We start from the raw sequence: 230,686 nt of genomic DNA on the forward strand, positions 1-230,686 counted from the left end.
GGCGGCACGGGCAGCGGCAAGACCACCATGCTGAACGTGATTTCCGGCTTTATCAGCCATACGGAACGCATCGTCACGGTGGAAGACGCGGCCGAGCTGCAATTGCAGCAGCCGCACGTGGTGCGCCTGGAAACGCGCCCGCCGAATATCGAAGGCAAGGGGGAAGTGTCGCAGCGCGCGCTGGTGCGCAATGCCCTGCGGATGCGCCCCGACCGCATCATCCTGGGCGAGGTGCGCGGCGCCGAGGCGCTCGACATGCTGGGCGCGATGAACACGGGCCATGAAGGCTCGATGGCCACCATCCACGCCAATACGCCGCGCGACGCCATCACGCGGCTGGAAAACATGATCAGCATGGCGGCCGCCAACCTGCCCAGCAAGGCCATCCGCCAGCAGATCAGCTCGGCCATATCGGTGGTGGTGCAAGTGTCGCGCCTGATCGACGGCAAGCGCAAGGTCACGTCGATCCAGGAAATCACGGGCATGGAAGGCGATGTCATCACGATGCAGGAAATCTTCAGCTTCAGGCAGACGGGGGTGGGGGAGAGCGGGGCCGTCGTCGGGTATTTCTCGGCCAGCGGCATCCGTCCCCATTTCCTGGAACGCCTGAAGAGTTTTGGCGTCGGCATTTCCAGCGCGGTATTCGAGCCGACCGGCAGCGGGCGCTGACACGGCATGGGCTATCTCTCGTATCTGGTGTATCTGCTGATTTTCCTGGCGGTCATGCTGCTGGTCGGCGCCGTGTATTTCAACCTGCAGTCGCGCGGCGCAGGCGCCGGGCGCGTGGCGCGCCGCTTGCGGGCCATGAATACGGCCAGCGACGACGTGCAGAAAACCGTCTCCATCACCAAGAACCGGCAGCTCAGTTCGCATGCGGGCATACAGGGATTGCTGGAATGGCTGCCCGGCGTGGCCGGTCTGGACCGCTTGCTGCTGCAGTCGGGCAAGGACTGGGACGTGGGCAAGCTGCTCGGCTACAGCCTGCTGGCCTGGCTGCTGGGCTTGCTGTTGGGCAGCATCAGCCCCTTGCCCTGGTATCTGCGCCTGCTGCTCAGTCTTGCCTGCGCGGCGCTGCCGCTCCTGCTCGTGATGCGCGCCAAGGCCCGGCGGCAGGCGCGCATCGAACTGCAATTGCCCGATGCACTGGACATGATGAGCCGTGCCATGCGTGCCGGCCACGCCTTTCCCACGGCCCTGAAAATGGTCGGCGACGAGATGACGGGGCCCCTGGCCGATGAATTCCGCGCCGTGTTTGACGAAGTCAATTTTGGCGTGTCGATGTCCGATGCCCTGTCGGGGCTGGCGGCGCGGGTGCCGAGCACGGACTTGCGCTATTTCGTCATCGCCGTGCTGATCCAGCGCGAAACGGGCGGCAATCTGACGGAATTGCTTGGCAGCATCAGTGCCATCATCCGCGACCGCCTTAAATTGATGGGCCAGGTGCGCGTGCTGTCGGCCGAAGGGCGCATGTCGGCCTGGGTGCTCGGTTCGCTGCCCTTTGCCGCCGCGCTGATGATGCAGGTGACGAACCCCGAGTTCCTCTCCGTGCTGTACACGGATAGCGGCGGGCGCAAGATGGTGGCGATGGCCTTCGGCATGTTGGTGATTGGCATCTTTGTCATCCGCAAGATTGTGCGGATTCGCGTGTGAGGCTGTGAAATGAGGCAATTAACCATACACAAGGTGGCACGATGAGCGGCATGCAGATGGGCTTGTTGGTGGTGCTGTTCCTGATCGTGTTCGGCATCGTCCTGGTGCTGGCGCGGTTGTTTGCGGGCAACGCGGTGCAAGTGCGGCTCGATACCCTGGATGTGCAGAAAATAGATACGGGCAAGGCCCGCCGGATGAAAACCAGCGCTGGCTGGGATACCTGATCAGCCTGACCCGTCCGCTGGCCAGACTGTCGCTGCCCGAGGAGGGGTGGGAAGTATCGCCCATCCGCATCCGCTTCATCAATGCGGGCTGGCGCAAGAGCGCCGCGCCGGCGCTGTTTTACGCGGCCAAGACGGGTCTGGCGCTGCTGTTCCCCCTGCTGGCTTATCTGCTGCTGCGGCACGGCGAGTACAACCTGTTCCTGTGGCTGCTGCTGGCCGCGGCCCTGGGCTATTATCTGCCGGACTTCTGGCTCAAGCATTGCCTGAAAGAACGGCAGCGCGAAATCTTCGAAACCTTTCCCGATGCGCTGGACTTGATGACGGTCTGCGTCGAAGCGGGCCTGGCGATGGATGCCGCGCTGGCGCGCGTGGCCCAGGAAATTGGCATGAAAAGCCTGATTCTGGCCGAGGAATTGCAACTGGTGACGCTGGAACTGCGTGCCGGCAGCGCCAAGGACAAGGCCTTGCGCAACCTGGCACTGCGCACGGGCGTGGAAGATGTCGATGCCCTGGTGACCCTGCTGATACAGGCAGAGCGCTTCGGCACGAGCATTGCCGCTTCCTTGCGCGTGCAGTCGGACGAGCTGCGCACCAAACGGCGCCAGCGCGCCGAGGAAACGGCGGCCAAGATTGCGCTCAAGCTGTTGTTTCCCTTGATTTTTTTCATTTTCCCATCCCTGCTGGTGGTGCTCATGGGGCCCGCCCTGCTGCAGATCCGCCGCGCGCTGCTGCCGGCGATGGGAGGCGCGTGATGCCGCGCTGGTTCAGGATGCCTGTCTGGTGGCTGCTGGCGTGCCTGCTGCAAGGCTGTACGGCCACGCCCGTCGCGCCACAGTGGCAGGTGCAAGGCGTGCAGCGCATCGGCCATTCCGCCGGCCAGAATGCCGCCACGTATTTGCAACTGGGCAAGTTTTACCAGGAGCGGGGCCAGCTGGACCTGGCGGCCGGCGCCTATGCCGCCTCGATTGCCCTCGACCCGCGGCAACTGGGCGCGCGCAATGCGCAAGCCGTGCTCGATGCGCGCCAGGGCCGGCTTGAACAGGCCGCCACGGCGCTGCTGGCGCTGGTGCGCGACTATCCCGAGGCCGCCCAGCCCATGAACAATCTCGGCTATGTCTACTACCTGCAAGGGGAACTGGCGCAAGCGTCGGGCATGCTCGGGCAGGCCGTGGCGCGCGCTGGCGGCACGGCGCTGGCGCGCAATAACCTGCAACTGGTGCAAGCGGCGCAAGCGATGCAGGCGGCACCAGCCGTGGCCGCCGCGCCGGCGGCGCTGGCCGGGATCGAAATCATCAATGGCAATGGCATCCGCGGCATGGCGGCGCAGGTGCGCCAGCGCGTGCGGGAGCATGGCATGGCGGTCGGCCGCCTGGCGAATCAGCCCGGTTTCCGCCAGGCACATAGCCAGATCCTGTACGCCCCCGGCCATGCGCACCAGGCCGATGCCTTGCGGCAAGTCCTGGCGCAGCAGGGGCCGCCCGTGCAACTGGTGGCCGTCGCCAGCCTGGGGCGCGGCGCCGGCATCCGCCTGATCCTGGGACACGACCAGGCTTAATTTGAACAAGCTAGTAGCAATACATTATCAGTATCACAATAACAGGGAGAAGTGCATGTATGGATTGACGAGTAGGGCTTGGCCGGCGCGCTGGGCGCATTGCCTGGCTGCCGGCACGGCAGCAACGTTGCTGGCCGGCTGTGGCGGCGGCGGTTCCGGCGGCAGCGATTGCAGCACCCTGGACCCGGGCCGCAATCCGAACCTGCCCGGCTGCGTCGTGCCGCCCGTCACGCCGGTGGCTCCCGTCACGCCCGTCGTGCCCGTGCCTGCAACCCTGGCGCTGAGCCTGAAGGATGGGGGCGGCAAGGCGACCACCTCGGTCGGCCCCGGCAACAGCGCCACCGTGCAAGCCGTCGTCAAGGATGGCAAGGGTGCGGTGCTGCCGGGCGTCTTGCTGACCTTGAACAGCAGCGACAAGAGCGCCAGTTTCACCCCGGGCGCGGCCAGCGCCCTGACGGACGCGAACGGCGTGGCCAGCATCGTCATCGCGGCGGGCAGCCAGAGCGGTGCTTTTGCGCTGACGGCCAGCGCCACGGTAAATGGCAGCGTGTTGACGTCGAGTATCAATTACACGGTGGTCTACCCGACCCTGACCCTGGGCGGCGTGGGCGTCGTGCCGGCGACCCTGTCGGCGGGCGGCACGGCCGGGCTGAGCGTGACGGTGATGAATGGCCCGGCCGTGTATGCGCCGGTGCAGTCGGTCGTCTTCAGTTCGCCTTGCGCCGCAGCCGGCAAGGCGGCCATCAGCAGCCCCGTGAATACGGTCAATGGCGTGGCCAGCACCTCGTACATCGACAAGGGCTGCGGCGCGCCGGACGTGATCACGGCCAGCACCGTCTTCAATGCCACCACCTTGAGCCAGTCGGGCACCCTGACGGTGCAGACGGCCAATGCCGGCCAGATCGGCTTTGTCTCGGCCCTGCCTGCCGCAAAACATCGCCCTGAAAGGCACGGGCGGGGCGGGGCGGCAAGAGTCGTCCACCGTCACCTTCAAGGTGCTCGACAGGAATGGCAATCCCGTCAGCGGCAAAGCGGTCAATTTCGTGCTCAATACGACGGCGGGCGGCCTGAGCCTCAATCCCGCGCAATCGACCAGCGGCGCCGACGGCAGCGTCAGTACCACGGTGGCTTCCGGTACCGTGAACACGCCGATCCGCGTCACGGCCACCCTGCAGGGCACCAGCCTGTCGACGGTGTCGGACCAGCTGGTGGTGTCCACCGGCATACCCGAGCAGGACAGCTTTACCTTGACCACGTCCATGTTCAATACGGAAGGCAGCGATTTTGCCGGCTGCACCGCGCCCACGGGCGCCACCATCACGGCGCGCCTGGGCGACCACTTTCACAATCCCGTACCCGATGGCACGGCCGTCAGCTTCACGGCCGAAGGCGGCACCGTCGATGCATCCTGCCTGACGGGCCTGGTCAACACCACCTTGACGGACGGCACGGTAATTACGCAAAAAGGCGTGCCGGGTTCGTGTTCCGTGCGTTTCTGCCCCGGCAATCCCCGTCCGCTTGACGGCCGCGTGACCATCCTGGCGTATGCGCTGGGCGAGGAAAGTTTTGTCGATGCGAATGGCAACAATTTGTTTGATGCCGGCGAAAGCTACGTCGACCTGGGCGAACCGTTCCGCAATGACCGCGCCATCGTCAGCAGCAATGCCAACTTCAAGGACGATGCCTATAGCATGGGCAATGCGGTGCTTGCCGGCAATGAAAAGCCTATCGATTCGAATGGCAACGGCAGCTGGGATCAGGTGGGGGATGGACAGTACAATGGCGTCCGACGCGCTGCCTCCAGCGCCAATGCCACGGCCGCCAACACCGTGCACATACGCCAGGCCCTGGTGCAGGTGTTGTCGGGCAGCACGGCGCGTTTCACGCCCCTGGGCGCCGCTTCCGTTGACCTGGACAAGTGCGTCGATGGCAGCGTGTTCGAGAACCGGGTGCGTACCTTCCCGCTCGCCATCCGCGACGGCAATGACACCGTGTTTGCCATGAATCGTGCCGCCGTGACGGGGCTGGCGATGGATTTGCCCGGCAATCCGTTGCCGGCGGGCACGACGATCAGCTTCTCGGCGAGCAATGGCAGCATCGTCGGCGGCACCAGCTTTGTCGTGCCGAGCATCGACAGCGCCAGTTCCGCGAACTGGATCTATCCGGTGCAGATGATCAGCGACGTGACCCAGATCGGCACTGCGTGCCAGCCGAACAGCGTGCGCAACGGCCTGTTGACGGTGACGGTGCGCACGCCGAATGGCATCGTGACGTCGGCGACGTATGGCGTCAGCGACTGATTGTTATACCTGCGGGCAATAAAAAAGCTGCCGGAGTCGCCTCCGGCAGCTTTTTTTAGTTCAACCCTTGCCTGGCAATCAGGCAAATGGCGTCAGCAGGGTGATCATCTGGCCAAAGATCTTCGGGCTGGCGGCGATGACGTCGCCCTTGTACAGGTAGTCCGATTCGCCGGAAAATTCACCGACGATGCCGCCCGATTCCGTGATCATCAGGGCGCCGGCGGCGATATCCCAGGGCTTCAAGCCTTTTTCGTAGAAGCCGTCCAGGCGGCCGCAAGCGACGTAGGCCAGGTCCAGCGCGGCCGAGCCAGCGCGGCGCACGCCCTGGCTGCGTTCGCCCATGATTGCGTACATCTTCAGGTATTCGTCCAGCGCGCGGGCGCTGCCGGCCACGTAGCCGGTGCCCAGCAGGGCGTTCGAGATGCGGTCCAGCTTGGTGACGCGGATGCGTTTTTCGTTCAGGTAGGCGCCGGCGCCCTTGGTGGCCGTGAACAGGTCGTTGCGGACCGGGTCGTAGATGACGGCTTGCGTGACGACGCCGCGATGCGCGAGGGCGATCGAGATGCAGTATTGCGGGAAGCCGTGGATAAAGTTGGTGGTGCCGTCCAGCGGATCGATGATCCACTGATATTCATTCTCGTCGTGCGAGTTGGCGGAAGCTCCCGATTCCTCAGCCAGGAACGCGTGGTCCGGGTAGGCTTTGGACAGCACCTCGATGATGGCTTGTTCGGCCGCCTGGTCGACGTCGGTGACGAAATCGTTATGTTGTTTTTCCGTGACGACGACGCGGTCGAGGTCAAAAGAGGCGCGATTGATGACGGCGGCGCCGCGGCGGGCGGCTTTGATCGCCGTGTTGAGCATTGGGTGCATGTGAGCTTCCGTTAAAAGCACGCGACCGCCCATGGCCGCCTTGCGGCGCCGGTACGGTAGAGTGCAAGAATGAATTAAAGAGCGGAGCGGTGCCGAAGTGGTTAAAATCCCGGCCTGGAGTCAGCGTTTTGTGACTCCGTTTCCCGAAATTTCCTGTATCGATACCGCGCAATAGCGCTATTTTAAATGAATCTGCCCGAAATCAACACGTCTCTTTTCAAACGCCTGCGATTTATTCTTGTCGAAACTAGTCGCTCTGGCAACATTGGCGCCGTCGCGCGCGCCATGAAAACGATGGGTTTTTCCGATCTGGTGCTGGTCAACCCCCGTTTTCCCGATGCCTTGACGGATGCGGAAGCGGTGGCCTTCGCCAGCGGCGCGCAGGATATCCTGTCCGGCGCGCGCATCGTCGGCTCGATCGCCGAGGCGCTCGAAGGCTGCAATTACGCGGCGGCCGTCTCGGCCCGGCTGCGCGAGTTCTCGCCGCCCGTCACGGCCCCGCGCGCCATCGCGGCCCAGCTGGCCGCCGGCGAAGACTTGCACGCGGCCGTCATCTTCGGCAACGAGCGCTTCGGCTTGCCCAACGAGATCGTCGAGCAGTGCAATGTGCTGATCAACATTCCCGCCAATCCCGAGTATTCCTCGCTGAACCTGTCGCAGGCGGCGCAGGTCGTCGCCTATGAATGCCGCGTGGCGGCCCTCGGCGACGGGCAAATCGCCAGTCCTGTCGGCTTCCACGGCGACGCGGCCAGCCTGGCGCAGGTCGACGGCATGTATGCGCACCTGGAACAGGCGCTGGTCGCCATCGATTTCCTCGACGCCGATAACCCGAAAAAGCTCATGCCCCGCTTGAAACGCCTGTTTTCGCGCACGGGGCTGGAAACGGAAGAAGTCAACATCCTGCGCGGCATCGCGCGGCATATCCTGGCGGTGGCGAAAAAAGGCCCATGATCGAGACGCGGCTGCTGCGCCAGTTCATCGCCGTCGCCGAGGAACTCAATTTCCGGCGCGCGGCCGAACGGCTGCACATGGCGCAGCCGCCGCTGTCGCAGGCGATTTTGCGGCTGGAAGAAGCGCTCGGCTATCCCGTATTCGAGCGCACCAACCGCAAGGTCAGCCTGACGCCGGCGGGCGATGCTTTTCTCGCCACGGCGCGCCAGGTGCTGGCCAGCCTGGAAGAGGGCGTGGCCGCCACGCGCCGCGTGGCGCAGGGCATCGAGGGCCATCTGCGCCTCAGTTTCATCCACATCACGCCGTATGCCCACGTATTGAACGCCTTGCGCGCGTTTCGCGCCGCTTCGCCCGCCGTGCAATTCACCTTGCGCGAAGCGTCGACGCGCAGCAGCAGGTCGAGTGGCTGGAGCGGGGCGAGGTCGATATCGCCCTGCTGCGCGCGCCCGGGCGCAGCACGCCGGGCCTGCGCTTCGAGCGCCTGTCCGGCGAAGACATCGTGATCGCGCTGCCGTCGGGCCACCGCTGCGCGGGGCAGGCGCGCGTGAACCTGGCGGACCTGGCCGGTGACGATTTCGTCGCTTCGCCGCGCGACCTGGGCCAGGGTTTCCACGACCAGCTGGCCAGCCTGTGCCTGCATGCGGGTTTCGTGCCGCGCGTGGCGCAGCAGGCGCGCCGCCTGCAAACGGTGCTGGGGCTGGTGGCGGCCGGCTTCGGCGTGGCCCTGCTGCCGGCCAGCCTGGCGTCGTCCAGGCCTGCCGGCGTCGTCATGCTGCCGCTGGCAAGCAGCGCGCCCGAGGCCTTGCGCCAGCTCGACCTGTACATGGCGTGGGACCCGCAGCGCACGTCTCCCGTGCGCGAGCGGCTGCTGGCGCAGCTGCGGCTGTCCGCTGTTCAATAAGACTTTAAGCGTCTCGTTTCAAGATAAATAAGATATTTTACAGATGATGGCCCAGGGGCCAGCATGGCGTTTTGATTGCCGGGAATGCCATGTCCAACGTTTCGCCACCCAGCCGCGCGCTGCCTCCTTCCATTTATTGGCTGTCCTTGTGCAGCTTTGCCTTCGGCTTGTCTGAATTCATCGCCGCCGGGCTGCTGACCCCCATGGCGCGCGACCTGCACGCCAGCGTGGCGGCGGCCGGCGGCGCTATCGCCGCGTATGCGCTGGGGGCGGCCATCGGCGCGCCCGTGCTGACGGCCCTGCTGGCGCGCCGGCCCGTGCGCCAGCTGCTGGTGGCCACCATGTTCGTGCTGGCGGCCGGCAGCGTGGCCATGGCGGCCGCGCCGGCGCTGGGCGCGCTGCTCGGTGTGCGCTTTGCCGTCGGCCTCGCGCATGGCGTGTTCATGGCCGTCGCTTCGCATGCGGCCACCAGCCTGGTCGACCCTTCCCGCGCGGGAAGGGCGCTGTCCATCGTCTGGCTGGGCCTGACCCTGGCGCTGGCCGGCGGCGTGCCGCTGGGGACGTGGCTGGGCGCCGTCTCGTCATGGCGCTGGGTATTTACGGCCATCGGCGTGCTGGCCCTGTGCGGCGGTGCCGGCTTGCTGTCCGCCATGCCGCGCACGCGCCCCTCTGCGCCCGCTGCACCGGCGCTGGCCAGCCTGCGCGCCATCCTGCAGCCGCCGCTGCTGCTGGCGGCCGGGGTGGCGGCGTTGGTCAGCGTGGCCACCTTCAGCTTTTTTACGTATGTATCTCCGTTCCTGCTGCAGCTGGGCGGGCTCGATGCGGGCTGGCTCAGCGCCGCCATGCTGTGCTTTGGCGCGTGCGCCATCGTCGGCAACCTGCTGGGCGGCTGGTGCGCGGACCGGCCCCACGCGCTGCGCTGCACCGTGCTGGCCCTGGCCGCACTGGCGCTCAACCTGCTTGGGTTGTATGCGCTGCGCACGCATCCGTTTGCCATGCTGGCCCTGTGCGGCACTTTGGGCTTGCTGTTCTTTGCCCTTGTGACCCTGTCGACCATGCGGCTGCTACGCCTGGCGCAGCAGCATTGCCCTGGCAGCGACGCCGTGGCGGCGGGCTTGAATATCGCCGCCTTCAATGCGGGCACGGCTGCTGGCGGGGCGCTGGGCGGCATGCTGATCGTCGCGTTTGGCTTGCCCGGCATCGCCATCGGCGGGGCGCTGGCGGCGCTGCTGGCCATGCTGCTGCTGTGCTTCCAGTCGCGCAAACTAGACGGCCCGCTCTAGTTTTTGCGTTCAAACGCCCACTGCCTTTGGCGTACACTGGCCTGCAAAAGGCGGTACACAACAAGGGGAGACACGGGAATGCGACGCAGATCGTTTCTGAAAATGGGCTTGCTGGGCGCCTGCGCGCTGGCCGCCAGCGGCGCCGCGTATCGGCTGGTGCGCGGGCCGGCGCCGCCGGGCCGTTTCGTGCTCGATGGCGAAGCGCGCGCGGCGCTGGCGGCCATCGTGCCGGCCATGCTGGGCAGCGCGCTGCCGCAGGATGCGGGCGCGCGGGCGGCGGCCCTCGATGGCGCCATCGCCGGCGCGGAGACGGCCATCCATGGTCTGCCCCTGGCGGCGCAGCAGGAAGTGCAGGATTTGTTCGGTTTGCTGGCGCTGGCGCCCGCGCGGCGCTTCGTCGCCGGCGTCAAGGATGGCTGGCAGGGCGCCGACCCGGCCCAGGTGGCCGCCTTTCTGCAGTCGTGGCGCACGCACCGCCTGGCCACCCTGCAGACGGCGTACCTGGCCCTGCACGATTTGATTCTCGGCGCCTGGTATGCCGATGCCGCCCACTGGGCCGCCATCGGCTATCCGGGGCCGCTGCCCGAACTGAGCGCATAAGGCATTCCATCCATGAGCACATCTCCCATTCCCGATCCCATCGCCGCCGGCATTGCGGCAGGCTGGAACGTCACCGACGCCAGCACCGTGGCCGCCGACCGCAGCTTCGAAGCGGACGTCGTCGTCATCGGCAGCGGTGCCGGCGGCGGCGTGACGGCGGAAATCCTCGCGCTGGCCGGCCTGAAAGTCCTGATCGTCGAGGAGGGCGGCTTGAAGTCATCGCAAGACTTCAAGATGCGCGAAGCGCAGGCCTATCCCGCGCTGTACCAGGAATCGGCCGCCCGCAAGACGCGCGACAAGGCCATCAATATCCTGCAGGGGCGCACGGTGGGCGGTTCGACCACTGTCAACTGGACCTCGAGCTTCCGCACGCCGCCCGGTACCCTCGACTACTGGCGCCAGCATTTTGGCTTGTCCGGCTATTCGGTGGACGCCATGGCGCCGTGGTTTGCCATGATGGAAAAACGCCTGCACGTGAGCGACTGGGCCGCGCCGCCCAAAAAAAACAACGACGACTTATTGCGCCGTGGCGCCGCGGCGCTGGGCATCCCCACGGCCGCCATCCGGCGCAATGTGAACGGCTGCTGGAACCTCGGCTACTGCGGCATGGGTTGCCCGACGAACGCCAAGCAGTCGATGCTGGTGACGACGATTCCGTCGGCGCTGGCGCTGGGCGCGGGCCTGCTCGTGCATGCGCGCGCCGAGCGTTTCACTTTCAAGGGCGAGCGCATCGACAGCCTGCAGGTGACGGCGCTGGACGCTGCCGGCCAGGCGCCGACGGGCGTGCGCCTGACGCTGCGCGCGAAACACTTTGTGCTGGCCGGCGGCGCCATCAACTCGCCGGCGCTGCTGCTGCGCTCGCAGGCGCCCGACCCGCACGGCTTGCTGGGCCGGCGCACTTTCCTGCATCCGACCGTGGTGTCGGCGGGCCTGTTCCCGCAACGCGTCGACGCCTATGCGGGGGCGCCGCAGACGATTTATTCCGACCATTTCCTGCACACGGCGCCCATCGACGGCCCCATCGGCTACAAGCTCGAAGCGCCGCCTTTGCACCCGCTGCTGATGGCCACCACCATGGGCGGCTTCGGCGACGAACATGCGCGCACCATGCGCGACTTTCCCCATGCGCACGCCTTGCTGGCGCTGCTGCGTGACGGCTTTCACCACGACTCGGCGGGCGGCAGCGTGTCCATCGACAGCTTCGGCGCGCCCGTGCTCGACTACCCGCTCACGCCCTTCATCTGGGATGGCGCGCGGCGCGCGCTGCTGTCGATGGCGGAAATCCAGTTCGCGGCCGGCGCGCGGAGCGTGTATCCCGTGCACGAGCTGGCCAGCCACTACACGAGCTGGGCGCAGGCGAAACAGGCCATCGGCGATTTGCCGATGAAGGCGCTGCTGACCAGGGTGGTCTCGGCCCACGTGATGGGCGGCTGCGCCATGTCGGACGATGCGCGCCTGGGCGTGACGGGCGCCGACGGCCGCTACCACGGCGTGCGCAACCTGTCCGTGCACGACGGCTCGCTGTTGCCCACCTCGATAGGCGCCAATCCGCAACTGACCTTGTATGCGCTGGCCGCGCGCCTGGCCAGCGGCCTGGCGCGGGAGCTGACGGGCAAGCCGGCACCCGTGCCCGCCCCAGCTTCCGCATGATCGCGCGCATCCTCAAATGGCTGATGCTGCTGCAGGTGCTGGCCGTGCTGGGCGTGGCGTACCTGGCCATGCAGGCGTGGGGCGTCGCCTCGCCCGTCGCGGCCCTGCTGCTGGGAGCTGCCATGCTGCTGGCCGTGCGCGCGCTCGTCGTGGCGCGCAATTTCTGGGACAGCCGGCGCCTGGGCAGTCCCGTGCCAGTGGACTATCAATTGGGTGTGCGGGGCGCCGCGCGCCTGTTCCTGGGCGAATTGCGCGCCACCCTGTGGACGTCGTCGTGGGGCATGCTGCGTCCGCGCCTGCACGTGGCCGACACCGTCACCGGGCAGGGGCCGCCCGTGCTGCTGATCCACGGCTATGTGTGCAACCGCGGCTACTGGACGAAGCTGAGCCGCCAGCTGGCGCAGGCGGGCATCGCGCACGACGGCATCGACCTGGAACCGATAGGCGCCGATATCGAGGAGTTCGTGCCGCAGGTCGAGCAAGCCATCGCGGCGCTGTGCGCCCGCACGGGCAGCGACCGCGTGATTCTCGTCGCCCACAGCATGGGCGGCCTGGTGGCGCGTGCCTGGCTGCGCCATTACGGCGCGGCCCGCGTGGCGCGCATCATCACCATCGGCACGCCGCACCACGGCACGGCGCTGGCCAATCTGGCGGCGGGGACGAATGCGCGGCAGATGAGCCGTATCGGTGGCGCACCGAGCGGCTGGCTGGCGCAGCTGGCCGCCAGCGAGACGCCGGAACTGCGCGCCCTGATCACGTCGATGTATTCGCACCACGATAATATTGTCGCGCCGCAAACTTCCGCCCACTTGCCCTGCGCGCGCAATCTGGCCTTTGGCGGCATCGGCCACGTGGCGCTGGCCAGCGACGCGCGCGTGCTGCGCCTGGTGCTGGCAGAAATCACTATCAAGAACGAAGTCGCCCGGCCCCCTTCGGCCCCCCATTTCGCCTGAATCGTGTTGTGTTTTATCTGCATGGCAAGACTGTCTCTTTTGACTCTGCTGTTGCCCGTGTTTAACAACGCAAGGGGCAGATAATGCTGTTTTCCACTGGCGTAGTGTATTAAGCTAACGTCGGAAGACGGCCGGTGGAAATTCGTTCTTGAGGCCGCTTCCGACCTTCCGCAGGCATCCGGCGGCCAGATATTTTTCTGGATGTATGGCAAGATGTTGTAGGATTGTTATGTAGCCCGCGCATGCGGAAAGATCAACGCAGGCAGAAAATGAGTCCATGCTGTTTTTATTGGGGGCGCTAATTGTCCGCACGTATCCTGATTATCGAAGATAACGCCACCAATATGGAATTGATGGTGTATTTGCTGCGTGCCTTCGGGTACACGCCGCTGGCCGCCTATGACGGTGAAGAGGGCGTGCGCATGGCGCGCAGCGAATTGCCCGACCTGATCATTTGCGATGTGCATTTGCCCAAGCTCGATGGCTATGGCGTGGTGGCGGAGCTGAAGAAAGACCCGCTGCTGCGCAAGATCCCGGCCCTGGCCGTAACGGCGCTGGCCATGGTGGGCGACCGCGAGCGCCTGCTCGAAGCGGGCTTCAATGGCTATATCGGCAAGCCGATCGAGCCCGACCTGTTCGTCGCGGAGCTGGAATCTTTTTTACCCGGGGCGCCGTCGACGCCAGTTAAAAACGACATAGCCACCATCCTGATCGTCGATGATCATGTGCTGAACCGCGAGTTCCTGACCGCATTGCTCGGTTACGGCGGCCACCGCCTGCTGGAGGCGGCCAATGGCGCCGATGCGCTGGAAATATTGCGCACCGAGCGGCCGGATCTGATCATTTCCGATATCCTCATGCCGAACATGGACGGCTACGAATTCGTCACGCGCGTGCATGCCGATCCCGCGCTGACCGACGTGCCCATCATCTTTTATACGGCCACCTACCGCGAGCAGGAAGCGATCCTGCTGGCGCAGGCGTGCGGCGTGCGCTGGGTGCTGCCCAAGCCGTCCGACCCGGAAGTCATCGTGCGCACCGTCAACGAGGCGCTGGGCTTGATGCCGGCGGCGCCGGGCGCGGGCGGCGGCGCGGTGCTTCCCGCCACGGGCAAGCTGGCCGGCATCGAGCACCAGGTCAGCGGCTATCTCGACGAGCTCGAGTCCAGCAGCCAGCAGATTTCGCAGCTGGCCAGCCAGCGCGAGGGCCACGCCGCCCTTCCCGAAGACCTGGGCGTCATGACGGAGCGCCTGTCGCGCTCGCTGTCCAGCCTGCAGGCGGTGAGCCTGCGCCTGACGGCCCTGATCGAACTCGGCATCGAGCTTGGCACCGAACGCGATCCGCGCGCCCTGATCGAGGCGGGCTGCAAGGTGGCGCAGAATATCTGCGTCTCCAGGTACGCTGCATCGGCGTGCTGGAAGAGGGCGCCGACAAGCTCAGCTATTTTTCCTCGTGCGGTGCCGAAAAAAACCTCGAGCGCATCGCCAGCGCGCCGCGCACGGGCATCCTGAACCGCTTGCTGGAACAGCGCCAGCCTTACCGCGTCAATGGCTTGAAGGGCGACCCGGGCGCGCTGGGCCTGCCCGACACCCACCCGCCCGTGCACTCCTTCCTGGGCGTGGCCATCGCCTCGCGCGAGCGCAGCCACGGCTGGCTGTACCTGGTCGACAAGCTGGGCGCGAACGAGTTTTCCGAAGTCGACGAGCGGGTCGCCGCCACGGTGGCGGCGCAGATCGCCGTCGCCTACGACAACCTGCTGCTGTACGACGAAATCAAGCGCCACCACGAGCAGCTGACCCTGGACATGGCGGCGCGCATCCGCCTCGATGAAGACTTGCGCCGCTTCCGCCTGGCGATGGACGCCACGGCCGACGCGATTTTCCTCGTCGACCGCGCCGGCATGTGCTGCTTCGTCGACGTCAACCAGACGGCTTGCCGCATGCTCGGTTTCGAACGCGAGGACTTCCTGCGCGTGGGGCCGGGCCGCGCGCACGAGGGCGAAGCCCAGCTCGAAGAGCTGTACAACAAGCTGCTGGCCGGCGACCAGGGCGGGCCGATGACGGAATTGCAGCTGCAGCGCAAGGATGGCTCGCCGCTGTCGGTGGAAGTGCAGCGGCGCACCCTGCGCTCGGGGCAGAGCTGGATCCTGGTGGCCGTGGCGCGCGACATCACCGAGCGCAAGGATGCCGAGCAGCGCCTGATGAAGCTGGCCCATTTCGATACCTTGACGGGCTTGCCGAACCGCAGCCAGTTCTTCGCCTCGCTGACCCATTCGCTGGCCCAGGCAGCCGAGCACCAGTGGGCCGTGGCCGTGCTGTTCATGGACATCGACCGCTTCAAGAACGTCAACGATACCCTGGGCCACACCATCGGCGACGACCTGCTGCGCCAGTTTTCCAGCCGCCTCGTCGATTGCCTGCGCGTGCGCGATACCATCGGCCGCTTTGGCGGCGATGAATTTGCCACCATCCTGGTGCTGCCCGAAGGCGCCCAGCATGCCGTGGGCGTGGTCGACAAGATCCGCGAGGCGATGCGCAAGCCCTTCGACCTGCAGGGCCACGAGGTGACGGTGACGGTCAGCATCGGCATTTCCGTGTTCCCCGAAGACGCGGCCGATGCCGACACCCTGATTCAATACGCCGACACGGCCATGTACCGCGCCAAGGAAGCGGGCCGCGACGCCTTCCGCTTCTTCACGGCGGAAATGAACGCGCAATCGATGGCGCGGCTGGACATGGAAAATGCCCTGCGGCGCGCCATCGACAACGAGGAATTCGTGCTGTTTTTCCAGCCCAAGGTGAATATCATCTCGGGGCGCATCAGCGGCGCCGAAGCCCTGATACGCTGGCGCCGTCCCGGCCACGGCATGGTCTCGCCGGCCCTGTTCATCCCCCTGCTGGAAGAAACGGGCCTCATCGTGCGCGTCGGTAACTGGGTGCTCGACGAAGCCTGCAGAAAGATCAGCGAGTGGGGCGCCAGCAGCATCGGGCCCGTGCACCTGTCCGTCAACGTGTCGGGCATCCAGTTTTTCGTCGGCGGCCTGGAAGAGGAAGTGCTCAAGGCGATCCGCAAGTACGACATCGCGCCCGAGCTGCTGGAGCTGGAGCTGACGGAAAGCTCGCTGATGTCGAATGCCGAGGAAACCATCTCCGTATTGCGCAATCTCAAGGCGTTGGGCATCCAGATTTCCATCGACGATTTCGGCACCGGCTATTCCAGCCTGGCCTACCTGAAACGTTTCCCCATCGACAAGCTGAAGATCGACATCGCCTTCGTGCGCGAAGTGACCAGCAATCCGGACGACGCGGCCATCGTGCTGGCCATCATCAGCATGGCGCACAGCATGAAGCTGGAAGTGATCGCCGAAGGCGTGGAAAACGATGCGCAACTGGCCTATCTGCGGCGCCACGGCTGTGACGAGATGCAGGGCTATTATTTCAGCCGCCCCGTGCCGCACGAGGAATTCGAGCAGATGTTGATGGGTGGCAAGTTGCTGCAGGCGCCGCAGGATACCGATAGCGAAGAGCAGCAAACCTTGCTGATCGTCGACGACGATGTCTTCATGCTCGACGTGCTCAGCGATTTCCTGGCGCAGGACGGCTACCGCATCCTCACGGCGCAGACGGCCGCCGAAGGCTTCGATATCCTGGCGCGCCACAAGGTGCAGGTGATCCTGTGCGACCAGTGCATGCCGCTCATGAGCGGCACCGAATTCATGGAGCGGGTCAAGCACCTGTGCCCCGACACCTTCCGCATCATGCTGTCGGCCTTTGCCGACCTGACGCCCATCATGGCGGCCATCAACCGCGGCGCCGTCGACCGCTTCTATACCAAGCCGTGGAAAGGCGCCGTGCTGCGCGAGAATATCCGCGAAGGCTTCCGCCTGCACAAGCTGCTGCATGGCCAGGTGAAGGCGGCGGCATAGGCGCTGGCCGCGTGCAAGCGACCGGCTGCCGCGTGCGCTGGCGCACCTTGGGGCGCAGCTCGCTATCGAATTAGACTCCCGTCTCTAGTTTTGCTCTCTAGAATAAAAAGCATCCATGGAGTGGCATGGCCTTTCACATGACGGGAGCTGGCGATGGTGAAGAAATTGAAGGACCTGGCGGAAGACAAGGAATTGGCGAACGCCGTGCGCTCGTCTGCGCAGCAGATCTGGCAAGCGGGCCTGGGCGCCTTCGCCAAGGCGCAGGAAGAGGGCGGGCGCGTGTTTTCCAGGCTGGTGAAGGAAGGCACGGAATTCCAGAAGCGTGCCGAAGACAAGGTGGCCGATGTCAGCGACAGCGTCGGCAAGCTGGCCGATGGCGTGGGCAAGCAGGCCAGCGGCTCCTGGGACAAGCTGGAGCAAGTGTTCGAAGAGCGCGTGGCGCGCGCCCTGGCGACCATTGGCGTGCCCATGCAGCACGACATCGTCGCGCTGCACGCCAGGATCGATGCCTTGAGCACGCAGGTGGAGGCACTGTCCGCCAAGCCCGCGCCGGCGGCCAGGCCGAAGGCAGGGGCCAAGCCTGCCGTGAAGGCGGCACCGAAGGCGGCACCGAAGGCGGCCGTCGTCAAGGCCCCGGCCAAGCCGGCTGCCAAGGCCGCGCCGCGCGCCGCAGCCAAGCCAATAAGCAAGCCAGTGGGCAAGCCCGCCGCCAGGCCGGCGGCGAAGAAAAAAGCACCGGCCGCCTGAGCTGGCGCAACATCCCTCCAGCCTGCTCGCGCAGGCTTTTTTTTGCCTGCGGTTTTCGCTGGCGCCGTGGGGCGCAGTGTTTCATTACGGCTATCTTAGGTGGTATGCTTGAGGCAGAACACAGAGAGATTGCCCGCCATGCTACAAAAAGCACCACGCCGTACCCGCGAACGCATCCTGGAGTTGTCGCTGCGCCTGTTCAACGAGTTTGGTGAGCCGAATATCACGACGACCGTGATCGCGGAAGAGATGAACATTTCGCCGGGAAACCTGTATTACCACTTCCGTAACAAGGACGACATCGTCAATTCGATCTTCGTCCAGTTCGAGGCGGAAATCGAACGCATCCTGACCGTGCCTGACGGGCGCCGCTCGAATATCGAGGATGTCTGGCTGTATCTGCACCTGATGTTCGAACTGATCTGGCGCTACCGTTTTTTTTACCGCGACCTCAATGATTTGCTCTCGCGCAACCGCAAGCTGGAATTGCACTTCAAATTGATCCTGGCGCACAAGATCAAGGTGGCCACGCAGCTGTGCGAAGACTTGCGCAGCGAACAGTCGCTCGAAGCGTCGGACATGGAAGTGGCTGCCATGGCGACGAATATGGTGGTCGTTGCCACCTACTGGCTGTCGTACGAGTATGTGCGCAACCCGCGCAAGTACAGCGAGCAGCAATCGATGTCCGATGCGCTGGCGCGCGGCTGCTACCAGGTGCTGTCCCTGATCGGGCGTATTTGCGCAATGAAACGCATTTGCTGTTTCGCAAACTGTCGGAAGAGTATGTGACCAAACTCAAGAACGACTGACGCGGCTGCTGGCGCCGCGTCGTCATTTACAGGAGAGATCGATGGCTTGGAAACAATTTCCCTATCCGGACGAGGCATATGTCTACACGCCGCAGACCCTGGAAGCGGCCTGGGCGCGCCTGCATGCGGGCGATGTGGAACCGTTTCCCACGCACCCGGCGCTGGTGCAAGCCTGGCTGGCCTTCCATGCGGGCGACTTCGAGCGCGCCGTGAAGCTGGGCCTGGCCATCGGCGTGCCCGGCTATGCGGTGGCGCACAAGGCGACCTGCATCTATGCCACGCACCTGGAAGTGGACGACAGCCAGAAACTCGACATGTACGAAGAAGTGGCCGAGCGCTGCGAGCGCCAGCAGAGCGAGCAGCCGGACAATCCGGCCGGCTACTACTGGCATGCCTACAGCCTGGGCCGCTATGCGCTGGGCACCTCCGTCGTCAAGGCCCTGGCGCAAGGCATGGGCGCGCGCGTGCGAAACAGCCTGGACCGCACGATGACGGTGGCGCCCATGCATGCGGAAGCGCATATCGCGTTTGGGATTTATCATACGGAAATTATCGACAAGGTCGGCGCCATGATCGGCAGCCTGACCTACGGCGCCAACAAGGAAGACGGCTACCAGCACTTCAAGACGGCGCTGGCTCTGACGCCGTATTCGGCGCTGGCGCACAGCGAATATGCGCGCGCGTTGAATATGCTCGATGGAAAGAAAAAGCTGGCGGAAGCGCTGGCCCTGTATGAAAAGGCGGCCCAGTGCGTGGCACTGGACGCCAAGGAGCGCCTCGAGGTCGAGGCGGCGATCGATGAATTGAAAGGGTAGGGATTACTGTGATCAAGGCTTTATGTGTGTATTGCGGCGCCAACGCGGGCGTCTCGCCCGACTATGCGGTGGCGGCGCGCGAACTGGCGCGCGTGCTGGTGGCGGAAAATATCTCGCTCGTGTACGGCGGCGGCAAGGTGGGCCTGATGGGCGTGATCGCCGACGAAGTGCTGCGCCTGGGCGGCGAGGTGACGGGCGTGATCCCGACCCAGCTGGTCGAGCGCGAAGTGGGCCACATGGGCTTGACGCGCCAGTTCATCGTGAAGGACATGCACGAGCGCAAGGCGATGATGGCCAGCCTGTCCGATGCCTTCATCGCCATGCCCGGCGGCTACGGCACCCTGGAAGAGCTGTTCGAGATGCTGACCTGGGCCCAGCTGGGCTTGCACGCCAAGCCCATCGGCTTGCTCAATGTCGACCGTTTTTATGATGGCTTGATCGCCTTCGTGCAAAACGGCAAGGAGCAGGGTTTCATCCGTCCGCAGCACGCCGCTTTCCTGAACGCCGATGCCGATCCCGCAGCGCTGGTGCAGCGCCTGAAGGAGTGCGCGCCCTAGTATTGTCGGTGCGATGCGATATGGCCATGCCCTGAAAAGTGCATGGCTTTTTTTATTTCTACACGGAAAAATTGATCGAGCTCAACAATTCAATTAATAAAAATATGTCCAGAATGTTTCTCTGTATGCATGTTTTTTTGAAAATGAAGATGCTTTTTATATATGAATGTGGTCTACTGGCGTTGTTCAAAAGACAGGTCGTCGGACGCCCGGTGCAGCGCTTCCCGCGCTCCCGCGACGACGCCCAGGAATTGCAAGTTGCCACAATCTCGCCACTTCATCATCTTGAAAGGATGCTATTTTGAAACCAATGACCTTCTTGCGCGCGACCGCCGTCGCCGCCATCCTCGCCGCTGGCGGTGCCCACGCACAAAGCACCACCATCGGCTTCGATGCGCTGGAGCAGCCCGGCATCTTCGGTTCCGTCTTCAACTCCTATTCCGAAGGGGGCTACGATTTCGACAGCAGCTTCCTGGGCCTGTTGAGTTCTGCCCATCAAAGCAACTTTGCCTATGCGGGCTCGGCCGGCCTTGGCGCCACGGTGCTGACGACGACAACCTTGAGCCGTACCGATGGCGCGGCCTTTTCGCTCAGCTCGATCAGCCTGGCTGACTTCGTGAGCTTGCCAGGCTCCTACGATGTCACGTTCGTCGGCCACCAGGTAGGCGGCGGCACGGTGACCCAGACCTTCAGCCTCGATGGCAGCCACACGTTCAGCGATTACACGTTCACGGGCTTCAACAACCTGCTGTCGGCATCGTGGAAGGAAGGCGCCTTCCACACCTTCCAGGTCGATAACATCGCCGCCAGCGTGAGCGCCGTGCCGGAACCTGCCACGTATGGCATGTTGCTGGGCGGACTGGGCCTGCTGGCCTTTTTGCGCCGCCGCAAGAACGCGGCCTGAGCCTGACCATGGCGCCGGCTTTGCCGGTCCGCGCGTAAAAAAAAGCCGCCACTTGGCGGCTTTGTCATGCTTTCCGGCACTGGCCGTCACGACCACAGGCGCTGGCCCGACAGGTCGAGCTGGGTCAGGTACAGCCGTACGTCGAATTCGTACTGGTGGTATTGCGGTTCCATATACGTGCACAGCTTGTAGAAAGCCTTGTCGTGTTGCTTTTCCTTCACGTGCGCCAGTTCGTGCACGGCGATCATGCGCAGGAATTCCAGCGGCACTTCCTTGAACATGGTGGCCACGCGGATTTCATGCTTGGCCTTGAGCTTGCCACCCTGCACGCGCGAAATCGAAGTGTGCAAGCCCAGCGCATGCTGGATCACATGGATCTTGCTGTCGAACGCCACCTTGTTGATGGGCTCGGCATTGCGCAGGAATTCATTCTTCAAATCCTGCACATACTGGTATAAAGCCTTGTCATTGCGCACGTCATGCGCGTTCGGGTAGCGTTTTAACAACACTTCGCCCAGCTTGTCCTGCGCGATCAGTTGCTGCACTTGCGTTTGCGTTTGTTCGGAATAGGCGCTCAGGTATTTCAGGGATGGCTGCATGCGGGGGCGGGCGGGGCGCGGAGGTGTCGGTAAGGCGAGAATGTACCATACCGCCGCGCCCCGCGTGCTGCACCTGCCCCGGCACGGGGCTGCCGCAGCCGCCCCGTGCCGTCGTCAAGCCGGCCGTCAACCCTTGTCGTCCTCGTCCTTGTTGCCCTGCCGGCCAGTCTTCGATTGCTGCTCGGTGCTGCCGCTGCGTGCCGCCGTGCTGCTGCGGCTTTCATTGGCGCGCTGGGCCGATTGCCGGCTTTCACCGCCCTTGCGGCCGATTTCCGCCATGTGTTCGCGGTTGCGGCTGACGGCTTCGCCCCCTTTCTGTCCGGCCCGGCGCGCTTCTTCCGAGTCGAATTCATGCGCCGTGCCCTTTTGATGGGCTGCCTGGCCGCCCTTGCTGGCGATTTCGCGCTGCTGCTCCTCGTTCATGGCGGCGAAGCCGCGCTTGCTCGTGCCTTTGGTGCTGCCCGCTTCGCCGGCTTTCTGGCTGCTGCCAGCGCCTTTGCCCTGTTCATTACCTTGATTGCTAGCCATGTCGCTCTCCTTGCTGTCGAGTGGTGGTGTTCAATGTGCCTGATCGGATTGCCGGCTGGTATCGCGGCTGCGGGCCACAACGTCGCTGCGGCCCGCGGCATGCATTTTTTCGATCATTTCACGCTGGCGCTGCGTGGCTTTTTCCGTTTCTTCCGCCGTCTTGCGCACCACTTCGTCAGCGAAGGCCACGGCCGTGCGGCTCGCTTCGGGCAGGTGGTTTTCTGCCGTGCGGTTCATCTCGACATTGGCGTTGGCCATGAGGTTGCCGAGCTGATGCTGGTACTGCTGCAGCTTGTTGCTGCCGGGCTGCAGCTGCGCGGCCGCCAGCGACATGAATTCGCCCGTGTCGCGCGCGGACAGCAGCTGCTGGCTGGCGTTGCTCCATTCCTGCAGCAGATCTTGCGCCAGCCGCAGATGGAGTTCGCTCAGTTGCTGCGCTGTATCGAACAGCTTGCGCGATAGTTCCGTGGCGAAATTGCACTGGGCCTCCAGGTGGGACTTCAGGGCGGGGCTGAGACTGGGGGAAAGACTGTTTGTGAACATGTTCTACCTCAATGAAAAGCTGATTCAGAAAACACCCGGTGCACCGGATGCGACGTATGGTGAAACAAGCAAAGGGATAGACGCCGGATGGCGTGCCAGGTTCCATGGCGGATGGGGGTTTGGCGCGAGAATGGCCGCTGGCCGCCAGAAAAACGCGATGACTTTGTGCCAGATCAAATGAACGTCAATCGGTTTGCCGGCGCCGCCGCCATGCCGCTTGTGTGGAAAATGCAGGTTTACAGGCCCGGCCGTGCGACAATAGCCGGCTCGCGGCAGCGCAGCCGATGGCCGGCGCGCGTGGCTGAGCCGAGCATCGCCTTACTTTTTTACCTATTTCCGCGACCATGACGCATCCCGAATACATCCTGACCCTGTCCTGCCTGGACCAGCGCGGCATCGTGCACCGCGTCTCCGGCTTCCTGGCCGAACGTGGCTGCAACATCCTCGATTCCGCCCAGTTCGGCGACCAGGAATCCCAGCTGTTCTTCATGCGCGTGCATTTCGCGCTGGAAGACGGCGCCGTCAGCGACGCCCAGTTGCGCAGCGACTTCGCCGCCCTGTCGCAAGCCATGCAGGTCAACGGCCCCTTCCACGGCCAGCTGCACGATGCGCGCGTCAAGCCGCGCGTGATGCTGATGGTGTCGAAGATCGGCCATTGCCTCAACGATTTGCTGTTCCGCTACAAGAGCGGCTTGCTGAACGTGGAAATTCCCGCCATCGTGTCGAACCACATGGAGTTCTACCAGCTGGCGGCCAGCTACAATATTCCCTTCCACCACCTGCCGCTGGCGGCCGGCGCGCCGGAAGCGGCCAAGCTGGCGCAGGAAGCGAAGATCCTCGACCTGATGGACACGCACAAGATCGACCTGGTGGTGCTGGCACGCTACATGCAGATTCTGTCGCCGGGCCTGTGCCAGGCGCTCGACGGCCGCGCCATCAATATCCACCATTCCTTCCTGCCCAGCTTCAAGGGCGCCAAGCCGTATGCGCAGGCGCATCACCGCGGCGTCAAGCTGATCGGCGCGACGGCCCATTTCGTCACGGGCGACCTGGACGAAGGCCCGATCATCGAGCAGGACGTCGAGCGCGTCGACCATGCGATGGATGCGGAAACCCTGACGGCCATCGGCCGCGACGTCGAGTGCGTGGTGCTGGCGCGCGCCGTGAAATGGTTCGTCGAGCACCGTATCCTGAAAAATGGCGACAAGACGGTGGTTTTCCGCTGATACCGACTTCACAATTCACTTTACCGAGACAGAAACACGATGGCCCTCAAAGCAACAATTTTCAAAGCCGATCTGCAGATCGCCGACATGGACCGCAATTACTACCAGGATCACGCGCTGACCCTGGCGCGCCACCCGTCCGAAACGGACGAGCGCATGATGGTGCGCCTGCTGGCGTTCGCCATCCACGCCAACGAGGCGCTGACCTTTACCAAAGGCCTTTTCGACACGGAAGAGCCGGACCTGTGGCAGAAGGACTTGACGGGCGCCATCGAGCTGTGGATCGAAGTGGGCCAGCCCGATGAAAAACGCATCCTGAAGGCGTGCGGCCGTTCGGAGCAGGTGATCGTCTACAGCTATGGCGCAACCAGCCACATCTGGTGGAAGCAGATCGCCAATAAACTGGAACGGGCGAAGAACCTGACCGTGATTAACCTGCCGTCTGACGCGGCGCAAGAGATGAGCAAGCTGGCGCAACGCACCATGCAGCTGCAATGCACGATCCAGGATGGCCAGATCTGGCTGACCGACAGCGTCAACACGGTGCTGATCGACCGCGAACCGGTGAAGCCGGCGCGCTGAAGTTGACTGTCTGAAACGCAAAAAGCCCGGATCGCTCCGGGCTTTTTGCGTTGCGGCGCCGCTTTACGGGGCCGCGTCTTCGTCGTTGCTGACGATCACCAGCAACTGCGCCTGCTGCGCGCCGATGCTGCGCGTGCGGTGCGGAATCAGCGCGTTGAAATACACGGAGTCGCCCGTGTGCAATTGCACGGTTTCCTGCGGGAATTCGATTTCAATCGTGCCCTGGTGCACGAACAGGAATTCCTCGCCCGCATGTTCCTTGAAGGCGGAGGCGGCGAAATCGGGCGCCGGATACACCATGAAGGGCAGCATTTTCTTCGGTGCCACGCCGGCGGCGATGCTGGCGAAATGCGGCAGCGGCGGCGTCGCGCCCGCGCTGCCCGGATCGCCGGCGCGCGTGATGGTCACGGCCGCCTGCCGGTGGCTGTCGCTGAACAGCTGCTCCACGTCCACCTGCATCGCGTGCGACAGTTTCAGCGCCACGGCGATCGAGGGCACGCTCAGGCCCCGCTCCACCTTGGACAGGTAACTCTTCGTCAAGCCGCTTTTTTCCGCCAGCTGTTCCAGCGTCCAGCCCTTGTGTTTTCTCAGCAGTTTCAGACGCATAGCCATGGTTGCATCGGTCGATTTAAAAAAACTATTGTACCTCATGACACAAAGTGTCCTAAAATATACACTCAGTTTCCTTGGATTGGGTTGCACGGCTGCTGCCGTGCATGCCGGGAAGCGTAGTCAGCATGAGTGAAGGAAAGACGATGCAGCAAAATACTCCATATGAAGTCGCCGCCCCGGGCGCCAGCCTGGCCTTGTCGAAAGACGCACTGGTGGCCATCGCCGAGCGGCGCCTGGCCAGCGTCACACCGAACAGCCCGTGGTCGGCGCGGCAAACCCTGGCGCTGTCCTGCCGCATCCTGTTCGATGGCGGGCATGATTCCGGCCTGGCAGGGCAGATCAGCTGCCGTGGCAGCCAGGACGGCACGTTCTACACGCAACAGCTGGGCCTGGGCTTCGATGAAATCACGGCCAGCAATCTGCTCGAGGTCGACCATGACCTGCGCGTGGTGCATGGCGAGGGCATTCCCAACCCGGCCAACCGCTTTCACAGCTGGATCTACCGCCAGCGCCCGGACGTGGCCTGCATCATCCACACGCATCCCACGCACGTGGCGGCGCTGTCGATGCTGGAGCAGCCGCTGCAGGTGTCGCACATGGATACCTGCCCCCTGTTCGACGATTGCGCCTTCCTGCCCTCGTGGCCGGGCGTGCCGGTAGGAAATGAAGAAGGCGAGATCATCGCCGGCGCCCTGGGAGACAAGCGCGCCATCCTGCTGGCCCATCACGGCCAGCTGGTGGTGGGCCGCACGGTGGAAGAGGCGTGCATGCTGGCCTTGCTGATGGAACGGGCAGCCCGCCTGCAACTGCTGGCCATGGCGGCGGGCACCATCCTGCCCTTGCCGCCGGCCCTGGCGCGCGAGGCGCACGACTGGATTTCCACGGCCCGGCGCGATACGGTGACCTTCGCCTATTACGCGCGGCGCGCCCTGCGCCAGCATGCCGACTGCCTGGCATAACGACACTCACCGGAGAACACGACATCATGCAAACCTTATTTCACGGCATCATTGCCTATCCTGTCACCCCGTTCACGGCCGATGGCGGCGACGTCGACCTGCCGCGCCTGCAGCAACTGATCGAGCGCCTGATTGCCGACGGCGTGCACAGCATCGCCCCGCTGGGCAGCACGGGCGAGAGCGCCTACCTGCAGGACGCGGAGTGGGATGCCGTCGCCGCCACGTCGCTGGCCGCCGTCGCCAGGCGCGTGCCCACGGTGGTGGGCATTTCCGACCTGACTACGGCGGGCGCCATGCGCCGCGCCCGCTTTGCGGAAAAGCAGGGCGCCGACGCGGTGATGGTCTTGCCCGTGTCGTACTGGAAATTGAGCGAGGAAGAAATCGTGCGCCACGTGGCGCGCATCGGCGACGCCGTGGGCATTCCGGTCATGCTGTACAACAATCCGGCCACCAGCGGTATCGATATGTCGCCCGAGCTGATCGTGCGCATCTGGCGCGAGGTGCCGAATGTGACGATGGTCAAGGAAAGCACGGGCGACATCCAGCGCATGCACCGGCTGGCGCAGCTGAGCGGGGGGAAGTTGCCGTTCTACAACGGCAGCAATACCCTGGCCTTTGCCGCGCTGGCGGCCGGCGCCCGCGGCTGGTGCACGGCCGCGCCCAACCTGCATGCGGGCTTGCCGCTGGCCCTGCCCTGTATGCGGCCGTGCAGGCGGGCGACCTGGCGCGGGCGCGTGAACTGTTCTTCCAGCAATTGCCATTGCTGCAATGCCTGATGAAAGGGGGCTTGCCGCCCACCGTCAAGGCGGGGCTGGCGCTGCGGGGCTTTGATGTGGGTACGCCGCGTGCGCCGCTGCAGCCGCTGGGCGAGGCGGCCACGCGCGAGCTGGCCGCCGTGCTGGCCGGCCTGACGGCTTAATTCGGCGCGGCACCCAGGCGCTTGATGCTGCTTGAGCGCTGCATGCTGCGGCTGATGCGCGGATCGCCGTAGTAGCTCACTTCGCCCGAGCCGCCGATGCTGATGGTCAAGTCATCCTTGGCCCACACTTGCGCCTCGCCCGAGCCGCCGATGCTCACCTGCACTTCGCGCGCGGCCAGGCGGCCCGCCTGGATATTGCCCGAGCCGCCGATCGAGGCCGTCAGCTGCTCCGTCTTGCCGCTGGCCTTGAAGTTGCCGCTGCCGCCGATGGCGATGGAAACCTGGCGGCTGTCGAGGTCGCGCGCATCGATGGAGCCGGAGCCGCCCACGTCGAAGCGCAGCTTTTCCGCGCGCAAGCCCGTTGCCGTGATGTTGCCCGAGCCGCCCACGCTGATGCGTTCCACCTGGCGCGCCTGGATGACGATGGTCAGGCTGCTCTGGCGGAAGTTGGCGTTGCGCTTGGCGGGGCGGATGCGCAGGGTGCCGTTTTCCACCGCCGTGTCGATCAGCGGCAGGATATTGTCGTCAGCCTCGATGGTGACGCTGTCCGTGTTGCCAATCCGCAATTCGACCGTGCCCGGCACGTTCAGCGCCACGGCATGGAAATTGCCTACTTCGCGCGTCTGCTTTTGCAGCTTGCCGCTGCCCTGGATGCTGTTGCCGGAAATCCAGTCGAGCGCGACGCCAGCGCCGGCGCGGCCGGGATGGCCAGCGCGCAGGCGGCCAGCAGCAGGGCGGTGGCATGGCGGCGGTGGAAAAGTGGCTGTGTCATTCTTGCTCCCTGTGTTGAATTGGTATAAGTGCATGGTATGCCAGCCGGCCGCGCCTGCGTACCGCGCTGCGACAGACTGCACCGGCAGCGGCATGGAATGCAGGAGGATGCGACAGGATGGCATGAGGTATCATGCGGGTATTGGACATACGACGAGCGGCACGCGCCGCTCACACTACTGGAATTACATGCTGATCATCACCATCAAACAGGGCAAGGAAAAGAGCTTGCTGGGCCAATCGTGGATTTACGCGTCCGCGATTGAAAAAGTCGAAGGCAAGCCGCAGGAAAAAATGAAGCCCGGCTCGACGGCCATCGTGCAGAGTTCGTCGAAGCAATTCATCGCCCGCGCCGCCTACAATTCGAAGTCGCAGATCCGCGCGCGCATCTGGAGCTTCAAGGAAGACGAACCGGTCGACCACGCGCTGATCAAGCGCCGCGTGAAGGCCGCCATCGAGAAAAAACTGCCGGCCATCAAGAAGGCGGGCGAAAACCAGCTGTTGACCCTGATCAAGGGCGAGGACGAGGGCTTGCCGGGCCTGGTGGTGCAGCTGTTCGGCGGCGTGCAAGGCTATCTGATCTGCGAATTCAACGCCGGCGGCGTCGACGCGTGGAAAGTGGCCATCGTGCAATCGCTGATGGCGTCCACCGGTTGCGCCAATGTGTACGAGCGCTGCGACGACCTGATGCGCAAGGGCGAAGGCTTGCCCCTGATCGACGGCGCCCTGGCCGGCGAGGAACCGCCCGATGAAGTCATGCTGACGGACAATGGCGTGCGCTATGCGCTGGACCTCAAGACGGGGCACAAGAGCAAGTTCCGCTGAGAACTGCTGTCTGACTTGAAAAACCGGCGCGAGCCGGTTTTTTACTTCATATGCGTGTCTGCAAAACGTTCAGGGCAAGGCGCATCGACGCAGACAGTACGAATAGTACGGCAAGGAGATGCAACGCCGCCATGGACGTTTTTCAGGCGCGCTACTCCAGCGGCACGCTGCGGTATTTATTCACCTCCAGGGCCGACACCGCCGGCGCATCATTGCCCCACGACGCGCGCAGATACGTCACCACGGCGGCCACTTCGGCGTCATCCATGACGGGTCCGAACGGCGGCATGCCGTAGGGGCGCGGGTTGCCGGTGGTGCCGGGCGCAAAGCCGCCGTTGAGCACGAGGCGGATGGCGTTCACGGCCGACTCCGTCGTCAGCGCGCGGTTGCCGGCCAGGGGCGGGTAGCCGGGCGGCACGCCCTTGCCGTCAGCCTGGTGGCAGCTCGCGCATTGCGCCTCATACAGTTTCGCGCCCAGCGCCAGTTGCTGCCGGGCTTGCTCCGACGTGTCGCGCGGCACCTTTTTCGCCGCTTGCGCGGGGCCGGGCAAGCTTTTCAGGTAGACGGCCATCGCCTGCACGTCGGCGGTGCCCATGTGCTGCAGGCTTTGCCGCACCACTTCGGCCATGGGGCCGAAGACGGTGGCGCGCGGCGAGACGCCCGTTTGCAGCAATTCCACGATATGCGCCGTGTCCCAGTCGCCCAGGCCCGCTTCCGCGTCCGACGTCAGCGAGGGCGCATACCAGCCCAGCACGGGGATCAGGCCGCCCGACAGGCCGTCGTCGCTGCCGCCCAGGGTGGTGCGGCTGCTATGGCAGGCGCTGCAGTGGCCCAGGCCCTGCACCAGGTAGGCGCCGCGGTTCCATTCCATGCTTTTTTCCGTGAGCGGCTGGTACACGCCCGGCTTGAAATACAGGGCGCGCCAGGCGGCCAGCGCAATCTGCTGGTTGTAGGGAAAGCGCAGCGCGTGCGGCGCATTCGTCTGTTTGTGCGGCGGCACGCTCTGGAAATACGCATACAGGGCATCGCTGTCCTCGCGCTGCACCTTGGTGTAATTGGTGTACGGAAAGGCGGGATACAGCAAGCGGCCGTCTTTCGACTTGCCGTTATGGATGGCGCGCCAGAAATCGTCGGCCGTCCAGCTGCCGATGCCCGTTTCCTTGTCGGCCGTGATGTTGGGCGAAAGCACCTTGCCGAACGGCGTCTGCAAGGCCCGGCCGCCCGCGTAGGGCACGCCGCCGCGCGTCGTGTGGCAAGCCATGCAGTCGCCCGCCTTGGCCAGGTAGGCGCCGCGCGCGACCAGCTGTTGCTGGCTCAGGGTGCTGGCGGCGGCGGGCGGGCCGATGTCGTCGCCCGGGTACAGCACGAACCTGGCGCCGGCCACGCCGAGGGCCGCGATGGCGGCGGCGATCATCCATTTTTTCATGGCGCCACCTGCGCGCTGGAACCGGGCACGCCGCCGCAATGCAGGGGCAGGGGCACGCTGATGCCGCTGGCGGGGCGCGCGTCGGCGCTGGCCACCTGCGTGCCCAGCCAGGCCGAGACGGCGCCCACGTCCGCATCCGACAGGCGCTGCGCCACCTCGCCATGCAGTCGGGCGCGTGGGCGCGGCGGATGCCGTTCTTCCAGGCGCCCAGCTGGGCATTGATATAGTCGCGCGGCAAGCCCAGCAAGCCGGGGATGGCGGGCGCCACGCCGGCCAGTTGCTGGCCGTGGCAGGCGATACAGGCTGGAATCTTCTTGCCGGCATCGCCATGCAGCACCAATTGTTTACCCCGCGCCAGGGCCATCGTGCCGGCGCTGCTGGGCTGGGCCGGCGGCGGGGCGGGGTGCTGCGCCGCAAAATAGTCGGCAATTTCGCGCAGGTAATCGTCCGGCAAGTGCTCCACCATGTAGTTCATCATCGGATACTGGCGCCTTCCCTCGCGAAAGTTCAGCAGCTGGTTGTACAGGTAGCCGGCCGGCTTGCCGGCGATGCGGGGAAAGAAGGCGTCGTGGCGTTCCTTGGGCGCATGGCAGGCCGTGCACGCCTTGATGCGCTGTTCCAGGCTGTCGTGGCCGGCTGGCAGCGCGGCCGGCGCGGCCAGCGCCATGCCGGGCAGCGCGATGGCCAGCGCCAGCACGAGGGGGGAATGCAGTTGCACGGAAAGTCGCATGGGAAGTAACCTGTCTCGTCGGTCGATATGATGTCCCGGTGTTGCTGCCCGGATGTTGTTACCCTAGCATATACTGCGTGCTGTCACTGTGACAGGATCAGTTATGCAATAAAACTACGGATCAGTTTGAGGAGCAGGGTTGAAACGATATGAGGAATTGGCGGAAGAAGTTGCCGCCATGATAGCCACGCAGTTGTTGTTGCCTGGTGATAAATTGCCCTCCGTGCGCCAGCAGCATGCGCGCAGGGGAGTCAGTCCGTCGACCGTGTTCCAGGCGTATTATTTGCTCGAAGCGCGCGGCATGATCGTCTCGCGCCCCCGCTCCGGCTATTACGTGGCGCCGCAGCGCGCCGCGCTGGCCCCCGAGCCGGACAGTTCGCGCCCGCTCGACGCCAGCACCACCGTCGACGTCAGCGACCTCGTCTTCGAGGTGCTGGGTGCCGTCGGCGCGCGCGATATCGTGCCCTTCGGCTCGGCGTTTCCCAGCCCGCACCTGTTTCCGATGGAAAAGCTGGCGCGGGCCGTGTCGGCCAGCATGCGCCGCCTCGACCCGTGGAGCACCGTCACGGATTTGTCGTTGGGCAATGCGGAGCTGCGCCGCCAGATCGCCCTGCGCTACCAGCTCGACGGCGTGCCCGTTTCCAGCGACGACATCGTCATCACGAACGGCGCGCTGGAAGCGCTGAACCTGTGCCTGCAAGCCGTCACGCGGCCCGGCGACACGGTACTGATCGAGTCGCCCAGCTTTTATGCCTGCCTGCAGGCGCTGGAGCGGCTGGAACTCAAGGCGGTGGAAATTGCCACCAGCCCCCGCGACGGCGTCGATCTGGCGGCACTTGAGGAATTGCTGCTGCGCCACCGGCCCAAGGCGTGCTGGCTGATGACGAACTTCCAGAACCCGCTGGGCAGCCTGATGCCGCCGGAAAAGAAGCGCGCGCTGGTGGAGTTGCTGGCGCGCCATGGCGTGCCGCTGATCGAGGACGATGTATATGGCGAGCTGTACTTCGGCAAGCAGCGCCCCGGTCTGACGAAAAGTTACGACAGCGCCGGTCTCGTCATGCATTGCAGCTCGTTCTCGAAGACGCTGGCGCCCGGTTTTCGCCTGGGCTGGGCCGTGGCGGGCCGCTACGCGCGCCAGGTGGAACGTTTGAAACTGACGACCAGCCTGTCGGCGCCGATACCGCTGCAGATGGCGCTGGCCGATTACCTGGCGCACGGCGGCTATGACCGCCATTTGCGCCAGCTGCGGCTGACCCTGGCGGCGCAGCAAAACACCATGCTGCAAGCCATCGCCGTGCATTTTCCGCCTGGGACGCGGGTGACGCGGCCCCAGGGCGGCTATTTTGTGTGGGTCGAGATGCCGGCGGGCGTCGATGCGCTGGCCTTGCACCGCAGCGCGCTGGCGGCCGGCATCAGCATCGCGCCCGGTCCCATCTTTTCCGCCACGCGCGCGTTTCGCCACTGTATCCGCCTCAATTACGGCCACCCGTGGAGCGCGCAGCTGGAAGCGGCCATCGCCGCGCTGGGGCGGCTGGCGCTGGCGGCGGCATAGCGGTACATAAAAAAGTCCCTTGCGGCAGCAAGTGTTTCATTTCAAAAAGAAATATTACTGTTATATTGGTGTATCTATAACTAATGATGGGAATGATAATGGATAACACGCAGCCGGAAGTGGGTCGTACGCCAGATACGACGATGGCCATTCTGTCCCATGTTGGCGGCCTGTTCACCAGCTGGGTGGCGCCGCTGATCATTTATTTGATCAAGAAGGATGATGCGGATAAATTTTCGGCCGAGAACGCCCGCGAAGCGCTGAATTTCCAGATCACCCTGATCATCTGGTACTTCGCCTGCTTCATCCTGTCGTTCGTGCTGATCGGCCTGTTCCTGTTCTGGATCGTGGCGCTGGCCAACCTGGTGTGCTCGATCGTCGCGGCCGTCAAGGCCAGCAATGGCATCACTTACCGTTATCCCCTGACCTTGCGCCTCGTCAAATAAGGCTGGCTCGGCCGCCGGGTTCAGCCCGGGCGGCCGGGCAGTATCAGGAATGACGCAAAGTCGGGCGCCACCGCCGTGGTGGCGCCTGTTTCGTGCGACCACAGCACGACCACCGCTTCACCGGCCGGTCCCGTTTGCGCATAATCAAAACAGTAGTAGTCGCCCGTGCCGAACTGGGCAAACGGCAGCAGGGCGGCGGCAGCGCCGCCATCCACATTCTCCAGCCACTCTTGCCAGTCTGTGCGGTAATGGCGATCGATCGATTCCCACGTCTTGCGCGCATTGGCCGCGTCGTAGACGGGAAATATGCACAAGGCACCCAGCGCGCGGCCATTGTTCACCAATAACCATTGCACGTAGGAAGCGGGCAGCGCTCGCCCCAGCGCCTGTTCGGCGGCGGCGATCGCGTCGGGCGTGGTGCCGATGGACTTGCTCTTGCTCATGCTGCGGGAAGGCGCACCGGCTCAGGCGGCGACCGGCGGCGGGACAGGCGGCGTGCTGGCCCGCGGGGCTTTTTGCGGCGCCACCTTGCCGCCGTCGGCGATCCAGCGGCGGTACACGCGCAGGGCCACTTGCGCATCGTCGGCCGCGTACAGGATCTGCTTTTCCGTCAGGCGCGAGGTGGCCCAGTTGGTGGTGGAGATCTTTTTCGATTTCTGCAGGTGCAGGCCGAAGAACTTGGCCACGGCCGTCTTCGCGCCCAGGTCGTTGCGCTGGCCGCCGCGCAGGGCGACGGACAGGTCGAGCACTTGCGCTGGAGCAATACCCAGCTTGTTGCGCAGGCGCTTGACGTCGTCGGACAGGCCGAAGCCCACCTTCAGGGTGGTGGTCGATTCAAGGATGGCTTTGAGTTCGGCCAGGGGCGGCGTGGCGCCCACCTGGAACAGGTAGGCGATGTCGTCGGTGGCCAACTGGATCAGATGCGGTCCCGTGGAAGACTCGCCCTTGACGAACGTCGGCTTCGATTCCGTATCGAAGCCGATGGCATCCGCTGCCAGCAGGGCGGCCATGGCCGCTTGCGCATCGTCGCTGGTGCGTACCAGCTTGACGTGGTCGAGTGCGATGCCTTGATAGGGGGGCAGTGGCGGTGCGGCAGCTGTGTCCATGAAACCGGATCAGCCTTTGCGCGAGAATTTCGCGGTCAGCTGATTCAGTTTTTCCAGGCGCAAGCGGTTCGCTTCTTCGGCGGCGGCCGCGTCGCGCTCGGCTTTCTTGCGCTCGGCTTCCTTCTTGAAGCGCTGCTGCAACACTTGCGTGGCGTGGTCGCGGTGGGTTTGCGTCACTTCCGCGCCGGCCGTGCCGTCGAGGTCGTAGCGTACCTTGGCTTTTTCCATCACGCGCAGGTAGCGCAGCGAGCCCGTGTGGATGCCCAGCGCCGTGCGCATCAGCTTGCGGTCCAGGTTCGGCAAGCGCGCCAGGATCTGCTTGTCGATGCCGATGGACAAGGGCAGGCAATCGCGGAATGGCGGGAATTGCTCCTGGAACTGCTTCAGCAGGGCGCGCGCGGTCAGGCCGGCAGGCGCCGGCGTGGTCGCCGCTGCGGCCGCTGGGGCTGCATCGACTGGCGTGTCAGGAGTGGTGGCTTGCTGGTCTGGCGTGGAGCTGGTCATCGACATCATTGGTTGGGCTATAAAAGGGGAGCATAGCACGCGCCACAGGCAAGTGCATTGTCTTTTTTGGCAACTTGCGCACAGATAGGCGGGTCCGTGCTACAGCGGACGCAGCGCGAAATGCGGGAAATGTGTATAATGTCGGCTTGCGCTGATGACTGGACCCCGTATTCGACGGTCTGGCTCAGGTGTGCAGGGGATAGGAGCAGTGCGGTGCAGGGCCATCATTATTAATATTTTTGATATCAGATATTTTGCTTATCAATTATCCAGATAACTGGCCTTCGTGCATAATCTTGCTCTCCGCTGTGTCTTCACTGAACAACAATAGATTCAAGCCCGTTCTGGTACGGGCTTTTTTTCATTCCGCAATGTACATCGCTTATTTATCTGACCCGGCTTCGGCCCCGCCGCCGCTGGATGCGCGGGCTTTGAACGTCCCGATAGACAGGCGCCGCTGCCGTTAACACGGCAGCCGCAACAATACGCTCCATCGAGTCCGGTTTCGCAGGCTTAGGTGGAATCATTCACTTCGCGCCGACACCATCTGGTCTCGCATTAAGAGATATCTCATGAAGAATACGCCAAAAACTTTAACGTTGTCTGCCAAGGCGCCACGCCCAGCCGCGGCGCCGCTTGCCGTACCAAAAACGACTTTATCTTACTTCATCGATAATGCGCAAGCGAATCCGGAAGCCACCGTCACCACGGCGCCCACCGTCGTCACCGTGGTGAAGAAAAGCCGCTCGCGCCTGGCCGCCGTGCCGCCGGCCGAGCCGGTTGCCGAAGCGCCCGCGGCGGCTGTCGACGCCGTTGCCGAAGTCGCGGAAGCGGCCGACGCTGCACCGGTCAAGACGCCGAGCGTGAAGATCGCCCCTGGCGCCAAGGCCCCGGCCGCGCCGCGCAAGGTCAGCGAAAGCGCCGCCACGAACAAAGTGGTGACGGCAGCCCGTTCGAAAGTCGTGCGCGCCAAGCCTGAAGCGGCGCCCGTGACCATCATCACCGGCGCGCAAGTGGTCAGCAAGACCACGGACGCCGATGCCCTGGCCGCCATCGATACCTCGAATTACTTCTTGCCGACCGTCAAGGTGCCAGGCCGCCGTGGCCGTAAACCAAGCGAATTCACGCCGGAAAACGATGAAGTGGCAGCACTCAACGCCGTCGAGCGCGCCGAACTGAAGGCCGTGTCGAAAGCGCGCGACCGCAAGGCCAAGGGCGGCCTGGCCGATGCGCTGGGCGATCCGGAAGCATCGGCAGCGGACCTGGAACGCCGCCGCAAGCAGATCACGGGCTTGATCAACATGGGCAAGGAACGCGGTTTCCTCACCTATGCCGAGATCAATGACCAATTGCCGGAAAATATCATCGATCCGGAAGCCATCGAAGGCATCATCGCCACCTTCAACGACATGGGCATCGCCGTCTACGAGCGCGCCCCTGACGCGGAAAGCCTGTTGCTGACCGACAACGTCGCCACCGTCACCAGCGACGATGAAGTGGAAGCGGCTGCCGCCACGGCCCTGTCGACGGTCGACTCCGACTTCGGCCGCACCACCGACCCCGTGCGCATGTACATGCGTGAAATGGGCGCCGTGGCGCTGCTGACGCGCGAAGGCGAGATCGAGATCGCCAAGCGCATCGAAGGCGGCCTGAAGGACATGATCCAGGCGATTTCCGCCTGTCCCACCACCATCGGTGAAATCGTTGCGCTGTCGCAAAAAATCGCGCGCGATGAAATCAAGGTCGATGAAGTGGTCGACGGCTTTGTCGACTTGAACGAAAGCAATGCCCCGGCGCCTGCCGCTGCCGCCGCGCCTGCCGCCGCCAGCGACGAGGACGAAGAGGAAGAGGAAGCCGAGGAAGAAGACGGCGACGCCAATGGCGGCGCGGCCGGTTTCTCCAGCGAGCAATTGGCCCAGCTGAAAAAGAATGCGTTGGAGAAATTCAACGTCATTTCCACGCAGTACGACAAGATGCGCAAGGCGCCCGAGGGTTACAACTCGAAAGCCTACATCAAGGCGCAGGAAGCCATTTCGCAGGAATTGCTGGGCATCCGCTTCACGGCCAAGGTCGTTGAAAAGCTGTGCGACACCCTGCGCGGCCAGATGGAAGAAGTGCGCCACATCGAGCGCGCCGTGCTGGAACTGTGCGTGAACAAATGCGGCATGCCGCGCGCCCACTTCATCAAGGTGTTCCCGGGCAATGAATGCGATCTGGAATGGGTCGACCGCGAAGTCGATTGCAAGTATCCGTACAGCGCCATCCTCAGCCGCAACGTGCCTGCCGTCAAGGAACTGCAAAAGAAGATGATCGACCTGCAAGCCCGTGTGGCCCTGCCGCTGGCGGACTTGCGCAAGATCAACAAGCAGATGGCGGCCGGCGAAAAGCGCGCGCGCCACGCGAAACGCGAAATGACGGTGGCCAACTTGCGCCTGGTCATTTCGATCGCCAAGAAATACATCAACCGCGGCTTGCAATTCCTCGATCTGATCCAGGAAGGCAACATCGGCTTGCTGAAGGCCGTCGATAAATTCGAATACCGCCGCGGCTACAAGTTCTCGACCTACGCCACCTGGTGGATCCGCCAGGCCATCACGCGTTCGATCGCCGACATGGCGCGCACCATCCGCGTGCCGGTGCACATGATTGAAACGATCAACAAGATGAACCGCATCTCGCGCCAGATCATGCAGGAAACGGGCAGCGAGCCGGACCTGGCGACTTTGGCCGTCAAGATGGAAATGCCGGAAAACAAGGTGCGCGAGATCATGAAGATCGCGAAAGAGCCGATTTCCATGGAAACGCCGATGGGCGAGATGGCGATTCGCAACTGGGCGACTTCATCGAAGACAACACGACGTTGGCGCCGCTGGACGCCGCGCTGCACGCCTCGATGCGCAACGTGATCAAGGAAGTGCTCGATTCCCTGACGCCGCGCGAAGCGAAAGTGCTGCGCATGCGTTATGGCGTGGAAATGTCGAACGACCACACCCTGGAAGAAGTGGGCAAGCAGTTCGACGTGACCCGCGAGCGCATCCGCCAGATCGAGGCGAAAGCCATGAGCAAGCTGCGCCAGCCTTCGCGTTCGGATAAACTTAAAACTTTCCTGACGCAAAACTAGAGACATCTGTCAGAACCTACTGCGCGTCGTGACTTGCGGCCTGCGATGCTCACTGTACTAAAGTACAGTTCCGCGTCTCGGCCACAATTCACTTCCGCTCGCTACGGTTCTGTCAGGTGTCGCGATAGTTGTTGAGTATATTTAAAAAGAGGCGCAAGCCTCTTTTTTTTCGTCCGTCCCCGGCGTCGCCTTACAGAAAATGCATGCGCTGGCCCGTCACGCCGGCGCGGTGACGGCGCCGCAGCTTGTACAGCGCCACGCCGCTGGCGCCGATGACGAAGGTGATCAGCAGCCAGTCCAGCGGATTGCCGCGCTGTGGTGGCGGCGCCGCGCGCGACGAGACGGCAAAAGCCTGGAATTTATGGCCGGTGTAGATGGCGCCCACCACCAGGCCGGCATCCGTGATTTTGTTGGTCAGGTACAAGCCGTCATCGCGGCGGCGCACCGTCATCACGCCTTCCTTGTAGACAAAGGTCATCGGCTCATAGCCATTGATCTCGACGCTGCCAACGATGTGGCCGGCCGCATTGACGGCGGTAGCGTAGCTGTCGCCCTGGCCTATCATGGCGCCCAGGTCGAGCATGCGCTTGCCATCCCAGGCGAACGCATGCCAGCGGCGTTTTTCCGTTTCCGATGCGCCCACGACCAGGCCCGCATCATTGATGGCGGTGGCGGAACTGATGCGTCCGCCTGGCAGCGTGCCGATTTCCCGCATGCCCTCGCCGGGGCGGTAGACGAACGCGCGGCGGTAGCCGTCGCTGCGCTGTGCCGTGCCGTGCCCACCACCACGCCATGCATATTCAGGCCGCTGGCATAGCTGCTGGCGCCGCCCAGCGTGCCCAGATCTTGCAGGCTGTGGTCGGCCTGCGTGACGAACGCATGGAAGTCGCCGCCGCTCGTATCGGCATAGCCGGCCACCCGGCCGTCGCGCGTGATGGCGGTGGCATAGCTGCTGTTGCCGCCCAGGGTGCCCAGGTCGCGCATGCCGAGCGTTTCCTCGTAGCGGAATGCGTGCCAGGTACCGCTGGCCGTCTGCGCGGAGCCGACCACCACGCCGTGGGCATTGATGGCCTTGGTGAAACCCTCATTGCCGCCGAGCGTGCCCAGTTCACGGATGCGGCCATGTTGGTAGACCACGGCGCGGCGCCGGCCTTCCTCTTCCGTGATGATGCCGGCGACCAAGCCCGCCGGGTTCAGGTCGGACGCGATGCTGCCATCGCCGCCTTTCTCGCCGAAGCCATGTTCGGCATGGATGCTGGCGCCGGCAAGGGGCGTTATGGACAGCAACAGCAGCAGCGCCAGGCGCGGCAGCGGATTGGCGGGAAAGCAGGAGAACCGTGGCGGCATGATAGTTTCCTCAAAGAAAAACCCTACGATACGTTCGTGTGTCGTCAATACATGCCTAATTTGCTACTGTTTTTGGTAGCTTTTCGGCTTTCCTGTCCTCGGTGTGGCTGGGGCGTGCCTGTGGCAGACGGATCGCCAGGGCCGTGCCCTGGCCCGACTGGCTGTCGATGCGCAGCTCGCCGCCCAGCGCATGCACGCGCTCGCGGATGCTTTTCAGGCCGAAGGCGGCCCGCTTGCCGTCGTCGCCCGGCTGCATGCCGATGCCGTTGTCGCTGATGCGCACGACGATGGCATCCTGCTCCTGTGCCAGCGCCACTTCCACTTCGCTGGCCTGGGCATGGCGCACGATGTTCGACAGCGACTCCTGCAGCACGCGGAAGATGGCCGACGTCTGGCGCTGGTCCAGGCCCAGGTCGGGCGCCTCGCTGTCGAGCGAGAGCTGGTAGCGGATGGCGCCGCGGCTCTGCATCTGGCGTATCAGCCATTCGGCCGCCGGACCGAGTCCCAGCTCCAGGGTGCTGGGGTGCAAGTCGTTGATGATGGTGCGCACGGAGCGGATGGTGGCGTCGATGGTGTCGAGCACGCGTTGCGCATGGCTGTGCAGGCGCGGATGGCTGCCGGCCGTGCGCGCATGCAGCAGCGAGACATCGATGCGCAGCACCATCAGGTTCTGCCCCAGGTCGTCGTGGATGTCGAGCGCGATGCGGCGCCTTTCCTCTTCCTTGATGGTCTGCTGGTGGTCGGTCAGTTCGCGCAGCTGGGCCAGGGTACGCTGCAGGTTCTCCTCGTTGCGCTTGCTTTCCGTGATGTCGATGCCCATGGCGATGATCATCTGCGGCTGGCCTTGCGCGTCGAAGATGGGTTTTTTATGCGTCTGCAGCAGGCGGTTTTCCTGCAGCTGCGCATTCCATACCAATTCTTCGCGGATCACCACCTGGCGGCTGGCAAACGCTTCCTGGTCCGCCGCGTGGAATCCCTGCGTCTGGTCCGGGGGAAAGTGCTGCACGTCGCGTCCCTCGGCGATATCCTGGAACCGTACGCCCCATTGCTGCTCGCAGGCCTGGTTCATCAGCAGCATGTGCGAATCGGCATCTTTCAGGAACAGCGACAGGGGCATCATGGAAATGATGTCCTGCAGCCGCTCTTCGCTGCGCGCCAGGGCCGCTTCCGTTTGCGCGCGCATGGCGATTTCGGCGGACAGCTGGAGATTGACATCGAGCAACTGGGCCGTGCGCAGGGCCACGCGGCTTTCCAGCTCCGCATGGGCGACGCTCAGCGCGTGTTCGGCCCGCTTGTGTTCCGTGATGTCGCTGGCCAGCACGAGCGCGCCAGTCAGCTTGCCCTGCTGGTCGTACAGGCAGCGGCCGGTGATCATCGCCCAGCGTTCCGAGCCGTTGCTGTGCCAGTACTGCAGTTCACCCATGCAGCTGTGTTCCTGCGCGCGCATCAGCGGGCACAGGCGCAGCAAGGTCGCTTCGTCATAGAAGTCGCGCATCTTGTGGCCCAGCAGCTTTTCCGCCGGGATGCCCAGCATGTCGCTCAGGCGCTGGTTGACATGCAATATCGTGCCTTTTGCATCCGTTTGCCACATGCCATCCTGCGCCGCCTCGCTCAGGTCGCGGTAGCGCATGGCACTGGCGTCGAGCTGCAGGCGCGTGCTGGCGAGGCGGGCGCGCAGCACGCGCATCAGCCACATGGCCGTGCCGGCGGATGCGGCCAGCAGCAGCGACAGCCAGAGATGTTCCCAGAAGTCGAGTTCCTGCCAGGCTGCGCCCGCCAGCCAGCCCAGCATGATCAGGATGAGGGCGGCGCATGCCGTACTCAAGGTTTCAATCGACCATTTGCTCATCCGCGCCCCTGGCGTCATGGTTGGCCGCTGCCGTGCGCCTGGCGCCGGAGTGGAAAAGTATCCGACGCTAGTGTAATACCAAATGTTGCTTTATTGAGAATATTTTTCCATCAGGCAAGCAAAAGGGCCGGCCCTTGCGGCGCCGGCCCCTGTGTGCCGATGGCGATGCGGCGCGATCAGCCCGTGTTGCGCAGGCCGGCGGCCACGCCGTTGATCGACAACTGGATGCCGCGGTGCACCCTTTCATCGATGCGGCTTTCCGCCGACAGGGCGCGGTTGCGCTTGATCAATTCCACTTGCAAGTGATTCAGCGGATCGAGGTAGGCGAAGCGGTTCTGGATCGAGCGGGCCAGCAGCGGATTGCCCGCCAGGCGCTCGGTGTTGCCGGTGATCAGCTCCAGGCAGCGCAGGGTGGTGCCATGCTCGTCCGTGATGCGCTTGTAGATGCGTTCGCGCAAGTCCTGATCCGCCACCAGTTCCGCATAGCGCGAAGCGATCGCCAGGTCCGTCTTGGCCAGCACCATGTCCATGTTCGACAGCAGGGTGGCAAAGAACGGCCATTCGGCGTACATGGCGCGCAGGGTGGCGATTTTTGCATCTTTCGCGGCGCCGTCGGCCTCGTTGATCCAGGCGTCGATGGCGCTGCCGAAGCCGAACCAGCCGGGCAGCAGCAAGCGGCACTGGCCCCAGGAAAAGCCCCAGGGAATGGCGCGCAAGTCTTCGATGCGCTGGTTGGCCTTGCGCGAGGCGGGACGCGAGCCGAGGTTCAGCTCGGCGATTTCCGCGATCGGTGTTGCTGAAAAGAAATATTCCGTAAAGCCCGGCGTTTCATACACGAGGTGGCGGTAGGCGTGATAGGCGCGGTCCGACAGCTGCGCCATCACGGCTTCGAATTGCGCCAGCTGGCCGTTGCGGGCCGGATTGGCTTCCTGCGGCGCCAGGCTCGCTTCCAGGGTGGCGGCCACCAGCAATTCCAGGTTGCGCCGGCCGATTTCCGCGTTGGAAAACTTCGAGGCGATGATTTCGCCCTGTTCCGTCAGGCGGATCTGGCCGTTGACGGTGCCCGGCGGCTGGGCCAGGATGGCTTCGTAGCTGGGTCCGCCGCCACGGCCCACGGTGCCGCCGCGGCCGTGGAACAGGCGCAGCTTGACGCCGGCCTTCCGGAAATCGGCCACCAGCGCCAGTTCCGCCTTGTACAGTTCCCAGTTCGAGGTGAGGAAGCCGCCATCCTTGTTCGAATCGGAATAGCCGAGCATGACTTCCTGCAACTGTCCCTGCTTGGCGATCAATTGTTTGACCAATGGCAAGGCCATGAGCTGGCTCATGATGCCGGCCGCGCGCTGCAGGTCGGGGATCGTCTCGAACAGGGGGATGACCATCAGCTCGCAGCTGCTGTCGCCTTCGCCTCCCGCCTTCCAGTCGGTGCGCAGCAAGCCCGTTTCCTTTTGCAGCAGCAACACTTCCAGCAAGTCGGACACGGTTTCCGTGTGCGAAATGATGTAATTGCGAATGGCCCGCGCGCCGTAGCGCTGGCGGATGTCGCGCGCGGCGCGCAGGATCGCCAGCTCGGAATCCGTTTCCGTGGCGTAGCTGATGTAGGGCGAGTACAGCAGGCGCGGCTGCGCCAGTTCGTTCAGCAGCAGCGCCTGCTTGTCTTCCTCGGACAGGGCCGCGTAGTCGGCGGCCACGCCGCTTTGCGCGAACAGGTCGGCCAGCACCCGTTCATGCACGTCGGACGTCTGGCGCATGTCCAGCGACGCCAGGTGGAAGCCGAAGATGTCGGCCGCGCGCGCCAGGGTGGCCAGGCGCGGGCGCACGAGGGCCGCGCCGTGGTGCGCTTCGAGCGAGGCGATGATGGTGCGCAAGTCGGCCACAAAGGCGGCCGCGTCCGGATAGGGGGCGGCCGCGCCCACTTCCTTGCGCAGGATGTTGGTGGCGCCCAGGGCGCGGGCCGTGGCGGCCAGGCGCGCATAGATGCCGATCAGGGCGCGGCGGTACGGTTCGTCGCTGCGGTGCGGCGAGGCGTCCGGCGACTGGTCGGCCAGCGCCTGCAGTTCGCTGCTCACGCCCACCATCAGGGTCGAGACGGACAATTCCGCGCCCAGCGCGTGCACTTCATCGAGGTAAAAATCGAGGATGGTGGTGGCGTGGCGCGCCAGCGCATGCTGCATGGTGCCCGCGTTGACGTTCGGGTTGCCGTCGCGGTCGCCGCCGATCCAGCTGCCCATCTGCACGTAGGCGGCATTGATCGGTTCGATCGTGCCGTCGCCGTTCGGGTATTCGGCAGCGATATCGTCCTCGATGTCGTCATACAGGCCCGGCAGTTCGCGCAGGAAGGTGATGCGGTAGTAGGACAGGGCGTTTTCGATTTCGTCGGCCACCGTCAGCTTCGAGTAGCGCAGCATGCGCGTCTGCCACAGGGTGGCGACGCGCGAGCGCAGCAGCTGCATATTGGCTTGCCGCTCTTTCGGCGTCTGCGGCAGGTCGCGCTCGGCCAGCAGGCGGGCGATGTCGTGCTCGGCGTCGAGGATGCTCTTGCGCTGCACTTCCGTCGGGTGGGCCGTCAGCACGGGGGCGATCAGGGCGTCCTGGAAGAAGGTGTCGACGGTCTTGCGGGGCACGCCGGCCAGGCGCAGTTTTCTCAGCGCGAAGCTGACGCTGCCCTTTTGCGCCGGCGAACCGGCTAGCAAATGGGCGCGGCGGCGGCGGATGTGGTGCTGGTCTTCCGCAATGTTGGCCAGGTGCGAAAAGTAAGAAAAGGCGCGCACGACGGAAATCGTCTGTTCGCGGCTCAGTTCCTTGAGCATGGCGTCGAGTTCCAGCGCGGCGCCAGCGTCCGCTTCGCGACGGAAGCGCACGGACGTCTGGCGTATGGTTTCCACCACATGGAAGACGGCATCGCCTTCCTGTTCGCGCAGCACGTCGCCCAGCAGGCGGCCCAGCAGGCGGATATCTTCTTTCAGCGGCGCATCCTTGTCGGAGCCGGCCGCCGGGACTATTTCTGGTGCTACTGCGTCATTGAGCATAATAAAGAACCAAAGTAAGTGTAAAAGCAAGGGAATGTGGATCGCACCGGGCGTTTGGCCGCAGAGGGGAGGGGGCGCATGATAAAATTTGTGGTCTTCAACATGGACGCTAGCCTGACTTGGCCTTCTAGGCTAAGGGATAACGATTATAGCGACGCCGGGCGCCATTCCGATACAAATTGATATCGGACGGGCGAATTGGCAACGACAATGACAGCCACAGCGAAAGAACTTGTTTTGAAAGCATCTGAATTGACCCAAAATATTCCTTCCCGCCTGGTGATCGCCACGCGTGAGAGCCGTCTTGCCATGTGGCAAGCTGAACACGTGCGTGCGCGCCTGGCCGCCCTGTATCCGCAGTGTAGCGTTGAAATTCTCGGCATGACCACACGCGGCGACCAGATTCTGGACCGCGCCCTGTCCAAGGTAGGCGGCAAGGGCCTGTTCGTCAAGGAGCTGGAAGTGGCGATGGAAGAGGGCCGCGCCGACCTGGCCGTGCATTCGCTGAAAGACGTGCCGATGGAGTTGCCAGAAGGCTACAGCCTGGCCGCCATCCTCGAACGTGAAGACCCGCGCGACGCGTTTGTGTCCAACGATTACGCCAGCCTGGCCGAGCTGCCGCACGGCGCCGTCGTCGGCACCAGCAGCCTGCGCCGCCAGTCGCTGATCGCCGCGCGCTATCCGCACCTGACGATTCTGCCCCTGCGCGGCAACCTCGACACGCGCTTGGGCAAGCTCGACCGTGGCGACTACGCCGCCATCATCCTGGCCGCCGCCGGCTTGAAACGCCTGGGCCTGGCATCGCGCATCCGCGCCGTGCTGGCGCCGGAAGACAGCTTGCCGGCCGCCGGCCAGGGCGCCATGGCCATCGAAATCCGCAGCGGCCGCGCGGACGGCGCCGACCTGGTGCGCCTGCTGGCGCCGCTGAACCATATTGATACGGCGCAAGCCGTCACGGCCGAGCGCAAGGTCTCGAAGATCTTCGGCGGCAGCTGCCAGATTCCGCTGGCCGCGTTTGCCACCGTCGATGGCGAACAGATGCGCTTGCGCGCCATGGTCGCCACGCCGGACGGCGCGCGCATGGCCAGCGCCGACGTCAGTGGCCCTGCCGGCGCGCCGGAACTGCTGGGCGAACAGGTGGCCGAACTGCTGCGCGGCCAGGACGCCGCCGGCATCCTCGCCTCATGCGCCGTTACCCCCGACAACCATGAAGGCCTGGCGCCGCATGCCTGACACGGTGGTGATCACGCGGCCCGCGGCGCAAGCGGGGCCGCTGGCCGCCAGGATCGCGGCGCTGGGCTGGCCCGTGACCCTGCTGCCGCTGCTGGAAATCCATGCGCTGGACGGTGAACAGGAATGCGCGCAGCTGCAAGCCGTGCTGGCGCGCCTGGCCGCTTACGACCTGGTGGCGTTTGTTTCGCCCAACGCCATCGACTGCGTCTTTGCGCACTTGCCCGCCTGGCCGCCAGGCGTGCCGCTGGCCGTGGTGGGCGAGGGCAGCAAGATGGCCTTGGCGGCGCACGGCGTCACGGATGCCAACGCCAGTATCACCAGTCCGCTCGACACGGCGCGCAGCGATTCCGAACACTTGTTGCTGGCGCTGGACTTGCCGGCCCTGCGCGGCAAGCGCGTGCTGATCGTGCGCGGCGATGGCGGGCGCGATTACCTGGCCGACGGCTTGCGCGCGGCCGGCGCCGAAGTCGAGTTCGTTACAGCCTACCGCCGCCAGGTGCCCAGGCTGACGCCGGCCTTGCGGGCGACCCTGGAAAACCTGTTGCAGCATAATAATGACTGGATCATCACCAGCTCGGAAGCGCTGCGCGGTTTGCTGGCGCTGCTGGGCGAAATGGGCGATGAAAAGACGGATGTTGTGAAAATGCAACAGCAGCATCTGATCGTGCCGCACGCCCGCATTGCACAAACGGCGGCGGCCCTGGGTTTTGCCCGTGTCACCCTGACAGGTTCAGGCGACGCAGGCGTGCTCGCCGCGTTACAATCACGACCATGAACGAAATGCCTACACTCTCCGAACCGAATGCAACGCCTGGCAGCGCCGTGAAGACGGCGCCGCAGGCGGCCGACCAACCTGCCGGCCGCGCGCCGACCCTGCTGGAGCAGCTGCAAAAGCCCATGAGCATCGCCGTCATCGTGCTGGCCGTGCTGCTGGCGGCGCAAAGCTGGTCGACCAGCAAGCAGATCCGCAACCTGCGCGAAGAGGTGGCCAAGCGCCTGCAAAAGGGCGATGTCAGCAATGCCGAAACGGGCGTGCTGGCGCGCAACGTGCAAGAAGGCACGAAAGAGCTGCAAATCAAGGTGGGCGCGCTGGAAAACCGCCAGAGCGAAACCCAGAGCCAGCAGCTTGCGCTGGAACAACTGTACAACGACTTGTCGAAGAACCGCGACGAGTGGGCGCTGACGGAAATCGAGCAAGTGCTGTCGACGGCCAGCCAGCAGCTGCAGCTGGCCGCAACGTGCCGGGTGCGCTGATCGCCCTGCAAAACGCGGACCGCAGCCTGTCGCGTTCCGACAAGCCGCAATTCATCACCATCCGCCGCGCCATCGGGCGCGACATGGAAAAACTCAAGGCTCTGCCCAGCGTCGATTCGACGGGCGTGGCCCTGCGCCTCGACGCCGTGATCGCCCAGATCGACTCGCTGCCGATGCTGTCCGACGAAACGCCGGCCTCGCCGGCCGCGCCGGAAAAACCAGGCAAGGCCAAGGCCAAGGCCGTGCGCGATGCCGGCGGCAAGCTGGTGGGACCGCCGGCGCCGGAACCGCTGTTGCAAACCGTGCGCGACGGCTGGAATAGCTGGAGCGGCGACATGTGGGCCGATGTGCGCCAGCTGATCCGCATCCGCCGCGTCGATACGCCGGAAGCGCTGATGCTGTCGCCGACGCAATCGTATTTCTTGCGGGAAAACGTCAAGCTGCGCTTGCTGAATGCCCGCATGGCTTTGTTGTCGCGCAATGAAACGGCGTTCCGCAACGACTTGATCGCCGCGCAGGATGCGCTGGCCAAGTATTTCGACACCCGCGCCAAGGGCACGCAGACGGCGCAAGCCCTGTTGCGCCAGGTGCAGGGCAGCAATCTGGCCATCGAAATGCCAACCTTGTCCGACAGCCTGACGGCTGTGCGCAACTACAAAGCGAAGTCCTGAGCCCATGCGTCTATTTCTCTGGTTACTCGCCCTGATGGCCGCGGCGATCGGTATCGCCGTGACGGCCCGTTTCAACCCCGGCAACGTGGTGCTGTTCTATCCGCCGTACCGCATCGACTTGTCGCTGAACTTCTTCCTGCTGCTGCAGGTCGTGCTGTTCGTGCTGCTGTACCTGCTGGTGCGCGCGGTGCGCGCCACCGTGCGCATGCCGGCGCAAGTGGCGGCCTACCGCCAGCGCAAGCGTGAGCGCGATGGCAACAAGGGCTTGCGCGAAGCCTTGAAGGCCCTGTTCGAAGGCCGTTTCGGCCATGCGGAAAAAGCTGCCCTGCGCGCCGCCGAGCTGGAAGAAAACGCCGGTCTGGCCGCGCTGATCGCGCGCGCGCGCGCCGCGCACCGCATGCGCCAGTCCGAGCGCCGCGACAGCTGGCTGTCCCGCGTCGAAGGCGATGCCAGCCTGAAAACGGCCCGTTTGATGACGGTGACGGAATTGCTGGTCGACGACCACCAGCCGGAAGCGGCCCTGGCCGCCGTGCGCGAACTCAACGCCAGCGGCACGCGCCATATCCACGCGCTGCAATGGTCGTTGAAGGCCGAGCAGCAGGCGAAGAACTGGCCGGAAGTGCTGCGCCTCGTGCGTTCGCTCGACAAGCACCGTGCCCTGCATCCGGCCCTGTCGTCGCGCCTGCGCGAGCTGGCCTACGACCATTTGCTGTCCGACCCATCGCATGACGCCGAATCGCTGATGCGCGTGTGGTCCAGCGTGCCGAGCGCCGACCGCGTCAAGCCGTATATCGCCTGCCGCGCCGCCACGGCCCTGAATGCGCGCGGCTTGCACGACGAAGCGCGCCTCGTGTGCGAAGAGTCGCTGGCCGCCGACTGGGACGAGCGCGTCGTGCGCGCCTACCGCGAAGCGGCGGCGCCCGCCGGCACGCCGGCCCTGCTGCTGCAGATCGAGCATTGCGAGCAATGGATGAAACAGCGTCCGCTGGACGCGGAACTGGCGCTGACCCTGGGCACCCTGTGCCTCAAGCAAAAACTGTGGGGCAAGGCCCAGCGCCACCTGGAGCAGGCTTTGTCCGACGCGAACGAGCCGCAGATGGTGCGCGACGCCCACCTGAAGCTGGCGCAGATGCACGATGCCTTGCAGCAGACGGAACAGGCCGCCGCGCATTACCGTCAATGCGCGCTGGCCACCATCCTGTAATCTGTTTCTCCAGACGTAAAAAAGCCGTTCAGTGCAGACTGAACGGCTTTTTTTATGCGCGCACTCCAGGGCGGAGTGCGTTGCTAATTACTTCTTCGGTACCGCAGTGCCTTCCGGCAAGGCATACGCGACCAGGGTGTCGCTCATCTTGGTGCCCAGCGAACCGTGGCCGCCTGCCATGACGACGACGAACTGGCGTCCCGACTTGTTCGACACATAGCTCATCGGCGTAGCCTGGCCGCCGGCTGGCAAACGGGCTTTCCAGATGACTTTGCCGTTGCTGACGTCGTAGCCGCGGATGTAGTAGTCGAGCGTGCTGCTGAGGAAGGTCACGCCGCCACCCGTGGTGACCATGCCGCCCAGGCTGGGCACGCCCAGTGGCAAGGGAATCGGCACGGGACCGCTGTCGCGCGTGGTGCCGTTCTTGTGCATCCACACTTTCTTCATGGTGCGCAGGTCGACGGCGGCCACATAGCCCCACGGCGGTGCCTGGCACGGGAAGCCCAGCGGCGACAAAAAGGCCTTGATTTCCACGGCGAACGGGACGCCCGTCTGCGGCTGCAAGCCCATTTCGCCACCCGTGCCGCCCTTGGCCGTCGTTTCCGCGCGCGGCACGAGTTTTTCCAGGAAGCCCATGTAGTCAGGGTTGACGATCAGCAACTGACGCACGGGGTCGATGGCCGCGCCGCCCCATTCGAAGATGCCGAGCGGGCCCGGCGAGATGACGGCGCCCTTGCCGGCCGTTTGCGGCGTGAACGGGCCTTCATAGCGGCGTTCCTTGAAGATGATGCGGCAAGCGAGCTGGTCGAACGGCGTGGTGCCCCACATGTCCGCTTCGCTGATATTGCGTTCAGGCAAGAAGGTCAGGGCCGAGAATGGCTGCGTGGGCGACAGGGTGTCGCCGGCGGCAGGATTGCTCGTTGGCACGGGTTTTTCCGGCGCCGGCACGACCAGGCTGCCATCGCGGCGGTCGATCACATAGATGTCGCCCCGCTTGGTTGTGGCGACGACGGACGGCACTTTGCCTTTCGGCGTGTCGATGTCGACCAGGCTCGGCTGGCCGCCGATATCCATGTCCCAGATATCGTGGTGCACGGTCTGGTAGACCCAGCGCACCTTGCCCGTCGCAAGGTCCAGCGCGACGATGGCGCTGTTGAATTTCTCGCCGTTCTTGTTGCGGTTGCCGCCCCAGGTATCGGGAGTTTCATTGCCCATTGGAATGTAGACCATGCCCAGCTTTTCATCGATGCTGGCCACGCCCCACGAGTTGGGCGAGTTGTTGGTGTAGTTCTTGCCTTCAGGGAAGGGCTTGGTATCTTCCGGCGTGGCCGGGTCCCAGTTCCACAGCAGCTTGCCCGTGACGGGATCGTAGCCGCGGATCACGCCCGATGGTTCTTCCGTCGAATGGTTGTCCGTCACGCTGGCGGCGATCACGGCCACGTTTTGCGCCACGGCTGGCGGGGAAGTTGGCATCAGGAAACCGCGCTTGATCATGGCCATGTTTTTATACAGGTTGACGACGCCGTTGTTGCCAAAGCTCTTGCACGATTCGCCCGTATCGGCATTGACGGCGATCATGGTGCCATCCATGGTGCGCCAGGATGCGGCGCGGGCATTCCATGCCAGCCGCTTCAGGGGCCGGGTTGTTCTTCGCGCGGCCCGCGTTGACGTCCCAGTAGGCGACGCCGCGGCAGATCATGTGCTGGTAGCTGGCCGCGTCGCGGTTGATCTTCGGATCGTGGCGCCAGATTTCCTTGCCCGTGTCCGGGTTCAGGGCGATGACGATATTGTGCGGCGTGCACAAATACAGCATGTCATTGACCTTCAGCGGCGTCACTTCATTGGCGATCTCGCCCGGGTCATTCGGACCCTTGAAGTCGCCCGTGTGGTAAGTCCAGGCTTCTTTCAGGCCGGAAATATTGGCCGGCGTGATCTGCGCGGCCGGCGCGTAGCGGTCGCCATAGCCGGAGCGGCCATACGCGGACCAGTCATTGTGCTCGACGCCGGGCGCGAAATCGCCGCTGGCCGTGGCGGCCATGCTGTCGGCAGGCACGTCGCCATGCAGGTCATGGTAGTCCTGGAACAGGGCGATGACGCCGGCGATGACGGTCAGCGCGACGGCGGCGGACAGGGCCGTCCTTCCCAATTGCGGCTGTTTCGCCGCGGCGGTTGGCGCCAGGCGGCGGCTGACGAAGGGCAGCAGCAGCCAGACGGCGGCGGCAAACCAGATGTCGAGGCGCGGCAACAATTGCCACCAGTCAAATTTCACTTCGATCACGGACCAGATCAGGGTGGCGAGCAGCAGCAGCGCCATGAATGGTTGCGCACTGCGCTTGCCTTGGAACACGAGCGCGCCTGCGATCAGCATGCCTATGCCGGCCAGCAAGTAGTACCAGGAGCCGCCGAGCGTGGCCAGCCAGATGCCGCCGCCCAGCAGGGCGAGGCCGAACAGAATGAAAATAACGCCAGTGACCTTTAATAAAGGACCGGGCCGGAAAGAGGGAATCATCATATTCCTTTTTGCAAGGATTTATCGGTGGCGCGTGATGCGCCATATTGAATTCAGGGAAGGCGTCGATTGCAGAATATACAAAGTTTGGAATCACCAGAATGTGACAGTTTATCAGAATTGATGATTGTCTTCCGGTAGTGCCATTTTTTGGCGGGGTCGCCATTTGAATCAGATAAACTCTTCAAATAAGAGCAAATATTATGCTGGAAGAGCAGATTGCGGGGCTGGATGGGCGTTCGGCGAAGCATGTTGAAACGCCCGCGTCATTATGTGCAGGCATCGCCGGATGCATGATAATGAAATTGTTGCTATAAGTGGCTGCAATAAATGCAATGCCGATTATAATAACCATGTTTGCCGCATGGTGATATTGAAATGAAAATACGCAGATATTCAAGATATTAATTCAGGCGTGAGCGTAGTATTACTTACGTGTTTTTACTTATTATTCTGGGCCGCCTGTTTATTCTTTCGCTGGCAGGCTGCGGGGGCCAGCGGGCCATGCATGCCACTGTTGCTGGCTGGACGCGCAAAACGCCGCCAGGCCGCTGCTGCATCGCACAAGCTGCCTGTACTTCGCTATAATTGCGCGGTTAAAACACCATCCGCTAATGAGGAACCCCATGAGTTTGAATAACGTCTCTTCCGGCCGCGACCTGCCGAACGATTTCAACGTCGTCATCGAAATCCCGATGAATGCCGATCCGATCAAGTACGAAGTCGACAAGGAAAGCGGCGCGATCTTCGTCGATCGCTTCATGGGTACCGCCATGCATTACCCGTGCAACTACGGCTACGTGCCGAACACCCTGTCGCCGGATGGCGACCCGGTCGACGTGCTGGTCATCACCCCGTTCCCGCTGATCCCGGGCGTGGTCGTGCGCTGCCGTCCTATCGGCGTGCTGAAAATGACCGACGAGTCGGGCGAAGACGCAAAAGTGCTGGCCGTGCCAGTCGACAAGGTCCTGTCGATCTACAGCCACTGGCAAAAGCCGGAAGACTTGAACGAGCTGCGCCTGCGCCAGATCCAGCATTTCTTCGAACACTACAAAGATCTGGAAAAAGGCAAATGGGTCAAGATCGACGGCTGGTATGGCCCTGAAGTGGCCAAGGAAGAAATCCTGGGCGGCGTCGCTGCCTACAAGGCAGATGCTGCAAAAGCCTAACAGCATCAGTTAAAAAACGCTCCCCGCCAGTCATGGCCGGGAGCGTTTTTTTATGCGCGAAACGGGCTGTGCTCGTTCAATTCATCGAGATAGGCATCGATGCCGCCCCGTTCCCGTTCGAGGAAGCGCTGCACGGCGTCGGCAAAGGCCGGGTGCGCCAGCCAGTGGGCGGACCAGGTCTTTTGCGGCAGGAAGCCGCGCGCCATCTTGTGCTCGCCCTGGGCGCCGCCCTCGAAAGTGGCGATGCCGTTGGCGATGCAAAATTCCAGCGGCTGGTAATACGCCGTCTCGAAATGCAGGCACGGTACGTGCTCGAGCGCGCCCCAGTAGCGGCCATACAGTGTGTCGGCCGTGTGGATCACCAGCGAGGCGGCAATGGCCCGGCCTTCGCGCTCGGCGATCACCAATAAAATATTCTGCGGCATGGCCGCGCCTATGCGCCGGAAGAAGTCCAGCGACAGATAGGGCGAGGAGCGGTGTTCCGCATAGGTATTGCTGTAGCAGCGGTGGAACAGTTTCCAGTCCGCGTCCGTGGCGTCCATGCCGCGCACCTGGCGCATGGTCACGCCCGCTTCCCGCACCTTGCGCCGCTCGGCACGGATATTCTTGCGTTTCTTGTGCTCCAGGGTGGCAAGAAATTGCTCGAAATCCGCGTAGCCGGGATTGAGCCAGTGAAACTGCACGCCGCTGCGCAGCAGGTAGCCGGCCTCGGCCAACTGGCGTGCCTCGCTTTCCGGAGGGAACAGGATGTGGCAGGACGACACCTCGCTGGCCTGCTGCTGGGCCTGCAGGAAGGCCAGCAGGGCGGCGCGCGCTTCGCCATCGCGGGCCAGCAGGCGCGTGCCGCTGACGGGCGTAAAGGGAATAGCGGACAATAGTTTCGGGTAATATTCGAGGCCATGTTGCTGATAGGCATCGGCCCAGGCCCAGTCGAACACGTATTCGCCGTACGAGTGCGTTTTGAGGTACAGGGGCAGGGCGGCGGCCAGCGTGTCTCCTTGCCACAGCGCCAGGTAATTCGGTTGCCAGCCCGTGTCCGCGCTGGCGCAGCCGGACTCGTGCAGCGCATGCAAAAAGGCATAGGAGAGGAAGGGAGTGGCCTCCGCCTTGGCGTCCGCCTGGCGCGCCAGCAGTTCTGACCAGGCCGCTTCGCCAATTTCAGCCAGGGTAGTGACGATAGCCGTGCGATAATTCATTGTTGTAGTGTGCATTCATCACTCTCGGGGCGCCGCCGTCGGCCTGCGCGCCCCTGTCTTGTTTAATAGAACGAAAAATATCCATCATCATCATGACAGTCAAAGTCGCAATTGCTCAAATGAATAGTACGGTCGGCGATCTGGCCGGCAACCGTGCCAAGATCTTCGACCTTTCCCGCCGCGCGTTCGAGGCGGGCGCCGATATCGTGCTCACGCCGGAACTGTCGCTGGTTGGCTATCCACCCGAGGACCTGTTGCTGCGCAATGCATTCTACGCAAAAACGCAGGAAGCGTTTGCGGCGCTGGCCCGCGACCTGGCCCAGTTCAAGGATATGCACGTGGTGGTGGGCTTGCCGCTGCAGGACGAGAAGGGCGTGCGCCACAATGCCGCTTCCGTGCTGGTCAATGGCGAAGTGCTGGGCACCTACCGCAAGCACGACTTGCCGAATACCACCGTGTTCGATGAAAAACGCTACTTTACGTCGTCGGACCAGGCTTTCGTGTTTGGCGTGAAGGGCGTGCGCTTCGGCATCAATATCTGCGAAGACACGTGGTTCGAGCACGCGCCGATGCGCGCCCGCGCGGCCGGCGCGCAAGTGCTGCTGGTGCCGAACGGCTCGCCTTATCACATGAACAAGCAGCATTTGCGCTATGAAACCATGCGCAAGAACGTCAGCGCGCAAGGCATGGCCCTCGTGTACGCCAACCTGGTCGGCGGCCAGGGAGGACGAGCTGATTTTCGATGGCGACTCGTTTGTCATGGATGCGGCCGGCACGATTTGCGCCCAGCTGCGCCATTTCGAGGAAGATCTGCAACTGGTCGAGTTCGACGGTGCCACGCCCGTGCCGCAGCCGCTGGCCACGCCGCTGACCACCGAGGCGCAGGTGTACCAGGCGCTGGTGCTGGGCGTGCGCGACTATATCGGCAAGAACGGCTTCCCTGGCGTGCTGATCGGCATGTCGGGCGGCGTCGATTCCGCGCTGACCCTGGCCATCGCCGTCGATGCGCTGGGCGCCGACAAGGTGCGCGCCGTCATGATGCCGTCGCAATTTACGGCCGATATCTCGTGGATCGACTCGCGCGACATGGTAAAACGTCTGAATGTGCGCTACGATGAAATTCCGATCAAGCAAACTTTCGACGCCTTCCGCGCCACCCTGGCCGAGGAGTTCGCGGGACTGGCGGAAGACGCGACGGAAGAAAACATCCAGGCGCGCATCCGCGGCACTTTGCTGATGGCCTTGTCGAACAAGCATGGCAGCATTGTGTTGACGACGGGCAACAAGAGCGAGATGGCGGTCGGCTATTGCACGCTGTACGGCGACATGGCGGGCGGCTTTGCCGTGATCAAGGATATCGCCAAGACGCTCGTGTACCGTCTGTGTGCATACCGCAACAGCATCACAAGCGTGATTCCCGAGCGTATTTTGACGCGCGGACCGTCGGCCGAGCTGCGCGCCGACCAGCTGGACCAGGATTCCTTGCCGCCGTATGAAATACTCGACGGCATCATGCAGATGTACATGGAAGAAAACCGGCCGATCGCCGACATTATCGAGGCTGGCTACCCGCCGGCCGACGTGGCGAAAATCACGCGCCTGATCAAGATCAATGAATACAAGCGTCGCCAGTCGCCGGTGGGCATCCGCGTCACGCACCGTGGCTTTGGCCGCGACTGGCGCTATCCCATTACGTCGAAGTTTTACGAATAACGTGGGGAACCCCGCCAAACCTACTGCGCAGCTCACTACCGGGCATCCGTTGCTCACCGTACTAAAGTACGGCTCCGCTACTCAACCCGGTATTGACCTTGCTCGCTACGGTTTTGCGGGGTCCCGTTAAGCCAGCTAATGAAGAACTGACGATTATCAATAAGGAGAAAGCCATGAAACAGATTACCGCCATCATCAAACCATTCAAGCTCGACGAAGTGCGCGAGGCCCTGGCCGATGTGAACGTGACGGGCTTGACCGTGACGGAAGTGAAGGGCTTTGGCCGTCAGAAGGGCCATACCGAGCTGTACCGTGGCGCCGAGTACGTGGTCGACTTCTTGCCGAAAGTCAAAGTCGAAGTGGTGGTGGATGACAGCGTGTCGGAACTGGTGGTCGACGCCATCATCAAGGCAGCCCGCACGGGCAAGATCGGCGACGGCAAGATCTTCGTGCGCGACGTGGAGCAAGTCATCCGCATCCGCACCGGCGAGACCGGTCCTGACGCAGTGTAAGTTTTTTCAGCCTGGGCTGCTGACCTTCAGCGTCCCAGGCGCATGTCGAATTTCCAGCAGATCAGGCGCAATATCGTGATGCCGCTGGCGCTGGTCCACAGCGCGAAGTCGTGCTCGGCGCCGAAGTGCATCTGCAATAAATAAGCCCAGCAGCCGAAAAACGCGCAGATGGCGTAGGGTTTTCCGTCACGAAACACCATCGGCACTTCGTTGCAGACGATGTCGCGCATCACGCCGCCGAAAATCCCCGTAATCACCCCCATCATCGAGGCAATAAAGATCGGCATGCCGGCGCGCATGGCTTCGGCCACGCCGGCGATGGCGAACATGCCCAGGCCGATGGCGTCGGCGATGACGATCAGGCGTTCCGAGACGATCTGGCGCAAATGCTGGATCAGGGGCGCGGCCGTCAGGGCCAGCACGAAGATCAGAATCGCGTATTCCTGGTGCGAAACCCAGAACAAAGGGCGCTTGTCGAGCAGGATGTCGCGCAAGGTCCCCCCCCGCCGAATGCCGTGATGAAGGCCACGACGAATACGCCGACCAGGTCCATGCGCTTGCGGCGCGCTTCGATGAAGCCGGAAAACGCGCCCACCAGGATGGCGATGACCTCAATGATCTTGATCAGCGAGCCAGGCGGCAGTTGGGGTGGCATCATGGGTGGAGCGCGTGCACGAGACGCTAAGCAGGAAATAATTGTCACAGGTTAACATGACACGGCCCCGAATGGTGACAAACGGGGCCGTGTGCGGGGTGTAACTTGTTACTGAATTGTAATTTCTTGCTGCTAGGGCTAGCGGATGGGCTGCAGCGCTGCCGAGAGCAGCACGACGAGGGCGCCATCGCCCCCTTCCGAGCGGCGCGCCTGGCAAAAGGCGACGACTTCATCCTTTTGCACGAGCCAGCTGTGCACCATCGATTTCAACACCGGTTCCTGACCTTTCGAGCCGAAACCCTTGCCGTGGATCACGCGCACGCAGCGCAGCTTGCGCCGCGTCGCCTGGTTCAGGAAGGCGCCGATGCCGTCGCGCGCGTCGTCGCGGCGCAAGCCGTGCAAGTCCAGCTCATCCTGGATGGGCCAGTGGCCCTTGCGCATCTTCTTGACCACGTCCGGCCCCACGCCGGGGCGGGCGTAGTTCAGGGCCGGATCGTTTTCCAGATAATGGTCGACTTCGAACAAGTCCGACAGCGATTCGCGCAGCACGGCCGCATCGTCCTCTTCCGGAGACAATTTTCGCGCCGGCTGCTGGACGCTGGCCGCGCCCGCCTTGGGCAGGCTGGGCACGTAGCGGTCCGACTCGGGCAGGCGCTTGACGCCGCCGATGCTGGCCTTGAACAGATTGCTTTCCACGGCCTGCACCTTGACCTGCTTGGCGCGTTCCGCTTCAGCTTGCGCGCGCGCGTCGGCCTGCTCCTTGAGCTGCTTGCTGACCGCTTTCAGGTCGGCAAAGTCTTTCATCGACGCCATGCGACGCTTACTCCTGGCCTTCCAGGTAGCGCTGGGCGTCCAGTGCTGCCATGCAACCCGTGCCGGCGCTGGTGATGGCCTGGCGGTAGATATGGTCTTGCACGTCGCCGGCGGCAAACACGCCCGGCGCGCTGGTGGCGGTGGCCATGCCTTCCAGGCCGGTTTTCGTCTTGATGTAGCCGTTGTGCATGTCCAGCTGGCCTTCGAAGATGCCCGTGTTCGGCTTGTGGCCGATGGCGATGAACACGCCGTGCACGCTCAATGCTTCGACCTTGCCGTCGATGGTCGACTTGATGTTCAGGCCCGTCACGCCGCCTTCGTTGCCCGTCACTTCATCCAGAGTGTGGTTATATTTCAACACGATCTTGCCTTCGGCAACCTTGGCATTCAGGCGGTCGATCAAGATCGCTTCCGCGCGGAACTTGTCGCGGCGGTGGATCAGCGTGACTTTATTGGCGATGTTCGACAGGTACAGTGCTTCTTCGACGGCCGTATTGCCGCCGCCGACGACTGCCACTTCCTGGTTGCGGTAGAAGAAGCCATCGCAGGTGGCGCAGGCGGAGACGCCCTTGCCCATGAATTCCGCTTCCGACGGCAAGCCCAGGTATTGCGCGGATGCGCCGGTGGCGATGATCAGCGTGTCGCACGTGTATTCGTGGCTGTCGCCCTTCAGGCGGATCGGCTTTTCATTGAGGAAGGTGGTGTGGATGTGGTCAAACACGATTTCCGTATTGAAACGCTCGGCGTGCTGCAGCAAGCGCTGCATCAGGTCCGGGCCTTGCACGCCCATGGGGTCGCCGGGCCAGTTTTCCACGTCGGTGGTGGTCATCAGCTGGCCGCCTTGTTCCACGCCGGTGACCAGCATCGGGTTCAGGTTGGCGCGGGCGGCGTAGACGGCGGCGCTGTAGCCGGCTGGGCCGGAGCCGAGGATCAAAACGCGGGCGTGTTTGGTAGTGGTCATGGGAAGCTTCTCTATGAGTGGGGTCTATCCGAATTGGGGGCATACGCGCGAAGAACAAGGCCGTATTGCGCTTGCGCAAGCAATCCTCGATTATAGACCAAGCCGCCTGTAGCGACGAATCGTGGGGCCGTCCGGGGCATATATGGCTTAGAATACTTCCTTATTATGGGAAATTCCCTTTCAGAAACATTTTTCACCTTGCAGCGCTTCCCAGAATGACTAAACCAGCCCAGGCCAATCAAAATAGCTACACCCGAAAACCGGTCGAACGCCGGCCCCTGCCCAACCGGCTGGTGCGGCTGCTGTCCGAGGCGCGCTGGTTCGCGCTGGCCGCGTTTGCCCTGTATTTCGTGCTGATACTGGCCAGCTTCAACAAGCTCGACCCGGGCTGGTCGCACGCCACTTCCGTCGACAAGGTGGCCAACCTGGGCGGCAAGCTCGGTGCGACCTTCTCCGATCTGCTGCTGTATATCTTCGGTTTTTCCGCCTGGTGGTGGTGCGTGTGGCTGCTGCGCACCGTGTGGAATGGCTATCGCCGCCTGAGTAAGCGCTTCCTGCTGGAAGAAGAGGACGTGGAGCGCGAGCACCATGTCGAGATGCTGATCCGCATCGTCGGCTTTTCCATCATGCTGATCGGCAGCATGGGTCTCGAATACCTGCGCATGGCGAAAAGCCTGCACGTGCAGCTGCCGCGCGACCCGGGTGGCGTGCTGGGCCAGCTGGTGGGACATTCGGCCCATGTGGCTTTCGGCTTCACGGGCGCCACTTTATTACTGTTGCTGCTGTTCGGCCTCGGTTTCAGCCTGTTCTTCCACGTTTCTTGGTTGCAAGTGGCCGAACGCATCGGCGGCGCTATCGAAGATGCGTTTAATTGGTTCGTGCTGCGCTACCAGGACCGCGAAGACCGCCGCCAGGGCGAAGTGGCTGCCGTGCGCCGCGACGAAGTGGTGGTCATCGAACGGGCCAAGCACGTGGAAAAGCACGTGGCCGCGCCACCCGTCAAGATCGAGCCGCAGGTGGTGACCGTGGTGAAATCGGAGCGCGTGGAAAAGGAACGCCAGGCGCATCTGTTCGAGAACCTGGGCGATGGCAAGCTGCCGCCGCTGTCCTTGCTCGATGAAGCGCCGCCCGTGGTGGAAACGGTATCCGTGGAAACCCTGGAGTTTACGAGCCGCCTGATCGAAAAGAAATTGTCGGACTTTGGCGTGGATGCCAAGGTAGTGGCCGCTTACCCCGGCCCTGTCGTGACGCGCTATGAAATCGAGCCGGCCACGGGCGTGAAGGGCAGCCAGATCGTGGGCCTGGCGCGCGACCTGGCCCGTTCGCTGTCGCTCACCTCGATCCGCGTCGTGGAAACCATTCCCGGCAAGAACTACATGGCGCTGGAATTGCCGAATACCAAGCGCCAGATCGTGCGCCTGACGGAAATCCTCGGCTCCAAGGTCTACAACGATGGCGTGTCCAGCCTGACGATTGCGCTGGGCAAAGATATCGCCGGCAAGCCCGTCGTGGCCGACCTGGCCAAGATGCCCCACTTGCTGGTGGCCGGCACGACCGGTTCCGGTAAATCCGTGGCATCAATGCGACGATTTTGTCGCTGCTGTACAAGTCCGACCCGCTCGACGTGCGATTGATCCTGATCGATCCGAAGATGCTGGAAATGTCCGTCTATGAAGGCATTCCGCACTTGCTGGCGCCCGTCGTCACCGACATGCGCCAGGCGGGTCACGCGCTGAACTGGGCCGTGAACGAGATGGAACGCCGCTACAAGCTGATGAGCAAGATGGGCGTGCGTAACCTGGCCGGCTACAACGCGAAGATTGCCGACGCGAAAAAGCGCGAAGAACACATCCCGAATCCGTTCAGCCTGACGCCGGACTCGCCCGAGCCGCTGGAAAAACTGCCGACCATCGTCATTATCATCGACGAGCTGGCTGACCTGATGATGGTGGTGGGTAAAAAAGTCGAGGAATTGATCGCGCGTATCGCGCAAAAGGCCCGCGCCGCCGGGCTGCACTTGATTCTGGCCACGCAGCGCCCATCTGTAGACGTGATCACGGGCTTGATTAAAGCCAACATCCCGACGCGTATCGCCTTCCAGGTCTCGTCGAAGATCGACTCGCGCACCATTCTCGACCAGATGGGCGCGGAAACCCTGCTGGGCATGGGCGACATGCTGTACATGCCGCCCGGCACCGGCTTGCCGATGCGCGTGCACGGCGCGTTTGTGTCGGATGAAGAAGTCCACCGCGTCGTCAGCCATCTGAAGCTGCAGGGCGAACCGAATTACATCGAGGGCATCCTCGAAGGCGGCACCCTGGAAGGCGATGGCGCCGAAGGCGGCGCGCCGGGCGAGGGCGGCGGCGAGGCCGATGCCCTGTACGACCAGGCGGTGGCGGTGGTGCTGAAAAACCGCCGCGCCTCGATTTCGCTGGTGCAGCGTCATTTGCGCATCGGCTACAACCGCGCCGCCCGCCTGCTCGAGCAGATGGAGCAGAGCGGGGTAGTGTCAACCATGCAATCCAATGGCAACCGGGAAATCCTGGTGCCGGCGGCCAGTGCCGAACAAGGGTAATAAATGAAAAGCAATACTTTCGCAGCAAAAATGATCATCGGCGCGGCCAGCGTTGCCTGCAGCCTGCTGTTCGCGGCCAGCGCCTCGGCCAGTGCCCTCGAGCAATTCAAGAGCTTTGCGGCCAGCACCAAGTCGGCCAAGGGCGAGTTCGTGCAGCGCCAGGTCAAGAAGGCGGACGCCAGCGGCAAGGCCAAAGTTTCCACGCCAGCCAGCGGCACGTTCGAGTTTGCCCGTCCCGGCAAGTTCATCTGGACCTATCTGAAACCGTACGAGCAGCTGCTGCAAGCGGACGGCGACAAGCTGTATATCTACGACAAGGACTTGAGCCAGGTGACGGTCAAGAAACTGGGCGACGCGCTCGGTTCCTCGCCGGCCGCCATCTTGTTCGGCAGCAACGACCTGGAAAAGAATTTCACCCTGGCAGAAGCAGGCACGCGCGATGGCCTGGAATGGCTGAAAGCCACGCCGAAAGCCAAGGACACGACGTTCGATGAAATCACCATCGGCCTGCGCAACGGCGTGCCGGAAGCGATGGAATTGCGCGACTCGTTCGGGCAGACCTCGGTGCTGGCGTTCAAGAATTTCCAGAAAAACCCGGCCTTATCTGCCAATCACTTTAAATTTGTCATGCCCAAGGGCGCCGACGTCATTAATAATTAAGACTGTCGCGCCTTGCGTATGAGCCGGCCTCGCAGCAATGCGGGGCTTTTGCATTCTTGTTAGGTAACTCATTATGGCGGATCTTTTTTCCACCGCACCGCGCCAGCCGCTGGCCGAAGCCTTGCGGCCTGCTACCCTCAACGAAGTCATTGGTCAGACGCATCTGCTGGGCGTAGGCAAGCCGCTGCGCCTGGCCTTCGAGGCGGGCAAGGCACATTCGATGATTTTATGGGGGCCGCCCGGCGTGGGCAAGACCACCCTGGCGCGTCTGATGGCGAACGCGTTCGACAGCGAATTCATCGCCCTGTCGGCCGTGTTTGCAGGGGTGAAAGATATCCGCGCAGCCATGGACCAGGCGCGCAACAGCCTGGACCAGTTCGGCAAGCACACCTTGCTGTTCGTCGACGAGATCCACCGGTTTAATAAATCGCAACAGGACGCCTTGCTGCCCTTCGTCGAATCGGGCCTGGTGACGTTCATTGGCGCCACGACGGAAAACCCCAGCTTCGAAGTGAACTCGGCGCTGCTGTCGCGCGCGCAAGTGTATGTATTGAAATCGCTCAACGAAGACGAGATGAAGCAGTTGCTGGCCAAGGCGCAGTCCACGGCCTTGACGCACCTGACCTTTGACGAGGCCGCCGCCGACACCCTGATCGGCTATGCGGATGGCGACGCGCGCCGCTTCCTGAACTTGCTGGAGCAGGCCGAGACGGCCGCCAGCTCGACGGGCACGACGGCCATCGACGCGGCCTTCGTCGACAATGCGCTCACATTAAATTCGCGCCGCTTCGACAAGGGCGGCGATAATTTCTATGACCAGATTTCCGCGCTGCACAAGTCCGTGCGCGGTTCCAACCCGGACGCCGCCCTGTACTGGTTTTGCCGCATGATCGACGGCGGCGCCGACCCGCGCTACCTGTCGCGGCGCATCGTGCGCATGGCCTGGGAAGACATCGGCCTGGCCGACCCCCGCGCCTTGACGATGGTCAATGATGCGGCGGAAACGTACGAGCGCCTCGGTTCGCCCGAAGGCGAGCTGGCCCTGGGCCAGGCCGTGATCTACCTGGCGATTGCGGCAAAGAGCAATGCCGGCTACAACGCTTTTAATACCGCCATGGCCTTCGTCAAGAAAGACAAGTCGAAGGAAGTGCCGGTGCACTTGCGCAATGCGCCGACGAAGCTGATGAAGGAACTCGGCTATGGCCATGCCTACCGCTATGCGCATGACGAGCCCGATGCCTACGCGGCCGGCGAAACGTATTTTCCGGATGGCATGGCCGAACCGGGCTGGTACCAGCCCGTGCCGCGCGGCCTGGAAAGTAAAATCGCCGACAAGCTGGCGTGGCTGCGCGAGCTGGACAGGAAAGCAGGAAAACCGGCCGGCAAGGGCTGAATTACAGTCCCAGCAAGCTAAAACCGTCGTCCTGCGGCGCGTAGCCGACCAGCCGGCGCGTCGCGTCGATGGATAGCCGTTTATAACGGTTGTCCGACACGCCATGCGCGACGTGGTAGCCGGCCGGCACGTCCGCCGCGATGCAGCGGGCCAGCAATTGCACCACGTCGCGTTCGCTGATGAAGGCGGCGATGTCGCGTGCGCTGTGCTGCTGGCCTGGCGCAAACCGGGCCACGTTGGCGATGCGCACGGCGATCGTCGTCATGCGATGCTGGTGCGCGAAGGCCGAGGCCACGCCTTCGCCGAAGGCTTTGCTGGCGCCATACATGTTGGCCGGGCGCGCTGGCATGCTTTCGTGCACTTGCGCGTCCAGCGGATAGCCTTCGATGGCTTGCGCGCTGCTGGCGAATACCACTCTTTTCACCCCCTGCGCCTGTGCCGCGCGGAAGATGTTGTGCGTGCCGACGATATTCGGCTGCAGCAATTGCGTATCGAAATCGGCGCTGGCGTGCGGCACGCCGGCCAGGTGCAGCACCACGTCGATATCGGTGCAGGCGGCCAGGCAGGCGGCGTAATCGCTGACGTCGAGCTGCATGGACGGGCAGGGCGCTTCGGCCAGCTTGCCTGTGTGCAGGTCGGCCAGGCGCAGGGAGAATTCCCCGTGCCGGCTCTTCCAGAAAACGGTGCCGATAACGCCGGCGGCGCCCGTGACGAGGACGCGCAGTGGTGGTGCTTGAGTCATGTATTCCTAATATTCAAGGTGTGAGGCAGTGCCAGGTTCAGCCAGCGCAGCAGGGCGGTGCGCGGTGCGGCCGTCCCATGCACGCGGATGCGTCCGCTACCGACGGCTTCGACCAGCACCAGGCCGTCATTCGGGATCGTGTAGCGTTCGCCGCTGTGCAGCACGCAATCCTCGAACTGGGCGTAGGCCGTGATCCAGGCCGTGCCGGACAGGCATTCGATGACCCTGGCGTGCGCTTTTTCCAGACGCAAAGGCCGTTCGCTGCGTAATTCGTGGTCGGTATGCATGGCATCGCTCCTGTTGGTGTGCTGACAGGAACAGCTTAGGCGCTTGCGGTGAACCATGACAGATGCAGGAAAACGAAATTGTCATGCATACAGTGCGCTTCATCGTACACTGTGCTTGTCAAAAAAACGGGCAACTGTATCTGTGCGTGCCGCGCGCGGCAGCCGCATACTGAAGGGATGAACATGAGCGCGCATTTGAATCTGTACGAGCACCTGGCCAACGAGCTGGGCGCCTTGATCGACGCGCGCGTGTTCGCGCCTGGCGACCGCTTGCCGTCGATCCGCCACCTGGCGCAGCAAAAGCGCATTTCCGTCAGCACCGTGATGCAAGCCTTGCGCCTGATGGAAGACCGGGGGCAGGTTGATGCGCGGCCCCAGTCCGGCTATTTCGTGCGCCACCGGGCGCCGCGCCGGCCCTGCAGCGCCGACGCCCAGCACTTGAAGGAGCCGGCCTTTGTCGGCATCAATAATCTGTTGATGCGCGTGCTGAAGGAAAACGAGGCGCCCGATATCGTGCAGCTGGGCACGGCCTGGCCGCCCGACGAGATTTTGCCCATCAAGCGCATGCAGCGCACCATCAGCGCGGTGGCGCGGCGCGAACCGGCTTTGTTGAGCAAGGTCAGCTGCTACGACGTCAGCGAAAGCAACTTCCTGCGCCAGGTCACGCGCCGCGCGCTGGATTGGGGCAAGCTGGACCCGCACGAGATCGTCGTGACGAATTCCTGCACGGAAGCGATCAGCCTGTGCCTGCGCGCCGTCGCCAGGCCGGGCGACACCATCGCCATCGAGTCGGCCACGTATTTCGTGCTGCTGCAGATGATCGAAAGCCTGGGCATGAAGGCGCTGGAAATCCCCACCGACCCGAAGACGGGGCCGTCGCTCGATGCGCTGGAGCTGGCCCTGCGCGCCGGCCTCGTGCAAGCGTGCCTGTTCGTGCCGAACGCGAATAATCCTTTGGGCTGTGTCATGCCGGAGACCAACAAGAAGCGTTTGGCGGGCTTGCTGTCGGAATTTAATATTCCGTTGGTGGAAGACGATGTATATGGCGACCTGTGCTTTGCACCGCAGCGCCCGTGGCCCGTGAAGGCTTACGATACGAGCGGCAATGTGCTGCTGTGCTCCTCGTTTTCCAAGGCCATCACGCCTGCGTCGCGCGTCGGTTACGTGCTGGCCGGGCGTTTCGCGCAGGAAGTGGCCCTGCTGAAAACCGTGTCGAGCGGCGCCACCAGCCATTTCTTCCAGGCCGTGCTGGCCGATTTTTTGGAAGGCAGCAGCTATGACCAGCAGCTGCGCAAGATGCGGCGCACCCTGGTGCAGCGCATCGCCCGCATGTCCGACGCCGTGGCGGCCAGCTTTCCGGCGGACTGCATGCTGTCCGAGCCGCAGGGCGGTTTCGTGCTGTGGGTGCAGATGCCGCCGCAAGTCGATGCGCTGGCCCTGCACGGCCACGCCATCGCCGGCGGCGTGGCGTATATGCCGGGCCAGCTGTTCTCGGCCTCGGGCAAGTTCGGCAATTACCTGCGCCTCAATTGCGGCAATGCCTGGACGCCGCGCATCGAGCAGGCCATCGGCCGCTTGGGCCGCCTGGTGCATGAGGCCTTGTAACTATTCTTTGCGTTTCAGTCCCGCATTTTCACCGTTCGCTCCCTGTTTTTCGCCGCTGGTCGCAAGCCGGTGGCCTTGTTTGCCGCCGTTGGCTAAAGTACCACCATACCAGCAGCAGTCAACCAAACAAACCAACCAGGAGTCACATCATGAACGCACTGAAAAACATGGAAATCACCTTTGTCGCCGCCGCCATCATCGCCATCGGCGCCAGCTTCGCCTCCGCAGGCGCACACACGGTGGAAGTGAGCGCCACGTCGACCCTGATTGCCAAGGCCGCCGACAGCACGATGCCTGTCGTGACCGTCACGCCCGCCGCCTGACCGCTGCCGAAAAAGCCGCCTTCATTTAAGCAATAAGCTATGCAGAAAATGTAAAGCGGGCGCGAGTGCCCGGCCAGGCTGCCATGACGATGGTTGACCTTGCGCAAAACTCATCGAAGTGAACTGGGTCTTGGTACAATGAGTGCTTTCGATACATCGGCACCGCCATCCACCCATGATAGATATCCAACTTCTCCGTAAAGACATCGCCACCGTCGCAGAACGCCTGGCGACGCGCAAATTCCAGCTCGACGTGGCAGGTTTTACCGCCCTCGAAGCCGAACGCAAGGCGATCCAGACGCGCACCGAGGAACTGCAGGGCAAGCGCAATGCGCTGTCCAAGCAAATCGGCATGTTGAAAGGCAAGGGGGAAGACACCTCGGCCGTGATGGCGCAAGTGGCCGGCCTGGGCGATGAATTGAAAGCCGATGAAGCGGCCCTGAGCGTAGTGCAAGCCAAGCTGAGCGATTTCATCATGGCCGTGCCGAACTTGCCGCATGAATCGTCGCCCCTGGGCACGGACGAGTCGGGCAACGTGGAAGTGCGCAAGGTCGGCACGCCACGCACTTTTGACTTTGAAGTCAAGGATCACGTCGACGTGGGCGGCCCGCTGGGCCTCGATTTCGAAGTGGCCACCAAGCTGACCGGTTCGCGCTTCTCCGTCATGAAGGGCGGCATCGCCCGCCTGCACCGCGCACTGGCGCAATTCATGCTCAACACGCATGTGGACGAGCATGGCTACACGGAATGCTATACGCCGTACATGGTCAACGCCGATTCCCTGCGCGGCACGGGCCAGCTGCCGAAATTCGAAGCCGACCTGTTCTCGGTGAAAAAAGGCGGCGCGGAAGGCGAGGGCGAGACCTTCTACCTGATCCCGACGTCGGAAGTGTCGCTGACCAATATCGCGCGCGATGAAATCCTGGCGCTCGATCAACTGCCCCTGAAAATGACGGCCCACACGCCATGCTTCCGTTCGGAAGCGGGCAGCTACGGCCGCGACACGCGCGGCATGATCCGCCAGCACCAGTTCGACAAGGTGGAAATGGTGCAAGTGGTGCACCCGGACACCTCGTACCAGGTGCTCGATGAAATGGTCGGCCATGCGGAAGCCATCTTGCAACGCCTGGGCCTGCCATACCGCGTAATGTCGCTGTGCACGGGCGACATGGGTTTCGGCGCCACCAAGACCTTCGACCTGGAAGTGTGGCTGCCGGCGCAAAACACCTACCGCGAAATTTCGTCCCTGTCGAACTGCGAAGCCTTCCAGGCCCGCCGCATGCAGGCGCGCTTCCGCAACGCCGCCGGCAAGCCGGAACTGGCGCACACCCTGAACGGCTCCGGCCTGGCAGTGGGCCGCACCCTGGTAGCGGTGCTGGAAAACTACCAGCAGGCAGACGGCAGCGTCGAGATCCCGCCAGTGCTGCGCCCGTACATGGGCGGCCTGACGCATCTGAAGGCTTAAAATAGTCCTTTTCTTTTTGTCGCGGGCTGCTATAATCTTGCCTTCTCGCAGCAATGCGGGAAAAGACCGCAGCAAATGGAGAGGTGGCAGAGTGGTCGAATGTACTTGACTCGAAATCAAGCGTACGTTAAATCGTACCGTGGGTTCGAATCCCACCCTCTCCGCCAGAACAAATAGAGAAAGCTCCCGCAAGGGAGCTTTTTTTATTTGTGGCGGCGGAAAGGAGTACGCCCCCTGCGGGGCGTACGCGTGGGATTCGAAGACGAGCGCGTATTCGCGCGAGGCTCCCCGAATCGTCCAGATAGGTTTTGGTTTGCCAGCCCTCAGTTGCAAATCACCAATAAAACCCCTACCCAACTGAACAATGCCCATGCTAAAATAGCGCCTCGTTCAAACAGGCATGCCAGTTTGAATGAATAGACCGCAGTAAACGGAGAGGTGGCAGAGTGGTCGAATGTACTTGACTCGAAATCAAGCGTACGTTAAATCGTACCGTGGGTTCGAATCCCACCCTCTCCCCAGAATAAATAATAAAAGCTCCCGCAAGGGAGCTTTTTTTATTGGGAACGCCAAAAAGCTTGCGACACATCAACGCAGGTAGAAAAACCGCCCAAAGCGCGCAGCGCAAGGCGTTTTTTCCTCCATTCAAGCTCTAATTGCCAGCGCCGCCACGAACTCAAGCTAGTGCACCAGCCGCGCCACCGCAAACGCCACACTCGACAGCGCAATCATCGTCCCCACGCAAGACAGGATGACAGTCGACTTCGCCTCAGCCACATCGGACCTGGTCGCGTAATTGGAGCGCACCACCGCCAAGTCCAGTTTCAAGCTGCTGACATCCGTCTTGAGGACAGTGACATCCGTTTTCAGGCCGGCGACATCCACTTTAAGGTCTGTCACATCCACCTTGAGACCAGCGACATCCGTTTTCAGGTCTGCCACATCCACTTTGAGGCCAGCCACATCCGTTTTCAGGTCCGCCACATCCGTTTTCAGACCAGCCACATCCACCTTGATGCCAGCCACATCAACCTTCAAATCAGCAACGTCCAGTTTCACGCCGGCCATGTCTTTTCCCAGTGTGTTGACTTGCTCGTCCATGGCGCAATCCTCCGTGCTTGTCACTGCATGCTCCTCGATTTTTTCACCGCTGTCAAACAGTGTCCCGAGGGTATCGCGCATGGCTTTGCTATTGTTTGCCAGGCGTTGTGCCAGTGCCGTCACGCGCTGCAAGTCGGCCATTCCTTCGCCCTGTAGCTGCTCCGTGGCAGTCTGCAATTCGACGGTGATCTGCTCGCTGAGACTGGCTGCGACCTGCAGCCACGCATCGATCTTGCGCTGGCGCGCCTGTTGCGTGAGCGCGTCATGCCGCACCCGCGTATCGCTCAGCTTGTGCATGCTGTTCATGCCACGTCCTCTACAGTCTGGGGCCGATGCCGCTGCTGTCCACGCTACCCCTTGCCGATGCACCCCACCTTGACCCCGCTCAGCCTATGTTAATCTACCCCCTCCCATCCCGACCCCACCAATAAAAGCAATGAGCCGATTCTGGAGCAACATCGTCAGCGAGCTGACCCCCTACGTCCCCGGCGAGCAGCCGAAACTGCCCGACCTGGTGAAACTCAACACCAACGAAAACCCCTACGGCCCGTCGCCGCAGGTGCTGGCCACCCTGCGCGAAGCGGCCAACGACAGCCTGCGCCTCTACCCCGATCCCACGGCCAGCGAACTGAAGCAAACCCTGGCCGCCTACCACGGCCTCAACAGCGAGCAAGTGTTCGTCGGCAACGGTTCCGACGAAGTGCTGGCGCTGGCCTTCATGGCCTTGCTCAAGCACGATGCGCCCTTGCTGTTCCCGGACATCAGCTACAGCTTCTATCCCGTGTATTGCAAGCTGTACGGCATCGATTACCGCACGGTCGCGCTCGACGACACCATGCGCATCCGCCCCGAAGACTACCAGGGGCCGTGCGGCGCCATCATCTTCCCGAATCCCAACGCGCCCACGGGCGTGGACTTGCCGCTGGCCGGCGTGGAAACCTTGCTGCGCGACCATCCCGACGCCGTGGTGGTGGTCGATGAAGCGTATGTGGATTTCGGCGGCGAGAGCGCCGTGGCCCTGGTCGACCGCTATCCGAACTTGCTGGTGGTGCAGACGTTCTCGAAATCGCGTTCGCTGGCCGGCTTGCGCGTCGGCTGCGCCTTCGGCCATGCGGACCTTATCGAGGCGCTGGAACGGGTGAAGAACAGTTTCAACTCGTATCCGCTGGATCGGCTGGCGCTGGCCGGCGCCGTGGCCTCGCTGCATGACGAAGCGTATTTCCAGCAGACGCGCCAGGCCGTCATCGCCAGCCGCGAACAGCTGACGGCGGACCTGGCGGCGCTGGGCTTCGAAGTGCTGCCGTCCGTGGCCAACTTCGTCTTTGCCCGCCATCCGCAGCATGACGCGGCGCAACTGGCGGCCGGCTTGCGCGCCAGATCGGTGATCGTGCGCCATTTCAATGCGCCGCGCATCAGCCAGTATTTGCGCATCAGCATCGGCAACCCGGCAGAATGTGCGGCCCTGATGGCGGCATTGCGCGCAGTGGTGTGACGCCATGCTGACCTTCGTACCTGCCAGCATCGCCGATGGCGAGGCGCTGGCCAGCCTGCGCGTGGCCGCCATGCGCGAAAGCCTGGAGCGCATCGGCCGCTATGATCCGCAGCGGGCGCGCCAGCGTTTCCTGGCCACCTACGACCCCGCCTGCACGTGGCAGTTGCGCCACGGCGGCGCGCTGGCCGGCTTCTATGTGTTGCGCCCGCAAGCGGATTATTTGCTGCTCGACCACCTCTACCTGGCGCCGGAATGCCAGCGGCAAGGCATGGGCGCGGCCGTGCTGGCGCGCGTGTTTGCCGAGGCCGATGCGGCCCGCAAGAGCGTGCGCGTGGGCGCCTTGCGCGGCAGCGAGGCGAACCGCTTCTATGTGCGTCACGGCTTCGTGGCGGATGGCGAGGAAGAGTTCGACCTGTATTACGGCGCGCTCCCGCGCCTTGATGCTGCCGGCGGCGACTGTTTGTGCAACAATAATCGGATTCACACATCGACAGGACGGACAAAATGGCAAAAGTGGCATTCATCGGTTTGGGCGTCATGGGTTTCCCCATGGCAGGTCACCTGGCGGCGGGCGGGCACGACGTCACCGTGTACAACCGCAACCCGGCCCGCGCGGCAGCCTGGCTGGAGCAGCACAAGGGCAGCAGCGCCGCCACGCCGGCCGCGGCCGCTGCCGGCGCCGAGTTCGTCTTCACCTGCATCGGCAACGACAATGATCTGTATCAAGTCATCCTGGAAGAGGGCGGCTTGCTGTCCGCCATGGCGCCGGGCAGCATCCTGATCGACCATACGACGGCGTCCGCCGAAGCGGCGCGCACCATCCACGCGGCGGCGAAGGAGAAGGGCGTGTTCTTCCTCGACGCGCCCGTGTCCGGCGGCCAGGCCGGTGCGGAAAACGGCAAGCTGACGGTGATGGTGGGGGCGCGATGCCGAGGCGTATGCACGGGCCGAGCCCGTCATCGCGCTGTTCTCGCGCGCCGTCACCTACATGGGCGCTTCCGGTTCCGGCCAGCTGACAAAAATGGTCAACCAGATCTGCATCGCGGGCCTCGTGCAAGCCTTGAGCGAGGGCATCGCCTTTGCGGAAAACGCGGGCCTCGATGCGGCGCTGGTGGTGGACGTGATTTCCAAGGGCGCGGCGCAGTCGTGGCAGCTGGAAAACCGGGGCAAGACCATGATCGAGCGCAAGTTCGACTTCGGTTTCGCCGTCGACCTGATGCGCAAGGACCTGGGCATCTGCCTGGCCGAAGCCAAGCGCAACGGCAGCGACTTGCCCGTGACGACCTTGACGGACCAGTTCTATGGCGAAGTGCAGCAGGCGGGCGGCAACCGCTACGACACCTCCAGCCTGATCACCCGCCTGAACAAAAAGTAACTTTTTAACGCTTAAGTAAAGAGCGGCGCGTCCCTGCCCAGGGCCGCGCCGCTCGTCGTTTACGGGGGGGGGAAGTAAAAAACGTCAGTTTCCGGAACATCTGGTTTCGATTTTCATGGAAAAGCATGGACTTCGCTAGCTCATCGTGTATTATTAAAAAACGAGATGAAATGTCCCAATTTTTAAAACATTATGAGCGGACCAGCATGAAAACTAACTCCTCAGCGATAACACGCGTTGTCGACAAGAACATTCCCTATTTGTCTTCCGCCGTTGCCATCTGGCGCCCCCGCGCCGTGCTGCGCAGCTGGCCCGGCGTGGCCATCGCGCTGGTGATCGCCCTGTCGGCCACTTTTATTTCCAGCAATTACGGCGGCCCCCAGCTGCTGTACGCGCTGTTCTTCGGCCTGGCCTTCCACTTCCTCGCGTCCGACCCCACCTGCAAGCCCGGCATCGAGTTTTGCAGCAAGGTGCTGCTGCGCACGGGCGTGGCCCTGCTGGGCGCGCGCATCACTTTTAATCAGATCGCCTCGGTGGGCGTGACGCCGCTGCTGATCGTCGTCGGCGGCCTGGTGGCGACTTTGGGCTTCGGCTACCTGCTGGCTCGCTGGCTGAAACGTCCCATCACGGAAGGCATTCTGTCGGGCGGCTCGGTGGCCATCTGCGGCGCGTCGGCCGCGCTGGCCATCTCGGCCGTGCTGCCGCAAACCAAGGAAAACGAGAAATTCACCCTGCTGACGGTGGTGGGGGCGTGACGTCGCTGTCGACCCTGGCCATGATCGTCTACCCGCTGCTGGTCAAGCTGCTGGGTTTTGACCCGACGGAAGCGGGCGTGTTCATCGGCGGCACGATTCATGATGTAGCGCAAGTGGTGGGCGCAGGCTATCTGGTGAGCAACCATACGGGCGACGTCGCCACCTTCGTGAAACTGACGCGCGTGGCCTGCCTCGTGCCCGTCGTGCTGGGCCTGTCGATCATGTTCAAGCGCAAGGACGGCAAGAGCGAAGTGGACGCGCCGCCGCTCGTGCCGTTCTTCCTGATCGGCTTTGTCTGGCTCGTCATTACCAACAGCCTGGGCCTGATCCCGCAGGAAGTGAATGGCTGGATCAACAATGCCTCGCGTGCCTGCCTGGTCATTGCGATTGCCGCCCTGGGCGTGAAAACTTCGTTCCAGTCGCTCGCCTCGCTGGGCTGGCGTCCCGTGATCATGCTGGTGATGGAAACCGTGTGGATCGCCGCCTTCGTCGCCATCGCCGTCCTGCTGACGCGTTAAACGGAACGGCCCTGCCATGAAGATCCTTGTCCTCGGCGCCGGCGTGGTCGGCACGGCATCGGCCTGGTATTTGCGCCAGGCGGGCCACGACGTGCGCGTGCTCGAGCGCCAGGCGGGCGCGGCGCAGGAAACCAGTTTTGCCAACGGCGGACAGATTTCCGTCTCGCATGCGGAACCGTGGGCCAATCCCGCCACCCTGCGCAAGGTCTTGAAATGGCTGGGCAAGGACGACGCGCCGCTGCTGTTCCGGCCCCGCCTGGACCCGCTGCAATGGCAGTGGGCCTTGCACTACCTGCGCGAATGCCTGCCATCGCGCGTGGCGCGCAATATGCGCCAGATCGTCGCCCTGGCCGAGTACAGCCGCCAGAGTCTGCAAGCCTTGCGGCGCGAGACGGGGATTACCTATGATCACCTCGAGCGGGGCATTCTGCATTTTTATACGGACCAGCAGGAGTTTGACAAATCGCAAGCGGGCGCCGCTCTCTTGCGCGAACTGGGCTGCCCGCGCAACACCGTCAGCGCCGATGAAGTGATACGGCTGGAACCGGCCTTGCGCCACGCGCGCAGCCGCATCGTCGGCGGAGACTTCACGGCCAGCGACGAGTCGGGCGACGTGCACCTGTTTACCACGGCGCTGGCCGCCCGCGCCGCCGCTGCCGGCGTGGATTTCCAGTACGGCACCACGGTGACGCGGCTGCTGGCGGACGGCGAGCGCATCGCGGGCGTGGAATGCATCGATGCGCAGGGCCGCCACCGCCTGGAATACGCGGACGCCGTGGTGGTGGCCATGGGCAGTTTTTCCGCGCCGCTGCTGCAGCCGCTGGGCATCCGCCTGATGTTGTATCCGGGCAAGGGCTATTCCGCCACGTATCCGATTATCGACCCCGTCAGCGCACCGAGCGTGTCGCTGACGGACGATGGCCATAAGCTGGTGTTTTCGCGCCTGGGCGAGCGCCTGCGCGTGGCGGGCACGTGCGAGCTGAACGGCTACACGCGCGAACTGAACCCTGTGCGCTGCGCCGCCATCACGCGCCGCGTGCAGGCGCTGTTTCCCCACGCCTGCGATTACAGCGACCCCGTCTACTGGGCCGGCTTGCGCCCCCTGACGCCGTCGAATGTGCCCTACATCGGCGCCACGCGCTATCGCCAGCTCTACCTCAACACGGGCCACGGCACCCTGGGCTGGACCATGGGCTGCGGCGCGGGCAGGGCGATCGCCGACCTCGTGTCGGGACGGCGGCCCGACGTCGATTTTGCGTTTTGCGGCGAAGCCCCCCGGCATGAGGCCGCTTTGGTTCAACTTAGGAGAGCACCACGATGAGAGACGACGCCATCCCCAGCCATACCCCCGGCGGCCTGACCCTGGCCGGCACCACCTACCAGTCGCGCCTGCTGGTGGGCACGGGCAAATACAAGGATTTCGAGGAAACGCGCCTCGCCATCGAGGAAAGCGGCGCCGAGATCGTCACCGTCACCATCCGGCGCGTGAATATCGGCCAGGAAAAGGGCGAGCCGAACCTGCTCGACTTCATCCCGCCGTCGAAATACACGATTTTGCCCAACACGGGCGGCTGCTACAACGCGCGCGACGCCGTCTACACCCTGCAACTGGCGCGCGAGCTGCTGGGCGGCCACCAGTTGTGCAAGCTGGAAGTGCTGGGCGATGAAAAGACCCTGTTCCCGAACATGCCGGAAACGTTAAAGGCGGCGGAGCAGCTGGTGAAGGATGGCTTCCAGGTGATGGTGTATTGCAGCGACGACCCCATCCAGGCGCGCATGCTGGAAGACATCGGCTGCATCGCCGTCATGCCGCTCGCGTCATTGATCGGCTCGGGCATGGGCATTTTGAATCCGTGGAATCTGTCGCTGATCATCGAGCAAGCCCGCGTGCCCGTGCTGGTGGATGCCGGTGTCGGCACGGCGTCGGACGCCGCCATCGCCATGGAACTCGGTTGCGACGGCATCCTGATGAATACCGCCATCGCGGCGGCGCGCGAGCCGATCCGCATGGCGCGCGCCATGAAACTGGCAGTGCAGGGCGGACGCGAGGCCTATCTGGCCGGGCGCATGCCCCGGAGAGCGGGCGTCATGAGCGCTTCGCCCTCGTCGCCGATGGCCGGGCTGATCGCCTGAGCCGCCGCATTTACCGCATTTACCGCAGTTTGCAGCACCGTTGTTGATTCTGTTTGAAGCACCCATAAAAACCACAATACCTGGAGATGACATGAAACACACACTCGTAGCGGCAGCCATCCTGGCCTCCTTCTTCGCCGGCAACGCCAGCGGCCAATCGTCCGTCACCGTGTACGGCTTGCTCGACGCGGGCTTGACGTCCGAGCACGGCGGCGCGGACGGTTCCGTCACCAAGCTGGCCACCGGCGTGCAGTCGGGCAGCCGCATCGGCTTCAAGGGTACGGAAGACCTGGGCAACAATCTGAAAGTCAATTTCCTGCTGGAAAATGGCCTCGACGTGGACACGGGCGCCAACCGCCAGGGCGCCTTGTTCGGGCGCAAGGCCTACGTGGGCCTGTCGGGCGGCTTCGGCACCGTGAACCTGGGCTTGCAGCACAACCCGCTGTTCACGGCGCTGGACAATATCGACCCCTTCGAGACGGGCCTGACGGGCGCCTCGATCAACCTGATGAGCGTGGCCAGCCTGCGCACGAAAAATTCCATCATGTACGAGACGCCCAAGGTCAAGGGCCTGTCGGCATCGATCATGTATGGCCTCGGCGAAAAGCCGGACAGCAATACGCTGGGCCGCACCATCGACTTTTCCATCGACTACGCCAACGGCCCGCTCGTGCTGACCCTGGCGCACGACAACCGCAAGGACACGCCATTGAACACGGCGAAAGTGACCTTGCTGGGCGGCACCTACGACTTCGGCCCCGCCAAGCTGCATGCCGCGTATGAAACGGACAAGGACGATGCGGGCACGGATTTCCGCAACTACATGGTGGGCGCGTCGGCTCCCGTGGGCGCGGCCGGCAGCGTGATGGCGTCGTACATCCGCAAGGATGACCGCACGAATGCGCGCCGCGGCGGGCGCCAGCTGGCCATCGGCTACACGTATGCCTTGTCCAAGCGCACGAACCTGTACACCTCGTACGGGCGCATCAGCAACGATGGCGCTGGCACCAACTTCGTTGGCGACGCCTCCAGCGGCGGCAGCGTGCCCTTGCCTGGGCATAACTCGAGCGCCTTCACGGCCGGCATGCGCCTGAAGTTCTAAACGCGGCAGTGCAGGTAGCGATGGCGGCTTGTCTGTTGCGGATAAGCCGCCATTGTTGTTTCAGGAGTGGGGCAAAGTCGCAGATTCCGGATTCAGGAATGAAACAGTCCGATTTTTCATGAATTTTCATTGACAGCGCATTTCGCAACCGTTAAATTGAACACGTATTTCAAATATCGGAACAAAATATACCGATTTTTCATAAAACCGTAAGGAGACTGAGCCATGACCGATTTGTCCGACCAAAAAGCCGCCGCCGCTGCCGTTCCCGTTGGCCCGCAAAAGATGACGCCTTCCGAAGCGTTCGTGGAAACCCTGGCCGCCAATGGCGTGACCGACATGTTCGGCATCATGGGCTCGGCCTTCATGGACCCGATGGACATTTTTGCGCCGGCCGGCATCCGTTTGATCCCCGTCGTGCACGAGCAGGGCGCCGGCCACATGGCCGACGGCTATGCCCGCGTCTCGGGCCGCCATGGCGTCGTCATCGGCCAGAACGGCCCCGGCATCAGCAATTGCGTCACGGCATTGCGTCACGGCCATCGCCGCCGCCTACTGGGCGCACACGCCCGTCGTGATCATCACGCCGGAAACGGGCACGATGAGCATGGGCCTGGGCGGCTTCCAGGAAGCGAACCAGTTGCCGATGTTCGAGGAATTTACGAAATATCAAGGCCACGTGACGAATCCGGCCCGCATGGCGGAATTCACGGGCCGCTGCTTCGACCGCGCCATGTCGGAAATGGGTCCGACGCAATTGAACATCCCGCGCGACTATTTTTATGGCGAAATCAAGGCGGAAATCCCGAAGCCGAACCGCCTGGACCGTGGCGCCGGCGGCGAACAAAGCCTCAACGATGCGGCGGAGCTGCTGGCCAAGGCCAAGTTCCCCGTGATCATCTCGGGCGGCGGCGTCGTCATGGGCGAAGCGATCGAAGAGTGCAAGGCCCTGGCCGAGCGCCTCGGCGCGCCCGTGGTGAACAGCTACCTGCACAATGACTCGTTTCCCGCCAGCCACCCGCTGTGGTGCGGTCCGCTCGGCTACCAGGGTTCCAAGGCGGCGATGAAACTGATCGCCCAGGCCGACGTCGTCGTCGCCCTCGGTTCGCGTCTGGGACCGTTCGGCACCCTGCCGCAGCACGGCATGGATTACTGGCCGAAGAACGCCAAGATCATCCAGATCGATGCGGACAACAAGATGCTGGGCCTGGTGAAAAAGATTTCGGTCGGCATCTGCGGCGACGCCAAGGCGGCCGCCAAGGCGATTATTGCCCGCCTGGATGGCAAGACGCTCGACTGCGATGCGACGCGCGACGCGCGCTATGCCACCGTGCAAGCGGAAAAGGCCGCGTGGGAAGAGGAATTGACGAACTGGACCCATGAAAAGGATGCGTACAGCCTGGACATGATCGAAGAGCAAAAGAAAGAGCCGGGCAACTATCTGCACCCGCGCCAGGTGCTGCGCGAGCTGGAAAAAGCCATGCCGGAAGACGTGATGGTGTCGACCGACATCGGCAACATCAACTCGGTGGCGAACAGCTACCTGCGCTTCGAAAAGCCGCGCAGCTTCTTTGCGGCGATGAGCTTTGGCAATTGCGGCTACGCGTTTCCGACCATTATCGGCGCGAAAGTTGCCGCGCCGCACCGTCCAGCCGTGTCGTATGCGGGCGACGGCGCCTGGGGCATGAGCCTGATGGAAACGATGACCTGCGTGCGCCACAACATTCCCGTGACGGCCGTGGTGTTCCACAACCGCCAGTGGGGCGCGGAAAAGAAGAACCAGGTGGATTTCTACAACCGCCGCTTCGTGGCCGGCGAGCTGGACAACCAGAGCTTTGCCGAGATTGCGCGCGCCATGGGCGCCGAAGGCATCACGGTCGACAAGCTGGAAGACGTGGGCCCGGCCCTGAAGAAGGCGATCGACATGCAGATGAATGAAGGCAAGACGACCATCATTGAAATCATGTGCACGCGCGAGCTGGGCGACCCGTTCCGCCGCGATGCGCTGAGCAAGCCTATCCGTCATCTGGACAAGTACAAAGACTACGTGTAATCAGTCAGCCCGATCCTTGTATGACCCCGGCATCGCGCCGGGTTTTATGTGCCGGAGCCATTGCTTCATGCTTCCATGGTTCCGGCACTTTTTTTACCGAATTGGAGTCGCCATGAAAGCCCTGCACCGCATCATCGAGCAAGCCCGCGCCGTGCCGAAAAACATCGTCTTGTGCGAGGGCGGCGATGCGCGCGTGCTGCAGGCGGCCGCGCGGGCCGCCGCCGAAGGGCTGGCGCACATCACCCTCGTCGGCAAGCCGGCCGCCATCCTGGCGCTGGCGCATGAACACGGGCTGGATCTCGATGCCGTGCGCCTGGTCGACCCGGCAACGTCCGACGAGTCGGAACACTATGCCCAGCAATTGTTTGTGCTGCGTCAAGCAAAGGGCATGACGGTGGAGCAGGCGCGCATCGCCGTGCAAGACCCGCTGTGCTACGCCAACCTGATGGTGCGCCTGGGCGACGCCGACGGCTGCGTGGCGGGGGCCGTGCACACGACGGCCGACGTGGTGCGCAGCGCCATCCAGATCATCGGCGTCGATCCCGCCTTCAAGCTCGTGTCGAGCTTTTTCCTGATGATGCTGTGCGAACCGTTTCACAGCCTGAAGGGCGGTTTCATCTTTTCCGACTGCGCTTTAGTGGTCGACCCGAAGGCGGAAGAGCTGGCCGACATCGCCATGGCCGCCGCCGACAGCGCGCAAGCCTTGCTGATGGAAGAACCGAGGGTCGCCATGCTGTCGTTTTCCACCAGCGGCAGCGCCCACCATGCGGCCGTCGACAAGGTGCATGCGGCCGCGGACCGGGTCAAGGCCCAGCGTCCGCTGCTGGCCATCGATGGCGACGTGCAGCTCGATGCGGCCATCGTGGCCGAAATTTCGCAGAGAAAAGTCAAGGATTCCGTCGTCAACGGCCGCGCCAACGTGCTGGTGTTCCCGAACCTGGACGCGGGCAATATCGGCTACAAGCTGGCCGAACGCATGGGCGGCGCCGTCGCCATCGGGCCCTTGCTGCAGGGCTTGAACAAGCCCGCCAACGATTTGTCGCGCGGCTGCAGCGCGATTGATGTGTACAACGTGATTGCCGTGACGGCCGTGCAGGCCCAGGGTGGGCGCTGAGTTGTTCAGCTTGCCCGTGCTGGCGCTGCTGGGCGTGGTGGCGGCCGGCACGTATTTCCAGACCGTCACGGGCTTTGGCCTGGGCATGATCGTCATGGGCGTGGCCAGCGGCCTCGGCCTGGCGCCCGTGCCCGCGCTGGCGGCCCTCGTCAGCTTATTGTCCTTGGCGAATTGCCTGGTGGCATTGCCGGGCGCCTTGCACCACCTCGATTGGCGCGCCATCCGCGCGGCCAGCATCGGCTTGCTGCCGGCCATGGCGGCCGGCGTGTTGCTGTTGGGATATCTGGACCAGGCGTATGCGCCCTTGTTGAAATTGTTGCTGGGCGCGGCCATCGTGTATGGCGGCGTCAGCATCCTGTTGCAGGCGCCGCCGGGACCGGGCGCGGCGGACAAGCGCAGCTTTTTCATCAGCGGCGTGTGCGGCGGCCTGTTCTCGGGCCTGTTTTCGCTGGCGGGACCGCCGCTCGTGTACCAGTTTTATCGCCAGGAAATGAGTTTAACCACCATCCGCTACAGCCTGATCTTTTTGTTCGCCATCAGCGCGGGCGGGCGTTCGCTGATGGCGGGCAGCCAGGGCCAGCTCGATGCGAAAGTGTTACTTTTATGCATGCTGGCCCTGCCCGTCGGCGTGCTGGCCACCATGGCCGGCAAGCGCTACCCGCCGCCGATCGCCCAGCGCGGCATGCGCCGCATCGCGTTTGCCGTGCTGACGGCCATCGGCCTGTCGCTGATGGCGGCGGCCGTGCCGCAATTGCTGCGCTAGGCCTTGAACGTCAGCAAGGGTTTCAGCCGTGCCACCGATTGCAGCAAGCCCGCTTCCTCCTGCGCGGCAATGACGGGACCGATCTTTTTATAGGCCATCGGCGCTTCCTCGACGCGGCGTTCTTCGCGCAGGGTCACGCACTGGAACGCCATCTCGTCGCCGCCCACCGTGGGCCGGATGGCGCGCATGGCTTGCCTGCGGATGCTGCGCCCCGCGCCGTGCGAGCACGACCACAGCCAGTCGGGATTGCCCATCCCCGTTGCCACGTAAGAATAATCGCCCATGGAACCGGGGATCAGCGCCAGGTCGCCTTCGCGCGCGGGCGTGGCGCCCTTGCGGTGGATGTTCATGCCATGTTCGCGCAGGATGACGTTGTGCGGCACGTCCACCACCAGGTGCGATTGATCCTGCGCAAACACTTGCGACAGGCTGTCGCGCACCAGTTCGGCCAATACCATGCGGTTGACCCAGGCGTAGCGCGAGGCCACGCCCATGGCGTCCATGTATTCGCTGGCCAGTTCGCCCGTCAAGCCGTACAGGCCCGACTGCGGGTGGCGCACGCCTTTCGGCCACGCCTCCCTGGCGCGGTCCATCCAGCGGCTGCCGACAAAAAAGCCCACGTCGCGGCTGCCGCTGTGGATCATGACGACCACTTCGCCGGGCACCAGCCCGTGCCGGTACGCGGCGTGGCGGTCCATGACGGCATCGACCAGCTGGATTTCCACGAAATGGTTGCCTGATCCCGTCGTGCCCAGGCTGGGGTCGCGTATGACTTCGCGCGTACCGACCAGCGCTTCGGGTGCATGGCGCAAGCCGCCGCCCAGTTCGCGCAAGGCGATGCAATCGTCGAGCTCGCGCAGCAAACGCTCCTTGTCGACGCGGGGCCACAAGCCATCATTGTGCAGGCTGTCGATGAACGCTTCCGGCCCCACGTCGAACAGGGCGGCAAACGCCTTCGAGCGCAGCGGCACGTTGCGGCCGTCTTCCAGCAACACGTGTTTGAGCTTGCTCAATAACTGCGGCTTGCGCGCTTCGAACTGCGCCAGGGTCAAGCCAGTCGTGATCAGGCGCATGCCGCAGGCGATGTCCGTGCCGGGGATGGCGGGGATCACCATGTCGGGGCTGGTGGCGACGATGCTGCCGACGGGCGCGATGCTGCCCGGATGGAAGTCGGGCGTGGCGCACGCCTTGCACACATGGCCATCCTGGCCCGGCACGGCGACGGCGGCAAACTCCATCAGCTGGCGCACGGCTTTTTCCTCGAGCGGAAAGTTGTGGGGCAGCAGCACGGACGCCTGGGCGTGCGGATTGCTGAGTGTATAAATGCCGTCGGCATAGGCGACGGCGATGCCCTGGCGGCGCAGGGCTTTTTGTAATCTGGATATGGGAAACACGATTCTGCTCCGGAAATAACGAATGCACGGCCCTTTTGCAAGGGCCATGTTTGTTTTCCACGCAGCAGCGACAGGAAGTGCCGCCAGCTTAGCAAATTTTACGGGGATTGCAAAGCCAGGGATGCGCACGATACGGATGATCCACTTGCAAAATAATCAAACAGCCTTTATATTCGCGGTTCTTTCTTGAACCTCTTCCTTATTGGAGCCAAAAGTGCCTCGCTTCTTCGCCATCACCTGCTAACGCTGACGAAATGCTCTCTGCAGCATCGTTCGGCGCGTTGACGCCCCCGATTGCTGCGGCACTGTTTTTGCTCTTTCCGCACACGTATCCCAGGACCACTGTCCTGATCGTCCACGCCCGAACACGTCGTCAGCACCCCTGACCCTGTATGGACACGCCCCGGTGAACGCGGCGTGGGACGCTATGTTTTTACAATCTTTGCCCTTATTTAAATACCCGCGCACGCCGCACCTGGAAGGCTCGCGCCTGCAGGACGGCGACGACGGTTCCGACCAGATGCCCCTGAAAAAGCTGGCCGGCCAGTACGTCGTCATCGAGGAAAAAATCGATGGCGCCAACTCCGCCGTGTCGTTCAGCGATGCGGGCGAGGTGCTGCTGCAGTCGCGCGGCCACTACCTGGCGGGCGGCGGCAGCGAACGCCAGTTCAACCTGTTGAAACCGTGGGCGCATGCGCATGAACACGCCTTGCTGCATATGCTGGAAGACCAGTATGTGCTGTTTGGCGAATGGTCTTACAGCAAGCATTCCGTGTTTTACGACCGGCTGCCCCATTATTTCAACGAGTTCGACGTGTATTGCCGCCGTACGCAGATGTTTTTGTCGACGGCGCGCCGCCACGCCATGCTGGCCGGCTCGCCCGTGCTGTCCGTCCCCGTGCTGTATGCGGGCCTGATGCCCGCGTCGCCGAAACAGTTGTGGCAGCTGTTGCGCCATTCGCTGGCCAAGTCCCGGTTGTGGCGCGACGCCTTTGAAAACGTGGTGGCGCGCGAGCGCCTGCCGCTGGACCTGTGCTGGAAGCAGACGGACAAGTCCGACCACGCGGAAGGCTTGTACCTGAAAGTGGAAGACGACGAGCAAGTGCTGGCCCGCTACAAGCTGGTGCGGCATGACTTTACGCAAACCATCCTCGACAGCGGTTCGCACCACAGCACGCGTCCATTGATCCCGAACCTGCTGGCGGACGGCGTCGACCTGTACGCGCCGCAACCGCTCGTCACGTGGGAAAGCCTGGGCTTGCACACCTGCCAATCGCTGGACGAACTGGCAATATTTTCAAGGAGTACAAGATGAACTGGAAACAGTTACAACAACTGGTGCCGCCAGCGGGCCGGTCGCCCGATTTCAACGCCTGCCTGGCCGCTTTTCCGCAGCTGGAACTGGCGAAGACGACGCCGCAAAACCCCGTGTATCACGCGGAAGGCGACGTGTGGACGCATACGATGATGGTGGTGGAATCCCTGCTGGGCATGCCTGAATATCAGCAAGCCACGCGGGCGGAACAGGAAATCGTGTTCCTGGCCGCCTTGCTGCACGACGTGGCCAAGTACAGCACGACCGTGATCGATCCGGTGACGGGCGCCATCGGCCAGCCCGGCCACTCGCGCAAGGGCGCGCTCGATGCGCGCATCGCCCTGTGGGACTATGACGTGCCGTTTGCCGCGCGCGAGGAAATCTGCCGTCTGATTAACGTGCATCAAGTGCCGTTCTTTGCGCTGGAACAATCGCGGCGCGGCGTTACGCCGGAATTTACCGTGCGCGAACTGTCGTGGCAAGTCGATATCCGCCTGCTGGCCATGCTGGCCGAAGCCGATATTCGCGGCCGCATCTGCCCCGACCCGCAGCGCATCCTCGACGCGATCGAGCTGTTCCGCGAACTGGCGCGCGAGGAAGGCTGCTATGGCCAGCGCAGGGTCTTTGTCGACGATCACACGCGCGTGAAATATTTTCGCGGCGCCGAGGCGCATCCCGATTACTCGCTGTTCCAGGAGCCGGGTTCGCGCGTGATCGTCATGTCGGGCTTGCCCGCTTCCGGCAAGAATACGTGGGTGGAGAAGCACCATCCGCGCTTGCCCGTCGTGTCGTTTGACGATGCGCGGACGGCCTTGGGTTTGAAGCACGGCAAGAACGAGGGGCAGGTGGGCGACTATGCGGAAGAGCGGGCGCGCGAATTGCTGCGCAAGGGCGAACCGTTCGTGTGGAACGCCACGCATCTGTCCAAACTGATGCGTGAAAAGACGCTCAACCTGCTGTATAAATACCATGCGCAGGTGGAGCTCGTGTACCTGGAGCAGCCGCGCAAGGAGCTGCTGCGGCGCAACGGCCAGCGCGACACTTCGCTCAGCAACAAGAAGCTGCAAGCGATGCTGTGGAACTGGGAAATCCCGCTGCCCATGGAGGCGCACACGGTGCGCTACGAAGTGGCCTGAAGCCCTATCGCCTCAAGCCACCCAGCAACTGCGCGATCTCGCTGAACAGCTCATTGTTCAGCGAGGCGGGCAGGGTGGTGGCCAGGCTGCGGCTGTAGTAAGCGCCCAGGTCCAGGCCCAGGCCCAGTCCGCAGATTTCCACGGCGCCCTGTGCTTCGCGGCGCGCCACCACCTGTTTCAGATGTTGCGCCAGGTAAAACTCGTCGTTGGCCAGATTCGTGGCTGTATCCATCGGGCAACCGTCGGACACGACGAGCAGGATGCGCCCGCCGCTCGGGCCGCGCCAGCATGCGGTTGCAGGCCCAGTCCACGGCTTCGCCATCGACGCCTTCGCGGTACAAGTCCGCCTTCAGCAGGGCCGCGATGTCGGGCCGCGCGCGGCGCCAGTTCGTGTCGCCATCCTTGAAGATCATGTGCACGAGTTCGTTCAAGCGGCCCGGATGGGCGGGCGAGCGGGCGCGCATCCAGTCGCGTTTGACTCTTCCCCCGTTCCACGCGCCCGTCGTAAAGCCCAGCAATTCCGTCGTGATGCCGGCCTGGTCCAGCGCGCGCAGCAATATGTCCAGCAGCACGGCCACGGATTCCGCATGCGTCTTCATGGAGCCGGAGCAATCGACAAGAAAAGTGACCAGGCAATCGGCCTGCGGCAGGAATTGTTCCTTGCGAAACAGCCTGCGTTCCGACGGTGAGCTGATCAGCTGGGCCAGGCGGCGGCCGTCGATATAACCCTCTTCCTCGCCGAACGACCAGCCGTCGCGCTCGGGTACGGCCAGCAATTGCGTGAAGCGCCGCGCCAGGCGGGCCGTGTTGATGCCGAGGCTGGCGATGCGCGCATCCATGCGTTCGCGGTATTCGAGCAGCAGGGCGCGGCGCACGAGCTCGCCCGCCTTGTCTTCGCGGTCATATGCCGTGCAGTAAATCTTGTAGCCGCCGTCGCCAGCGCTGAAGGCGCGGCTGTCGCCCAGCGGGGCCGCATCGGGCAGGTGGTCGTTATCGCTGTCGAAATCGAGCAGCAGCTTGAACGCCGCCTGCGCTTTCGCGTCGCCGGCCTCGTCCTGGCTGCCGTCGCGCGCCGCTTGCGCCTCTTTCAGCATGGCATCGACGGCATGGGCGATGGCCAGCGCATGGCGGGCAAAGGCGGCCTGGTCGGCGCGGTGGCGGCGCAAGCCTGCCAGGTCGCCGCTCAGTTGCGACGACACGGACCAGCGCGTGGCTTCAATAAAATCTTCCGTCTTTTCCAGCACGGGCCGGGCCGTCAGGCGCGACCAGCACATCTGGAACACTGTATACAAGAGCAAGCCCGACGCGCCTTCGGCCAGGCCGGAATCGTAGAACGCGTGCGACCAGGCCGTGAAACGGTGGCGCAGGTTGGCGATGACGCCGGCATGTTGATCTGGCGCAAGCGTTTCCACCCTTAACTGTTCCAGCAATTCGAACACGAGCCGCGCCACGGGCTCGGGCGGGCACAGCGACTTGTGCAGGGCCGCATCCGTGTGCAGCAAACGCAGGGCCACGCTGTCGGCCGCGCCGCGCAGCGACGGCAAATCCTGCAGTGCCGCATCGGGCTGCAGATGGGCGGCGTGGATGGGCAGGGGACGGTGGCCGTCGTGCAGGCGCCGTCCGCGGTAGCGGATCGCCGCCTGTCCGCTCAGTGCGCGGATGGCGCCCGCGCACAACTCATCCGTTTCCTGCTGTTCGCGCGTGTAGGCGGCGGGAGCAGTGACTTCGGCGCTCATGCCTGGCTCGCCAGCAATTCCTCATTGAAGCAGCGCTGGTAGTACTCGGCCACCATGGGCCGCTCGGCCTCGTCGCATTTGTTGAGGAAGGACAGGCGGAAGGCGAGGGCCGGGTCGCGGAAGATCTGGCAATTCTCGGCCCAGGTAATCACCGTGCGCGGCGACATCAGGCACGCCAGGTCGCCCGCCGCATAGCCGTGGCGCGTCAGGCTGGCCACGGCCACCATGCTGCTTGCCAGCTGGCGGCCCGCATCGTCGTTCATGGCGGGAACGCGGGCCAGCACGATGTCCGTTTCTTCGTCCTGCGGCAAATAGTTCAGGGTGGCAACAATGTTCCAGCGGTCGATCTGCGCGTGATTGAGCACTTGCGTGCCGTGGTACATGCCGTTCAGGTTGCCCAGGCCCACCGTGTTCGAGGTGGCGAACAAACGGAAGTGGGGATGCGGCGTGATGACCCGGTTCTGGTCGAGCAAAGTAAACTTGCCGTCGCGTTCCAGAATGCGCTGGATGACGAACATCACGTCGGGGGCGGCCGCGCGTCGTATTCATCGAAGATCAGGGCCACGGGGCGTTGCAAGGACCAGGGCACGATGCCTTCCTGGAATTCCGTCACCTGCTGCTGTTCGCGCAGCACGATGGCATCCTTGCCCACCAGGTCCAGGCGGCTGATGTGGCCATCGAGGTTGACTCGCACGCAGGGCCAGTTCAGGCGCGCCGCCACCTGCTCGATATGCGTGGACTTGCCCGTGCCGTGCAAGCCTTGCACCATCACGCGGCGGTTGTGCGTGAAGCCGGCCAGAATCGCCAGGGTCACGTCCTTGTTGAAGCGGTAGGCGGGATCGATGTCGGGCACGTGCGGGTCGCGTTCCGTGAAGACGGGCACGAGCAGGTCGCTGTCGATGTTGAACAGGCTGTGCACGGACTGCAAGGTTTGCGCTGCGGCGGCGGGGGGGTGTTGGCGTGAATCTGGCACCTTGTTCTCCTGGTCAAGCCGCAGCATGGGTGCCGCAGCGGTTATGAATTACCTGTCTGCAATGCGTCGTCCCCCCGCCCGTCGTCGGCATGGTTTCCGATTCGATGGCGGCCAGGGCTTGCGCGGCGCGTTGCAATGCTGGCAAGAAATGTAAAGCCTTGTCGTGCGTCAAACGGATGATGGGCGCCTGGATCGCCACGGCCAGGTTCGAGCGGCCGTTCGGGTTCGGCACCAGCACGGCCACGCACAGCAGGCCGGGCAGGAATTCTTCGTCGTCCAGCGCGTAGCCATTGCGGCGCACCAGTTCCAGTTCGCGTTCCAGCTTGGCGGGGTCCGTTTCCGTCTTGTCCGTAAAGCGCGTCAATTCCATGTGGCCCAGCAGGCGGCGCCGCTGCACGGGCGTCATCTGCGCCAGGAACAGCTTGCCGCTCGACGAGCAGTGGGCCGGCACGCGTGAACCGGGATGCAGGTAGAAGCGCAGCGGGGCCGCCGTTTCCACCCGGTCCAGGTACACCACTTCGCTGCCGCTGAAGGCCGTCAGGTTGCAGCTTTCGCCCACTTCCTCGACCAGCTGGCGCAAGACCATGCGGCGGGCGCCATGGAAAGTGTTGTTAATCAAGAGGTTCGACGCCAGGCGGCGCAGGCGCACGCCCGTGCTGTAGTGGCGGCCGTCGCTTTCGCGCTGCAGCACGCCCACGCTTTCCAGCTGTTGCAGCATGCGGTGCAGGGTGGGTTTTGGCAGCCCCGTTTCTTCCACCAGCGCTTGCAGCGACAGCAGTTGATCTTTTTCGGCAATCACTTCCAGCAAGGCAAACAAACGCATCGTGGGCGTGTCGCCTTCCAGTTTTTCCGGCTCAAGTTTTGGGGATGAAATCATGTCCATGGTGGCCTCGGTTGGGTATCTGAGTGTTACATCAGCTTATTTCATTTTCGAACTCAAATTGTACCGTTTCCTCGAAATTCTGTTTGACTTTTGATTGCCGAACGCTTAAATTGAATTGTATATCAAATTTCGGAACAAAATATACCGTTTTTTGATAATTTAGCTTAAGTTCATCACTACAGACCAGGAGACACCCATGAATGACATGACCGAGCAAAAAGCCGCCGCCGCAGCGGCCATCCCCACCGGCCCGCAAAAGATGACGCCTTCCGAAGCGTTCGTGGAAACCCTGGCCGCCAATGGCGTGACCGACATGTTCGGCATCATGGGCTCGGCCTTCATGGACCCGATGGACATCTTTGCGCCGGCCGGCATCCGCCTGATCCCCGTCGTGCACGAGCAGGGCGCCGGCCACATGGCCGACGGCTATGCCCGCGTCTCGGGCCGCCATGGCGTCGTCATCGGCCAGAACGGCCCCGGCATCAGCAATTGCGTCACGGCCATCGCCGCCGCCTACTGGGCGCACACGCCCGTCGTGATCATCACGCCGGAAACGGGCACGATGAGCATGGGCCTGGGCGGCTTCCAGGAAGCGAACCAGTTGCCGATGTTCGAGGAATTTACGAAATATCAAGGCCACGTGACGAATCCGGCCCGCATGGCGGAATTCACGGGCCGCTGCTTCGACCGCGCCATGTCGGAAATGGGTCCGACGCAATTGAACATCCCGCGCGACTATTTTTATGGCGAAATCAAGGCGGAAATCCCGAAGCCGAACCGCCTCGACCGTGGCGCCGGCGGCGAACAAAGCCTCAACGATGCGGCGGAGCTGCTGGCCAAGGCCAAGTTCCCCGTGATTATCTCGGGCGGCGGCGTCGTCATGGGCGAGGCGATCGAGGAATGCAAGGCGCTGGCCGAGCGCCTGGGCGCGCCTGTGGTGAACAGCTACCTGCACAATGACTCGTTTCCCGCCAGCCACCCGCTGTGGTGCGGTCCGCTCGGCTACCAGGGTTCCAAGGCGGCGATGAAACTGATCGCCCAGGCCGACGTCGTCGTCGCCCTCGGTTCGCGTCTGGGACCGTTCGGCACCCTGCCGCAGCACGGCATGGATTACTGGCCGAAGAACGCCAAGATCATCCAGATCGATGCGGACAACAAGATGCTGGGGCTGGTCAAAAAGATTTCGGTCGGCATCTGCGGCGACGCCAAGGCGGCCGCCAAGGCGATTATTGCCCGCCTGGATGGCAAGACGCTCGACTGCGATGCGACGCGCGACGCGCGCTATGCCACCGTGCAAGCGGAAAAGGCGGCGTGGGAAGAGGAATTGACGAACTGGACCCATGAAAAGGATGCGTACAGCCTGGACATGATCGAAGAGCAAAAGAAAGAGCCGGGCAACTATCTGCACCCGCGCCAGGTGCTGCGCGAGCTGGAAAAAGCCATGCCGGAAGACGTGATGGTGTCGACCGACATCGGCAACATCAACTCGGTGGCGAATAGCTACCTGCGCTTCGAAAAGCCGCGCAGCTTCTTTGCGGCGATGAGCTTTGGCAACTGCGGCTACGCGTTTCCGACGATTATTGGCGCGAAAGTTGCCGCGCCGCACCGTCCAGCCGTGTCGTATGCGGGCGACGGCGCCTGGGGCATGAGCCTGATGGAAACGATGACCTGCGTGCGCCACAACATTCCCGTGACGGCCGTGGTGTTCCACAACCGCCAGTGGGGCGCGGAAAAGAAAAACCAGGTGGATTTCTACAACCGCCGCTTCGTGGCCGGCGAGCTCGACAACCAGAGCTTCGCGGAAATTGCGCGCGCCATGGGCGCCGAAGGCATCACGGTCGACAAGCTGGAAGACGTGGGGCCGGCCCTGAAGAAGGCGATCGACATGCAGATGAATGAAGGCAAGACGACCATCATTGAAATCATGTGCACGCGCGAGCTGGGCGACCCGTTCCGTCGCGATGCGCTGAGCAAACCGATTCGTCACCTGGACAAATATAAAGACTATGTTTAAGTCAGCGGCCCTGTGAGGATCTGGCCTGTGACCAAATTCTCACAGATTGTCACGAAAACATCATAATTTCATTAAAGAATACAAGGCGTCCCGTTTTTTGGATTATTTGATTTGACAAGGCCATGCTTAAGGCTTAAATTCAATAAAAGACAAAAAACGGAACGTAGCGTATCAAAAACGATTTACGGAGACCACCATGAACCACCCTGTACCGCACACCGACGCCGTCACCATCGACTTCCTGCAAGCGTTCGGCGATGCCTGGAACCGCCACGATATCGAGGCCCTGATGGCCGCCATGGCTGACGACTGCGAATTCCACGCCGTCGCCGGTCCTGACTTGCTGGGCAAGAGTTTTATCGGCCGCGACGCCGTGCGCGCCGGTTTCGAGCTGGCCTGGCAAACCTTTCCCGACGCCGCCTGGCTCAACCCCGTGCACTTCGTCAGCGGCCAGCGCGGCGTGACGGAGTCGACCTTTGCCGGCACCAAGGCGGACGGCACGCGCATCGAGGCGCGCATGGTCGACATCTTCACCTTCCGCGACGGCAAGATTGCCGTGAAGAACGCCTTCCGCAAGGATCGCCCACCCGTCGTCAAAGCTTGAGCCAGTACGTTCACCGGGAATGATCATGAACAAACCTGTCGACACCCCATCTGACGTACTGGGGGCACAGCACCGCCGCCCGCACGGCCTATGATCCCGCCTTCGATCCGCTCGTGGCCCAGCGGCCTGGCCACGGCAATGCCTACGCGCCCACCTACTGGATCGGCACGGCCGGCGAGCCGCCCGCCGACGACGGCCCCATCACGCATGACATCGACGTCGACGTGGCCATCATCGGCTCGGGTTTTACCGGTCTCTCCTGCGCCATCTTTCTTGCTCAGGAACACGGCATCAAGGCCACCGTGCTGGAAGCGAACCGGGTCAGCTGGGGCTGCAGCACGCGCAACGGCGGCCAGGCGCAATGCACGACGGGCCGCCTGAAGCGCTCGCAGTGGATCGCCCGTTACGGCATGGACACGGCCCTGAAACTGCACACGGAAGTGTGCGACGCCATGGAAACCTTCAAGAAGATCACGGCCGACATCGATTGCGACCCGCAGCCGGGCGGCCACCTGTACATCGCCCACAAGGCGAAAGCCATGCCCGCGCTGGAAAAAGAAGCCAAGGTCATGCGCGAGATCTTCAAGTACGACGCGCGCATCCTCGACGCCGACACCGTCAAGCGCGAATTCGTCGACGACAAGGAAGCGGCGGGTGCGCTGCACGAGCCGGAAGGCATCGGCATCCACGCGGGCAAGCTGGCCTTCGGCTACCTGCGCAAGGCGCGCGCGCTGGGCGCCAAGGTACATCCATCGAGCCCTGTGATGGGCTGGGAAACGCGCAACGGCGTGCATTATCTGCAAACGCCGGGCGGCGTGGTGCGTGCCCGTTCCGTGGCCGTGGCCACGGGCGGCTACACCTCGCCCCACCTGCATCCGCAGGTGAAAAACCGGCTGCTGCCGATTTTGTCGAATTCCATCGTCACGCGCCCGTTGACCCCGGCGGAAATCGAGGCGTGCAATTTCCGCACCCACCAGGTGATCACGGATACGCGCATCTTGCGCCACTACTACCGTTTGATGCCGGACAACCGCGTGCAGATCGGCAGCCGCAGCGCCATCACGGGCGCCGACGCGCCGGACGACAGATATAAACAGTTTTTGATCAACGATCTGCACCGCAAGTTCCCCGCGCTGACCGGTATTCCCATCGATTATTCGTGGTGGGGCTGGGTCGACGTCAGCCACGACATGATGCCGCGCATCGTGCAACCGGACCCGAAGCAATCGATCTTCTATTCGCTCGGTTACGGCGGCAACGGCGTCATGTATTCGGCGCAGGCGGGCCGGCGCATGGCCGAGCGCATCGCGGGCAAGGCCAGCGACACGGGCTTGCCGATCTTCAATTCGAAATTGCCGTATCCCAACATGATGGAACTGGTCGAGTCGCAAGCGTTCGCCCCGTTCCGCCGCCTGGGCCAGCGCTTCCTGTACCGCTGGTATCACTTGAAGGATGAAGTTTTTTAAATAGTAATAGCAGTAGCCGTACTAAGCCGCCGCATGGTTGACAAAGAGCAAACAGCGGCGCCTCCCGAAAGGGATGAGATTGCCCGAACGTTCACACATAACAATAACTTGGAGTGAGACATGAACACCTACACGAGCAAAACCCCGAGCAAAACCCCGAGCAAAACGGTTTTTTCAACGCTGCGCCGCGCCGTCCTCGGCACCCTGGTGCTGGGCGTGGCGGTCGCTTCAAGCGGCACGGCCTTCGCGCAAGGCAAGGAAGTGACGATTGCCTACCAGGAAATCAACGGCCCCTTCCTGGTGGCGATCGCCAGCGGCGAAGTGGAAAAAACCACCGGCTATAAAATCAACTGGCGCAAGTTCGACTCGGGCGCCAAGGTAGCCACGGGCATGGCATCGGGCGACGTGCAGATCGGCGTCATCGGTTCCAGCCCATTGACGGCGGCCGTCAGCCGCGGCGTCGACCTGCAGCTGTTCTGGATCATCGACGACATCAATGAAGCGGAAGCGATGGTGGCCCGCAACGGCGCCGGCATCACCAAACCGGCCGACTTGCGCGGCAAGAAGATCGCCGTGCCATTTGTTTCCACCACGCACTTCCACACCATGTTCGCGCTGGAAACGTGGGGCATCAAGCCCACGGAAGTGAAGTTGCTCAACATGCAGCCGAACCAGATCGCCGCCGCCTGGGAGCGGGGCGACATCGATGCCGCCTTCGTGTGGGATCCGGCCTTGAGCAAACTCAAGCAAAACGGCAAGGTGCTCGTCACTTCCGGCGAACTGAGCAAGAAGGGCAAGGCCACGTTTGACGGCATGGCCGTCGAGCGCGCCTGGGGCGAAGCGAACGCGGACTTCATGGCCAAGTTCGTCAAGGTGATGGCCGCTGCCGACGCCGACTACCGCGCCAATCCGAAGGCGTGGACCATCGATTCGCCGCAAGTGAAAGCCAACGTCAAGCATTCGGGCGCAGCTGCCAAGGACGTGGCCGCTTCCGTGGCCCTGTACGCCTATCCATCCTTGCAGGAGCAGGCTTCGCCCGCCTGGCTCGGTGGCGGCGCAAAGGGCGGCGTGGCGCAAGCCTTGCTGCTGGCCACGGCGCAATTTTTGAAGGGCGAAGGCAAGATCGATACGCTGGCCCCTGACTACGCCAAATATGTGACACCCAGGTATGCACAGGCCGCCGGCCTGCTGAAGTAAACGTTGTGCGATGGCGCGCCTGCGGGCGCGCTGACTGAACAGAGTGCGTTGAACAGAACTGTGGGGACACGATGGAAAATCTGTACGTCAAGGATGTCAGCGTGATTTATCCGGGCAAGACGGCCGGTGAACGCGTACATGCCTTAAATAATATCAATCTCACCATCAATAGCGGGGACTTCGTCGTCGCGCTCGGTGCTTCCGGTTGCGGCAAGACAACCTTGCTGAGCCTGATGGCGGGCTTTATCGCCCCGTCCAAGGGTGAAATCATGCTCGGTGACAATAAAGTGGAAGGGCCGGGCGCCGACCGTGGCGTGGTGTTCCAGAAACACGCCTTGCTGCCGTGGCTGAACGTGATGGAAAACGTGGAATTCGGCCTCAAGCTGCAAGGCGTGCCGAAAGCCGTGCGGCGCGAACAGGCAGCGAAAAACCTGGCGCTGGTCGGCTTGAAGGACTTTCACGACAATATGATCTACCAGTTGTCGGGCGGCATGCAGCAAAGGGTGGGCATCGCCCGCGCCCTGACCAGCAATCCCGCCATGCTGCTGATGGATGAACCGATGGCGGCGCTCGACGCGCTGACGCGCGAAACCATCCAGGAATTGCTGCTCGATATCTGGGCCAAGTCCAGCACCATGTTCTTCTTCATTACCCACAGCGTCGACGAGGCGCTGTTCCTGGCGAACCGGCTGATCGTCATGTCGCCCCGTCCGGGCCGCATCACGCACACGTATGAACTCGATTTCAACAAGCGCTTCCTCGAATGCCGCGATGCGCGCGCCGTGAAATCGAGCCCGGACTTCATCAAGATGCGCGAAACAGTGCTCAACATCATTTATGGCGACGAACGCGCCGTCAATAAAGAGCTGGAGGTGTCCCATGCATAGCCCATCCGCCGTGGGATTTCCTCCCACCAACGCCAAGCGCGCCGGCTTTTTTGGCCGCCTGTTCGCTCCCCGCTGCGCCATGCCCGGCGAAGCGTTCGGTGCGCCGGGGCAGGGCAATTCCAGCCGCATCGCCACCGTCACCGTCATCGCCGTGCTGCTGCTGTGGTTTGGCGTGACGGCCAGCGGCATGGTGAAACCCTTGTTTTTACCTTCGCCGCAAGCCGTGTATGAAAAATTCATCATGGCAGCCACCACCGGGTTCGGCGGCGCCACCCTGTGGGAACACACGGTCGCCAGTCTGGTGCGCGTGTTCGGCGCCTTCGGCCTGGCTTGCCTTTTTGCCATCCCCATCGGCGTGATGATGGGCGTGAACCGCGTGGCGCGCGGCATCTTCGACCCCTTGATCGAGTTCTACCGTCCGCTGCCGCCGCTCGCTTACTTGCCACTAGTCATCATCTGGTTCGGCATCGGCGAGTTTTCGAAGGTCTACCTGATCTTCCTGGCCATCTTCGCGCGCCGATGGCCATCGCGGCCCGCGCCGGCGTCAGCTCCGTGTCGCTGGAGCAAATCCACGCCGCGTACTCGATGGGCGCCACCCGCTTCCAGGTCATCGTGCACGTAATTTTGCGCGCGGCGATTCCGGAAATCCTCACCGGCATGCGCATCGGCATCGGCGTGGGCTGGACCACCCTGGTGGCCGGCGAGATGGTGGCGGCCACGCGCGGCCTCGGCTACATGGTGCTGAGCGCATCCGAGTTCCTCGCCAGCGATGTGGTGATCATGGGCATTATCGTGATCGGCTTCTTCGCTTTCCTGTTTGATTTGATGATGCGCTACCTCGAACGTACCCTCGTGCCATGGAAGGGCAAGGTGTAAGACGTTCCCGGGAGTGGCGCGCACGCCACAAGTGTTGCCGCCGCTCCCTTTTTTTAATCCGCAATAAGCCGTACTTACCCTCCAGCGCGCTTGCCCCTTGGGCGCCGCGCCGGGCCGCTGCATTTCCAGATTGACTTATGGAATGCGGCCAACCAGACTGATTCACACGATGTATCGATGCTGCTTGACGGTGTTGCCTAAATAAAACAAAGCCGCGCGGCAAGAGCAAGCCGCAGCAGGCAGGGCGCACCGGGCTTCAGAGATTTTCAGGAGACAAAACATGATTAGCGAATCGCATAACAGTACCGGCTTGCAGCACTCGCTGAAGCAACGCCACATGAGCATGATCGCCATCGGCGGCGTGATCGGCGCCGGCCTTTTCGTTGGCAGCGGCGTCATCGCCAAGGCTGCCGGCCCGGCCGCCATCCTATCCTTCTTGCTCACGGGCGGCCTCGTCGTCCTGATCATGCGCATGCTGGGCGAGCTGGCTTCGTCCCTGCCCGTGGTCGGCTCCTTTTACGAATATGCGCGCCTGGCCTTCGACGACAAGCCGAAGGTGTCGAAATTCCTCGGCTTCATGAGCGGCTGGATGTACTGGTATTTCTGGGTCGTCGTCGTGGCCCTGGAAGCCATCGCCGGCGCCAAGCTGGTCAACTTCTGGCTGCCCGACGTGCCATCGTGGTCCATCAGTCTGGTCTTGCTCGTGTCGATGACGGTGCTGAACCTGTTCTCGGTGAAAGCGTTCGGCGAATTCGAGTTCTGGTTCGCTTCGATCAAGGTGGTCGCCATCATCGTCTTCCTGTTCGTCGGCGCCCTGTTCCTCACGGGCAGCTTGCCCAACAGCATCCCAAGCCTGGGCTTTTTGACCAGCCATGGCGGCTTCATGCCGCACGGCTGGGGCCCCGTACTGAGCGGCGCCGTGGCCGCCACGGCCTTTTATTCGGGCGCCGAAATCGTCACCATCGCCGCCGCCGAAACGTCGGACCCGGCCAAGGCCATCGCCCGCGCCACCAATTCCGTCGTCACCCGCGTGCTGATGTTTTATGTCGGTTCCATGTTTGTCGTCGTCTGCATCGTGCCCTGGGATTCGCCTGCCATCGCCACGCCCTTCGTCAGCGCCCTGACCGTCATGAACATTCCGTACGCGGCCCACATCATGAACGCCATCATTTTGACGGCCGTGCTGTCGGCGCTGAATTCCAGCCTGTACGCCTCGTCGCGCATGATCTTTGCGCTGACGCGCCGCGGCGATGCCCCCACGGGCCTGGTCAAGCTGAGCAAGAACGGCGTGCCGATTCGCGCCATTTTGTTCAGCACCTTGTTCGCCTACTTTGCCATTGCCGTCTCGTATGTGTCGGCCGACCTGGTCTTCCCCTTCATCGTCAATTCCTACGGCATTCTGATCCTGTTCGTGTACCTGCTCATTGCGATATCTCAATTGCGCCTGCGCCGCCGCCTGGAACGCGAATGCCCGGAACGCATCAAGGTGCGCATGTGGCTTTTCCCCTATCTTACGTATTTCACCATCATCGCCATGCTGGTGATCCTGGGGGCCATGAGCGTGTCGTCCGATACGGAGCAGCGCGTGTCGTTCTGGTTCGGCTTGTTGAGCGTGGTCATCATGAGCGTCATGTACTACATCAAGAAGCTGGTCAACGATGACCGCAACGGCGGTGCCTCCGCCGATACCAAAGTGGAGCTCAAACATGTCTGATACAACTTTGTTGCCCGCCAGCCGGCGCCGCTTCCTGCGCACGACGGCCGCCCTGGGCGCCGCCGCCGTGGCGGGGCCTGGGTCGGCCCTGGCTGCCTCTGTCACCTTGCCGTTTGAAAACGGCGAGCGCGAACTGGTGGCCTTTCCGCAAAAGCGCCCGCTGATCCTGCTGACCAGCCGCCCGCCCCAGCTGGAAACGCCGTTCAGCGTGTTCAACGAGGGGGCCATCACGCCCAACGACGCGTTCTTCGTGCGCTATCACTGGAGTGGCTTGCCCACCAGCATAGACGGCGGCAGCTACCGCTTGCGCATCGGCGGCCTCGTCAAGACGCCACTGGAGCTGTCGCTGGCGGAACTGAAACAGCTGGCCGACCCCGTCGACGTGGTGGCCGTGACGCAATGTTCGGGCAACAGCCGCGGCTTCTTTGCCCCGCGCGCGAATGGCGGGCAGCTGGGCAATGGCGCCATGGGCAATGCCCGCTGGACGGGCGTCCCCCTGAAAACCGTGCTGGAAAAGGCCGGCATCGCGGCCAATGCCGTGCAGGTGGCCTTCAACGGCCTGGAAACGCCGCCCGTGGGCGACGGCCCCGACTTCCAGAAAGCCTTGTCCGTCGAGCACATCATGGCTGGCGACGTGCTGCTGGCCTGGGCCATGAATGGCGAGGACATTCCTTTCCTCAACGGCTATCCGCTGCGCCTGATCGTGCCGGGCTACTATGGCACTTACTGGGTCAAGCACTTGAGCGACATCACGGTGCTGGACAAGCCGTTTGACGGCTTCTGGATGAGCACGGGTTACCGCATCCCCGACAACGGTTCCGGCTTCATCGAGCCGGGCACGCCCGTGGGCAAGACGACGCCGATCAGCCGCCTCAACGTGCGCTCCTTCATTACCAGCGTGCAAGATGGCGCGCGAGTGAAGGCGGGGCACGACCTGGCCTTGCGCGGCATCGCCTTCGATGGCGGCCAGGGCATCAGCGAGGTGACGGTGTCGGTGGACGGCGGCCAGACGTGGCAGGAAGCAACGCTGGGCAAGGACCTGGGACGCTTCTCGTTCCGCGAGTGGACGATGGTCATGAAGGCGCCGCGCAAGGGCAAGCACGTGCTGATGGTGCGCGCCGTCAACCGCATCGGCCAGAGCCAGCCCATGAAAGCCCTGTGGAATCCCATGGGTTATATGCGCAATGTGGTGGAAACCACGCGCATCCAGGCAGTCTGAGGAGAATCATATGAAGATAATACTTGCCGCGCTGGCACTGTCGGCGGCGGGCGGCGCGTGCGCGCTGGACATCCACTTGCCGCCGGAAACGGCGGCCTATAAACCCAGCGAATTGCCCGGCTACCAGCTGGTGCAGCGCAACTGCATGACGTGTCACGCGGCCCAGTACGCATCGACCCAGCCGCCCGCCTCGCCGCGCGCCTACTGGGAAGCGACCGTCAAGAAGATGAAGAAGCCGTTCGGCGCCCAGTTTGACGACGCGGACATGCCGGCCATGGTCGACTACCTGGTGAAAACCTATGGCGCGGAGCGGGGCGCCGCAGCGCCCGCCGCCGCAACGAAGCCCGCCGTAGCGGCTGTCCCTGCCGCCAGCGGCAAGGATGTGAAAACCTTGCTGGCGGCAAATGGCTGCATGGCTTGTCACGCCCTCGACCAGAAAGTGGTCGGCCCCGGCTTTGCCGAGGTGGCCGCCCGCTACAGGGGCAAGGACGGCGTTGCCGCCGTGGCGGCGAATATCCGCAGCGGCGGCGCCGGCAAATGGGGGCCCGTGCCCATGCCGCCGTTCAGCCAGCTCAGTGTAGCCGATGCGGCGGCCCTGGCGAAATACGTGCTGTCCAGGTAGCGCCTGGCCAGCGCGGCACGCCAGCGCACTTCACCTCTCTTCCTCCGCGCAGCCAGCCGGTAGGTCGGTCTTGTGTCCGACATGCCGGCTGGCTGTCACGCCTGTATTTTTCAAGCATTCCATTGCTGGAATTAATTCATTGATAACTCATTTTTGCAAGAATGTTACATACTCTTGTGGCGCAAGAAATTGCGTCATGGAAAGAGAATCAGTGTATGCAAAACAATAACATTGTTTTATCTTGCGACAATATCAATAAGTCGTCATTGGAACCACTATTTGTGCTGCGAAAAGTAGCATGTCGATAGTCATGCTGCGGAAAATTTGTTGCATGAAGACAACGAATTTCTTGGTGGAAAGGTGCATTTTCCCGCGACTTTGAGGATTTTGCCGATGTTCGTGTTTGGGCTGCACCAATGTAGTGAATCAGTCCCCCAGGCAAGTATTTTCTCTTCTCATGGCGCGCTAAAATGGATCAATGTTGCTGTTGAGAATTTTATTCTTCCGTTGCTATTTTATTTAACATTGGTAGCAAAAGAATATTTTTTTTCACGCTCTTGTATTCCCCGCCAGTACCGCCGGAAACGGCGTGCCTGGCGCGGGCGCGCCGCCTGAAAGGATGACCTTGAATACCAAATTACTTCCACTGACCTTGCTGGCGCTGATCCAGACCGCCTGGGCCGTCGATCCCCCGAATGCCGGCAGCCAGTTGCAGCAGATTCCCGTCGCGCCACAGTTGCCGAAAGTGCCGCCAGCCATCCGCGTGCAGCAGGGCAACGTGCCCGCCACCACGGTGGGCGATACCACGCGCATCAGCGTGCAGCGCCTGCGTATCGCGGCGCCGCCCGTGTTTGCCGAGAGCGAACTGGTCGCTGCCACGGGTTTTGTCCCCGGCAGCGAGCTGACCCTGGGCGAGCTGCGCGCCATGGCGTCCAAAATTGCCAGCTATTATCAGAACCGCGGCTATTTCCTGGCGCAGGCGTATCTGCCCGCGCAAGACATCCACGATGGCGTCGTCGCCATCGACGTGCTGCCGGGCCGGTATGGCCAGGTGCAGCTGCGCAACCAGAGCAATCTGTCCGACGACGGCCTGGCCGGCACGCTGCTGGCCGGCCTGGATGGGCAGGTGATTTCCACGCCGCCACTGGAGCGGCGCTTGCTGCTGCTGTCGGACTTGCCGGGCGTGCAGGTCAGCTCGACCCTGGCGCCGGGGGCGTCCCTGGGCGCGTCCGACCTCATCGTCGACGTGCAGCCCGGTGCGCGCTTCAACGGCAGCATCGACGTCGATAACCAGGGCAACCGCTACACGGGCCGCAACCGCATCGGCGCCACCCTGAACATCAATGAACTGGCCGGCATCGGCGACGTGGCCACCGTGCGCGCCTTCACGTCGGCCGACGGCCTGAACTATGGCCGCCTGGCCTATCAGGGACAGGCGGGCTTGCTGCGCCTGGGCGGCGCCTACACGTATATGGATTACAAGCTGGGCAAGGAATTTGCCGTGCTCGACGCCAAGGGCACGGCGAAGATCGCCAGCGCCTACGGCAGTTATCCGCTGATCCGTTCGCGCAGCAACAATCTGTATGCGCAGGTCAGCTATGACGACAAGACCTTCCAGGACCGGACGGAATCGACGGGCAGCGTCAACGACAAGACGGCCAGGGTGTGGATGCTGAACCTGAATGGCGACGGCAAGGACGGCTGGGGCGGCGGCGGCGTCAGCACCTATTCCGTCACGTACACCACGGGCAAGATCGATATCGGGACGCCCGATGCCTTGCTGCTCGACCGCGCGACGGCCAACAGCAACGGCCACTTCAACAAGCTTGCCTTCAACGGGGCGCGCGTGCAAAGCCTGGGCGGCGAGACGAGCTTGTTCGGCATCATCAGTGGCCAGGCGGCATCGAAAAACCTCGATGTCTCGGAAAAGATGGGCATCGGCGGCGTGGGCGGCGTGCGCGCCTATCCGGGCGGCGAGGCGTATGGCGACCAGGGCTATGTGCTGAATCTGGAATTGCGCCAGAACGTGACGGCGTTCACGGCCTTCCCGGGCCAGCTGCAGGTGCTGGCCTTTGCCGACACGGGCACCGTCAAGCTGAACCGCGATGCCTGGAGCGCCGGCGACAACCGCCGCACCCTGAGCGGCGCCGGCGTGGGCGTGACGTGGACGGGCGCCAATGCGCTCGTGCTGAAGGCGTATTACGCGCACAAGCTGGGCAATGCCAAGGCGACCTCGGCACCCGATGCGGCAGGCCGTTTCTGGCTGCAAGCCGTCAAATACTTCTAATTAAGACAAGTTAATACAATCAGGACACTGCCATGAACCGCATCTACCGCTCCATCTGGAACCAGGCCACCGGCGCCTACGCCGCCGTTTCCGAAAACGTCAAATCCGCCGGCAAGCGCTCGATGCCCGGCAGCAGCGGTGGCGGGGCGCATTTTGCCTTGACCGGCATGGCGGCGGCCCTGATGCTGGGCTATGGCTCGCTGGCCCTGGCGGGGCCGGCGGGCGGCACGGTGGTGGCGGGGCAGGCAACGATCAACGGCGCGCCGGGCGCGACGGTGATCCGGCAGGGCAGCAAGAATGCCGTGATCAACTGGGCCAGTTTCAATATCGGCAAGGGCGAGTCGGTGCAGTTCCAGCAGCCCAACAGCAATGCGGTGGCCCTGAACCGCGTGCTGGGCAGCGACGGCACGACCATCCTGGGCAACTTGTCGGCCAATGGCAAGGTGTTCATCGTCAACCCGAACGGCGTGCTGTTCGGCCGGGGCGCGTCCGTGAACACGGCGGGCCTGGTGGCGTCCACGCTGGATATTTCCAATGCCGACTTCATGGCCGGCAATTACAAATTTAGCGGCAACGGTAGCGGCAAGGTGCTGAACCAGGGTTCGATCAGCGCGCCGGGCGGCTATGTGGCCTTGCTGGGCGCCAACGTCTCGAACGAAGGCACGATCCAGGCGCGCCTGGGCTCGGTGGCCCTGGCGGCGGGCCGCGCCATCACCCTGGATGTGGCCGCCGACGGCTTGCTGAACGTGGCGGTGGACCAGGGCGCCGTGGGCGCGCTGGTGCATAACGGCGGCATGATCAAGGCGGACGGCGGCAGCGTCGTGCTGACGGCGCAGGCGGCGGGCGACTTGCTGAAAACCGTGGTCAACAACACGGGCGTGATCGAGGCGCATACCATCGACACGCGCGGCGGCACGATCAAGTTGCTCGGTGACATGCAGAGCGGCACGGTGCACGCGGGCGGCACCCTGGACGCCAGCGCGCCCGCTGAAGGCAATGGCGGCTTCATCGACACCTCGGCCGCGCACGTGAAGATCGACGATGCGCTGAAGGTGACGACGGCCTCAAGCAAGGGCTTGGCGGGCACCTGGCTGATCGACCCGACCGACTTCAATATCGCCGTTTCCGGCGGCGACATGACGGGCGCCTTCCTGAGCAACTCCTTGAAATCGGGCAACGTGCAGATCCAGAGCATCTCGGGCGGCAGCGGCACGCAGGGCAACATCAACGTCAATGACAACGTCAACTGGACGGCCAACAAGCTGACCCTGACGGCACAGAACAATATCAATATCAACAAGGCCATGCGCGGCGCGGGCACGGCCAGCCTGGCGCTGGAATACGGCCAGAGCGGGCTCGCCGCCGGCAATCTGTCCACGTACAACGTCAAGGCCGAAGTGGATTTGCCATCGGGGAATAACTTCAGCACCAAGCTGGGCAGTAACGGCAGCGTGACCGTGTATCAGGTGATCAACAGCCTGGGCGCCTTCAACAGCACGACCGGCAGCGACGTGCAAGGCATGCAGGGCAATTTGTCCGGCAACTATGTGCTGGGTAGCAATATCGACGCGCGCGGCACCTCCGGCTGGGACGGCGGCCAGGGCTTTGTGCCGATCGGCAGCGCCGGGACGCCGTTTACCGGCAAGTTTGACGGCCTGGGCCATGAACTGTATGGCTTGACCATCAACCGCCCCGAGACGCCGGCGGCGATGTTCGGCAATATTGGCGTGGCTGGCAGCGTGCGCAACCTAAGCTTGAGCAATGTCAATATTTCGGGTTCGCAGGCCGCGTACGGTGCCGCGTATACCGACATCGGCGCGCTGGCGGGCCGCAATAACGGCACCATCGAAAATGTGTCCAGCAGCGGCGCCGTGCATGGTTCCGGCTACATCAACATGGGCGCGCTGGTGGGCACCAATGCCGGCACGCTCAGCAACAGCCGCGCCGCCGGCACCGTTGTTGCTGGCGCGTATGGCGCCGCCGGCGGCCTGGTCGGCGTGAATGCGGCCGGCGGCTTGATCAAGGGCAGTTCCAGCGCCGTGGCCACCACCTCTACCAACTATTTCGCAGGCGGCCTGGCCGTATTCAACCGCGGCACGATCAGCGACAGCTACGCCACGGGCGCCATCAGCGTCGGCAGTGCTGGCGGCAGCTACGGCGGCGGCCTGGCAGCCATTAACACGGGTGGCGGCACGGTCACGAACAGCTATGCGACGGGCAATGTCACGGGAACTTCCGGCCTGGGTGGCTTGGTGGGGCGGATAGAAAGCGGCGCGGTAACGAATAGCTATGCCACTGGCAATGTGACCGGGACGAATAATCTCGGCGGCCTGGTCGGGGTGTCTGCTGGCCCGATAAGCAACAGCTATGCGACGGGCAACGTGACGGGCAACTCCACCGTGGGCGGCGTGGTGGGCTACAACATCGGTGTTGCCCTCACCAATACATATTATTCGGGCAAGCTCACGACGACCGGCATCAATAACGGCGCCATTGTCGGCGACCACAATGGTGGCTCCATCGTCAATGCCTATTTCAACAACATCCTGAATTCGGGGTTAAGCGCCGTTGGTGTGGTCAGCAATGGCGCAAGCACCGTGGCCCAGGGCTTGAGTGCGGCGCAGATGTTGCAAGGGAGTAATTTCACGGGATTCAATTTCACCAGTACGGCAGGTGCGACGGGCAACAACTGGGTCATCGTCAGCGGCGACGGTTCGATCAATGGCGCGGCCGCCGGCACGCGCCCGATGCTGGCGTCGGAGTGGTCGAATACCATCAATTCCACGCACCAGTTGCAATTGATGGCGATGAACAAGGCTGCCAGCTACACCTTGGGCAGCAGCTTCAGCGCGGCCGGCACTGCGGCGAACGGCAACGATGTGTGGGGCAGCACGGGCTTCATCCCCGTCGGCACGGCAGCTTCGGCCTTCACGGGCAGCCTGGACGGCACTGGCCATATTATTTCCAGCCTGAACATCGCCAAGGCGGGCGTGAGCGATGTGGGCCTGTTCGGCGCCATCGGCAGCACGGGCGTGGTGGCGAACGTGGGCCTGTCCGGCGGCAGCGTGGCGGGCGGCACGAATGTGGGCGCCCTGGCCGGCAGCAATGCGGGCACGATCAGCGGCAGCTTTGCCACCAGCGGCGTGACGAGCACGTCCACCGGAGGCGGCCTGGTGGGCAGCAATACGGGCACGGTGGCGGACAGCTATGCGAGCGGCACCGTGAGCGGCACCAGCATCGTCGGCGGCCTGGTCGGCAGCAATGGCGGCAGCATCGCCAACAGCTACGCGAACGGCGGCGTGAGCGGCACCAGCAATGTGGGCGGCCTGGTGGGCGCCAATGCGGGCAGCGTCACGGGCAGCTATTGGGACACGGTGGCCAGCGGCCAGGCGAATAGTATGGGCGGGACGGGCAAGACGACGGCGCAGCTGAAAAACCTGTCGAATTACACGGGCGCCGGCTGGGAGCTGGGGCAGATGTGGGTAGTCTACGACGGCCAGAGCGCGCCTTTCCTGCGCTCGTTCATGAAGCAGGTCGCCGTGCGCGTTTCCTACGACAGCAAGGTGTATGACGGCGTGGCCTACGCAGGCGGCAGCAATAGCGTCACGTATTCGAACACGGTGGCGGGCGCCAGCCTGCAGGGCACGCCCGTGTATGCGGGCAATGCCGCTGGCGCCGTGAATGCGGGCACGTATGGCGTGTCGGCCAGCGGCTTGTACTCGTCCGGCGGCCAGTCCGGCTACGCCATCAGCTATATCGATGGCGGCCTGGTGATCACGCCCAAGTCCGTCACCCTGAGCGGCGCGGCGGTGGGCGACAAGGTGTACGACGGCACCACCGTGGCCGCCATCAGCGGCACCCTGAACGGCGTGCTGGCGGGCGACCTGGCCAATGTCAGTTCGACCGTGAATGGCACGTACGCCAGCAAGAATGCGGGCAACGGCATCGCCGTGACGGTCAACGCGGCCCTGGGCGGCAGCGCCGGGGGCAACTATGCGCTGGCGCCCGTGAACGGCTTGACGGGCAATATCAGCAAGGCCACCATCAGCGGCGTGAGCGGCATTGTTGCTGGAAATAAAGTGTATGACGGCACTGCCACGGCCAGCCTGAACACGGCGGGCGCCACGTTTGCGGGCATGGTGGGCGGCGACAGCCTGAGCGTGTCGGGCGCCAGCGGCAGCTTCGGCGACAAGAACGCCGCGACCGGCAAGGCGGTCAGCATCAGCGGCATCGTGCTGGGCGGCACGGACGCCGGCAACTACAATTTGACCAATGCCACGGCCAGCAGCACCGCCGATATCAGCAAGGCCACCATCACCGGCGTGGCCGGTATCGTTGCTGGAAATAAAGTGTACGACGGCGGCGTGGCCGCCAGCCTGAACACGGCAGGGGCCTCGTTTACGGGCATGGTCGGTGGCGACAGCTTGACGGTCTCGGGCGCCAGCGGCAGCTTTACCGACAAGAACGCCAGCAATGGCAAGACAGTCAATATCAGCGGCATTACCCTGGGCGGCACGGATGCTGGTAATTACAATTTCACTAATACTTCGGCCAGCAGCACAGCCAACATCAGCAAGGCCACCATCAGCGGCGTGAGCGGCATTGTTGCTGGAAATAAAGTGTATGACGGCACTGCCACGGCTGGCCTGAACACGGCGGGCGCCACGTTTGCGGGCATGGTGGGCGGCGATACCCTGAACGTGTCGGCCGCCAGCGGCAGTTTCAGCGACAAGAATGCGGGCACAGGCAAGGCGGTCAGCATCAGCGGCATCGTGCTGGGCGGCACGGACGCGGGCAACTACAACCTGGCCAGCAGCACGGCCGGCAGCACAGCCGATATCACTGCCAAGGCGCTGACGCTGACGGGCTTGAGCGGCAACAATAAGGTCTACGACGGCACGGCCGATGCAAACCTGACCGGCGGCACCTTGAATGGCTTGGTCAATGCGGAAACCCTGGGCTTTGCCGTGCAGGGCGCCAGCTACAGCGACAAGAACGCGGGCACGGGCAAGGCCATTACGATCGGCGGCGTGACCCTGAGCGATGGCAGCGGCCTGGCAGGCAACTACACGCTGAGCGCGCCTGGCGGCTTGACGGGCGATATTGCGAAAGCAACGATTACCGGCATTACTGGCTTGAGCGCCGAGGACAAGGTCTATAACGGCAACCTCAGCGCCAGCCTCAGTGCCGGCTTGGCTGTGATCAATGGCAAGATTGCCGGTGACGACGTGCAATTGTCCAGTGCGAACGGCGCCTTTACGGATAAAAACGTTGGGACCAACAAGGCCGTCAATATCAGCAATATCACCTTGTCCGGCAGCGACCTGGGAAATTATAATTTTAGCAATAATACGGCCACTGCCACGGCGAATATCACGCCCAAGGCCGTCACGCTTTCCGGTGTGACAGCCGACAATAAAGTCTATGATGGCACGACGGCGGCAGTCTTGTCGGGCGGTACCTTGAGCGGCATGGTCGCGGGTGAAACGCTGAGCTTCAGCGGCGGCGTGGGCAGTTTCAGCGACAAGAACGCCGGCACGGCCAAGGTGGTCGCGATCAGCGGCACGACCTTGCAGAATGGCACTGGCCTGGCCAGCAACTACACCTTCACCAGTCCGGGCAACGTGACTGCCGACATCAGCAAGGCCAGCATCAGCGGCGTGTCGAACGTGGGAGTCAACAACAAGACCTATGATGGTCAGAAAACGGCCACCTTGAATGGCACGGCGACCTTCACCGGCATCATCGGCGACGACAGCCTGACGGTGGCGGGCAATGGCGAATTCAGCGACAAGAATGCGGGCACGGGCAAGACCGTCAACGTCAGCGGCATCACCCTGGGTGGCGCGGATGCGGGCAACTACCTCCTGGGCAGCACGACGTCCAGCGGCGTGGCCGATATCGCCAAGGCCAGCATCGGCAGCGTGTCGAACGTGGGCGTCAACAACAAGACTTACGATGCCTCAGCCACGGCCACGCTCAACGGCGCGGCGACCTTCAATGGCATGGTCAATGGCGACAGCCTGACGGTAGCGGGCAATGGCGCCTTCAGCGACAAGAACGCGGGCACGGGCAAAACGGTGAACGTCAGCAACATCACCCTGGGCGGCGCGGACGCGGGCAACTACCTCCTGGGCAGCACGACGTCCAGCGGCGTGGCCGATATCGCCAAGGCCAGCATCAGCGGCGTGTCGAACGTGGGCGTCAACAACAAGACCTATGATGGCCAGAAAACGGCCACCTTGAATGGCACGGCGACCTTCACCGGCATCTTCGGCGACGATAGCCTGACGGTGGCGGGCAATGGCGAATTCAGCGACAAGAATGCGGGCACGGGCAAAACGGTGAACGTCAGCAACATCACCCTGGGTGGCGCGGATGCGGGCAACTACCTCCTGGGCAGCACGACGTCCAGCGGCGTGGCCGATATCGCCAAGGCCAGCATCGGCAGCGTGTCGAACGTGGGTGTCAGCAACAAGACTTATGATGGCTTGAGAACCGCCACCTTGAATGGCACGGCGACCTTCGATGGCATTATTGGCAACGACAGCTTGAGTGTCGCAGGCTCTGCTTTGTTCAGCGACAAGAATGCTGGCACGGCCAAGGTTGTGATGGTTAGCGGCATCACGCTGGCTGGTGCGGATGCTGGCAACTATATCCTGGGCAGTAATGTATCCAGCGGCACGGCCGATATCACGCCGAAAGCCCTGACGGTGACGGGCCAGGTGGCCGGCAACAAGGTCTACGACGGCAATGCGGTGGCGCAGCTGAGCGGCGGCAGCTTGCTTGGCCTGGTGGGCGATGAAACCCTGGCCATCGCCGGCCAGACGGCGGCCTTCAGCGACAAGAATGCGGGCAATGCGAAAGCCGTGACGGTCAGCGGCACGACCTTGCTCGACGGCACTGGTTCGGCCAGCAACTACACGGTGGCCAATCCGACCGGCTTGACGGCCAGCATCACGCCGAAAGCCCTGACGGTGGCGGGCCAGGTGGCGGGCAACAAGGTTTACGACGGCAATACGGTGGCGCAACTGAGCGGCGGCAGTCTGGCCGGCCTGGTGGGCGATGAAACCCTGTCCATCGGCGGCCAGACGGCGGCCTTCAGCGACAAGAATGCGGGCAATGCGAAAGCCGTGACCGTCAGCGGCACGACCTTGCTCGACGGCACTGGTTCGGCCAGCAACTACACGGTGGCCAATCCGACCGGCTTGACGGCCAGCATCACGCCGAAAGCCCTGACGGTGACGGGCCAGGTGGCCGGCAACAAGGTCTATGACGGCAATACGGTGGCGCAACTGAGCGGCGGCAGCCTGGCCGGCCTGGTGGGCGATGAAACCCTGGCCATCGGCGGCCAGACGGCGGCCTTCAGCGACAAGAATGCGGGCAATGCGAAAGCCGTGACGGTCAGCGGCACCACCTTGCTCGACGGCACTGGTTCGGCCAGCAACTACACGGTGGCCAATCCGACCGGCTTGACGGCCAGCATCACGCCGAAAGCCCTGACGGTGACGGGCCAGGTGGCCGGCAACAAGGTCTACGACGGCAATGCGGTGGCGCAACTGAGCGGCGGCAGCCTGGCCGGCCTGGTGGGCGATGAAACCCTGGCCATCGGCGGCCAGACGGCGGTCTTCAGCGACAAGAACGCGGGCAATGCGAAAACCGTGACGGTCAGCGGCACCACCTTGCTCGACGGCACTGGTTCGGCCAGCAACTACACGGTGGCCAATCCGACCGGCTTGACGGCCAGCATCACGCCGAAAGCCCTGACGGTGACGGGCCAGGTGGCCGGCAACAAGGTCTACGATGGCAATGCGGTGGCGCAACTGAGCGGCGGCAGCCTGGCCGGCCTGGTGGGCGATGAAACCCTGGCCATCGGCGGCCAGACGGCGGTCTTCAGCGACAAGAACGCGGGCAATGCGAAAGCCGTGACGGTCAGCGGCACCACCTTGCTCGACGGCACTGGTTCGGCCAGCAACTACACGGTGGCCAATCCGACCGGCTTGACGGCCAGCATCACGCCGAAAGCCCTGACGGTGACGGGCCAGGTGGCCGGCAACAAGGTCTACGACGGCAATGCGGTGGCGCAACTGAGCGGCGGCAGCCTGGCCGGCCTGGTGGGCGATGAAACCCTGGCCATCGGCGGCCAGACGGCGGCCTTCAGCGACAAGAACGCGGGCAATGCGAAAGCCGTGACCGTCAGCGGCACCACCTTGCTCGACGGCACTGGTTCGGCCAGCAACTACACGGTCAGCAATCCGACGGGCTTGACGGCCAGCATCACGCCAGCGTCCATCAGCGCCGTTGCCGGTATCGTGGCCGCGAACAAAGTGTACGACGGTGGCACGGCGGCCAGCCTGAACCTGGCTGGCGCCACCTTCAATGGCCTGGTGGCTGGCGACGCCTTGAGCCTGGCTGGCGGCCCCGTGCTTGGCGCGTTCAGCGACAAGAATGCGGCAAGGGGCAAGACCGTAACCATCAGCGGCCTGGCCCTGGGTGGCGCCGATGCGGCGAACTACGTGCTGGCCAGCAGCCTGGCCAGCACCACGGCAGATATCACGCCAGCGGCACTGACGGTCAGCGCCAGCGGCGTCAACAAGGTATATGACGCCACCACGAATGCCGCCGTTTCCTTGCGCGACAATCGTCTCGGCAATGATCAGCTGAGCATTGCCAGCGATGGCGCCAGCTTCAGCGACAAGAATGCGGGCGCGGGCAAGACGGTGACGGTGGCCGGCATACGCCTGAGCGGCGCGGATGCGGGCAATTACGTGGTCAACAGTAGCGCCAGCACGACGGCCACGATCTCGCAGGCGGCGCTGACGGTGAAAGTCGATAACGCTGAAAAAGACCAGGGACGCGCCAATCCCGACTTCCGCGCCAGCTACAGCGGCTTGCTTGGTGGCGATACGCTGGCGGCTGAAGTGCGCGGCAACCTGGCGTTCAGCACGCCGGCGGCGACGGCATCCGCGGCCGGCAATTATCTGGTATCGGCATCGGGCCAGGCGTCGAACAACTACGCCCTGAACTATGTGGAAGGCGTGCTGAAGGTCAAGCCGACGGAAGCGCTGCAAAGCGCGGTCGCGAACGTGATCGCGGCCGTTGCCGTGGCGCCATCGCAGGGCAATATGGTGCAGGCCGACATGATCGTCAGTGGCGAGACGGCGCCAGGCAAGCCTGCCGCCGCGCAGGAGGCGCCGCGCGAGGCAGAGACGGGGAGCGCCGGCAGCGCGCCGGCCGTGCAGTTGGCCGGCAATGTCGTCGGCAATGTCTTGCCAGGCCTGCGCCTGAGCGTGATCGATAGCGGCCTGCGCCTGCCGGCCGAAGCTGGCGGCAACACGCGTCAGGACAGCCAGTAAAGCAAGCGGCCCCGCCGCATGGTGGCGCCGGAGTGCCGCTTCGTGTTTCGAGGCGGCATTTTTTTTACCGGTGCATCGTTGCCGCGCTCTTATAATGGCGGCACCATCCTTGATTTCCGTCAGAAGAGCAGCGCTGAACAGAAAGTACAATCGCATGACATCCAATTTCATCGGCGTGGCCGGCTTGCCACGCGCCGGTTCCACCTTGCTGTGCCAGCTGCTGGCGCAGCATCCCGACTTGCATTGCGAAGGCAATAGCTCGCCTCTGTGCAACGCCTTGCTGGGCATGCGGCGCATGGTCAGCGACGACGCGTTTTTCCTGTCGCAGCTCGACAGCACCTTCGATGCCAGTTATGGCCACCTGAAAACGGCCATGCAGGGTTTCCTGCGCGGCTGGTACCAGGATTGCGGCAAGCAGGGCGTGGTGGACAAGAACCGCGCCTGGCTGCATTGCGTGGAGCTGCTGCTGCAACTGGCGCCGGAAGCGAAAATCATCGTCTGCGTGCGCGAACTGGGCCAGGTTTACGGCTCCATCGAAGCGCAGCACCAGCGCACCATCCTGCTCGACTTCGTCGACCACCTGGCCGATTTCGACCGCCTGGGCCGTGCCGACATGCTGTTTGCCAAGGACCGCACCATCGGCGCTCCCTTGAGTTCCCTGCATGCCGTGCTGGACCTGCCCGTCGAGGTGCAGCAAAAGCTGTATTTCGTGCGTTTCGAGGATTTGATGGCGCGGCCGGTGGAATGCATGTCGCACCTGTATATATGGCTGGGCCTGGCACCGTTCCAGATCGATCCGCACGATCTTGCCGTGGGTATCCAGGAAAGCGACAGCCATTACCGCATGAAATACACGCACCGCCAGCAGGCGACGATCAGCGCGCCGAAGCCGCATGCGATACCGCCGCGTATCCAGGCGCAGATCGAAAGCGCGTATGGCTGGTTTTATGAGCTGTATTATCCACAACACCAGCGCGTGGCAACGCCATCCGTCTGAAAATACCTGCGGCAGTGCTGATACCACTTGCCGCACCGCTGCCGGCGCGGTATTGCTGGAGCCGGCCGCATATCTTTCCCGCTCATTCTTTGCCAACGGTGCCGTGGGCACCGGCGCTGATGCAACTGGTATTGTAAAAAACACCGTTGTATAAAACCACTTGACTACCAATTTAGGGCGTCGCATTCTCTGTGCAGAAAGCCGATGCTTCGCTGCGCTTTCTTTACGTACAACATAAAAAGCTACTTCGATAGTTTTCGTATAACGTTCAGGAGACAATGTGAAGACACGGCAAATCAGCCGGCTGGCCTCGCCCTTGATGGCAGGCCTGCTGGGCAGCGCGCTGCTCGCTTGCGGCGGCAATTCCACCACCGAACCCCCGTCGACCCTGCTGGCCGCCACCGCCGGCAGCGACAGTTGCGCTGCCTGGAGCGCCGCTGCCGTCTATACGGCGGGCCAGTGCGCCGTCTACGACGGCAAGGTGTACCGGGCCAAATGGTGGGTGCAGGGCACGGCACCGAACAACGACCAGTGGGGACCGTGGAGCCTCGACACCAGCACACTCCCACGCCGACGCCCACCCCGACGCCGACGCCCACTCCAACGCCGACACCGACGCCAGGCGTGCCCACCAAAGCCCAGGCCGAGGCCAACGAGGCGGCGCTGACGAACAACGATTTCTTCCGCAAGGTCAAGGCCTCGATCCGCACCCTGGGCAATCCGGCCGTCGAAGCCGTCCAGCCTGGCCTGGCCGGCAACCCGCTCAACGTCAAGCGCGTCGAGCGCCTGCTGCCGGCGGCAAAGTGGGATTACTATTTTGCCGCGCGCGACGCCAGCTACACCTACCAGCGCTTCCTGCAAGCCGTGGCCAAGTTCCCCGCCGTGTGCGACGACTACAGCGACGGGCGCAACGCGGACGCCATCTGCCGCCACAGCCTGGCCACCATGTTTGCCCACTTCGGGCAGGAAACGGGCGACCACAACGCCAGCAGCCCGCTGCCGCAATGGCGCCAGGGCTTGAAGTATTTGCGCGAGCTGGGCTGCGACGAGACGGGCGCCGGCTGCGGCTACAACATCGAGTGCGCGGATCCCGTCTTCAACAAGGTATGGACGTGTGGCAAGAATGCCGACGGCAGCTTCAAGAAGTATTTTGGACGCGGCGCCAAACAGCTGTCCTACAACTACAACTATGGGCCGTTTTCGCAAGCCATGCATGACGGCGATCAATCCGTGCTGCTGAAAAATCCCGACCTCGTCGCCTCGACCTGGCTGAACCTGGCCTCGGCCACGTTCTTCTTTGTCTATCCGCAACCGCCGAAGCCATCGATGCTGCACGTGCTCGACGGTACGTGGGTGCCCAACGCGGCCGATACGGCAGCCGGCGCGGGCAATAACTTCGCCACCACCATCATGATCATTAATGCCGAATGCGGGCAGGGCACGGAAAAGCAGGCGGCGCAAAACCGTATCGATTACTACAAGCAATTTGCCGCCGACATGGGCTGGGATTATTCCGGCGAACAATTGTCCTGCGCCAACATGCAACGCTTCACCCCGGCCAGTTCCGCTGCCTACAACATCTACTGGGAAAAGAACTGGAGCGCCGGTGGCGAGAACCAATGCCAGCTGGTCAGCTATCAAACCCCGTACAGCGCCTTGCTGGCCGGGAACTACGTGAAATGCGTGGAAGCCAACTGGAATGTGAAGTTGCAGTAGCAGTCAATGCAGGAAAGCCGGCCAGGGATAACAGTTGACAAGAGCCCCTTCAGGGGCCTGCAACAAGCTCACAATGTACAACCTGTACAACCATAACGGAGACAACAATCACATGAAATCGAATGCATTATTGATGGCCCTGCTCAGCGGCGTACTCGTCGCTTGCGGCGGCGGCCAGGAAGGCACGACCGCCACGCCGAACACCCTGCTGGCCGCCGTGGAAAGCGTGCGCCGTCTGGGATGCCGCTACCGTCTACACGGGCGGCCAGTGCGTGCTCTACCAGGGCGTCACCTACAAGGCCAAGTGGTGGACGCAGGGTAATGTCCCCAGCGCCACCGACACCTGGGGGCCATGGGCTGTGATCGATACGCCGACGCCGACGCCGACGCCGACCCCGACCCCCCGACCCCGACCCCGACCCCGACCCCGACCCCGACCCCGACCCCGACCCCGACCCCGACGCCAACCCCGACACCGACGCCAACGCCAACGCCAACGCCAACGCCAACGCCAACGCCGACCCCTACGGCTTGCCGCCCGGACGGCCTGATTTCGGCCGTGCCGAATGTGCCGTATTGCAAGGTATATGACGCGAATGGGCGCGAAGTGCTGGGCAATGGCTTGAACCGGCGCATCGTCGGCTATTTTGCCAGCTGGCGCACGGGCATCGATGGCAGTCCCACGTATCTGGTGAATAACCTGCCGTGGGACAAGATCACCCACCTGAACTATGCGTTCGCTTCCGTCGATCCGGCGACCTCAAAAATCGCCATCGGCAGCGGCGCGGCCAATCCGGACACGGGCCTGACGTGGCCCAACGTGCCGGCCGCGGCCATGGACCCGTCCTTGCCGTACAAGGGCCATTTCAACTTGCTGGCGCAATACAAGAAGAAGTATCCAGGCGTGAAACTGATGATTTCCGTGGGCGGCTGGGCCGGCAGCGGCGGCTTTTACACGGCCACGACGAATGCGGACGGCAGCATCAATACGGCCGGCATCAATACCCTGGCCGACTCGATGGTGGCCTTCGTGCGCCAGTACAACTTCTTCGATGGCGTCGATGTCGATTACGAACACCCGACCACCAACAATGAAGCGGGCAATCCGAACGACTTCGCCGTGTCGAAACCGCGCCTGGCTGGCTTGATGACGAGCTACAACGTGCTGCTGAAAGTGCTGCGCCAGAAGCTCGACGAAGCGGCCGTGCAGGACAATAAATACTATCTGCTGACCATTGCCGGCTCCGCCTCGGGCTGGGTCTTGCGCGGCGAGGAAAATATGTCGGGATTGAAATATCTCGATTACGCCAGCCTGATGAGCTATGACTTGCACGGCGCGTGGAACCAGTACGTGGGGCCGAACGCGGCGCTGTTTGACGACGGCAACGATGGTGAATTGCGTGCCGGCAATGCCTACCAGTACCAGAACATCGGCTACCTGAACACGGACTGGGCCTACCGCTACTACCGGGGCGCCATGCAGGCGGGACGCATCAATATCGGCGTGCCGTTCTACACGCGGGGCTGGAAGGATGTGACGGGCGGCACCAATGGCCTGTGGGGCACGACGCCGCTGATCAGCTCCACGGTCACTTGCGCCGGCACCAAGACATGCGGCACGGGCGCGACCGGCATCGACAACGTGTGGTACGACCTCGACTCGCAAGGCAAGCCCACGCCGGGCGGCGGCAACCCCATCTGGCATGCGCTGAACTTGCAAAACGGTATCGTTCCAAGCTACCTGGACGCGTATAAAGTCACGGACAAGGCGCTGGTGGGCACGTATGTGCCGTACTACAGCAGTACCATGGTGGCGCCGTGGCTGTGGAATGCGACCAAAAAAGTGTTCATTTCCACGGAAACCACGCAATCAATCGCGGCCAAGGCCCAGTACATCGTCAACAACAATATCGGCGGCGTGATGATATGGGAAATGGCGGGCGACTATGCCTGGGATGCCACGCGCAACGGCGGCAAGGGCGAGTATTTCATGGGCACCACCCTGACGGACGTGCTGTACCAGGCTTTCCGCACGGCCGGCGCGTATGGCAACAAACGCGCCGAAATCGCCATGCCGGGCACGGCGGCCAACGTCAGCATCACCCTCGGCGGCTGGAAGCTGGGCGACAACAACTTCCCCATCAATCCCGTGATGACGGTGAAGAACAACACGGCATCGACCCTGCCGGGCGGCACCGTGGTGGAGTTCGACTATCCCGTCTCGGCGCCGTCGGACATGAGCGACCAGTCCGGCTTCGGCTTGACGGTGATCAATGCCGGCTACACGGGGCCGAACAATATCGGCGGCTTCACGAAGAACTACAACCGGGCCCGTTTCGCGATTCCCGCCTGGCAATCGCTGGCGCCGGGCGGCTCCGTGGCGCTGACCCTGAACTACCGCTTGCCGATCTCGGGACCGGCCAACTACACGGTCACCGTGGGCGGCACCAAGTATGCGCTGACGCAAGAGTATCCGGAATTGCCGGTGGCGCTGCCGTAAAGTTGTTGATGTCGTAAAGTAAAAAGGGCGGAACCGAGGTTCCGCCCTTTTTTAATTGCAGCCGTTAAGCTGGCTTAGAACCAAGTTTCCACCTGGAAACCATACGACGTGCCGCTGGTATTGTTGTTGTAGATCGGGCCGCCGTTGTTCGACGCATTGACCGAGGCGGTGGCCGCATCGTTCCATTTGCCGTAGGTCACGAAAGCGCGCAGTTCAGGACGCGACCACAGGCCAGGGCCGGCCGAGATCGTCGGGGCGATGGTCAGCTTGGTCAGGCGCTTGGCCGGCAGGCCGCCCGCTTGCGTCACGCGGTCCGTGCCCAGTTCGCCCACCAGCTTGAAGTTGTTGGTGAACGCGTACACAGGACGCACGCCGACCGAGGTCCAGGTCGAGGAACCGTTGGCGTTCGACTCATCTTTTTGCCACAGGGCGACGAATTCCATGCCGAAGTTGGCCATCGGCTGGATCGCCATGTCATTGAAGATGCGCGTGCGTTTCACGTCCGAACCCAAACCGGTGTCGCCCGAAGCGCCGAACTGCGCGCCCTGGCCGGTGCCGGGACCGACGCCGTACTGCACGCCGAAGGTGTTGCCGCCGCCAAACACTTTACCTTGGCGGTGGAATGCCGACAGTTGCCAGCCGTTGTGTTTCTTGCCGTAGACGTCGTTGTCCTTGCCTTCGCCGATGATGTAGGTGGCGGCCAGGTCCAGGGTGCCGTTTTCATTGACGGGAATTTCGCCGTAGATGAAGTTCTGGCGCACGGCCGAGGTGGTGCCGAGGATGGCGCCCGTGTTCGGATCACGCTTGTTGAGATCGCGGTCCTTGAAGAAGGCGTACGAGAATTTACCGGGGCCGGCAGGAATGCGGTCCAGACCGGCGCCCGTACCGTTCATGTTGATGTACTGCAAATCCAGCATGTGGATGTCGGGACGGTAGTAGAAGCGTTTGCCGATCCAGGCCGTGCCGCCGTTCAGGAAATCGAGTCCCTGCGCTTCGACGTAGGCCTTGACGATGCCCAGCTTGTTGTCGCCGAAATCCGAATTCGGCGCATAGGCGTTGACCCAGATGGTGGCCAGGTAGTTCACGCCGCCGGACTGGGCGACGGACTTGGTGTAGCCAAATTCCGTGTAGGCATCGCACTCATTGCCCAGACGGTACTTCATGGTATTGCCGCCCAGGCCGAAGCAGCCTTGCGAACCGCCGTCGCCCGACGTATTGCTGCCGGCGCCGGCGCGCAGGTAGCCGTGGAAGCCTTCGGCATCACTTGGGTACATGGGGTCGGCCATGGCGGAAGCGCTGGCGATGGCCAGGAGCAGGGCAGGTAAGGTTTTCAATGCAGTGCGATTCATGCGGTCTCCAGAAGAATGTAGGTGGTAGCGCTGGCGCCCCGGAAGGACGGCCACCGCACACGGTCTAATGCCGAAAACCAAGTCTAGCAGCGCTTTTTTAACCAGACCGATACAAAACGTACAAGTGACGATACTTTCTTTCAAAGTGTTGTTTTTACTCAATATCGATACTCTCGCGCATAGTGGCGCTGCAAAAGAGTATCGAATTGCGGTTTTGGAGTATCAGAAAGTATCAAAGCCCGGTGCTACATTGTGGTCGTGGTGCCAACAAGCGGCATTGCCAACGACAAAAAACACTGGAGACACACAATGAAACGTACCGCCATTGCCGCGCTGTGCGCCGGCGCGCTCTGCCTCAGCTCGTCCGCCTCGGCCGCAACCGACCTCGTCATCGCCACCGTCAACAACGGCCACATGATCGAAATGCAAAAGCTCAGCAAGTTCTTCGAGCAAGCCAATCCCGACATCAAGCTCAAATGGGTGACCCTGGAAGAGGGCGTCTTGCGCCAGCGCATGACCACCGATATCGCCACCAAGGGCGGCCAGTTCGACGTGATGACCATCGGCCTGTATGAAACGCCCATCTGGGGCAAGAAAAACTGGCTGATCCCCATCAAGCCGGACGCCAAGTACGATATCGACGACCTGCTGCCCGCCATCCGCGAAGGCCTGTCCGGCGACGGCAAGCTGTACGCGTCGCCGTTCTATGGCGAAAGCTCGATGATCATGTACCGCAGCGACCTGGTCAAAAAGGCGGGCGTGACGATCGAAGACCGCCCCAGCTGGAACCAGCTGCGCGACGTGGCGGCCAAGCTGCACGACCCGGCCAACGGCGTGTACGGCATCTGCCTGCGCGGCAAGCCGGGCTGGGGCGACAAACATGGCGCTGATCACCACCATGGCCAACTCCTACGGCGGCCAGCTGTTCGACATGCAATGGAAGCCGCAATTTACCAGCAAGCCGTGGAAGGACGCGGTCACCATGTATGTCGACCTGATGAAGAAATACGGCCCGCCAGGCGCGGCAGCCAACAGCTTCAATGAAAACCTGGCGTTGTTCAACCAGGGCAAGTGCGGCATCTGGATCGACGCGACGATCGCCGCCTCCTTCATCACGGACCCGAAACAGAGCAAGGTGGCCGACAAGGTGGCGTTTGCCCAGTCGCCCGTCGGCGTGACGGAGCGGGGCGCCAACTGGCTGTGGATCTGGTCGCTGGCCATCCCGTCGAGCTCGAAACACCCGAACGAAGCGCAGCGCTTCATCAACTGGGCCACGTCGCCCGATTACGTGAAACTGGTTGCCAAGGAAACCAGCTGGGCCAACGTGCCGACGGGTACGCGCAAGTCCACGTATGCGAGTCCCGAGTTCCAGAAAGTGGCGAAATTTGCCGCCGCCGAAGGCAAGGCCCTGGCCACCACGCGCGCCGTGCAAAGCACCTTGCCGCCTTCGCCGTACGTGGGCGTGCAATTCGCGTCGATCCCGGAGTTCCAGGTGATCGGCGTGGCCGCCGGCCAGCAGATGGCGGCAGCGCTGCTGGGCAAGGTGACGGTGGAGCAGGCGCTGGAATTGTCGCAGCAGACGGCGGAACGTGAAATGCGTAAGGGCGGGTACTACAAGTAAGACTGCTGCATAGTTTGCGTACCCCAACGGCATAAATCTGGGGTCGGACCCTGAGGGTCCGACCCCGGTACTTTAGCTTTGCGGGTTATCGGTTCACCTGCCCCAAGAGAACATTATGAAACGCATTATCCCCCGGACTTTGCTGACGCCGGCCGTGCTTGCCGTCTCCGTCATTTCCGTGATCCCGTTATTGATCACGCTGTATTACGCGTTCGTGCGCTATTCCATGCTCGATCCGAGCGGCCATCCTTTCCATGGGCTGGCCAATTTTCACTTTTTCTTTAGCGATGCCTCGTTCCTGCCGGCCTTGCAGAACACGTTTACCTTGCTGTTTTCCGTCATGCTGGTGACAGTCGTGCTGGGCACGGCGCTGGGCTTGCTGATCAATGAAGCGTTTCCGGGGCGCGCCGTCGTGCGCGTGCTCTTGATTTCGCCGTTTCTCGTCATGCCGGCCGTGAATGCCCTGATGTGGAAGAACATGCTGCTCAACCCGATCTACGGCCTGTTCGCGCAAATCAGCATCTTCTTTGGCGCCACGCCCGTCGACTGGCTGTCGGCGCATCCCTTGTTCTCGATCATCATGATGGTCTCCTGGCAATGGCTGCCGTTTGCCTGCCTGATCTTCATGACGGCGCTGCAATCGATGGACCGGGAACAGCTGGAAGCGGCGCGCATGGATGGCGCCACCTACCTGCAGCAGTTGCGCTACCTCTATATTCCGCACCTGGGCCGCGCCGTTTCGGTGGTGCTGATGATCGAAATGATCTTCTTGCTGTCGATCTTTGCGGAAATCTTTACCACCACGGGCGGCGGTCCCGGCTTCGACACGACCACCATCACCTTCATGATTTACCAGCAGGCACTGCTGTCGTATGACGTGGGAGCAGCCTCGGCCGGTGCCCTGTTCGCCGTGCTCATCGCCAACATCGCCGCCTTCTTCCTGATGCGCGTCATCGGCAAGAATCTGTCGAAATAAGGAGACCTTGATGCATAGCAAACTTCATTTATATAGCCGCACGGCCGCCGCCTGGCTGTGTGCGCTGCTGCTGTTCTTCCCCATCTTCTGGCTGGGCTTGATGGCTTTCAAGACGGAAGGGCAAGCCATTTCCACGCCGCCGCTGCTGTTTTTCACGCCCACCCTGGACAGCTTCCGCGAAGTGCTGGCGCGCGACAATTACTTCGGCTACGCGTGGAACTCGCTGTTTACCAGCGTGGTCTCCACCGCGATTGGCCTGCTGATCGCCATCCCGGCCGCCTATTCCATGGCCTTCTTTCCCACGGGCGGCACCATCGGCTTGCTGAAATTTATGCTCAGCTCGCGCTACATGCCCGGCGTGGGCGCGCTGATGCCCATCTATATCTGCTACCAGTACTTCGGCCTGCTCGATACGCGCATCGGCCTGACCATCATGTTCATGCTGATGAACCTGCCCATCATGATCTGGCTGCTGTACACGAGCATGAAGGAGCTGCCGCGCGAAATCCTCGAGGCGTCGCGCATGGATGGCGCCACCGTGTGGGACGAGTTCCGCCACGTCGTGCTGCCCCTGTCCGTGGGCGGCATCGCTTCCACGGCGCTGGTCTGCATGGTGTGGTCGTGGAATGAATCGTTCTGGTCGCTGAACCTGGGCGCGTCCAACGCGGGCACGCTGGCCTGGCTCATCGCTTCGTATTCGAGCCCGGAAGGACTCTTCTGGGCCAAATTGTCGGCCGCTTCGCTGATGGCCATCGCGCCCATCATGGCGCTGGGCTGGTTCTGCCAGAAACAGTTAGTACAAGGTATGACTTTCGGCGCCGTCAAATAATCGATGCCTCCATAAACCTACTGCGCGGCCCAATTTCGGCTCTCCGTTGCTCACTGTGCATCCGCACAGCTCCGCTACTCAAACCGAACTTGAACTGCTCGCTACGGTTTCTGAAAGCATCGAAAAACAAATCAGAATTGAGAAAAATCATGGCTTACCTTCAACTGAGCAATATCGAGAAATTCTTTGGCGAGCACCGCGCCATCAAGGGCATCGACCTGGACATTCAACAGGGCGAGTTCGTCGTCTTCGTGGGGCCGTCGGGTTGCGGTAAATCAACCCTGCTGCGCCTGATCGCGGGCCTGGAACCGATCGACGGCGGCAAGCTGTCGCTCGACGGGCGCGACATCACGAACCTGCCGTCATCGAAGCGCGACCTGGCGATGGTATTCCAGTCGTATGCGCTGTACCCGCACATGACGGTGTTCCAGAACATGTCGTTTCGCGCTGAAACTGGCCGGCGTCGATCCCGCCATCATCCGCGAAAAGGTCGACAAGGCGGCTGCCATCCTCGACCTTGGGCGTTACCTGGAGCGCACGCCGAAGGAATTGTCGGGCGGCCAGCGCCAGAGGGTGGCCATCGGCCGCGCCATCGTGCGCGACCCGAAGGTGTTTTTGTTCGACGAACCGCTGTCGAACCTCGATGCGGCCCTGCGCGTGCAGACGCGCATCGAGATCGCCAAGCTGCACCGCGAACTGGGCGCCACCACCATCTACGTCACGCACGACCAGGTCGAGGCGATGACCCTGGCCGACCGCGTGGTGGTGCTGCGCGACGGGCAGATTGAGCAGCATGGTTCGCCCCTGGAACTGTATGACCGTCCCGCCAATCGCTTCGTCGCGCAATTCATCGGCACGCCCAGCATGAACGTGGTGCCCGCCGACGCGGCGCCGCAGCTGCTGGCGCAGGCGGGCAGCGCGGCGCAGGCGGACGGTTTTGTCGGTATCCGCCCCGAACACGTGCACCTGGGCGCGGCGCAGCCGGGCAGCGTGCCCGTCACAGTCGACCTGGTAGAGTCCCTGGGCGTGGAAACCCTGACCTATGTGCGCCTGCCGAACAATGTGCAGGTGGTCTCGCGCGGCGCGGAGCGCAGCAGCCTGCAGCCGGGCCAGCAGACGCACCTGACGTTCGAACCGGGCTTCGTCCATTATTTCGACCGCGCCGGCAAGACCTATGCGGCGGCGAAAGGAGCGCTGTAATGGACGCCATCGCATTGAAGCAATCGAACCTGGCGCGGCTGCCAGGGAACGTGGCCGTGCCCGCGTATGCGCGCGAGGCGCTCGTGGCCAGCATCGTGCATATCGGCGTGGGTGGCTTTTTTCGCGCTCACCAGGCCGTGTATCTCGATGACTTGCTGGCCTTGCCCGGCAACGCAGAATGGGGATACTGCGGCGTGGGCTTGCTGGCGACCGACGCGGCCATGCGCGACGCCATGCGGGCGCAGGACGGTTTATATACGGTGATCGAACGCAGCGCGACCGGCGATGCCGCGCGCATCATCGGCAGCGTCGGCGACTACCTGTATGCGCCCGACGAGCCGCAAGCCGTGCTGGAAAAGCTGGCCGACCCCGGCACGCGCATCGTCGCGCTGACCATCACCGAGGGCGGCTATTACGTCAACCAGGGCACGGGCGAGTTTGACGCCGATCATGCCGACATTGCGTACGAACTGGCGCACCCGCAGGCGCCGCGCTGCTCGTTCGGCTACCTGGCCGCCGCGCTGGCCCTGCGCCGCCAGCGCGGCCTGGCGCCGTTTACCATCATGTCCTGCGATAACCTGCAAAACAATGGCGACGTGACGCGCAAGATGCTGCTGGCCTTTGTCGCCCTGCGCGACGGCGAACTGGCGCGCTGGCTGGCCACGCAGGGCAGCTTCCCCAACAGCATGGTCGACCGCATCACGCCGGCCACCACGGATGAACACCGGGCGCTCGTGCGCGAACGTTTTGGCATCATCGACGCCTGGCCCGTCGTGTGCGAGCCGTTCCGCCAGTGGGTCATTGAGGATGAATTCCCGCAGGGCCGGCCGGCCTGGGAAAAGGTGGGCGCGCAGATGATGACGCACGACGTGCTGCCGTATGAAAAGATGAAGCTGCGCTTGCTCAATGCCAGCCACCAGGCCCTGTGCTACATTGGCATGCAGCTCGGCTACACGTTTGCGCACGAAGCGATGGGCGATGCGGGCATCCGGCTGCTGGTGCGGCGCATGATGGATGATGAAGTCACGCCCCTGCTCGATAGCGTGGCGGGTATCGATTTGGAACGGTACAAGGCGACCCTGCTCGAGCGCTTTTCGAATCCGGCCGTGCGCGACCAGCTGGCGCGCATCGGCACGGAAGGTTCTGCGCGCATCCCGAAATTCGTGCTGCCGTCCGTGCGCGAGGCGTTGGCCCGGGGCGGCGCCATCAAGCTGCTGGCGTTTACCGTGGCGTGCTGGTTCCGCTACCTGGAAGGCCACGACGAAGCGGGACGCGAGATGCCTTTGAGCGACCCGTATGCGGTGCGCCTGCGCGCGCTGGCGCTGCAGGGCGGCTCGGACGCCGCGGCGCTGCTGTCGCTGCGCGAGCTGTTCGGAGAATTGAGCGACACACAAGCGTTCACGCAGGCCGTATCGCAGTCGCTGGCCAAGCTGTACGGGCTGGGAGCGCGCGCGGCGCTGGAACAGATATTGGCCTGAGGGGGAGGGCGCGCCATGCCACGCAAAGCCGATGCCACATTGCCGCAGATGGAGCTGGAACAGCAGCGCGATGCCACGCCCGGCTTCGAGCCGAAAGGCAGTTTCGGCTTCATCCGCTACCTGGAGCATGGTTTTCCGAATGCGCTGGTGCGCTGGCATTACCACGACGAATACGAGCTGCATCTGATCGTGGCGACGAGCGGCAAGGTCTTTGTCGGCGACCATATCGGCCAGTTCGCGCCCGGCCACCTGGTGCTGACGGGCCCCCGCGTGCCGCATAACTGGGTCTCGCTCGACACGCCGCCCGAAGGCGTGGCCCTGCGCGACATGGTGATCCAGTTTTCGCATGCGCCGCTGGCGTCGATGGCGGCCGCCATTCCCGAATTGAAGGATATTTTCCCGCTGCTGCAGCGCGCCCTGCACGGCGTGGAATTCTTTGGCGTGAGCGAACAGTCGCTGCGGCGCTTCCGGCGCATCCGCGACAGCAGCGGCCTGCCGCGCTTCATTGAATTTCTCACCCTGCTGGGCGAGCTGGCGCAAACCAGCGACTACCAGCTGCTGTCGACGGTGCCCATGCAATCGAGCGACGATGACGTGGCCCTGGCGCGCATCAGCTCCGCCATCAACTTCATCGTGCACAATTACAGCAGCCAGTTCTCGCTGAAACAGCTGGCCGAGCAGGTGGACATGCCCGAGCGGACGTTCTCGCGCTTCTTTCGCCACGCCACGGGCAACAGCTTCACGGACTTCGTCAACCGCCTGCGCATCAACAAGGCGTGCCAGCTGCTGATGGAAACGGAGCGCTACGTCAGCAACATCTGCTACGAGGCCGGTTTTAACAATGTGGCCAATTTCAACCGGCGCTTCCTGGAATTGAAGGGTATGACGCCGAAGGAATTCCGCCAGCAGGCCCTGGGCCGTTTTGGCAGCTGAGGTTTTTTGAGGTACATTCGATGGCACGGGCGGGGACAGCCTGGGAGAGACGAGCATGGAACACCTGTGGCAGAAGGACGGCGAGCGCAAGGCGCCCGAGCTGGAACGCGAAAGCTACGACGGCATCATCAATTACCTGGAACACGGCTATCCCAGCTCGCGCGTGCGCTGGCACTGCCACGAAGAATATGAGCTGCACCTGATCGTCGCCACCAGCGGGCGCCTGTTCGTGGGCGACTATATCGGCGAATTCTCGCCCGGCCACCTGGTGCTGACGGGGCCGCGATTGCCGCACAACTGGATTTCCAACGTGGTGCCGGAAGGGGGCGTGGCCCTGCGCGACATGATCGTGCAGTTCGCCCACGCGCCGCTGGCGGGCGCCGCGCGCGTCATCCCCGAATTGCGCGAGCTGCTGCCCCTGCTCGAGCGCTCCAGCTATGGCGTGGAGTTTTTCGACATGGGCCACGAGGCCGAGCAGCACCTGGCGCGCATCCGCGCCACGCATGGCGCCGAGCGCTTCGCCGCATTCGTGCAATTGATGAGCAAGCTGGCGCGCACGGCCAATTACCGTTTGCTGTCGAGCGCCTCGCTGCGTTCCTACGACGATGACGCCACTCTGGCCAAGGTCAATGCCGTCCTCAATTACATCACCGAGAATTACCGCGAGCCGATTTCGGCGGAAATGCTGGCCGATCAGGTGGGCATGTCGCTGAGTAAATTCTCGCGTTTCTTCCGCAAGGCGACGGGCAACAGTTTTACGGATTTCATCAGCCGGCTGCGCATCAACAAGGCGTGCCAGCTGTTGATGGACACCGACCAATACGTGTCCAACGTCTGCTACGACGTGGGTTTCCAGAACGTGGCCAATTTCAACCGCCGCTTTTTACAGGTAAAAGGCGTCACGCCGAAGCAATTCCGGCGCCAGGCCGATGGCCGCTTCGGCGGCATCGGCGGCCCTGTTGCGGATGCGCCACTGGCGTGACGGCTGTCATGGGCTTGTCACTTTGCCCGGTTACTCTCCACGGCTTCAATCCCACCTTAGCCGAGGAATGCATGAACACTGCTGTAACGTCGACCCCGAAACTGACCCTGCTGGCCATCGCTGCCGGCCTGGCCCTGGCCGCCTGCGGCGGCAGCGATAATCCGCCAGCGGAGCCTTCCAAGCCCGTGGCGCAGACGGGCGTGTTCCTCGACGGCGCGGTGGAAGGACTCGATTACGTGGCCGGCAGCGCGGCCAAGGCCAGCACCAATGCCAAGGGCGAATTCATGTGCAACCCGGGCGACACGGTGGCCTTCAGCGTGGGCGGCCTGGCCCTGGGTTCGGCGCCGTGCGGCGCCATCGTCACGCCGCTGGCGCTGGCCGCCAGCACGAATGTGGCCGACGACAAGGTCGTCAACCGCCTGCTGGCGCTGCAACTGCTCGACGACGACAGCGATCCGTCGAACGGCATCAAGCTGACGGCCGAAGTGAAGGCTGCGCTGGCGGGCAAGACCCTGGACTTTGCCGCCGCCCCGGCCGTCTTCAACGCGGCCCTGGCCGCGCATCTGGCATCGGTGGGCGGGAAATTCGCCGGCCGCACGGTCGATGCCGAGCGCCGCGCCCTCGTGCGCGAGCATTTCGAAGACACGCTGGCCTCAAAAGCGGGCGCGCCCGTCAACGAGGCGCTGACGCAAGCCAATCCTGTCGGCGAAGTGAAGGTGACCGTGACGCGCTACCAGATCCAGGCGGACAGCAAGTTCTATGTGCCGTACGAAGGCGCCAACGCCAAGATCAAGGGCGAATTCCCGAACGGTTTCCTGCCTTCCTACGGTTCCGGCCTGGCCTGGCCTACAAGGGCAAGAACGCGGCCGGCGACCTGGAATTCTATGGCTTGACGGACCGCGGCCCGAACGGCGACGGCCCGCTGGTGCCCGATCCGTCGGGCAAGGGCACCATCGGCAGCAAGATCTTCCCGTCACCGAGCTTTACGCCTTCGTTTGGCGTGATCACCGTGGGCAAGAACGGCGCCGTGCTGGCATCGAGCACGCCGATCAAGGTGTCGGCCACGGTGAACAGCTCGGGCTTGCCCGTGCCCGTGGGCGCGGTGGGCAATTCGGCCGAGATTCCCGTCATGGATGCGATGAAGTTCGATGCCGCCAGCAAAGCCGTCTTCAATGCGGGCGGCCTCGATTCGGAAGCCATCGTCGTCGATGCCAAGCGCAATGCGCTGTGGGTGTCCGACGAATACGGTCCCTTCATCGTCAGGATCGATGCCGCCACGGGCATCATCCAGGCCAAGTACGAGCCGGGCAAGGGCTTGCCGGCGCTGTTCGCCAAGCGCCGCGCAAACCGCGGCATGGAAGGCATGACCTTAGATACGAGCAATGACAAGCTGTACGCCTTCCTGCAAAGCCCCCTGTCCGACGGCAGCGCGCCGTACTCGGCGACGAAGAAGAATGAACAGGTGGAGCGCTTTGCCCGCTTCACGCGCTGGATCGAATTCGACCCGGTGACGGGCACCAGCGGCAAGATGTATGCGTATCCGCTCAATGCCGCCGACTACCAGGATGGCCGCACGGGCAACGCCAAGCTGGGCGACATGGTGGCGCTGGGCGGCGGCAAGTTCCTCGTCATCGAGCAGGGTGCCGCGCCATCGGGCAAGGTATTCAACAAGCTGATGCTGGTCGAACTGAAAGGCGCCACCGACATCGCGGCCGCCGCCTACAACGCGACGACCTCGGACCTGGAAAAGAGCAGCATGGGCGGCGCCCCCTTCAATGGCGCCGACTGGGCCGCCGTCACGCCGCTGAAGAAAACCCTGCTGCTGGACTTGAACGCCATCGGCTGGGCGGCGGAAAAGGCCGAAGGCCTGACCCTGATCGACGACTCCACCATCGCGCTGGCCAACGACAATGACTTCGGCCTGAAAACCAAGGTCTTCGACGCGAATGGCGTGGAAGTCGATGGCGCCGACGTGACCAAGTGCACGGTCGATGCCAACGGCACCATCGTCACGAGCAGCGCGGCCGGCTGCAATGCCGCCAACACCATCCGCGTGGCGCGCGGCGACGACCGCGAGCGTCCTAGCCGCCTGTGGGTTGTGAAGTTTGCCAAGGCGCTCACTGCGTATTGATCGCGTATTGATATTGCGCAGTTGATGGATGAAAAAAAGCCGCACAGTGCAAACTGTGCGGCTTTTTACTTTGGTACAGACTTACTTTTTAGTGTAAGTATTGAGCCAATCGAGCACCGTGTGATGCCACAGCAGCGAGTTCGCCGGCTTCAGCACCCAGTGGTTCTCGTCAGGGAAGACCAGCAGCTTGCTCGGGATGCCGCGGCGCTGCAGCGCCGTGAAGGTGCCCAGGCCTTGCGCCGTGGGGATGCGGAAGTCCAGGTCGCCCTGCACCACCAGCATCGGCGTCTTCCAGTTTTTCACGAAGTTGACGGGATTGAACTGCTCGTGCTTGGCCGGGGGGCGTCGTAGTAGGTGCCGCCGTTTTCCCACTCGGTGAACCACAGTTCTTCCGTCGCGTAAGCCATGCCGCGGTTGTCGAACACGCCGTCGTGGTTGACCAGGCACTTGAAGCCGTCCGGCCAGTTACCGGCGATCCAGTTCATCATGTAGCCGCCGTAGGACGCGCCCAGCGCGCAGCTGCGCTCGCGGTCCAGCCATGGGAATTTTTTGGTGGCCGCTTCCAGGCCCTTTTGCAGGTCGAGCAGCGGCTTGCCGCCCCAGTCGCCGCTGATGGAGTCCGTGAACTTCTGGCCATAACCGGTGGAACCGTGGAAGTCGATGAAGACGGTGGCATAGCCGGCGCCCGCATACACTTGCGGATTCCAGCGGTAGCTCCAGCTGTTGCCGAAGCTGCCCTGCGGGCCGCCGTGCACCAAGAAGGCGACCGGATACTTTTCGCCGGCCTTGGCATTCCATGGCTTCATGACGTGGCCGTAGACGGTTTCGCCATCCGCGCCCGCGAACGAGAATTGTTCATATTCGCCGAAACGCACGTTGGCCAGCGCTTGCGCATTCTGCCTGGTCAACTGGACCATCGGCGCCGTTTCCGACTTCGCGTCGAGCTTGCGCGTGTACAGCTGCGCGCCCGAAGCCAGGTTCGCCTGCGCCAGCACGATGGTATTGCCGCGCACGTCGAAGTCGCCCACGGCGCCCTTGCCGGTCAGCGCGTTGACCTTGCCGCTGGCCGCGTCGATGTGGAACAGACGGTGCTGGCCCACGTCATCGGCGGCGACGAGGAAGGCCTTGCCGTCCGGCGTCCAGCGGAAGTCGGCCACGGAACGGTCCCAGTCGTCGGCCAGGGTGCGCTTCTTGCCCGTGGCGACATCCATCAGCACCAAATGAAAACGGTCCGCCTCGAAGCCCGGCTTGGTCATGGCCACGTAGGCCAGGGTGCGGCCATCGGGCGAGTAGGTGGCTTTCGCATCCCAGGCGGGATTGTCGGCCGTGAGGTTGCGCGGCGCCTGGCCGCCGGCGGCAGGAATTGTGTAGACGTCGAAGTTGGTCGACCACGATTCCGTGCGGCCGGCCACGCGCACGGAGAAGGCCACCGTCTTGCCGTCCGGGCTGAAGTGGTATTCGCTGTTGTCGCCGAACGGCTTCGATGGCGCGTCGCCATCGAGGGTGCCGCTCAGGCTCACGGGCGCGGCGCTGACCTTGCCGGCCGCGTCGATCGGCGCCGAATACAGCGCATTGCGGCGGCCGTCGGCCCAGGTATCCCAGTGGCGCACGAACATCTGGTCGTAGACCATGCCGCTGGCCTTGTTTTTCGCTTTTTCATCGAGGCGTTTTTTCGTGCAGGCGAGGTCCGCGCAATCGAGGTAGACGCCCATGCTGAAGGCCAGGCGGTCGCCCTGCGGCGACAGGCGGTAGGTGTCGACGTCCAGCGCCAGGTCGGTGACCTTGGCCGCTTCGCCGCCGTTCAGGGGCAGCTGCCACACTTGCGAGGAGCCGGAGCGGCCGGACAGGAAGTAGATGGCGTCGCCGTTCGGCGACCATTGCGGGTCGCTGGCGCTGGCGTCGCCGCGCGTGAGCTGGCGCGGCGCCGCGTTCGGCGCGCGCAGGTCGATCAGCCACAGCTGCGTGTTGCCGCGGTTTTTCTCCAGGTTGGTGGTGCGCACCGTGTAGACGACGCGCGTGGCGTCCGGCGACAGCACGGGGCTGCCCACGCGTTCCATGGCGACCATGTCTTCCACGGTGAAGCCGCGCGGCGCGGCCAGCGCCGGTTCCGCGGCAACGGCGGTGGTGGCCATGGCGGCACTGAATGCTCCCAAGAGCAGCAGACGTAAACTCATTCAAACTCCCAATGTTATTGCGACGTTGTTGATGTGATATGAACGTGGCCGGCTGTACCGCCGGCAGCCCGACATCATAGCAATAAAGACGCGCCCGCTGCGGGAGTTGACCGCCGGTTAGCCGGCCGGAACTGCCAGTTGGTCGAGCGCCACGTGGCCCAGGAAACCGCCCTGGCTGGCGGCCGGCAAGCCCGCCTCGATGGCGTGGGCAAAGCGGATGCCGGGGTCCTGTTCCAGCGCCGCCAGCACGCGTGCCGCGTGCGGATAGTCGCTTAACCGCGCCAGCTGCAGCGGTTCGGCCCAGCGCGCCGTGGCGGCCAGGTAGGCGTCGGCAATCGTCGGCGCGGCATCGGAGGCGAGCCAGGCGCGGCCTGCGAGCAGGCGTTCCAGATGCGCCAGGCTTTTGTTCACCTTCTCGATGGCCATTTCGCGCCAGACGGCCGCGCGCGCATCGCCTTCTGCCGCGTGCGACGCCTGGAAGGCGGGCATGAAGGCGGCGTGAAAGGTCATGTGCAGAAACGACAGCGCGCTGTTCAGTCGGTCGTAGGCGGGCGTGCCCTGCGCAAAGCCCAGGCCGCTATTGGGCGCGCGGGCGGCGATATGCAGCAGGATCGCCATGCTTTCCAGCAGCGGCGTGCCCGCGTGCGTGAGCAGGGCCGGCGTCTGGCCCAGGGGATTGATGGCGAGAAAGGTGGGATGCTGCTTGCTGGCGGGATCGCGCGCTTCCACGCGGGCAAGTTGGAAGGGCAGGCCGCTCCATTCGAGGGCGGCGATGGCGGCAAACGAGCAGCCGAACGGCACGCTGTAGATCAGGGTGGTTTCCATGCTGGAACTCCTTGTGAACTGAGGGAAGGGCAGTCTAGCGGCATAAGTTACTATTTGGAAGAAGGCAGAATAATGTGGTATAGGTACATTTTTTATACCAGATGGGGCATGCACATGAAAGACAATGTCTCCGGCTGCGCCGTGGAAGAAGCCATGCGTATGCTGGGCGGGCGCTGGAGGGTGGTGCTGCTCAGCTATCTGATGGCGGGGCCGAAGCGCTTCAGCGAAATCCGCCGCGCCGTGCCGAATATCTCGCAGCGCATGCTGACCCTGGACTTGCGCGCGCTGGAAGAGGCGGGCTTGCTCACGCGCACGGTCTACGCGGAAGTGCCCGTCAAGGTCGAGTACCAGCTGACGGACGAGGGCCTGCGCCTGCGCGAGCTGGTCGAGATGCTGCGCGCCATCGGCCTGCGCCTGCGCGGGCAGGCGGACGGGGGCGGCGCCTTTCTCGCGCCCGATGGCGTGGATTGTTCCCTATAGAAACAGCTGTCTTTATGTAAAGTGCTAGACTGCCGGCCTTTGATCACTACTTTTGACACCCATGCGCCTGACTACTTTCGCCCTGACCGCCGCCGCCCTGTTCGCCACTGTGCCAGCCCAGGCGGCCACCATGCCGACACTCGAAGAAATCCATGCCGCCGTGCAGGCGGGCGTGGCCAAGATGCAGTCGCGCATGCCCATCGCCGTGCGCGTCACCCGACTGCTGGGCTGCCAGGATGCGCAGGACGTGCCGGGCGAGGTGGTGTGCCTGGTGAACATGAGCGCCGGCATGCGCGAGGCCTTTACGGTACTGCCGCTGCGTAACGATGGCGGCACCTGGGTCGGCGTCGAGCGCAAGGACGCCCGGTTCGCGGGACCGTCGCCAGCCGAGGCGCAAGCGATGCTACGCGCGTGGGCCAAGGAAGAAGTGGCGCGCAATCCGGAAGCGGCCAAGGACGTGCAGATGCAGGAAGCGCAGACCACCATGCAGGTGACGGCCATCAACGAATGCGAAGTCAAGCGCAAGACGGGCTACCTCGTGTGCGATACGCAACTGAGCGTGCCAAGCCGTCCCGAAGGCATCAAGACTGAATTTACCTTCATGCTGGAAAGCGCCGGCTGGCGCTACGTGCCGCGCTAGGCGCCAGGCGGCGCACCCGCGGCCGCTTCACGCATTCCTCCCCAGACATAGCCGCCCGCCTGGCCGGCGCGGCCGGCAGGCACTCATCTTTCCCCAAGGCGCCAGCACCTCTCCGCCACGCCCGAGCCGTTCCGGCATGGCGCTGGCGCACTCTCTTTCCTGCACATCATGCCCGTATGGCTACCCATGAGGTCGCTTGCAGCGGGACTGCCGCATCTCCCATCGATGCATAAAATTCTGCCAAGTCGACATGGTTTAATTGTCATATTTATTGATTTATCACTGTTAATCAATGAAAGCGATAGAATTGGTGATTTTTGTGTCTATTGTTGCGATATTGCCATATAAATTAATTTATTTGGTTTATTTGTTTATTTTTGGCGTATGATATTGCTAATGCGCAAGTAAATATCGCGATCTGAATGCCTGGAGAACCGCCGTGCTGAAAAAAATAACGAGTAGCGAACTGGAGTTGGGAATGTATGTCGAACGCCTGGGCCGTTCCTGGCTCGATACCCCTTTCTGGACGCGTTCCTTCCTGCTGGAGTCGGCGGCCGACCTTGAGCGTATCCGCAAGGCACGCCCCTGCGAGTGGATGTGGATCGACACGACGCGCGGGCTGGCGCTGGCGGAACCCGCACCGGCATACGCATCCTCCTCTGCCGTGGAGCCGCCAGCCGCCGATGCCGTGCCCGCAGCAGTGCCCGCAGCCGCGCCCGCTGCCGCATTCACCAGCCCTACCGGCGCACGCGCCGAAGCCGGGCCGCCCCGCTCGCGCGACGAGGAGATGGCGCACGCCCGGCGCCTGATCGAACGCTCGCGCCAGGCCGTGCAGACGATGTTCGACGAAGTGCGCATGGGCAAGGCCTTGTCTGCGGCGCAGGCTTACGAACTGGTCGATGATATCGCCGCCTCGGTACTGCGCGGCGGCAACGTGCTGCTCGGCCTGGCGCGCCTGAAAACCGCCGACAACTACACGTATATGCATTCGGTGGCCGTGTGCGCGCTGATGACGGCGCTGGCCAAAGAGCTGGGCCTGGCGCCGGAGCAGGTGCGCTCGGCCGGTCTGGCGGGTTTGCTGCACGATATCGGCAAGATGGCCGTGCCCTCGGCCATCCTGAACAAGCCGGGCAGCCTGAGCGACGCGGAATTTTCCTCCGTGCGCGCCCATCCGGCCGCCGGCCACCGCATGTTGCAGGAGGTGGGCGAGATCGATCCGGTGGCGCTCGACGTGTGCCTGCACCACCATGAAAAACTCGACGGCAGCGGCTATCCCGAGGGCTTGCGTGGCGAGCAAATCAGCCTGTTTGCGCGCATGGGCGCCATCTGCGACGTGTACGACGCGATCACCTCGAACCGGCCGTACAAGCAGGGCTGGTGCCCGGCCGATTCGCTGCGCCGCATGGCCTCCTGGCGCGGCGCGCATCTCGACGCACAACTGTTTGCTGCCTTCGTCAAATGCCTGGGCATCTATCCGCTGGGCACCCTGGTGCGGCTGCAGTCGGAACGCCTGGCCGTGGTGGTGGGCCAGACACCGGGCAAGCCGCTGACGCAGCCCAGCGTGCGCGTGTTTTTTTCCATCCGCGCCGGCACCTGCATCGCCCCGACGGTCATCGACCTGGCGGCGCCGGGTTGCCAGGAGCGCATTGTTTCCACGGAAAGCGCAGCCCAGTGGCGCTTGCAGGACATCGACCGTTACTGGGCCGGCGAACCTGCCGTGGCGTGACGGCTGGCACGGCCGTAATAAAGTGCATTTTGTTAATAATAAAATATTAAAATAATGGTGCCAGTGCCGTGTCCGCTTTCCTGGCTGGCGACCGTTCCTTGTCCGCATACCCGTCACCGTACGGGCTACCACTAAGGATGTGACCATGCGACTCAATCTTCCCGTCAGCGATACCGAAATCACACTGAGCGATACCGAGACCATCGTCTCGACTACCGACTTGCAAGGCAATATCACTTATGCCAATCCGTATTTCATCGCCGTCAGCGGGTACAGCGCGGAAGAATTGATCGGCGCGCCGCAAAACATCCTCCGCCATCCGGACATGCCGGCCGAAGCGTTTGCCGATTTCTGGGCCACCATCCGCCGGGGCGCTCGTGGAGCGGCATGGTGAAAAACCGCTGCAAGAGCGGCGATTATTACTGGGTGCTGGCGAACGTGACGCCCGTGGTGGAAGACGGCGTGGCCGTCGGCTACATGTCCGTGCGCACCAAGCCCACGCGCCAGCAAGTGGCGCAGGCGTCCGCCCTGTACGCGCGCATCAAGGCGGGCCAGGCCGACGGCATCGCCCTGAGCCAGGGCGCCGCCGTGCGCACGGGCTGGCTGGCCAGGCTGCTCAGCGTGCGCGACATGGCCATCGGCCGGCGCATTGCCTGGAACCTGGGGGCGCTGGTCGTGCTCTTGCTGCTGCAGCTGGCCTGGGATGCGGGCTTGTTGCCGGATGCGCTACACGGCTGGCTGACGGGCCTGTCCGTGGCGGCCCTGTGCCTGACCCTGTATTTCTGGCATGCCCTGCACAAGGTGGTGCTGCAGCCGCTGCAGCGGGCGCGCCAGGCGTGCGACGTGATGGCGGGCGGCGACCGACCTGACTGGCGAGCTCGACACGACGCGGCGCGACGAAATGGGGCAGCTGCTGCGTTCCTTGCGCCAGCTGCGCGTGAACCTGCATTCCATCGTTGGCGACGTGCGCGGCAACTTCCTGCGCATCAGCATGGCCAGCCAGGAAATCGCCGCCGGCAATATGGACTTGTCGGGCCGCACGGAAGCGCAGGCCTCGGCCCTGGAGCAGACGGCATCGAGCATGGAGCAGCTGGCCGCCACGGTGCAGCAAAACAGCGGCAATGCCGTGCAAGCGAGCGACATGGCGGGCAAAGTTCACGGCCTGGCCGGGCGCGGCGGCGAGATCGTCGGCCAGATGGTGACGATGATGGCGGACATTAACGCTTCATCGAAGAAGATCGGCGACATTACGGGCATTATCGAGGGCATCGCCTTCCAGACGAATATCCTGGCCCTGAACGCGGCCGTGGAAGCGGCGCGCGCCGGCGACCAGGGGCGCGGTTTCGCCGTGGTGGCGGGCGAAGTGCGCAGCTGGCGCACCGCAGTGCGGCGGCGGCCACGGAAATCAAGCAATTGATCACGGCCTCGCTGGAACAGGTACAGGCGGGCGCGAAGCTGGCACAGCAGGCGGGCGCCAGCAGCGCCGAAATGCTGGGCGCCGTGCAGGGCGTGCACGGCATCATGGAAGAGATCGCCTCGGCCTCGCGCGAGCAAAGCCACGGCATCGGGCAAGTCAACATGGCCGTCACGCAGATGGATGAAGTGACGCAACAGAACGCGGCATTGGTGGAAGAGTCGGCGGCCGCATCCGCGTCGCTGCAAGACCAGGCCTTGCAACTGGAGCAAGCCATGGCCCTGTTCAAGCTGGAACGGCGGCGCGGCGGCCCGGCCGTGCCCTTGCGCGCGCCAGAGCGCCGCGCTACAGCAGGCGCTCTGACAGCGCCTTGAACGGCACCTTGGGCACGAGGAAGGCGAACGGAGCGGACAAGGGCGGCAACTGTGCCAGCAAGCCGCAGTCGGCGCGCAAGGGCGTCAGCGCTTGTACTTGATCCAGATCAACGGGCAAGTCGATTTCGCCGAAGACCAGCTTGTCATTGCGCGGCACGTGCGCGATGGCCGCATCCTGGCAGGCGAGGAAGGCGACGGCGTCGCGCCAGCTGCCGAACAGTTGCTGCCAATCCGTATCGAGGCCATGCTCCGCCGTGATGTCCGCCTGCACGTCCAGTGCCGGGGCGCTGCCGGCGCCGCTGGCGATGCTGCAGCGGGCCTGCGTGGCCGTGACGTCCAGCGTCATGCCGGCCGCCAGGTGCGTCGGCAGGATATCGCTGAACAGCCGCGTGCCCAGCGCATGCGGCAAGCTGGCCATGATGTTTTTCAGGAAATACACGCAAGACACGGCGGGCGCGCCCGCTGGCGTATGGTCCAGGTACAGGCGCCAGTTGCTTTGCAGGGGAGAGGGCAGCAGGCGGCGCAAGGGCCCCAGCAGGGCGGGACCGAAATGGCCGTGGCGGTAGGTCAGCACGGTAAATGGCGTCTTGCCATCGCGCTGCCACAGGGCAACGCCCGGCGGCAATAATGTCTGCGCTGCAGCGGCATCGACCAGCCAGCTCACGTACACGACGTCGCGCACGTCGCTGTGCAGTTTCAGGAAGGGCAGGCGCGCCATGACGGCCTGGCGCAGATGGGCGAAATGCGCGCAATTGGCGAGCGCGGCAAACAGGCGCCCCGGCCAGCCCGCGCGCGGGTGACGGTAAGTGTTGTCTTGCAATTGGGAACTTTCGGGAAAGGCGCGGAGGGTTGATACGCTAACGCTGCAACGCCCGTCCACATCATCGCGAGCGGCAGCGATGTGTGGCCGAGACGCGCAGCTGTGCTGGAGCACAGCGAGCATCGCAGGCCGCACAGGGCGCCGCGCAGCCGATGTGGGCGGGCGTCACTATTATTGCATGTGCCAGCCGTGGCTCACGACGATGGATTGGCCGCTCAGGGCGTTCGACGGGAACGCTGCCAGGAACACGGCCGTTTGCGCCACGTCCTGCGTGGTGGTGAATTCGCCGTCAATCGTGTCTTTCAGCATGACTTTCTTGATCACGTCTTCTTCGCTGATGTGCAGCTGGGCCGCCTGCTCGGGGATTTGCTTGTCGACCAGCGGCGTGCGCACGAAGCCGGGGCAGATGACGTTGGCGCGGATGCCATCCTTGGCGCCTTCCTTGGCCACCACCTTGGCCAGGCCCAGCAGACCATGCTTGGCGGCAACGTAGGCGCTCTTGAATGGCGAGCCTTCGTGCGAGTGCACGGAACCCATGTAGATGATGGCGCCGCCGCGGCCCGCCTTGATCATTTCGCGCATGCAGGCGCGCGTGGTGAGGAAGGCGCCGTCCATGTGAATGGCCAGCATCTTTTTCCACTGGTCGAACGGGTAGTCGACGACGGGGCTGATGATCTGGATGCCCGCGTTGCTGATCAGAATGTCGATGCCGCCGAAGTGGGCCGCCGCGTCCGCCACGCCCTTGTCGACCTGCTCTTCGCTGGAGACATCCATGGCGACGGCAAACGCCTGGCCGCCCGATTGCTTGATTTCCTCGGCCGTCTTGCTGGCCGCTTCCAGGGCCAGGTCGGCGATGACGACCTTGGCGCCCTGTTTTGCGTATTCGATGGCCATTTCCTTGCCGATACCACTGGCGGCGCCGGTAATCAGTGCGACTTTGTCTTTGAGTTGCATATTAATCCTTTGCATTGCGGGTTGGAGTGATCGTGGGAAGTCAGACTTTGCCAGTATAGCCAGAAAACGCGTCAGGCATGGCCCGCGCACGCCTGTAAACCGGCTTGCTTTTCCTGTAATTGCTGCAGGCGCCAGGCGCCGGGATTGGTGCCGGCCCAGACGCGGAACGCGTGGTTGAAGGCGCTTTGCTCCTGGTAGCCGAGCAGGAAGGCGATGTCGACCAGCGACAGGTCCGGCTCGCGCAGATAGTCGCGCGCCAGGCCATAGCGGGCCTGGTCCAGCACGGCCTGGAAGCTGGTGCCCGCGTCGGCCAGCTTGCGCTGCAGGGTGCGCGGCGTGACGGCCAGTGCGGCGGCAACGGTGGCCAGCCGCGCCGAACCCTGGCGCAAGCCCGCCACGATGGCCGCGTGCACTTGCGCGTCGATGCCGCCGCCCGCGTCCGCTTCGGCCTGGCGCTGTGCCAGCAACTGTTCCGCATGCTGGCACAGCACGGGGTACAGGCTGACGTCGGCGTTCGGCACGGGCCAGTCCAGTAATTGCGCGTCGAAGGTGGCCGTGTTGGCGGGGGCGTTGAAGGCGGGCAGGCTGCCCAGCACGCGCACGTATTCGTCGCGGTGCGCCGCGTGGCGCAGCAAGTCGCCGCCGCCATCGTGGGTGAAGGCCAGGCTGGCCGGCGGCAGCGGCATGCCCGCCAGCCAGTCGCCGCAGACGCGGATGCCGGCAAAGACGCTGTCGACCAGGTGCCGGCTGGCGCCCGGGTAGTTGCTGGCCCAGCGGTAATGCGCGACGGCGCCGTCGCGCTGCAGGGTCGAGTGGCCCAGGTCGTGCGCCAGCCGCTCGTAGCGGGCCGTCTGTTCCAGCGCCTGGCCCACGTTCTGGCAACTGAGCAAAATCAAGCCATACGCGCTGTACGTGCCCATGCGCACGCGCTGGCCCACGTGCAAACCGAAATGCGCATCGCCCGCCAGGCTGGCGCCCGCATCGAGCAGGCGCACGTAGTCGCGCGCGGCCAGGCCGGGCGCTGTCGCTTCCAGGCTGTGCGGCGCCACGCCGGCCGCTTGCGCCAGGGGGCGGCGGCTGCGATGCCGTGCGCGCCGGCCGCTTCCAGCAGCGGCTGCAGGTATGCGCCGGCGACCCGGCCGTCAGTATTTGTCATGATGGAACAAGGCGATTGTCATGAAAAACCAATACCCTTCGTTTGTGGCGGCATATGCTATTGATCTGGCAAGAAAATCAGACAAGGACAGTATAGCAAGCCGCCGTGGCGTGCAACTGGCCACAACACAGGGGATGTCGATGCAACGTTGGAACGGCTGGGGAGACGAGAGCATCACGTATGCGCTGAGTGACGAGGCGCTGGCCTTCCTGGGCGAGCGCCTGGGGCCCGGCAGCGCCATTCCGGATGCCGCCTTCGAGGATGCCTGCGCGCAGGTGCCTGCTTCGCGCCTGGCGCCGCATCCGCTGATCGATACTACGCCAGCTGTGCGCGTGCGCCATGCGCTGGGTCAAAGCCTGCCCGACTGGTTCAAGCTGCGCCATGGCCGCATCGGCGCCGTGCCCGATGGCGTGGCCTTTCCCGACAGCGCGCTGCAGGTGCGCCAGCTGCTCGACTACGCGCGCCAGGCGTGCGTGGCCGTGATACCGCATGGCGGCGGCACCAGCGTGGCGGGCCACCTGACGGTGGCGGCGGGGCCGCGTCCCGTGCTGTCGCTGAGTCTCGTGCGCCTGTGCGCGCTGGGCCACCTGGACCGCGAGGCGCAACTGGCCACGTTCGGCGCGGGCGTGTATGGCCCCGACCTGGAAGCGCAGCTGCGCGCGCACGGCTACACGCTGGGACACTATCCGCAGTCGTTCGAATATTCCACTTTGGGCGGCTGGATCGCCACGCGCTCGTCGGGCCAGCAATCCTTGCGCTATGGCCGCATCGAGCAGCTGTTCGCCGGCGGCGTGGTGGAAACGCCGTCCGGCACCCTGACGATTCCCACCTTTCCCGCCTCGGCGGCCGGCATCGACCTGCGCGAAATGGTGCTCGGCTCCGAAGGGCGGCTGGGCATCCTGACGCAGGCGACGGTGCGCGTCTCGCCGCTGCCGCCATACGAAGCGTTCCACGCCGTGTTTTTCGCCGGCTGGGGCCAGGCGCAAGCGGCCGTGCGGGCGTTGGCCCAGTCGCGCCTGCCCCTGTGCATGCTGCGCCTGTCGAACGCGGTCGAAACGCAAACCATGCTGACCCTGGCCGGGCATAAAAAACTGGTGGGATTGCTGGAGCGTTATCTGTCCCTGCGCGGCTGCGCGGAAGGCAAGTGCATGCTGATGCTGGGCGTCAGCGGCGAAGCCGGACCGGCGCGCGCGGCCCTGCGCGGCGCCCTGGCGCTGGCGCGGCGGCACAGGGGCGTGCACGTGGGACGGCACATGGGAGATAAATGGAAGCAGGGGCGCTTTCGCAACGTCTACCTGCGCAACGGCGCCTGGGAGCACGGCTACGTCATCGACACGGTGGAAACGGCCGTCGACTGGCCGCGCGTGACGCCCATGATGGCGGCGCTGGAGCAGGCGGGCACCAAAGCGCTGGCCGCGCACGGCGAGCGGGTGCACGTCTACACGCATTTGTCGCACGTGTACGCGCAGGGCGCCAGTGTCTACACCACGTATGTGTACCGGCTGGCGCCCACGTATGAAGACAATTTGGCGCGCTGGCGCAGTTTGAAAGACGCGGCCGGCGCCGCCATCGTCGCCAACGGCGGCACCATCAGCCACCAGCATGGTGTGGGCACGGACCACGCGCCCTGGCTGATGGTGGAAAAGGGAGAGCTGGGCATCGCCGCCATGCGCGCGCTGCTGCGCCAGTTCGACCCGCAGGGCATGATGAATCCCGGCAAACTGCTGCCCGACGCCGGCGGCCCGTCATGAACAGGGAAGAGCTGCCCGGCATCCTGGCGCGCGACTGGGATGTGCTGATCGTCGGCGGCGGCATCACGGGCGCCGGCATCCTGCTGGAAGCGGCGCGGCGCGGCTTGACGGCGCTGCTGGTGGAGCAGCGCGATTTCGCCTGGGGCACGTCGAGCCGCTCCTCGAAGCTGGTGCATGGCGGCTTGCGCTACCTCAAGCAGGGCCAGTTCGCGCTGACGCGCGAATCGGTGCACGAGCGGGTAGCCTTGCTGGCGGATGCGGCGGGGCTGGTCGAGCCGCAGGGCTTTGCCTTCGGCGATTACGTGGGCCGCAAGCCGGGGCGGCGCCAGTTCATGCTGGGCCTGGCCATCTATGACGTGATGGCGGGCCGGCGCGCGCGCCGCTATCTGGCCGCCGACGATTTTGCCATGCTGGCGCCGCACGTCCGGCGCGACGGCCTGCAGGGCGGCATGCTGTACCAGGACGCCAAGACAGACGATGCGCGCCTGGTGCTGCGCGTGCTGCAGGAAGCGCGCCGCCATGGCGGCGTGGCCGTCAACTACCTGGGCGTGGCATCGCTGCTGCGAGACGATGGCAAGGTCGCGGGCGCCACCTTGAACGATGCGCTCGATGGCACGGCATTCACCGTGCGCGCGCGCCTGGTGATCAGCGCCACGGGCGCCTGGGCCGACGGCTTGCGCGGCCAGGTGGGAAAACAGCCGAAACTGCGGCCCTTGCGCGGCAGCCATCTGCTGCTGCCGGCCTGGCGCTTGCCGCTGGCGCAAGCCGTCAGCCTGATGCACCCGCACGATGGCCGCCCCGTGTTCGCGTATCCGTGGGAGGGCGTGACCCTGGTGGGCACCACCGATGTCGACCACGGCGCCAGCCTGGACCTGGAACCGGCCATCACGCGCGGCGAACTCGAATATCTGATGACGGCGCTGCGCTGGCAGTTCCCGCAGCTGGCGCTGGGCGAAGACGACGTGCTGGCCACATTTGCCGGCGTGCGCCCCGTGATCGACAGCGGTCAGCTTGACCCGTCGAAGGAAGCGCGCGAACATGCGCTATGGCTGGAAAATGGCTTGCTGACGGTGGCGGGCGGCAAGCTGACGACGTTCCGCGTGATCGCCCTCGACGCCTTGCGCCGCGCCGCGCCGCTGCTGCCGGGCTGGCAGGCGGATTTGCGCCCCTTGCCGATTTTCGATGCCACGCCGCCCCTGTCGGGCAAGGCCTTGCTGCTCGACGGCGAACAGCGCGAGCGTCTGCTGGGCCGTCATGGTGCGGCCGCGCAGGCGCTGTGCGATGCGGCGCACGAGGGCGAACTGGCGCCGGTGCCCGGCACGCAGACTTTATGGGCGCAGCTGCGCTGGGGCGCGCGCAACGAGGACGTGCAGCACCTGGACGACCTGCTGCTGCGGCGCACGCGCCTCGGTTTGCAGCTGGCCGGCGGCGCGCTTGCTATCATGCCGCGCCTGCGCGCCATCTGCCAGCATGAACTGGGGTGGAGCGATGCGCGCTGGGAGGAAGAACAGCAGCGCTACCTGGCCCTGTGGCGCCGCCATTACAGCGTGCCGCAGGGCGATTGAAAAAACATAAAAAATAAACAAGAGGAGAGCATCATCGACACTACCCTGTTTGGCCAGTCCCTGGCGCTGGGCGACGCCCGCATTACCTACGACAGCCTGTCGCCGTTGGACTTGCGCCAGCCCGTGGCCGCCCTTGCCGACGACCTGGGCGAAGACCTGCTGCAAATCACCTGCGCGAATGGTTGCATCGTCGACGTGGGCTGGTATCCGGCCTGGAACGAAGAGGGGAAATTACGCGTGGTGGCCGTGCGCGGCCAGGAGTGGGAAGCGCCCGTGTTCAGCGCCCGGCCTGACAAGAATCCGCAGGCGCTGCTGCAGGCGCTGCGCGCCGCGCTGGCGAGCGTGGCATAAGCCATGGCGACCGTAGCGGGCGATGGCCCGTATATCCTCGCCATCGACAATGGCACGCAAAGCGTGCGCGCGCTGTTGTTCGACCGGGACGGCAAGCTGGCGGCCAAGGCGCAAGTGTTCCTCGAAGCGTATTACTCGGAGCACCCCGGCTGGGCCGAGCACGATGCGGAAGGCTACTGGCAAGCCGTGTGCGAAGCGTGCCAGCAGTTGTGGCGCAGCACGGACATCAATCGATCCTCGGTGGCCGGCGTGGCCGTCACCACGCAGCGCGGCACGGTGGTCAACGTGGATGAACACGGCGCCCCTCTGCGCCCCGCCATTACCTGGCTGGACCAGCGCAGCACGCGCGACATTCCGCAACTGGCGCCATGGTGGCGCGCCGCCTTCCGCGCCACGCGCCTCGATGGCACGATCGCGTATTTCCGCCGCGAGGCCGAGATCAACTGGATCAGCGCGCACCAGCCCGACATCTGGCGGCGCACGCACAAATTCCTGCTGCTGTCGGGCTTTTTGAATCACCGCCTCTGCGGAAAATATATCGATTCGACCGGCTCGCAAGTGGCGTACATTCCGTTCGACTACAAGCGCCATGCCTGGGCCGGGCGCTTCGACTGGAAGTGGCAGGCGCTGGCGATTCAACGCTCCATGCTGCCCGAGCTGGTGACGCCGGGCACGCGCATGGGCGCCATCACGGCGTCGGCCGCCGCGGCGACGGGCATCCCGGAGGGCACGCCCTTGCTGGCGGCGGCGGCCGACAAGGCCTGCGAGGTGCTGGGCGCCGGCTGCGTCGAGCCGCACGTGGCGTGCCTGAGCTACGGCACCACGGCCACCATCAACACGACCAGCCGCAAGTACGTGGAAGTGACGCGTTTCATTCCGCCGTACCCGGCCGCCATGCCGGGCGCCTACAGCACGGAAGTGCAGATTTTCCGCGGCTACTGGATGGTCAACTGGTTCAAGGAGCAGTTCGGCGACCGTGAACGGGCGGCGGCCGCCGAAGATGGCGCGGGTTTGTCCGCCGAAGCGCTGTTCGACCGCCTGGTCGATGCCGTGCCGCCTGGCTCCATGGGCCTGATGCTGCAGCCGTACTGGAGTCCCGGCATCAAGGTGCCTGGGCCGGAAGCGAAGGGCGCCATGATCGGCTTTGGCGATGTGCACACGCGCGCGCACATCTACCGCGCCATCCTCGAGGGTCTCGCGTATGCGCTGCGCGAAGGCAAGGAGCGCATCGAGCAGCGCAGCGGCATTGCCATTACGGAGCTGCGCGTCGCGGGCGGTGGTTCGCAAAGCGACGCGGCCATGCAGCTGACGGCCGACATCTTCGGCTTGCCGGCCGCGCGCGCCCACGTGTATGAAAGTTCGGGCCTGGGCGCGGCCATCGCCGCTAGCGTGGGCCTGGGCTGGCATGCGGACTTTCCCGCCGCCGTGCAAGCGATGACGCGCAGGGGCAAGGTGTTCCAGCCGCATCCCGGGCACAGCAAGGTCTATGAACAACTGTACCGGCGCGTGTACCAGAAAATGTATGCGCGGCTGCAGCCGCTGTACCGCGAAATCGCCGACATTACCGGCTATCCTGAAAAGTGACCGGCTAGCGCAGGACGAGCGCCTTGACCGTCTCCCAGGCCGTGCTGCCCGACTGCGTGACGCGCACCTGGTTGCGCCCCCCTTCCTTGGCCACGTACAGGGCGCGGTCGGCGGCGACGAACAGCACCTTGCGGTCGTCCAGCTGGTGCGGGTGGATGGTCGCCACGCCGATGCTGACGGTGATCCACGGCGAGGTGCTTGACCGCGGATGCGGCAGTTGCAGTGCCTCGATGTGCGCGCGGATGGCTTCGGCCAGGTGCAGGGCGCCTTCGGCATCCGTGTCGGCGAACAGCAGGACGAATTCCTCGCCGCCGTAGCGGGCCGCCAGGTCGCCCGGGCGGGCGGCATGCGAGGCGATGGCTTGCGCCACCTGCTGCAGGCAGCTGTCGCCGGCCGGGTGGCCCAGGCTGTCGTTGTACAGCTTGAAGTGGTCGACGTCGAGCACCACCAGCGACAGGGCGCCGCCGCCGCGCACGGCGCGCTGCCATTCCTTTTCCAGGAAACTGTCGAAATGCCGGCGGTTGGCAATTTTTGTCAGCGGGTCGAGATAGGCGGCGCGCTGCAGCGCGTCTTCCGACTGCTTGTGGTGCGTGATGTCGTGCAGCAGGCCGATATACAGGGGCTGGCGCAGGTACATGGGCGTCAGGGTCAGATCCATGCTCAGCGTCTCGCCGTTGCGGTGGCGGATCGCCACTTCGCGCGTGCCGTGATTGTGCGCCTTCTCCGGATTGGCCGCGTACATGGCGAAGTAGTCGAGGTATTCCTGCGTCACCAGGGGGCTGAGCAGCTCGCCGATGAAGCGCCCGGCCAGTTCGTTTTCGCGGTAGCCCAGGTACTGGTCGCAGGCCGGGTTGGTGTACTGGATGCGGCCATCGGCCTCGATGATCAGCAAGCCCTCGGCCATGTTGTTGACGATGGTGCGCAGGCGTTCGGCCTGTTCCTGCTGGGTTTCATTGTTGCTGCGGATTTGCAGCTGGGCGCGCACGCGCGCGCACACTTCGGCCATGCGCAGCGGCTTGGCGATGTAATCGACGGCGCCGCAGTCGAAGCCGGCCACCACGTCGTCCGTCTCCGTCCTGGCGCTCATGAAGATGACGGGGATGCCCTGCGTCAGCGGGTGCTGCTTGAGGCGGCGGCACGTTTCGATGCCGTCCATGTCCGGCATCATCACGTCGAGCAGGATCAGGTCGGGATGGGCGCGCTGGGCGATGGCCAGCGCCCGTTCGCCGGACGTGGCGACATAGGTCTGATAGCCCTGTTCGCTCATCAGCTTGCGCAGCAGCTCAAGGTTGGCCGGCGCATCGTCGACAATCAAAATGGCGGCGTCGTGCCGCTGGGGATACCCTGCACTGCCTGGACTCATTGCTTCCGGCCTTCTCGATGTACTCTGCGATGCCAGCGTTTGCCGCACTGTCGGCGCTGTTGACCGGGTTCAAATCGGCTGCGGCGCTCAAATCATACCGCCTCGCCAATTTTTTGGGTAGAAAATCGATGCTGCGAGAGGTGGTAAACTATTATTTTTATGATATTTTTAAAAATAGATGCACGCAGTTGCTGTCGCGAAGGCGGTTTTTAGGCGGAAAAGATGCGTGCCCCTTGGCGCCAGGGGCAGCAGCGACACGCCCCGCAAGAGCGGGGCGCGAAGGGGAAATTACATTTTTGCGGCGATCAGCTTGCCCAGGATGGCGATGCCCTCGCGGATGCGTTCCGGCGGCACCGTCACGAACGACAGGCGCAGGGTATGCGTGTCCGGCGTGTTCGCGTAGAACGGCGCGCCCGGCACGAAGGCCACTTTATTGGCGATGGATTCATCGAGCAGCTTCATCGCATCGATGTGTTTCGGCAGGGTGACCCAGATGAACATGCCGCCTTCCGGCTTCGTCCAGGTGACGCCGGCCGGGAAGTGCTCTTCCAGCGCGGACAGCATGGCCTGGCACTGGTTGCCGTACAGGCTGCGGATGCTGGGGATATGGCGCTCCAGGAAGCCATCCTTGATCACCTCATGCACGACCATCTGCGTCAGCTGCGAGGTGTGCAGGTCGGCCGCCTGCTTGGCCAGTTCCAGGCGGCGCACCAGCGGCATCGGCGCCACCACGTAGCCGAGGCGGATGCCGGGCGTGAGCACTTTAGAGAACGAGCCCATGTAGATGACGCCGTCCGGATTCATGTTGATCATCTTCGGATACGGCTCGCCGCTGTAGCTCAGGGCGCCGTACGGATCATCCTCGATCAGCGGCAGGCCGTGGCGGGCGCAGGTTTCCACCAGTTCCACGCGGCGCGCCACGGACAGGCTGCGGCCCGTCGGGTTCTGGAAGTTCGGCAGCGCGTACAACAGGCGCGCGCCATCGGCGACGGGGTCGATCGACGACGGCACCAGGCCTTCGTCATCGGTATCGACGGAAACGAATTCGGGACGGTAGACGGAAAACGCCTGCAGGGCGCCCAGGTAGCTGGGGGTTTCCACCAGCACGCGGCTTCCTTCGTCGATCAGCACCTTGCCCAGCAAGTCCAGCGCCTGCTGCGAGCCGGACGTCATCAGCACTTGTTCCGGCATGATGGTGCTGCCATTGCTGGAGAGCGAGTCGGCGATCCACTGGCGCAGCGGCAGGTAGCCGTCGGTGGGGCCGTATTGCAGGGCCACCTTGCCATTGTTCGACAGGACCTTGTCGAAGGCGGTCTTCATTTCTTCCACGGGGAAGGTGGCGGGCGAGGGCAGGCCGCCGGCAAACGAGATGATCTCGGGACGCTGCGTGATCTTCAGGATTTCGCGGATGAACGAGCTTTGCAGCTGTTCCGCGCGTTCGGCAAAGCGCCATTGGATCGGATTCGGATTTTCAATTTTCATACGAGTCTCACAGAAGATGCCGAGCTGCGCCGGCTGGATTTGTTGGCCCGCTTGTGGCGGTGCGTGCGCAAGCGGCGCCGGATAGGCGTCGCCATGGTGCTGCGGTATTGTACGGCTTGCACGCCGCTCTGCCCATCCGCACGCGCAACGGCGTTGCAAATGGGCGTCAGGGAGCCTTACTTCAGCTTGCGTCCGATGGCCACGACGGCGATCACGGCGCCGGCAAACAGCAGGCTTTCGCCCGTCAAGGGCTCGTGCAGCAACACGGCGGCGCCCAGCAAGGTGAGGAACGGTTGCAGCAGCTGCGTCTGTCCCACGCGGGCCACGCCGCCCAGCGCCATGCCCCTGTACCAGAAAAAGAAGGCGATAAACATGGAAAACACGGAGATATACGCAAAGCCCAGCCAGGCGGCGCCGCTGGCCTGCGCCATCAGCGCGCGCTGCGGCCAGGCGTTCCACAGCACTGCGGGCAAGACAAACGGCACGGCCAGCAGCAGAGCCCAGGAAATCACGTGCTGGCCCGGCATGGCTTGCGCCAGGCGCCCGCCTTCCGCATAGCCGAGGGCGCCCAGCAGCACGGCGGCGAACATCAGCCAGTCGGCCAGGTGGAAGCTGCCGCCGCCCTGGCGCAGCGCGAAGGCCACCACCAGCGCCGTGCCGAGCAGGGCCATCAGCCAGAAGCCGGGGGAAGGGCGTTCCTTGCCGCGCATGACGGCAAACACGGCGGTCGCCAGCGGCAGGATGCCGACCAGCACGGCGCCGTGCGAGGCGGGCAGGCTGCGCATGGCGATCGACGTCAGCCAGGGGAAGCCCAGCACGCAGCCCAGCGACACGAGCGCCAGCGGCAGCCATTGTTCGCGGCGCGGCAGCGGCGCCCGCTGCTGCCATAGCCACAGGCCGGCCAGGCCGGCGGCCACCAGGGCACGGCCCAGGGCGACAAAGGTGGGATCGAGTTCGGCCACCGCCAGGCGCGTAAAGGGCAGGGTCAGGCTGAAGAGGACGACGGCGATGAGGCCCAGCAGCAGGCCCTTGCGGTCGTCGGCGAGGCGCAGGGGGTGACTGGGGGAAGTGGTGGCGTGCGATGGCATGGCTGTCCTGGTACGGGTTGCATGAATAATAGGGCGGGGTGGATCAATCCGCCCCGTACTGCTATCCTAGAGCTGAATAGCAATACAGTACAAATACACTTTCACGCATAATTTCACATACTGTGATGGTCATATGAGCAATACACCCGCCTTGCCTTCCCTGCCCTTGCTGTCGCGCGCCTCGGGCGAAACCCTGATCGACCAGATCGCGCGCTCGCTGGCGGCGCGCATCGACGACAAACTGCTGCGCGGCGGCGCGCGCATGCCCTCGATCCGCCAGTGCGCCGCCAGCCTGGAGGTGTCGTGCGCCACGGTGGTGGCCAGCTACGACAAGCTGGTGGCGCGCGGCTACCTGGAATCGCGGCGCGGCGCCGGCTTTTTCGTGCGCGAGCGCTCGCCGCTGAACACGCCGGCGCCGCTCGCCGGCGCGCAGGACGCGACGGCGCAGCCGATGGACGTCGTCTGGCTGATTCGTAACATGTTCCGCCAGACGCCGGCCATCCCCGCGCCCGGCACCGGCATGCTGCCCGCCGAGTGGCTCGATGGCGAACTGGTGGCGCGCGCCCTGCGCGACGTCAGCCGCCAGCCTGGCAGCCTGCTGCTCGGTTATGGATCGCCGCAGGGCTTCCTGCCGCTGCGCCAGCAGTTGCAGCTGAAACTGGCGGGGCTGGAAATCGCCTGTCCGCCCGAGCAGATTGTCACGACGGTGGGCGTGATGCAGGCGCTGGACCTGGTGGCGCGCGAGTTTACCCGCCCCGGCGACACCATTTTCGTCGACGATCCTGCGTATTGGCTGATGTTCGGCGCCTTTGCCGCCATGGGCATGAACGTCATCGGCATCCCGCGCTTGAACGACGGCCCCGATATCGCCGTGCTGGCCGAGCTGGCGGCTCTGCACCGTCCCAAGCTGTACGTGATCAACTCGGTGCTGCACAACCCCAGTTCCACGTCGCTGTCGGCGGCCAAGGCCTTCCAGGTGCTGCGCCTGGCCGAACAGCATGATTTTCTCGTCGTCGAGGATGATATCTATTGCGACATGCACCCGGGCGGCGACGTGCAGGCGGCCACCCGCCTGGCCGCGCTGGACCAGCTGCGCCGCGTGATTTACCTGGGCGGCTTTTCCAAGAGCCTGTCGGCCAACCTGCGCGTGGGCTTCATCGCCACGTCACAGGAATGGGCGCAGCGGCTGGCCGACCGCAAGATGCTGGCCACGCTCACCACCAGCGACATCGGCGAGCGCGTGGTGTATAAAATCCTCTCGCAAGGCCTGTACCGCAAGCATGCGGAGCGCCTGCGCGCGCGGCTCGACAAGGTGCGCGAGGGCACGTACCGCCGCGCCGAGCGGGCCGGCCTGCGCTTCGATCCCGCGCCGGCCGGCATGTTCATCTGGGCCGATGCGGGCTGCGACACGAATGTGCTGGCCGAGAAGGCGCTGGCCGACGGCCTGGTGCTGGGGCCGGGCAGCCTGTTTTCCCCGCGCCAGCTGCCGTCGACCCGCATGCGCCTGAACCTGGCCACCGTGCAGGACGGGCGGGTGTGGGACTTTTTCGACCGCGCGCTGGGATAAGACACGGCGTGAAACGGGAGCCCTTGAAATCGCTTATATAATCCCCAACTTCATCAAATCCGTCCCATCCACAAGACTATGAGGTAAAAATGGCTGTCTCCGAAAAGCAAACCCTGGGTTTTCAGACCGAAGTGAAGCAAATGCTGCACCTGATGATCCATTCCCTGTACTCGAACAAGGAAATCTTCCTGCGCGAACTGATCTCGAACGCGTCCGACGCGGCCGACAAATTGCGCTTCGAAGCGATCGATAACGACGCCCTGTACGGCAACGATCACGAATTGAAGATCAAGGTCAGCTTCGACAAGGATGCGCGCACCATCACCATTTCCGACAACGGCATCGGCATGACCCGCGACGAGGCGATCTCGCACCTGGGCACCATTGCCAAGTCGGGCACCAAGGAATTCTTCGGCAAGCTGTCGGGCGACCAGCAGCAGGACGCGGCCCTGATCGGCCAGTTCGGCGTGGGCTTCTATTCCGGCTTCATCGTCGCCGACAAGATCACCGTCGAAACGCGCCGCGCCGGGGTGGACGCCTCCGAAGGCGTGCGCTGGGAGTCGGCGGGCGAAGGCGATTACAGCATCGAATCGATCGACAAGCCGTCGCGCGGCACCGACATCATCCTGCACCTGCGCGAAGGCGAGGACGAATTGCTGTCGAGCTGGAAGATCAAGTCCATCATCCGCAAATATTCGGACCATATCTCGCTGCCGATCGTGATGCAGAAGGAAGAGTGGGACGACGAGAAAAAAGAAACCGTCCTGAAGGACGAATTCGAAACCGTCAACCAGGCCAGCGCCCTGTGGGCCCGCAACAAGGCCGACATCACGCCGGAACAGTACGACGAATTCTACAAGCACGTGTCGCACGACTTCCAGTCGCCGCTGACGCACACGCATAACCGCGTGGAAGGCCGCAGCGAATACACGCAGCTGCTGTACATTCCGGCCAAGGCGCCGTTCGACATGTGGGACCGTAACAAGCGCGGCGGCATCAAGCTGTACGTCAAGCGCGTCTTCATCATGGACGATGCCGAGCAGCTGATGCCGACCTATTTGCGATTCGTGCGCGGGGTGATCGATTCGGCCGACCTGCCGCTGAACGTGTCGCGTGAAATCCTGCAGGAATCGCGCGACGTCAAGGTGATCCGCGAAGGCTCGACCAAGCGCGTGCTGGGCATGCTGGAAGAGCTGGCGAACGCGGACGAGCAAGACAAGAAGGACAAGTACGCCGTCTTCTGGAAGGAATTCGGCCAGGTGCTGAAGGAAGGCATCGGCGAAGACGCGGCCAACAAGGAACGCCTGGCCAAGCTGCTGCGCTTTGCCTCGACCGCCAACGACAGCGACGAGCAGATCACGTCGTTCGCCGACTACGTGGCGCGCATGAAGGAAGGCCAGGACAAGATCTATTACGTCACGGCCGACAACTACGCCGCCGCCAAGAACAGCCCGCACCTGGAAATCTTCCGCAAGAAGGGCGTCGAAGTGCTGCTGCTGACGGACCGCGTCGATGAATGGATGCTGTCCTTCCTGCAGGATTTCGAAGGCAAGGAGCTGGTCTCCGTCGCCAAGGGCGGCCTGGACTTGGGCGCGCTGGAAGACGAAGCGGAAAAGAAAGAGCACGAAGAAACGGAAACCTCGTACGCCGACCTGGTGGGCAAGATGAAGACCGTGCTGGCCGACAAGGCCAAGGACGTGCGCGTCACGTTCCGCCTGACCGATTCGCCAGCCTGCCTGGTGGCCGATGAAAACGAATTGTCGGGCAACCTGCTGCGCATGCTGAAGGCGGCGGGCCAGAGCGCGCCGGAATCGAAGCCGATTTTGGAAATCAACCCGAACCACCCGCTGGTGACGCGTTTGAAGTATGAAGATGCGGAAGGCGGCAAGTTCGGCGACTGGGCCAACATCCTGTTCGACCAGGCCATGCTGGCCGAAGGCGGATCGCTGGCCGATCCAGCCAGCTTCGTGAAGCGCCTGAACGAATTGCTGCTCAATTCGGCGAAGTAATCACCTGACTGCAAACGTCAGCGAGCCGGCCCTTTCCTCGTGAAAGGGCCGGCTTTTTTATGCTACAGTGCGCGATTATTTTATTTTATGGAAATAGCAATGGCGCATTGCCCGGCATGTGACAGTTCCAACATTCAACGTCTCTCCATGGTGCATGCCTCCGGCATTTCCGGCACCTCTACCCATATCTCGGGCAGGATCGATGGTGATTTCATCCACGGTCATGCGCATACGCGCAGCCAGACCTTGTTGTCACGCCAGGCCGCCGGGCCGACGATGCAGACCCACCAGAAGGTGGGGCTGATCGTGTTGGGCGTGATCATTTTTGTCATCGCCGCCGTCGTCTTTTACCAGGCTGGCGCAAATGGCCTGTTCTGGATCTTCGTGGCAGGGGGTGTCGCCTCCATCGCCTTGTCGCAAACGTCCTTCGTCGCCAATTGGGACAAGGAGGCCGCCGCCTTGCAGGACAAGTATGCGCGTACCTTCATGTGCCATGCCTGCGGCCACCGCTTCATTCCCGTACTCAAGCAACCGTGAAAATTCACCTGATGGCGGGCCTGGGTGCGCATGCGCTGGGCTGCCTGCTGTTTATCGCATTGAGCTGGCTGGGTTTTTACCTGTACACGCAGCTGTTTGGCAGCCTGGGCTCGCGCGGCGTGGCCGGCGGCCTGGCCCTGCTGCTCGTGTTTTACGTGTATGCGGGCACGAATCTGTTGCTGGCGCTGCTGCCGCCCGGCTGGTGGAAGGCTGCGCTGTGCGGTCTGCTGGGTGCGGCCGTGCTCGCGTATCTGCTGCCGCAGCATCCGCTGCGGGCCATCTACTTCAGCGTGCTGTCGGGCGGCTTGAGCTGGCTGGCCGTGCTGGCCAGCGCGCGTTTAAGCGGGTATTTGCGGGCTGACAGGCTTGTAATAAAAGCGACGACGGCGTCGGCGGCCGCTTCCGGCGCCGCCTGCAGCAGCATGTGCGGCGCGGCGATGTCGGCCAGTTGCGAGCCCGGTGCCAGGCGCAGTATCTGCACGGCGTTCGCCGGTGGCACCAGGCGGTCGTGGCGGCCACGCAGATACAGCACGGGCAGGCTGCCGCGCGCAAACGCCCGCGTGGCGTCGGCATCGATCACGGCGCGCAGGCGCTGGCGCAGCACGGCAGGCGGCACTTGCGCTAGTGCCGCCGCCAGTTCCGCCTGCAGTTCCGCCGTGGCGCATGGCGCCAGCAGCGCCTGGCGCAGGGCGAAGCCGGGCAGGGTGCCAAAGGGCATCAGGCCGAGCAGGTGGCGCAGCGGCGCCAGCATCGGGCGCGGATTGCGCACGAACGAACAGCACAGGACCAGGGCGCGCATGCCGGGCGGCGGATCGGCGCGCAAAGCTGTCCCCAGCGGCCCGGAAAACGATTCGGCCAGCACGACGAAGGGGCGGTCCTGCGGCAGGCGTTCGCGCACGAACGCTTCGAGTGCCGCGTAGTCGAGCGGTGCAGCGGGATAAGCGATGGCCTGGGTGGCGATGGCGCTCTGCGCGCGCAAGGCGGCGTCAAAGCGGTGGAAGAGCCTGGCCGTGCCATCCATGCCGGGCAGGAGGACAAGCAATGGCGAGGCGGGGTGAGAGATCGTCATTGCGGCCATCATACCAGCCCGCCGATGCGCGCGCCGTCCGCCTGCCGCACCGCATGGGGGCTGGCGCCATGCTAGAATCGGCGGCGCGTCATGCGTGGCCAGCGGCCACTGGTGGCGGCCAAATCCCCCGACAGACAGAATCATGCATATCATCTTTTCGAATTACCGCACCCTGGGCGGCGCCTTGCTGGCAGCGGCCTGCGTCCTTTCCCAGCCCGCCCGCGCCACGGCGGCACCTTCGGCGCCGGCCGGGAAAAGCCTGTCCTCCCTGCTGGCCGGCGGTCCCTTGCCGCGCCTGAGCGAAGACCCGCAAGTGCGCGCGGCCCTGTTCGATTTCTTCGGCTACGCGCGCGGCAGCTACACGGAAGACGATGAATTGCTGCTGGCGCAGGCGCTCGAGGCGATCAGCGAAAAGCGCGACGCCACGCGCACCGTGCTGGCCGATGGCCGCCAGTTGCTGGCGTCGATGAATGACCGCAAGCAGGGGCGCGAACGGGGCGCCATGCTGCTCGACAAGCGCGGCGTCATCATCGCCTTTGGCCTGGTCAACGGACATTGCCGCCTGGAGGGCCAGCCGCTGGCGAAAGTCTGCAATCCCGATCCGAATGCCGTGCTGACGGTGTTCCACCGCAAGGGCATGCTGGTTGGAGATGCGGCGCCCTTGCTGGCCTGGGCCAGGCAATTGCCGCCCATGCTGGCGCTGATCGCGGGCGACAAGGAAGCGGGCGCCGACGGACAGAAGATCGCCAGCGTCGAATACGTGCTGGCGCAGCCGGCCCTGCCGGGCTGGAACCGCGCCCAGCTGCCGCCCGCCTACCCGCCGGCGCTGCTGCCGCTGCTGCTCGATAAATCGACGGTGCTGACGTCGGCCGGCGCCGGCGTGTTTGCCTATCCGCTCACGCTCAAAGGCAAGAAACAGACCAATGTGCTGGACCATGCCGAGGGCCGCCCGCCGCGCGACTTGGAGGTGGCGCTGCGCAGCTATGCCAGTTTCGACACGGTGGTCGAGCGCTACCGCCAGTTGGCCAAGGGCGCGAGGCTGCAGCGCAACGAGCGCACGGCTTACCTTGATGGCGACATGGGACAGGGCAGCTACCGCGTCTACATCCGCAACACGGGCGCGGACGGCGTGATGATCGACGTGGCGTTATGGCAGCGCAAGCTGGCGGCCAGCCGCTGATTTCAGCGTTGCTGTCAGAGCTGTTGTCAGTAGTAGGGCGCCATGGCGTAACCGAGTTGCGTCAATTGCGCGCGGATTACGTCGTCGCGCTTTTTTGCTCCCGTCGAAAAACTCAGCTGCGTTAATGCGGCCGGCATGCTCGCGGCCAGCAGCGCATCGATATCGAGCCGCGTCATGTGCACGGCCAGCGCTTGTAGCGCAGGCAAGCCCGGGAGGCCGCTCAGGTGCTCGATGGCCTTGCAATTGCGCAGAACCAGCCATGCCAGCGCCGGGTTGGCGCCCAGCCGTACTTCCTTCACCTGACTCTGGTCTTCCACCGACAGCCGCTCCAGGTGCGGAAAGCGGCCGATGTCGCCCAGGTCTTCCAGTCCGCGCACGCGCGCCACTTCAAGCTCCCGCAGCCGCGGCGCCGTGACGTGGGCGATCGATGTCCGCCCTCCCAGGATAAAGCACAGCCGCTCCAGCGCCGGCATGGCACCGATGAAGTCCACGTCATCCTTGCTTTTGATCTGCGCCAGCGTCAACTTTGCCAGCGTTGGCACGGCGGTGATTGCCTCGATGTTTTTCGCGTGGCCGGCAGTATGCAGCTGCGTCAGCCGCTTCCAGTGCCGCAGCGGCGCCAGGTCGATATGCGCCGTGGCCGTTGGCTCCAGGCTCAGGGACTCCAGGCCGCGCAGGTTGTCCAGCGCCAGGATGTCGCCTTCGGCCAGGTGATGCACGCCCAGGCACAGGCGCTTCAAGTGGCTCAGGCCGCCCAGCTGCTCCAGGTGGATGGCGCGCATGTGGCAGTCGAGCGACAGGTTGACGGCATGCGGCAGCGCGCGCAGCACGCGGGCGTCAAAAGGCCGGGTACTGGCGCCGAAGAAGCGGATCTCCAGCGCCGTTCCGCAAGTGGAGGCCAGTGCATCGAGGCTGGCCAGCAGCGGCGCCGGCAGGCGGTCCTGCGTGAATTGAATGACCACCTGTTCGCCCTGGTCTATGCACGCGCGGACGGCGGCGGCATCGATGTGGACCGGTTGATGGATGCGTTCCTGCACGGGTGGCTGGTACATGGGCGGGTTCCGGAAGGTGAATGGAATGCTGCTTACGGGCGTGGCGTGGCGTAGCGCGCTCCGCCAGTTGCGCCGCGATGGCGTCGTCGCGTGTTTTTTTGCCCGTGCGCAGACGCACGTGCGTCAGCGACGCGGGCAGATCCTGCAGCAGTGCGTCCACGTCGAGCAGGGTTTCCGATGCCGACAGCTGGCGCAGGGCAGGCAGGGTGGCCAGGCCGGGCAGGCTGTCGAGCGTCTTGCAGGTGTGCAGGTTCAGGCGTTCGAGCACGGAATTGGGCCCCAGCGCGATCTGCCGCAGCTTGATCTGGTCTTCCACCCATAGCGCCTGCAACAGCGGGAAACGGCCGATATCGCCCAGCGTTTCCAGGCCGCGCACGCGTATCACTTCCAGTTTCCTCAACAGCGGCGCTTCGATGTGTGCAAGCGATTCGCGGCCGCCAAGCTGCAACAGCAGCCTGTCCAGGCGGCCCATCGCCGAGATGAAATCGAGCGCCACCTTGTTCTTGATGCGGTACAGCGACAGCTCGTGCAGCGCCGGCAGGCTGGCCAGGGTCTCGATATGCTGGCTGTGGCCTTCGATGGTCAGGCTGGCCAGGTGCGCATACTGGCGCAGGGGCGCCAGGTCGATATTGTTCCTGGCCGATTCGCCCAGGTTCAGGTATTCGAGGGCGCGCAAATTCTCCAGTTGCAGGATGTCGCCTTGCGCCAGCTCGTACACGCCCAGGCTCAGGCGCTTCAGGTGCCGCAGTTCGCCCAGCGCTTCCAGATGGATGGCTTGCCGGTGGCAATCGATGGACAGGCTGGCCACATGCGGCAGCGCGCGCAGGATGCGGGCATCGAACACTCTCGGGTCATAGCCGTAAATGCGGATGGTCAGCGCCGTGCCGCAGGTTGCGGCCAGGGCGTCGAGGTCGGCCAGCAGCGGCGCCGGCTCGGCCAGGGTATTGAACTGCACCAGCACCTCTTGACCGCCCGCGATGGCGGCGCGGATCGCCCCGGCATCGATGCGCTCGGGATTCTGGATGCGCTGCGGCTGTCTTGTTTGCGTCATCGTCACAGTCCTATCGGGTAGTCGACTTTCCTGGGGGGCGGGCAGCCCTCCGGGCCGGGAAACGTCTGCTTGCCCGTGTCATCGTAGCGCTTGCCGCATTCGACGAGCACGCGCTTGCGGAAGGTGTAAATGCTGGCCACCTTGCCGTTCGGGTGGTAGCAGATATTGTCGCCATCGCGGTCGGCCGAAGCGTAGCTGATCATGGTCTGGCCGTTCACCGTGCGCGTGCTGTGGCCGCTGCGCGGCTCCGTGCATTTGAGCTGGCCGCTTTCGTAATACGCGTTGACGACGGAAGTGTCGGCGGCGCGGTCGACCAGCAGTTCATCCTTGCGCTTGCCGTTCGGGTAGTTCGAATAGCCTTCCTGGCGCTGGCCGTACTGGAAGGCGTAGTAGTACTGGGGTTTGCCGTCCGGGTAGTACATGTGGTGGTACTCGCATACGTCGTCGCGCGTGCTGCCGTACTCCTTGAAGGTGCAGCGGTGGATGTCGTTGAGCAGCTGGCCGTCTCATAGTATTCGCGCAGGTGCGTGAGCAGGCGGCCCTGGTCGACGACGGCCAGGCGTTCCGGCTTGCCGTTTGGGTAGTAGCGCGCATCGAGGCCCTGCTTCTTGCCGTTGTCCCATAAGGTGTCGAGGCGCAGGATCTTGCCGCTGTCGTCGAACGCCTGTTCCCGCCCATCGAGCTGGCCATTGCGGAAGGTGGCCGTGTAGACCACGTATTCCTTGCCGGGCGGGCCCAGGTAGCGCGTGCGGCTGCCATCGAGCACGCCCGCCTGGTAATGGTCGCGCTGGCGCAGCGCGCCCTGCGCATCCGTGTCCAGGGCCTCGCCCTGTTTTTTGCCTTTCACAAAAGCGACGCTTTGCGTGCCCTTGTCCTTGAGCTTGAGCTTCCACGGGCCGTCGCGCAAGCCGTCGATAAAGCTGCCGTCGCCGTCTTCCGTGACCCACGGCCCGTGGCGCGAACCGTTGACGTAGTTGCCGCGCGTGCGCAGCTTGCCGCCCATGCGGCGTTCGTGCGGGCCGTTCAGCTGGCCGCCCGCGTAGGTGTCGAAGCCCGTCACTTCCTCTTCATCGGCATAGTTGACGACCGTCCAGCGGCCTTCGCGCTTGCCGGCCCGGTACATGCCGCTCTCGCTCTGCTTGGGATAGTTGAAGGACCACAGGCCTTCTTGCAGGCCGTCGACGAAATGGCCTTTTTCGCTGCCTTCGTGCATGCCCTCGCGCACCCACAGGCCCTGGCGCTTGCCTTTCGCGTACTGGCCCCGCTCGACCACCGAACCGTCGTCCCAGGCCAGGCTGTAGATGACGGACGGGCCGTCTTCGCTGCCCGTGAACTGTTTCGGCGCCGTTTCCCACGTCACTTGCCACAGGCGGTAATTGGGCAGGATGCCGGCGCCCGCATCGCTGTACAGCGTGTAGCTGGCCGTGAGAAAACGCTCGCCCTTTTTCTGGAAGGTTTTCTTGTAGGTGATGGCGTCCTTGCTGTCGGACGCCACAGGCTGCCTTCGTCGCTGTAGTAGCCGACGACGGTGCCTTGCGTATGGTCGATGGCGTCGAAGTCTGCATTGCCGCTTTTGCCGCGCGCGACGCTGTAGTCCATCGGCGCCAGTTTCGCCAGCGCCGCCTTGACCTGGCCCGCATTGGGCAAGGTGGTTTGCGCCGCGATGCGGTTTAGTGCCGGCTGCAAGCCGTCGAGGCGCCGGTACTTGCCGGAACTGCGGTGGTAGCGGTAGGCGCGCAGGCCGTTCCTGTCGCCCTGGCGGAACAGCACCAGCATGGTTTGCACGCTGCTGTCCGATTCCTTGTCCAGTGACGCGTAGAAGACGGAGCGGATGACTGCGTTGCCGAACTGGTCGAGCAGGAAGGTTTTCGAAGCGCTGTTCGTGCACTCGCAGTAATAGCCGTTGACGCCGTCTTTTTCCTTGAGGAAGGCGATGTCGAGGCCGCTATCCTGCGAGGCGCTGATGGCGGGATGGGCGAGGCTCTTGCCTTCGTAGAAGGGCGCGCCGTGGGCCAGCGCGGAACAGAGGAGCAAGGGCAGGAGAACGGGCAAGAACGGACGTTTCATCGTAAGGCTGGCACCGGGGCGCCGCAATGGAAAGGCCACGATTCTGCCTGCGTTCTTACTTGTGGGCAAATGCGCGCGCGTCTATCGTGTGCGCACCCCGGTTCAGGGCTGGTGGGCGGCGCAGAAGTCCAGCAGCAGCTGTTCGCCGTCCGGCCACGGGCCGTAGCCGGCATCGCCGTTGATATGGCCGGCGTCGCCGATCATGGTGAAATCGCTGCCCCAGGCGGCGGCGAACGCGCGCGCCCGCGCGAAGCTGACATAGGGATCATCGCCGCTGGCCACCACCAGGGTCGGAAAGGGCAAGGCTTGCAGCGGCATGGGAGAGAAACCCGTGGTGCCGGACGGGTAGGAGGGCGCGTCCACATCGCTGGGGGCGACGAGGAAGGCGCCGGCGATCCTGTGCGGCGAACCGCTGGCCGCCCAATGGGCCACCGCGTGCAGGCCAGGCTGTGCGCCGCCAGCACGGGCGGGCGCTCGCAGGCGGCGATGGCCCGGTCGAGCTCCATCACCCATTCGTCCTTGTCCGGCGTCTGCCATTCCCGGTGCGGCACGCGCGACCATTGCGGGTGGCGCGCTTCCCAATGGGTTTGCCAATGCTGCGGCCCGGAATTCCACAGGCCGGCCAGGGTCAGGACGAGAGGCGACATCGATGCTCCTTGAGGTTATAACTCCGTGCGCAGGGCAAATAATTCAGGGAACAATACCACGTCGAGCATCTTGCGCAAATAGCTGACGCCCGCCGTGCCGCCCGTGCCCGTCTTGAAGCCGATGATGCGCTCGACCGTCGTCACGTGACGGAAGCGCCAGAAGCGGAAGGCCGTTTCCAGGTCGACCAGCTTTTCGGCCAGCTCGTACAGGGCCCAGTGTTTCGACGGGTCGCGGTAGACTTCCAGCCAGGCCGCCTTGACCGACGCGTCGGAGGCGGTCGGCAGGGTCCAGTCGGCGTCCAGGCGCTCGGGGGCGATATGCAAGCCGCTGCGCGCCAGCAGCTTGATGGCTTCGTCGTAGACGGATGGCGTGCGCAGGGCGGCGTCGAGCACTTTGTAGGTGTCGGGGGCCGTCGTATGCACGTTCAGCAGGGCGGCGTTCTTGTTCCCCAAAATGAATTCGATTTCGCGGTACTGGAAGGACTGGAAGCCGGACGAGGCGCCCAGGTAGGGGCGGATGGCCGTGTATTCGGGCGGCGTCATGGTGGCCAGCACGTCCCAGGCATGCACCAATTGATCCATGATGCGCGCCACGCGGGCCAGCATTTTAAACGCGGGCGCCAGGTCGCCGCTTTGCAGGTTGGCGCGCACGGCGTGCATTTCGTGCAGCATCAGCTTCATCCACAATTCGCTCGTCTGGTGCTGCACGATGAACAGCATCTCGTTGTGGTTGGGGGAGAGCGGATGCTGGGCCGTCAGGATGCGGTCCAGCGCCAGGTAGTTACCGTAGCTCATCGATTCGCTGAAATCCATCTGCGCGCCATGCCACTGCGCATCCTGGGCGCCCGCATGCATGGGGCAGCCGCTGGTGTTTTCCTTGTTCATATTCTTGTCGTCGCTCATGGGATGGTTCAGGTGACGGCATCGCGCCTGGCGGCGATGTCGTAGGCTTGGGTGTCGAGAATGTCGCGCAGGATTTCCACGGCATCCCACACGTCGGCAAAGCTCGTGTACAGGGGCGTGAAGCCGAAGCGCATGATGGCCGGCTCGCGGTAGTCGCCGATCACGCCGCGCGCGATCAGCGCCTGCATCACGGCATAGCCGTGCGGGTGCGTGAAGCTGACCTGGCTGCCGCGGTGCGCATGCTCGCGCGGCGTGACGAGGCCCAGCGGATGGCTGGCGCAGCGCTGTTCCACCAGCGCGATGAACAAATCCGTCAGGGCCAGCGACTTGCGGCGAATGGCTTCCATGCTCGTTTGCGCAAAGATATCGAGGCCGCATTCGACCAGGGCCAGCGAGAGAATCGGCTGCGTGCCGCACAGGGCGCGGGCGATGCCGTCGGCGGGCGCGAAACCCGGCTCCATGGCGAACGGCGTGGCGTGGCCCCACCAGCCGGACAGCGGCTGGCGGAAGCGCGCCTGGTGTCTTGCCGGCACCCAGATGAAGGCGGGCGAGCCGGGGCCGCCGTTCAGGTATTTATAGGTGCAGCCGACGGCCAGGTCGGCGCCGGCGCCGTTCAGGTCCAGCGGCACGGCGCCGGCCGAATGGGCCAGGTCCCACAGCGCCAGCGCGCCCTGCGCGTGGCAATGGCTGCTGATGGCGGCCATGTCGTGCTGGTAGCCGGTGCGGTAGTTCACGTGCGTGAGCATGGCGACGGCGCAATCGGCGTCGATCGCTTGCGCCAGTTCTTCGGGACTGTCGACCAGGCGCAGCTGGTAGCCCCGGTCCAGCCAGGCGGCCAGGCCTTGCGCCATGTACAGGTCGGTGGGGAAGTTGCTGCGTTCGCTGACGACGACGCGCCGCGCGGCCTGCGCGGGATCGCTGGCCTGCATCTGCAGGGCGGCGGCCAGCGCCTTGAACAGGTTGATGGAGGTGGTGTCGGTGATCACCACTTCGCCCGTGCCGGCGCCCAGCAGCGGTGCCAGGCGGTCGCCCAGGCGTTTGGGCAGGTCGAACCAGCCCGCCGTATTCCAGCTGCGGATCAGGTCCGTGCCCCATTCGGCCGTGATGACGTGCTGGGCGCGGGCCAGGGCCGCCTTCGGCCGCGCGCCCAGGGAATTGCCGTCGAGGTAAATCACGCCTTGCGGCAAGTCGAATTGCTGGCGCAGGGGCGCCAGGGGATCGTCGAGGTCGCGCGCACTGCAGTCATGTCGAGAAATCATGGTGGCTTTCATGTTGATACTTGTCTGGATGGCATGATATTGCTTGAGGCTTAAAGTATCATGCGGAAGTGGCAGTGTAGCAAATCCCTGCCGCAAAGCGCGATTCCCGGCATGGAAAAGCGGCGAAAAAATACCCGCTTGCGGGGCGTCAACGAAAAAAATCACGATTTTAAAAAATATTTTCAAGAACCCCTAAAGTTCTGCGATATGGCGCCGTCAACAAATACATGAACGGCGGTAATCGGTCAGTCAGGCAGGCGTCCTAAATTTTTTAAATATTTTTAAAAATAAGCCTAAAGTTCCCGTCGAAGCTGCCGTTACCTCAGTTAGATGGCTTGATTAAGGTCAAGTTGTTGTAAAAAAGTGATTTCATTGCAAGCGGAAAGTCAGGCAAATCTGGCTCCTTGCGTATCTCAAGAATCCGCGCCGTTGCTGGCGTGCGACCATGGTCGAGCGGTGTTTGTCAGACAAACACCTACGGCCCCATCCGCTATTCCCCGACCAAAAATACAGCGCTACGCCTCTGTTGCGTTTGATGTTGCTCCTGCAGAATGTATCTCACTGGCAACACACAACGCCAGCTGAATTCAACGGATTGAGGAGATGGAAATGACTGCTAACGACATGATGGCTGAGATTCGCGACGCTAACCTGAGCTACCTGATGCTGGCCCAGCAAATGATTCGTGCGGACAAGGTAACGGCCATCTTCCGTTTGGGCATTGCCGCCGACATCGCCGAGCTCATCGAAGGCATGAGCAATGCGCAGATCCTGAAACTGGCTGGCGGCAACATGATGCTGGCCCGCTTCCGCTTCGACGACAGCGCCATCCTGGGCATGCTGACGAACTACAATAAAGACCGCTCGCTGGCCCAGTCGCACGCTGCCATCCTCATGGCCGGCCAGGGCGTCGAAGAAATCGCTTAAGCTTCCCATTAAAACGTCCATGGCGGCGTTGCATTGCCCTGAGCATTTTTCTGGCAACCTTTTAGTTAGTATCAGTCAGTCAGTCAGTCATTCAGTATCAGTCAGTTGCGGAGCGCACAGCATGGCCAAGAAAAGTGTCGTATCGGAAGCGCAGGAAATCCAGCTGGCCATCGAACTGATACAGCTGGGCGCACGCCTGCAACTGCTGGAGACGGAAGTGTCGCTGTCGCGCGAACGCCTGCTGAACCTGTACAAGGAATTGAAGGGCGTCTCGCCGCCTAAGGGCATGCTGCCGTTTTCCACCGACTGGTTCCTTACCTGGCAACCGAATATCCATTCCTCGCTGTTCATCAATATCCACAAATTCCTCGTTGACCACGCGGGCGCCACCGGCATCGAAGCGGTGATGAAGGCCTATAAGCTGTATCTGGAACAGATGCCGCCCGAAGCGGGCGAAGAGCCGCTGCTGTCGCTGACGCGGGCTTGGACCCTGGTGCGCTTTTTCAGCAGCAAGATGCTGGACATGGCGCCCTGCGGCAAATGCGGCGGCAAGTTTGTCGTCAACTGCCTCGACCTGAACGCCGATTATGTGTGCGGCCTGTGCCACATGCCTTCGCGCGCCGGCAAGACCAAGAAGGCGCGCGATGAAGCGGCCGCCGTCGCGCCGCCGGGCATCGTCGCCTGATCCTGCCCCGATAAGTATCTTAGTGAAAGCCGGAGCGGTCGCCAGACCGGACTCCGGCTTTTTGCCGCTGCTTTCGCTTACACTGGCGTTTTCCTCCTTTGATCATCCCATGCTGCAACAAATCCTGCGTGCGCCCGCGCTCAAGGCCATCCTGATCCAGGTGCTGGCTTTTCCCTTGATGTTGCTATTGGTATATGCTCTGGCGCGCGCCGGCGCGGCCATGTCGCTGCCGGCCGTGGCCGTTCTGCAGGGCGGGCTGGCGGCGCTCATCACGTGGCGCGCGGGCCTGGCGCGCTGGTGGTGCGCCATCGGCTTGCTGTTTGCGCCCGCCTTGCTGGGCGCCAGCCTGCTCGATTTGCCCCCGGCCGTATTCCTGGCCGCCTTTGTTTTCCTGCTCAGCCTGTACTGGTCCACGTTCCGCACGCAAGTGCCGTTTTACCCGTCGGGGCCGAAGGTGTGGCAGGCGGTGGCCGGGCAGGTCGCGGACCGGCCCGGCGTGCGGCTGGTCGATATCGGCAGCGGCCTGGGCGGCCTGGTGCTGGATCTGGCGCGGCGCCGGCCCGATGGACAGTTTTCCGGCATCGAGCTGGCGCCGTTGCCGTGGCTAGTCAGCCGCTTGCGCGCGCGCGGCTGGCGGGAAGCCGCGCGCGCTTCCTGCGCGGCGACTACGCGGCACTCGATTTCGGCCGCTATGATGCCGTGTTTGCCTACCTGTCGCCGGCGGCGATGGCGGCCCTGTGGAGCAAGGCGGAAAAGGAAATGTTGCCCGGTAGCATGCTTCTTAGTTACGAATTCCAGATTGCGGCACGCGAGCCCGATAAGACCATCGCCGCCACAGAGGGTGGCCCTTTACTTTACATATGGTGCTTTTAAGCAATTGTCTGCGTTATTTGCTTGCCCGTAGGGCAATCTCACGTTATTGTAGTTCCACACGGCATTTTCTCGGAATTGCATTGAAAAGCAACGCATTTCAATTAACTTCCGGTTGCTTTTTTTGCCGCTGTCTTTGCCGGCGGCGCAGCCGCCAAAAGACAGAAACAGGTTTGAACATGCCGGGCACACAGCCCCGGCCATTATTGGGAGTCAGGGCACTTGTTAGTCATAATCGGATACATCATCGTCTGCGCCTCGGTCTTTGGCGGCTTCGCAATGGCCGGCGGCCATCTGGCGGCGCTGTTCCAGCCGCTGGAGTTGCTGATGATCGGCGGCGCCGCCCTGGGCGCCTTCCTTGTTGGTAACAATAACAAGGCCATCAAGGCGACGATCGCCGCCTTGCCGAGCCTGTTCAAGGGTTCGCGTTATACCAAAGAGCTGTACATGGAACTGATGTCGCTGTTGTTCGAAGTGCTCAGCAAGGTGCGCAAGGAAGGCTTGATGTCGATCGAAGGCGATATTGACAAGCCGGAAGAGAGTCCGCTGTTTTCCAAGTATCCGGCCGTGCTGGCCGACCACCATATCGTCGAATTCATGACCGATTACCTGCGCCTGATGGTGTCGGGCAATATGGATGCCTTCCAGATCGAAAACCTGATGGATAATGAGATCGAGACGCACCATCACGAAGGCGCCGTGCCTGCCCACGTGATCGCCAAGGTGGGCGACGGCTTGCCCGCGTTCGGTATTGTCGCCGCCGTCATGGGCGTGGTGCACACGATGGAGTCGGTAGGCATCCCGCCGGCTGAGCTGGGCATGCTGATCGCGCACGCGCTGGTCGGCACCTTCCTCGGCATTTTGCTGGCGTATGGCTTCGTCGGCCCGCTGGCCAGCCTGCTGGAGCAGAAGCTGGAAGAGTCGAGCAAGATGTTCCAGTGCGTGAAAGTGACGCTGCTGGCCAGCCTGAACGGCTATGCACCGGCGCTGGCCGTGGAGTTCGGCCGCAAGGTGCTGTTCTCGACCGAGCGTCCGACGTTCAATGAGCTGGAAGACCACATCAAGAAATCGAAAACGAAGTAAGCAGTGAATATACGCCTGGACACCATGAGTCATTTGCAGCACACGGAAGGGGGCGCCATGGCCGATGAAGGCATGCGCCCGATTATCGTCAAGCGTATCAAGAAGACGGCTGGCGGACACCATGGCGGGGCGTGGAAAATCGCCTACGCCGACTTTGTCACGGCCATGATGGCCTTCTTCCTGCTGATGTGGCTGCTTGGTTCCACCTCGAAGGGCGACTTGAACGGCATTTCCGAGTTCTTCAAGACACCGTTGAAAGTGGCCATGGCGGGCGGCTCCGGCAGCGGCGAGAGCAACTCCGTGATCCAGGGCGGCGGCCAGGATCTGTCGCGCCAGGATGGGCAGGTGCGCAAGGCGCAGGAAGAGCAGCAGCGCAAGTCCTTCGACCTCAATTCCGCCAAGGCCGCGCTCGAACGCGAGGAGGGCAAGCGCCTGCAAGCGCTCAAGGCGCGCATCGAGGCAACCATCGATGCCAATCCCCTGCTGAAAAAGTACAAGAACCAGCTGCTGCTCGATATCACCAGCGAAGGCTTGCGCATCCAGATCGTTGACGAGCAGAACCGTCCGATGTTTGCGCTCGCCAATGCGAATCTGCAGCCGTACACCAAGGAAATCCTGCACGCCATCGGCTTCGTGCTCAATGAAGTGCCGAACCGCATCGGCCTGTCCGGCCATACGGATTCGACGCCCTATATGAGCGATGCCGGCTACAGCAACTGGGAATTATCGGCCGACCGCGCGAATGCGTCGCGGCGCGAACTGGTGATTGGCGGCATGAAGGAAGAAAAAGTCTTGCGCGTGGTGGGGCTGGGCTCGGCCGCCCACCTGGACAAGCTCGACCCCTTCAATCCGATCAACCGGCGCATCAGCATCATCGTCATGAACAAGCGCACGGAAGAAAATGTCTTGCGCGATGGGGCGGCGATCGAACTGCCGGTGACCGATGCCGCTTCCGCCGCCGTGGCGTCGGGGCTGGCGGCCGGTGCGCCGCCCGCGGCGGTGCCAGCCACCGGCCCGGCAGCGGCGAAAAAGTAACACGCAAGGCTGTCAACGCGTGGTGTATTGAAACAATGAGACCTTTATGACAAGAAAGAAAATACTTGGCTCGCATGTAAAGCGCCTGCTGTCTGGCGTGTCGGACCATGGCCGCAAGCACTTGACGGAGGTGGAAACCGACCTGGTGCAGACCGGCATCTTGCTGGAAGAGGCGATCGAGAAGCTGTCCTTCAATTTCATGGCGATACACGCAGCCGTCGCAGCGCAGCAAGATACCATCGCCCTGCTGCTCGACGGCGGTATTCCGGCCGAACAGCAGCGGGAAAAACTGCTGGCGTTGCAGGATGAAGTGGGCGGCTACGTGAATGCGGCCATCACCAGCCTGCAGTTCCAGGATATGACCAGCCAGCTGATCGAGCGCACCCTGAAGCGCGTGACGGGCTTGCGCGAGTTCCTCGGCACCCTGGGTTCGCATGGCGCGGAGATGTTGCCGGAGAGCGACAATGAAGAAATTGTCGCCCTGCTGGGGCGGGTCAGCATGGCGCTGGCGATTCAAAGCCTGGAGTTGCGCAGCGTGCTGCGCAAGGCTGTCAGTCAACAGCATTTGGAAAGTGGCGACATCGAGCTGTTCTAGCATGCCAGTGCGGAATGCTTGTGGTTGCATGGATTGATTAATCAAATACTCGGGCAGGATGCCCGGAATAAGTGGGAGCAAAGATGGCCAAAACGATACTTGCAGTGGACGATTCCAGCTCATTGCGCCAGATGGTGGCGTTCAGTCTGAAAGCCGCCGGTTACCAGGTGGTGGAGGCCGTCGACGGCCAGGACGGACTGGAAAAAGCCAAACTGCAAACCGTGGACCTGGTCCTGACGGACCAGAACATGCCGCGCATGGATGGCCTGGAGCTGATCAAGCTGCTGCGCGAACTGCCGACCTACCAGAAGGTGCCCATCCTGATGCTGACGACGGAGTCGTCGGACGAGATGAAATCGAAAGGACGTGCCGCCGGCGCCAATGGCTGGCTGGTCAAGCCGTTCGACCCGCAACGCCTGATCAAGTGGTCAAGAAGGTGATCGGCTGATGCCAGCCGCGCAGCGCAACGATGCAAATGACGGAGTCACCCTATGACCATCGATATTAGCCAGTTTTTTCAGGTCTTTTTCGATGAGGCCGAAGAACTGCTGGCTGAAAAAGAACGGCTGCTGCTGGCCGTCGATATTGCGGCGCCCGACGCCGAAGACCTGAATGCCATTTTCCGCACCGCCCATTCGATCAAGGGCGGCGCATCGACGTTCGGCCTCTCCGACATGAGCGAGGTGACGCACATCCTCGAGTCGCTGCTCGACCGCATTCGCCAGGGCCAGATGGCCCTGACGGCGGAACACGTCGACGCCTTTTTGGCGGCCAAGGATATCCTCAAGATGCAGCTCGACGGCCATCGCCTGGGCAGCGCCGTCGACCAGGATGCCGTGGCCAATGTGCGCATGATGCTGCAGTCGTTCTCGCAAGACGTGCCCGTGGCGGCGCTCACGCCCGTCGCGCCAGCCTTCCATACGGCGGAAAAGGCCGCCGTCAGCCATGCCGGCGGACATCGCATCCGCCTGGAACTGCCGAAGATGGAAGAGCGCGAAGTCGATGCGCTGGCGGCCGAACTGGGCTTGCTGGGCGACGTCGCCGTATCGAGCTTGCCCGACGCGCGCAAGGTGCTGGAAGTGACGACGCATGAAAGCCTGGACGATATCCTGGCCATCTGCTCGTTCGTGCTCAATCCCGACGACATGGTGATCACGCAGGCGCCGCCACTGGCGCCGGGCGAAGCCGATGCGGCCCCGCGCGCGCGCAGGAAAAGGCCCAGGGCTACGGCTTCTTCGACCCGCTGCCAGGCGCGCCTGCCGCACAGGGCGCGGCCGATCCCGGCTATGGCTTCTTCCAGCCGATCGAGGACATCCGCGCCGCCGCCGGCGTGCAGAGCGAGGCCGAACAGGGCTACGGTTTCTTCCAGCCGCTCGAACAGATTCGCGCCGACGCGGCCAAGGCGGGCAACGCCAGCGCCGCCGCCGCGCCGGCCGTGGCGAGTGCCGTGGCCGAAATGGAGCAGGAAAAGAAACCGGCCAAGAAAGAGGGCGACAAGGCCGGCGCCGAATCGTCGTCGATCCGCGTCTCGATCGAAAAAGTCGACCAGCTGATCAATCTGGTGGGCGAACTGGTGATCACGCAGGCGATGATCGAGCAGCGCGCCAGCGCGCTCGACCCGATGCTGCATGAAAAACTGCTCGACAGCGTCAGCCACCTGACGCGCAATACGCGCGACTTGCAGGAAGCGGTGATGTCGATCCGCATGATGCCGATGGATTTCGTCTTCTCGCGCTTCCCGCGCATGGTGCGCGACCTGGCGACGAAACTAGGCAAGAAGGTCGATTTCATCACGAATGGCGCCGCCACGGAACTGGACAAGGGCCTCATCGAGCGCATCGTCGATCCGCTGACGCACCTGGTGCGCAACAGCATCGACCATGGCGTGGAAATGCCGGCCGCCCGCGTGGCCGCCGGCAGACCGAGGCGGGCCGTTTGTTCCTCTCGGCCAGCCACCAGGGCGGCAACATCATCATCGAAGTGTCCGACGACGGCGCTGGCCTGAACCGCGAGCGCATCCTGGCCAAGGCCGCGCAGCAAGGCCTGGACGTGTCCGAGTCGATGAGCGACGCCGACGTGTGGCAGCTGATCTTCGCGCCCGGCTTTTCCACGGCAGAAGCGGTCACCGACGTGTCGGGCCGCGGCGTGGGCATGGATGTCGTCAAGCGCAATATCAGCGCCATGGGCGGCGTCGTCGACATCCGTTCGGCCAAGGGTTTCGGCACGACGATTTCGATCTCGCTGCCGCTGACCCTGGCCATCCTGGACGGCATGTCGATCCGCGTCGGCGATGAAGTGTATATTTTACCGCTGGGCTTTGTCATCGAATCCCTGCAGCCAGCCGTTGAGGATGTCAAGGACATCAGCGGGAAGGGGCAAGTGGTGAAAGTGCGCGGCGAATACCTGCCGTTGATTCCGCTGTACCAGATGTTCGACATTGCGCCGCGCTTTACCAGTCCCTCGGAAGGCATCTGCGTGATCCTCGAGACGGAAGGGCGCAAGGCGGCCCTGTTTGTCGACGACCTGGTGGGGCAGCAGCAGGTCGTGGTGAAAAACCTCGAATCGAACTACCGCAAGGTGGTGGGCATTTCCGGCGCCACCATCCTGGGCGATGGCGGCGTGTCGCTGATTCTCGATGTCGCCGCCCTGATCCGTTCCTCTCGCCAGCTGGCCGACGAGTCCATTTTTTCGTAATACCGATAGATAAAAGATAGGAAAACGCACCATGTCAGATACTCAACAAACATCCGGAAGCAATGCGGGCGACGGCAAGGACATCGCCGGCCGTGAATTCCTGGCCTTCACCCTGGGCTCCGAAGAGTACGGCATCGATATCCTGAAGGTTCAGGAGATCCGTGGTTACGAAGCGGTTACCCGCATCGCCAATGCGCCTGAATTCATCAAGGGCGTGATCAACCTGCGCGGCATCATCATTCCCGTGGTCGACATGCGCATCAAGTTCAACCTGGGCACGCCCGTATACGACCAGTTCACGGTGGTGATCATCCTGAACATCGGCGGCCGCATCGTCGGCATGGTGGTCGACAGCGTTTCCGACGTCACCACCCTGACGCCGGAGCAGGTGAAGCCGGCGCCGGAAATGGGCACCGCCTTCTCGACCGACTACATGATCGGCCTGGGCACCATCGACGAGCGCATGCTGATCCTGGTCGATATCGACAAGCTGATGTCGAGCAGCGAGATGGGCCTGATCGACAAGCTGGCGGCGTAAGCGGCAGCAAGGCGGCGCCCGGTGCGCCGCCGCTTTACCACGCAAAGAATCACTACAGATATGCATGTACCGGCGCGGGCATCAGCCAGAGGCGCGCCGGCAGGCTGCAAGGTCCGTCAGAGACCCGGCCACAACACGGCGCCGTCCGGTTGAACGGGCGCCGTTCACATAAATATTGGAGACTGTAATGAGTTTGCGCGATATCAAGATAGGCACCCGGCTGGGGATAGGCTTCGGCAGCATCCTGGCCATCCTGGTGGTGGTGATCGTTTCGGCGAATGCGCTGAATTACCGTAACAAGGCCCAGTTGCTCACGGGTCTGGCTGTGGCCAGCGAAAAGAATACGCAGGCGTCGCTGATGAAAAGCGCGATGCTGGAAACCGGTATCGCCATGCGCAATATCGGCTTGCAGGGCGATGTGGGCCTGATGCAGGTGGAAGAGGGCAAGGTGCGCGAGCAGCGCAAGCTGTATGACGGTGCGCGCGGCAAGCTGGCCACCTTGGGCCTGTCCGAGGGCGAGAAGGCGCTGCTGGCCAATATCGCCAAGGCTGACGGCGAAGTTGATGCAGCCTTCAAGGAAGCGATGGGGCAGGTGCTGGCGTTTAACAGCGAGGGCGCGGCGAAGGTGATTGCCACCCGCATCGATCCCTTGAACAAGACGACCCTGGCCGATATCAACAAGCTGCTCGACTTGCAGCACGTGGCGCAGCAAAGCTTCATGGACGATTCGCTGGCGGCCGATGCGCGCCTGATGACGGTATTGTTCATCCTGGGCGGCGCGGCGGTGGCGATCGGCGCCTGGTGCGCCATCTTCATCACGCGCTCGATCACGGTACCGCTGTCGGGCGCCCTGGCGGTGGCGCAGAAGGTGGCTGCCGGCGAACTGACAGCGCGCGTGGTGGTTGAAGGCAAGGATGAAACGAGCGCCTTGCAGCAGGCGCTTAAGGACATGAACGAGAGCCTGGTGCAGACGGTCAGCGACGTGCGCAATGGGACGGACACCATCACCGTGGCGTCGCGCGAGATCGCCAGCGGCAATGCGGATCTGTCGGCGCGCACGGAAACGCAGGCCAGTTCGCTCGAAGAGACGGCATCGTCGATGGAAGAGCTGACGTCGACCGTGAAGCAGAATGCGGACAACGCGCGCCAGGCTAACCAGCTGGCCGTGTCGGCATCGTCGGTGGCGGAGCAGGGCGGCAAGGTAGTGGCGCAAGTGGTCGACACCATGGGTTCCATCAAGGACAGCTCGCGCAAGATCGTTGATATCATCGGCGTCATTGACGGCATTGCGTTCCAGACGAATATCCTGGCGCTGAATGCGGCCGTCGAGGCGGCGCGCGCAGGCGAGCAGGGGCGCGGTTTTGCGGTGGTGGCGTCGGAAGTGCGCAATCTGGCCCAACGATCCGCCGGCGCGGCGAAAGAGATCAAGGGCCTGATCGGCGACTCGGTCGACAAGGTCGATGCTGGCAGCCGCCTGGTGGACGAGGCGGGGCAGACCATGGGCCTGATCGTCACGTCGATCCGGCAGGTGGCCGACATCATGGGCGAGATCACGGCGGCAACGCAGGAACAGAGCCATGGCATCGAGGAAGTGAACCAGGCCATCGCGCAAATGGACCAGATGACGCAGCAAAATGCGGCGCTGGTCGAGGAAGCGGCGGCGGCGGCCGAAAGCATGCAGGACCAGGCGCAGAAACTGGCCGACGCCGTCAGCATCTTCAAGCTGGGTGGCGAGAGCGTTGCGCCAGCGGCCACACCCGCTCCCGTGCCGGTAAAGGCGGCGGCACGGCCGGCGCCTGCAGTGGCGGCAACTACACGGCGGTTGGCAAAGACGGCGCAAGCCGGCACGCCACCGCCCGCGAAAAAGCTGGCGGCGGCCGGCGGCGACGATTGGGAAGAGTTCTGACGCCAACCCGGTCCCGCTAGTTATACTTGCAAAGGCATTGGTCAGAGTAGTCATAGAGAGGTAAAAACAAAATGCCGCAAACTAAAACGGATTCGGTCAAGGAATTTGATTTCACTGGCAAGGACTTCGAACGGGTCCGCGCCATGATTTACAAGCGGGCCGGCATCGCGCTGGCCGACAGCAAGCAGGAGATGGTCTACAGCCGCCTGGCGCGGCGCCTGCGCGCGACCGGCATCTCCTCGTTCGTCCGCTACCTGGACGACCTGGAAGCGGGCCGCATGGGCGACGAGTGGGAAGCGTTCACGAATGCGCTGACGACCAACCTGACGTCGTTCTTCCGCGAGGCGCATCACTTCCCGCTGCTGGCCGAGCATGTGAAAAAACTGAGCGGGCCGATCACCATCTGGTGTTCGGCCAGCTCCACCGGCGAAGAGCCGTATTCGATCGCCATGACGGTGTGCGAGGCGTTCAATACGCTCACGCCGCCCGTCACCATCATCGCCACGGACATCGACACGAATGTGCTGGCCACGGCCGCCAATGGCGTCTACAACCTGGACCGGCTCGACAAGATGCCGGCCGACCGTGCGCGGCGCTTTTTCTTGCGCGGCAAGGGCGACCGCGAAGGGCAGGTGCGGGTGCGCCCGGAACTGCGCCAGATGATCACCTTCAAGCCGCTCAACCTGCTGGCCGACAGCTGGCCATTGACGGGGCAGTTCGACGTCATCTTTTGCCGTAACGTGATGATTTATTTTGACAAGGCGACGCAGCGCAAGATCCTGTCGCGCTTTGTGCCATTGATGAAGTCCGATGCCCTGCTGTTTGCGGGCCATTCGGAGAATTTTCTGTACGTGTCGGATTCATTGAAGCTGCGCGGTAAAACAGTCTATGAGCTCGATCAGCCTCGGGGCGCCGCGCCCAAGGCATCGTCGCATCGTACATGAGAGTGAAATATGAGCCTGGAATCCAAAGAGCAATTCGCCACTAACGTCTATTACGACAGGACGTTCAATTGTGACGCCGCCAAGATCTTGCCTGGTGAGTATTACTTTACCAACAAGGACATGCTGATCGTCACCGTGCTCGGCTCCTGCGTCTCGGCCTGCATCCGCGACCGCGTCACGGGCCTGGGCGGCATGAACCATTTCATGCTGCCCGACGGCGGCAGCGATCCGAACAGCCCGATTTCCGCATCGATGCGCTATGGCACCTACGCCATGGAGATATTGATCAACGACTTGCTGAAGGCTGGCGCGCGGCGCGAGAACATGGAAGCGAAAGTGTTCGGCGGCGGCGCCGTGCTGCGCGGCTTCACGGCGATCAACGTGGGCGAGCGCAATGCGGCCTTCGTCATTAATTACCTGAAGGCGGAAAAGATGCGCGTGGTGGCCGAAGACCTCAACGACATCCACCCGCGCAAGGTGTATTTTTTCCCCCGCAGCGGCAAGGTGCTGGTGAAAAAGTTGATGCAGACGCATAACGACACCCTGGTGCGCCGCGAACTCGATTACGCCAGCCGCCTCAAGGTCGCGCCGGTGGGCGGCGAGGTCGAGCTGTTCTAGTGACAGCGGACCAAACTTGCTGCGCGTCGCCTTGTGCGGCGTGCGGCGGTGTGGTCCGGGGTACTAATTTAATAAGATACAAGGGCCGCAAGGCCTGGAAGGATATTTATGAAGATCAAGGTATTGATCGTGGATGATTCGGCGCTGATCCGCAGCGTCATGACGGAAATCGTGAACAGCCAGCCTGACATGGAAGTGGTGGGCGCGGCGCCCGATCCGCTGGTGGCGCGCGAGATGATCAAGCAGACCAACCCCGACGTGCTGACCCTCGACGTCGAGATGCCGAAGATGGATGGCCTGGACTTCCTGGAAAAGCTGATGCGCTTGCGCCCGATGCCGGTGCTGATGGTGTCGTCCCTGACCGAGCGCGGTTCGGAAATCACCATGCGCGCGCTGGAACTGGGCGCCGTCGATTTCGTCACCAAGCCGAAAATTTCCATTCAGAGCGGCATGCGCGAGTACACCGACATGATCGCCGACAAGATCCGCGCCGCCTCGAAGGCACGCATCCGCGCGCGTACCCTGCCGTCTGCCGGCGACAAGGTGGCCGCGCCGCTGCCTGCGCTGCGCAGTCCCTTGACGTCGAGCGAAAAGCTGATCATCGTGGGCGCCTCGACGGGCGGCACGGAAGCGATCCGCGAATTCCTCATGCAGATGCCGTCCGATTGCCCCGGCATCCTGATCACGCAGCACATGCCGGAAGGCTTTACGCGCTCGTTTGCGCGCCGCCTCGATTCGCTGTGCAAGATATCGGTGCAGGAAGCGGCAGGCGGCGAACGCGTGCTGCCCGGCCATGCCTACATCGCGCCCGGCCATTCGCACCTGACCCTGACGCGCAGCGGCGCCAACTACATGACCAAAATCGACCAGGGCGAGCCGGTCAACCGCCACCGCCCCTCGGTTGACGTGCTGTTCCGTTCGGCAGCGCAATCGGCCGGTAAAAATGCCGTCGGCGTGATCCTTACCGGCATGGGCAAGGATGGCGCACAAGGCATGTTGGAGATGAAGGCCGCAGGAGCGTATAATTTTGCGCAGGATGAAGCCAGTTGCGTGGTGTTCGGCATGCCGCGCGAGGCGATCGCCATCGGTGCTACGCATGAGGTCGGCGCTCTGACGGCGCTGCCTGGCATGGTGCTGGGACACCTGGCTGCGCACGGCATGCGTGCTTTGCGCGTGTAAGCCACGTTTTATATGATCTGAGGCAAGTTTGTTCGCCTAAAAGCAACGAAAATGCTATCCTACAACTTGCTGCCGTAGTGTCGACCATAATGTCGGCATTCATGTCGATATTATTAACAAACCGCTACAGAAACAACGGAGTTATTCATGGCTGATCCAAAGATGAAATTTTTAGTCGTTGACGATTTTTCGACGATGCGCCGCATTGTCCGGAATCTGTTGAAGGAACTGGGTTATGCCAACGTCGATGAGGCGGAAGACGGCGTGATGGGCCTGGCCAAGCTGCGGGCGGAATCGTATGATTTCGTCGTCTCGGACTGGAACATGCCAAACATGGATGGCCTGACGATGCTGCAGCATATCCGCGCTGATCCCGCACTGGCCAAGCTGCCCGTGCTGATGGTCACTGCCGAAGCGAAAAAAGAAAACATCATCGCCGCCGCCCAGGCTGGCGCCAGCGGTTATGTCGTCAAGCCGTTCACGGCCGCGACCCTCGATGAAAAGCTGAACAAGATTTTCGAGAAGCTGGAAAAAGCCGGCGCCTGATCACGGTTTGATACCGATCAAGAAAAACGCTGCCTGTGCAAACAGGCAGCGTTTTTTTTTTTTCGTCGGCTGAACTCGCTTATACCAGGCCGCCATTTGCACGCAGGGTCTGGCCGTTGATCCAGCGGCCATCGGGGCCGCACAGGAAGGCGACTGCGGCGGCGATGTCTTCCGGCGTGCCCAGGCGCTCCAGCGGCGCCATCTTGCCCATGCGTTCTATCGTTTCTTCCGTCTTGCCGTTCAAGAACAGGGCCGTGGCCGTGGGGCCGGGGGCGACGGCGTTGACGGTGATGTTCTTGCCGCGTAATTCCTTGGCGAAGATAGCCGTCATCGTCTCGACGGCCGCCTTGGTGGCACCGTAGACGGCATAGCCGGGCAGGGCCAGGCCGATCACGCTGCTCGAGAAGTTGACCACGCTGCCGCCGTGGCGCAAGCGCGTCGCCGCCTGGCGCATGGTGTTGAAGCTGCCCTTGACGTTGATGGCGAACAGGCTGTCGAAGGTGGCGTCGTCCGTGTCGGCCAGGGCTGGCAGCGCGGGCGGCATGATGCCGGCGTTGTTGACCAGCACGTCGACGCCGCCGAAGGCCGCCTCGGCCGCATCGAACAGGACTTGCACCTCGCCCGCATCGGCCACGTTGGCCTTGACGGCGATGGCGGCGCCGCCGCCGGCCGCGATGGCCGCCACCAGCGCGTCTGCCGTCTCCTTGCCGCTGGCGTAATTGACGACGACCTGCATGCCGTCACGCGCCAGGCGGCGGGCGATGGCCGCGCCGATGCCGCGCGAGGCGCCCGTGACGATGGCAACTTTGGCTGGGGTGGATGCGGTATTCATGGTGTTCTCCTGTCGTGGTGGCGGCCCGCATGGGCCAGTGCAGCCATTGTGATCTTTATTGATCCATGGATAAAGATAGGGATTTTAATTTCAATGTGCAAATTGGATTAACAATGATTGCCGGGCTGGCTGGTATGGACAGGCGTGGTGCCGCTGACCGCAAGTCATTGCGCAAGGGAATGAAATATTTCCCAAAGTTAACTTTACACGTCAAATAATTTGGCCCATGATCGCTGCACTATTCCCTTTGTCCCCGACCCCGACAAGAAGGAGCGCAACATGCGCCGAGCACCCGTATTATTTTTTGCCCTGAGCACGGCCTTGCTGGCAGCTTGCGGCGTGAGCCTTGAACAAACCAGCGTCGCACCTGTCGCGGCGACCGTCGTCGAGATGCAGGAGCTGGCCGCGCAGTTGCCTGCCGAAGCTGATGGCCGGCATGCTTATCTGCACCGCGTGGGAGGCCGCGACTATGTCAGCCTGAGCCAGTATGGCCCCGAGGGCGGCTTGCCGATACTCACGGGGACGCAGCGCCATGCGCACGCCATCCGCCTGCTGGCAGCCGATCCGGCCCAGGTGCGGGCCATCCTGCGCAGCCTGAGGCTGCCTGCGAAGCAGCGCAAGCTGTGGGTGGGGGAGGAAATTGCGCTCGATGCGGCCAGCTATGAGCTGTTGCAAGCGGCGCGCGGCAGCAACAAGCCGCTGTTTGCCGAACTCAAGCTGGTGGGGATGGAGAAGTAATAAAAGAAACGGGGCCGAACGGCCCCGCTGTGACTGCGTTTAAATTTCCAGGTTGTCGATGAGTCGAGTCTGCCCCAGCTTGGCGGCGGCCAGCACCACCAGCGGTTCGCCGGCGGCCAGTTCGGCGGCGCTTGGCGCTTGCAGGTTGGCGCGCTTGCGCACGGCGATGTAGTCCGACTTCCAGCCGCGGCTGTTCAATAACTGCATGCTGGCCTGTTCCAGTTCGCCCACGGCCAGGTTGCCCTTGCGCACTTCCTCGGCCACGAAATTCAGGCCCTTGAACAGTTCCGGCGCTTCCGCCCGTTCGCTTTCCGACAGGTACATATTGCGCGAAGACAAGGCCAGGCCATCTTCTGCACGGTAGGTTTCGGCGGCGATGATTTCCGTCGGCAGCGCGAATTGGCGCGCCATGTTGCGGATGATCATCAATTGCTGGTAATCCTTCTTGCCGAACACGGCCACGCGGGGACCCACGCACGAGAACAGCTTGGTGACGACCGTGCACACGCCTTCGAAGAAGCCGGGGCGGAATTCGCCTTCCAGGGTATTGCCCAGGTCATCGGGCGGGCGCACGCGGTATTCCTGCGGCTCCGGATACAGTTCCTTTTCCGTCGGCGCGAACAGCACGTACACGCCTTCCTTTTCCAGCTTGGCGATGTCGGCCGCCATGGTGCGCGGATATTTCTCGAAATCCTCGTTCGGGCCGAATTGCAGGCGGTTCACGAAGATTGAGGCGACGACGGGGTCGCCATGCTTGCGCGCCAGGCGCATCAGCGACAGATGGCCTTCGTGCAGGTTGCCCATGGTGGGGACGAACGCCGTGCGCAGCTGTCCGCTGAGCTGGTCGCGCAATTCTTCAATGTCGGAAATAATTTTCATGGATTGCTTTCGCTAAAACCCCGTTGTACGGTGGTCAGTGACAAAGGGAAGGGATCAGGCGGGCGAATACGCCAGCCGGACGTAGATGGGGGCAAACGGTTCTGCCTGCGTGATTTCGATCAGGGTTTCCTTGGCCAGTTCCAGCAAGGCCACGAAGTTGACCACCACCACGGGCACGCCGCCGGCAATGTCGAACAGCTCGCTGAACTCGACGAAGCGCGACGACTGCAAGTGGCGCAAAATGCTCGACATGTGCTCGCGCACGGACAGTTCCTGGCGGCTGATGCGGTGATGCTGGGTCAGCTTGGCGCGTTTCAGCACGTCGAGCCACGCCTGCTGCAAGTCCACCGGTTCCACGTCGGGCCAGGTGGGCGTCAGGCTTTGCTCGATGAAAATCTGCGTGCGCACGAAATCGCGCTCGAACTGGGGAATGGCGTTCAGGTCGTAGGCGGCCAGCTTGATCTGTTCGTACTCGAGCAGGCGGCGCACCAGTTCCGCCCGTGGGTCGCCGCCATCTTCCTCGACGTCGCTCTTGCGCGATGGCAAAAGCATGCGCGACTTGATCTCGATCAACATGGCAGCCATCAACAAATACTCGGCGGCCAGTTCCAGGTTGCGCACGCGGATCTGGTCGACATATTTCAGATATTGCAGGGTCACCTGCGCCATCGGGATATCGAGAATGTTGAAGTTTTGCTTGCGGATCAGGTAGAGCAGCAAGTCGAGCGGGCCTTCGAAGGCTTCGAGGAAGATTTCCAGCGCGTCCGGCGGAATGTACAAATCCGTCGGCATGCGCATCATCGGCTCGCCGTACAGGCGGGCGATGCCCAGCGGGTCGGCGGCGGGCGCCGCGTCCGTTACTGCCGTGGCGGATGCTGCAGGGTCGCCGCTGCCGTCGCCGTCAGCGACAGGTTCGGGCGACTCGATGACTGCGCCGGCACCGGAAGCGTCGGCTTCCGGCGTGACTGCAGACTCTTCAGGCAACATCGTGCCGGTTCCAGATCTTAGTTCTTGTTCTGGTAAACGTAAGCCTGTTGCTTGACGGCCGACGCCAGCTGGCGCTCCTGCTCATCGATGCTGATGGCCGGCTTGTCCCACAGCAGGGCGCGGCCCGCTTGCTGGCCCGCTTCCATGCCAGGATTCTTGGCCTTCAGTTCGGCGATGAACAAGGTGTGGTCGGATACGTAGTTGTTGTGTTTTGCAGGCAGTTTCATATTCTCTTCTGAGTGTCTTATGGGTAAGGTCAGCCGGCCGTATTTTACCGCGCCGTGCCGCTTGGCGGGTTGTTGTATCGGCAAGTCCGGGGCGAAATTGCTAAAAATCAATAACGCAATCAATAACGTAACAAGCGCCGCATCACCATCGGCGCCGGTTCGGCGGGGTTGGCGTGCGAATATTCCAGTTCTTCGGCCAGGTCGAATTCGAAGGCCGCATAAAAATCGATCAGCTTGCGCTGGTCGCGCCGCACGGCCAGGCGCAATTCCTCTGCCTGGCACGACAGGCCATGATGAATGATGGCTTCCAGCAAATGTTGCGAGACGTGGCTGCCCCGGTAGGCGGGCAGCACGCCCATGCGCGAAATCTTCCAGATGGCAGGATCGCTGTCGAGCGGCATCCAGCGCAGCGAACCGGCTGGAATGTCGTCGATCAGCAACAGAAAACCGCCGCCGTGGCGCAGTTGCGCTTCCACCTGCTGCGCCGTCTCGTGGTGTCCACTGGACGAGGCGGCCACCTTGCCGGCCCACGCGGCGCGGGTCAGCTCGGCGATCAGTTGTGCATCGGCATTCGTTGCTTCGCGCACCACGATATTCATCATCGGTCCTTGTGGTGGCTTAACGGATGCGCATGCCAGGTTCGGCGCCCGGCCATGGGTTCAGGATATAGATGCCCGGATTGGCCTTCTCGTCGGCGGCGGAGGCGGCCATGACCATGCCTTCCGAAATGCCGAACTTCATCTTGCGCGGCGCCAGGTTGGCCACCAGCACCGTCAGCTTGCCGATCAGTTCTTCCGGCTGGTACGCCGAACGGATGCCGGAGAAGACATTGCGCAAGCGGCCTTCGCCCGCGTCCAGGGTCAGGCGCAGCAGCTTGTCGGAACCGTCGACGAGTTCGCAGTTGACGATTTTTGCGATGCGCAGGTCGACCTTGAGGAAATCGTCGATCTTGATTTCGGGCGCCAGTTCCTCGATGGCTGCAGCGGCAGGGGCTGCTGCGGCGTCGTTGGCGGCGTCGCCGGCCGGTGCCGCGATGGCGGGGGCCGCTTGCGGCGCGTCAAACAGTGCTTCGATCATCTTCGCATCCATGCGCGTCATCAAGTGGCTGTAGGCGCCGATGGTACGGCCCAGCATGCTGTTCGAGACGGCGTCGCCGAACACTTGCGTATCCGCCCAAGTAAACTCGGCGTCGTTGAGGAACGATGCCACGTTCTTGGCCACGCCCGGCAGCACCGGCGACAGCAAAATCGTCAGCTGGCGGAACAGGATCAGGGCCGTGGTGCACACGTCGTGCAGCTCAGCGGTTTTTTCCGCATCCTTGGCGAGGATCCACGGCTTGTTTTCATCGACATACTGGTTCGTGATGTCGGCGATTTCCATGATTTCGCGCAAGGCCTTGCCGAATTCGCGGTTTTCAAAATGCGCGGCGATGCTGGCCTGGCGCTCGACGATGACGCCGTTGACGTCCACCGTCAGCGCGCGGTTGATCCAGCTTTGCGCGCCTTCGGACAGCGTCGATGCCAGCTTGCCGTCGAAACGCTTGGCGATGAAGCCGGCGCAGCGGCTGGCGATGTTCACGTATTTGCCGATCAGGTCGCTGTTCACGCGGGCGACGAAATCTTCGCCGTTGAAGTCCAGGTCTTCCACTTTCGAGTTCAGCTTGAACGCGATGTAGTAGCGCAGCCATTCCGGGTTCATGCCCAGGTCCAGGTAGCGCAGCGGCGAGATGCCCGTGCCGCGCGACTTCGACATTTTTTCGTTGTTGACCGTCAGGAAGCCGTGAACATTAACTTTCAGTTTGTCGATCACCGGGTGATTGGCAAATTTCAGCATGGCAGGCCAGAACAGCAGGTGGAACGAGACGATGTCCTTGCCGATGAAATGGATCTGTTCCGTCATCGGGTCGTTCAGGAAGGCGTCGAAATCGATGCCTTTCTTGTCGCAATAGTTTTTCAGGCTGGCCAGGTAACCGACGGGCGCGTCCATCCACACATAGAAGAACTTGCCCGGCGCATCGGGAATCGGGATGCCAAAATATGGCGCATCGCGCGAGATATCCCAGTCGGCCAGCTTTTCGCCCGCCTCGCCCAGCCATTCGCTGACCTTGTTGACCATTTCCGGCTGCAAGCGGCCTGGCGTGTTGAGCCAATCCTTGAGGAATTCGAAGCAGCGCGGGTCGGACAGCTTGAAGAAATACTGTTCCGACGGCTTCATCACGGGCGTCGCGTTGGTGAACACGGAGAACGGGTTGACCAGGTCGGTCGGCTGGTAGGCCGCGCCGCACACTTCGCAGTTGTCGCCGTACTGGTTCTTGGCGCCGCATTTCGGGCATTCGCCCTTGATGTTGCGGTCGGCCAGGAACATGCCCTTGACCGGGTCGAAGAAGCGGTCGACGGTTTTCGTGACGATCAGGCCCGTATCGCGCAGTTTGCGGTAGATCGATTGCGACAGATCAACGTTTTCCGGCGAATCGGTCGAATACCAGTTATCGAAGGCGATGTGGAAGCCGTCGAGGTACTGGGCGCGGCCGGCGGCGATGTTGGCGACGAATTGCTGCGGCGTGATGCCTTCCTTTTCGGCGGCGATCATGATGGGCGTGCCATGCGTATCGTCGGCGCCCACAAAGTGCACTTCACGGCCGGCTGCGCCATCGCGTTGCATTCGCTGGAACCGGACCCAGATATCAGCCTGGATGTATTCCATGATGTGGCCAATGTGAAAAGCGGCGTTTGCGTAAGGCAGGGCAGTGGTGACGAACAGCTTGCGAGTCATGATTGATGCACTTTTGGGATGGATAATAGGACATTTTAACAGCGGAAAGGCAATATGAGCAGATGCAGCGCCGGCAAGTGATGCTTTTGCCGCCATCGCACCATGCAAATTTGCGCTAGACTGCGCGTATTGCACATATGTAGTACACACGGAGATTTACATGAGCATCACAGTAGAAGACGTCAAGGCCGCGCTGGCCCAGGTTATTGATCCAAATACACATAAAGATTTCGTTTCCAGCAAAACCGTCAAGAATCTGAAGGTCGATGGCAATGACATTTCCCTCGACATCGAGCTGGGCTACCCCGCCAAGAGCCAGATCGACCTGATCCGCAAGTCCGTGCTGGCCGCCCTGCGCGTGCTGCCGGGCGTGGGCAATGTCAGCGTGGGCGTGTCGTCGAAGATCATTTCGCACACGGTGCAGCGCGGCTTGAAGCCGATGAGCAACGTGAAAAACATCATTGCCGTCGCTTCCGGCAAGGGTGGTGTTGGCAAATCGACCACGGCCGTCAATCTGGCCCTGGCCCTGGCGGCCGAGGGCGCCACCGTCGGCATGCTGGACGCCGATATCTATGGTCCGTCGCAGCCGATGATGCTGGGCATCAGCGGCCAGCCGAAGACGCTGGACGGCAAGAGCATGGAGCCGATGGAAAACCACGGCCTGCAAGTGTCGTCGATCGGCTTCATGATCGATCCGGACGAGCCGATGGTGTGGCGCGGCCCCATGGTCACGCAAGCGTTGCAGCAACTGCTGGACCAGACCAACTGGCGCGACCTCGATTATCTGATCGTCGACATGCCTCCAGGCACGGGCGACATCCAGCTGACCCTGTCGCAGAAAGTGCCCGTCACGGGCGCCGTCATCGTCACGACGCCGCAGGACATCGCCTTGCTCGACGCGCGCAAGGGCTTGAAAATGTTCGAGAAAGTCGGCATTCCTATCCTCGGCGTAGTGGAAAACATGAGCACGCACATCTGCTCGAACTGCGGCCATGCGGAAGAAATCTTCGGTGCCGGCGGCGGTGCGAAGATGTGCGCGGACTTCGGCGTGGAATTCCTCGGCGCCTTGCCGCTGACCATGGCGATTCGCCAGCAGACGGATTCGGGCACGCCGACCGTCGTGGCCGAGCCGGAAGGCCCCGTCGCCGTGATCTACAAGCAGATCGCCCGCACCATCGCGATCAAGGTGGCGGAAAAGGCGAAGGATATGACAAGTAAATTCCCGTCGATCGTCATCAAGAACGACTAGCGGCTGGACTTGGCGCTCCTATGCGCCACTGCCGGCAGGAATATGGTTTCATGCAGTCCGTGTTGTTATTAAACAAGAGGAGACATCATGCAATTGACCACCGTATTCCTGCGCCAGGCCGCAGTCCTGCTTGCCGGCAGCCTGCTGGCCGCCAGCGCGTTTGCCCAATCCGTTTCCTTCGTCGAGCCAGTCGATGGTGCGACGGTGACGAGCCCGTTCAAAGTGAAATTTGCCGTCAGCGGCATGGACGTCAAGCCGGCCGGTGACATGACGGTCAAGACGGGCCACCATCATCTGCTCATCAATACGGGGCCGATGAAGGCGGGCGAGATGATACCCATGGACGAAAAGCATTTACATTTCGGCAAAGGTCAAACGGAAACGGATGTCACCTTGCCGCCGGGCCAGTACACCCTGACGATGCAGTTCGCCAACGGCGCGCACCAGTCGTATGGGCCGGAGTTGAGCAAAAGCATCAAAGTGACGGTCAAGTAACTCGGGCATATTCATTTGTTTAGGCATGGGGCCAGATTCCAGCGATGGAGTCTGGCCTTTTTCATATTGTTGCCTCTTGTCATTATTGTGTCATATAGTCGGCGTATGCTGGCCGGTGGCCTAACTTTTGATGAGCGGATATGACGAAACATTTCTCCCTTTCCCGGCAACTGGCGCATGCGCTGCTGCTGGTGACTAGCGTGGCGGCTTGCCAGGCATATGCGGCCAAGGCCGTACCCCCGGCTGCGGCGCAGCCGAAGCTGGTCGTGGTGCTGGTGGTCGACGGCTTGCCGCAAGAGCAGGTAACACGCTACGCGACCAGTTCGGCCAGGGCGGCTTCCGTCGCCTGCTGGAGCAGGGCGCGTGGTTCAGCGATGCGCACCAGGCGCATGGCATCACAGTGACCGCCATCGGCCACTCGGCCGTGCTGTCGGGCGCCTATCCTTATCAGCATGGCGTGATCGGCAATAACTGGATCGATCCCGTCACGAAAAAATCCGTGTACTGCACCGAGGACGGCAATTTCCATTATATCGGCGAAGCAACGCAGCCCGACGACGGCACGGCGCCGACCAAGCTGCGCGTGAGCACCCTGGGCGACGAGTTGCGCTATGCCACGGGCGACCAGGCCAAGGTCGTCACCGTGTCGGGCAAGGACCGGGGCGCCATCTTGCTGGCCGGGAAAACGGGCACTGCCTATATGTACATGGAAAAGACGGGCAATTTCGCCAGCAGCACCTATTACATGCAGCAGCACCCGCAATGGGTGCAGCGCTACCAGGCTGCCAAACCGCAGGATCGTTATTATGGCAAGAGCTGGACGCCGCTGCTGGCCGATTCAGCCTATGCGCGCGACGCCCGTGATGATCTTGTGGCGGCCAAGCCGGGCACGCGCAACACCTTCCCGTTCTCCTATTACAGCGACAGCGGCAAGCTCGATGGCGAGTACTACAGCCGTTTGAAGTCCGGTCCCTTCCTCGATGAACTGACGCTGGAATTCGCCCGCGCCGCCATCGATGGCGAGAACCTGGGCCGCAACCCGGCCGGCGTGCCCGATATCCTCGGCGTGAGCCTGTCCGCGCACGACTACGTGAACCATGCCTACGGCCCGGAAAGCAAGATGTCGCACGACCACCTGCAGCGCCTGGACCGCATGCTGGCCGGCTTCTTTCTTGATCTCGATAAAAAAGTCGGCATGGACAACGTGCTGGTGGTGCTGACGGCCGACCATGGCTTTGCCAACGTGCCGGAATTTGCCGAAACGCGGGGCTTCTCGGCCAGGCGCATCGATGGCGCCAAGCTGGTCGATGCCTTGAACCAGCACCTGGCAACCAGCCTGGGCATCGATAAACTGGTGACGGCGTCGTCGCTGCCGAACATCTACCTCGATTACGCGCTGGCGGAAAAGAGCGGCGTCCATCGCGCGGCCCTGGAAGACGCGGCGGCCCGCTTCCTGCTGCAGCAGGACGGCCTGGCGCAAGTCTACACGCGCACGCAGATGGAAACAGGGGCAGTGGCTACGCGCATGGACACGCTGATGCGCCGCGCCTGGAACCGCCAGCTGTCGGGCGACCTGATGGTCGTCACAAAGCCGGCCTGGTACTTCGGCAAGGGCAGCGGCGGCACCTCGCACGGCACGCCGTACACGTACGACACCAACGTGCCGCTGATGGTCTTCGGCCCCCGCTGGATCAAGCCGGGCGCCTATGGCCAGTACGCGGAAGTGGTCGATATCGCCCCTACGCTGGCCCATTTGCTGCGCATACGCCAGCCGTCGGCGTCGGAGGGGCGTATTTTGACCGAGGCAGTCCGGTAGCCCCCCGTCATCCGGCAACAGTGTTGGCATTGCCGGTGCTGGTGTCCGGTTACAGGGTATACAGAATATTGTAGAACGCGCCCGGAGGTTCAGCGATCAGGGATAAGTCGTGGCCGATGGCGATCTTTTCAAACGACGCTTTGCCGACCGCCATGCGGCGCTTGATGATTGCCTCCAGCAGTTTTCCGAACACCACTTGGTCATTTACGTATTTTTTCAATGCCAGAATATCGCGAGGATTGTTTTTCAAAATATAAAACGCGTAATTCATCAGCAGGATATTGGAAACGAACAGGTTTTCCGTCGATTGAAGCGGGTTGACGGTGTCCTGCAAGGCCGCAAATACCAGGGGCCGGTCATGAGCGTAGGCATGCAGGAAGACGTCGGGGTACATCAATTCGCTATACCTGTCGTCAAGGCTGAAGCGGTACCTCGTGTCATCAGCTTGCGTCAATAGCTTGACTACGCCTGTCTGATAACTTTTCAGGGTATTCAGTAGTGCATGCTCCTTTCTGTCATCCGCCCTGATCGCTTTGTATGCCACCTCGATCATGTCCAGTACAGTCACCTGTCCCTGGCAATCGGTGGACATGAGCAGCTGCTGGTCGCTGATGCTGAAGCGACGATAGGCTTCGTCGTCCATGCTTAATTCAAAAAGCAGGAAGCGCAGCATGTGGTTACGCCACCGTGCATCGGCGTCGCAATGGCTGTTTTTCAGGCTGATCAGCTGGATCAGATAGAAAAAAATAAAATATTCCTTGTTGCTGCGTTGACGGTTGTCGATTTCGAGCAGCAAGCCGAACCGTCCCAGCAACAGCAGCAGCGCATGGCAATCCGCTTCCGTATAGCCTTGCTTCGACATGGTCTTTTCAAAAGCGCCGACAGAAAACAGATCGTGCCAGCGGCTTGCGTAGCAAATTGCGCCATTGCGTTTTCTGGCGGCGATGGAGAATAGCGACGTCTCGTTTTCCTGGTAAAAAACAGGCCCTGTTGCGCACGCAGCTGGCCGGATGTTGATGAAATTTTCAAGCTTGCATGACAGCAGATTGAACAGGTTCATTTCGCGCTTGCTGTGGAGGTTCATGGTGCTTACAGCAGCCAGTCTATCGGCAGCACCGACAGAATCGCCACCCCCATGCGCTTCCACACGCTGGCGCCAGGTTCCGTGTCGTAGCGCGTGGTGGTGCCGCTGGCGTCGCGGGCGAGCCAGTACAGCGAACCGTCGGGGTTCAGCAGTACCTGGTAGGCGCGCTGCGGGATGCTGGTGCGCATGGCTTGCCCCAGCTGGCTGGCCAGCACGGGGCTATCGATGACGAGGCCCATTTCCGTGTTCAAGTCGATCGAGCGCGGATCGAAATTGAAGGAGCCGACGAAGATGCGCCGGTCGTCGACGGCAAAGGTTTTCGCGTGCAGGCTCGATGCGGAGCTGCCGAAGCGGCCCGGCTGCTCGCGCGCGTCGCCCGCTTCCCACGAGCGGCGCGACTCGTACAGCAGCACGCCCGCCTCCAGCAGCGGTTTCCTCCACTTTGCATAGCCCGCATGCACGGCCGCCACGTCGGTCGCTTCCAGCGCATTCGTCAGGATGCGCACGCCCACGCCCTTGCTGGCCAGGTCGGCAAAGGCTTGCGTGCCGGCCTTGCCCGGCACGAAATACGGCGACACCAGATCCACTTCCTTTTCCGGCACACCGAGCAGGTTTTGCAGGTTTTCCGCCACGCCCGTGCCTGGTCTGGCCTGGTCCAGCACCTTGGCAGGGTCGTCGCTGACCATGCGCGTGCGCGCCCATTCGAAGGGCAGGGTGCGTTCCATCATTTGCTTGACGAAGGGCGAGGTGCGCAGCGCCTGCACGTATTCCTCGGCGGCCCTGGTGTCGTCGATGCGGTCCGCCTCGGCGGCGATGGTGGCCGCGTCGCCGTCGACTGGGCGGGTCAGCAGCAGGCTGGCCGGGTAGGCCGAAGCGCTGTTCCAGTAGCGGTCGAAATCGTGCGAGACGTCGTCGACGACGGGGCCGATGGCCAGCACGTCCAGGTCGGCGAACAGCACGTCGCCGGCCGCGCCAAAATATTCATCGCCCACATTGCGCCCTCCAACGATGGTGGCCTGGTTATCGGCCGTGAACGATTTATTGTGCATGCGCCGGTTCAGGCGCGAAAAATCCGTGGCAAAGGCCAGCGCGCGGGGAGAGCGGGGCACGAAGGGGTTGAACAGGCGGATTTCCAGATTCCGCTGCTTGCCCAGCATGGCCAGGGTCTGGTCCAGGCCCGCCGTGTTGTTATCGTCGAGCAGCAGGCGCACGCGCACGCCCCGTTCTGCCGCCTGGCGCAGGGCGTCGAACAGCAGGGTGCCCGTGATGTCCTTGTGCCAGATGTAGTACTGCACGTCCAGGCTGCGCTGGGCGGCGGCGGCCAGCAGGGCGCGCGCGGCAAAGGCGTCGCGCCCGTCGACCAGCGGGTAGATGCCGGACACGCCGGGATGCTGCGCCGCCATGGGCGCGATGGCCGTGGCCAATTGGGTGTGCGTTGTGTCGGCCATGACGGTCGACGCGCTGCGGCCTTCCAGCGAGGGCAGTGCAGCGCAGCCGGCGAGGACGGCGGACAGCAGCAGGGGCAGCAGCAGCAGCCGGGTGGCGCTGCGGAAGGGAAGGGCTTGGGCGGGCATGGCGGGCTTTCATCGAGTTGCCCCGATGTTAGCAGATGCGCATGCCCGCACGCGGCGCGGTATTACAGTTGTTCCAGCGCGATCAGCTCGGCCACCGTCTGGCGGCGGCGGATCAAACGGGATTGCGCCCCATCGACCAGGTACTCAGCCGCATGGGGGCGGCTGTTGTAGTTCGACGACATCGACGCGCCATACGCGCCCGCGCCTTCGAAGACGATGTAGTCGCCCACCTGCGCCGCCGGCAGTTGCCGGGTTTCCACCACGCCGCCATCACGCTGGGTAAACACGTCGCCCGATTCGCACAGGGGACCGCCGACGACGGTGGCGTGCCGGGTGTCCAGGGCGCGGCCGTCGTGCGCGATGACCGACATTGCATGGTAGCTGCCGTACATGGCGGGGCGCATCAGTTCATTGAAGCCCGTATCGAGCAAGGTGAAGTGGTTGCCGCCCATTTGCTTGGTGGCGCGCACTTCGGCCACCAGCAGGCCCGCGTCGGCCACGAGGAAGCGGCCCGGTTCGATTTCCAGGTGCACGCGATGGCCCAGGTGCGCCTCGATCTGCTTGCGCGCCGCATCCCACAGCTGGAAGTAATGATCCGTATCGACCGGCTGCTCGCCTTCGCGGTAGGGCACGGACAGGCCGCCGCCCGTGGAAATGGCTTCGATGTCGTGGCCCATGTTCTTCACCAGGTCGACCATGGTGCCGCAAACGGTTTCCAGGTGGCTGTAGTCGACGCCGGAGCCGATGTGCATGTGCAGGCCCACCAGATGCAGGCCATGCGCGCGGATGACGGCCAGCGCCTCCGGCAGCTCTTCATACCAGATGCCGTGCTTGCTGTTTTCGCCGCCCGTATTCGTCTTGTTGCTGTGGCCATGGCCATAGCCGGGATTGATGCGCAGCCAGACGCGGTGGCCGGGCGACACGGGGCCCAGCTGGCGCAGCATGTCGACGGAGCCGCAATTGACTTCGATCTTCGCTTCTGCCACGCGCGCCAGGGTGGCACGGTCGAACAGGTCGCAGGTGAACACCACGCCGGCGGCGCCATTCGTTTGCGCGGGCGTAAAGCCCGCCTGCAGCGCGCGTTCGATCTCGCCCAGCGAGACGGCGTCCACGTGCACGCCCGCTTCGCGCATCACGGTGAGCAGATGGATGTTCGAATTGGCCTTTTGCGCGAAGCGCACGGTGTCGAATTGCGCCAGCTGCGCGATGCGCGCGCGGATGGTGGCCGCGTCATACACCCACAGGGGCGTGCCGTGTTCCTGGGCGAGTTGGGCGAGGGTCTGGTCGGTGACGGGCTTCATCGTGTGCTTTCGGTGGAATGAGGAGATAGCGCATGATGGCTGATTGTGCTTCGACTATAAAATATCTATTTGGGGCTACCTTATTCATTTATGATATGGGCATGACTATCTCCCTGCGCCATATCGAAGTCTTCCGCGCCATCATGACGACGGGCAGCGTGACGGCCGCCGCCGCCATGCTGCACACGTCGCAGCCCACCGTCAGCCGCGAGCTGGCGCGCCTCGAGCACTTGACGGGATTGACCCTGTTCGAGCGCGAACGGGGGCGGCTGCGCCCCACGGCCCAGGCGCTGCAGCTGTTCGAGGAAGTGCAGCGCGCGTACTTTGGCCTGGAACGCATCGTCAGCACGGCGGCGGCCCTGCGCCAGTTCGACCAGGGGCAGCTGTCGATCGCCTGCCTGCCCGTGTTTTCCCAGTCCTTGCTGCCGCAGGCGTGCAAGCGCTTCGTCGCCGATTTTCCCAAGGTGAGCATCAGCATCACCCCGCAGGAGTCGCCGCTGCTGGAAGAGTGGCTGTCGGCGCAGCGCCACGATATCGGCCTGACGGAAGTGGACAATGCGCCGCCGGGCACCGCGCTGGCCACCTTGATGTCCGTCGATGAAGTGTGCGTGCTGCCCGACGGCCATGTGCTGGCTGGCAAGGCCGTGCTGCAGCCGGCGGACTTCGCGGGCCAGCCTTTCATCAGCCTGGCCGCCGTCGACCCCTACCGCCAGCAGATCGACGCCATCTTCGCGCAGGCGGGCGTGGAGCGGCGCATGGCGCTCGACACGCACAGCGCCGCCTCCGTGTGCGCCATGGTGCGCGAAGGCGTGGGGCTGGCCATCGTCAATCCGCTCACGGCGCTCGATTATGCGGGGCAGGGCTTGCAGATCCGTCGCTTTGCCGTGTCCCTGCCGTTCACGGTGAATCTCGTGAAACCCTTGCACCGGCCCCTGTCGCAGCTGGTCGCCCTGTTCGAGCAGGCGCTGCATGCCCAGGCGGACGAGGTGAAAAGGCGCTTGCTGCAGCTGTGACGGCGCTTGTGGAGCGGCGGCGGTCAACAGAGTAAAATGGCGTTTTACTTATTCAGGCCTGATTACTTCGATGACCACAACCGCTACTCCCGTCCGCACCCGTTTCGCTCCCAGCCCGACCGGCTATCTGCACCTGGGCGGCGCCCGCACAGCCTTGTACAGCTGGGCGTACGCCCGCCACTTCGGCGGCACCTTCGTGCTGCGCATCGAAGACACGGACGTGGAGCGTTCCACGCCGGAAGCCGTGCAAGCCATCATCGAAGGCATGCAGTGGCTGGGCCTGGACCACGACGAAGGCCCGTTCTACCAAATGCAGCGCATGGACCGCTACCGCGAAGTGGTGGCACAGATGCTCGCCGAGGGTACTGCCTACCATTGCTACTCGTCGCCCGACGAAGTCGAAGCGATGCGCGAGCGCATGCGCGCCGCCGGCGAAAAGCCCCGCTACGATGGCACCTGGCGTCCGGAGCCGGGCAAGACCCTGCCTGCCGTGCCGGCGGACCGCAAGCCCGTCGTGCGCTTCAAGAATCCGCTCGATGGCGACGTGACGTGGGACGACGTGGTCAAGGGCACGATCACGATCTCGAACCGCGAGCTGGACGACCTGGTGATCGCCCGCCCGGACGGCACGCCAACGTATAACTTCTGCGTGGCCGTCGACGACTGGGACATGGGCATCACCCACGTGCTGCGCGGCGATGACCACGTCAACAATACCCCGCGCCAGATCAACATCCTGCGCGCCATCGGTGCACCGCTGCCGCTGTATGGCCACCTGCCGATGATTCTGGGTTCGGACGGCCAGAAGATGTCGAAGCGCCGCGATGCCGTCAGCGTGATGGATTACCCGGCGCAGGGCTTCCTGCCTGAATCGATGCTGAACTACCTGGCGCGCCTGGGCTGGAGCCATGGCGATGATGAAGTCTTCTCCGTGGAGCAGTTCTGCGAGTGGTTCAACCTCGACCACCTGACCAAGTCGGCCGCGCAGTTCGACCTGGAAAAGCTCAAGTGGCTCAATAACCACTACATCAAGCTGGCCGACAACACCCGTCTGGCCGACCTGGCGCGCCCGCAGATGCTGGAAGCCGGCGCCGTCTTCGAAGGCGCGCCTGATCTGGCGCAAGTGCTGGGCATGATGAAAGAGCGCGCCAGTACCGTCAATGAACTGGCTGCAGCCTCGATGCTGTTCTTCCGCGAGCCGCAGCCGGAAGCGGAGCTGGCAACGCAGCACATCACGGATGCGATCAAGCCCGTGCTGGCGCAGTTTGCCGAGCGCATCGCCACGGTGGAATGGAGCAAGGAAGCCGTTGCCGCCATGATCAAGGAAGTACTGGCGGCCCACACCATCAAGATGCCGCTGCTGGCCATGCCTTTGCGCCTGATTCTGACGGGGCAGCTGCAGACGCCGGCCATCGACCAGGTGGTGGTGATGTTCGGCCGCGACACCGTGCTGGCGCGCCTGGCCAAGTGGCTGTAAGCGGCGTTCTGAAATAAGCGCTGAAATAGTCGTAGAAACCGCCCCTATGAAAAGTTGCTCATAGACGAAAAAGGGTATTTGCAGAGTGAAACTTCTTTGCTATACTCTTGTTTCTGCACCAACGGGGGTATAGCTCAGCTGGGAGAGCGCTTGCATGGCATGCAAGAGGTCAGCGGTTCGATCCCGCTTACCTCCACCAGCAGCAAAATCGCAGTCAGGTTTTGTTAGTCGTTGAAGTGGTGCAGTTGTTGTTTGGAAGTTCCGCGGTCCCCATCGTCTAGAGGCCTAGGACATCACCCTTTCACGGTGAGTACAGGGGTTCGAATCCCCTTGGGGACGCCAGGTAGTTGTGGTATAGTAGTGGCAGTTGTTTGTACTGATTGTTGTAAGTTCAGGCCCGTAAAAAGCGGAATCTGGATGGAAAGCAAGTAGTGGAACAAAGTCGCCAAGTGCGGCTTTTATTATTTCTGCGCCCGGGGGGTATAGCTCAGCTGGGAGAGCGCTTGCATGGCATGCAAGAGGTCAGCGGTTCGATCCCGCTTACCTCCACCAACAGCGCAGAAGTAAAGCAGCAAACTGTAGAAATAAATGTAGTGCCAAGGTCCCCATCGTCTAGAGGCCTAGGACATCACCCTTTCACGGTGAGTACAGGGGTTCGAATCCCCTTGGGGACGCCAGTTCAGTCTGGTGTTGTGGTTGTAAAGAAGTAGCAGTGTTTCTGCGCCCGGGGGGTATAGCTCAGCTGGGAGAGCGCTTGCATGGCATGCAAGAGGTCAGCGGTTCGATCCCGCTTACCTCCACCAACAGCGCAGAAATCACATGATAATCAAAGTCGCCTCGGGCGGCTTTTTTTATTTCCGGAACATTTTCCGTCAACCTCCTTCAATAGCATATAAGTCACAAGATATTCAAAGTCGCCTTGGGCGGCTTTTTTTGTGCCTATTGGTTGCGTGGATATAACTGACAGTGTTTTGCGGAGTGGTTACATTTGGCAGGCGGCTTGATTTCATCATGCCTGCAGATAAAAATGGATCATTACACTGAGGAGACAGGATGCACCGCGTATTTGCCAGTTTTTTTCTTGCTGCCGTCATTCACGTTCCCGCGCACGCGGAGGCGCCGCCTGCGGCGAAATTCGATCCCGGTGCGCTGAAGTTGCAAAAGGGGCCGTTCAATGACGTGCTGGTGCTCGGTTCGCCCCATTTGGCGCAATTACCAACATCGTTTGATCCGTCTCAATTGAGCTTGCTCAACGAGCGCCTGGCGGGCTGGCGGCCGGATGCGATCGCGATCGAGGCGCTTTCTGGCTTGCAATGCGCTTACTTGCGCGCCTATCCGCAGCGCTATGGCGATACGGTAAAAGCGTACTGCTATGACACTTCCGCCGCGCGGGGCGCCACGGGGCTCGATGTGGTGGCGGCCACGGCGCAGGCGGAGCGTTTGCTGGCCGCCTGGCCGGTGGCGCCGTCCGCCGCCCAGCGGCGTACATTGGCTTCCCTGTTCCTGGCCGGTGGCGAGCGTGCATCGGCGCTGGTGCAATGGCTGCGCCTGCCCGTGGATGAGCGGCGCGCCGGTGATGGCGTAAGCGAGCCCTTGGCCGTGAACCTCAATTCCCTGCTGGGGCAGCGCAACGAGAGCTATCAGATTGCTGCCGTGCTGGCGGCGAAGGGTGGGCACGAGCGGGTGCATGGCATGGATGACCATACGTCCGATATGCCTGTAGACGATGAAAAGGCTTATGCCAAGGCGATCAGGGCGGCCTGGAATAATTCCTTTTCGGCCGAGCGCAAGCGCATCCATGCCGGGTTTGAGGAGCAATTGGGTACGCCCGCCGGTGTGCTGGCGATCTATCGCGCCTATAACGGACGCGCAGAGGCGGATCTTGCCTTCCGCGGCGATTTTGGCGCGGCGCTCGAAGAGCCGTCGCCGCAGCGTTATGGCCGCAACTACGTGGCATCCTGGGAGGTGCGCAACCTGCGCATGGCGTCGAATATCCGCGAAATCATGGCGGCGCGACCGGGCATGCGCGTGCTGGTCATTGTCGGCGCATCCCACAAGGGCTACCTGGAGGCGTATCTGAGCCAGATGCATGACGTGCGCATCGCCAATGCGGACGATATCTTGCGCTAAGGAATGCTTTTGTCGCGCCAGACGGTTGGCGCGGTTTTTCCTGCGTGCCCGGCGTGCTGCCGCTTCCATATCTTCCTGCCATCATCCTGTCCCCATAGGGAGCGATGATTCAAATAAGGTGGAAAAAAGAAGGCCAGCAGTTGATTTCGTGAATCGCTTCGTGTTAAACTTCGCGCACGCTTTTTTGAGGGGCTAAGCAAAAGCCTTCAACGAAGAGTCCGCTGAGAGTAAAGCCAGCACAGGTCCCCATCGTCTAGAGGCCTAGGACATCACCCTTTCACGGTGAGTACAGGGGTTCGAATCCCCTTGGGGACGCCAGGATTTAGTTGTAAAGCAAGAGTGCAGTGCTGAACGGGCCTGACAAGTCAGGCTTTTTTTGTTTCTGCCATATTGCTGCAGTACCGGGTCGGGATGCAAAGTAATGCATTCAGGACAGATTTCTGTCCCCATCGTCTAGAGGCCTAGGACATCACCCTTTCACGGTGAGTACAGGGGTTCGAATCCCCTTGGGGACGCCAGATTCGCAAGCAGTAAGCAAGTAACAGGTCGGGATGCAAAGCAGCGCATCCAGGACAGATTTTCTGTCCCCATCGTCTAGAGGCCTAGGACATCACCCTTTCACGGTGAGTACAGGGGTTCGAATCCCCTTGGGGACGCCAGACCGGCTGAATCAGCCAACAAAAAAGCCGCCTGGTAACAGCGCGGCTTTTTTGTTATTGGCCGCCATGCCCATGTTTTTCTCTTCCCGTTGACTATGCCACTACCTACCGATCGCGCACCATCCCTGGCCATCTTCTGCAAAGTCGTCGACAACTACGGCGATATCGGCATTTGCTGGCGCCTCGCGCGGCAGTTGAGCGGCGAACACGGCGTGGCCGTTACCCTGTGGGTCGATGATTTATCCAGTTTTCAGCGCATTTGCCCTGAAATCGATGTGGCTGCCGAGGCGCAGCAGGCATCCGGCGTCATGGTTCGCCACTGGCGCGGCCAGGATGGCGTGTTTGCGCCCGCCGATATCGCCGATATCGTCATCGAGTTTTTTGCCTGCGACATTCCGCCCGGCTATATCGCCGCCATGGCGCAATGCGCGCCGCATCCCGTGTGGCTGAACCTGGAAGGCTTGACGGCGGAAGAGTGGGTCGAGGGCTGCCACGCGCTGACGTCGCCCCGTCACGGCATGATCAAGCATTTCTTCTTTCCCGGTTTTACCGATAAGACGGGCGGTTTGCTGCGCGAAGCGGCGCTCGACGAAAAAAGGCTGGCATTCCAGGCCGATGCCGGCGCCATGGCGGCATTCCTGGGGCAATTTGGCGTGAGTCCGGCGGAAATGTCTGCCTTGAAAGTATCGCTGTTCTGTTACCCGTCCGCCCCCGTCGCCGAGTTGTTTGGCGTGTGGCAGGCGGGCAGTGAGCCTGTGACATGCCTGGTGCCGGAAGGCGTCGCGTTCGATGATGTTCAGGCATTTATCGGCGACGATGCAGCGGTGGCCGGTGCGGCGCGCACGCGCGGCGCGCTCACCGTGCGCGTGCTGCCCTTCGTGCCGCAAGACGATTACGACTGCCTGCTGTGGGCTTGCGACGTCAATTGCGTGCGCGGCGAGGATTCCTTCGTGCGCGCGCAATGGGCGGGCCGGCCGTTTCTCTGGCATATCTACTTGCAGGATGAAAACTTGCATCACGTGAAACTGCGCGCTTTCCTGCAGCGCTATGCGGCCGATGCGGACGGCGCCATCGACAGCCTGGTGCAGGCGGCGCTGGCCTGGAATGGCGCCAGCGCGGACGCCTTGCCGTGGGTGCAGCTGTGGCCCGCATTGCAGGCCGATCTGCCGCGCATCGGGGCGCGCGCGCAGGCCTGGCAGCGGCAGATGCAGGCTAATGGCGATCTGGCAAGTAACTTGCTGGCGTTCGCTGGCGCGACGAGATAGGCGCTTGCCAAAAATTAAGGTAAAATGCCCGGTTATTTCTAACGTATTTTTAACCGATCAAACGCAAGCTTGCGGCGCTGATGGCGCACAGGCGGCAGATGGTCTTCATGCAACCCACTTTTTACGTACATTCCTATGAAACCCGCAAAAGAAATTCGTGTTGGCAATATCATCATGGTCGACAGCAAGCCAATGATCGTGTTGCGTTCTGATGTCAACGGTTCGAGCCGCACGGGCTTCACCTACAAATGGAAGATGAAAAATCTTCTGACGAACACCCCGATGGAAAACGTGTTCCGCGGCGACGACAAGTTCGACGTTGTTGTTCTGGATAAAAAGCCAGTAACGTATTCGTACTTCGCCGACCCGCTGTTCGTCTTCATGGACACCGAGTACAACCAGTACGAAATCGAAGAAGAAAACCTGGGCGAAGCGCTGAACTACCTGAAAGATGGCATGGAATGCGAAGCCATTTTCTACGACGGCAAGGCTATTTCCGTTGAACTGCCGACGACCATCGCCCGTCAAGTGGTGTACTCGGAGCCAGCGGTCAAGGGCAACACCTCGGGCAACGTCCTGAAAGAAGCCAAGATCGAAAACGCCATCGACGCACACCGCCACACCGTGCAAGTGCCGCTGTTCGTGGCACAGGACGACGTCATCGAAATCGACACCCGTACCAACGAATACAAGCGTGTCGTACGCAACTGATACGCCCCAGTGCATGATCATCAAGAAACGCTGCCTTCGGGCAGCGTTTTTTTTTGCTTAAAAAATAATTCCCTTCGACAACAATTGTGTTGCAAGGACTGCTATGCTATGACTAGAACATTATTGCGGTAGAAACATTGAAGTTTCCTGGAGATAGCATGCAGCGCAGTCAGATGTTACGCAGTGGCGCGTCGCGTGGCGCGGCCCGTCCCGTGTTGGCCCGCGCCACGGCGCCCGCCAGTCCCATGGCCCATCTGCTCGACGCGGGCGTCTTGCCGCAACAGCAGATGATGCAGGCAGGCAAGCTCAGTTCCCATGCGCTGACGTCGCAGTACCTGGCGCGCATCCGTTCGCTGTGCAGCATCGGCGCGCGCGCCTATGCCGGCATTGAAATCAACCCCGATGCGCTGAAAATCGCGCTGGAAATGGACCGCGAGCGCCAGGTGCACAAGGTGCGCGGCCCCTTGCACGGCATCCCCATCGTCTTGCGCGACAATATCGCCACGGGCGACCGCATGAAGACGCGCACGCAGGCGCCCCTGGCCACGCAGGCCAGCTGCGATTCCTTTGTGGCGGCGCGCTTGCGCGCGGCCGGCGCCGTCATTATTGGCAAAAGCAATTTGCGCCAGTGGGCCGCCGTCAGCGTGCCGCATGCCAGTGCCAGCTGGGCCGGGCTGACCATCCTGGCCGTGGACAGCGCGGCGGACGGCTCCATTGTCGCGCCTGCTTCAAACTGCGGCCTGGTCGCCATCAAGCCCACGGGCAGGACTGCCGCGGAGCAGGACGGCGAGCCAGCCACGGCCGGACCGATGGCGCCCAGCGTGCGCGAGGCGGCCTGGCTGTTCGCCGCCCTGACGGGCGAGCGCCTGGCCGATGGCACGCTGTTCGATGCCGCCGGCTTGCACGGGCGCCGCATCGGCGTGGCGCGCCACCTGTTCGGCCTGTGCGCCGGGACCGATGCCGTGATCGGGCAGGCGCTGCTGGCGTTGCGCGAACAGGGGGCGGAACTGGTCGAGACGCCGCCGGCGCCCGGGCCAGGCGGCATCGAAGCGTTGCTGGGCTCGCATGGGCTCGATGCGCTGGTGGGGCCCACGTGCCACGGCGTAGCGCAGGCACCGTCGGCCTTGCCGCATATCACGGTGCCGGCCGGCATGGCAGGGGGCTTGCCTGTCGGTTTGTCCTTCATCGGCCCTGCCCATGGCGACATGCAGCTCATCGCGATGGCGTATGCCTATGAGCAGGCGACTTTGCACCGGCGTACGCCCGCATTGCCGTCAGCATCACGCTGGCGCTGCGCCAGCCATGATTTTTCCTTTCGTTTTCTTTCGATAACTATGCTTGCAACCTTGCTGCTGAGTGCGGCCGTGTCCGCCGCCCCGACTCCTTTTGATGCCGCGCAATTGTCTGGCAGCTGGTCCGACAGCGTGAATACGAATAGTGTGTGCGAAGAAGCGCGGCACTTTACGCGCATGCAGCTGTCTGATGATCATCAGCGGCTGGCGATCTTCAATGACCGCACGTGGAAAAGCAAGCTGGGCGAAACCAACCGCTTTGCCGCGACGGTGGTGGCGGAAACGGAGCATAGCCTGACTTTGCGCTATGACAATGAAACCCGCCTCAATGCCGCTGGCAAGCTGGTGGAGTGGCAGTTGATCGTCGTTGCGCCCGGCGTGTACCGCTGGCGCGAGACGGGCTGGCCGGAAGGCAAGGTCAACGGGGTGGTCGGTATCCGCTGCTCTCCCTGAGGCCGGTGCGCAAGCATGCCATTCTGCTATGCTGCACCCATTATTGGATGCTTTTAGGAGATTGCATGTCCGCACGTTTGTTCTTCCCCCTGTTCCTGGGCGCCGCCGTGGCGCTGGCCGCCATGCCGGCACAAGCCCGGACGCCCAAGCTGTCGCTTATTGAGCAAGCGCAAAGCTGCGACGGTGGCCATACCTGCCCGTATTTCCCCGATGTCTACAAGGCGGACTACGCCTTTCGCAAGGCTTTTAATGTGGGCCTGAAAAAAGCTGGCCTGAAGCGGCAGCGCTGGGTGCCCGATGGCGTGGCCAGTCCGCTCAAGCCCGTCGAGATCGACGGCAAGGCGCGCCTGCTGAGCAGCGTCTGCGAACCGCACAATTGCGGCCACCGCTACTCCATCCTGTACGACCCGGCCACGCACAGCATGACGGGCGTGTACATGGGCAGCGATGCCAAGGGCGGCTTGCGCACCGTGTATTTCGGCGAGCCCAGCATCGCCGAAGCCGATTTGCTGTACAAGAACTGATGCGCGCGCCACTGCGTATTTCCAGCGAGCGCGACGAGCTGGACGTGCCCATGATCGACCGCTACCTGAGCGGGCAGTCGTAATGGAAGCGCGGCGCAAGGGCATCGATAACGCGCATGGCCTGTATGCGGGCTTTGGTTTTGCGCCACAGGAGGCGCCGCAAAAATACATGCGCCGCCCCGCGCCATGAGAATTATCAAAACAACCTTTAGGTGTCAAGAGAACTATTAACATTATTATACGAAATAATGTTGCATTGATAATGATGTCATGTCATTATGCGCGCTCTGCAGCATGCGTTGCTGGTGCTGTGCTTTGCCGTCGCCCCTGGGCGGGGCAAAGGTGGTGAGCGGTCCGATTGGTCGTCCCTGGCACGTTTTCTCGTCACTTTAAAGGAATACATCATGAAACAATATGGCGCCGAGTTCCTCGGCACGTTCTGGCTGGTACTGGGCGGTTGCGGCAGCGCCGTGCTGGCCGCAGCCTTCCCCGGCCTCGGCATCGGCTTTGCCGGCGTGGCACTGGCGTTTGGCCTGACGGTGCTGACCATGGCTTACGCCATCGGCCACATCTCGGGTTGCCACCTGAATCCTGCCGTCTCGATCGGCCTGTGGGCCGGCGGCCGCTTTCCCGCCAATCAACTGTTGCCTTACATCATCGCGCAAGTGCTGGGCGCCATCGTGGCCGGCGGCGTGCTGTATGTGATCGCCAGCGGCCAGGCCGGTTTCGATGTCAGCAAGGGCTTTGCCTCGAACGGCTTCGGCGCCCATTCGCCGGGCGGCTATTCGATGCTGTCGGCGCTGGTGATTGAAATCGTGCTGACGATGTTCTTCCTGATCGTCATCCTGGGCGCCACCGACAAGCGCGCGCCGGCCGGCTTCGCTCCGTTGCCGATCGGCCTGGCGCTGACCCTGATCCACCTGATCAGCATCCCCGTGACGAATACCTCGGTCAACCCGGCCCGCAGCACGGGCGTGGCGCTGTACGTGGGCGACTGGGCCACTAGCCAGCTGTGGCTGTTCTGGCTGGCACCGATCATCGGCGCCTTGCTGGGGGCGCTGGCCTACCGCTTGATTGCGGGCGAGAAGGAGTAAGCCGACAATGCCGGCAGCGGCGCTTGCCCGCCTACGCGGCGCGCCATTCGCTCAGGTAATGCTGCGGCGTGCGGCCCAGGATGCGGCGGAACATGGCGCTGAAGGCGCTGGGGCTGGCGTAGCCCAGCGCATAGGCGATGGCGGCCACGCCTTCGCCCCGGTCCAGGCGGCAGAATGCCTCGGCCAGGTGGACTTGCTGCAGCCATTGGCGGTAATGCAAGCCCGTTTCCTTCGGGAATAACCGGATCAGGGTGCGCGCGCTGGCGCCCGCATCCTGCGCCCAGTCCTCGATGCTGCGCCGGCTGCCGGGCGCGCTCATGATGGCCGAGCACACGGCCACCAGGCGGCGGTCGCGCGGCCAAGGGATGGCGAGGGGCACGGTATCGGCCGCCGCCAGTTCCGACAGGATCAAATGCGCCAGCCAGTCGCCGCGTCCCGCCAGCGCATATTCGATCGGTTCGGCCAGCAGGGCCAGGATCAGCTCGCGCAGCAGCCGGCTCACTTCCAGTACCTTGCAATCGCTGCCATATTGAGCCGCCACCTGCGCATCGATGTACACGGTGCGCATGCTCAGTTCGCTCAAGATATGGACTTCATGCACGACGCCCACGGGAATCAGCAGGGCGCGCCGCGGCGGCAAGATCCACACGCCGTGCCCGGTGGAGACGCGCATCACGCCTTCCGTCGCATACAGCAGCTGCGCCCGCACGTGGCTGTGCGGCGCCGTGTAGTCGCCCGCCGCGTATTGCCTGGACATGGCCGTCACGGGGCGCGGCACATGCTGGTAATCGTGCGAGCTGGTGCTGCGGCTGAACGGCACGCCATCGGGGTGGGTCTGGGCGGGGTGGTGGGTGTACATAGGGGGCGTTGGATTCTCACCTGATTGTCACTCAGTTGTCACTTAAGCGACGATTATTGGAAGTTATCAGTTCAGTGACCATACTATACTGGCTTCTTTGACGGGCCGCCCGCCGAGCCCGATTATTGCGGATGACACATGCACACAACCACAACTGCCCCGGCATTGGCCAAGTCCGTGCCGGCGGCGCCATCGCTTCATAGTTCCCAACAACAATCCGGTCTGGCCATGCACATCCTGGGCGCCGTCGCCTTCGTGCATTTGCTCAATGACTTGATCCAGGCATTATTGCCGTCGATTTATCCGATGCTGAAAGCCGAGTTTTCACTCAGTTTTACCCAGGTCGGCCTCATAACCCTGACGTTCCAGTGCACGGCATCGTTGCTGCAGCCCTGGATCGGCTTGTACACGGACCGCCGTCCGCTGCCATTCCTGTTGCCGGTCGGCATGTGTTTTACCCTGGCCGGCGTGCTGATGCTGTCCATCGTCTCGACCTTTCCGACCCTGCTGCTCGCCGCTGGCCTGATCGGCGTCGGTTCCTCGACTTTCCACCCGGAAGCGTCGCGCGTGGCGCGCATGGCTTCGGGCGGGCGCTACGGCTTTGCGCAATCGCTGTTCCAGGTGGGCGGCAATGTGGGCTCCGCGCTGGGGCCGCTGCTGGCGGCCGCCGTCATCGTGAACCGTGGCCACGGCAATGTCGCCTGGTTCAGCTTGCTGGCCGTGCTGGCCATCGGCGTGCTGTACAAGGTCAGCCACTGGTATAGCGGCCACCTGGCCAGCTTCAAGCCGAAGGCGGGCGGCCATGGCCCGAACTTGTCGCGCAACAAGGTGGTTGGCGCGCTGGGCGTGCTGGCGCTGCTGGTGTTCTCGAAGTACATCTACATGGCCAGCCTGTCGAGCTACTACACGTTTTACCTGATCGACAAATTCCACCTGTCGCTCGGCGACGCCCAGCTGTACCTGTTCCTGTTCCTCGCCGCCGTGGCGGCCGGCACCTTCATGGGCGGCCCCATCGGCGACCGCATCGGCCGCAAGCGCGTGATCTGGATTTCCATCCTGGGCGCCGCGCCATTCACCCTGCTGCTGCCCTATGTTGACCTGTTCTGGACGGCCGTATTGACGGTGATCATCGGTTTCGTGATTTCTTCCGCCTTTTCCGCCATCGTCGTCTTCGCGCAAGAGCTGGTGCCGGGCAAGGTGGGCATGATCGCGGGCATCTTCTTCGGCCTGATGTTCGGCGTGTCCGGCATCGCGGCGGCCGCCATGGGCCACCTGGCCGACGTGGCAGGCATCGCCTACGTGTATAAAATCTGCTCCTACCTGCCGCTGCTGGGCATATTGACGGTACTGCTGCCGCATATCGAGCAGGCGAAAAAATAAGCGGCTGACGCGGGAGGGCTTGACGGCCCGCCCGCGCGCATGCGATATTCGTCCCATGATCACTTTCATCCTCCCTCCAGTTTTTGCATCCGGCGCCGCTGCTGCGCCGTGTCCGCGTGCCTGGCTCCGTGAGGATGCGGCTAGGCGCCGCTAACGTCTTGCTCCTCATTCGATGGCCACAGTGTTGAAAAACCTGTGGCCATTTTCTTTTTCCGCGCCACTCAGGAAGGACCCGCATGACACTGCATCTGTACGATACCTATGCGCGCAGCCTGCGCCCGTTTGAACCCATCGCCCCCGGCCAGGCGGGCCTGTACGCCTGCGGTCCCACCGTCTACGACTATGCGCACATCGGCAACCTGCGCACCTATCTGTTCGTTGACGGCCTGCGCCGCGCGCTCGCATTCAACGGCTTGCAGGTGCGCCACGTGATGAACATCACGGACGTGGGGCATTTGACGTCGGACGCGGACAGCGGCGACGACAAGGTCGAAGCGCGCAGCCGGCGCAGCGGCGAGTCGGCATGGGACATCGCCGCCGCATTCACGCGCGCGTTTGAAGATGATTTGCGCCAGCTCAATATCCTGCCGCCCACCGTCTGGTGCCGCGCCACCGACCATATCGCGGAACAGATCGCCTTTATCCTCGACCTGGAAGCGAAGGGCTATACCTACCGCACGGCCGACGGCATCTATTTCGACACGGCGCGCCAGGACAGCTACGGCCAGCTTGCGCGCCTGAACCGCGATGGCCTGCAGGCGGGCAAGCGGGTGGACCTGGGCGAGAAGCGCGACATCTGCGACTTCGCGCTGTGGAAGTTCAGCGGCGTGCCGGGCCAGCGGCAGATGGAATGGGACAGCCCGTGGGGCCTGGGCTTTCCCGGCTGGCACATCGAATGCTCGGCCATGGCGGAAAAGCACCTGGGCACGTATTTCGACATCCATTGCGGCGGCGAAGACCATGTGGCCGTCCACCACAGCAACGAGATCGCGCAGACGGAAGCGCGCCACGGCACGCGCCTGGCCAACTTCTGGCTGCATGGCGCCTTCCTCAAGACGCAGGAGGCGAAGATGTCGAAATCCTCGGGCGACTTTTTGCGTCTGCAAAGCCTGGCGGAGCAGGGCGTCGACCCGCTGGCCTACCGCTATCTGTGCCTGGGCGCCCACTACCGCAGCAGCCTCAATTTCACGGATGAAGCCCTGCGCGCCGCCGGCAGCGGCCTGGCGCGCCTGCGCGTGGCCGTGCATGGCCTGGGGGATGCGGGCGGCGAGGCCGATGCGACGTGGCTGGCGCGTTTTATGACCTGCATCAACGATGACTTGAATTATCCGCGCGCGCTGGCTGTGGCCTGGGAGCTGCTGAAAAGCGGCCTGCCCGACGCCGTGAAAAAAGCGACCATGGCCCGCTTCGACGAGGCACTGGGGCTGGACTTGCTGGCCTGGCAGCCGGCGCAGGTGGAAGTGCCGCAGCAGGTGCAGGCGTGGCTGGCGCAGCGCAGCGTCGCCCGCGCGCAGCGCCAGTGGGCCGAGGCGGACCGTTTGCGCGCACTGGCGCGCGCGGCGGGCTTCGACATCGACGATACGCCGCAAGGGCAACAGGCGCGGCCTTTGTGAAGATGTCCTGCATAATGGCCGCCTGATGAAACTGGAGATGCCGTGAAGCGCCGTTTGCTGTTACTGAGTTGTTGCCTGGCCTATTCCTGCGTGCAGGCGGCCAGCGAGTGTCCGGGCTTTCCCGTGCTGGCCACGTCCGGCGAAACGCTGCTGGCGCAAGTGCGCGCGCTGCCACCCGCCGGTATCGACCGGGAACGGCAGGCGTGCGCGCCGGCGACCGTCATCGATTTCGCCTACAGCGGCGGCACCTTGTGCCGCTTTGGCGGCGACGAGGGGACGGTCGATGCGGCGACGGCCGCCGTCACGCGCCTGGCCGATGGCGGCGAACTGGTCGAATACCTGTATCTGTTTCCGTATGCGCCAGCCACGCACGCGCGCTTGCTGGCGCTGCTGGCCGCGCGTTTTACGCCAGTCGACAAGGCGGCCTGGCCGGCCTTCCTGCAGGGGCTCACGCCAGGCAAGGAAACGACGGCCCTGTTCACCCATGGCGGCTACCATATTTCGCTGGGCAAGCCGACCGAAGGCGATCCTGCCGCATGGTATTCGAACGTGATCTTTGAAAAGGTGGATAAACCTGCCTTGGGCGTGCGCAAGGTGTGCCGGGAGGGGCGCGATGGCTGAAGCGGATGCCTTTCCCGCGGCCTTGGCAGACACGCTGGCGCAGCTGCTGCCCGTGCTGGGGAGCGGCCGGGCACACCCGCCATTTGCCGTGCGCCAGAATGGCGAGGCCTTGCTGATCCCGACGCGCACTTACTACGACCGCGAGCGGCTGCTGGCCTGTACGCGGCTGCCCGGCGACGCGGGCGTGCTCGCCCTGTGCCTGGGCACGCGCCACCATGACGGCCATTTGCGCGAAGCGTGTGTAAAACAGTTGTTGCTGCAGGAGCGGGCGTGGACGGTGCCCTTCGTCGTGCACCTGTGCGGCGAGTACGTGCTGGAGATCGTGGAGAGAATCGGCGCGGCGCTGCCGGCCTGGAATACGGATGCGCTGGCGCGCTACCTGCGGGAGAACCCCGCGTATCTGGCCACCCTGGAGCGGCGCGCCGTCGTGCTACTGGAACTGCCACTACCGCAGGCGCTATCCCGCGTGGGATAGCTACCCGGGACGCAAGGCCATGGCGGCCCTGCGTGCGCTGGCGCTGCTTACGCCTCGATAAAGCGCATCTTGAAGCTGCGGCCCTTGATGTTGCCGAAGTCGCGGCCCAGGGAGTTACCGGCGTTGAGGCGCTTGAAGGCCGCTTCGGCCACCTTGCGGTCGAGCGCCACGTAGGTCATGAACTCGAATACGTTGATCTTGCCCACTTGTTCCTTCGTCAGGCCCGCGTCGCCCGTCAGTGCGCCCAGCAAGTCGCCCGGACGCAGCTTGTCCTTCTTACCGCCCATGATGCACAGGGTGACCATCGGCGCCGGCAGCGCCTCGATTCCGTCATCTTCCGCCAGTTCCTTCAGGTCGTGCCATTCGGCGGCGCTGTTCTGGTATTGCTCGATCAGCTTGACCCATTTTTTCTCGTTCGGCGCGCACAGCGACAGGGCCAGGCCCTTCTTGCTGCCGCGGCCCGTGCGGCCGATGCGGTGGATGTGCACTTCCGTGTCCTTCGAGACGTCGACGTTGATCACGGCGCCCAGGTCGGATATATCGAGGCCGCGCGCGGCGACGTCGGTGGCCACCAGCACGGAGCAGCTGCGGTTGGCGAACAGCACGAGGATTTCATCGCGCTCGCGCTGTTCCAGCTCGCCATACAGGGCCAGCGCGGAAAAACCTTGCTGGCGCAGTTCGTCGGCCAGTTCGCGGCAATGCACCTTGGTATTGCAGAATGCCAGGGTCGATTCCGGCTTGAAGTGTTTTAATAGCTTGCCGACGGCGCCATTGCGCTCGTCGAAGCCGATTTCATAGAAGCGCTGTTCGATCTTGTCGTTGTCGTGCTGCGCCTCGACCGTCACTTCCAGCGGATTGACGAGGAACGACGCCGTGGCGCGGCGGATGTCTTCCGGGTACGTGGCCGAGAACAGCAGGGTCTGGCGGCGCGCCGGGCAGGCGCTGACGATGCCGGCGATTTCCTCGTAAAAGCCCATGTCCGTCATGCGGTCCGCTTCATCGAGCACCAGCGTCTGCACGTGGTTCAGGTTGATGGTGCCGCGGCCCAGGTGGTCGCGCAAACGGCCCGGCGTGCCGACGACGATGTGGGCGCCGTGTTCCAGCGAGGCGATCTGCGGGCGCATCGGCGCGCCGCCCGTCAGGGTCAGGATCTTGATGTTGCCGGCCGCGCGGGCCAGGCGGCGCAGCTCATTGGCCACCTGGTCGGCCAGTTCTCGCGTGGGGCACAGCACCAGGCCCTGCACGGCAAACCAGGCCGGATTGAGCTTGTGCAGGATGCCGATGCCGAAGGCGGCCGTCTTGCCGCTGCCCGTTTTCGCTTGTGCGATCAGGTCGCGGCCATCGAGCACCGCCGGCAGGCTTTGCGCCTGGATGGTGGTCATCTCGTGGTAGCCGAGCGAGTCCAGGTTGGCCAAAAAGGCGGGCGTCAGCGGCAGGCTGGAAAAAGAGGTGGTGGCAGTGGTGGAGGTGTTCATAAAGGGCGGAGCCGGTAAAAAGCGGGTGGATGGGCACAGTCTACAGGCGTTCTACGCCCTTGTGCGGATGGTGGTGTGGAAGCCGGCGGCAAACGGCCGCTGGCGTTGGGGTACTAATTGTCAGGCGCCCAGATGGGCAGGCCGGTCAGATCGAGGCCGGCGTCGCGCGTCCATACGGGCAGGCCCGTGGCGTCGGTCGGCTCCAGCAATTCGAGCTGCACCTGCTTCAAAGCCACCTTGCGCGCACGCGCGCGGCGCTGCGGCTCCGGCGCCGGCTCTGGCGCCTCGAGCGCTGGCGGCGGACCGAAACCGGGCAAGTCGATGGTGGCGTTGTCTTTTTTATCTCTCATTTGCTAACCTCTGTCCCTGGCCTGTGTAAGCCAAGGGGCGGGCAAGGTGCTGCCCGCCTATGTCAATACGCTTTCACTTCATCCACAAAACAAAAGCCCGGCTACTGGAGTCGGGCTCATTGTTGGGACAAGCTGCAGGAAAACTTCTCCTGCGGATTTAAGTGCGGCACGCAGTGTATCACAGGCGTGCCGCATTGTGGGAGGCTTAGCGGAAGCTGAGGGCGCCCGTCAGGTCGCCCGGCGGCAGTGCTCCTCTTGACGCGAAGGCATCGTTGCGCACTTTCAGCCCTTCGAGCAGCGGCAGGTCGTGCAGGCGCGTGATCAGGCGCAGGATCGACGTCGTGTCATAAAAACTGTGGTCGACGGCGCCTTTTTTCGCGTACGGCGAGACGACGATGGCGGGAATGCGCGTGCCCGGACCCCAGCGGTCGCCCTTTGGCGGCGCCACGTGATCCCACCAGCCGCCGTTCTCGTCGAACGTGATCACCACGATCATGTCCTTCCACTGCGGCGATTCCTTCAGATGCTGGATGATGTTGGCCACGTGCTGGTCGCCCGATTCGATGTCCGAGTAACCGGCGTGCAGGTTCAGATTGCCCTGCGGCTTGTAGAAGGTCACGGCCGGCAGCTTGCCCGCCACGGCGGCGGCGAGGAATTTGTTCGAGATCGGGCTGTCGCCCGTGCCGCCGTCGCGCAGGTGTTCGGCGCGCGCCGCGGTGCCCGGCGCGAACTGCTTGAAGTAGTTCAGCGGCTGGTGGTGAAACTGGAAGTTCGGCTTGCTGCCGCCGCCCTTGTGGTCGAGCGCCGCTTGCCAGCCGCCGCCATACCACGCCCAGCTGACGCCCTTGCGCGACAGCAGATCGCCGATGGTGTCGTAGGTTTGCGGCGGCAGGGTATTCGCGTCGGCCGGGTCGGCATGCAGCGGATCGCCGTCGAAGGCGGGGCGGACGTAGCTCGGTTGATATGGCGGCGCCATGGTATTGACGGCATAGCCGTCCGGCGTGAGGGCGCCGTCGTTCACGTATTTCGGCTTGCCGTCCAGCGCGGAGGCGGGGCAGTCGGGCGAGATGGCCAGGCGCACGCCTTGCGGGCCGTCGGACAGCACGGCGATCTTTTTCTTCGCCGCCGTCTCGGCAGCATTGAAATATTCGTTGGCGCGGCCCGTGACGAGGAACTGGTGGTTCATATAGGAGCCGCCGAAGGCCGCCATGAAGAAATTGTCGCACAGCGTGTACTGCTCGGCGATCTGCCACAGGTTCAGGTTTTTCGACGTTTCGCCGTAGTGGCCCATCACCAGGCCGCCGCTGTCGGCCCACGCGGCAAAGCCGTCGTTCTTGCCGCCGTTGATCTGCATCTGGTTGTTGTAGAAGCGGTGCACGAGGTCGCGCGTGATGATGCTCTCGGGCAGGGGCTTGCCGGCCGCGTCGCTCAGCTTGTAGGGCGCGTTCGGCAGGCCGGAAATTTGGTCTTCCTTGATCAGGTAATCGATGCCGCCGATATTTTGCTGGTTCGGCACCAGGCCGCCCCAGATCTTCGGCAGGGTGGCCAGCGGCTTGCCGTCGCGGTCCATCTGCTGCGCCTGTTCCGCCGTGACGGCGGACAGGGGCGCGCTGGTGCCGGGGAAGTTGGCGAACAGGTTGTTGAAGCTGCGGTTTTCCAGGTAGATCACGACCACGTTCTTGACGTGCGCCTTGAGTTTCGCGTCGAGCGAACCCTTGGCGATGGTCTTCCTGGCTGGCGCGGCGTCGGCCAGCGCCGGCAGGCTGGTGGCCAGGCCGACTGCGGAAGCGGCCTGGAAAATCCGGCGGCGCGCGGGATTGGCGGGTTGGTCGGCCGGATCGGCTGGCAGGGCGGGGGCGAGGTCCTTCACACATTCTCCTTGGGTGATTCTGTGGCACGGGCAGTGTCTGTGCCCGTGAAGCAGAAAATTGTATCACCGGCCCTGCGCCAATGTGAAATATTCAGCCTGCCCTAGAATTGATAGCGCACGCTTAGCGCCACCTTGCGCGCTGAACCATACATGCCCGAGTACCACCAGTCCGATATCGAGGCTGTGTACTGCTTGTCGAACAGGTTGGCCACGTTGACGGTGGCCGACAGCCTGTCGTTGACGTCATAGCGCGCCATCAGGCTGGCCACGGCGTAGGAATTCTGCTGCCAGTGCAGGGTGCGTTCGATCTGCCACGCCTCAATATCCGAGTACACGCGGCTTTGCCAGTTTACGCCGCCGCCCACCGTCAGGCGATGCAGTTCGCCGGGCAGCCGGTAAGTGGTCCACAGTTTCACCAGGTGGCGCGGGAAGGTGGTCAGGATGGCCTTGCCGGTATTGTTTTCCGTCTGGCTGTAGGACCACGAAGCCGAGATGTTCCAGTCCGGCGTCAGCGCGCCCGTCGCTTCCAGGTCCACGCCCTGGGTCCTGGCGCCCTTGATGGCGCGGTTGGCGGAAATCTTTGTGCCAGGCACGTAGTAGCCGGGATCCGATTCGGCCAGGTTCTTCTGGCGGATCTGGTACAGCGCGGCAGCCGTGTTCAGGCGGCCATCGAACCAGCCGCTCTTGATGCCCGCTTCCAAGGTCTTGCCTTCGCGCGGCGCCAGCAGCTTGCCGTAGCGGTCTTGCGATGCTTGCGGCTGATGGATGGTGGAGTAGCTGGCGTAGGCGCTGTGCGTGCCGTCGATGTCGAACACCAGGCCGCCATACGGCGTGATGACGCGGCTTTCCGACGCTGGCGACGCGCTGTAAAAGGGTTCGGCAGGCGCGTCCGAGATGTAGTTCTCGCTGTAGCGCAGCACCTTGGCGCCGGCGATCAGTTTCAGGCGCTCGGAAAGGTTGAGGCGCGTGGCTGCATACGCGCTGGCCTGGCGGCGCGTGCTGTCGTAGGTGACGTAGGTATCGCCAAACACGGGCGTTGCCAGGCGATTCCAGCGGTACAGGTTGACGCCGCTGCCCTGGATGCTCCAGTCGAAGCGGCCATCCGTCTTGCTTTGAAATTCGCTGTAGTCCATGCCCAGCACCAGCTCGTGCTGGCGGCCGAAGGCGCTGAACGGCCCGCGCACGTTGACGTCCACGCTGTTGACCTTCAGCTGGTAATCGCGGTAGTCGGCGCTCAAACCCAGGCCATCGCCCGTGCCTGGTCGGGGAAGCCAGCGCTCACGTTCATGTAGACGGCGCGCTCCTCCTGCGACGACTGCACGCGGTTGGCCGAGATTTTCAGCTTCCAGTCGTTTGTCAGCGCGTGTTCCAAGGTGGCGAAGATGTCGGTTGAATTGGTGTTGAAGCGATTCGACCTGGCCGCCGGGCTGAAGGAGCGGGGCAGGTCCGTCATGGCGCCATTGCTGTAGAACAGGGGGAAGCCCAGGTAGGAGAGGGAACCGTCCGAGCGCTTGCGCTGGTGCGTGACGCCGGCCGTCAGCTTCGTGTCGGCGGAGAGATCCGCCTCGACCACGCCATACACGACTTTTTTATCGTGGCTGTAGTTGTCGATGATGCTGTCGCCTTCCTCGTACACAGTCACCAGGCGGCCGCGCACCGTGCGCGCCTCGTTCAGCGGACCCGAGATGTCGGCCATGGCGCGCCGTTCATCGTAGGAGCCAAGCTCGCCCTCGACGGCGGCCTGGAACTGCGCCGTCGGTTTCTTGCGCACCATGTTGATGGCGCCCGACGCGTCGCCCGCGCCCGTCATCAGGCCCGAGGCGCCGCGCAGCACTTCGATGCGGTCGTACAGCGCCATGTCGGCCAGGCTTTGCGACGGTATCGCATTGAGGCCCATGGTTTCCGAGTGCGTGCTGACGCCATCGAGCTGGTAATTGGTGATCGAATAGCCGCGCGAAGTAAAGCCCGTGCGCTCGCTGCCCAGCGAGAACAGGGTGATGCCCGGCGTTTGTGCCATGACCTGCGCGATCGTGCTCAAGCCCTGGTCCTGCATGCGCTGCTGCGTGATGACGCTGACCGATTGCGGCGTTTCCTTTACGGACAGGCCCAGCGGCGTGGCCGTGGCGATCGGCAGGGGCGAGACATACGCGCCCGAGCCTTCCGTCGCATCCTGCTGCGCCTTGACCGACACCTCCGGCATCATCGACAGCGCCTCGCCACCTGCCACCGCATCGGCCGGGCGCAGCACGTAGCTGCCATTGGCGCTGCGTTCGGCCTTCAGTCCGGTGCCGCGCAGCACGCCGTTCAGGGCGGCCAGCACGTCGTGGCGGCCGCTCAAACCGGCAGACGTCTTGCCGCGCGTCTGTTCCGGGGTAAAACTGAGGATGACCCGGGACTGGCTGGCGACCTGGCGCAGCGCCGCCGCCAGGTCGCCGGCCGGCACCTGGAAGTCCTGGCTCGCCGCTGGCGCTGCGGCGCTTTCCTGCGCCAGGGCTGGCGCGGGGATATTCAGCAGCAGGGCCGAACCGATGCAGACGAGTTGAATGGCATGCGCCATGCGCTTGATGCGCGGCTGGGAGTGAATGACTGGAGACATGGTTACCTTGTGGTGTAGTCGTCAAAAAGAACGTTGCCTACACAGGTCACGCGAGAATCGAAAGCGGGTACTTTTTTTTCGCTGGCGTCAAAAATATCGCTTCAGCGCTGCTGGCGCGCCTCCACCTGCACCCAGTAGCGCGTGCGCAGGCGCACGTCGACCGGCAGGGAATCGGGCAGCGACAGCAGCACGGCGTCCAGGTCGGCCAGCGGGAAGACGCCGGAAATGCGCAGGCCGGCCACGGCGTCGTCGCAGCTCAGCCAGCCGTGGCGGTAGCGGCTCAGCTCATGCAGGAAGTCGCGCAGCGGCATGGCGTCGGCCAGCAGCAAGCCCTGGCGCCAGGCCCAGAGGTCGGGCGAGACGGCGTGCGCGGGCAAGAGCTGGCGCGCCGTCATGCCGCCGCCCTGGCCCGCCTGGATCACGAGGCTGGCATGGCCATGGCGCGGCACCAGCCGCACGGCGCCTTCCTCGACGGCGACCAGGGTGCTGCCCTCGGTCTCGCGCACCGCATAGCGCGTGCCCAGCGCCTGCGCGTGGCCATGCGCCGTTTCGACGAGGAAGGGGCGGTAGGGCATGCCCGTTTCGCGGGCGGTGGCGATGAAGACTTCGCCCCGCACCAGTTGCAGCATCCGCTGCTTGGCCGTAAAGCGGATGTTGACGGCGCTGCCGCTGTTCAAATGCAGACGGCTGCCGTCGGGCAGGGTCAGCTCGCGGCGTTCGCCCACGCCGGTCGACAGGTCGGCCAGCGCGGCGCGGGCCATCTCGGGCGCATATTCCGAGCGCGCGCCGAACCAGCCCGTGAGGCCGATGGCCGATACCCACGCCAGCAGCTGCAGGCTGCCGCGCCGCGAGAGGGGCGAGGCTGGACGCCGTGCCAGCGCCTGGTGGCTGGCTTGCGCATCGAGTTCCCGCAAGCCGCCGCTGACGCTTTCGATGTGTTTCCACGCCCGTTCATGGTCGGGATGGGCCAGGCGCCACTGCTGCCAGGCCGTTTTTTCCGCAGGCGTCGTTTCGCCGCTCATCAGGGTGGCCAGCCATTCGGCCGCCTGCATGGCGACGGCCAGATCGATGGGCTGGCCCTGGGCGTAGACGGTGGCGCCGCGCATGTCAGGACGCGGCAAAATCGGGCACGGCAAAAAAGCACAGCAGGTTGGCCTTGCTCAGGTATTTTTTGACGGAATGCGTGGTGGTGCCCAGTTCGGCGGCGATCTCGGCGTAGCTCATGCCGTCCAGGTGGGCCAGCAGGAAGGCGGCCCTGGCCTTGGCGGAGAGCCGGTCCAGCGCGCGGTCGATCAGTTGCAGCGATTCGAGCAGGATGGACATCGCTTCCGGCGAGGGCGCACAGGCTTGCGGCTGGTGCAGCAGGGCATCGAGGTAGGCGCGTTCCAGTTCTTCGCGCCGGCAGTGGTTGGCCAGCAGACGTTTGGCGATGGTGGCCAGGAAAGGCCGGGGCTGCGCGATCCCGGCACTGCTGCGCGCGACGAAGATCTTCAGGAAGGTATCCTGCGCCAAGTCGCCCGCCAGCCCCGCATCGTGCAGGCGGCGCTTCAGCCAGTGCAGCAGCCAGGAGTGGTGCTCGGCGTACAGGGCCTGGAAATCGGACGGCGGGGAAGGGGCGGACGGCATGTGTACAGTACAGCTTAATCTAAATGAGAATTGTTCTCATGATAGCGTAGCGGGGCACGCCAGGCAATCGGGAAAATGCGGCGTTGCTGAAATGCGACTGCATGCCCAGGCCGCCTGCGGCAAGGGATTTGCGCCCGCGCACGGCAGATGTAAAAGTTTCCTTGGCGCAAGCTTTCATGTGAGAAAATGCGGGCTGTCGATGTGGTGCGGAGCGAAAAAATGATGTGGATGGTTGGCGGTGCCCTGGTTCTTCTGGTCGCCAGATTCTTATGGCTGGCCTTTTTTCATCGGGTCAACGCGATGTCGCGCCAGGCGGAACTGATGAACTGGCTCGATATCGGCCGCGTGTCGAATGCCGATGGCGGCAAGGATATTTTGTTGGCGAGAAATGAGCGCGGCGCCCGGATCGACTGGCGCACGGGCGAGGTCTGGCTGATGAATCCGAAGGTGGAGGAGCCGTTTGCCGATTTTCTCGCCGTCGAACGCTGGCTGACTTTGCGCGACATGCCGGTGGCGGACAAGCCGGCGCCAGCCGCTCCCGCGCCAGCGGAGCCGGAAGCTGCGCCTGAACCCGGCCCCGTGCGCGACACATTGCCGGCGTTCCAGCAAAAAGTCGATGCCTGCCTGGCCAAGGCGGAAGGCGGCCAGGAATTGCTGGAAACGAAGCAGGCGTTCGAGGCGGGCAGCGAGCCTTACCTTGAAGCGTCGACGGAATTGAGCAAGACGGCGCTGGAGCTGGAAGTGTCGCCCGCCATGGTGGCCACGTTTCATATCAGCGCCTTTGCCGCCCTGGCTGAAACGGCGGGAGCCGACAAGCTGGAACGGGTGGCGGCCAGCCTGCATGCGGCGGCCAGGCAGATCAGGGCCAGCGTCACGGCGTAAAAGTACGGGGCAGGCCCGGAATGAAAAAAAACCGTTGAATCCCTTGCAGGAGTCAGCGGTTTTTATGTATTGGTTGCGGGGACAGGATTTGAACCTGTGACCTTCGGGTTATGAGCCCGACGAGCTGCCAGACTGCTCCACCCCGCAGGCGAATTATAACCGAGTTTGCTGCATTGCGAAAGAGCGGATGACGTGGCTCGCAGGATAGACTGCGCCGCAATGGAAAAAGCCGCTGATTCTCTTGCAAGAATCAGCGGCTTTCATATATTGGTTGCGGGGACAGGATTTGAACCTGTGACCTTCGGGTTATGAGCCCGACGAGCTGCCAGACTGCTCCACCCCGCAGGCGAATTATAGCGGGGTTTGCTGCAATGCGCAATGGCTGACTGGATTACGCCGCCGCCAGGCGCCACAGCGAGGTGATTTCCTGCGAGCGGGCCGCGTGCAGGCTGTCCGTGGCGTCCTGCGCGCGCGGGTGCGTGGGTTTCACGTCCAGGCGGTCGACGACCTTCAAGCCTGCCTGCGCTATCCATTCGAGCAATTGCGCGCGCGGGCGCAGGCCCAGGTGCTCGGCCAGGTCCGACAGGATCAGCCAGCCTTCGCCGCTTGGCTCCAGGTGGTCGGCCAGGCCGGAAAGGAAGCCGCGCAGCATGGCTGTCCGGCTGTCCGGATCGTAGACGGCGTATTCGATCGGCGAGCTGGGGCGGGCCGGCAGCCATGGCGGATTGCACACGACCAGCGGCGCGCGGCCGGCGGGGAACAGGTCGGCCTGCACCACGTCGACCTTGTCGATCAAATCGAGGCGGGCCAGGTTTTCGCGCGCGCAGGACAGGGCGCGCGGATCCTGGTCGGTGGCAACGATGCGCTGAATGCCGCGCTGCGCCAGCACGGCGGCCAGCACGCCCGTGCCGGTGCCGATGTCGAAGGCCAGCTTGGCGCGCGCGGGCAGGGGCGCTTCCGCCACCAGGCCCACGTATTCGCCGCGGATGGGCGCGAACACGCCGTAGTGCGGGTGGATGCGCTGGCCCAGGGCCGGCAGTTCCACGCCCGTGCGGCGCCATTCATGCGCGCCGATCAGGCCCAGCAGCTCGCGCAGCGAGGCGACGAACGCTTCTTCGCCGCGGCCATACGCTTCATTGCAAGCCAGTTTCACGTCTGGCGCGCGGCGCAGCGGAATCGTGTAGTCGGCGTCGAAAGGCAGCAGCAGCATGGCCAGGGTGCGGGCGCGCTGCGACTGCGCCTGGCGGTGCAGATGGAAGGCTTCTGTGGCCGATGGTTCGGGTTTCGCCAGCTTGGCGGCCTTGGCCTTTTTGCTCGGTTTGTCGTTCTTGTGGTCGGCGCGCCGCGCCAGTGCCTGCAGCAGCTGGCGCGCGTTCTGGAAGTCGCCGCGCCACAGCATGGCCGTGCCTTCGCAGGCCAGGCGGTAAGCCTGGTCGGCCGTCGTGCGGTCGTCGGCGATGACGACGCGCTTGGGCGGCGGCATGCCGCTTTCCGAGCGCCAGCGGGCCGAATGTTCGGCGCCGTTTTCGCTCCAGTGGATCTGCGGATGAACGGTAGGGGAAGAAGTGTCGGACATGGGTTTCAATCGATAGAAGGGGGCGCGCGGCATGGTCGCCTGCGCAGGCCGTCTTCCATTATACGTCGCGGGCCGTGCCGTCACAGTGTCCGTGCCATAGGCGAGTGCCAGCGCGCGGGCGCGCGCCTGGTCTTCCGGCGTGGTTTCCACGGCTTTCACCGTTGCGTCCGGCTGCACCAGCTTGAGCAAGCGCAAGCTCAGGCTGCCTGCCAGGTCGCCATCCTTGCCGTTGGCGCTGACGCCATCGGCGTTGCCGTTGACGTTGTTATTGAAAATGTTGCTTTGCAATTGCTGGCCCAGCAGCATGAACAGGTCGTGCAGATTGCCGGCGAAGTGCGTCGCGGGCAACTCCTTGGCGGGCGGGGCGGCGTCTTCGGAGGATGTGGCTTCCGGCGTTTCACCTTGCGTTTGCTCAAGGATGCCAGCGCTGATGTTCGATTGATATTGCACTTCCAGTTCGAAGTCGAAAGTCTGGCCATCGGCCGTGGTGATCTTGCCCTTGCCGATGAAATGCGCGTTTTCATCGAGGCTGAAGGCGGCGGCGCGGCTGCTGCCGCCTGCGCCCGAGACGCTGGCGCCAGCACTGCTGAAGCTGGAGCCGGCTTGCAGGTCGACGGAATCGAAGGCGATGCTGGCGCCGTCGCCGAACAGCTGGCGCGTCATGTTGGAGAGAAAATCCTGCGCCACGTCGACGGTGGCGTTGCCCAGCGCATCGGTCCGTTGCGACAGCCCCTTGGCCGACAGGTCCAGGCCGTTTTTTGACAGGGCCACCACGTCTTGCGCCGTGCGCTGCATCAGGGGCGAGCCGGCCAGGCCGGTGGCGCTGCCGCCCGTGCGGGACGGTTGCTGGCCAGCCAGCGTAGTCGAGGCGGGTTGACGGCTGGCAAGGGCGGGAAGCTGGGACATGGTCGGTTCAAATGGGGAGGATATGTGAATTAACGGCACTATCTCCCCGTTCTTTAACCATTAGTGGTGGTGCGACCAGCTACCGTCTGCCGACTCCAGGTAGGACTTGACGGCATCGGCCTGGCCCGTGGCGTGGCGCTTGAGTTCGCCGCATGCGCAAATGCCCTGATACGCGGCTGGATATATGCGAGCAGGCGGAGACTTTTTGCAGGTAGACCTGCATGGATTTGTGACATTTTACGCACTTGAAGGTGAGGCTGCGGGCGGCTTTCATGGGTTTCCTTGAACTGTTGCGGGGCGTAGAGTTCGTCTACGCGAAGGCGGCGATTTTAACGCACTCCGGTCATCGTTACACGTTGTTGCATCTGCGCCACGCGCACGTCAACTGAATCCGCGCCGTGACGTTGAACGTATATAGGAGGTCGTCTGACCGCCATTGAAGAGGTAGCACCATGGACAAGCATGACAAGGAAAAGCCTGTACAGCCCGCCAAGGAGCTGGTCAGGAAGTGGCTGAAAGCGGAGCTGGCACAACGCCGGCCTCCGCCCGACCCCGAGCAGATCCGCCGCGAACTGGGCTGGGATTTGCTCAAGCTGTGCCGGGAGCCGGCCAGCCGCTAGCGACCTAGCGCACCGTCACCACGCTCCTGCCGCCCGAACCGGGTTGCACGAGGATACGGGTGGCGATGCGCTCCGTCATTTCCTGGACGTGCGAGATGACGCCCACCTTGCGGCCCATCGCTTGCAAGCCGTCGAGCGCATCCATGGCCACGCGCAGGGTTTCCGTGTCCAGGCTGCCGAAGCCTTCGTCGATGAACAGCGATTCCACGCGCACGCGGTTCGAGGACAGCGAGGCCAGGCCCAGCGCCAGTGCCAGCGAGACGAGGAACGATTCGCCGCCCGACAGCGAATGCACGGAGCGCAGCTCGCCGCCCATGTCCTGGTCGCGCACCATCAGGCCCAGCGACGGATTGTTCGGGTTGTCGATGCGTTCGAGCTGATAGCGGCGCGCCAGGTGGTTCAGGTGCGCGTTGGCATAGCCGAGCAGCACTTCCAGCGTGAATTGCTGCGCGTAGTTGCGGAATTTCTTGCCGTCGGCCGAGCCGATCAATTCATTCAGGCTGGCCCAGCGCCGCTCGATGACGGCCTGCGCCTCGATCTGCGCCAGCATCGCTTGCGCACCGTGGCGCCGCGCGTCGTCCTGCGCGATGGCCAGGCGCAGGCGCGTCGCTTCCTGGTTGGCCGCCTGGCGTTCCTGCAGCAGTGCATCGAGCGCCGCCTGCAGCGCGGCCGAGTCCGTTTCCAGGCCGTCTGGCGGCTGTGCCAGGTGCGCCGCCAGCTGCTGCCGGCGTTCGGCCAGCACGGAGACGGCCGCCGTGTGGCGGTCGGCGATCGCTTGCAGCGCGTCGCGTTCGGCGCGCATGGTCTCCACGGAGACGGCCAGGCGCGCGCGCAAGGCGTCCATGTCGGCGGGCGCATGGGCCGGATGGGCATTCTGGAACTGGCGCAGCCAGTCGTGCAGGGCGGCGCTGGCGCCATGTTCCTGTTCACGCAAGGCGGCCAGGCGCTGCGACAATTGCGCGCACGCTTCTTCCAGGCGCGTGCGCTGCTGGCTGGCCGATTGCGCCGCCGTTTGCTGCCGCGCCAGCAGCTCCCTGGCTGCCGCGATGGCGCCTGCCAGTGCGCGCGCGCTCGACCTCGGCCACGCTCTGGCCTTGCCATAGCGCGTGGCGTTCCGCCTGCATTGCCGAGCGCTGCTTGTCGGCGGCGGCAAAGACGGCGTGGGCTTCCTGCGCCGCTTGCTGCGCCTTGGCGGCGGCCAGCAGCGCCGCTTCCAGCTGCGCTGCCAGGGTCGCCAGCGCGTGGCCGCGGTGGTCCTGGTCCGCCTGCTGTTTCAGCCATTGCCGGCTTTCCGTTTCACGCGCCGCGCGGAAGGCGGCCGGGCCGGCGCGCCAGCCGTCTTTCCAGTCCTCGGCGCCATCGGCGTCGGCAAACGCGCCGTCGAGCTGCGCCAGCAAGGCATCGAGCGCGGCGCGCGCCGTCTCGCCCTTGTCGGCGTTGCCCGCTTGCTGCGCTTGCAGCTGCGCCAGCCGCGCCTGCGCCTCGGCGACGGCGCTTGTGCAGCGCGCGTGGTCGCTGGACGCCAGTTCGTGCGCCGCCTGCGCCTGCTCGCGCTGCGCGCCGCCTGGCGCAGCGCCGTTTCCTGCTGCGCCAGCGCCTGCAAGCCTGCCGCATTGGCCGCCAGCTGCCGCGCGAACCAGTCCGCGCGCTGGTTTTCGGGCGGCAGTTGCAGGGTATCGGCATGCGGCTGCCACTGCGCGAGCAAGCTGTCGATGGCGGGCGGCAGGGCCGCCAGTTCGGCATCCGTTTGCGCCTGTTCGCGCGCCGTCGCGGCCAGCGTCGCCTTGTGCGTGGCCAGCCGCTCCAGATTGCCGCGCGCCTGCGTGCGGCAAGCCAGCACGTCATCCTGCAAACTGGCCAGCATCGCCTGCAAGGCGTCGTCGGCGTGGCTGTACGGGTGTTCCAGCGCGCCGCAGACGGGGCAGGGCTGCTCGTCCTGCAAATTGGCGCGCAGCTGCTCGACGCTGGCCGCGCATGCCGCTTCCGCGCCTTTCAAGGACTTTTCCGCCTGCGCCAGGCGCGCTTCCAGCAGCGGCGTTTGCGCCGCTGCCGCCGCCAATGCCGTACTTTCCGTCTGCGCGGCCTGCGCCAGCTGGGCCGCCCTGGCTTGCCAGTGCGCCAGCGCCTGCTGCTGGCGCGCCAGTTCGCTCCAGGTCTTTTCCGCGCTGGTCAACGTGCGCGCGTGCGTCTCCAGCTGGCCGCGCTGTTCCTGCAGCCCTTGGCCATCGATGGCTTGCACGGCCGTTTGCGCCTCGCGCCGTTCCGCCTCGCGCGCGGCCAGGGCGGCGGCCGCGCTGGCCAGCGCCGCTTGCGCCGCCTGCGTGGCGTCCAAGGCCTGGCGCAGCTGCTGTCTTGACTCGGCCATGCTGGCGTCGGCCGCATCGGCTTGCGCGGCCGCTTGCCCGGCCTGGGCAAACAATTGATCCCACAACTGCCACGATTGCGCCAGCGCCTGCCATTGCTGGTGCGATGCCAGCCACTGGCGGCCCGTTTCCTGTTCCGCCAGCGCGGCGTGCTGGCGCTGCTGCAGCGCGTGCAGCGCGGCGCGCGCCGCCTCGTTGGCTGGTCGGCCGCCAGGGCGCCATCTTGCGCCTGGCGGTGCGCGGGCACCTGCGCCGCAATGCCCGCGTCGAGCGCCTTGGCCCGGTCGAGCAGGGGCGCCGCATCGCGCTGCGCCGCTTCCGTGGCAAGCAAGGCCGCTGCCGCTTGCTGCACGGCCTGCGCCAGTTGCGCTTCGCTGGCGATGGCTTGCGCGGCCTGCGCGCGCGACGCTTCCAGCGCGGCGCCCGTGCCGGCGATGTCGCTGGCCAGGCGCGCCACGTCGTCGATCAGGGGACGCGCCGGCTGCAGCAATTCCCACTGCGCCAGCGCCGCGCGGCGTTCTTCGGCGGCGGCGCATTCGGCATCCGCGCCGTCCAGCGCCTCTTGCGCGGCCGTCGCCTGGGTTTGCAGCTTGTGCGTCTCCTGGTGCCAGCGCTGCTGCAGTTCCAGCACGCTCTTGCGCAGGTCGATGGTGTGCAGGGCCGCTTCGGCGGCCTCACCCAGCGTTGCCGTTTCAGCACGTTCTTCCGGCGACAATGGCCGCTGATCGGCCAGTTTTTCGCCCAGGCGTTCGAGAACCTGCTTTTCCTTCTTTGCCCGCTCGAAGGCGCGCATGGAAATGTCCGTATACATGCTGCTGCCCGTCAGGGTTTCCAGCAATTCGCCCCGCTCATTGTCTTCCGTTTTCAGGAAGGTGGAAAACTCGTTCTGCGCCAGCAGCACGGCGCGCGTAAACTGGTCGAAGGACAGGCCGATACGTTTTTCGATCTCTTCCTTCACCTCCGTCTTGGTGCTGCCGATGGGTTGCAGCGCGGGCAGCTGGTGCAAGCTCATGGCGGTCGCCTGCAGCGCGCCTTCCGCCTTGGTACGCGAGCGGCGCACGCTCCAGCGCGCGCGGTAGCTTGCGCCGTCGTTGCCGACAAAGTCCACCTGCGCGTAACCTTCGGGCGTGCCGCGGCGCAGCAGGGTGCGCGTATCCTGCGCGTTGACGGTTTCCTTGCCCACGTCGGGCAGGGCGCTGCCCCCCGGCCCAGCACTTTCAGCAGGCGTGGCGTGGCGTCGTACAGGGCGAGGCACAGGGCGTCGAGCAGGGTGCTCTTGCCCGCGCCCGTGGGGCCGCTGATGGCGAACAGGCCGGATGACGCCAGCGGCTCCTGCTGGAAGTCGACTTCAAATTCGCCGGCCAGCGAAGCCAGGTTCTTGCCGCTGATTTTCAGTATTTTCATGGTTTTTCAGGTACGCTCAGGCGCCAGGCAGCAGCAGTTCGGCCAGGGCCGAGAGGAGTTCGGGCGGCGCTTCCTTCGCGTATTTTTGCTGGTACAGGCGGCGGAAGATGTCGTCCGGCTGCAGCTGGCCCAATTGGTCGAGTGTCATGTTTTCGGGGGCGCTGCCGCGCGCGGCGCTCGACGTTTCGATCTTTGCCAGGCGCACGGGTTTGCCGTCGAGCGCCGTTTCGATGCGCGTGCGCAGGCCCGGTTCGGGCGCATCGAGGCGCACGCGCACTTCCAGGAACGGTTGCGCTTCGGCTGGAGCGTCCGGCACGTCGAGGGCGGCCAGCTGTTCCAGCACTTCGTTGATGGGCGCCGGAGTGGCCGGCACGCGCAGCAGGGGCACGGCGCGCGGCACGGCGATGGCGCGCACCTCGCGTAACTGCTCGCCGTCGATGTCGAGGCACAGCACCTGGTGGCGGTAGTTTACTTCGGCAAACGACAGCGGTATCGGGCTGCCGCAATAGCGGATGCGTTCCTGGCCGCCCACGGCCTGCGCCTTGTGCAAATGGCCCAGCGCCGCATACGCGATGGACGTATCGAAGATCCCCGATGGCAGCATTTCCGTGCCGCCGATGACGATGCGGCGTTCGGAATCGTTCGACATTTCGCCGCCCACCATGTGGCAGTGGCCCATGGCGATGATGGCTTGCCCGGGCTGGCGGCGCGCCAGCGCCAGGTCGGTCAATTGGCGGTACAGCAGGGCGATGCCGCCCAGGTAGGCATCCTGCGTGTCGCCGGCCGGCAGTTTCGGCACATCGCCCGGGCGGAGAAAAGGCACGGCCAGGCACCAGGCCTGTACCTGGCCATCGCTGCCGGTGAGCGGCAGCAGCAGGCGTTCCAGGTCGATCTGGCCATCGTCGCCGCGCAGCAAATGGCCGATCACGTGGGTGCCATGCGCGGCCAGCAGGGGGCCGGGCGCTTCGAGACGGCCCGCCGAATCGTGGTTGCCGGCGACGACGACGAGCTGCAGCGCGGGCAGGCGCGCGCGCGCCTGCTGCAGGAAGACATATAACTGCTTCTGCGACGCGGCGGAAGGATTGGCATTGTCGAACACATCGCCGGCGACGAGCAGCACGTCGACGCGTTCGGCCACGAGCGTGTCGAGCAGCCAGTCGAGGAAGCGCTGGTGTTCGTAGCCCCTTTCAAAATTGTGCAGGGTCTGGCCCAGATGCCAGTCGGAAGTGTGCAGCAGGCGCATGGTGGGCCAAGGGTAGGGAGGACAGGCGCCAATATAGCAGGAATGGCGCCTGTCTCACGCCGTCAGCACGCCTGCGCGATACGTATTGCGCCCATCCTGCTTGGCCTGGTACAGCAGCACGTCGGCCCGCTGCAGCAGCACGGCGGGAGAAATGTCTTCGTCGCGGTAGAAGGCCAGGCCGATGCTGGCGGAAATGCGCACGCTGATGCCGTCGAGTTCGAACGGCTGCCGCATGGCGGCGACGATTTTTTCGGCCAGCACGGCCGCGTCGTCGGGGCGGGCGATTTGTTCCATGATGATGGTGAATTCGTCGCCGCCCAGGCGGGCGATGATGTCGGTGGCGCGCATGGTTTGCGTCAGGCGCTGGGCGAAGGCGCGCAGCAGGGCGTCGCCCGTGCCGTGGCCGTGCGTGTCGTTGACGGGCTTGAAGCGGTCGATATCCATGTACATGACGGCCATCAGGCGCTGTTGCTGGCGGCTGGCGTGCATGGCGTCGCTGAGTTTCTGCTGGAAGCCGGCGCGGTTCGACAGCCCCGTCAGCGCGTCGACCTGGGCCAGTTTCAGCAGGCGCTGCTTTTCGCGCTTTTGCACGGTGATATCCTGGCGCATCACGTGAAAACCCACCACCTGCAGCTTGTCTTCGCCGATCTGCGGGATGTAGATCACCTCCATGCAGCGCTCGATGCCTTCCTTTTCATCTTCCTCTTCAAAACTCAGGGTTTCGCCGGCCAGCACGCGCTCGATATATGGCGCCACTGTGCCGTAGCGCGCCTCGCCCACGGTGTCGCGCACGCTCTTGCCCAGCACCTGGCGGCCCGTCAGGCCGAATTCGCGTTCGTACGCGATGTTCAGGAAGCGGTAGACCTGGTCGGCGTCGATGTAGGCGATCATGGCCGGCAGGGTGTCGGCGATGGTGCGCAGCCGTGCTTCGCTTTCCAGCAGCGCCACTTCCGATTCGCGCAAGGTGGTGATGTCGTCCAGGCTGCCCACGTAGCCTTCGATGCTGCCGTCGATGAGGATGGGGGCAATTTTGACGGAGACCCACCAGCCTGCCTCGCGCCGTCGCGCTGCAGGCAGCGCAGGGTGGACTGGAATGGCGCGTGGCTGCGCGTGAGCTGTTCCAGCGCCACGTGCATCAGCGGGTAGTCGTCCGGGTGCAGGGCGCTGGTCCAGCCGGCGCCCAGGGCGGCTGCGCGCGGCAGGCCCGTGATGGCTTCGAAGGTGCGGTTGACGTAGGTGCAGCGGCGCTGGCGGTCCAGGCGCACCAGCCCGAGCGGCGAGGCGTCGTTGACGGCGGCCAGTTCGGCCTGTTTCTGGCGCAGTTCCAGTTCCTGCTGGCGGCGCTGCGAGATATCCTCGGCGATGCACAGGATATGTTCGACCTGCTGGCGCTCGTCGAACACGGGCACGGAGACGGCGCGCAGGTAGCGCAGGCTGCCGTCAAGCAGGCGCAGCGGCTTTTCCGTATGGTCGATGACGCCCCGTTCGGCCAGGATGGCGCGGTCGTCCTCGGCGTCGTGCAGGCCAAAGCCGGGCGGAAAGGCCTGGCAATCGGTCTTGCCGATGACGTCGGCGGCCAGGTGGCCGGTGATATCCTCGGCCGCCTTGTTCCACACTTCCATCCGGCCGAAGTTTTCCGGGCGCGCGCTTTTCACGTAGACCAGCACGGGCAAATGGTCGATCAGCGACTGCAGGAAGCTGCGGTTGTCCTGCAGCGCCAGTTCGTCGTGCTTGCGCGCGCTGATGTCGCGCGAGGTGACGGCCACGCCGTCGGCGATCGGCACCACCTGGTGGCGCAGCCAGCGCGTGCCGCCCGAGGCCAGTTTCAGCTCGAATTCATCTTCCAGCGGCTGGCCCGTTTCCATCACCAGCACGAAGCGCTTGAAAAAGCGCTCGCCGCGCAGCAGCGGCACGCGCGGCAGCACGCGCTGGCCCAATAGTTCCGAGCGCGGCTTGCCCAGCATGTCGGCGGCCCGCTCGTTGACGTCGGCGAAGATGAAGTCTTCCACCGGCTTGCCCGGCGCGGGGCGCCAGGCTTTCAGCAGCAGCACGGCATCGAGGCTGCCCTGGTGCGCCGCGCGCAGCAAGGCTTGCGTTTCCGTGGCCTGGCGGATGCTGCGGCGCAGGCGCGCGCTCTGGCGCATCAGCAGGGCCGTAAAGCCGGCGATGAGCACGCTGGCGGCGAGCAGGGCGCCGACATACGCCAGGCGGCGGTGTTCGAAGCGGGCCAGGGCGACGGCACTGCTCACGCCCACCACGGCCAGCAGCGGGTAGCGCGGCAGCTCGCGGTAGCTGTAGATGCGCGCCGTCGCGTCAACGGGCGGCTCGATCAGCAGTTCCTCGGGCGCGTGCTGCGGCGGTCCCGGCATGCGGAAGTCGATGCGGTCGCTGAGGATCAATTGCTCGCCGATGCGCCCCACCGTCAGGCCGCTGTCGCGCGCCACCAGCATCAGCGCGCCCTGTTCGTCGAGGTTCAGGCGGTCGTAATCGTCGACAAAATACGTGGGGTCGACGTGGATGACGATGGCGCCGGCAAAGCGGCCCTGCGCATCGTTCAGGCGGCGCGCCAGGCGGATGGTCCAGTGCTTGCTGCCCGCGTCCAGCATGGGCGTGTCGACCAGCGCCGTGTCGGACGCATTCGCGGCCAGCGCCCTGAAAAACGGCTGGCTGGCCAGGTTTTCCGGCAAATACGCGTTGGCGCTGTCGATCACGTCGCCGTGCGCGTCGACCAGCGCGATCGGCAATGCCAGCTTCGACGGCAGCACGCTGTCGAGCAGGCCCTGGCGGCGCGTGAATTCATTCAGGCGCAGGGCGCCGTCCGTTTCCTCGTATTTGAGCTTGAACAATTGCGTGGCGTGATCCGTCTGGCGCAAGGTGAAACTGGTGTGGTCGGCCAGGGTACGCGCCAGCGACTGGCTGACGGCCACGGCGTCGCGCACGGCGCTGGCCCGCTCCTGGCCCACCTGGTACAAGACGGCCGCCCACAGCGCCAGCAGCAGGATGAGCGCGAACAGGGGCACCAGGCTGAGACGGTACAGGCGGCGGGCAAGGTTGCAGGGGTTGCAGGGGTCTTGTTATCGCTATCACGGGCGCTTGCAGGCTAGATTGATGAAAAGGGGAACGTGGAGGAGCGGCGTGGCGCGCATGATAGCCGAATCGGCCCGCTTGCGCTGCGCCCTGTTGCTGCTCCCCACCGTCCGTTCGTAGTCTGTCGCTGATCCTATTCTGCGTTAATTCTGCGTTAAATCAAACATGCGTGGCGCTGCGCATGCTAAAAAAAGCGCCATGCTGCCGGCACGGGCGTGGCGAGTGGCAGAAAAAGTACAATTCGGCTTGCATCCTCATTAAAATGGTGGCTTCTTCCTCCCATATCGAAAGTTGTCATGCAGAGTAAAAAGCCCGACGCGGCAAGACTGGACAAGATCGTGGCCGAAGCGCGCCGCGCCGCCGACCAGCGCGAGAGCGGCTACCGCGAGCGCTCGCTGAAGATGTATCCGTGGGTGTGCGGCCGCTGCATGCGCGAATTTACGCGTGCCAACGTGCAGCAACTGACGGTGCACACCACCGCGACCATAACCACGACAACAATCCGCCCGATGGCAGCAACTGGGAACTGCTGTGTCTGTATTGCCACGACAATGAGCACTCGCGCTACCTGGAAGCGGATCGTGGCGCCGGCCTGCTGTCGGCCGAGGTGGCGCCCGCCACGCACAATCCGTTCGCCGCGCTGGCGGGCCTGATCAAGAAAAAGGACTGAGCGGGCCGCGCCGCTTTCCCATGCGCATCCTGCTGACCGAAGACGACCCGCAGCTGGGCCGCGCCACGCAGATCGGCCTGGAACAGGGCGGCTATGCCGTCGACTGGGTCACGAGCGCCGAACACGCGCACACGGCCGTGCGCCTGCACGACTATGCCTGCATCCTGCTCGACCTGGGCTTGCCGGGGCAGGACGGCATGCAGGCGCTGGGCGTGCTGCGCGACAACGGCTACAGCGGCGCCGTGCTGGTCGTCACGGCGCGCGACCAGGTGGGCGAGCGCATCGCCGGCCTGGACGCGGGCGCCGACGACTTCATCGTGAAACCGTTCGACCTCGACGAGCTGGCCGCCCGCATCCGCAGCGCCTGCCGCCGCGCCGCGGGCCGCCTGCGCGAGCACCTCGTGCACGGCGACCTGGTGCTTGACATCGCGGACCGGCAGGTGACGCAAGGGGGCGTGCCCGTGACCTTGACGGTGAAGGAATTCCGCATCCTGCAACTGCTGCTGGAACACGGCGGACGCGTGCTGAGCCGGGAACAGCTGGAAAAAAACCTGTACAGCTGGGGCGGCGAGGTGGAAAGCAATGCCGTGCAAGTGCACATCCACCACCTGCGCAAGAAGCTGGGGCGGGACTTGATACGCACGGTGCATGCGATCGGCTATTGCATTGATAAAGCGCAAACGGCTTGATGAAAAAACGGGCTACCCTGAGGCAGCCCGTTCGATGTTGACACGGATGACGCCTTACATCATCAGACCTTACATCATCAGAAATCCACGCTGGCCGACAGCCACAGACGGCGCCGTCCAGGCTGTTGACGTAGCGGTTGGCGTAGTTCAAGGCCGGTGCGCGGTACGGCTGGTAGTCGATGAAGTCCTTGTTGAGCAGGTTGTACACGGCCGCGTTCAGGGTGACGCGCTGGTTCAGCTGGTAACTGCTGCCCAGGTGCAGCATGGTGTAGCCCTTGTAGTCGCCCAGCGCGGCCTTGGCGGCGCGCGTGGAAGCCGAGGTGCCTGGATCGCGGAAGCGCTCGCTGCGGTACTCGGCGCGCAGCCAGCCATTCCATGCGCGCGAGATATCCCAGCTCAAACGGGCGTTGACGGCGTGCTTGGGCGTGTCGCTCAGGGGTTTGCCCGCATTGCTGCCGCTCTTCTGTTCGCTTTCCGTGTACGTGTAGTTGGCGCTGGCCGACAAGGTTTTGCCCAGCGGGAAGCGCGTGTTCAGTTCGACGCCGCGGGTGACGGCCTCATCCACGTTGACCGATTGGCCAAACGCATCGACGTTGGGCCAGTTGCCGAAGCTGACGCAGCCGGGACGGTTCGGCGACGGACGGTAGCTGCAGTTGACGAGGCCCGTGCCCGTCGTGATCTTGTCCTTGAATGTATTGTTGAACACGGTGCCGCTGGCGGTCCAGCCGGCCAGGTTGTCGAAGTACGCGCCGATTTCTGTTGTCGTGCTCGTCTCCGGCTTCAGGTTCGGGCTGCCGACGAGGGGAATCGTGCCCTGGCCGCCGAAACCGTTGATGCCTGGCGACAATTGTTCCACGCGCGGCGTCTTGTAGCCCTTGCTGACGCCGCCCTTGACGGTCCAGCTAGTCGTGGCGTTCCACACGGCATACGCGCGCGGGCTGGTCTGGCCGCCAAAGATGCTGTGATCGTCATAACGGGCGCCGAAGGTCAGCGCGAGATTCTCCAGCACCTGCCATTCGTCTTCCAGGAACAGGGCTTTTTGCGTGAATTCGAATTTTTTCGGCGCCACGCCGTCCGTCATGTCCGCTTTCCACCATTGCGCGCCAACGGTCGCCATGTGTTTGCCCAAAGGCATGACCAATTTGGTGTCGAACACCTGGCTTTCCACTTCCAAGGTGCGCGCGCTGCCGGCGACGGCGCCCGGCGTGCCAGGCGGAATCGTGCGACCCAGGGTTTCCGTCTTGTTCACCATGTAGCTGCTGTCGAGGGTGCCGAAGCCGAAGCGGCCCGTGTGCGACAGGGTCCACTGGTCGCGGTTGTATTTCTGCTCGGGACCGTAGCCGCCCTGCAAGCCCAGGGTGCCCAGCTGCTTCTTCGAATTGTCGTAGGTCTGGCGGCCCGCGTCGGCGTCGAGGATGACGGTGTGGTGGCGGTTTGGCGTAAAGGCCAGGCGCGCGCCGAAGTTGGCTATGTCCGCGCGCACAGGATTGGCGCCCATGTTCGGGGTGACTTCCGCACCGGCCGCGTCGCTGTAGCGGATGTCGGCCGCGTCGCGGCGCTGCTTGCTGCCGCGCAGGGATAGGCCCAGCAGGTCGGTGGCGATGGGGCCGCTCAGGTAGAAGCGGCCGCTTTTCACGTCGCCGAAGTCCGATTCCTGCTGCACGGTGTAGTCGGCCGAGACGGAGCCCATCCATTGCTTGCCCACCTTGCGCGTGATGATGTTGATCACGCCGCCCATGGCGTCCGAGCCGTACAGGGTCGACATGGGGCCGCGGATGATCTCGATGCGCTCGATGGCGGCCAGCGGCGGCATGAAGCTCGTCTGCGTGCCGCCGAAACCGTTCGGCGTGACATTGCCGGCCGCGTTCTGGCGGCGTCCGTCGATCAGCACCAGGGTGTAGTCGCTGGGCATGCCGCGGATGCTGATGTTCATGCCGCCCGTCTTGTCGCCCGCCGCGCCCACGTCGATGCCTTCCACGCTTTCCAGCGCCTGCGTCAGGTTGCCGAAGCGTTCCTTCGACAGTTCTTCACGCGTCAGCACCGTGATCGAGGCCGGCGCCTGCTTGATGTCCTGCTCGAAACCGGAGGCGGAGACGACCACTTCCGGCATGCTGGCAGGCGTGCCCGTCTGGGCGTGGGCCGGCAGCCAGGACAGGGCGGCGAGCGCCAGGGCAAGCGTGGTGGGGCGCGGCAGGCGCGCGCGGCGGGGGCTGTGGGACATGCAAACTCCTGGAAGGTGGATTAGTTATTGGTCTGTATTGTTTGAGTAATGGGAATCATGAAAGCAATAAGAATCATTTACAATTACGGGCATGGCTTTCCCAAAAATATTTCGCTCCGGATCATGCGCAGAAGTTCTTAAGAGATTCTTAACTGCCGGCGGCGGCGTGCACACCTGGTCGCTGCGGCGCACCCTGCTGGCCGTGCTGCTGGGGCTGACCCTGGCCCTGTGGGTGGGCAGCGCCGCCATCGTGTACGTGGAAGCGCGCCGCGAAAGCCAGGAGCTGTTCGATCAGTCGCTGACCGAGACGGGACATTTGCTGCTGTCGCTGGTGGAAAAGGACGTGCGCGAACACGGCTTGGCGGGAACCATCGACCTGCCGTTGCGCGGCCAGCGCAATCCCCACCAATACCTGCTGTTCAAGGTGCGCGACGCGCAGCAGCGCGTGCTGTACCGCAATGACGCGGCGACCGACATCGCCCTGTCGCGCAGCGCGCCCGACGGCCTGTCGTGGACCACGATAGCCGGCCAGCGCTGGCGTCTGTTTTCGCTGTGGGATCCGCAGCGCAGCCTGCAGCTGCTGGTGGCCGAGCCGACCAGCCACCGCGACGACATCAGCCGCGGCTTCTTTTACCGCATCGCGCTGTTCGGCCTGCTGCTGGTGGCGCTGGCCACCGTCGCCATCTGGTGGAGCATCCACCGCGTGTTTCGCGTGCTGCAGGCGTGCGCCGAGGAAGTCTCGGCGCGCACGCCCGATGAGCTGGCCGACGTCAGGCTGGCTGGCGCGCCCACCGAGCTGCATCCGCTGCTGCAGGAAATTAACCGCCTGTTCGGCAGGGTGCGGCACAGCCGCGACAATGAGCAGCGCTTCACGGCCGACGCGGCGCACGAGCTGCGCGCACCCCGCTGGCCGCCATCAAGACGAATCTGCAAGTGCTGCAGCGGGCCCGCAGCGCGGACGAGCGCGAGGAATTCATCGCCGCCCTGGGCGCCAGCGTGGAGCGCGCCACGCGCCTCGTCAACCAGCTGCTGGCGCTGGCGCAGCTCGATCCGCAGGCCCTGGAGATGCGGCTGGCGCCGGGCGACCTGGCGCACCTGCTGGCGCAGCAAGCCGCGCCCTGGCAGGCGCTGGCCGCGCCGTACGGACTGGCGCTGAGCGTGCACATGGCGCCGGCGCCGTGCGCGCTGCATGCGGACGGCCTGCAAATGCTGCTGCGCAACCTGGTCGAGAATGCGCTGCGCTACACGCCGGCGCCGGGCGCCGTCGAGATCAGCTGCGGCGTGGAAGCGGGGCGCAGCTACCTGCGCGTGGCCGATACGGGGCCGGGCATCGCCGAGGAATGGCACGCGCGCGTGTTCGAGCGCTTTGTGCGCCTGGTGCAGGTGGAAAGTGCGACGCAGCTGCCCGGCAGCGGGCTGGGGCTGTCCATCGTGCGCCGCATCGCCGAGCGGCATGGCGCGGACATCGTCCTGGGCACCGGCTTGCAGGGCAGGGGGCTGGCCGTGACGGTGGTGTTCCCCGCCGCGTAGCGTGACAGCGGGCTGGGCGATCCGGTAGCGATAAATCGTACAAGGCGCGTCCGGAATGCGGTATCTTTCTGTTATGCACAGCCCAGACAAGCCCATTCCTCCAGACCTCCCCCCGCTACCGCTGGCCGCCGCGCGCGCCCTGCACCTGGCCGCGCAAGGCTTGCTGCAGGCGCGGCGTAAAAAAGCCGTGAAGGCCGACGTGCTGGCGGCCATCCGCCAGATGGGCGTGCTGCAGATCGACACCATCCACGTGGTGGCGCGCAGCCCGTATCTGGTGCTGTGGAGCCGGCTGGGAGATTATCCGCAACCGTGGCTGGAGCAATTGCTGGCCGAGGGCGCGCTGTTCGAATACTGGGCGCATGAAGCCTGCTTCGTGCCCATCGAAGACTATGGCCTGTACCGCCACCGCATGCTCGACCCGGCCGCCATGGGCTGGAAGTATTCCGTCAAGTGGATGGCCGAGCAGGGCGAGGCCGTGGCTTCGGTGCTCGACCACATCCGCGCCAACGGCGCCGCGCGCTCGGCCGACTTCGAACGCACGGATGGCCAGGCGGGCGGCTGGTGGAGCTGGAAACCGGAAAAGCGCTCGCTCGAAGTGTTGTTTACGTCGGGCGTGCTGATGATCGCCAAGCGCCATCAGTTCCAGCGCTATTACGACCTGGCCGAGCGCGTGCTGCCGGGCTGGCACGACGGCTTGCTGCCGCCGGAAGAGCAGGTGCGCCGCCATTTGCTGCTGGCCAGCGTGAAGGCGCTGGGCCTGGCGCGGGCCGGCTGGATCAGCGATTATTTTCGCACCAAACAGTCACGCGCCAGCCTGGCGCACGATCTGCAGGCGCTGGTGGACGAAGGCGCGCTGCTGCGCTGCACGGTGGACGGCTGGCTGGACGCCGTTTACGTGCATGCGGATCATGGGGAGTTGCTGCGCGCGGCGGCGGCCGGCAAGCTGGCGCCCACCCTGACGACGATCTTGTCGCCGTTCGACCCCGTCGTCTGGGACCGGCGCCGCGCGCTGGAACTGTTCGGTTTCGACTACCGGCTCGAATGCTACACGCCCGCTGAAAAACGCCGCTATGGCTATTTCACCCTGCCGATCCTGCGCCGCGGCGCGCTGGTGGGACGGCTGGACGCCAAGGCGCACCGCGCACTGGGCCGCTTCGAGATCAAGTCGCTGGCGCTGGAAGAGGGCGTGCGCCTCAGCTCCCGCCTGGTGCAGGACGTGGCCGGCGCCGTGCGTCGCCTGGCGCTGTGGCACGCGTGTCCGGAGATTGATATTGCGCAAGCGCAGCCGGCGCTGTTTGGTGTGCAGCTGGCCGCCGCCCTGCACGACGGCGGCGCTGCCGCAAGGCGGGCCGCATGATGCTGCCGCCTGCCCCGCCCGCGCTGCTCGACGCCGAGGGCGTGCCCCATTTTGGCCGCTACACGGGGCAATTGAGCGCCTTCGACTGGGCCGCGCTGGCGCCGCCGCACGCGCGCGGGGCCGTCTGGCGTTTGTTCCACCACAAACGCTGGCATTACGTGGCCCTGTCCACGCCCGCCGTGTTCTGCGGCGTGGCCATCGTCGACCTGGGCTGGACCAGCACGGCGTTCGCGTATGCCTTCGACCGGCACAAGGGCAAGATCGTGGCCAGCTTTTCGCAGGATGGCGTGCCGGGCTTGAGCGCCACGGTGGCGCCGCACGCGGGTGCCAGCAGCCGTTTCCGCTTCCTCTCGCACCTGATCCGCATCGAGGCGCGGCAGCAGCAGCGCTACCGTTTGCGGCTCGATTGCGGCCATTTCGGCATCGATGCGGAGTTCGGCCCGCCCGTGGCGCCCACCCTGCTGGCCGTCGGGCCCGTGGGCGAGGGCGGTTCCGTGCACGCGACGCAAAAGTCGGGCGGCCTGCCCCTGTGGGGCACGGTGCGCTGCGGCGCCATGGGCTACAGCCTGGACGACGGCGTGGCCAGCTTCGATTATTCGAACGGCTTGCTGGCGCGCGAGACGGAATGGCGCTGGGCCTCGGCGCACAGCCTGGACCTGGGTTTCAACCTGCAAGCCGGCTATTTCGGCGCGCACGAAAACGCACTGTGGCTCGATGGCCAGCTGTATCCGCTGGGCCGCGCGCATTTCGACTTCAATCCCGACAACCCGCTGGCGCCGTGGCACGTGTGGACGGACGACGATCTGCTCGACCTGCACTTCAAGCCGGAAGGGGCGCGGCGCGAGGACAAGAACCTGTGGATCGCCGCCAGCCGCTACATCCAGCCCATCGGCACCTTCAGCGGCTGGGTGCGCGCCAGCGCCGAGTCGCCCAAGCGCATCGTGGCGCAGCTGGCGGGGGTGACGGAAAGCCACCGCTCGCGCTGGTAGGCGCGCGCGGTTTTTTCGTGAAACGCTTTGCAAAGTCAAATTTTTTTGGCAACGCATCCTATACACTGGCGCAGCCACTCCGGCAATCCCGCTCCGGCAATCCATGAGGCCAGAACATGAGTATCCGTAATCTCGACAAGCTGTTCAAGCCGGCCTCGGTGGCCCTGATCGGCGCCACGGCGCGCGAACGCAAGCTGGGCGCCATCGCCCTGTACAACCTGCTGGGCGGGGGATATCAAGGCGAGATCTGGCCCGTCAATCCCAAGTACGACGAGCTGATGGGCCTGAAATGCTACCGCAAGCTGGCGCACTTGCCGAAGGCGCCGGATCTGGCCATCATCTGCACGCCGCCCGCCACCATCACGGCGCTGATCCGCGAACTGGGCGCGCTGGGCACGCGCGCGGCCATCGTCATGACGTCCGGCCTGGACCCCGTGCGCGAGCAGTCGCTGCGCATGGCCATGCTGAAGGCGGCCAAACCGCATCTGCTGCGCATCCTGGGACCCAACAGCATGGGGGCTGCTGGTGCCGAAACTGGGCTTGAACGCCAGCTTCGCCCACGTGGGGGCAACGGCCGGCAAGATCGCCTTCGTGTCGCAATCGGGCGCGCTGGTGTCGGGCGTGCTCGACTGGGCCAACGCGCACGGCGTGGGCTTTTCCAAGTTCATTTCGCTCGGCGCCAGCTACGACATCGATTTCGGCGACCTGCTCGATTACCTGGCCGGCGACATCGACACGGCCGCCATCCTGCTGTACATGGAAGATATCCAGGCGGCCCGCAAATTCATGTCGGCGGCCCGCGCGGCCGCGCGCAGCAAGCCCGTCATCGTGCTGAAAGCGGGACGCGAGGCGGAAGGCGCGGCCATGGCTGCCTGGCACACGGGCGCGCTGGCCGGTTCCGACGCCGTCTACGACGCGGCCATCCGCCGCGCCGGCATGCTGCGCGTGTATTCGGCCGAAGAACTGTTCGATGCCGTGGAAACGCTCACGCACATCCGCTCGCAGCGCGGCGAGCGCCTGGCGATCCTGTGCAACGGCGGCGGCCTGGGCGTGATGGCCACCGACGCGCTGGTGGGCAGCGGCGGCAAGCTGGCCGAACTGTCGCCCGATACCGTGATCGCGCTGGAAAAGGCCTTGCCACGGGGCTGGTCGCACGACAACCCCGTCGGCTTGCCCGGCGACGCGGCCGTGCAGCGCTATGCCGACGCCATCAAGCCCCTGCTCGACGAGCCGCAGGCGGACGCCTTGCTGCTGCTGCACGCGCCCACGGCCATGGTCTCGTCGATCGACATCGCCGAAGCCGTCACGCCGCTGATCAAGGCCACTTCGCGCACGGTGCTGTCGTGCCTGCTGGGCGGCACGACCGTGGCCCCCGCGCGCCAGGTTTTTAATCGCGCCGGCATTCCCACCTACGACACGCCGGAAAAGGCCGTGCATGGCTTCATGCAGATCGTGCAATACCGGCGCAACCAGGAAACCCTGATGCAGGTGCCGGCGCAGCTGCCGATGTCGGCCACGCCGCGCCGCGCCAGGGTGCGCGAGATCGTCGCCGCCGCGCTGGCGGCCGGCCAGACGGTGCTGGGCGAATGCCGCTCGAAAGAGATTCTGGCCGCTTACGGCATTCCCGTGGCCACCACGCGCATGGCGGCCGACGTGGAAGCGGCGCTGGCCGTGGCGGCGGACATCGGCTACCCGGTGGCGCTGAAGATCCACTCGCCCGACATCGCCCACAAATCCGACGTGGGCGGCGTGGCGCTCGACCTCGACACGCCCGACATCCTGCGCACGGCCGCCGCCGCCATGCTCAAGCGCGTGCGCCGCATGCGCCCCGACGCGCTGATCGACGGCTTTACGGTGCAGCAGATGGCGCGCCGGCCGCAATCGCATGAACTGATCGTCGGC

The 230,686-nt window shown here is 63.7% G+C and carries 180 protein-coding genes, 12 tRNA genes and 29 pseudogenes (2 of these 221 only partly in view); 147 read left to right on the forward strand and 74 right to left on the reverse strand.

What is annotated here, in order from left to right; translation table 11 throughout:
- The 5 genes from ACQVLG_RS17125 to ACQVLG_RS17145 form a co-directional block, all read left to right on the forward strand.
- Positions 1-669, forward strand: the final stretch of a protein-coding gene (locus ACQVLG_RS17125; protein ID WP_474295685.1) for a CpaF family protein. Its footprint begins 678 nt before the window's first position; only the last 669 of its 1,347 coding nucleotides appear in the window; its start codon lies beyond the left edge, outside the window; the stop codon is at positions 667-669.
- Positions 670-675: 6 nt separating this feature from the next.
- The gene (locus ACQVLG_RS17130) at positions 676-1,650 is read left to right on the forward strand and encodes a type II secretion system F family protein (protein ID WP_474290328.1); all 975 of its coding nucleotides are present in this window, start codon (positions 676-678) and stop codon (positions 1,648-1,650) included.
- A gap of 41 nt (positions 1,651-1,691) precedes the next feature.
- Positions 1,692-1,874 carry a hypothetical protein gene (locus ACQVLG_RS17135; protein ID WP_474290329.1) on the forward strand — a complete coding sequence of 61 codons (183 nt, stop codon included), beginning with the start codon at positions 1,692-1,694 and terminating at the stop codon, positions 1,872-1,874.
- Positions 1,875-2,191: 317 nt separating this feature from the next.
- Complete coding sequence (locus tag ACQVLG_RS17140; protein ID WP_474290330.1) at positions 2,192-2,626, forward strand: type II secretion system F family protein; 435 nt, start codon at positions 2,192-2,194, stop codon at positions 2,624-2,626.
- Positions 2,626-3,429 carry a LytR C-terminal domain-containing protein gene (locus tag ACQVLG_RS17145; RefSeq protein ID WP_474290331.1) on the forward strand — a complete coding sequence of 268 codons (804 nt, stop codon included), beginning with the start codon at positions 2,626-2,628 and terminating at the stop codon, positions 3,427-3,429. Before ACQVLG_RS17140 ends, ACQVLG_RS17145 begins: the two co-directional genes overlap by 1 nt.
- A 33-nt stretch (positions 3,430-3,462) precedes the next feature.
- Here ACQVLG_RS17145 and ACQVLG_RS17150 read toward each other — a convergent pair whose 3' ends face one another.
- Both ACQVLG_RS17150 and ACQVLG_RS17155 read right to left on the reverse strand, forming a co-directional pair.
- Positions 3,463-3,996 carry a hypothetical protein gene (locus tag ACQVLG_RS17150; RefSeq protein ID WP_474290332.1) on the reverse strand — a complete coding sequence of 178 codons (534 nt, stop codon included), beginning with the start codon at positions 3,994-3,996 and terminating at the stop codon, positions 3,463-3,465.
- A gap of 12 nt (positions 3,997-4,008) precedes the next feature.
- Complete coding sequence (locus ACQVLG_RS17155; protein WP_474290333.1) at positions 4,009-4,320, reverse strand: hypothetical protein; 312 nt, start codon at positions 4,318-4,320, stop codon at positions 4,009-4,011.
- On the opposite strand from ACQVLG_RS17155, the gene ACQVLG_RS17160 reads away from it, so the two are divergent.
- Positions 4,320-5,729: an Ig-like domain-containing protein gene (locus tag ACQVLG_RS17160; protein WP_474290334.1), complete on the forward strand. Its 1,410-nt coding sequence runs from the start codon at positions 4,320-4,322 to the stop codon at positions 5,727-5,729. The genes ACQVLG_RS17155 and ACQVLG_RS17160 overlap by 1 nt on opposite strands.
- Positions 5,730-5,807: 78 nt before the next feature.
- Here the strand turns inward: ACQVLG_RS17160 and ACQVLG_RS17165 are convergent, their stop codons facing one another.
- A complete protein-coding gene (locus ACQVLG_RS17165) occupies positions 5,808-6,590 on the reverse strand; it encodes an inositol monophosphatase family protein (protein WP_034758799.1) in 783 nt (260 codons plus the stop codon).
- Positions 6,591-6,785: 195 nt separating this feature from the next.
- Between ACQVLG_RS17165 and ACQVLG_RS17170 the strand changes: the two genes are divergently transcribed.
- The 13 genes and pseudogenes from ACQVLG_RS17170 to ACQVLG_RS17230 all read left to right on the forward strand — a co-directional run bounded on the left by ACQVLG_RS17170 (position 6,786) and on the right by ACQVLG_RS17230 (position 20,694).
- Positions 6,786-7,550: an RNA methyltransferase gene (locus tag ACQVLG_RS17170; protein ID WP_230541716.1), complete on the forward strand. Its 765-nt coding sequence runs from the start codon at positions 6,786-6,788 to the stop codon at positions 7,548-7,550.
- Positions 7,547-7,672 (forward strand): annotated as a pseudogene (locus ACQVLG_RS17175) (LysR family transcriptional regulator); the annotation flags it as partial. The gene ACQVLG_RS17170 and the pseudogene ACQVLG_RS17175, both read left to right, overlap by 4 nt.
- A gap of 239 nt (positions 7,673-7,911) precedes the next feature.
- The gene (locus tag ACQVLG_RS17180) at positions 7,912-8,451 is read left to right on the forward strand and encodes a LysR family substrate-binding domain-containing protein (protein WP_474295687.1); all 540 of its coding nucleotides are present in this window, start codon (positions 7,912-7,914) and stop codon (positions 8,449-8,451) included.
- An 89-nt stretch (positions 8,452-8,540) separates the two neighbouring features.
- Complete coding sequence (locus ACQVLG_RS17185) at positions 8,541-9,734, forward strand: MFS transporter (RefSeq protein WP_474290335.1); 1,194 nt, start codon at positions 8,541-8,543, stop codon at positions 9,732-9,734.
- A gap of 78 nt (positions 9,735-9,812) precedes the next feature.
- Positions 9,813-10,334: a hypothetical protein gene (locus ACQVLG_RS17190; RefSeq protein WP_474290336.1), complete on the forward strand. Its 522-nt coding sequence runs from the start codon at positions 9,813-9,815 to the stop codon at positions 10,332-10,334.
- A 12-nt stretch (positions 10,335-10,346) separates the two neighbouring features.
- Positions 10,347-11,984 (forward strand): GMC family oxidoreductase N-terminal domain-containing protein, encoded by a 1,638-nt coding sequence (locus ACQVLG_RS17195; RefSeq protein WP_474290337.1) that lies wholly within the window; start codon positions 10,347-10,349, stop codon positions 11,982-11,984.
- Entirely contained in the window at positions 11,981-12,937 is a 957-nt protein-coding gene (locus ACQVLG_RS17200; RefSeq protein WP_474290338.1) for an alpha/beta hydrolase, read from the forward strand. Before ACQVLG_RS17195 ends, ACQVLG_RS17200 begins: the two co-directional genes overlap by 4 nt.
- 302 nt (positions 12,938-13,239) lie before the next feature.
- Positions 13,240-16,862, forward strand: a pseudogene (locus ACQVLG_RS17205) (EAL domain-containing protein).
- 153 nt (positions 16,863-17,015) lie between these two features.
- On the forward strand, positions 17,016-17,609 hold the full coding sequence (locus ACQVLG_RS17210; protein ID WP_474290339.1) for a phasin family protein: 594 nt from the start codon (positions 17,016-17,018) through the stop codon (positions 17,607-17,609).
- 138 nt (positions 17,610-17,747) lie between these two features.
- Positions 17,748-18,418: pseudogene (locus ACQVLG_RS17215) on the forward strand (TetR/AcrR family transcriptional regulator).
- A gap of 41 nt (positions 18,419-18,459) precedes the next feature.
- Positions 18,460-19,233 carry a tetratricopeptide repeat protein gene (locus tag ACQVLG_RS17220; protein WP_230541708.1) on the forward strand — a complete coding sequence of 258 codons (774 nt, stop codon included), beginning with the start codon at positions 18,460-18,462 and terminating at the stop codon, positions 19,231-19,233.
- Between the two features lie 11 nt (positions 19,234-19,244).
- Positions 19,245-19,790, forward strand: coding sequence for an LOG family protein (locus ACQVLG_RS17225; protein WP_046682536.1), 546 nt, complete (start codon positions 19,245-19,247; stop codon positions 19,788-19,790).
- 310 nt (positions 19,791-20,100) lie between these two features.
- The gene (locus tag ACQVLG_RS17230) at positions 20,101-20,694 is read left to right on the forward strand and encodes a PEP-CTERM sorting domain-containing protein (protein ID WP_230541843.1); all 594 of its coding nucleotides are present in this window, start codon (positions 20,101-20,103) and stop codon (positions 20,692-20,694) included.
- Between the two features lie 86 nt (positions 20,695-20,780).
- Here the strand turns inward: ACQVLG_RS17230 and ACQVLG_RS17235 are convergent, their stop codons facing one another.
- From ACQVLG_RS17235 to ACQVLG_RS17245, 3 genes are all read right to left on the reverse strand, one after another.
- Positions 20,781-21,293 carry a YgjP-like metallopeptidase domain-containing protein gene (locus tag ACQVLG_RS17235; protein ID WP_474290340.1) on the reverse strand — a complete coding sequence of 171 codons (513 nt, stop codon included), beginning with the start codon at positions 21,291-21,293 and terminating at the stop codon, positions 20,781-20,783.
- A 126-nt stretch (positions 21,294-21,419) separates the two neighbouring features.
- The gene (locus tag ACQVLG_RS17240) at positions 21,420-21,821 is read right to left on the reverse strand and encodes a KGG domain-containing protein (protein ID WP_230541706.1); all 402 of its coding nucleotides are present in this window, start codon (positions 21,819-21,821) and stop codon (positions 21,420-21,422) included.
- Between the two features lie 30 nt (positions 21,822-21,851).
- On the reverse strand, positions 21,852-22,364 hold the full coding sequence (locus ACQVLG_RS17245; protein WP_474290341.1) for a phasin family protein: 513 nt from the start codon (positions 22,362-22,364) through the stop codon (positions 21,852-21,854).
- Between ACQVLG_RS17245 and ACQVLG_RS17250 the strand changes: the two genes are divergently transcribed.
- The 3 genes from ACQVLG_RS17250 (at position 22,357) to ACQVLG_RS17260 (ending at position 24,172) form a co-directional block, all read left to right on the forward strand.
- Entirely contained in the window at positions 22,357-22,545 is a 189-nt protein-coding gene (locus tag ACQVLG_RS17250; RefSeq protein WP_474290342.1) for a hypothetical protein, read from the forward strand. The two genes, ACQVLG_RS17245 and ACQVLG_RS17250, sit on opposite strands and share 8 nt — an antisense overlap.
- A gap of 163 nt (positions 22,546-22,708) precedes the next feature.
- Positions 22,709-23,590: a formyltetrahydrofolate deformylase gene (gene purU, locus ACQVLG_RS17255; RefSeq protein WP_474290343.1), complete on the forward strand. Its 882-nt coding sequence runs from the start codon at positions 22,709-22,711 to the stop codon at positions 23,588-23,590.
- Between the two features lie 39 nt (positions 23,591-23,629).
- Positions 23,630-24,172, forward strand: coding sequence for a YaeQ family protein (locus ACQVLG_RS17260; RefSeq protein WP_076570317.1), 543 nt, complete (start codon positions 23,630-23,632; stop codon positions 24,170-24,172).
- 63 nt (positions 24,173-24,235) lie between these two features.
- On the opposite strand, the gene ACQVLG_RS17265 is transcribed toward ACQVLG_RS17260, so the two are convergent.
- Positions 24,236-24,784 carry a helix-turn-helix domain-containing protein gene (locus ACQVLG_RS17265; RefSeq protein WP_230541701.1) on the reverse strand — a complete coding sequence of 183 codons (549 nt, stop codon included), beginning with the start codon at positions 24,782-24,784 and terminating at the stop codon, positions 24,236-24,238.
- 143 nt (positions 24,785-24,927) lie between these two features.
- On the opposite strand from ACQVLG_RS17265, the gene ACQVLG_RS17270 reads away from it, so the two are divergent.
- On the forward strand, positions 24,928-25,743 hold the full coding sequence (locus ACQVLG_RS17270; RefSeq protein ID WP_474290344.1) for an aldolase: 816 nt from the start codon (positions 24,928-24,930) through the stop codon (positions 25,741-25,743).
- A gap of 26 nt (positions 25,744-25,769) precedes the next feature.
- Positions 25,770-26,662 (forward strand): annotated as a pseudogene (locus ACQVLG_RS17275) (dihydrodipicolinate synthase family protein).
- Here the strand turns inward: ACQVLG_RS17275 and ACQVLG_RS17280 are convergent.
- Complete coding sequence (locus tag ACQVLG_RS17280) at positions 26,659-27,468, reverse strand: head GIN domain-containing protein (RefSeq protein ID WP_474290345.1); 810 nt, start codon at positions 27,466-27,468, stop codon at positions 26,659-26,661. The pseudogene ACQVLG_RS17275 and the gene ACQVLG_RS17280 sit on opposite strands and share 4 nt — an antisense overlap.
- Before the next feature lie 154 nt (positions 27,469-27,622).
- Between ACQVLG_RS17280 and ACQVLG_RS17285 the strand changes: the two genes are divergently transcribed.
- On the forward strand, positions 27,623-28,258 hold the full coding sequence (locus ACQVLG_RS17285) for a class I SAM-dependent rRNA methyltransferase (protein WP_034758744.1): 636 nt from the start codon (positions 27,623-27,625) through the stop codon (positions 28,256-28,258).
- Positions 28,259-28,409: 151 nt separating this feature from the next.
- On the opposite strand, the gene ACQVLG_RS17290 is transcribed toward ACQVLG_RS17285, so the two are convergent.
- The gene (locus ACQVLG_RS17290; RefSeq protein WP_474290346.1) at positions 28,410-29,684 is read right to left on the reverse strand and encodes a c-type cytochrome; all 1,275 of its coding nucleotides are present in this window, start codon (positions 29,682-29,684) and stop codon (positions 28,410-28,412) included.
- Positions 29,681-30,414, reverse strand: a pseudogene (locus ACQVLG_RS17295) (c-type cytochrome). The gene ACQVLG_RS17290 and the pseudogene ACQVLG_RS17295 overlap by 4 nt, the downstream one beginning before the upstream one ends.
- A gap of 139 nt (positions 30,415-30,553) precedes the next feature.
- On the opposite strand from ACQVLG_RS17295, the gene ACQVLG_RS17300 reads away from it, so the two are divergent.
- Together ACQVLG_RS17300 and ACQVLG_RS17305 are read left to right on the forward strand one after the other, a co-directional pair.
- Entirely contained in the window at positions 30,554-31,966 is a 1,413-nt protein-coding gene (locus tag ACQVLG_RS17300) for an aminotransferase-like domain-containing protein (protein WP_230541696.1), read from the forward strand.
- Between the two features lie 98 nt (positions 31,967-32,064).
- Positions 32,065-32,412, forward strand: a complete 348-nt coding sequence (locus ACQVLG_RS17305; RefSeq protein ID WP_230541695.1) for a DUF4870 domain-containing protein — start codon at positions 32,065-32,067, stop codon at positions 32,410-32,412.
- A 20-nt stretch (positions 32,413-32,432) separates the two neighbouring features.
- Here ACQVLG_RS17305 and ACQVLG_RS17310 read toward each other — a convergent pair whose 3' ends face one another.
- The 3 genes from ACQVLG_RS17310 to ACQVLG_RS17320 are packed head-to-tail and all read right to left on the reverse strand — an operon-like array spanning position 32,433 to position 34,022.
- Positions 32,433-32,855: an SMI1/KNR4 family protein gene (locus ACQVLG_RS17310; protein ID WP_474290347.1), complete on the reverse strand. Its 423-nt coding sequence runs from the start codon at positions 32,853-32,855 to the stop codon at positions 32,433-32,435.
- 21 nt (positions 32,856-32,876) lie between these two features.
- Entirely contained in the window at positions 32,877-33,518 is a 642-nt protein-coding gene (locus tag ACQVLG_RS17315) for a 3'-5' exonuclease (RefSeq protein ID WP_230541693.1), read from the reverse strand.
- Between the two features lie 9 nt (positions 33,519-33,527).
- On the reverse strand, positions 33,528-34,022 hold the full coding sequence (locus tag ACQVLG_RS17320) for a ProQ/FINO family protein (protein ID WP_474290349.1): 495 nt from the start codon (positions 34,020-34,022) through the stop codon (positions 33,528-33,530).
- 572 nt (positions 34,023-34,594) lie between these two features.
- On the opposite strand from ACQVLG_RS17320, the pseudogene rpoD reads away from it, so the two are divergent.
- A pseudogene (gene rpoD, locus ACQVLG_RS17325) lies at positions 34,595-37,143 on the forward strand (RNA polymerase sigma factor RpoD).
- A 190-nt stretch (positions 37,144-37,333) separates the two neighbouring features.
- Here the strand turns inward: rpoD and ACQVLG_RS17330 are convergent.
- The 4 genes from ACQVLG_RS17330 to ppc all read right to left on the reverse strand — a co-directional run bounded on the left by ACQVLG_RS17330 (position 37,334) and on the right by ppc (position 43,365).
- Entirely contained in the window at positions 37,334-37,786 is a 453-nt protein-coding gene (locus ACQVLG_RS17330; RefSeq protein ID WP_474290351.1) for a hypothetical protein, read from the reverse strand.
- Positions 37,705-38,490: a hypothetical protein gene (locus ACQVLG_RS17335; protein WP_474290353.1), complete on the reverse strand. Its 786-nt coding sequence runs from the start codon at positions 38,488-38,490 to the stop codon at positions 37,705-37,707. Before ACQVLG_RS17335 ends, ACQVLG_RS17330 begins: the two co-directional genes overlap by 82 nt.
- A gap of 55 nt (positions 38,491-38,545) precedes the next feature.
- The gene (locus ACQVLG_RS17340) at positions 38,546-40,339 is read right to left on the reverse strand and encodes a PAS domain-containing sensor histidine kinase (RefSeq protein WP_474290355.1); all 1,794 of its coding nucleotides are present in this window, start codon (positions 40,337-40,339) and stop codon (positions 38,546-38,548) included.
- Positions 40,340-40,515: 176 nt separating this feature from the next.
- Positions 40,516-43,365 carry a phosphoenolpyruvate carboxylase gene (gene ppc / locus ACQVLG_RS17345; protein WP_474290357.1) on the reverse strand — a complete coding sequence of 950 codons (2,850 nt, stop codon included), beginning with the start codon at positions 43,363-43,365 and terminating at the stop codon, positions 40,516-40,518.
- Between the two features lie 210 nt (positions 43,366-43,575).
- Between ppc and hemC the strand changes: the two genes are divergently transcribed.
- The 4 genes and pseudogenes from hemC to ACQVLG_RS17365 all read left to right on the forward strand — a co-directional run bounded on the left by hemC (position 43,576) and on the right by ACQVLG_RS17365 (position 47,727).
- Positions 43,576-44,598 carry a hydroxymethylbilane synthase gene (gene hemC / locus ACQVLG_RS17350; protein ID WP_474290359.1) on the forward strand — a complete coding sequence of 341 codons (1,023 nt, stop codon included), beginning with the start codon at positions 43,576-43,578 and terminating at the stop codon, positions 44,596-44,598.
- Positions 44,591-45,373 (forward strand): uroporphyrinogen-III synthase, encoded by a 783-nt coding sequence (locus tag ACQVLG_RS17355; protein WP_474295689.1) that lies wholly within the window; start codon positions 44,591-44,593, stop codon positions 45,371-45,373. The genes hemC and ACQVLG_RS17355 overlap by 8 nt, the downstream gene beginning before the upstream one ends.
- Positions 45,370-46,523 (forward strand): annotated as a pseudogene (locus ACQVLG_RS17360) (uroporphyrinogen-III C-methyltransferase). The gene ACQVLG_RS17355 and the pseudogene ACQVLG_RS17360 overlap by 4 nt, the downstream one beginning before the upstream one ends.
- Positions 46,524-46,527: 4 nt before the next feature.
- On the forward strand, positions 46,528-47,727 hold the full coding sequence (locus tag ACQVLG_RS17365; protein WP_474290360.1) for a heme biosynthesis HemY N-terminal domain-containing protein: 1,200 nt from the start codon (positions 46,528-46,530) through the stop codon (positions 47,725-47,727).
- Positions 47,728-47,814: 87 nt separating this feature from the next.
- On the opposite strand, the pseudogene ACQVLG_RS17370 reads toward ACQVLG_RS17365, so the two are convergent.
- Positions 47,815-50,239: pseudogene (locus ACQVLG_RS17370) on the reverse strand (membrane-bound PQQ-dependent dehydrogenase, glucose/quinate/shikimate family).
- A gap of 623 nt (positions 50,240-50,862) precedes the next feature.
- Between ACQVLG_RS17370 and ppa the strand changes: the two are divergent.
- On the forward strand, positions 50,863-51,405 hold the full coding sequence (gene ppa / locus ACQVLG_RS17375; protein WP_086139428.1) for an inorganic diphosphatase: 543 nt from the start codon (positions 50,863-50,865) through the stop codon (positions 51,403-51,405).
- 50 nt (positions 51,406-51,455) lie between these two features.
- Here the strand turns inward: ppa and ACQVLG_RS17380 are convergent, their stop codons facing one another.
- Positions 51,456-52,601 (reverse strand): GNAT family N-acetyltransferase, encoded by a 1,146-nt coding sequence (locus tag ACQVLG_RS17380; RefSeq protein WP_230541839.1) that lies wholly within the window; start codon positions 52,599-52,601, stop codon positions 51,456-51,458.
- A 92-nt stretch (positions 52,602-52,693) separates the two neighbouring features.
- On the opposite strand from ACQVLG_RS17380, the pseudogene ACQVLG_RS17385 reads away from it, so the two are divergent.
- Positions 52,694-54,314, forward strand: a pseudogene (locus ACQVLG_RS17385) (NAD+ synthase).
- A gap of 173 nt (positions 54,315-54,487) precedes the next feature.
- Entirely contained in the window at positions 54,488-54,826 is a 339-nt protein-coding gene (locus ACQVLG_RS17390; protein ID WP_034758685.1) for a P-II family nitrogen regulator, read from the forward strand.
- Between the two features lie 26 nt (positions 54,827-54,852).
- Here the strand turns inward: ACQVLG_RS17390 and ACQVLG_RS17395 are convergent.
- The 3 genes and pseudogenes from ACQVLG_RS17395 to trxB all read right to left on the reverse strand — a co-directional run bounded on the left by ACQVLG_RS17395 (position 54,853) and on the right by trxB (position 57,255).
- A pseudogene (locus tag ACQVLG_RS17395) lies at positions 54,853-55,484 on the reverse strand (trimeric intracellular cation channel family protein).
- 135 nt (positions 55,485-55,619) lie between these two features.
- Entirely contained in the window at positions 55,620-56,294 is a 675-nt protein-coding gene (locus ACQVLG_RS17400; RefSeq protein WP_474290361.1) for a Smr/MutS family protein, read from the reverse strand.
- A gap of 7 nt (positions 56,295-56,301) precedes the next feature.
- Complete coding sequence (gene trxB / locus ACQVLG_RS17405) at positions 56,302-57,255, reverse strand: thioredoxin-disulfide reductase (RefSeq protein WP_034758671.1); 954 nt, start codon at positions 57,253-57,255, stop codon at positions 56,302-56,304.
- A 215-nt stretch (positions 57,256-57,470) separates the two neighbouring features.
- Between trxB and ACQVLG_RS17410 the strand changes: the two are divergent.
- From ACQVLG_RS17410 to ACQVLG_RS17420, 3 genes and pseudogenes are all read left to right on the forward strand, one after another.
- A pseudogene (locus tag ACQVLG_RS17410) lies at positions 57,471-59,830 on the forward strand (DNA translocase FtsK).
- Positions 59,831-59,833: 3 nt separating this feature from the next.
- On the forward strand, positions 59,834-60,490 hold the full coding sequence (gene lolA, locus ACQVLG_RS17415; RefSeq protein WP_474290364.1) for an outer membrane lipoprotein chaperone LolA: 657 nt from the start codon (positions 59,834-59,836) through the stop codon (positions 60,488-60,490).
- Positions 60,491-60,563: 73 nt separating this feature from the next.
- Complete coding sequence (locus ACQVLG_RS17420) at positions 60,564-61,883, forward strand: replication-associated recombination protein A (protein ID WP_474290366.1); 1,320 nt, start codon at positions 60,564-60,566, stop codon at positions 61,881-61,883.
- A gap of 1 nt (position 61,884) precedes the next feature.
- Here the strand turns inward: ACQVLG_RS17420 and ACQVLG_RS17425 are convergent, their stop codons facing one another.
- Both ACQVLG_RS17425 and ACQVLG_RS17430 read right to left on the reverse strand, forming a co-directional pair.
- Positions 61,885-62,625, reverse strand: coding sequence for an NAD-dependent epimerase/dehydratase family protein (locus ACQVLG_RS17425; RefSeq protein ID WP_474290367.1), 741 nt, complete (start codon positions 62,623-62,625; stop codon positions 61,885-61,887).
- Entirely contained in the window at positions 62,622-62,912 is a 291-nt protein-coding gene (locus ACQVLG_RS17430; RefSeq protein WP_474290369.1) for a DUF2917 domain-containing protein, read from the reverse strand. Before ACQVLG_RS17430 ends, ACQVLG_RS17425 begins: the two co-directional genes overlap by 4 nt.
- Before the next feature lie 183 nt (positions 62,913-63,095).
- Here ACQVLG_RS17430 and ACQVLG_RS17435 point away from each other — a divergent pair, with 183 nt between their 5' ends.
- From ACQVLG_RS17435 to ACQVLG_RS17455, 5 genes are all read left to right on the forward strand, one after another.
- On the forward strand, positions 63,096-64,517 hold the full coding sequence (locus tag ACQVLG_RS17435) for an aminotransferase-like domain-containing protein (RefSeq protein ID WP_474290371.1): 1,422 nt from the start codon (positions 63,096-63,098) through the stop codon (positions 64,515-64,517).
- Positions 64,518-64,666: 149 nt separating this feature from the next.
- Positions 64,667-64,840, forward strand: coding sequence for a hypothetical protein (locus tag ACQVLG_RS17440; protein ID WP_474290373.1), 174 nt, complete (start codon positions 64,667-64,669; stop codon positions 64,838-64,840).
- Between the two features lie 175 nt (positions 64,841-65,015).
- Positions 65,016-66,305, forward strand: a complete 1,290-nt coding sequence (gene serS / locus ACQVLG_RS17445; protein WP_230541676.1) for a serine--tRNA ligase — start codon at positions 65,016-65,018, stop codon at positions 66,303-66,305.
- Positions 66,306-66,382: 77 nt separating this feature from the next.
- Positions 66,383-66,472, forward strand: a tRNA-Ser gene (locus tag ACQVLG_RS17450).
- Positions 66,473-66,737: 265 nt separating this feature from the next.
- Positions 66,738-66,824, forward strand: a tRNA-Ser gene (locus ACQVLG_RS17455).
- Positions 66,825-66,986: 162 nt separating this feature from the next.
- On the opposite strand, the gene ACQVLG_RS17460 is transcribed toward ACQVLG_RS17455, so the two are convergent.
- Positions 66,987-67,712 (reverse strand): hypothetical protein, encoded by a 726-nt coding sequence (locus ACQVLG_RS17460; RefSeq protein ID WP_474290374.1) that lies wholly within the window; start codon positions 67,710-67,712, stop codon positions 66,987-66,989.
- Between the two features lie 130 nt (positions 67,713-67,842).
- Between ACQVLG_RS17460 and hisC the strand changes: the two genes are divergently transcribed.
- The 11 genes and pseudogenes from hisC to ACQVLG_RS17515 all read left to right on the forward strand — a co-directional run bounded on the left by hisC (position 67,843) and on the right by ACQVLG_RS17515 (position 78,711).
- Positions 67,843-68,898 (forward strand): histidinol-phosphate transaminase, encoded by a 1,056-nt coding sequence (gene hisC, locus ACQVLG_RS17465; RefSeq protein ID WP_474290375.1) that lies wholly within the window; start codon positions 67,843-67,845, stop codon positions 68,896-68,898.
- Positions 68,899-68,968: 70 nt separating this feature from the next.
- Positions 68,969-69,289: pseudogene (locus ACQVLG_RS17470) on the forward strand (GNAT family N-acetyltransferase); the annotation flags it as partial.
- 113 nt (positions 69,290-69,402) lie between these two features.
- A pseudogene (locus ACQVLG_RS17475) lies at positions 69,403-70,273 on the forward strand (NAD(P)-dependent oxidoreductase).
- Between the two features lie 206 nt (positions 70,274-70,479).
- Positions 70,480-71,028, forward strand: coding sequence for a YeiH family protein (locus ACQVLG_RS17480; RefSeq protein ID WP_474290377.1), 549 nt, complete (start codon positions 70,480-70,482; stop codon positions 71,026-71,028).
- Positions 71,025-71,546, forward strand: coding sequence for a YeiH family protein (locus tag ACQVLG_RS17485; protein WP_474290379.1), 522 nt, complete (start codon positions 71,025-71,027; stop codon positions 71,544-71,546). The genes ACQVLG_RS17480 and ACQVLG_RS17485 overlap by 4 nt, the downstream gene beginning before the upstream one ends.
- Before the next feature lie 16 nt (positions 71,547-71,562).
- Positions 71,563-72,867: a D-amino acid dehydrogenase gene (locus ACQVLG_RS17490; RefSeq protein ID WP_474290381.1), complete on the forward strand. Its 1,305-nt coding sequence runs from the start codon at positions 71,563-71,565 to the stop codon at positions 72,865-72,867.
- Positions 72,864-73,679, forward strand: a complete 816-nt coding sequence (locus ACQVLG_RS17495; protein WP_474290383.1) for a thiazole synthase — start codon at positions 72,864-72,866, stop codon at positions 73,677-73,679. Before ACQVLG_RS17490 ends, ACQVLG_RS17495 begins: the two co-directional genes overlap by 4 nt.
- Before the next feature lie 91 nt (positions 73,680-73,770).
- Positions 73,771-74,781 (forward strand): porin, encoded by a 1,011-nt coding sequence (locus ACQVLG_RS17500; RefSeq protein WP_474290385.1) that lies wholly within the window; start codon positions 73,771-73,773, stop codon positions 74,779-74,781.
- Positions 74,782-75,006: 225 nt separating this feature from the next.
- Positions 75,007-76,834, forward strand: a pseudogene (xsc, locus tag ACQVLG_RS17505) (sulfoacetaldehyde acetyltransferase).
- A gap of 112 nt (positions 76,835-76,946) precedes the next feature.
- Positions 76,947-77,948: a phosphate acetyltransferase gene (pta, locus tag ACQVLG_RS17510; RefSeq protein WP_474290386.1), complete on the forward strand. Its 1,002-nt coding sequence runs from the start codon at positions 76,947-76,949 to the stop codon at positions 77,946-77,948.
- Position 77,949: 1 nt separating this feature from the next.
- Positions 77,950-78,711, forward strand: coding sequence for a TSUP family transporter (locus ACQVLG_RS17515; RefSeq protein WP_474290387.1), 762 nt, complete (start codon positions 77,950-77,952; stop codon positions 78,709-78,711).
- On the opposite strand, the gene ACQVLG_RS17520 is transcribed toward ACQVLG_RS17515, so the two are convergent.
- Positions 78,708-80,105, reverse strand: coding sequence for an RtcB family protein (locus tag ACQVLG_RS17520; RefSeq protein WP_474290389.1), 1,398 nt, complete (start codon positions 80,103-80,105; stop codon positions 78,708-78,710). The genes ACQVLG_RS17515 and ACQVLG_RS17520 overlap by 4 nt on opposite strands.
- A gap of 427 nt (positions 80,106-80,532) precedes the next feature.
- Between ACQVLG_RS17520 and ACQVLG_RS17525 the strand changes: the two genes are divergently transcribed.
- Positions 80,533-81,420 (forward strand): RNA ligase family protein, encoded by an 888-nt coding sequence (locus ACQVLG_RS17525; protein ID WP_474290391.1) that lies wholly within the window; start codon positions 80,533-80,535, stop codon positions 81,418-81,420.
- Positions 81,417-82,556 carry an AAA family ATPase gene (locus ACQVLG_RS17530; protein ID WP_474290393.1) on the forward strand — a complete coding sequence of 380 codons (1,140 nt, stop codon included), beginning with the start codon at positions 81,417-81,419 and terminating at the stop codon, positions 82,554-82,556. Before ACQVLG_RS17525 ends, ACQVLG_RS17530 begins: the two co-directional genes overlap by 4 nt.
- A gap of 4 nt (positions 82,557-82,560) precedes the next feature.
- Here the strand turns inward: ACQVLG_RS17530 and ACQVLG_RS17535 are convergent.
- The 3 genes and pseudogenes from ACQVLG_RS17535 to ACQVLG_RS17545 form a co-directional block, all read right to left on the reverse strand.
- Positions 82,561-84,292: pseudogene (locus ACQVLG_RS17535) on the reverse strand (cobaltochelatase CobT-related protein).
- Positions 84,289-85,220 (reverse strand): annotated as a pseudogene (locus ACQVLG_RS17540) (AAA family ATPase). The pseudogenes ACQVLG_RS17535 and ACQVLG_RS17540 overlap by 4 nt, the downstream one beginning before the upstream one ends.
- Positions 85,221-85,278: 58 nt before the next feature.
- Complete coding sequence (locus ACQVLG_RS17545) at positions 85,279-86,142, reverse strand: IclR family transcriptional regulator (protein ID WP_474290395.1); 864 nt, start codon at positions 86,140-86,142, stop codon at positions 85,279-85,281.
- A 211-nt stretch (positions 86,143-86,353) separates the two neighbouring features.
- Here ACQVLG_RS17545 and xsc (ACQVLG_RS17550) point away from each other — a divergent pair, with 211 nt between their 5' ends.
- The 18 genes and pseudogenes from xsc (ACQVLG_RS17550) to ACQVLG_RS17635 all read left to right on the forward strand — a co-directional run bounded on the left by xsc (ACQVLG_RS17550) (position 86,354) and on the right by ACQVLG_RS17635 (position 113,603).
- Positions 86,354-88,162 carry a sulfoacetaldehyde acetyltransferase gene (gene xsc, locus ACQVLG_RS17550; RefSeq protein WP_474295692.1) on the forward strand — a complete coding sequence of 603 codons (1,809 nt, stop codon included), beginning with the start codon at positions 86,354-86,356 and terminating at the stop codon, positions 88,160-88,162.
- A 196-nt stretch (positions 88,163-88,358) separates the two neighbouring features.
- Positions 88,359-88,766: a nuclear transport factor 2 family protein gene (locus tag ACQVLG_RS17555; RefSeq protein WP_230541661.1), complete on the forward strand. Its 408-nt coding sequence runs from the start codon at positions 88,359-88,361 to the stop codon at positions 88,764-88,766.
- A 50-nt stretch (positions 88,767-88,816) separates the two neighbouring features.
- On the forward strand, positions 88,817-90,232 hold the full coding sequence (locus tag ACQVLG_RS17560) for an NAD(P)/FAD-dependent oxidoreductase (RefSeq protein ID WP_474295694.1): 1,416 nt from the start codon (positions 88,817-88,819) through the stop codon (positions 90,230-90,232).
- 120 nt (positions 90,233-90,352) lie between these two features.
- Positions 90,353-91,429 (forward strand): taurine ABC transporter substrate-binding protein, encoded by a 1,077-nt coding sequence (gene tauA / locus ACQVLG_RS17565; protein ID WP_474290397.1) that lies wholly within the window; start codon positions 90,353-90,355, stop codon positions 91,427-91,429.
- Between the two features lie 71 nt (positions 91,430-91,500).
- Positions 91,501-92,316 carry a taurine ABC transporter ATP-binding protein gene (locus ACQVLG_RS17570; protein WP_070219220.1) on the forward strand — a complete coding sequence of 272 codons (816 nt, stop codon included), beginning with the start codon at positions 91,501-91,503 and terminating at the stop codon, positions 92,314-92,316.
- 79 nt (positions 92,317-92,395) lie between these two features.
- A pseudogene (locus ACQVLG_RS17575) lies at positions 92,396-93,192 on the forward strand (ABC transporter permease subunit).
- A 280-nt stretch (positions 93,193-93,472) separates the two neighbouring features.
- The gene (locus ACQVLG_RS17580; protein ID WP_474290399.1) at positions 93,473-94,906 is read left to right on the forward strand and encodes an amino acid permease; all 1,434 of its coding nucleotides are present in this window, start codon (positions 93,473-93,475) and stop codon (positions 94,904-94,906) included.
- A complete protein-coding gene (sorA, locus tag ACQVLG_RS17585) occupies positions 94,899-96,125 on the forward strand; it encodes a SorA family sulfite dehydrogenase catalytic subunit (protein ID WP_474290400.1) in 1,227 nt (408 codons plus the stop codon). The genes ACQVLG_RS17580 and sorA overlap by 8 nt, the downstream gene beginning before the upstream one ends.
- Positions 96,126-96,135: 10 nt before the next feature.
- Positions 96,136-96,747 (forward strand): SorB family sulfite dehydrogenase c-type cytochrome subunit, encoded by a 612-nt coding sequence (sorB, locus tag ACQVLG_RS17590; RefSeq protein ID WP_474290402.1) that lies wholly within the window; start codon positions 96,136-96,138, stop codon positions 96,745-96,747.
- 327 nt (positions 96,748-97,074) lie between these two features.
- Positions 97,075-97,362 (forward strand): hypothetical protein, encoded by a 288-nt coding sequence (locus ACQVLG_RS17595; protein ID WP_474290404.1) that lies wholly within the window; start codon positions 97,075-97,077, stop codon positions 97,360-97,362.
- Between the two features lie 10 nt (positions 97,363-97,372).
- Positions 97,373-99,034, forward strand: a complete 1,662-nt coding sequence (locus ACQVLG_RS17600; RefSeq protein ID WP_474290405.1) for a ShlB/FhaC/HecB family hemolysin secretion/activation protein — start codon at positions 97,373-97,375, stop codon at positions 99,032-99,034.
- Between the two features lie 32 nt (positions 99,035-99,066).
- Positions 99,067-108,390 carry a YDG domain-containing protein gene (locus ACQVLG_RS17605; protein WP_474290407.1) on the forward strand — a complete coding sequence of 3,108 codons (9,324 nt, stop codon included), beginning with the start codon at positions 99,067-99,069 and terminating at the stop codon, positions 108,388-108,390.
- Positions 108,391-108,544: 154 nt separating this feature from the next.
- Positions 108,545-109,387: a sulfotransferase family protein gene (locus ACQVLG_RS17610; RefSeq protein WP_474290408.1), complete on the forward strand. Its 843-nt coding sequence runs from the start codon at positions 108,545-108,547 to the stop codon at positions 109,385-109,387.
- Positions 109,388-109,667: 280 nt separating this feature from the next.
- Complete coding sequence (locus ACQVLG_RS17615) at positions 109,668-110,054, forward strand: carbohydrate-binding protein (RefSeq protein ID WP_474290410.1); 387 nt, start codon at positions 109,668-109,670, stop codon at positions 110,052-110,054.
- Positions 110,012-111,103 (forward strand): chitinase, encoded by a 1,092-nt coding sequence (locus tag ACQVLG_RS17620; RefSeq protein WP_474290412.1) that lies wholly within the window; start codon positions 110,012-110,014, stop codon positions 111,101-111,103. The genes ACQVLG_RS17615 and ACQVLG_RS17620 overlap by 43 nt, the downstream gene beginning before the upstream one ends.
- Before the next feature lie 112 nt (positions 111,104-111,215).
- Positions 111,216-111,425: a hypothetical protein gene (locus ACQVLG_RS17625; RefSeq protein ID WP_474290414.1), complete on the forward strand. Its 210-nt coding sequence runs from the start codon at positions 111,216-111,218 to the stop codon at positions 111,423-111,425.
- Positions 111,376-111,654 carry a hypothetical protein gene (locus ACQVLG_RS17630; RefSeq protein ID WP_474290416.1) on the forward strand — a complete coding sequence of 93 codons (279 nt, stop codon included), beginning with the start codon at positions 111,376-111,378 and terminating at the stop codon, positions 111,652-111,654. The genes ACQVLG_RS17625 and ACQVLG_RS17630 overlap by 50 nt, the downstream gene beginning before the upstream one ends.
- Before the next feature lie 8 nt (positions 111,655-111,662).
- Positions 111,663-113,603 (forward strand): chitinase C-terminal domain-containing protein, encoded by a 1,941-nt coding sequence (locus ACQVLG_RS17635; RefSeq protein WP_474290417.1) that lies wholly within the window; start codon positions 111,663-111,665, stop codon positions 113,601-113,603.
- A gap of 74 nt (positions 113,604-113,677) precedes the next feature.
- On the opposite strand, the gene ACQVLG_RS17640 is transcribed toward ACQVLG_RS17635, so the two are convergent.
- Positions 113,678-114,952 carry a carbohydrate porin gene (locus ACQVLG_RS17640; RefSeq protein WP_474290418.1) on the reverse strand — a complete coding sequence of 425 codons (1,275 nt, stop codon included), beginning with the start codon at positions 114,950-114,952 and terminating at the stop codon, positions 113,678-113,680.
- Positions 114,953-115,261: 309 nt separating this feature from the next.
- Between ACQVLG_RS17640 and ACQVLG_RS17645 the strand changes: the two are divergent.
- From ACQVLG_RS17645 to ACQVLG_RS17685, 9 genes and pseudogenes are all read left to right on the forward strand, one after another.
- Positions 115,262-116,573, forward strand: a pseudogene (locus tag ACQVLG_RS17645) (ABC transporter substrate-binding protein).
- 115 nt (positions 116,574-116,688) lie between these two features.
- Positions 116,689-117,549, forward strand: a complete 861-nt coding sequence (locus tag ACQVLG_RS17650) for a carbohydrate ABC transporter permease (RefSeq protein WP_474290420.1) — start codon at positions 116,689-116,691, stop codon at positions 117,547-117,549.
- 10 nt (positions 117,550-117,559) lie between these two features.
- A complete protein-coding gene (locus ACQVLG_RS17655) occupies positions 117,560-118,378 on the forward strand; it encodes a carbohydrate ABC transporter permease (protein ID WP_230542260.1) in 819 nt (272 codons plus the stop codon).
- Positions 118,379-118,527: 149 nt separating this feature from the next.
- Positions 118,528-119,578, forward strand: a pseudogene (locus ACQVLG_RS17660) (ABC transporter ATP-binding protein).
- Complete coding sequence (locus ACQVLG_RS17665; protein WP_474290422.1) at positions 119,578-121,056, forward strand: mannitol dehydrogenase family protein; 1,479 nt, start codon at positions 119,578-119,580, stop codon at positions 121,054-121,056. Before ACQVLG_RS17660 ends, ACQVLG_RS17665 begins: the two are co-directional and overlap by 1 nt.
- A gap of 15 nt (positions 121,057-121,071) precedes the next feature.
- Positions 121,072-121,989, forward strand: coding sequence for a helix-turn-helix domain-containing protein (locus ACQVLG_RS17670; protein WP_230542257.1), 918 nt, complete (start codon positions 121,072-121,074; stop codon positions 121,987-121,989).
- A gap of 55 nt (positions 121,990-122,044) precedes the next feature.
- Complete coding sequence (locus ACQVLG_RS17675) at positions 122,045-122,971, forward strand: helix-turn-helix domain-containing protein (RefSeq protein ID WP_474290424.1); 927 nt, start codon at positions 122,045-122,047, stop codon at positions 122,969-122,971.
- A 71-nt stretch (positions 122,972-123,042) separates the two neighbouring features.
- Complete coding sequence (locus ACQVLG_RS17680; RefSeq protein ID WP_474290426.1) at positions 123,043-123,864, forward strand: hypothetical protein; 822 nt, start codon at positions 123,043-123,045, stop codon at positions 123,862-123,864.
- Positions 123,861-125,102 (forward strand): esterase-like activity of phytase family protein, encoded by a 1,242-nt coding sequence (locus tag ACQVLG_RS17685; protein ID WP_474290428.1) that lies wholly within the window; start codon positions 123,861-123,863, stop codon positions 125,100-125,102. Before ACQVLG_RS17680 ends, ACQVLG_RS17685 begins: the two co-directional genes overlap by 4 nt.
- An 81-nt stretch (positions 125,103-125,183) precedes the next feature.
- Here ACQVLG_RS17685 and ACQVLG_RS17690 read toward each other — a convergent pair.
- A pseudogene (locus ACQVLG_RS17690) lies at positions 125,184-127,276 on the reverse strand (S9 family peptidase).
- 117 nt (positions 127,277-127,393) lie between these two features.
- Positions 127,394-128,101: a glutathione S-transferase family protein gene (locus ACQVLG_RS17695; RefSeq protein WP_474290430.1), complete on the reverse strand. Its 708-nt coding sequence runs from the start codon at positions 128,099-128,101 to the stop codon at positions 127,394-127,396.
- 114 nt (positions 128,102-128,215) lie between these two features.
- On the opposite strand from ACQVLG_RS17695, the gene ACQVLG_RS17700 reads away from it, so the two are divergent.
- The 6 genes and pseudogenes from ACQVLG_RS17700 to ACQVLG_RS17725 all read left to right on the forward strand — a co-directional run bounded on the left by ACQVLG_RS17700 (position 128,216) and on the right by ACQVLG_RS17725 (position 132,735).
- Positions 128,216-128,581, forward strand: coding sequence for a winged helix-turn-helix transcriptional regulator (locus ACQVLG_RS17700; RefSeq protein ID WP_474290432.1), 366 nt, complete (start codon positions 128,216-128,218; stop codon positions 128,579-128,581).
- Positions 128,582-128,642: 61 nt separating this feature from the next.
- Complete coding sequence (locus ACQVLG_RS17705) at positions 128,643-129,221, forward strand: hypothetical protein (protein ID WP_474290433.1); 579 nt, start codon at positions 128,643-128,645, stop codon at positions 129,219-129,221.
- Between the two features lie 439 nt (positions 129,222-129,660).
- Positions 129,661-130,947 carry an HD-GYP domain-containing protein gene (locus tag ACQVLG_RS17710; RefSeq protein ID WP_474290435.1) on the forward strand — a complete coding sequence of 429 codons (1,287 nt, stop codon included), beginning with the start codon at positions 129,661-129,663 and terminating at the stop codon, positions 130,945-130,947.
- A 145-nt stretch (positions 130,948-131,092) separates the two neighbouring features.
- Positions 131,093-131,341 carry a PAS domain S-box protein gene (locus ACQVLG_RS17715; protein ID WP_474290437.1) on the forward strand — a complete coding sequence of 83 codons (249 nt, stop codon included), beginning with the start codon at positions 131,093-131,095 and terminating at the stop codon, positions 131,339-131,341.
- Positions 131,335-132,168, forward strand: coding sequence for a hypothetical protein (locus ACQVLG_RS17720; RefSeq protein ID WP_474290439.1), 834 nt, complete (start codon positions 131,335-131,337; stop codon positions 132,166-132,168). Before ACQVLG_RS17715 ends, ACQVLG_RS17720 begins: the two co-directional genes overlap by 7 nt.
- Positions 132,143-132,735, forward strand: a pseudogene (locus ACQVLG_RS17725) (methyl-accepting chemotaxis protein). The gene ACQVLG_RS17720 and the pseudogene ACQVLG_RS17725 overlap by 26 nt, the downstream one beginning before the upstream one ends.
- Here ACQVLG_RS17725 and ACQVLG_RS17730 read toward each other — a convergent pair.
- The 3 genes from ACQVLG_RS17730 to ACQVLG_RS17740 all read right to left on the reverse strand — a co-directional run bounded on the left by ACQVLG_RS17730 (position 132,707) and on the right by ACQVLG_RS17740 (position 135,558).
- Positions 132,707-133,555: a DUF2071 domain-containing protein gene (locus ACQVLG_RS17730; protein ID WP_474290440.1), complete on the reverse strand. Its 849-nt coding sequence runs from the start codon at positions 133,553-133,555 to the stop codon at positions 132,707-132,709. The pseudogene ACQVLG_RS17725 and the gene ACQVLG_RS17730 sit on opposite strands and share 29 nt — an antisense overlap.
- Before the next feature lie 171 nt (positions 133,556-133,726).
- Positions 133,727-134,509, reverse strand: a complete 783-nt coding sequence (locus ACQVLG_RS17735; RefSeq protein ID WP_474290441.1) for a 3-hydroxybutyrate dehydrogenase — start codon at positions 134,507-134,509, stop codon at positions 133,727-133,729.
- Positions 134,510-134,580: 71 nt separating this feature from the next.
- Complete coding sequence (locus ACQVLG_RS17740) at positions 134,581-135,558, reverse strand: AraC family transcriptional regulator (protein ID WP_474290443.1); 978 nt, start codon at positions 135,556-135,558, stop codon at positions 134,581-134,583.
- A 247-nt stretch (positions 135,559-135,805) separates the two neighbouring features.
- Here ACQVLG_RS17740 and ACQVLG_RS17745 point away from each other — a divergent pair, with 247 nt between their 5' ends.
- The 4 genes from ACQVLG_RS17745 to ACQVLG_RS17760 all read left to right on the forward strand — a co-directional run bounded on the left by ACQVLG_RS17745 (position 135,806) and on the right by ACQVLG_RS17760 (position 140,916).
- Complete coding sequence (locus ACQVLG_RS17745; RefSeq protein ID WP_474290445.1) at positions 135,806-137,416, forward strand: FAD-binding oxidoreductase; 1,611 nt, start codon at positions 135,806-135,808, stop codon at positions 137,414-137,416.
- Complete coding sequence (locus tag ACQVLG_RS17750; protein ID WP_474290447.1) at positions 137,413-138,981, forward strand: glycerol-3-phosphate dehydrogenase/oxidase; 1,569 nt, start codon at positions 137,413-137,415, stop codon at positions 138,979-138,981. Before ACQVLG_RS17745 ends, ACQVLG_RS17750 begins: the two co-directional genes overlap by 4 nt.
- A gap of 123 nt (positions 138,982-139,104) precedes the next feature.
- Positions 139,105-139,332 (forward strand): hypothetical protein, encoded by a 228-nt coding sequence (locus tag ACQVLG_RS17755; RefSeq protein ID WP_474290449.1) that lies wholly within the window; start codon positions 139,105-139,107, stop codon positions 139,330-139,332.
- A 3-nt stretch (positions 139,333-139,335) separates the two neighbouring features.
- The gene (locus ACQVLG_RS17760) at positions 139,336-140,916 is read left to right on the forward strand and encodes an FGGY-family carbohydrate kinase (RefSeq protein ID WP_474290451.1); all 1,581 of its coding nucleotides are present in this window, start codon (positions 139,336-139,338) and stop codon (positions 140,914-140,916) included.
- A gap of 4 nt (positions 140,917-140,920) precedes the next feature.
- On the opposite strand, the gene ACQVLG_RS17765 is transcribed toward ACQVLG_RS17760, so the two are convergent.
- From ACQVLG_RS17765 to ACQVLG_RS17775, 3 genes are all read right to left on the reverse strand, one after another.
- Positions 140,921-142,279, reverse strand: a complete 1,359-nt coding sequence (locus tag ACQVLG_RS17765; RefSeq protein WP_474290453.1) for a diguanylate cyclase domain-containing protein — start codon at positions 142,277-142,279, stop codon at positions 140,921-140,923.
- 288 nt (positions 142,280-142,567) lie between these two features.
- Complete coding sequence (locus tag ACQVLG_RS17770) at positions 142,568-143,761, reverse strand: aminotransferase-like domain-containing protein (protein ID WP_474290455.1); 1,194 nt, start codon at positions 143,759-143,761, stop codon at positions 142,568-142,570.
- Positions 143,762-143,937: 176 nt separating this feature from the next.
- Positions 143,938-144,849: a DMT family transporter gene (locus tag ACQVLG_RS17775; protein WP_474290456.1), complete on the reverse strand. Its 912-nt coding sequence runs from the start codon at positions 144,847-144,849 to the stop codon at positions 143,938-143,940.
- Between the two features lie 133 nt (positions 144,850-144,982).
- Between ACQVLG_RS17775 and ACQVLG_RS17780 the strand changes: the two genes are divergently transcribed.
- The 3 genes from ACQVLG_RS17780 to ACQVLG_RS17790 all read left to right on the forward strand — a co-directional run bounded on the left by ACQVLG_RS17780 (position 144,983) and on the right by ACQVLG_RS17790 (position 148,962).
- On the forward strand, positions 144,983-146,416 hold the full coding sequence (locus ACQVLG_RS17780; protein WP_474290457.1) for an aminotransferase-like domain-containing protein: 1,434 nt from the start codon (positions 144,983-144,985) through the stop codon (positions 146,414-146,416).
- 89 nt (positions 146,417-146,505) lie between these two features.
- Positions 146,506-148,425 carry a molecular chaperone HtpG gene (gene htpG / locus ACQVLG_RS17785; protein WP_076570740.1) on the forward strand — a complete coding sequence of 640 codons (1,920 nt, stop codon included), beginning with the start codon at positions 146,506-146,508 and terminating at the stop codon, positions 148,423-148,425.
- Between the two features lie 147 nt (positions 148,426-148,572).
- Positions 148,573-148,962: a hypothetical protein gene (locus ACQVLG_RS17790; protein ID WP_474290459.1), complete on the forward strand. Its 390-nt coding sequence runs from the start codon at positions 148,573-148,575 to the stop codon at positions 148,960-148,962.
- A gap of 280 nt (positions 148,963-149,242) precedes the next feature.
- Here ACQVLG_RS17790 and ACQVLG_RS17795 read toward each other — a convergent pair whose 3' ends face one another.
- Positions 149,243-150,031 carry an alpha/beta fold hydrolase gene (locus ACQVLG_RS17795; RefSeq protein WP_474290461.1) on the reverse strand — a complete coding sequence of 263 codons (789 nt, stop codon included), beginning with the start codon at positions 150,029-150,031 and terminating at the stop codon, positions 149,243-149,245.
- Between the two features lie 142 nt (positions 150,032-150,173).
- Here ACQVLG_RS17795 and ACQVLG_RS17800 point away from each other — a divergent pair, with 142 nt between their 5' ends.
- Entirely contained in the window at positions 150,174-151,211 is a 1,038-nt protein-coding gene (locus ACQVLG_RS17800; protein WP_230542234.1) for a hypothetical protein, read from the forward strand.
- 837 nt (positions 151,212-152,048) lie between these two features.
- Here ACQVLG_RS17800 and ACQVLG_RS17805 read toward each other — a convergent pair.
- The 6 genes and pseudogenes from ACQVLG_RS17805 to kynU all read right to left on the reverse strand — a co-directional run bounded on the left by ACQVLG_RS17805 (position 152,049) and on the right by kynU (position 158,190).
- A complete protein-coding gene (locus ACQVLG_RS17805) occupies positions 152,049-153,314 on the reverse strand; it encodes a leucine-rich repeat domain-containing protein (protein ID WP_474290462.1) in 1,266 nt (421 codons plus the stop codon).
- 2 nt (positions 153,315-153,316) lie between these two features.
- Positions 153,317-153,532 (reverse strand): hypothetical protein, encoded by a 216-nt coding sequence (locus ACQVLG_RS17810; protein WP_474290464.1) that lies wholly within the window; start codon positions 153,530-153,532, stop codon positions 153,317-153,319.
- Positions 153,529-154,809, reverse strand: coding sequence for a toxin-antitoxin system YwqK family antitoxin (locus ACQVLG_RS17815; RefSeq protein ID WP_474290466.1), 1,281 nt, complete (start codon positions 154,807-154,809; stop codon positions 153,529-153,531). Before ACQVLG_RS17815 ends, ACQVLG_RS17810 begins: the two co-directional genes overlap by 4 nt.
- 674 nt (positions 154,810-155,483) lie before the next feature.
- Positions 155,484-156,028: pseudogene (locus ACQVLG_RS17820) on the reverse strand (RBBP9/YdeN family alpha/beta hydrolase).
- A gap of 15 nt (positions 156,029-156,043) precedes the next feature.
- Complete coding sequence (gene kynA, locus ACQVLG_RS17825) at positions 156,044-156,931, reverse strand: tryptophan 2,3-dioxygenase (protein WP_474290467.1); 888 nt, start codon at positions 156,929-156,931, stop codon at positions 156,044-156,046.
- 8 nt (positions 156,932-156,939) lie between these two features.
- The gene (kynU, locus tag ACQVLG_RS17830; protein ID WP_474295696.1) at positions 156,940-158,190 is read right to left on the reverse strand and encodes a kynureninase; all 1,251 of its coding nucleotides are present in this window, start codon (positions 158,188-158,190) and stop codon (positions 156,940-156,942) included.
- Positions 158,191-158,799: 609 nt separating this feature from the next.
- Here kynU and flhD point away from each other — a divergent pair.
- The 14 genes and pseudogenes from flhD (at position 158,800) to cheY (ending at position 171,810) form a co-directional block, all read left to right on the forward strand.
- The gene (gene flhD, locus ACQVLG_RS17835; protein ID WP_010396649.1) at positions 158,800-159,117 is read left to right on the forward strand and encodes a flagellar transcriptional regulator FlhD; all 318 of its coding nucleotides are present in this window, start codon (positions 158,800-158,802) and stop codon (positions 159,115-159,117) included.
- 121 nt (positions 159,118-159,238) lie between these two features.
- A complete protein-coding gene (flhC, locus tag ACQVLG_RS17840; RefSeq protein WP_230542228.1) occupies positions 159,239-159,802 on the forward strand; it encodes a flagellar transcriptional regulator FlhC in 564 nt (187 codons plus the stop codon).
- A gap of 109 nt (positions 159,803-159,911) precedes the next feature.
- The gene (locus ACQVLG_RS17845; protein WP_474290470.1) at positions 159,912-160,706 is read left to right on the forward strand and encodes a class I SAM-dependent methyltransferase; all 795 of its coding nucleotides are present in this window, start codon (positions 159,912-159,914) and stop codon (positions 160,704-160,706) included.
- A gap of 188 nt (positions 160,707-160,894) precedes the next feature.
- Positions 160,895-161,755 (forward strand): flagellar motor stator protein MotA, encoded by an 861-nt coding sequence (gene motA, locus ACQVLG_RS17850; RefSeq protein ID WP_034758373.1) that lies wholly within the window; start codon positions 160,895-160,897, stop codon positions 161,753-161,755.
- A 57-nt stretch (positions 161,756-161,812) separates the two neighbouring features.
- Positions 161,813-162,790 (forward strand): flagellar motor protein MotB, encoded by a 978-nt coding sequence (gene motB / locus ACQVLG_RS17855; RefSeq protein ID WP_474295698.1) that lies wholly within the window; start codon positions 161,813-161,815, stop codon positions 162,788-162,790.
- A gap of 46 nt (positions 162,791-162,836) precedes the next feature.
- A complete protein-coding gene (locus ACQVLG_RS17860) occupies positions 162,837-163,385 on the forward strand; it encodes a chemotaxis protein (protein WP_077401991.1) in 549 nt (182 codons plus the stop codon).
- Positions 163,386-163,468: 83 nt separating this feature from the next.
- Positions 163,469-163,833 (forward strand): annotated as a pseudogene (locus ACQVLG_RS17865) (response regulator).
- A gap of 43 nt (positions 163,834-163,876) precedes the next feature.
- Positions 163,877-166,079, forward strand: a pseudogene (gene cheA, locus ACQVLG_RS17870) (chemotaxis protein CheA).
- A gap of 31 nt (positions 166,080-166,110) precedes the next feature.
- Positions 166,111-166,617: a chemotaxis protein CheW gene (locus ACQVLG_RS17875; RefSeq protein WP_034758356.1), complete on the forward strand. Its 507-nt coding sequence runs from the start codon at positions 166,111-166,113 to the stop codon at positions 166,615-166,617.
- Between the two features lie 187 nt (positions 166,618-166,804).
- On the forward strand, positions 166,805-168,523 hold the full coding sequence (locus tag ACQVLG_RS17880; protein WP_230542224.1) for a methyl-accepting chemotaxis protein: 1,719 nt from the start codon (positions 166,805-166,807) through the stop codon (positions 168,521-168,523).
- 71 nt (positions 168,524-168,594) lie between these two features.
- Positions 168,595-169,467, forward strand: coding sequence for a CheR family methyltransferase (locus ACQVLG_RS17885; RefSeq protein WP_070278818.1), 873 nt, complete (start codon positions 168,595-168,597; stop codon positions 169,465-169,467).
- 9 nt (positions 169,468-169,476) lie between these two features.
- A complete protein-coding gene (gene cheD, locus ACQVLG_RS17890; RefSeq protein WP_034758343.1) occupies positions 169,477-170,085 on the forward strand; it encodes a chemoreceptor glutamine deamidase CheD in 609 nt (202 codons plus the stop codon).
- Between the two features lie 108 nt (positions 170,086-170,193).
- Positions 170,194-171,264 carry a protein-glutamate methylesterase/protein-glutamine glutaminase gene (locus ACQVLG_RS17895; protein WP_152257160.1) on the forward strand — a complete coding sequence of 357 codons (1,071 nt, stop codon included), beginning with the start codon at positions 170,194-170,196 and terminating at the stop codon, positions 171,262-171,264.
- A gap of 147 nt (positions 171,265-171,411) precedes the next feature.
- Positions 171,412-171,810, forward strand: a complete 399-nt coding sequence (gene cheY / locus ACQVLG_RS17900; protein ID WP_010396677.1) for a chemotaxis response regulator CheY — start codon at positions 171,412-171,414, stop codon at positions 171,808-171,810.
- Positions 171,811-171,889: 79 nt separating this feature from the next.
- On the opposite strand, the gene ACQVLG_RS17905 is transcribed toward cheY, so the two are convergent.
- Positions 171,890-172,642 carry an SDR family oxidoreductase gene (locus ACQVLG_RS17905; RefSeq protein ID WP_474290474.1) on the reverse strand — a complete coding sequence of 251 codons (753 nt, stop codon included), beginning with the start codon at positions 172,640-172,642 and terminating at the stop codon, positions 171,890-171,892.
- A gap of 279 nt (positions 172,643-172,921) precedes the next feature.
- On the opposite strand from ACQVLG_RS17905, the gene ACQVLG_RS17910 reads away from it, so the two are divergent.
- Entirely contained in the window at positions 172,922-173,380 is a 459-nt protein-coding gene (locus ACQVLG_RS17910) for a hypothetical protein (protein ID WP_474290476.1), read from the forward strand.
- A 39-nt stretch (positions 173,381-173,419) separates the two neighbouring features.
- Here ACQVLG_RS17910 and panC read toward each other — a convergent pair whose 3' ends face one another.
- The 5 genes from panC to metG form a co-directional block, all read right to left on the reverse strand.
- Entirely contained in the window at positions 173,420-174,259 is an 840-nt protein-coding gene (gene panC, locus ACQVLG_RS17915; RefSeq protein WP_230542221.1) for a pantoate--beta-alanine ligase, read from the reverse strand.
- A gap of 54 nt (positions 174,260-174,313) precedes the next feature.
- On the reverse strand, positions 174,314-175,246 hold the full coding sequence (locus ACQVLG_RS17920) for a segregation and condensation protein A (RefSeq protein WP_230542220.1): 933 nt from the start codon (positions 175,244-175,246) through the stop codon (positions 174,314-174,316).
- A gap of 17 nt (positions 175,247-175,263) precedes the next feature.
- Complete coding sequence (locus ACQVLG_RS17925; protein WP_230542219.1) at positions 175,264-175,473, reverse strand: DUF3460 family protein; 210 nt, start codon at positions 175,471-175,473, stop codon at positions 175,264-175,266.
- A gap of 119 nt (positions 175,474-175,592) precedes the next feature.
- Positions 175,593-176,072, reverse strand: coding sequence for a GNAT family N-acetyltransferase (locus tag ACQVLG_RS17930; RefSeq protein WP_230542264.1), 480 nt, complete (start codon positions 176,070-176,072; stop codon positions 175,593-175,595).
- Between the two features lie 19 nt (positions 176,073-176,091).
- Positions 176,092-178,245 carry a methionine--tRNA ligase gene (gene metG / locus ACQVLG_RS17935; protein ID WP_474290479.1) on the reverse strand — a complete coding sequence of 718 codons (2,154 nt, stop codon included), beginning with the start codon at positions 178,243-178,245 and terminating at the stop codon, positions 176,092-176,094.
- A gap of 160 nt (positions 178,246-178,405) precedes the next feature.
- On the opposite strand from metG, the gene apbC reads away from it, so the two are divergent.
- The 4 genes from apbC to ACQVLG_RS17955 all read left to right on the forward strand — a co-directional run bounded on the left by apbC (position 178,406) and on the right by ACQVLG_RS17955 (position 181,805).
- Entirely contained in the window at positions 178,406-179,494 is a 1,089-nt protein-coding gene (gene apbC / locus ACQVLG_RS17940; protein WP_128139888.1) for an iron-sulfur cluster carrier protein ApbC, read from the forward strand.
- Positions 179,495-179,581: 87 nt separating this feature from the next.
- Positions 179,582-179,989: a DUF4399 domain-containing protein gene (locus ACQVLG_RS17945; RefSeq protein ID WP_474290481.1), complete on the forward strand. Its 408-nt coding sequence runs from the start codon at positions 179,582-179,584 to the stop codon at positions 179,987-179,989.
- A gap of 140 nt (positions 179,990-180,129) precedes the next feature.
- Entirely contained in the window at positions 180,130-180,393 is a 264-nt protein-coding gene (locus tag ACQVLG_RS17950; protein WP_474295883.1) for a hypothetical protein, read from the forward strand.
- Positions 180,339-181,805: an alkaline phosphatase family protein gene (locus ACQVLG_RS17955; RefSeq protein ID WP_474295700.1), complete on the forward strand. Its 1,467-nt coding sequence runs from the start codon at positions 180,339-180,341 to the stop codon at positions 181,803-181,805. The genes ACQVLG_RS17950 and ACQVLG_RS17955 overlap by 55 nt, the downstream gene beginning before the upstream one ends.
- Positions 181,806-181,854: 49 nt before the next feature.
- Here the strand turns inward: ACQVLG_RS17955 and ACQVLG_RS17960 are convergent, their stop codons facing one another.
- The 3 genes from ACQVLG_RS17960 to lysA all read right to left on the reverse strand — a co-directional run bounded on the left by ACQVLG_RS17960 (position 181,855) and on the right by lysA (position 185,764).
- Positions 181,855-182,889 (reverse strand): hypothetical protein, encoded by a 1,035-nt coding sequence (locus ACQVLG_RS17960; RefSeq protein WP_474290483.1) that lies wholly within the window; start codon positions 182,887-182,889, stop codon positions 181,855-181,857.
- Between the two features lie 5 nt (positions 182,890-182,894).
- Complete coding sequence (locus ACQVLG_RS17965) at positions 182,895-184,463, reverse strand: phospholipase D family protein (protein ID WP_474290485.1); 1,569 nt, start codon at positions 184,461-184,463, stop codon at positions 182,895-182,897.
- A 62-nt stretch (positions 184,464-184,525) separates the two neighbouring features.
- Complete coding sequence (gene lysA / locus ACQVLG_RS17970; protein WP_474290487.1) at positions 184,526-185,764, reverse strand: diaminopimelate decarboxylase; 1,239 nt, start codon at positions 185,762-185,764, stop codon at positions 184,526-184,528.
- Positions 185,765-185,865: 101 nt separating this feature from the next.
- Here lysA and ACQVLG_RS17975 point away from each other — a divergent pair, with 101 nt between their 5' ends.
- The 16 genes from ACQVLG_RS17975 to aqpZ all read left to right on the forward strand — a co-directional run bounded on the left by ACQVLG_RS17975 (position 185,866) and on the right by aqpZ (position 196,382).
- Positions 185,866-186,777, forward strand: coding sequence for a LysR family transcriptional regulator (locus ACQVLG_RS17975; protein WP_230542211.1), 912 nt, complete (start codon positions 185,866-185,868; stop codon positions 186,775-186,777).
- A gap of 70 nt (positions 186,778-186,847) precedes the next feature.
- Positions 186,848-188,254, forward strand: a complete 1,407-nt coding sequence (gltX, locus tag ACQVLG_RS17980; protein WP_474290489.1) for a glutamate--tRNA ligase — start codon at positions 186,848-186,850, stop codon at positions 188,252-188,254.
- Between the two features lie 123 nt (positions 188,255-188,377).
- Positions 188,378-188,453, forward strand: a tRNA-Ala gene (locus tag ACQVLG_RS17985).
- A gap of 67 nt (positions 188,454-188,520) precedes the next feature.
- Positions 188,521-188,596: transfer RNA gene (locus ACQVLG_RS17990), tRNA-Glu, on the forward strand.
- 134 nt (positions 188,597-188,730) lie between these two features.
- Positions 188,731-188,806 (forward strand) — tRNA-Ala (locus ACQVLG_RS17995).
- A 49-nt stretch (positions 188,807-188,855) separates the two neighbouring features.
- Positions 188,856-188,931: transfer RNA gene (locus ACQVLG_RS18000), tRNA-Glu, on the forward strand.
- Positions 188,932-188,981: 50 nt separating this feature from the next.
- Positions 188,982-189,057: transfer RNA gene (locus ACQVLG_RS18005), tRNA-Ala, on the forward strand.
- A 250-nt stretch (positions 189,058-189,307) separates the two neighbouring features.
- Positions 189,308-190,384 carry a DUF5694 domain-containing protein gene (locus ACQVLG_RS18010; protein ID WP_474290491.1) on the forward strand — a complete coding sequence of 359 codons (1,077 nt, stop codon included), beginning with the start codon at positions 189,308-189,310 and terminating at the stop codon, positions 190,382-190,384.
- 242 nt (positions 190,385-190,626) lie between these two features.
- Positions 190,627-190,702 (forward strand) — tRNA-Glu (locus ACQVLG_RS18015).
- 124 nt (positions 190,703-190,826) lie between these two features.
- A tRNA-Glu gene (locus tag ACQVLG_RS18020) sits at positions 190,827-190,902 on the forward strand.
- Positions 190,903-190,967: 65 nt separating this feature from the next.
- Positions 190,968-191,043: transfer RNA gene (locus ACQVLG_RS18025), tRNA-Glu, on the forward strand.
- A 95-nt stretch (positions 191,044-191,138) separates the two neighbouring features.
- Positions 191,139-192,308 carry an elongation factor P maturation arginine rhamnosyltransferase EarP gene (gene earP, locus ACQVLG_RS18030; protein WP_474290493.1) on the forward strand — a complete coding sequence of 390 codons (1,170 nt, stop codon included), beginning with the start codon at positions 191,139-191,141 and terminating at the stop codon, positions 192,306-192,308.
- A gap of 135 nt (positions 192,309-192,443) precedes the next feature.
- A complete protein-coding gene (locus ACQVLG_RS18035) occupies positions 192,444-193,019 on the forward strand; it encodes an elongation factor P (RefSeq protein WP_034758247.1) in 576 nt (191 codons plus the stop codon).
- Positions 193,020-193,177: 158 nt separating this feature from the next.
- Positions 193,178-194,764 (forward strand): amidase family protein, encoded by a 1,587-nt coding sequence (locus ACQVLG_RS18040; RefSeq protein ID WP_474290495.1) that lies wholly within the window; start codon positions 193,178-193,180, stop codon positions 194,762-194,764.
- 65 nt (positions 194,765-194,829) lie between these two features.
- Positions 194,830-195,288, forward strand: coding sequence for an Ivy family c-type lysozyme inhibitor (locus ACQVLG_RS18045; RefSeq protein WP_230542434.1), 459 nt, complete (start codon positions 194,830-194,832; stop codon positions 195,286-195,288).
- A gap of 404 nt (positions 195,289-195,692) precedes the next feature.
- Positions 195,693-196,382 carry an aquaporin Z gene (aqpZ, locus tag ACQVLG_RS18050; protein WP_034778070.1) on the forward strand — a complete coding sequence of 230 codons (690 nt, stop codon included), beginning with the start codon at positions 195,693-195,695 and terminating at the stop codon, positions 196,380-196,382.
- Between the two features lie 31 nt (positions 196,383-196,413).
- Here the strand turns inward: aqpZ and ACQVLG_RS18055 are convergent, their stop codons facing one another.
- Positions 196,414-197,241, reverse strand: coding sequence for an AraC family transcriptional regulator (locus ACQVLG_RS18055; RefSeq protein WP_474290497.1), 828 nt, complete (start codon positions 197,239-197,241; stop codon positions 196,414-196,416).
- A gap of 228 nt (positions 197,242-197,469) precedes the next feature.
- On the opposite strand from ACQVLG_RS18055, the gene ACQVLG_RS18060 reads away from it, so the two are divergent.
- The 4 genes from ACQVLG_RS18060 to ACQVLG_RS18075 all read left to right on the forward strand — a co-directional run bounded on the left by ACQVLG_RS18060 (position 197,470) and on the right by ACQVLG_RS18075 (position 201,330).
- Positions 197,470-198,621 carry an MFS transporter gene (locus tag ACQVLG_RS18060; protein WP_230542445.1) on the forward strand — a complete coding sequence of 384 codons (1,152 nt, stop codon included), beginning with the start codon at positions 197,470-197,472 and terminating at the stop codon, positions 198,619-198,621.
- A gap of 236 nt (positions 198,622-198,857) precedes the next feature.
- The gene (cysS, locus tag ACQVLG_RS18065) at positions 198,858-200,234 is read left to right on the forward strand and encodes a cysteine--tRNA ligase (RefSeq protein ID WP_474290499.1); all 1,377 of its coding nucleotides are present in this window, start codon (positions 198,858-198,860) and stop codon (positions 200,232-200,234) included.
- A gap of 42 nt (positions 200,235-200,276) precedes the next feature.
- Positions 200,277-200,855: a hypothetical protein gene (locus ACQVLG_RS18070; protein WP_474290501.1), complete on the forward strand. Its 579-nt coding sequence runs from the start codon at positions 200,277-200,279 to the stop codon at positions 200,853-200,855.
- Entirely contained in the window at positions 200,848-201,330 is a 483-nt protein-coding gene (locus tag ACQVLG_RS18075) for a hypothetical protein (RefSeq protein WP_474290503.1), read from the forward strand. The genes ACQVLG_RS18070 and ACQVLG_RS18075 overlap by 8 nt, the downstream gene beginning before the upstream one ends.
- A 47-nt stretch (positions 201,331-201,377) precedes the next feature.
- On the opposite strand, the gene dbpA is transcribed toward ACQVLG_RS18075, so the two are convergent.
- The 7 genes from dbpA to ACQVLG_RS18110 all read right to left on the reverse strand — a co-directional run bounded on the left by dbpA (position 201,378) and on the right by ACQVLG_RS18110 (position 209,247).
- On the reverse strand, positions 201,378-202,805 hold the full coding sequence (dbpA, locus tag ACQVLG_RS18080; RefSeq protein ID WP_474290504.1) for an ATP-dependent RNA helicase DbpA: 1,428 nt from the start codon (positions 202,803-202,805) through the stop codon (positions 201,378-201,380).
- Between the two features lie 113 nt (positions 202,806-202,918).
- Positions 202,919-203,155: a hypothetical protein gene (locus ACQVLG_RS18085; protein WP_070223821.1), complete on the reverse strand. Its 237-nt coding sequence runs from the start codon at positions 203,153-203,155 to the stop codon at positions 202,919-202,921.
- A 205-nt stretch (positions 203,156-203,360) separates the two neighbouring features.
- Entirely contained in the window at positions 203,361-205,025 is a 1,665-nt protein-coding gene (locus tag ACQVLG_RS18090) for an acid phosphatase (RefSeq protein ID WP_474290505.1), read from the reverse strand.
- Positions 205,026-205,126: 101 nt separating this feature from the next.
- The gene (locus tag ACQVLG_RS18095; protein WP_474290506.1) at positions 205,127-206,263 is read right to left on the reverse strand and encodes a TonB-dependent siderophore receptor; all 1,137 of its coding nucleotides are present in this window, start codon (positions 206,261-206,263) and stop codon (positions 205,127-205,129) included.
- Complete coding sequence (locus tag ACQVLG_RS18100) at positions 206,260-207,621, reverse strand: TonB-dependent siderophore receptor (RefSeq protein WP_474290507.1); 1,362 nt, start codon at positions 207,619-207,621, stop codon at positions 206,260-206,262. The genes ACQVLG_RS18095 and ACQVLG_RS18100 overlap by 4 nt, the downstream gene beginning before the upstream one ends.
- A gap of 101 nt (positions 207,622-207,722) precedes the next feature.
- Positions 207,723-208,727: a FecR domain-containing protein gene (locus ACQVLG_RS18105; RefSeq protein ID WP_474290508.1), complete on the reverse strand. Its 1,005-nt coding sequence runs from the start codon at positions 208,725-208,727 to the stop codon at positions 207,723-207,725.
- 1 nt (position 208,728) lies between these two features.
- Positions 208,729-209,247, reverse strand: a complete 519-nt coding sequence (locus tag ACQVLG_RS18110; protein ID WP_474290509.1) for a sigma-70 family RNA polymerase sigma factor — start codon at positions 209,245-209,247, stop codon at positions 208,729-208,731.
- Between the two features lie 300 nt (positions 209,248-209,547).
- On the opposite strand from ACQVLG_RS18110, the gene ACQVLG_RS18115 reads away from it, so the two are divergent.
- On the forward strand, positions 209,548-210,129 hold the full coding sequence (locus tag ACQVLG_RS18115; RefSeq protein ID WP_474290510.1) for a hypothetical protein: 582 nt from the start codon (positions 209,548-209,550) through the stop codon (positions 210,127-210,129).
- 70 nt (positions 210,130-210,199) lie between these two features.
- Here ACQVLG_RS18115 and ACQVLG_RS18120 read toward each other — a convergent pair.
- The 4 genes and pseudogenes from ACQVLG_RS18120 to ACQVLG_RS18135 all read right to left on the reverse strand — a co-directional run bounded on the left by ACQVLG_RS18120 (position 210,200) and on the right by ACQVLG_RS18135 (position 212,885).
- A tRNA-Met gene (locus ACQVLG_RS18120) sits at positions 210,200-210,276 on the reverse strand.
- Positions 210,277-210,397: 121 nt separating this feature from the next.
- A tRNA-Met gene (locus ACQVLG_RS18125) sits at positions 210,398-210,474 on the reverse strand.
- Between the two features lie 46 nt (positions 210,475-210,520).
- Positions 210,521-211,705 (reverse strand): methyltransferase, encoded by a 1,185-nt coding sequence (locus ACQVLG_RS18130; protein ID WP_474295702.1) that lies wholly within the window; start codon positions 211,703-211,705, stop codon positions 210,521-210,523.
- Between the two features lie 966 nt (positions 211,706-212,671).
- Positions 212,672-212,885 (reverse strand): annotated as a pseudogene (locus ACQVLG_RS18135) (hypothetical protein).
- A gap of 178 nt (positions 212,886-213,063) precedes the next feature.
- Between ACQVLG_RS18135 and ACQVLG_RS18140 the strand changes: the two are divergent.
- Complete coding sequence (locus tag ACQVLG_RS18140; protein WP_474290511.1) at positions 213,064-213,231, forward strand: hypothetical protein; 168 nt, start codon at positions 213,064-213,066, stop codon at positions 213,229-213,231.
- A 4-nt stretch (positions 213,232-213,235) separates the two neighbouring features.
- Here the strand turns inward: ACQVLG_RS18140 and ACQVLG_RS18145 are convergent, their stop codons facing one another.
- The 7 genes from ACQVLG_RS18145 to ACQVLG_RS18175 form a co-directional block, all read right to left on the reverse strand.
- A complete protein-coding gene (locus tag ACQVLG_RS18145) occupies positions 213,236-214,186 on the reverse strand; it encodes an SbcC/MukB-like Walker B domain-containing protein (RefSeq protein WP_474290512.1) in 951 nt (316 codons plus the stop codon).
- Positions 214,158-214,628, reverse strand: coding sequence for a hypothetical protein (locus ACQVLG_RS18150; RefSeq protein ID WP_474290513.1), 471 nt, complete (start codon positions 214,626-214,628; stop codon positions 214,158-214,160). Before ACQVLG_RS18150 ends, ACQVLG_RS18145 begins: the two co-directional genes overlap by 29 nt.
- A 772-nt stretch (positions 214,629-215,400) precedes the next feature.
- Positions 215,401-216,702 (reverse strand): hypothetical protein, encoded by a 1,302-nt coding sequence (locus tag ACQVLG_RS18155; protein WP_474295704.1) that lies wholly within the window; start codon positions 216,700-216,702, stop codon positions 215,401-215,403.
- Positions 216,603-216,998, reverse strand: coding sequence for an AAA family ATPase (locus tag ACQVLG_RS18160; RefSeq protein ID WP_474290514.1), 396 nt, complete (start codon positions 216,996-216,998; stop codon positions 216,603-216,605). The genes ACQVLG_RS18155 and ACQVLG_RS18160 overlap by 100 nt, the downstream gene beginning before the upstream one ends.
- Positions 216,999-217,014: 16 nt before the next feature.
- Positions 217,015-218,241, reverse strand: a complete 1,227-nt coding sequence (locus ACQVLG_RS18165; RefSeq protein ID WP_474290515.1) for an exonuclease SbcCD subunit D C-terminal domain-containing protein — start codon at positions 218,239-218,241, stop codon at positions 217,015-217,017.
- 54 nt (positions 218,242-218,295) lie between these two features.
- Positions 218,296-219,231 (reverse strand): diguanylate cyclase domain-containing protein, encoded by a 936-nt coding sequence (locus tag ACQVLG_RS18170; RefSeq protein ID WP_474290516.1) that lies wholly within the window; start codon positions 219,229-219,231, stop codon positions 218,296-218,298.
- Entirely contained in the window at positions 219,129-221,261 is a 2,133-nt protein-coding gene (locus ACQVLG_RS18175) for a PAS domain-containing protein (RefSeq protein ID WP_474290517.1), read from the reverse strand. Before ACQVLG_RS18175 ends, ACQVLG_RS18170 begins: the two co-directional genes overlap by 103 nt.
- A 476-nt stretch (positions 221,262-221,737) precedes the next feature.
- On the opposite strand from ACQVLG_RS18175, the gene ACQVLG_RS18180 reads away from it, so the two are divergent.
- Together ACQVLG_RS18180 and ACQVLG_RS18185 are read left to right on the forward strand one after the other, a co-directional pair.
- Complete coding sequence (locus ACQVLG_RS18180; RefSeq protein ID WP_474290518.1) at positions 221,738-221,998, forward strand: YajD family HNH nuclease; 261 nt, start codon at positions 221,738-221,740, stop codon at positions 221,996-221,998.
- A 20-nt stretch (positions 221,999-222,018) separates the two neighbouring features.
- Positions 222,019-222,687 carry a response regulator gene (locus ACQVLG_RS18185; RefSeq protein ID WP_230541011.1) on the forward strand — a complete coding sequence of 223 codons (669 nt, stop codon included), beginning with the start codon at positions 222,019-222,021 and terminating at the stop codon, positions 222,685-222,687.
- 256 nt (positions 222,688-222,943) lie between these two features.
- Here ACQVLG_RS18185 and ACQVLG_RS18190 read toward each other — a convergent pair.
- Positions 222,944-224,908, reverse strand: a pseudogene (locus ACQVLG_RS18190) (TonB-dependent receptor domain-containing protein); the annotation flags it as partial.
- Positions 224,909-224,999: 91 nt separating this feature from the next.
- Between ACQVLG_RS18190 and ACQVLG_RS18195 the strand changes: the two are divergent.
- From ACQVLG_RS18195 to ACQVLG_RS18225, 7 genes and pseudogenes are all read left to right on the forward strand, one after another.
- A pseudogene (locus tag ACQVLG_RS18195) lies at positions 225,000-225,470 on the forward strand (sensor histidine kinase N-terminal domain-containing protein); the annotation flags it as partial.
- Between the two features lie 371 nt (positions 225,471-225,841).
- Positions 225,842-225,901: pseudogene (locus ACQVLG_RS18200) on the forward strand (hypothetical protein); the annotation flags it as partial.
- Positions 225,902-225,973: 72 nt separating this feature from the next.
- Positions 225,974-226,438 carry a sensor histidine kinase gene (locus tag ACQVLG_RS18205; protein WP_474295706.1) on the forward strand — a complete coding sequence of 155 codons (465 nt, stop codon included), beginning with the start codon at positions 225,974-225,976 and terminating at the stop codon, positions 226,436-226,438.
- A 73-nt stretch (positions 226,439-226,511) separates the two neighbouring features.
- On the forward strand, positions 226,512-227,795 hold the full coding sequence (locus ACQVLG_RS18210) for a winged helix-turn-helix domain-containing protein (protein ID WP_474290519.1): 1,284 nt from the start codon (positions 226,512-226,514) through the stop codon (positions 227,793-227,795).
- The gene (locus ACQVLG_RS18215) at positions 227,792-228,784 is read left to right on the forward strand and encodes a DUF2804 domain-containing protein (RefSeq protein WP_474290520.1); all 993 of its coding nucleotides are present in this window, start codon (positions 227,792-227,794) and stop codon (positions 228,782-228,784) included. The genes ACQVLG_RS18210 and ACQVLG_RS18215 overlap by 4 nt, the downstream gene beginning before the upstream one ends.
- Before the next feature lie 116 nt (positions 228,785-228,900).
- Positions 228,901-229,248: pseudogene (locus ACQVLG_RS18220) on the forward strand (CoA-binding protein); the annotation flags it as partial.
- Between the two features lie 61 nt (positions 229,249-229,309).
- A protein-coding gene (locus tag ACQVLG_RS18225; RefSeq protein ID WP_474290521.1) for a bifunctional acetate--CoA ligase family protein/GNAT family N-acetyltransferase crosses the window boundary here: on the forward strand, positions 229,310-230,686 show its 5' portion. It continues 882 nt past the right edge of the window; the window shows 1,377 of its 2,259 coding nt (coding positions 1-1,377); its start codon is at positions 229,310-229,312; its stop codon lies off the right edge, out of view.

The organism is Janthinobacterium sp. TPC_1, from assembly GCF_056037845.1.

Excerpts from the sequence above, each read along its gene's own strand:
- ACQVLG_RS17130 (WP_474290328.1), top strand. The coding sequence starts at position 676 with ATGGGCTATCTCTCGTATCTGGTGTATCTGCTGATTTTCCTGGCGGTC.
- ACQVLG_RS17135 (WP_474290329.1), top strand. The coding sequence starts at position 1,692 with ATGAGCGGCATGCAGATGGGCTTGTTGGTGGTGCTGTTCCTGATCGTG.
- ACQVLG_RS17140 (WP_474290330.1), top strand. The coding sequence starts at position 2,192 with ATGACGGTCTGCGTCGAAGCGGGCCTGGCGATGGATGCCGCGCTGGCG.
- ACQVLG_RS17145 (WP_474290331.1), top strand. The coding sequence starts at position 2,626 with ATGCCGCGCTGGTTCAGGATGCCTGTCTGGTGGCTGCTGGCGTGCCTG.
- ACQVLG_RS17160 (WP_474290334.1), top strand. The coding sequence starts at position 4,320 with ATGCCGGCCAGATCGGCTTTGTCTCGGCCCTGCCTGCCGCAAAACATC.
- ACQVLG_RS17165 (WP_034758799.1), bottom strand. The coding sequence starts at position 6,590 with ATGCTCAACACGGCGATCAAAGCCGCCCGCCGCGGCGCCGCCGTCATC.
- ACQVLG_RS17170 (WP_230541716.1), top strand. The coding sequence starts at position 6,786 with ATGAATCTGCCCGAAATCAACACGTCTCTTTTCAAACGCCTGCGATTT.
- ACQVLG_RS17185 (WP_474290335.1), top strand. The coding sequence starts at position 8,541 with ATGTCCAACGTTTCGCCACCCAGCCGCGCGCTGCCTCCTTCCATTTAT.
- ACQVLG_RS17190 (WP_474290336.1), top strand. The coding sequence starts at position 9,813 with ATGCGACGCAGATCGTTTCTGAAAATGGGCTTGCTGGGCGCCTGCGCG.
- ACQVLG_RS17195 (WP_474290337.1), top strand. The coding sequence starts at position 10,347 with ATGAGCACATCTCCCATTCCCGATCCCATCGCCGCCGGCATTGCGGCA.
- ACQVLG_RS17200 (WP_474290338.1), top strand. The coding sequence starts at position 11,981 with ATGATCGCGCGCATCCTCAAATGGCTGATGCTGCTGCAGGTGCTGGCC.
- ACQVLG_RS17210 (WP_474290339.1), top strand. The coding sequence starts at position 17,016 with ATGGTGAAGAAATTGAAGGACCTGGCGGAAGACAAGGAATTGGCGAAC.
- ACQVLG_RS17220 (WP_230541708.1), top strand. The coding sequence starts at position 18,460 with ATGGCTTGGAAACAATTTCCCTATCCGGACGAGGCATATGTCTACACG.
- ACQVLG_RS17230 (WP_230541843.1), top strand. The coding sequence starts at position 20,101 with ATGACCTTCTTGCGCGCGACCGCCGTCGCCGCCATCCTCGCCGCTGGC.
- ACQVLG_RS17235 (WP_474290340.1), bottom strand. The coding sequence starts at position 21,293 with ATGCAGCCATCCCTGAAATACCTGAGCGCCTATTCCGAACAAACGCAA.
- ACQVLG_RS17240 (WP_230541706.1), bottom strand. The coding sequence starts at position 21,821 with ATGGCTAGCAATCAAGGTAATGAACAGGGCAAAGGCGCTGGCAGCAGC.
- ACQVLG_RS17245 (WP_474290341.1), bottom strand. The coding sequence starts at position 22,364 with ATGTTCACAAACAGTCTTTCCCCCAGTCTCAGCCCCGCCCTGAAGTCC.
- purU (WP_474290343.1), top strand. The coding sequence starts at position 22,709 with ATGACGCATCCCGAATACATCCTGACCCTGTCCTGCCTGGACCAGCGC.
- ACQVLG_RS17260 (WP_076570317.1), top strand. The coding sequence starts at position 23,630 with ATGGCCCTCAAAGCAACAATTTTCAAAGCCGATCTGCAGATCGCCGAC.
- ACQVLG_RS17265 (WP_230541701.1), bottom strand. The coding sequence starts at position 24,784 with ATGGCTATGCGTCTGAAACTGCTGAGAAAACACAAGGGCTGGACGCTG.
- ACQVLG_RS17270 (WP_474290344.1), top strand. The coding sequence starts at position 24,928 with ATGCAGCAAAATACTCCATATGAAGTCGCCGCCCCGGGCGCCAGCCTG.
- ACQVLG_RS17280 (WP_474290345.1), bottom strand. The coding sequence starts at position 27,468 with ATGCACTTATACCAATTCAACACAGGGAGCAAGAATGACACAGCCACT.
- ACQVLG_RS17285 (WP_034758744.1), top strand. The coding sequence starts at position 27,623 with ATGCTGATCATCACCATCAAACAGGGCAAGGAAAAGAGCTTGCTGGGC.
- ACQVLG_RS17290 (WP_474290346.1), bottom strand. The coding sequence starts at position 29,684 with ATGAAAAAATGGATGATCGCCGCCGCCATCGCGGCCCTCGGCGTGGCC.
- ACQVLG_RS17305 (WP_230541695.1), top strand. The coding sequence starts at position 32,065 with ATGGATAACACGCAGCCGGAAGTGGGTCGTACGCCAGATACGACGATG.
- ACQVLG_RS17310 (WP_474290347.1), bottom strand. The coding sequence starts at position 32,855 with ATGAGCAAGAGCAAGTCCATCGGCACCACGCCCGACGCGATCGCCGCC.
- ACQVLG_RS17315 (WP_230541693.1), bottom strand. The coding sequence starts at position 33,518 with ATGGACACAGCTGCCGCACCGCCACTGCCCCCCTATCAAGGCATCGCA.
- ACQVLG_RS17320 (WP_474290349.1), bottom strand. The coding sequence starts at position 34,022 with ATGACCAGCTCCACGCCAGACCAGCAAGCCACCACTCCTGACACGCCA.
- ACQVLG_RS17335 (WP_474290353.1), bottom strand. The coding sequence starts at position 38,490 with ATGCCGCCACGGTTCTCCTGCTTTCCCGCCAATCCGCTGCCGCGCCTG.
- ACQVLG_RS17340 (WP_474290355.1), bottom strand. The coding sequence starts at position 40,339 with ATGAGCAAATGGTCGATTGAAACCTTGAGTACGGCATGCGCCGCCCTC.
- ppc (WP_474290357.1), bottom strand. The coding sequence starts at position 43,365 with ATGCTCAATGACGCAGTAGCACCAGAAATAGTCCCGGCGGCCGGCTCC.
- hemC (WP_474290359.1), top strand. The coding sequence starts at position 43,576 with ATGACAGCCACAGCGAAAGAACTTGTTTTGAAAGCATCTGAATTGACC.
- ACQVLG_RS17355 (WP_474295689.1), top strand. The coding sequence starts at position 44,591 with ATGCCTGACACGGTGGTGATCACGCGGCCCGCGGCGCAAGCGGGGCCG.
- ACQVLG_RS17365 (WP_474290360.1), top strand. The coding sequence starts at position 46,528 with ATGCGTCTATTTCTCTGGTTACTCGCCCTGATGGCCGCGGCGATCGGT.
- ppa (WP_086139428.1), top strand. The coding sequence starts at position 50,863 with ATGAGTTTGAATAACGTCTCTTCCGGCCGCGACCTGCCGAACGATTTC.
- ACQVLG_RS17380 (WP_230541839.1), bottom strand. The coding sequence starts at position 52,601 with ATGAATTATCGCACGGCTATCGTCACTACCCTGGCTGAAATTGGCGAA.
- ACQVLG_RS17390 (WP_034758685.1), top strand. The coding sequence starts at position 54,488 with ATGAAACAGATTACCGCCATCATCAAACCATTCAAGCTCGACGAAGTG.
- ACQVLG_RS17400 (WP_474290361.1), bottom strand. The coding sequence starts at position 56,294 with ATGGCGTCGATGAAAGACTTTGCCGACCTGAAAGCGGTCAGCAAGCAG.
- trxB (WP_034758671.1), bottom strand. The coding sequence starts at position 57,255 with ATGACCACTACCAAACACGCCCGCGTTTTGATCCTCGGCTCCGGCCCA.
- lolA (WP_474290364.1), top strand. The coding sequence starts at position 59,834 with ATGAAAAGCAATACTTTCGCAGCAAAAATGATCATCGGCGCGGCCAGC.
- ACQVLG_RS17420 (WP_474290366.1), top strand. The coding sequence starts at position 60,564 with ATGGCGGATCTTTTTTCCACCGCACCGCGCCAGCCGCTGGCCGAAGCC.
- ACQVLG_RS17425 (WP_474290367.1), bottom strand. The coding sequence starts at position 62,625 with ATGACTCAAGCACCACCACTGCGCGTCCTCGTCACGGGCGCCGCCGGC.
- ACQVLG_RS17430 (WP_474290369.1), bottom strand. The coding sequence starts at position 62,912 with ATGCATACCGACCACGAATTACGCAGCGAACGGCCTTTGCGTCTGGAA.
- ACQVLG_RS17435 (WP_474290371.1), top strand. The coding sequence starts at position 63,096 with ATGAGCGCGCATTTGAATCTGTACGAGCACCTGGCCAACGAGCTGGGC.
- ACQVLG_RS17440 (WP_474290373.1), top strand. The coding sequence starts at position 64,667 with ATGAACGCACTGAAAAACATGGAAATCACCTTTGTCGCCGCCGCCATC.
- serS (WP_230541676.1), top strand. The coding sequence starts at position 65,016 with ATGATAGATATCCAACTTCTCCGTAAAGACATCGCCACCGTCGCAGAA.
- ACQVLG_RS17460 (WP_474290374.1), bottom strand. The coding sequence starts at position 67,712 with ATGAACAGCATGCACAAGCTGAGCGATACGCGGGTGCGGCATGACGCG.
- hisC (WP_474290375.1), top strand. The coding sequence starts at position 67,843 with ATGAGCCGATTCTGGAGCAACATCGTCAGCGAGCTGACCCCCTACGTC.
- ACQVLG_RS17480 (WP_474290377.1), top strand. The coding sequence starts at position 70,480 with ATGAAAACTAACTCCTCAGCGATAACACGCGTTGTCGACAAGAACATT.
- ACQVLG_RS17490 (WP_474290381.1), top strand. The coding sequence starts at position 71,563 with ATGAAGATCCTTGTCCTCGGCGCCGGCGTGGTCGGCACGGCATCGGCC.
- ACQVLG_RS17495 (WP_474290383.1), top strand. The coding sequence starts at position 72,864 with ATGAGAGACGACGCCATCCCCAGCCATACCCCCGGCGGCCTGACCCTG.
- ACQVLG_RS17500 (WP_474290385.1), top strand. The coding sequence starts at position 73,771 with ATGAAACACACACTCGTAGCGGCAGCCATCCTGGCCTCCTTCTTCGCC.
- pta (WP_474290386.1), top strand. The coding sequence starts at position 76,947 with ATGAAAGCCCTGCACCGCATCATCGAGCAAGCCCGCGCCGTGCCGAAA.
- ACQVLG_RS17525 (WP_474290391.1), top strand. The coding sequence starts at position 80,533 with ATGTTTTTACAATCTTTGCCCTTATTTAAATACCCGCGCACGCCGCAC.
- ACQVLG_RS17530 (WP_474290393.1), top strand. The coding sequence starts at position 81,417 with ATGAACTGGAAACAGTTACAACAACTGGTGCCGCCAGCGGGCCGGTCG.
- ACQVLG_RS17545 (WP_474290395.1), bottom strand. The coding sequence starts at position 86,142 with ATGATTTCATCCCCAAAACTTGAGCCGGAAAAACTGGAAGGCGACACG.
- xsc (WP_474295692.1), top strand. The coding sequence starts at position 86,354 with ATGACCGAGCAAAAAGCCGCCGCCGCAGCGGCCATCCCCACCGGCCCG.
- ACQVLG_RS17555 (WP_230541661.1), top strand. The coding sequence starts at position 88,359 with ATGAACCACCCTGTACCGCACACCGACGCCGTCACCATCGACTTCCTG.
- tauA (WP_474290397.1), top strand. The coding sequence starts at position 90,353 with ATGAACACCTACACGAGCAAAACCCCGAGCAAAACCCCGAGCAAAACG.
- ACQVLG_RS17570 (WP_070219220.1), top strand. The coding sequence starts at position 91,501 with ATGGAAAATCTGTACGTCAAGGATGTCAGCGTGATTTATCCGGGCAAG.
- ACQVLG_RS17580 (WP_474290399.1), top strand. The coding sequence starts at position 93,473 with ATGATTAGCGAATCGCATAACAGTACCGGCTTGCAGCACTCGCTGAAG.
- sorA (WP_474290400.1), top strand. The coding sequence starts at position 94,899 with ATGTCTGATACAACTTTGTTGCCCGCCAGCCGGCGCCGCTTCCTGCGC.
- sorB (WP_474290402.1), top strand. The coding sequence starts at position 96,136 with ATGAAGATAATACTTGCCGCGCTGGCACTGTCGGCGGCGGGCGGCGCG.
- ACQVLG_RS17605 (WP_474290407.1), top strand. The coding sequence starts at position 99,067 with ATGAACCGCATCTACCGCTCCATCTGGAACCAGGCCACCGGCGCCTAC.
- ACQVLG_RS17610 (WP_474290408.1), top strand. The coding sequence starts at position 108,545 with ATGACATCCAATTTCATCGGCGTGGCCGGCTTGCCACGCGCCGGTTCC.
- ACQVLG_RS17625 (WP_474290414.1), top strand. The coding sequence starts at position 111,216 with ATGAAATCGAATGCATTATTGATGGCCCTGCTCAGCGGCGTACTCGTC.
- ACQVLG_RS17640 (WP_474290418.1), bottom strand. The coding sequence starts at position 114,952 with ATGAATCGCACTGCATTGAAAACCTTACCTGCCCTGCTCCTGGCCATC.
- ACQVLG_RS17650 (WP_474290420.1), top strand. The coding sequence starts at position 116,689 with ATGAAACGCATTATCCCCCGGACTTTGCTGACGCCGGCCGTGCTTGCC.
- ACQVLG_RS17655 (WP_230542260.1), top strand. The coding sequence starts at position 117,560 with ATGCATAGCAAACTTCATTTATATAGCCGCACGGCCGCCGCCTGGCTG.
- ACQVLG_RS17665 (WP_474290422.1), top strand. The coding sequence starts at position 119,578 with ATGGACGCCATCGCATTGAAGCAATCGAACCTGGCGCGGCTGCCAGGG.
- ACQVLG_RS17670 (WP_230542257.1), top strand. The coding sequence starts at position 121,072 with ATGCCACGCAAAGCCGATGCCACATTGCCGCAGATGGAGCTGGAACAG.
- ACQVLG_RS17675 (WP_474290424.1), top strand. The coding sequence starts at position 122,045 with ATGGAACACCTGTGGCAGAAGGACGGCGAGCGCAAGGCGCCCGAGCTG.
- ACQVLG_RS17680 (WP_474290426.1), top strand. The coding sequence starts at position 123,043 with ATGAACACTGCTGTAACGTCGACCCCGAAACTGACCCTGCTGGCCATC.
- ACQVLG_RS17695 (WP_474290430.1), bottom strand. The coding sequence starts at position 128,101 with ATGGAAACCACCCTGATCTACAGCGTGCCGTTCGGCTGCTCGTTTGCC.
- ACQVLG_RS17700 (WP_474290432.1), top strand. The coding sequence starts at position 128,216 with ATGAAAGACAATGTCTCCGGCTGCGCCGTGGAAGAAGCCATGCGTATG.
- ACQVLG_RS17705 (WP_474290433.1), top strand. The coding sequence starts at position 128,643 with ATGCGCCTGACTACTTTCGCCCTGACCGCCGCCGCCCTGTTCGCCACT.
- ACQVLG_RS17715 (WP_474290437.1), top strand. The coding sequence starts at position 131,093 with ATGCGACTCAATCTTCCCGTCAGCGATACCGAAATCACACTGAGCGAT.
- ACQVLG_RS17720 (WP_474290439.1), top strand. The coding sequence starts at position 131,335 with ATGGTGAAAAACCGCTGCAAGAGCGGCGATTATTACTGGGTGCTGGCG.
- ACQVLG_RS17735 (WP_474290441.1), bottom strand. The coding sequence starts at position 134,509 with ATGCAACTCAAAGACAAAGTCGCACTGATTACCGGCGCCGCCAGTGGT.
- ACQVLG_RS17745 (WP_474290445.1), top strand. The coding sequence starts at position 135,806 with ATGCAACGTTGGAACGGCTGGGGAGACGAGAGCATCACGTATGCGCTG.
- ACQVLG_RS17750 (WP_474290447.1), top strand. The coding sequence starts at position 137,413 with ATGAACAGGGAAGAGCTGCCCGGCATCCTGGCGCGCGACTGGGATGTG.
- ACQVLG_RS17760 (WP_474290451.1), top strand. The coding sequence starts at position 139,336 with ATGGCGACCGTAGCGGGCGATGGCCCGTATATCCTCGCCATCGACAAT.
- ACQVLG_RS17765 (WP_474290453.1), bottom strand. The coding sequence starts at position 142,279 with ATGAGTCCAGGCAGTGCAGGGTATCCCCAGCGGCACGACGCCGCCATT.
- ACQVLG_RS17770 (WP_474290455.1), bottom strand. The coding sequence starts at position 143,761 with ATGAAAATTGAAAATCCGAATCCGATCCAATGGCGCTTTGCCGAACGC.
- ACQVLG_RS17775 (WP_474290456.1), bottom strand. The coding sequence starts at position 144,849 with ATGCCATCGCACGCCACCACTTCCCCCAGTCACCCCCTGCGCCTCGCC.
- ACQVLG_RS17780 (WP_474290457.1), top strand. The coding sequence starts at position 144,983 with ATGAGCAATACACCCGCCTTGCCTTCCCTGCCCTTGCTGTCGCGCGCC.
- htpG (WP_076570740.1), top strand. The coding sequence starts at position 146,506 with ATGGCTGTCTCCGAAAAGCAAACCCTGGGTTTTCAGACCGAAGTGAAG.
- ACQVLG_RS17790 (WP_474290459.1), top strand. The coding sequence starts at position 148,573 with ATGGTGCATGCCTCCGGCATTTCCGGCACCTCTACCCATATCTCGGGC.
- ACQVLG_RS17795 (WP_474290461.1), bottom strand. The coding sequence starts at position 150,031 with ATGACGATCTCTCACCCCGCCTCGCCATTGCTTGTCCTCCTGCCCGGC.
- ACQVLG_RS17800 (WP_230542234.1), top strand. The coding sequence starts at position 150,174 with ATGCATATCATCTTTTCGAATTACCGCACCCTGGGCGGCGCCTTGCTG.
- ACQVLG_RS17805 (WP_474290462.1), bottom strand. The coding sequence starts at position 153,314 with ATGACGCAAACAAGACAGCCGCAGCGCATCCAGAATCCCGAGCGCATC.
- kynA (WP_474290467.1), bottom strand. The coding sequence starts at position 156,931 with ATGAGCGACGACAAGAATATGAACAAGGAAAACACCAGCGGCTGCCCC.
- kynU (WP_474295696.1), bottom strand. The coding sequence starts at position 158,190 with ATGATTTCTCGACATGACTGCAGTGCGCGCGACCTCGACGATCCCCTG.
- flhD (WP_010396649.1), top strand. The coding sequence starts at position 158,800 with ATGACTGCTAACGACATGATGGCTGAGATTCGCGACGCTAACCTGAGC.
- flhC (WP_230542228.1), top strand. The coding sequence starts at position 159,239 with ATGGCCAAGAAAAGTGTCGTATCGGAAGCGCAGGAAATCCAGCTGGCC.
- ACQVLG_RS17845 (WP_474290470.1), top strand. The coding sequence starts at position 159,912 with ATGCTGCAACAAATCCTGCGTGCGCCCGCGCTCAAGGCCATCCTGATC.
- motB (WP_474295698.1), top strand. The coding sequence starts at position 161,813 with ATGGCCGATGAAGGCATGCGCCCGATTATCGTCAAGCGTATCAAGAAG.
- ACQVLG_RS17860 (WP_077401991.1), top strand. The coding sequence starts at position 162,837 with ATGACAAGAAAGAAAATACTTGGCTCGCATGTAAAGCGCCTGCTGTCT.
- ACQVLG_RS17875 (WP_034758356.1), top strand. The coding sequence starts at position 166,111 with ATGTCAGATACTCAACAAACATCCGGAAGCAATGCGGGCGACGGCAAG.
- ACQVLG_RS17880 (WP_230542224.1), top strand. The coding sequence starts at position 166,805 with ATGAGTTTGCGCGATATCAAGATAGGCACCCGGCTGGGGATAGGCTTC.
- ACQVLG_RS17885 (WP_070278818.1), top strand. The coding sequence starts at position 168,595 with ATGCCGCAAACTAAAACGGATTCGGTCAAGGAATTTGATTTCACTGGC.
- cheD (WP_034758343.1), top strand. The coding sequence starts at position 169,477 with ATGAGCCTGGAATCCAAAGAGCAATTCGCCACTAACGTCTATTACGAC.
- ACQVLG_RS17895 (WP_152257160.1), top strand. The coding sequence starts at position 170,194 with ATGAAGATCAAGGTATTGATCGTGGATGATTCGGCGCTGATCCGCAGC.
- cheY (WP_010396677.1), top strand. The coding sequence starts at position 171,412 with ATGGCTGATCCAAAGATGAAATTTTTAGTCGTTGACGATTTTTCGACG.
- ACQVLG_RS17905 (WP_474290474.1), bottom strand. The coding sequence starts at position 172,642 with ATGAATACCGCATCCACCCCAGCCAAAGTTGCCATCGTCACGGGCGCC.
- ACQVLG_RS17910 (WP_474290476.1), top strand. The coding sequence starts at position 172,922 with ATGCGCCGAGCACCCGTATTATTTTTTGCCCTGAGCACGGCCTTGCTG.
- panC (WP_230542221.1), bottom strand. The coding sequence starts at position 174,259 with ATGAAAATTATTTCCGACATTGAAGAATTGCGCGACCAGCTCAGCGGA.
- ACQVLG_RS17920 (WP_230542220.1), bottom strand. The coding sequence starts at position 175,246 with ATGTTGCCTGAAGAGTCTGCAGTCACGCCGGAAGCCGACGCTTCCGGT.
- ACQVLG_RS17925 (WP_230542219.1), bottom strand. The coding sequence starts at position 175,473 with ATGAAACTGCCTGCAAAACACAACAACTACGTATCCGACCACACCTTG.
- ACQVLG_RS17930 (WP_230542264.1), bottom strand. The coding sequence starts at position 176,072 with ATGAATATCGTGGTGCGCGAAGCAACGAATGCCGATGCACAACTGATC.
- metG (WP_474290479.1), bottom strand. The coding sequence starts at position 178,245 with ATGACTCGCAAGCTGTTCGTCACCACTGCCCTGCCTTACGCAAACGCC.
- apbC (WP_128139888.1), top strand. The coding sequence starts at position 178,406 with ATGAGCATCACAGTAGAAGACGTCAAGGCCGCGCTGGCCCAGGTTATT.
- ACQVLG_RS17945 (WP_474290481.1), top strand. The coding sequence starts at position 179,582 with ATGCAATTGACCACCGTATTCCTGCGCCAGGCCGCAGTCCTGCTTGCC.
- ACQVLG_RS17950 (WP_474295883.1), top strand. The coding sequence starts at position 180,130 with ATGACGAAACATTTCTCCCTTTCCCGGCAACTGGCGCATGCGCTGCTG.
- ACQVLG_RS17960 (WP_474290483.1), bottom strand. The coding sequence starts at position 182,889 with ATGAACCTCCACAGCAAGCGCGAAATGAACCTGTTCAATCTGCTGTCA.
- ACQVLG_RS17965 (WP_474290485.1), bottom strand. The coding sequence starts at position 184,463 with ATGCCCGCCCAAGCCCTTCCCTTCCGCAGCGCCACCCGGCTGCTGCTG.
- lysA (WP_474290487.1), bottom strand. The coding sequence starts at position 185,764 with ATGAAGCCCGTCACCGACCAGACCCTCGCCCAACTCGCCCAGGAACAC.
- ACQVLG_RS17975 (WP_230542211.1), top strand. The coding sequence starts at position 185,866 with ATGACTATCTCCCTGCGCCATATCGAAGTCTTCCGCGCCATCATGACG.
- gltX (WP_474290489.1), top strand. The coding sequence starts at position 186,848 with ATGACCACAACCGCTACTCCCGTCCGCACCCGTTTCGCTCCCAGCCCG.
- ACQVLG_RS18010 (WP_474290491.1), top strand. The coding sequence starts at position 189,308 with ATGCACCGCGTATTTGCCAGTTTTTTTCTTGCTGCCGTCATTCACGTT.
- earP (WP_474290493.1), top strand. The coding sequence starts at position 191,139 with ATGCCACTACCTACCGATCGCGCACCATCCCTGGCCATCTTCTGCAAA.
- ACQVLG_RS18035 (WP_034758247.1), top strand. The coding sequence starts at position 192,444 with ATGAAACCCGCAAAAGAAATTCGTGTTGGCAATATCATCATGGTCGAC.
- ACQVLG_RS18040 (WP_474290495.1), top strand. The coding sequence starts at position 193,178 with ATGCAGCGCAGTCAGATGTTACGCAGTGGCGCGTCGCGTGGCGCGGCC.
- ACQVLG_RS18045 (WP_230542434.1), top strand. The coding sequence starts at position 194,830 with ATGTCCGCACGTTTGTTCTTCCCCCTGTTCCTGGGCGCCGCCGTGGCG.
- aqpZ (WP_034778070.1), top strand. The coding sequence starts at position 195,693 with ATGAAACAATATGGCGCCGAGTTCCTCGGCACGTTCTGGCTGGTACTG.
- ACQVLG_RS18055 (WP_474290497.1), bottom strand. The coding sequence starts at position 197,241 with ATGTACACCCACCACCCCGCCCAGACCCACCCCGATGGCGTGCCGTTC.
- ACQVLG_RS18060 (WP_230542445.1), top strand. The coding sequence starts at position 197,470 with ATGCACATCCTGGGCGCCGTCGCCTTCGTGCATTTGCTCAATGACTTG.
- cysS (WP_474290499.1), top strand. The coding sequence starts at position 198,858 with ATGACACTGCATCTGTACGATACCTATGCGCGCAGCCTGCGCCCGTTT.
- ACQVLG_RS18075 (WP_474290503.1), top strand. The coding sequence starts at position 200,848 with ATGGCTGAAGCGGATGCCTTTCCCGCGGCCTTGGCAGACACGCTGGCG.
- dbpA (WP_474290504.1), bottom strand. The coding sequence starts at position 202,805 with ATGAACACCTCCACCACTGCCACCACCTCTTTTTCCAGCCTGCCGCTG.
- ACQVLG_RS18085 (WP_070223821.1), bottom strand. The coding sequence starts at position 203,155 with ATGAGAGATAAAAAAGACAACGCCACCATCGACTTGCCCGGTTTCGGT.
- ACQVLG_RS18100 (WP_474290507.1), bottom strand. The coding sequence starts at position 207,621 with ATGTCTCCAGTCATTCACTCCCAGCCGCGCATCAAGCGCATGGCGCAT.
- ACQVLG_RS18105 (WP_474290508.1), bottom strand. The coding sequence starts at position 208,727 with ATGCGCGGCGCCACCGTCTACGCCCAGGGCCAGCCCATCGATCTGGCC.
- ACQVLG_RS18110 (WP_474290509.1), bottom strand. The coding sequence starts at position 209,247 with ATGCCGTCCGCCCCTTCCCCGCCGTCCGATTTCCAGGCCCTGTACGCC.
- ACQVLG_RS18115 (WP_474290510.1), top strand. The coding sequence starts at position 209,548 with ATGTCGCGCCAGGCGGAACTGATGAACTGGCTCGATATCGGCCGCGTG.
- ACQVLG_RS18130 (WP_474295702.1), bottom strand. The coding sequence starts at position 211,705 with ATGTCCGACACTTCTTCCCCTACCGTTCATCCGCAGATCCACTGGAGC.
- ACQVLG_RS18140 (WP_474290511.1), top strand. The coding sequence starts at position 213,064 with ATGGACAAGCATGACAAGGAAAAGCCTGTACAGCCCGCCAAGGAGCTG.
- ACQVLG_RS18160 (WP_474290514.1), bottom strand. The coding sequence starts at position 216,998 with ATGAAAATACTGAAAATCAGCGGCAAGAACCTGGCTTCGCTGGCCGGC.
- ACQVLG_RS18165 (WP_474290515.1), bottom strand. The coding sequence starts at position 218,241 with ATGCGCCTGCTGCACACTTCCGACTGGCATCTGGGCCAGACCCTGCAC.
- ACQVLG_RS18185 (WP_230541011.1), top strand. The coding sequence starts at position 222,019 with ATGCGCATCCTGCTGACCGAAGACGACCCGCAGCTGGGCCGCGCCACG.
- ACQVLG_RS18205 (WP_474295706.1), top strand. The coding sequence starts at position 225,974 with ATGCGGCTGGCGCCGGGCGACCTGGCGCACCTGCTGGCGCAGCAAGCC.
- ACQVLG_RS18210 (WP_474290519.1), top strand. The coding sequence starts at position 226,512 with ATGCACAGCCCAGACAAGCCCATTCCTCCAGACCTCCCCCCGCTACCG.
- ACQVLG_RS18215 (WP_474290520.1), top strand. The coding sequence starts at position 227,792 with ATGATGCTGCCGCCTGCCCCGCCCGCGCTGCTCGACGCCGAGGGCGTG.